The organism is Streptomyces sp. NPDC030799 (assembly GCF_055572255.1).
On the sequence record NZ_JBVIDS010000009.1, the window covers coordinates 189,478 to 388,187 of the forward strand.

At 71.1% G+C, this 198,710-nt stretch carries 160 protein-coding genes, 7 tRNA genes and 7 pseudogenes (1 of these 174 running past the window's edge); 60 read left to right on the forward strand and 114 right to left on the reverse strand.

Annotated features, from left to right (window positions below):
• The 7 genes and pseudogenes from ACZ41I_RS23455 to ACZ41I_RS23485 form a co-directional block, all read right to left on the reverse strand.
• Positions 1-622, reverse strand: the start of a protein-coding gene (locus tag ACZ41I_RS23455) for a DUF2207 domain-containing protein (RefSeq protein WP_468514965.1). 1,196 nt of this gene lie to the left of the window's left edge; only the first 622 of its 1,818 coding nucleotides appear in the window; it begins with the start codon at positions 620-622; the stop codon falls past the left edge of the window.
• A 71-nt stretch (positions 623-693) separates the two neighbouring features.
• Positions 694-765, reverse strand: a tRNA-Val gene (locus ACZ41I_RS23460).
• Between the two features lie 39 nt (positions 766-804).
• Positions 805-1,251: an SRPBCC family protein gene (locus tag ACZ41I_RS23465; protein WP_363220970.1), complete on the reverse strand. Its 447-nt coding sequence runs from the start codon at positions 1,249-1,251 to the stop codon at positions 805-807.
• Positions 1,252-1,526: 275 nt separating this feature from the next.
• Positions 1,527-1,838, reverse strand: a pseudogene (locus tag ACZ41I_RS23470) (ABC transporter substrate-binding protein); the annotation flags it as partial.
• The gene (locus ACZ41I_RS23475) at positions 1,814-2,833 is read right to left on the reverse strand and encodes an alpha/beta hydrolase (RefSeq protein ID WP_468321349.1); all 1,020 of its coding nucleotides are present in this window, start codon (positions 2,831-2,833) and stop codon (positions 1,814-1,816) included. The gene ACZ41I_RS23475 and the pseudogene ACZ41I_RS23470, both read right to left, overlap by 25 nt.
• A gap of 589 nt (positions 2,834-3,422) precedes the next feature.
• Positions 3,423-3,494 (reverse strand) — tRNA-Val (locus ACZ41I_RS23480).
• Between the two features lie 84 nt (positions 3,495-3,578).
• Positions 3,579-4,055, reverse strand: a complete 477-nt coding sequence (locus ACZ41I_RS23485) for a TIGR02611 family protein (protein ID WP_468514966.1) — start codon at positions 4,053-4,055, stop codon at positions 3,579-3,581.
• A gap of 191 nt (positions 4,056-4,246) precedes the next feature.
• Here ACZ41I_RS23485 and ACZ41I_RS23490 point away from each other — a divergent pair, with 191 nt between their 5' ends.
• Both ACZ41I_RS23490 and ACZ41I_RS23495 read left to right on the forward strand, forming a co-directional pair.
• The gene (locus ACZ41I_RS23490) at positions 4,247-4,660 is read left to right on the forward strand and encodes an SsgA family sporulation/cell division regulator (protein WP_004002642.1); all 414 of its coding nucleotides are present in this window, start codon (positions 4,247-4,249) and stop codon (positions 4,658-4,660) included.
• Between the two features lie 274 nt (positions 4,661-4,934).
• Positions 4,935-5,495, forward strand: coding sequence for a CGNR zinc finger domain-containing protein (locus ACZ41I_RS23495; protein ID WP_351211679.1), 561 nt, complete (start codon positions 4,935-4,937; stop codon positions 5,493-5,495).
• A gap of 161 nt (positions 5,496-5,656) precedes the next feature.
• On the opposite strand, the gene ACZ41I_RS23500 is transcribed toward ACZ41I_RS23495, so the two are convergent.
• Positions 5,657-5,806 carry a hypothetical protein gene (locus ACZ41I_RS23500; RefSeq protein ID WP_023552049.1) on the reverse strand — a complete coding sequence of 50 codons (150 nt, stop codon included), beginning with the start codon at positions 5,804-5,806 and terminating at the stop codon, positions 5,657-5,659.
• 199 nt (positions 5,807-6,005) lie between these two features.
• Positions 6,006-6,449 (reverse strand): hypothetical protein, encoded by a 444-nt coding sequence (locus ACZ41I_RS23505; RefSeq protein ID WP_468514967.1) that lies wholly within the window; start codon positions 6,447-6,449, stop codon positions 6,006-6,008.
• 249 nt (positions 6,450-6,698) lie between these two features.
• Here ACZ41I_RS23505 and ACZ41I_RS23510 point away from each other — a divergent pair, with 249 nt between their 5' ends.
• The gene (locus ACZ41I_RS23510) at positions 6,699-7,223 is read left to right on the forward strand and encodes a DsbA family protein (protein ID WP_363220375.1); all 525 of its coding nucleotides are present in this window, start codon (positions 6,699-6,701) and stop codon (positions 7,221-7,223) included.
• A 45-nt stretch (positions 7,224-7,268) separates the two neighbouring features.
• On the opposite strand, the gene ACZ41I_RS23515 is transcribed toward ACZ41I_RS23510, so the two are convergent.
• The 3 genes from ACZ41I_RS23515 to ACZ41I_RS23525 all read right to left on the reverse strand — a co-directional run bounded on the left by ACZ41I_RS23515 (position 7,269) and on the right by ACZ41I_RS23525 (position 10,051).
• A complete protein-coding gene (locus tag ACZ41I_RS23515) occupies positions 7,269-8,093 on the reverse strand; it encodes a GNAT family N-acetyltransferase (RefSeq protein WP_468514968.1) in 825 nt (274 codons plus the stop codon).
• Positions 8,094-8,168: 75 nt separating this feature from the next.
• Positions 8,169-8,990, reverse strand: coding sequence for an aminotransferase class IV (locus tag ACZ41I_RS23520; RefSeq protein WP_399771283.1), 822 nt, complete (start codon positions 8,988-8,990; stop codon positions 8,169-8,171).
• On the reverse strand, positions 8,987-10,051 hold the full coding sequence (locus ACZ41I_RS23525) for a chorismate-binding protein (protein ID WP_363220372.1): 1,065 nt from the start codon (positions 10,049-10,051) through the stop codon (positions 8,987-8,989). Before ACZ41I_RS23525 ends, ACZ41I_RS23520 begins: the two co-directional genes overlap by 4 nt.
• Positions 10,052-10,229: 178 nt before the next feature.
• Here ACZ41I_RS23525 and ACZ41I_RS23530 point away from each other — a divergent pair.
• The 5 genes from ACZ41I_RS23530 to ACZ41I_RS23550 all read left to right on the forward strand — a co-directional run bounded on the left by ACZ41I_RS23530 (position 10,230) and on the right by ACZ41I_RS23550 (position 10,708).
• A tRNA-Gly gene (locus ACZ41I_RS23530) sits at positions 10,230-10,302 on the forward strand.
• Between the two features lie 38 nt (positions 10,303-10,340).
• Positions 10,341-10,414: transfer RNA gene (locus tag ACZ41I_RS23535), tRNA-Cys, on the forward strand.
• A gap of 1 nt (position 10,415) precedes the next feature.
• A tRNA-Val gene (locus ACZ41I_RS23540) sits at positions 10,416-10,487 on the forward strand.
• Positions 10,488-10,535: 48 nt separating this feature from the next.
• Positions 10,536-10,607: transfer RNA gene (locus ACZ41I_RS23545), tRNA-Val, on the forward strand.
• A 29-nt stretch (positions 10,608-10,636) separates the two neighbouring features.
• Positions 10,637-10,708: transfer RNA gene (locus tag ACZ41I_RS23550), tRNA-Val, on the forward strand.
• Positions 10,709-10,764: 56 nt separating this feature from the next.
• On the opposite strand, the gene ACZ41I_RS23555 is transcribed toward ACZ41I_RS23550, so the two are convergent.
• The 3 genes and pseudogenes from ACZ41I_RS23555 to ACZ41I_RS23565 all read right to left on the reverse strand — a co-directional run bounded on the left by ACZ41I_RS23555 (position 10,765) and on the right by ACZ41I_RS23565 (position 13,147).
• Positions 10,765-11,070, reverse strand: coding sequence for a TFIIB-type zinc ribbon-containing protein (locus ACZ41I_RS23555; protein WP_363220731.1), 306 nt, complete (start codon positions 11,068-11,070; stop codon positions 10,765-10,767).
• Positions 11,071-11,150: 80 nt separating this feature from the next.
• A pseudogene (locus tag ACZ41I_RS23560) lies at positions 11,151-11,666 on the reverse strand (phosphotransferase family protein); the annotation flags it as partial.
• Between the two features lie 1,304 nt (positions 11,667-12,970).
• Positions 12,971-13,147 carry a hypothetical protein gene (locus ACZ41I_RS23565; RefSeq protein WP_030343942.1) on the reverse strand — a complete coding sequence of 59 codons (177 nt, stop codon included), beginning with the start codon at positions 13,145-13,147 and terminating at the stop codon, positions 12,971-12,973.
• Positions 13,148-13,750: 603 nt separating this feature from the next.
• Here ACZ41I_RS23565 and ACZ41I_RS23570 point away from each other — a divergent pair.
• Positions 13,751-15,163, forward strand: a complete 1,413-nt coding sequence (locus tag ACZ41I_RS23570; RefSeq protein WP_468514969.1) for a serine/threonine-protein kinase — start codon at positions 13,751-13,753, stop codon at positions 15,161-15,163.
• A gap of 183 nt (positions 15,164-15,346) precedes the next feature.
• Here the strand turns inward: ACZ41I_RS23570 and ACZ41I_RS23575 are convergent, their stop codons facing one another.
• The 9 genes from ACZ41I_RS23575 to ACZ41I_RS23615 all read right to left on the reverse strand — a co-directional run bounded on the left by ACZ41I_RS23575 (position 15,347) and on the right by ACZ41I_RS23615 (position 28,335).
• Positions 15,347-16,165, reverse strand: coding sequence for a TrmH family RNA methyltransferase (locus ACZ41I_RS23575; RefSeq protein ID WP_399771275.1), 819 nt, complete (start codon positions 16,163-16,165; stop codon positions 15,347-15,349).
• Positions 16,166-16,252: 87 nt separating this feature from the next.
• A complete protein-coding gene (gene cobA, locus ACZ41I_RS23580) occupies positions 16,253-17,485 on the reverse strand; it encodes a uroporphyrinogen-III C-methyltransferase (RefSeq protein ID WP_363215930.1) in 1,233 nt (410 codons plus the stop codon).
• A gap of 211 nt (positions 17,486-17,696) precedes the next feature.
• Positions 17,697-22,196: a nicotinate-nucleotide--dimethylbenzimidazole phosphoribosyltransferase gene (gene cobT, locus ACZ41I_RS23585; RefSeq protein ID WP_468514970.1), complete on the reverse strand. Its 4,500-nt coding sequence runs from the start codon at positions 22,194-22,196 to the stop codon at positions 17,697-17,699.
• Between the two features lie 392 nt (positions 22,197-22,588).
• Positions 22,589-23,818 carry a precorrin-6y C5,15-methyltransferase (decarboxylating) subunit CbiE gene (gene cbiE, locus ACZ41I_RS23590; protein WP_399771269.1) on the reverse strand — a complete coding sequence of 410 codons (1,230 nt, stop codon included), beginning with the start codon at positions 23,816-23,818 and terminating at the stop codon, positions 22,589-22,591.
• An 87-nt stretch (positions 23,819-23,905) separates the two neighbouring features.
• Positions 23,906-24,523 carry a GNAT family N-acetyltransferase gene (locus ACZ41I_RS23595; RefSeq protein ID WP_363215933.1) on the reverse strand — a complete coding sequence of 206 codons (618 nt, stop codon included), beginning with the start codon at positions 24,521-24,523 and terminating at the stop codon, positions 23,906-23,908.
• Positions 24,524-24,668: 145 nt separating this feature from the next.
• Positions 24,669-25,496 carry a MetQ/NlpA family ABC transporter substrate-binding protein gene (locus ACZ41I_RS23600; RefSeq protein ID WP_363215934.1) on the reverse strand — a complete coding sequence of 276 codons (828 nt, stop codon included), beginning with the start codon at positions 25,494-25,496 and terminating at the stop codon, positions 24,669-24,671.
• A 76-nt stretch (positions 25,497-25,572) separates the two neighbouring features.
• Positions 25,573-26,310: a methionine ABC transporter permease gene (locus ACZ41I_RS23605; RefSeq protein WP_399771265.1), complete on the reverse strand. Its 738-nt coding sequence runs from the start codon at positions 26,308-26,310 to the stop codon at positions 25,573-25,575.
• Complete coding sequence (locus ACZ41I_RS23610; protein WP_363215936.1) at positions 26,307-27,341, reverse strand: methionine ABC transporter ATP-binding protein; 1,035 nt, start codon at positions 27,339-27,341, stop codon at positions 26,307-26,309. The genes ACZ41I_RS23605 and ACZ41I_RS23610 overlap by 4 nt, the downstream gene beginning before the upstream one ends.
• A gap of 343 nt (positions 27,342-27,684) precedes the next feature.
• Positions 27,685-28,335: an HAD family hydrolase gene (locus ACZ41I_RS23615; RefSeq protein ID WP_468514971.1), complete on the reverse strand. Its 651-nt coding sequence runs from the start codon at positions 28,333-28,335 to the stop codon at positions 27,685-27,687.
• Positions 28,336-28,423: 88 nt separating this feature from the next.
• Between ACZ41I_RS23615 and ACZ41I_RS23620 the strand changes: the two genes are divergently transcribed.
• Together ACZ41I_RS23620 and ACZ41I_RS23625 are read left to right on the forward strand one after the other, a co-directional pair.
• On the forward strand, positions 28,424-28,783 hold the full coding sequence (locus ACZ41I_RS23620; RefSeq protein WP_399771259.1) for a hypothetical protein: 360 nt from the start codon (positions 28,424-28,426) through the stop codon (positions 28,781-28,783).
• Positions 28,764-29,204, forward strand: coding sequence for a hypothetical protein (locus tag ACZ41I_RS23625; protein WP_399771257.1), 441 nt, complete (start codon positions 28,764-28,766; stop codon positions 29,202-29,204). Before ACZ41I_RS23620 ends, ACZ41I_RS23625 begins: the two co-directional genes overlap by 20 nt.
• Before the next feature lie 72 nt (positions 29,205-29,276).
• Here ACZ41I_RS23625 and ACZ41I_RS23630 read toward each other — a convergent pair whose 3' ends face one another.
• The 3 genes from ACZ41I_RS23630 to ACZ41I_RS23640 all read right to left on the reverse strand — a co-directional run bounded on the left by ACZ41I_RS23630 (position 29,277) and on the right by ACZ41I_RS23640 (position 31,593).
• The gene (locus ACZ41I_RS23630) at positions 29,277-29,774 is read right to left on the reverse strand and encodes a GNAT family N-acetyltransferase (RefSeq protein ID WP_399771580.1); all 498 of its coding nucleotides are present in this window, start codon (positions 29,772-29,774) and stop codon (positions 29,277-29,279) included.
• A gap of 45 nt (positions 29,775-29,819) precedes the next feature.
• Positions 29,820-30,326, reverse strand: coding sequence for a sigma-70 family RNA polymerase sigma factor (locus ACZ41I_RS23635; protein ID WP_363215941.1), 507 nt, complete (start codon positions 30,324-30,326; stop codon positions 29,820-29,822).
• 91 nt (positions 30,327-30,417) lie between these two features.
• A complete protein-coding gene (locus tag ACZ41I_RS23640) occupies positions 30,418-31,593 on the reverse strand; it encodes a glycerophosphodiester phosphodiesterase (protein ID WP_468514972.1) in 1,176 nt (391 codons plus the stop codon).
• Between the two features lie 701 nt (positions 31,594-32,294).
• Here ACZ41I_RS23640 and ACZ41I_RS23645 point away from each other — a divergent pair.
• Positions 32,295-32,966, forward strand: a complete 672-nt coding sequence (locus ACZ41I_RS23645) for a lysophospholipid acyltransferase family protein (protein WP_363215943.1) — start codon at positions 32,295-32,297, stop codon at positions 32,964-32,966.
• Between the two features lie 135 nt (positions 32,967-33,101).
• Positions 33,102-34,769 carry a multicopper oxidase family protein gene (locus ACZ41I_RS23650; protein WP_468514973.1) on the forward strand — a complete coding sequence of 556 codons (1,668 nt, stop codon included), beginning with the start codon at positions 33,102-33,104 and terminating at the stop codon, positions 34,767-34,769.
• Positions 34,770-34,803: 34 nt separating this feature from the next.
• On the opposite strand, the gene ACZ41I_RS23655 is transcribed toward ACZ41I_RS23650, so the two are convergent.
• The 6 genes from ACZ41I_RS23655 to ACZ41I_RS23680 all read right to left on the reverse strand — a co-directional run bounded on the left by ACZ41I_RS23655 (position 34,804) and on the right by ACZ41I_RS23680 (position 41,725).
• Entirely contained in the window at positions 34,804-36,327 is a 1,524-nt protein-coding gene (locus ACZ41I_RS23655) for an MFS transporter (RefSeq protein ID WP_468514974.1), read from the reverse strand.
• Complete coding sequence (locus ACZ41I_RS23660; RefSeq protein ID WP_468514975.1) at positions 36,324-36,890, reverse strand: TetR/AcrR family transcriptional regulator; 567 nt, start codon at positions 36,888-36,890, stop codon at positions 36,324-36,326. Before ACZ41I_RS23660 ends, ACZ41I_RS23655 begins: the two co-directional genes overlap by 4 nt.
• Before the next feature lie 83 nt (positions 36,891-36,973).
• A complete protein-coding gene (locus ACZ41I_RS23665; RefSeq protein WP_363215947.1) occupies positions 36,974-37,945 on the reverse strand; it encodes an aldo/keto reductase in 972 nt (323 codons plus the stop codon).
• Positions 37,946-38,000: 55 nt separating this feature from the next.
• Positions 38,001-38,828 carry an alpha/beta fold hydrolase gene (locus ACZ41I_RS23670; RefSeq protein WP_363215948.1) on the reverse strand — a complete coding sequence of 276 codons (828 nt, stop codon included), beginning with the start codon at positions 38,826-38,828 and terminating at the stop codon, positions 38,001-38,003.
• Positions 38,829-39,058: 230 nt separating this feature from the next.
• The gene (gene argH, locus ACZ41I_RS23675) at positions 39,059-40,489 is read right to left on the reverse strand and encodes an argininosuccinate lyase (protein WP_468514976.1); all 1,431 of its coding nucleotides are present in this window, start codon (positions 40,487-40,489) and stop codon (positions 39,059-39,061) included.
• 42 nt (positions 40,490-40,531) lie between these two features.
• Complete coding sequence (locus ACZ41I_RS23680) at positions 40,532-41,725, reverse strand: argininosuccinate synthase (RefSeq protein ID WP_399771236.1); 1,194 nt, start codon at positions 41,723-41,725, stop codon at positions 40,532-40,534.
• A 173-nt stretch (positions 41,726-41,898) separates the two neighbouring features.
• Here ACZ41I_RS23680 and ACZ41I_RS23685 point away from each other — a divergent pair, with 173 nt between their 5' ends.
• The 3 genes from ACZ41I_RS23685 to ACZ41I_RS23695 all read left to right on the forward strand — a co-directional run bounded on the left by ACZ41I_RS23685 (position 41,899) and on the right by ACZ41I_RS23695 (position 44,129).
• The gene (locus tag ACZ41I_RS23685; protein WP_468514977.1) at positions 41,899-42,729 is read left to right on the forward strand and encodes a hypothetical protein; all 831 of its coding nucleotides are present in this window, start codon (positions 41,899-41,901) and stop codon (positions 42,727-42,729) included.
• 104 nt (positions 42,730-42,833) lie between these two features.
• On the forward strand, positions 42,834-43,421 hold the full coding sequence (locus ACZ41I_RS23690) for a pyridoxamine 5'-phosphate oxidase family protein (protein ID WP_363215953.1): 588 nt from the start codon (positions 42,834-42,836) through the stop codon (positions 43,419-43,421).
• A 3-nt stretch (positions 43,422-43,424) separates the two neighbouring features.
• Positions 43,425-44,129: a L,D-transpeptidase family protein gene (locus tag ACZ41I_RS23695; protein WP_468514978.1), complete on the forward strand. Its 705-nt coding sequence runs from the start codon at positions 43,425-43,427 to the stop codon at positions 44,127-44,129.
• Between the two features lie 52 nt (positions 44,130-44,181).
• On the opposite strand, the gene ACZ41I_RS23700 is transcribed toward ACZ41I_RS23695, so the two are convergent.
• On the reverse strand, positions 44,182-45,654 hold the full coding sequence (locus ACZ41I_RS23700) for a sensor histidine kinase (RefSeq protein ID WP_468514979.1): 1,473 nt from the start codon (positions 45,652-45,654) through the stop codon (positions 44,182-44,184).
• Between the two features lie 5 nt (positions 45,655-45,659).
• Positions 45,660-46,400 (reverse strand): response regulator transcription factor, encoded by a 741-nt coding sequence (locus ACZ41I_RS23705; protein ID WP_399771229.1) that lies wholly within the window; start codon positions 46,398-46,400, stop codon positions 45,660-45,662.
• Between the two features lie 66 nt (positions 46,401-46,466).
• Here ACZ41I_RS23705 and ACZ41I_RS23710 point away from each other — a divergent pair.
• From ACZ41I_RS23710 to ACZ41I_RS23740, 7 genes and pseudogenes are all read left to right on the forward strand, one after another.
• Positions 46,467-46,691, forward strand: a pseudogene (locus ACZ41I_RS23710) (FMN-binding protein); the annotation flags it as partial.
• 74 nt (positions 46,692-46,765) lie between these two features.
• On the forward strand, positions 46,766-48,148 hold the full coding sequence (locus ACZ41I_RS23715; protein ID WP_468514980.1) for a ferredoxin reductase family protein: 1,383 nt from the start codon (positions 46,766-46,768) through the stop codon (positions 48,146-48,148).
• Between the two features lie 17 nt (positions 48,149-48,165).
• The gene (locus tag ACZ41I_RS23720; protein ID WP_363215956.1) at positions 48,166-48,933 is read left to right on the forward strand and encodes an FMN-binding protein; all 768 of its coding nucleotides are present in this window, start codon (positions 48,166-48,168) and stop codon (positions 48,931-48,933) included.
• Positions 48,934-48,937: 4 nt separating this feature from the next.
• Positions 48,938-49,729 (forward strand): FAD:protein FMN transferase, encoded by a 792-nt coding sequence (locus tag ACZ41I_RS23725; RefSeq protein WP_399771577.1) that lies wholly within the window; start codon positions 48,938-48,940, stop codon positions 49,727-49,729.
• Between the two features lie 82 nt (positions 49,730-49,811).
• Entirely contained in the window at positions 49,812-50,015 is a 204-nt protein-coding gene (locus ACZ41I_RS23730; RefSeq protein ID WP_468514981.1) for a hypothetical protein, read from the forward strand.
• Between the two features lie 74 nt (positions 50,016-50,089).
• The gene (locus tag ACZ41I_RS23735) at positions 50,090-51,910 is read left to right on the forward strand and encodes an ABC transporter ATP-binding protein (RefSeq protein ID WP_468514982.1); all 1,821 of its coding nucleotides are present in this window, start codon (positions 50,090-50,092) and stop codon (positions 51,908-51,910) included.
• Positions 51,907-52,839 (forward strand): serine/threonine-protein kinase, encoded by a 933-nt coding sequence (locus ACZ41I_RS23740; protein WP_468514983.1) that lies wholly within the window; start codon positions 51,907-51,909, stop codon positions 52,837-52,839. Before ACZ41I_RS23735 ends, ACZ41I_RS23740 begins: the two co-directional genes overlap by 4 nt.
• Here ACZ41I_RS23740 and ACZ41I_RS23745 read toward each other — a convergent pair.
• From ACZ41I_RS23745 to argC, 7 genes are all read right to left on the reverse strand, one after another.
• Positions 52,797-53,564, reverse strand: a complete 768-nt coding sequence (locus ACZ41I_RS23745) for a hypothetical protein (RefSeq protein ID WP_468321293.1) — start codon at positions 53,562-53,564, stop codon at positions 52,797-52,799. The two genes, ACZ41I_RS23740 and ACZ41I_RS23745, sit on opposite strands and share 43 nt — an antisense overlap.
• Complete coding sequence (locus tag ACZ41I_RS23750) at positions 53,554-54,141, reverse strand: RNA polymerase sigma factor (RefSeq protein ID WP_468514984.1); 588 nt, start codon at positions 54,139-54,141, stop codon at positions 53,554-53,556. The genes ACZ41I_RS23745 and ACZ41I_RS23750 overlap by 11 nt, the downstream gene beginning before the upstream one ends.
• A 110-nt stretch (positions 54,142-54,251) precedes the next feature.
• Entirely contained in the window at positions 54,252-54,797 is a 546-nt protein-coding gene (locus ACZ41I_RS23755) for an arginine repressor (RefSeq protein ID WP_055704023.1), read from the reverse strand.
• A gap of 7 nt (positions 54,798-54,804) precedes the next feature.
• Positions 54,805-56,010, reverse strand: coding sequence for an acetylornithine transaminase (locus ACZ41I_RS23760; RefSeq protein WP_468514985.1), 1,206 nt, complete (start codon positions 56,008-56,010; stop codon positions 54,805-54,807).
• Positions 56,007-56,921: an acetylglutamate kinase gene (gene argB, locus ACZ41I_RS23765; protein WP_468321284.1), complete on the reverse strand. Its 915-nt coding sequence runs from the start codon at positions 56,919-56,921 to the stop codon at positions 56,007-56,009. The genes ACZ41I_RS23760 and argB overlap by 4 nt, the downstream gene beginning before the upstream one ends.
• Complete coding sequence (gene argJ / locus ACZ41I_RS23770) at positions 56,918-58,069, reverse strand: bifunctional glutamate N-acetyltransferase/amino-acid acetyltransferase ArgJ (protein WP_468514986.1); 1,152 nt, start codon at positions 58,067-58,069, stop codon at positions 56,918-56,920. Before argJ ends, argB begins: the two co-directional genes overlap by 4 nt.
• The gene (argC, locus tag ACZ41I_RS23775) at positions 58,066-59,094 is read right to left on the reverse strand and encodes an N-acetyl-gamma-glutamyl-phosphate reductase (protein ID WP_468321281.1); all 1,029 of its coding nucleotides are present in this window, start codon (positions 59,092-59,094) and stop codon (positions 58,066-58,068) included. Before argC ends, argJ begins: the two co-directional genes overlap by 4 nt.
• Positions 59,095-59,303: 209 nt before the next feature.
• On the opposite strand from argC, the gene ACZ41I_RS23780 reads away from it, so the two are divergent.
• From ACZ41I_RS23780 to ACZ41I_RS23800, 5 genes and pseudogenes are all read left to right on the forward strand, one after another.
• Positions 59,304-60,125 carry a TnsA-like heteromeric transposase endonuclease subunit gene (locus ACZ41I_RS23780; protein ID WP_374114684.1) on the forward strand — a complete coding sequence of 274 codons (822 nt, stop codon included), beginning with the start codon at positions 59,304-59,306 and terminating at the stop codon, positions 60,123-60,125.
• On the forward strand, positions 60,125-62,410 hold the full coding sequence (locus ACZ41I_RS23785; protein ID WP_468514987.1) for a transposase: 2,286 nt from the start codon (positions 60,125-60,127) through the stop codon (positions 62,408-62,410). Before ACZ41I_RS23780 ends, ACZ41I_RS23785 begins: the two co-directional genes overlap by 1 nt.
• The gene (locus ACZ41I_RS23790; RefSeq protein WP_468514988.1) at positions 62,407-63,690 is read left to right on the forward strand and encodes a TniB family NTP-binding protein; all 1,284 of its coding nucleotides are present in this window, start codon (positions 62,407-62,409) and stop codon (positions 63,688-63,690) included. Before ACZ41I_RS23785 ends, ACZ41I_RS23790 begins: the two co-directional genes overlap by 4 nt.
• Positions 63,691-63,703: 13 nt before the next feature.
• A pseudogene (locus ACZ41I_RS23795) lies at positions 63,704-64,156 on the forward strand (TniQ family protein); the annotation flags it as partial.
• A gap of 441 nt (positions 64,157-64,597) precedes the next feature.
• Positions 64,598-65,536, forward strand: a complete 939-nt coding sequence (locus tag ACZ41I_RS23800; RefSeq protein ID WP_468515041.1) for a hypothetical protein — start codon at positions 64,598-64,600, stop codon at positions 65,534-65,536.
• Between the two features lie 61 nt (positions 65,537-65,597).
• Here the strand turns inward: ACZ41I_RS23800 and ACZ41I_RS23805 are convergent.
• From ACZ41I_RS23805 to ACZ41I_RS23815, 3 genes and pseudogenes are all read right to left on the reverse strand, one after another.
• A pseudogene (locus tag ACZ41I_RS23805) lies at positions 65,598-66,059 on the reverse strand (transposase); the annotation flags it as partial.
• A 14-nt stretch (positions 66,060-66,073) separates the two neighbouring features.
• Entirely contained in the window at positions 66,074-70,768 is a 4,695-nt protein-coding gene (locus ACZ41I_RS23810) for a DEAD/DEAH box helicase (RefSeq protein ID WP_468514989.1), read from the reverse strand.
• An 80-nt stretch (positions 70,769-70,848) separates the two neighbouring features.
• The gene (locus ACZ41I_RS23815; RefSeq protein WP_468514990.1) at positions 70,849-73,848 is read right to left on the reverse strand and encodes a hypothetical protein; all 3,000 of its coding nucleotides are present in this window, start codon (positions 73,846-73,848) and stop codon (positions 70,849-70,851) included.
• A 627-nt stretch (positions 73,849-74,475) separates the two neighbouring features.
• Between ACZ41I_RS23815 and ACZ41I_RS23820 the strand changes: the two genes are divergently transcribed.
• Entirely contained in the window at positions 74,476-75,855 is a 1,380-nt protein-coding gene (locus ACZ41I_RS23820) for a sigma-70 family RNA polymerase sigma factor (RefSeq protein ID WP_468514991.1), read from the forward strand.
• A 9-nt stretch (positions 75,856-75,864) separates the two neighbouring features.
• Here the strand turns inward: ACZ41I_RS23820 and ACZ41I_RS23825 are convergent, their stop codons facing one another.
• Entirely contained in the window at positions 75,865-78,039 is a 2,175-nt protein-coding gene (locus tag ACZ41I_RS23825; protein WP_468514992.1) for a UvrD-helicase domain-containing protein, read from the reverse strand.
• A 128-nt stretch (positions 78,040-78,167) separates the two neighbouring features.
• Between ACZ41I_RS23825 and ACZ41I_RS23830 the strand changes: the two genes are divergently transcribed.
• Both ACZ41I_RS23830 and ACZ41I_RS23835 read left to right on the forward strand, forming a co-directional pair.
• Positions 78,168-78,866 (forward strand): hypothetical protein, encoded by a 699-nt coding sequence (locus ACZ41I_RS23830; protein WP_468514993.1) that lies wholly within the window; start codon positions 78,168-78,170, stop codon positions 78,864-78,866.
• Positions 78,867-78,945: 79 nt separating this feature from the next.
• A complete protein-coding gene (locus ACZ41I_RS23835) occupies positions 78,946-81,567 on the forward strand; it encodes a GmrSD restriction endonuclease domain-containing protein (protein WP_468514994.1) in 2,622 nt (873 codons plus the stop codon).
• Positions 81,568-81,601: 34 nt separating this feature from the next.
• On the opposite strand, the gene ACZ41I_RS23840 is transcribed toward ACZ41I_RS23835, so the two are convergent.
• From ACZ41I_RS23840 to ACZ41I_RS23860, 5 genes are all read right to left on the reverse strand, one after another.
• Positions 81,602-82,363: a phosphoribosyltransferase family protein gene (locus ACZ41I_RS23840; RefSeq protein ID WP_468514995.1), complete on the reverse strand. Its 762-nt coding sequence runs from the start codon at positions 82,361-82,363 to the stop codon at positions 81,602-81,604.
• Positions 82,360-83,322 carry a DNA-processing protein DprA gene (locus ACZ41I_RS23845; protein WP_468514996.1) on the reverse strand — a complete coding sequence of 321 codons (963 nt, stop codon included), beginning with the start codon at positions 83,320-83,322 and terminating at the stop codon, positions 82,360-82,362. Before ACZ41I_RS23845 ends, ACZ41I_RS23840 begins: the two co-directional genes overlap by 4 nt.
• A 502-nt stretch (positions 83,323-83,824) precedes the next feature.
• Positions 83,825-84,373, reverse strand: a complete 549-nt coding sequence (locus ACZ41I_RS23850; protein WP_468514997.1) for a hypothetical protein — start codon at positions 84,371-84,373, stop codon at positions 83,825-83,827.
• Complete coding sequence (locus ACZ41I_RS23855; protein WP_468514998.1) at positions 84,370-85,440, reverse strand: ParA family protein; 1,071 nt, start codon at positions 85,438-85,440, stop codon at positions 84,370-84,372. Before ACZ41I_RS23855 ends, ACZ41I_RS23850 begins: the two co-directional genes overlap by 4 nt.
• A gap of 102 nt (positions 85,441-85,542) precedes the next feature.
• On the reverse strand, positions 85,543-86,028 hold the full coding sequence (locus ACZ41I_RS23860; RefSeq protein ID WP_468514999.1) for an ATP-binding protein: 486 nt from the start codon (positions 86,026-86,028) through the stop codon (positions 85,543-85,545).
• 164 nt (positions 86,029-86,192) lie between these two features.
• Between ACZ41I_RS23860 and ACZ41I_RS23865 the strand changes: the two genes are divergently transcribed.
• Both ACZ41I_RS23865 and ACZ41I_RS23870 read left to right on the forward strand, forming a co-directional pair.
• Positions 86,193-87,068 carry a helix-turn-helix domain-containing protein gene (locus ACZ41I_RS23865; RefSeq protein WP_468515000.1) on the forward strand — a complete coding sequence of 292 codons (876 nt, stop codon included), beginning with the start codon at positions 86,193-86,195 and terminating at the stop codon, positions 87,066-87,068.
• Positions 87,065-87,268, forward strand: coding sequence for a DUF397 domain-containing protein (locus tag ACZ41I_RS23870; protein ID WP_468515001.1), 204 nt, complete (start codon positions 87,065-87,067; stop codon positions 87,266-87,268). Before ACZ41I_RS23865 ends, ACZ41I_RS23870 begins: the two co-directional genes overlap by 4 nt.
• A gap of 24 nt (positions 87,269-87,292) precedes the next feature.
• On the opposite strand, the gene ACZ41I_RS23875 is transcribed toward ACZ41I_RS23870, so the two are convergent.
• The 3 genes from ACZ41I_RS23875 to ACZ41I_RS23885 all read right to left on the reverse strand — a co-directional run bounded on the left by ACZ41I_RS23875 (position 87,293) and on the right by ACZ41I_RS23885 (position 99,801).
• A complete protein-coding gene (locus ACZ41I_RS23875) occupies positions 87,293-91,459 on the reverse strand; it encodes an Eco57I restriction-modification methylase domain-containing protein (RefSeq protein WP_468515002.1) in 4,167 nt (1,388 codons plus the stop codon).
• Positions 91,456-94,407 (reverse strand): helicase-related protein, encoded by a 2,952-nt coding sequence (locus tag ACZ41I_RS23880; protein WP_468515003.1) that lies wholly within the window; start codon positions 94,405-94,407, stop codon positions 91,456-91,458. Before ACZ41I_RS23880 ends, ACZ41I_RS23875 begins: the two co-directional genes overlap by 4 nt.
• A gap of 123 nt (positions 94,408-94,530) precedes the next feature.
• Positions 94,531-99,801, reverse strand: coding sequence for a DEAD/DEAH box helicase (locus tag ACZ41I_RS23885; protein ID WP_468515004.1), 5,271 nt, complete (start codon positions 99,799-99,801; stop codon positions 94,531-94,533).
• A 224-nt stretch (positions 99,802-100,025) separates the two neighbouring features.
• On the opposite strand from ACZ41I_RS23885, the gene ACZ41I_RS23890 reads away from it, so the two are divergent.
• Complete coding sequence (locus ACZ41I_RS23890; protein ID WP_468515005.1) at positions 100,026-101,039, forward strand: serine/threonine-protein kinase; 1,014 nt, start codon at positions 100,026-100,028, stop codon at positions 101,037-101,039.
• A 176-nt stretch (positions 101,040-101,215) separates the two neighbouring features.
• Positions 101,216-103,267, forward strand: a complete 2,052-nt coding sequence (locus tag ACZ41I_RS23895) for an HsdM family class I SAM-dependent methyltransferase (RefSeq protein WP_468515006.1) — start codon at positions 101,216-101,218, stop codon at positions 103,265-103,267.
• 28 nt (positions 103,268-103,295) lie between these two features.
• On the opposite strand, the gene ACZ41I_RS23900 is transcribed toward ACZ41I_RS23895, so the two are convergent.
• Positions 103,296-104,777 carry a serine/threonine-protein kinase gene (locus ACZ41I_RS23900; protein ID WP_468515007.1) on the reverse strand — a complete coding sequence of 494 codons (1,482 nt, stop codon included), beginning with the start codon at positions 104,775-104,777 and terminating at the stop codon, positions 103,296-103,298.
• Between the two features lie 183 nt (positions 104,778-104,960).
• Between ACZ41I_RS23900 and ACZ41I_RS23905 the strand changes: the two genes are divergently transcribed.
• From ACZ41I_RS23905 to ACZ41I_RS23920, 4 genes are all read left to right on the forward strand, one after another.
• On the forward strand, positions 104,961-106,706 hold the full coding sequence (locus tag ACZ41I_RS23905; RefSeq protein WP_468515008.1) for a PD-(D/E)XK nuclease family protein: 1,746 nt from the start codon (positions 104,961-104,963) through the stop codon (positions 106,704-106,706).
• Positions 106,699-107,967 carry a pPIWI_RE_Y domain-containing protein gene (locus tag ACZ41I_RS23910; protein WP_468515009.1) on the forward strand — a complete coding sequence of 423 codons (1,269 nt, stop codon included), beginning with the start codon at positions 106,699-106,701 and terminating at the stop codon, positions 107,965-107,967. Before ACZ41I_RS23905 ends, ACZ41I_RS23910 begins: the two co-directional genes overlap by 8 nt.
• A complete protein-coding gene (locus tag ACZ41I_RS23915; RefSeq protein ID WP_468515010.1) occupies positions 107,960-111,721 on the forward strand; it encodes a pPIWI_RE_Z domain-containing protein in 3,762 nt (1,253 codons plus the stop codon). The genes ACZ41I_RS23910 and ACZ41I_RS23915 overlap by 8 nt, the downstream gene beginning before the upstream one ends.
• A gap of 82 nt (positions 111,722-111,803) precedes the next feature.
• Positions 111,804-114,851, forward strand: coding sequence for a pPIWI_RE module domain-containing protein (locus ACZ41I_RS23920; protein ID WP_468515011.1), 3,048 nt, complete (start codon positions 111,804-111,806; stop codon positions 114,849-114,851).
• 347 nt (positions 114,852-115,198) lie between these two features.
• Here ACZ41I_RS23920 and ACZ41I_RS23925 read toward each other — a convergent pair whose 3' ends face one another.
• Positions 115,199-115,606, reverse strand: coding sequence for a hypothetical protein (locus tag ACZ41I_RS23925; RefSeq protein WP_468515012.1), 408 nt, complete (start codon positions 115,604-115,606; stop codon positions 115,199-115,201).
• A gap of 618 nt (positions 115,607-116,224) precedes the next feature.
• On the opposite strand from ACZ41I_RS23925, the gene ACZ41I_RS23930 reads away from it, so the two are divergent.
• The 4 genes and pseudogenes from ACZ41I_RS23930 to ACZ41I_RS23945 all read left to right on the forward strand — a co-directional run bounded on the left by ACZ41I_RS23930 (position 116,225) and on the right by ACZ41I_RS23945 (position 120,401).
• On the forward strand, positions 116,225-116,497 hold the full coding sequence (locus tag ACZ41I_RS23930) for a helix-turn-helix transcriptional regulator (RefSeq protein WP_008404669.1): 273 nt from the start codon (positions 116,225-116,227) through the stop codon (positions 116,495-116,497).
• Positions 116,498-116,659: 162 nt separating this feature from the next.
• Entirely contained in the window at positions 116,660-117,541 is an 882-nt protein-coding gene (locus ACZ41I_RS23935) for a DUF6083 domain-containing protein (RefSeq protein ID WP_468515013.1), read from the forward strand.
• Between the two features lie 546 nt (positions 117,542-118,087).
• Positions 118,088-119,551: pseudogene (locus ACZ41I_RS23940) on the forward strand (UvrD-helicase domain-containing protein).
• A 406-nt stretch (positions 119,552-119,957) separates the two neighbouring features.
• Positions 119,958-120,401 (forward strand): DUF6314 family protein, encoded by a 444-nt coding sequence (locus tag ACZ41I_RS23945; RefSeq protein ID WP_468321278.1) that lies wholly within the window; start codon positions 119,958-119,960, stop codon positions 120,399-120,401.
• On the opposite strand, the gene ACZ41I_RS23950 is transcribed toward ACZ41I_RS23945, so the two are convergent.
• From ACZ41I_RS23950 to ACZ41I_RS23960, 3 genes are all read right to left on the reverse strand, one after another.
• A complete protein-coding gene (locus ACZ41I_RS23950) occupies positions 120,383-120,976 on the reverse strand; it encodes a histidine phosphatase family protein (protein ID WP_399771201.1) in 594 nt (197 codons plus the stop codon). The two genes, ACZ41I_RS23945 and ACZ41I_RS23950, sit on opposite strands and share 19 nt — an antisense overlap.
• Before the next feature lie 73 nt (positions 120,977-121,049).
• Positions 121,050-121,487 carry a GNAT family N-acetyltransferase gene (locus ACZ41I_RS23955; RefSeq protein WP_468515014.1) on the reverse strand — a complete coding sequence of 146 codons (438 nt, stop codon included), beginning with the start codon at positions 121,485-121,487 and terminating at the stop codon, positions 121,050-121,052.
• A 73-nt stretch (positions 121,488-121,560) separates the two neighbouring features.
• On the reverse strand, positions 121,561-122,994 hold the full coding sequence (locus ACZ41I_RS23960) for a PLP-dependent aminotransferase family protein (protein ID WP_399771196.1): 1,434 nt from the start codon (positions 122,992-122,994) through the stop codon (positions 121,561-121,563).
• On the opposite strand from ACZ41I_RS23960, the gene ACZ41I_RS23965 reads away from it, so the two are divergent.
• Together ACZ41I_RS23965 and ACZ41I_RS23970 are read left to right on the forward strand one after the other, a co-directional pair.
• Complete coding sequence (locus tag ACZ41I_RS23965) at positions 122,993-123,904, forward strand: DMT family transporter (RefSeq protein ID WP_363215973.1); 912 nt, start codon at positions 122,993-122,995, stop codon at positions 123,902-123,904. The genes ACZ41I_RS23960 and ACZ41I_RS23965 overlap by 2 nt on opposite strands.
• Positions 123,905-123,923: 19 nt before the next feature.
• Positions 123,924-124,151 carry a DUF1918 domain-containing protein gene (locus tag ACZ41I_RS23970; RefSeq protein WP_363215974.1) on the forward strand — a complete coding sequence of 76 codons (228 nt, stop codon included), beginning with the start codon at positions 123,924-123,926 and terminating at the stop codon, positions 124,149-124,151.
• Here ACZ41I_RS23970 and ACZ41I_RS23975 read toward each other — a convergent pair.
• Positions 124,121-125,347 (reverse strand): glycoside hydrolase family 10-like protein, encoded by a 1,227-nt coding sequence (locus ACZ41I_RS23975; protein ID WP_468515040.1) that lies wholly within the window; start codon positions 125,345-125,347, stop codon positions 124,121-124,123. The two genes, ACZ41I_RS23970 and ACZ41I_RS23975, sit on opposite strands and share 31 nt — an antisense overlap.
• A 175-nt stretch (positions 125,348-125,522) precedes the next feature.
• On the opposite strand from ACZ41I_RS23975, the gene ACZ41I_RS23980 reads away from it, so the two are divergent.
• Positions 125,523-126,395: a 3-hydroxybutyryl-CoA dehydrogenase gene (locus ACZ41I_RS23980; RefSeq protein ID WP_363215976.1), complete on the forward strand. Its 873-nt coding sequence runs from the start codon at positions 125,523-125,525 to the stop codon at positions 126,393-126,395.
• Between the two features lie 194 nt (positions 126,396-126,589).
• On the forward strand, positions 126,590-126,847 hold the full coding sequence (locus ACZ41I_RS23985; protein WP_360097962.1) for a hypothetical protein: 258 nt from the start codon (positions 126,590-126,592) through the stop codon (positions 126,845-126,847).
• On the opposite strand, the gene ACZ41I_RS23990 is transcribed toward ACZ41I_RS23985, so the two are convergent.
• The 10 genes from ACZ41I_RS23990 to infC form a co-directional block, all read right to left on the reverse strand.
• On the reverse strand, positions 126,844-127,380 hold the full coding sequence (locus ACZ41I_RS23990; RefSeq protein WP_363215977.1) for an NUDIX hydrolase: 537 nt from the start codon (positions 127,378-127,380) through the stop codon (positions 126,844-126,846). The two genes, ACZ41I_RS23985 and ACZ41I_RS23990, sit on opposite strands and share 4 nt — an antisense overlap.
• Positions 127,381-127,445: 65 nt before the next feature.
• The gene (locus ACZ41I_RS23995; protein WP_399771187.1) at positions 127,446-128,786 is read right to left on the reverse strand and encodes a transcriptional regulator; all 1,341 of its coding nucleotides are present in this window, start codon (positions 128,784-128,786) and stop codon (positions 127,446-127,448) included.
• Between the two features lie 241 nt (positions 128,787-129,027).
• The gene (locus tag ACZ41I_RS24000; protein ID WP_468321269.1) at positions 129,028-130,125 is read right to left on the reverse strand and encodes a PP2C family protein-serine/threonine phosphatase; all 1,098 of its coding nucleotides are present in this window, start codon (positions 130,123-130,125) and stop codon (positions 129,028-129,030) included.
• A 256-nt stretch (positions 130,126-130,381) separates the two neighbouring features.
• Positions 130,382-132,904 carry a phenylalanine--tRNA ligase subunit beta gene (pheT, locus tag ACZ41I_RS24005; RefSeq protein ID WP_468515015.1) on the reverse strand — a complete coding sequence of 841 codons (2,523 nt, stop codon included), beginning with the start codon at positions 132,902-132,904 and terminating at the stop codon, positions 130,382-130,384.
• The gene (gene pheS / locus ACZ41I_RS24010; RefSeq protein WP_363215981.1) at positions 132,904-134,025 is read right to left on the reverse strand and encodes a phenylalanine--tRNA ligase subunit alpha; all 1,122 of its coding nucleotides are present in this window, start codon (positions 134,023-134,025) and stop codon (positions 132,904-132,906) included. Before pheS ends, pheT begins: the two co-directional genes overlap by 1 nt.
• A gap of 155 nt (positions 134,026-134,180) precedes the next feature.
• A complete protein-coding gene (locus tag ACZ41I_RS24015) occupies positions 134,181-135,314 on the reverse strand; it encodes a sensor histidine kinase (protein ID WP_363215982.1) in 1,134 nt (377 codons plus the stop codon).
• Between the two features lie 50 nt (positions 135,315-135,364).
• Entirely contained in the window at positions 135,365-136,219 is an 855-nt protein-coding gene (locus tag ACZ41I_RS24020; RefSeq protein WP_363215983.1) for a TrmH family RNA methyltransferase, read from the reverse strand.
• A gap of 195 nt (positions 136,220-136,414) precedes the next feature.
• The gene (gene rplT / locus ACZ41I_RS24025) at positions 136,415-136,798 is read right to left on the reverse strand and encodes a 50S ribosomal protein L20 (protein WP_016642495.1); all 384 of its coding nucleotides are present in this window, start codon (positions 136,796-136,798) and stop codon (positions 136,415-136,417) included.
• 96 nt (positions 136,799-136,894) lie between these two features.
• Positions 136,895-137,089 (reverse strand): 50S ribosomal protein L35, encoded by a 195-nt coding sequence (gene rpmI, locus ACZ41I_RS24030; RefSeq protein WP_360097938.1) that lies wholly within the window; start codon positions 137,087-137,089, stop codon positions 136,895-136,897.
• A 111-nt stretch (positions 137,090-137,200) separates the two neighbouring features.
• A complete protein-coding gene (gene infC / locus ACZ41I_RS24035; RefSeq protein WP_399771571.1) occupies positions 137,201-137,839 on the reverse strand; it encodes a translation initiation factor IF-3 in 639 nt (212 codons plus the stop codon).
• A gap of 379 nt (positions 137,840-138,218) precedes the next feature.
• Here infC and ACZ41I_RS24040 point away from each other — a divergent pair, with 379 nt between their 5' ends.
• A complete protein-coding gene (locus ACZ41I_RS24040) occupies positions 138,219-138,575 on the forward strand; it encodes a DUF1844 domain-containing protein (protein WP_363215984.1) in 357 nt (118 codons plus the stop codon).
• A 1-nt stretch (position 138,576) separates the two neighbouring features.
• Here the strand turns inward: ACZ41I_RS24040 and ACZ41I_RS24045 are convergent, their stop codons facing one another.
• Positions 138,577-139,308, reverse strand: a complete 732-nt coding sequence (locus ACZ41I_RS24045; RefSeq protein ID WP_399771176.1) for an SseB family protein — start codon at positions 139,306-139,308, stop codon at positions 138,577-138,579.
• Positions 139,309-139,456: 148 nt separating this feature from the next.
• On the opposite strand from ACZ41I_RS24045, the gene ACZ41I_RS24050 reads away from it, so the two are divergent.
• Positions 139,457-140,200, forward strand: a complete 744-nt coding sequence (locus ACZ41I_RS24050; protein WP_468515016.1) for a serine hydrolase — start codon at positions 139,457-139,459, stop codon at positions 140,198-140,200.
• A gap of 285 nt (positions 140,201-140,485) precedes the next feature.
• Here ACZ41I_RS24050 and mycP read toward each other — a convergent pair whose 3' ends face one another.
• A complete protein-coding gene (gene mycP, locus ACZ41I_RS24055) occupies positions 140,486-141,673 on the reverse strand; it encodes a type VII secretion-associated serine protease mycosin (protein WP_363215987.1) in 1,188 nt (395 codons plus the stop codon).
• Positions 141,670-142,566, reverse strand: coding sequence for a hypothetical protein (locus ACZ41I_RS24060; RefSeq protein WP_468515017.1), 897 nt, complete (start codon positions 142,564-142,566; stop codon positions 141,670-141,672). Before ACZ41I_RS24060 ends, mycP begins: the two co-directional genes overlap by 4 nt.
• 1,329 nt (positions 142,567-143,895) lie before the next feature.
• Between ACZ41I_RS24060 and ACZ41I_RS24065 the strand changes: the two genes are divergently transcribed.
• Positions 143,896-145,098, forward strand: a complete 1,203-nt coding sequence (locus tag ACZ41I_RS24065) for an amino acid deaminase/aldolase (RefSeq protein WP_468515018.1) — start codon at positions 143,896-143,898, stop codon at positions 145,096-145,098.
• A gap of 6 nt (positions 145,099-145,104) precedes the next feature.
• On the opposite strand, the gene ACZ41I_RS24070 is transcribed toward ACZ41I_RS24065, so the two are convergent.
• Genes ACZ41I_RS24070 through ACZ41I_RS24080 form a run of 3 tightly spaced genes read right to left on the reverse strand, consistent with a single transcriptional unit; the run spans position 145,105 to position 148,642 of the window.
• Positions 145,105-145,887 (reverse strand): 3-oxoacyl-ACP reductase, encoded by a 783-nt coding sequence (locus ACZ41I_RS24070; protein ID WP_468515019.1) that lies wholly within the window; start codon positions 145,885-145,887, stop codon positions 145,105-145,107.
• Positions 145,884-147,272: an aldehyde dehydrogenase family protein gene (locus tag ACZ41I_RS24075; RefSeq protein ID WP_399771161.1), complete on the reverse strand. Its 1,389-nt coding sequence runs from the start codon at positions 147,270-147,272 to the stop codon at positions 145,884-145,886. The genes ACZ41I_RS24070 and ACZ41I_RS24075 overlap by 4 nt, the downstream gene beginning before the upstream one ends.
• A gap of 11 nt (positions 147,273-147,283) precedes the next feature.
• On the reverse strand, positions 147,284-148,642 hold the full coding sequence (locus ACZ41I_RS24080; protein WP_468515020.1) for a glutamine synthetase family protein: 1,359 nt from the start codon (positions 148,640-148,642) through the stop codon (positions 147,284-147,286).
• Positions 148,643-148,737: 95 nt separating this feature from the next.
• Between ACZ41I_RS24080 and ACZ41I_RS24085 the strand changes: the two genes are divergently transcribed.
• Together ACZ41I_RS24085 and ACZ41I_RS24090 are read left to right on the forward strand one after the other, a co-directional pair.
• Positions 148,738-149,475 (forward strand): FadR/GntR family transcriptional regulator, encoded by a 738-nt coding sequence (locus ACZ41I_RS24085; protein ID WP_468515021.1) that lies wholly within the window; start codon positions 148,738-148,740, stop codon positions 149,473-149,475.
• Positions 149,476-149,527: 52 nt separating this feature from the next.
• Positions 149,528-150,214: a gamma-glutamyl-gamma-aminobutyrate hydrolase family protein gene (locus tag ACZ41I_RS24090; protein ID WP_468515022.1), complete on the forward strand. Its 687-nt coding sequence runs from the start codon at positions 149,528-149,530 to the stop codon at positions 150,212-150,214.
• 224 nt (positions 150,215-150,438) lie between these two features.
• On the opposite strand, the gene ACZ41I_RS24095 is transcribed toward ACZ41I_RS24090, so the two are convergent.
• Complete coding sequence (locus tag ACZ41I_RS24095; protein WP_468515023.1) at positions 150,439-151,392, reverse strand: aminoglycoside phosphotransferase family protein; 954 nt, start codon at positions 151,390-151,392, stop codon at positions 150,439-150,441.
• Positions 151,393-151,543: 151 nt separating this feature from the next.
• A pseudogene (locus tag ACZ41I_RS24100) lies at positions 151,544-152,468 on the reverse strand (LysR family transcriptional regulator).
• Between the two features lie 70 nt (positions 152,469-152,538).
• On the opposite strand from ACZ41I_RS24100, the gene ACZ41I_RS24105 reads away from it, so the two are divergent.
• Positions 152,539-153,705 (forward strand): TDT family transporter, encoded by a 1,167-nt coding sequence (locus ACZ41I_RS24105; RefSeq protein ID WP_468515024.1) that lies wholly within the window; start codon positions 152,539-152,541, stop codon positions 153,703-153,705.
• Here the strand turns inward: ACZ41I_RS24105 and ACZ41I_RS24110 are convergent.
• The 4 genes from ACZ41I_RS24110 to ACZ41I_RS24125 form a co-directional block, all read right to left on the reverse strand.
• Positions 153,617-154,375 carry a helical backbone metal receptor gene (locus tag ACZ41I_RS24110; RefSeq protein WP_468515025.1) on the reverse strand — a complete coding sequence of 253 codons (759 nt, stop codon included), beginning with the start codon at positions 154,373-154,375 and terminating at the stop codon, positions 153,617-153,619. The genes ACZ41I_RS24105 and ACZ41I_RS24110 overlap by 89 nt on opposite strands.
• Positions 154,376-154,392: 17 nt before the next feature.
• A complete protein-coding gene (locus ACZ41I_RS24115) occupies positions 154,393-154,962 on the reverse strand; it encodes a helix-turn-helix domain-containing protein (RefSeq protein WP_363216687.1) in 570 nt (189 codons plus the stop codon).
• A 386-nt stretch (positions 154,963-155,348) separates the two neighbouring features.
• Entirely contained in the window at positions 155,349-157,163 is a 1,815-nt protein-coding gene (locus ACZ41I_RS24120) for an ABC transporter permease/substrate binding protein (RefSeq protein ID WP_468515026.1), read from the reverse strand.
• On the reverse strand, positions 157,156-158,232 hold the full coding sequence (locus ACZ41I_RS24125; protein WP_468515027.1) for a quaternary amine ABC transporter ATP-binding protein: 1,077 nt from the start codon (positions 158,230-158,232) through the stop codon (positions 157,156-157,158). The genes ACZ41I_RS24120 and ACZ41I_RS24125 overlap by 8 nt, the downstream gene beginning before the upstream one ends.
• Positions 158,233-158,385: 153 nt before the next feature.
• Between ACZ41I_RS24125 and ACZ41I_RS24130 the strand changes: the two genes are divergently transcribed.
• On the forward strand, positions 158,386-159,306 hold the full coding sequence (locus ACZ41I_RS24130) for a 5'-3' exonuclease (protein ID WP_468515028.1): 921 nt from the start codon (positions 158,386-158,388) through the stop codon (positions 159,304-159,306).
• Between the two features lie 112 nt (positions 159,307-159,418).
• The gene (locus ACZ41I_RS24135; protein WP_363216683.1) at positions 159,419-160,264 is read left to right on the forward strand and encodes a siderophore-interacting protein; all 846 of its coding nucleotides are present in this window, start codon (positions 159,419-159,421) and stop codon (positions 160,262-160,264) included.
• Between the two features lie 7 nt (positions 160,265-160,271).
• Here the strand turns inward: ACZ41I_RS24135 and ACZ41I_RS24140 are convergent, their stop codons facing one another.
• Positions 160,272-161,210: a 5'-nucleotidase gene (locus tag ACZ41I_RS24140; protein WP_363216682.1), complete on the reverse strand. Its 939-nt coding sequence runs from the start codon at positions 161,208-161,210 to the stop codon at positions 160,272-160,274.
• Positions 161,211-161,233: 23 nt separating this feature from the next.
• Entirely contained in the window at positions 161,234-161,815 is a 582-nt protein-coding gene (locus ACZ41I_RS24145; protein ID WP_468515029.1) for a GNAT family N-acetyltransferase, read from the reverse strand.
• A 66-nt stretch (positions 161,816-161,881) separates the two neighbouring features.
• On the opposite strand from ACZ41I_RS24145, the gene ACZ41I_RS24150 reads away from it, so the two are divergent.
• Positions 161,882-162,814 carry a pseudouridine synthase gene (locus ACZ41I_RS24150; protein WP_468515030.1) on the forward strand — a complete coding sequence of 311 codons (933 nt, stop codon included), beginning with the start codon at positions 161,882-161,884 and terminating at the stop codon, positions 162,812-162,814.
• 91 nt (positions 162,815-162,905) lie between these two features.
• On the opposite strand, the gene ACZ41I_RS24155 is transcribed toward ACZ41I_RS24150, so the two are convergent.
• The 16 genes from ACZ41I_RS24155 to ACZ41I_RS24230 form a co-directional block, all read right to left on the reverse strand.
• Complete coding sequence (locus ACZ41I_RS24155; RefSeq protein ID WP_363216679.1) at positions 162,906-164,357, reverse strand: cytochrome P450; 1,452 nt, start codon at positions 164,355-164,357, stop codon at positions 162,906-162,908.
• A gap of 50 nt (positions 164,358-164,407) precedes the next feature.
• The gene (locus tag ACZ41I_RS24160) at positions 164,408-165,028 is read right to left on the reverse strand and encodes a GTP-binding protein (RefSeq protein WP_363216678.1); all 621 of its coding nucleotides are present in this window, start codon (positions 165,026-165,028) and stop codon (positions 164,408-164,410) included.
• The gene (locus tag ACZ41I_RS24165) at positions 165,009-165,425 is read right to left on the reverse strand and encodes a DUF742 domain-containing protein (protein WP_363216677.1); all 417 of its coding nucleotides are present in this window, start codon (positions 165,423-165,425) and stop codon (positions 165,009-165,011) included. The genes ACZ41I_RS24160 and ACZ41I_RS24165 overlap by 20 nt, the downstream gene beginning before the upstream one ends.
• Positions 165,422-165,826, reverse strand: a complete 405-nt coding sequence (locus ACZ41I_RS24170) for a roadblock/LC7 domain-containing protein (protein WP_351242683.1) — start codon at positions 165,824-165,826, stop codon at positions 165,422-165,424. Before ACZ41I_RS24170 ends, ACZ41I_RS24165 begins: the two co-directional genes overlap by 4 nt.
• Positions 165,823-167,496, reverse strand: a complete 1,674-nt coding sequence (locus ACZ41I_RS24175) for a sensor histidine kinase (protein WP_399771128.1) — start codon at positions 167,494-167,496, stop codon at positions 165,823-165,825. The genes ACZ41I_RS24170 and ACZ41I_RS24175 overlap by 4 nt, the downstream gene beginning before the upstream one ends.
• A gap of 342 nt (positions 167,497-167,838) precedes the next feature.
• Positions 167,839-170,691 carry a DEAD/DEAH box helicase gene (locus tag ACZ41I_RS24180; RefSeq protein WP_363216675.1) on the reverse strand — a complete coding sequence of 951 codons (2,853 nt, stop codon included), beginning with the start codon at positions 170,689-170,691 and terminating at the stop codon, positions 167,839-167,841.
• Positions 170,692-170,790: 99 nt separating this feature from the next.
• Positions 170,791-171,732 carry a twin-arginine translocase subunit TatC gene (gene tatC, locus ACZ41I_RS24185; RefSeq protein WP_399771125.1) on the reverse strand — a complete coding sequence of 314 codons (942 nt, stop codon included), beginning with the start codon at positions 171,730-171,732 and terminating at the stop codon, positions 170,791-170,793.
• A 46-nt stretch (positions 171,733-171,778) separates the two neighbouring features.
• Positions 171,779-172,063, reverse strand: a complete 285-nt coding sequence (gene tatA, locus ACZ41I_RS24190; RefSeq protein WP_363216673.1) for a Sec-independent protein translocase subunit TatA — start codon at positions 172,061-172,063, stop codon at positions 171,779-171,781.
• A 235-nt stretch (positions 172,064-172,298) separates the two neighbouring features.
• Positions 172,299-172,493: a hypothetical protein gene (locus tag ACZ41I_RS24195; RefSeq protein ID WP_363216672.1), complete on the reverse strand. Its 195-nt coding sequence runs from the start codon at positions 172,491-172,493 to the stop codon at positions 172,299-172,301.
• A gap of 10 nt (positions 172,494-172,503) precedes the next feature.
• Positions 172,504-172,764 carry a CpXC domain-containing protein gene (locus ACZ41I_RS24200; RefSeq protein ID WP_363216697.1) on the reverse strand — a complete coding sequence of 87 codons (261 nt, stop codon included), beginning with the start codon at positions 172,762-172,764 and terminating at the stop codon, positions 172,504-172,506.
• Between the two features lie 213 nt (positions 172,765-172,977).
• On the reverse strand, positions 172,978-173,970 hold the full coding sequence (locus ACZ41I_RS24205; RefSeq protein WP_363216671.1) for a helix-turn-helix transcriptional regulator: 993 nt from the start codon (positions 173,968-173,970) through the stop codon (positions 172,978-172,980).
• A 14-nt stretch (positions 173,971-173,984) separates the two neighbouring features.
• Complete coding sequence (locus tag ACZ41I_RS24210; RefSeq protein WP_468515031.1) at positions 173,985-174,938, reverse strand: helix-turn-helix transcriptional regulator; 954 nt, start codon at positions 174,936-174,938, stop codon at positions 173,985-173,987.
• 168 nt (positions 174,939-175,106) lie between these two features.
• Complete coding sequence (locus ACZ41I_RS24215) at positions 175,107-175,478, reverse strand: FKBP-type peptidyl-prolyl cis-trans isomerase (RefSeq protein WP_351206614.1); 372 nt, start codon at positions 175,476-175,478, stop codon at positions 175,107-175,109.
• An 84-nt stretch (positions 175,479-175,562) separates the two neighbouring features.
• A complete protein-coding gene (locus tag ACZ41I_RS24220; protein ID WP_399771117.1) occupies positions 175,563-176,567 on the reverse strand; it encodes an FKBP-type peptidyl-prolyl cis-trans isomerase in 1,005 nt (334 codons plus the stop codon).
• Between the two features lie 142 nt (positions 176,568-176,709).
• On the reverse strand, positions 176,710-178,071 hold the full coding sequence (gene pafA, locus ACZ41I_RS24225; protein WP_351242663.1) for a Pup--protein ligase: 1,362 nt from the start codon (positions 178,069-178,071) through the stop codon (positions 176,710-176,712).
• Positions 178,072-178,080: 9 nt separating this feature from the next.
• Entirely contained in the window at positions 178,081-179,340 is a 1,260-nt protein-coding gene (locus ACZ41I_RS24230) for an MFS transporter (protein WP_363216668.1), read from the reverse strand.
• Between the two features lie 121 nt (positions 179,341-179,461).
• Here ACZ41I_RS24230 and ACZ41I_RS24235 point away from each other — a divergent pair, with 121 nt between their 5' ends.
• The gene (locus tag ACZ41I_RS24235; protein ID WP_363216667.1) at positions 179,462-180,478 is read left to right on the forward strand and encodes a LacI family DNA-binding transcriptional regulator; all 1,017 of its coding nucleotides are present in this window, start codon (positions 179,462-179,464) and stop codon (positions 180,476-180,478) included.
• Between the two features lie 104 nt (positions 180,479-180,582).
• Here ACZ41I_RS24235 and prcA read toward each other — a convergent pair whose 3' ends face one another.
• The 6 genes from prcA to arc all read right to left on the reverse strand — a co-directional run bounded on the left by prcA (position 180,583) and on the right by arc (position 186,546).
• On the reverse strand, positions 180,583-181,335 hold the full coding sequence (gene prcA, locus ACZ41I_RS24240) for a proteasome subunit alpha (protein WP_468515032.1): 753 nt from the start codon (positions 181,333-181,335) through the stop codon (positions 180,583-180,585).
• Between the two features lie 62 nt (positions 181,336-181,397).
• Positions 181,398-182,243 carry a proteasome subunit beta gene (gene prcB / locus ACZ41I_RS24245; RefSeq protein WP_468515033.1) on the reverse strand — a complete coding sequence of 282 codons (846 nt, stop codon included), beginning with the start codon at positions 182,241-182,243 and terminating at the stop codon, positions 181,398-181,400.
• Positions 182,195-182,500, reverse strand: a complete 306-nt coding sequence (locus tag ACZ41I_RS24250) for an endonuclease VII domain-containing protein (protein WP_468515034.1) — start codon at positions 182,498-182,500, stop codon at positions 182,195-182,197. The genes prcB and ACZ41I_RS24250 overlap by 49 nt, the downstream gene beginning before the upstream one ends.
• A 144-nt stretch (positions 182,501-182,644) precedes the next feature.
• On the reverse strand, positions 182,645-182,863 hold the full coding sequence (locus ACZ41I_RS24255) for a ubiquitin-like protein Pup (RefSeq protein WP_020939002.1): 219 nt from the start codon (positions 182,861-182,863) through the stop codon (positions 182,645-182,647).
• A 173-nt stretch (positions 182,864-183,036) separates the two neighbouring features.
• The gene (dop, locus tag ACZ41I_RS24260; protein ID WP_363216663.1) at positions 183,037-184,548 is read right to left on the reverse strand and encodes a depupylase/deamidase Dop; all 1,512 of its coding nucleotides are present in this window, start codon (positions 184,546-184,548) and stop codon (positions 183,037-183,039) included.
• Between the two features lie 231 nt (positions 184,549-184,779).
• Positions 184,780-186,546: a proteasome ATPase gene (gene arc, locus ACZ41I_RS24265; protein ID WP_351242649.1), complete on the reverse strand. Its 1,767-nt coding sequence runs from the start codon at positions 186,544-186,546 to the stop codon at positions 184,780-184,782.
• Between the two features lie 518 nt (positions 186,547-187,064).
• Here arc and ACZ41I_RS24270 point away from each other — a divergent pair.
• Positions 187,065-187,367 (forward strand): ferredoxin, encoded by a 303-nt coding sequence (locus tag ACZ41I_RS24270; protein WP_363216662.1) that lies wholly within the window; start codon positions 187,065-187,067, stop codon positions 187,365-187,367.
• A 19-nt stretch (positions 187,368-187,386) separates the two neighbouring features.
• On the opposite strand, the gene ACZ41I_RS24275 is transcribed toward ACZ41I_RS24270, so the two are convergent.
• From ACZ41I_RS24275 to ACZ41I_RS24290, 4 genes are all read right to left on the reverse strand, one after another.
• Complete coding sequence (locus ACZ41I_RS24275) at positions 187,387-187,968, reverse strand: hypothetical protein (protein WP_363216661.1); 582 nt, start codon at positions 187,966-187,968, stop codon at positions 187,387-187,389.
• Positions 187,969-188,240: 272 nt separating this feature from the next.
• Positions 188,241-189,143: a tRNA (adenine-N1)-methyltransferase gene (locus ACZ41I_RS24280; RefSeq protein WP_142196364.1), complete on the reverse strand. Its 903-nt coding sequence runs from the start codon at positions 189,141-189,143 to the stop codon at positions 188,241-188,243.
• 111 nt (positions 189,144-189,254) lie between these two features.
• Positions 189,255-190,928, reverse strand: coding sequence for a site-2 protease family protein (locus tag ACZ41I_RS24285; protein ID WP_468515035.1), 1,674 nt, complete (start codon positions 190,926-190,928; stop codon positions 189,255-189,257).
• A 150-nt stretch (positions 190,929-191,078) separates the two neighbouring features.
• Complete coding sequence (locus ACZ41I_RS24290; protein ID WP_468515042.1) at positions 191,079-191,450, reverse strand: hypothetical protein; 372 nt, start codon at positions 191,448-191,450, stop codon at positions 191,079-191,081.
• On the opposite strand from ACZ41I_RS24290, the gene ACZ41I_RS24295 reads away from it, so the two are divergent.
• Both ACZ41I_RS24295 and ACZ41I_RS24300 read left to right on the forward strand, forming a co-directional pair.
• Entirely contained in the window at positions 191,407-192,273 is an 867-nt protein-coding gene (locus ACZ41I_RS24295; protein WP_468321540.1) for a RecB family exonuclease, read from the forward strand. The two genes, ACZ41I_RS24290 and ACZ41I_RS24295, sit on opposite strands and share 44 nt — an antisense overlap.
• Before the next feature lie 53 nt (positions 192,274-192,326).
• The gene (locus ACZ41I_RS24300; RefSeq protein WP_351242639.1) at positions 192,327-192,998 is read left to right on the forward strand and encodes a response regulator transcription factor; all 672 of its coding nucleotides are present in this window, start codon (positions 192,327-192,329) and stop codon (positions 192,996-192,998) included.
• Positions 192,999-193,105: 107 nt separating this feature from the next.
• Here the strand turns inward: ACZ41I_RS24300 and ACZ41I_RS24305 are convergent, their stop codons facing one another.
• The 4 genes from ACZ41I_RS24305 to ACZ41I_RS24320 form a co-directional block, all read right to left on the reverse strand.
• The gene (locus ACZ41I_RS24305) at positions 193,106-194,686 is read right to left on the reverse strand and encodes an ABC transporter substrate-binding protein (protein WP_468515036.1); all 1,581 of its coding nucleotides are present in this window, start codon (positions 194,684-194,686) and stop codon (positions 193,106-193,108) included.
• A gap of 98 nt (positions 194,687-194,784) precedes the next feature.
• On the reverse strand, positions 194,785-196,389 hold the full coding sequence (locus tag ACZ41I_RS24310; RefSeq protein ID WP_363216657.1) for an ABC transporter substrate-binding protein: 1,605 nt from the start codon (positions 196,387-196,389) through the stop codon (positions 194,785-194,787).
• A 433-nt stretch (positions 196,390-196,822) separates the two neighbouring features.
• Entirely contained in the window at positions 196,823-197,524 is a 702-nt protein-coding gene (locus ACZ41I_RS24315; RefSeq protein WP_363216656.1) for an HAD family hydrolase, read from the reverse strand.
• 203 nt (positions 197,525-197,727) lie between these two features.
• On the reverse strand, positions 197,728-198,710 hold a 983-nt coding region (locus ACZ41I_RS24320; RefSeq protein ID WP_468515037.1), incomplete at its 5' end, for a vitamin B12 dependent-methionine synthase activation domain-containing protein.

The window sequence follows — 198,710 nt, forward strand, 5'->3', positions numbered from 1 at the left end:
CGCGCTCGGAGCCGTCCGTGCCCCGCACGCAGCGCGGGGCGGTGAGCAGGTGGGGGGCCACGACGTGGATCTCGACGTGCGACCGGTCGACCTGCCAGCCGGTGCCCACCGCGTCCCAGGCCATCCTGCCCTTCTTCACGACGCCCTGCAGGGTGTACTGGACGCGGTAGCGGTGCACGCCGGTGACGGCCTTGCCGGGGTCGCCGACCTTGATGCGGGTGGCGATCTCACGGCGACCGTTCGGTTCGGTGTAGTAGTCGCCCACCGTGAGTTCCCAGGGGACGCGGTGGCCGTCCATGGTGACGGTGATATGGGCCTGGTCCTCGTCGTAGGGCAGGTCCGGCAGGTCGCGGTAGATGCCGTGCCGTTCGTCGTGCGGGTATCCGAAGTCGTAGTCGATGACCTCCGTGATACGGGCGCTGCCGTCGGCGGAGATCCGCGCTCCGACCCACATCGTGGTGACCCGCTCGGTGTTGGCCGCCAGCCGGGCCAGCGCCACCACCCCGGCGAGCACCAGCACGAGCAGGAAGATCCTGATCAGACTGCGGACCCTGAGCCGGCGCGCGTCCGCACCAAGTCTCGGAACCTCCTTGCGCTGTTCGCCGCCCTGCACCTCGCCCACGACGCCCCCCTGGCATCCCGAAGCCGATGTCAAAAGAGCCGGCCCGCTGCTGCGGACCGGCTCTTTCCCGGTGGGCGATACTGGGTTCGAACCAGTGACCTCTTCGGTGTGAACGAAGCGCTCTCCCACTGAGCTAATCGCCCGGGAACGCACTGAACAATACAGGTCCCGGCGCCCTTCGTTCAAACCGCTTCCAGGTACCGCAGCAGTCCGCGCCGTCCGGCCCGCATCATCAGCCGGTGGTTGACGCGGAAGACGGGGCGGCCCGGTACCGCGAGCCGGCGAAGCAGCGGTTTGCGCACCCGGACCTCCTGGTCGTAGCGGGCCAGGGTGCCCGGGCCCTCGGCGGTGACCGTCCAGCGGGCCCAGCCCTCGACGTCACCGGACAGGGACACCTCCAGCACACCGGCTCCGGGGTCGTGGCGGGTCCTGCGTGCGGTGAAGGTCATGTCGTACGGCAGGACGGACCGGATGGTGAGGACGCCGGTGGCGTCGTCCAGCCGGGTCACCGACCGGACTTGCGGCCACCAGCGGGGATAGTCCTCGGGTCGTTCCAGCACCGCGTACACGGCGGCGGGCGGCACCGGCAGGGACCACAGGCTGCGGAAGCGGTAGCGGGTCCAGTCCATGGACCGAGTGTGCCCGTACCGGTGCGGCGCATGAATCGCCGCGCATGAATCGCCGCGCATGAATCGCCGCGCATAAATCTGAGTACGCGTACTCATGTGCCGCGCCCTGGCACCGGCCACACTCGGGGGGCGAGCGCCGCCGCCCGTGCGACGGCGCTCCCCCTTCTCCCCGGCTCGCCCGCTACGGGGGAACTTGGGGTCGTCCTGGGCGACGACCTCCGGGTCGGTGACGATGCCGGCCCTGACGCGGTTGCAGCCGTCGGTCCACCACCCCGGGTCCATCCGGGGTGCGGCTCGACGTCGGCCTTCCGGAACACCTTTTGTCGATGACGAGCGCCATGGTGTGGGAACCGACGGGAATTCCGAGCTGCTTTCCGTCGACCTCGCCGACCTTCGTCACGCCGTCCCGGAAGTGATTCAGGGTCAGATTACCGGGCCGCACTCGGGACTTGAGGTCGAGGAGAATTCCTTGCTTGTCGTACTTCCGGAGAAAGGTGACGGCATTTTGGAAAACGTCCGGGGGACTTCCGCCGGAAGGACGCGTACGTCTGGAAGTCCGTCTTCACCTTGATCTTCGGGTACTTCCGTGGTCGGGGAGGGTTGCGAGCCAGTCGATGAGGATCCGGTTCGTCTCCTGCGGACGTTCCTGCTGGACGAAGTGCCCGCAGCCGTCGAGGATGTGCGAGCCGAGCAGGCCGGGCAGGGTCTCGGGGTACGCCTCGACCGCGTCGGCCAGCCAGACGAGCGAGGCGTCCGCACCGCCACCGATGAACAGCGACGGCCGTGTGATCGGGGCGCCCTGCTGGTCGGACAGGTCCGCCCAGTCCCGGTCCATGTTCCGGTAACGGTTCAGCGCCCCGGTCATGCCGGTCCTTTCGAACTCCCCGGCCAGGAAGTCGAGGTCCCCCTCGCCCAGCCAGGCCGGCAGCGGGCCGGTGGGGAAGCGTTCGCGCAGGGTCCCGCCTCGGCTGACGAAGTGCGGGTCGGGGGCGGCCGGGGCGGGCATGGTGTCCGCGGACAGGGCGGCGTAGAAGCCCGCCAGCCAGCCGCGCACATCGGGCTCGATCTCCGCCTCGGCCCGGCCCGGCTGCTGGAAGTACCCGACGTAGAACTCTTCCTCGTCACCGCCCATGCGCGCGAAGACGTCGCTGGGCCGTGGGCCGCCGGGCGGACTGTACGGCACGCCCAGCAGCGCCACGGCGCGGAACACGTCGGGCCTGGTCAAGGCGGAGGTGGCGGCGATCGTGGCGCCCCAGTCGTGGCCGACGACGACCGCGGACTCCTCCCCCAGCGCCTCCACCACGGCGACGTTGTCCGCGACCAGGTCGAGCATCCGGTACGCGTCCACGGCCGCCGGCCTGGAGGAACGGCCGTAGCCCCGGACGTCGACGGCCACGGCGCGGTAACCGGCGGCGGCCAGGGCCGGCAACTGGTGCCGCCAGGAGTACCAGGACTCCGGGAACCCGTGCACCAGCAACACGAGAGGGCCACGGCCCTGCTCGACCAGGTGGAGACGACCGGCCGGTGAGGGAATCAGGTGGTGGGTGGGCAACGCGCTGGTGGGCAGGGGTCCAGGGGCCATACGGCCGGTGGGCGGCGAACCAGCGGGCACGGGACCGGCAGGCAGAGGGCCGGTAGGCAGTGGGCGGGGCATGGCGGCTCCTGGGGTTGGATGGGTGGAGAGCGTGCGGATGGTGGGCGTGCGCATGCTGGGAGGCGGGCGGCTGAGGGGCGGAGGGTGGCGCGGCGCCGGGTCCCGGTGGGCCTGGGGTGGCCCGGGGGCTGACGCGGCCCAGGGGGACTGCTCGGAGGCTCGCTCGGCGGGAGGAAGCTCGGTAGGCGCCGCCTCTATGAAAATGTTCTTGCGGCGGGTCCACTGCGCACGAGACTTGTTGCCGCTTCGGCAAAACGTGCCTGCGCGCGGCCCCTCTCCGGCGACGAGCCGCCGCCCCTCCCCGCAGGCCGTTCTCCGGCGTGAGCCGTCTCCTCGGAGCCCCCACATGCGAGCGGGAGGGAAGGGCTCCCAGGCCAGCGGGCAGCGTTGACGCGGGCGTCAGGGCACTCCACGCCCGCGCCTCGTCCCGCCTCGCCCGTCGCGCCCCCTCCATGCCGACGCCTGCGCATACGCCGACGGCCCACCTGCTGTTCTGCAGGTGGGCCGTCGGTCCGGGTGGGCGATACTGGGTTCGAACCAGTGACCTCTTCGGTGTGAACGAAGCGCTCTCCCACTGAGCTAATCGCCCGGGCGCAGGAAGAACATTACCCCATGTCAGGGGGTGCTTCCGACCAGGGGCCGGGGCGACGGACGGCCTGGCGGCGGAGCCGGATCACTGTTCCTTGATCTTCCACGGCATGACGAGGCCGAACTTCCACACGTAGATCCCCACCAGCGCGGCCACGATCACCAGCCCGATCACGGTCAGCGTGATGTTGCGCCGGCGCACCTTGGGGTCGAGGGCCCGCTGGGCGGCCTCGGTGACCTTGCGTTTGGTCCAGCGGAGCACGAGCTGCGCCCAGACGAACTCGGTCGCCCAGATCGCCAGGCCGCCGAAGATCACCACCCAGCCGGGTCCCGGCAGCGGCAGCATGACGATGCCGGCGGCGACGACCGCGAGGCCGACCACGAAGACGCCGACCTGCCAGCTCAGATGCAGCAGCCGGCGCGCCTTGACGAATTCCGGCGCACGGGAGCCGAGCCCGCCGCCGTCCCCGCGCGCGGCTTCCTGCCCGGCTTCCTTCCGGTCCGCCTTCGCCTTGTCCGCCGCCACGGCGACCTCGCCCGGTTCGTCACTCCCCGTATTCATACGGACAAACCCTACCCGAGTGAATCCAGTCACTGGAATGGACGTAGGTCTCGTACGAGTTCTCGGCCGGAAGAGTTACGTAAAGACACGCAAAACCCTCAGAGGGGTTTACAACGGCATCGTAGGTGGCATGTCGATTTCGCCGACGTGCGAATCCCCGAGCGCACACTGAGCGAAAGGCCCTGGCGCTTATGAACACCACGGTCAGCTGCGAGCTGCACCTGCGCCTCGTTGTGTCGAGCGAGTCATCCCTGCCTGTCCCCGCAGGCCTGCGGTACGACACGGCCGACCCCTACGCCGTGCACGCCACCTTCCACACCGGAGCCGAGGAGACCGTCGAGTGGGTGTTCGCCCGCGACCTCCTCGCCGAGGGGCTCCACCGGCCCACCGGCACTGGCGACGTCCGTGTCTGGCCGTCGCGCAGCCATGGTCAGGGCGTCGTGTGCATCGCCCTGAGCTCCCCGGAGGGAGAGGCCCTGCTCGAGGCCCCGGCACGGGCCCTGGAGTCCTTCCTGAAGCGAACCGACGCCGCCGTGCCGCCCGGCACGGAACACCGGCACTTCGATCTGGATCAGGAGCTCTCGCACATCCTGGCGGAGAGCTAGGTCGCGGCCTCCGAAAGCAGCCCGGCGCCGTCCACTCGGGGAGACGGCTCGGGCCAAGACAACCGCATACGGCACAGGCCGGCGCCGTCACCGTGAGCGCTCACGGGGCGGCGTCGGCTTGTGCGCGTCCGCGCACTGCGGGAACCGTCGGCGGCACGGCGGCGTTCTACCGGCAAGCGAGTCGGGCTGCGGACGGTGCGGCGGGCGGGGTTGTCGCTACCATCGGCCAGCATCGGCGGGCGTCCGCCCGACCCCCCAGGCCAGGGAGCGAAACGTGCTGATCACCCACGACACCCGGTGCGCCCTCGACACCGTGGTCGATCTGGTGAACACCGCGCCGGAGGACGACGCGGCGGCCGACGGACTGCCCGATGTCCCGGCACTCGCGGATTTCGTACGAAACCACGAGATCAGCGATGTGGGCGTGCTGTCGGAGTTCGATCTCTCTGCGGTGCGCAGGATCCGGGGTCGCTTTGCGGCGATCTTCGCCGCGCCGGACGCCCGCTCCGCCGCCGGGCTGATCAACGAGCTGGTCGCCGCCGCGGGCACCACCCCGCGCCTGACCGACCATGACGGCTACGACTGGCATGTGCACTACTTCGCGCCCGGCGCGTCCGTGGCCGACCATCTCGCCGCCGACTGCGGAATGGCACTCGCCTTCTTCGTGGTGGCCGGGGAACAGGAACGGCTGCGGCGCTGCGAGGCACCGGACTGCCGGCGCGCCTTCGTCGACCTCTCCCGCAACCGATCCCGCCGCTACTGCGACAGCCGCACCTGCGGGAACCGGCTGCACGTGGCCGCGTACCGGGCCCGCCGGAAGGAAGCGACGGGCTGACCATCGCCCGGCGGCGAGCCGTAGGGCCGCCTGGCTGTGTGCCGGGCGGGTCCGCGTCCCCGGGGAGTCGCACGGCCGTCGGCCGAATCGCGCGGCGACTCGACGCCGAGGTCGGGGCGACATCGGTCCCGGCGGGTGGCGCCGGGACCGACGTGTACGGCTCACAGCAACAGCAGGTCGTGCAGCGCAGCCATGAGGAGCAGACACCCGATCACCGCAAGGAAGATCATCAGCGGTGGCTGGGATAGGGCGAAGAGGCACCCGCGCGGCTCGTCCTTCGGCGGCGCGGCCTCGCTCTCTGTGTCCAGCATCTCGCGGCCGATGATGGCGCAGAAGAGACTCCGAACGCGATCAACACGCTCGCGATATGCGGGAGTTACCGCATTCCGCACCGTCTCGTCCGACTTGATTCGGCTTGTGAACGGTTCCGGACCCCCGCACGACACTCTGTGTCGTTTCAGCTCGAAGGCGCCTGCCGGGCCGTGACACCCCCGCGGCGGCGTCCTGCCGTCATATGCCGTGCTTCTTGAGGATGGCCTCGATGTCGCTGAAGTCGTCGGCGGAGCCGGTGGCGCGCGGGGCGGTGGCGGATCCGGTCGCGGGCCGGGTGCCCGCGCCCAGGGAGGGTGCGGACGCCCCCGGGGCCACGGCCTCGGCCTGGTCACCGCGGGCCGCTCTGCGCTGGGCGCGGGTGCCGCCGCGCCGGCGTTCGACCGCCCGGGTGCCCGCGAACAGGAGCCAGGCCGCGCCCAGCACGCCGAAGCCGGCCCAGGCGGTGGGGCTGAAGGCGGTGTCGGCGAGCCAGCCCACCACTCCGGTCATCACCAGGCCGACCGGCACCAGCGAGTAGGCCGCGATGCGGGCCGCTGTGAGGAAACGCCTGCGGTAGGCCGTGACCACCGCTATGCCCAGGCCCGCCGCGGACACGGCGGAGCAGACTGTCTCGGCAATCATCCGGTCCTCCTGGCGGCTCGGTCGGGTGGAAGGCGCGCAGTGCGCGGACGCGGCACGGCGCACCGCCTCCGTCCCCTCCATCCTGCACCGCCTCGTCCTGGCGATGCCACGCTCCCGCGGCACATCAGGGACATCTCCGGGTCACCTCCTACTGGAGTGCCGGTCCGGTGCCGTGCCGCCGTGGCCCGGGCACGGCAGCCGTACCGTCCCGATTGGGTCACCCGCGTCCGGCCTGGAAGACTGGTCGGCATGAGCGACTCCTCCCCCGCACGCACCGACGCCCTCGTTCTCGACGTCTGGTGCGAACTGCAGTGCCCCGACTGCCGTACCGCCCTGGACGACGTCCGCGCCCTGCGCGCCCGCTACGGCGACCGGCTGGAGCTGCGGCTGCGGCACTTCCCGCTGGAGAAGCACAAGCACGCCTTCGCCGCCGCGCAGGCCGCCGAGGAAGCACTGGAGCAGGGCAAGGGCTGGCCGTACGTGGAGGCCGTGCTGCAGCGGGTCGAGGAGCTGGACCGTCAGGGAGAACCCTTCCTGGTCGAGGTGGCCCGTGAACTCGGGCTCGACGCCGAGGAGTTCGACACCGCGTTGATCGACGGCCGGCACATCCTGATCGTGGACGCCGACCAGGCCGAGGGCAAGGCGATCGGTGTGACCGGCACCCCGACGTATGTCATCGGCGGCGAACGCCTCGACGGCGGCAAGAGCCAGCAGGGACTGCGCGAGCGTATCGAGAGGATCGCCGACCGGCTGCTGGGCGAGCAGGAGGCCTGAGCCGCACAGCCGGATTTCCCGGACCGCCTGCAGCAGGGGCACCGCCTACAGCAGGGGCTTGGCGAGGGTGTGGAACGTCGTCTCGTAGCCGAGTGACTCGTACAGCCGCTCGGCCGGGACGTTGCCCGCGTGCACATTGAGGCCGAGGACCGGTCGGCCGGCCTCGATGGCCTGGCGCTCCGCCAGCAGCATGAGTGTGCGGCCGTGCCCCTGGCCGCGGTGGGCCTCGTCCGCCCGCACGTCGAACACGTACGCCCTGTCGTGCCGCAGGGCCAGCCAGAGCGTGCCGACACGGGCGCCTTCGTGCTCCAGGACGCTGAAGAGCATGCCGTCGGTCATGAGCCCGTGCGGCAGCAATCCCTCATGGTCCCTGCGGGCCTTGGCGCGGGCCGTGGCTTCGGGGACGCCGCGCTCGATCCACTGGCGCGCGTACTGCTCGCTCTCGTACGCGTACCACGCGTCGTACTCGGACTCCGTCATGCGCCGCGCGCTGCTGCCCGGCGGCAGCTCGGGCGGCCTGGTGGCGAGGCGCTTTTCCATGCGGCGGTTGCGCAGGGTGTAGCCGAGGGCGCCGAACAACCGCAGGGCCGTCTCGGCCGAGGCGGGGACGGACGTCTCGATCTGCGTGCAGCCCCAGCCGCGCGCCACCTCCTCCGCGGCGAGCGCGGCCACGGTGCCCCGCCCGCGCCGCCGGTCGGGTTCGGCGATCCGCAGGTCGATGACGCGCGCCACCGCATCACCGAAGGACGGCGAGGTGCCGAGGTGTATGTCGCCGACGGGACGGCTGTTCACGCACACCTGGTAGCGGCGGGAACGGGTGCCGTCGGCGTTGTGCTGGAGCGGCTCGACCGGCCGCAGGGTCGTGGTCATCACAGGTGTTCTACCCGTGACCGACCACCAAGTCAGCCCGTTTTCGGCCCCGCCCGGGGCCCGGCTCGGGCCCGCTCAGGGGTCCAGGTCCTGTCCGGACCGCTCGTCGAAGATCCGCATGGCCTTGGCGGTCACCGGGCCGGGGGTGCCGGGCAGCTCGCGGTCGTCGATCCGGTGCACGGCCTGGACGTCCCGCAGGGTCGAGGTGAGGAAGACCTCGTCCGCGCGCTCCAGCACGTCCAGCGGCAGATCGGTCTCCTTGGCGCCGGTCCATTCGACGGCCAGCGCGCGGGTGATGCCGGGGAGGCAGCCGGAGGCGACCGGAGGAGTGTGGATCTGGCCGTCCAGGACGACGAAGACGTTCGACCCGGTGCCCTCGCAGAGCTGTCCGACCGTGTTCCCGAACAGGGCCTCCGACGCGCCGCGTTCATGGGCGCGGGCGAGGGCGACGACGTTCTCGGCGTACGAGGTGGTCTTCAGGCCGGTCAGCGCTCCGCGCTCGTTACGGGTCCACGGGACGGTGATCACGGCGGTGGTGTCCGGGCGGCGGGTGGTCTCGCCGAGGGCGACCACGAGGGTCGGGCCGTGCTCGCCGCGGTCGGAGCCGAGCGGGCCGTGACCGCCGGTGTAGGTGATCCGCAGCCGGCCGAGCGGCATCGGATTCGCCTCCAGGACGGCCGCGCAGGCCTCCCGGACCTCGTCGTGGTCGGGCTCGGGCAGGCCGAGGCCCCGGGCCGAGCGGCTCAGCCGGTCCAGGTGCCGGGTGAGGGCGAAGGGCCTGCCGTGGACCGCCTTCACCGTCTCGAAGATGCCGTCGCCGACGGTCAGCCCGTGGTCGAAGACGGAGACACGGGCGGACTCCAGGTCACGCAGCCCGCCGTCCAGCCAGATCCTCATGAGTACACCCCTCCACTTGCCGCGTACGTTCCCGACGCTACCGCGAGCAGCCGGGACGCCTTGAGCTCGGTCTCGTGCCATTCCCCCTCGGGGTCGGACCCCCAGGTGATGCCGGCGCCGGTACCGAAGCGCAGCACCGCCGTAGCGCCGTCGGGCCGGTCGATCCAGAAGGTGCGGATGCCCACGGCGAGCTCGCCCGTGCCCCGGTCTGCGTCGACCCAGCCGATGCCGCCGCAGTACGGGCCGCGCGGGGCGGTCTCCAGGGCCTCGATGATCCGCAGGGCGCTCGACTTGGGCGCACCGGTCACCGAGCCGGGCGGGAAGGCGGCCGTGAGGAGGTGCGGCCACCCTGCCCCGTCCCGCAGCTCGCCGCGGACCGTGGAGACCAGGTGGACCAGGCCCGGGTGTTTCTCCACGGCACACAGGTCCGGGACGGTCACGCTCCCGGTCGCGCAGACACGCCCGATGTCGTTGCGGACCAGGTCCACGATCATCACGTTCTCGGCGTAGTCCTTCTCCAGGAGGTCCGCCTCCGTGCGGCCGGTGCCCTTGATGGGTCCCGACTCCACGACACGCCCGTCCCGGCGCAGGAACAGCTCGGGCGAGGCGGTGGCGATCTCCACGCCGTGCTGCGGCAGCCGGATGGTCCCGGCGTACGGTGCCGGGTTGCCGCGGGCCAGCAGGGCGGTCAGGGCGTCCACGTCGGCGTCCGGGGGGACCGGCGCGCTGAGCACCCGGCAGAGGTTGGCCTGGTAGACCTCGCCGGCCGCGATGTGCTCGCGTATCCGGCGGACGGCCGTCGTGTACGCGGCCCGGTCCAGGGAGGAGGTCCAGTCACCCACCGCGGGGCCCCGCCAGCCGCCCGGCGCCGGCGCGGGTACCGGCTCCTCGCGTACGTCCGCGAAGCGGGCGCAGGTCAGCCGGCCCTCGAAGTCCGCGCAGACGGCCCAGAACCCCGCGGAGTCCAGGGCGGCGGGATCACTGGTGACGTCGAGGAGGCCGGTGGCGACGCGGTCGCCGAAGCGGGCCAGAGCTGGGAGCCGGGAAGGGTGGTGGAGCACGTGGTCGAGTCTAGGGCGGGTGTCCGAGAGGTGGCTCCGGGACGACCCCGAGGGGGCCCTGACCACGTCGTCCGCCGGGGGCACCGCAGCACGCTGCGCAAACGCGTTTTTGTACTGGCCCGGGAATCCGCTAGAGTTCAACACGTCGCCGGGACGCGGAAGCGGACCGAAACGACAAGCGGACGTAGCTCAGTTGGTAGAGCGCAACCTTGCCAAGGTTGAGGTCGCGAGTTCGAGCCTCGTCGTCCGCTCGAAGGAAGAAGGGGTCATCCCGATCCCCTACACTCCTGGTGGAGTGGCCGAGAGGCGAGGCAACGGCCTGCAAAGCCGTCTACACGGGTTCAAATCCCGTCTCCACCTCCAAGGACGATTAGCTCAGCGGGAGAGCGCTTCCCTGACACGGAAGAGGTCACTGGTTCAATCCCAGTATCGTCCACTGGATCTTCTCGCAAGATCCACGGGTCTTCTCGAAGATCCCCCACCCGCGCGATTAGCTCAGCGGGAGAGCGCTTCCCTGACACGGAAGAGGTCACTGGTTCAATCCCAGTATCGCGCACTGACTGTGACCCTCGGGTCACGGCTTGCGGACGATTAGCTCAGCGGGAGAGCGCTTCCCTGACACGGAAGAGGTCACTGGTTCAATCCCAGTATCGTCCACACAGCAAGAAGCCCCCGGCCGTTTCGTACGGCCGGGGGCTTCTTCGTGTCCCGGATCAGCTGGAGAAGAGCATGTGGGCCCAGCTCTTGTGACCGTGGTGACCATGGTGGCCGTGATGCCCGTGGCCGCCGTGGTGACCGCCGTGCGGGGCGCCCCAGGCGGGGGCGGGCGGGGCCGGGTAGGCCTGCGGGGCGGCGGGCGGGGCCGGCGGGACGGGCTTGGACCACTGGGACTCCAGCTGGGTCAGCGCCTCCAGCTCGCCGTAGTCCAGGAAGATGCCCCGGCAGCCGCTGCACTGCTCGATCTGGACGCCGCTGCGGTTGTAGGTGTTCATCGGGGCGTGGCACTTCGGACAGTGCATGGTCGGCTCAACTCCTCGCCGGTCGGTCCTGCTTCGTGTTTCCCCAGGACAGACTCCGTCCAGCCCTGGTCGGTTGCAGCCTAGTCCGTGTCTCTGTTCGTGTGCGTGGAGGCCAACGGGTGCGGAATCGGGGCCATTCGGGCACATGCGTCGACGACGGCCTGTTCCACCTCGTCCAGCGGACGGCCGGCCGTGAGCGCCTTGGCGAGGGCGAGGGCGGCCGTCTGCACGGTCAGCGCCCGGGCCGGGACGTCCAGGGCGGGCCAGGGGTCGCCGGCCGGGGGTACGGCGGGACCGCCTGCGCGCTGGTACGCGCCGAGGAAACGGGTCCATGTGTCGGGTGGGAGGAGCCCGCAGGCGTACCAGGCGGCCGGGCGCGCGAGGTCCCAGGCGGGGACGCCGGTCCCCAGGTCGTCGACGTCGATCAGCCGCCAGGGACCGTCCGGCGCCGGGTGGCGGACGAGCTGGCCGAGGTGCAGGTCCCCGTGGCAGAGGGCGGGTGTCCCCGGCATGGGCGCCTCGCCGCGGGCCCAGGCGGGGAGAGCGGCCCATGCGGCGAGGACGGGGCGGGCTGCCAGGTGCAGCTCGGCATGGGGTTCGCCGGGGGGCTCGGAAGGGGGTTCGGCGTGAGGGCCGGAAGGCGGTTCGGCGTGCGGCCCGGCTTGGGCTTCGGCCTGCGGCCCGGCACGAAGTCCGGCCCGGGAGCCCGAAGGGGGTTCAGCCTGCGGCCCGGCAAGAAGTCCCGCCCGGGAGCCCGAAGCGGGTTCAGCCTGCCGCCCGGCATGGGCTCCGGCCTGCGGCTCGGGACGAGGTTCCGCCCAGGGCTCGACATGGGCTTCGGCCGGGGAGACGGAAGAGGGTGCGGCCTGCGGCCCGGCAGGGGCTTCGGCCGGGGGGACGGAAGAGGGTTCGGGGTACGGCTCGGAATGCGGTTCGGCCCGGGGTGTGGCGCGCAGGGCCGTGTGGAGCCGGGCGATGGCGCGGGCTGCTTTGGCGGGGCCGCGCATCGGGGGCAGGCCGTCGGGCGGGGCGGTCCGGTGCAGGCGAGCGAGGAGGGTGGCGGTGGCCTCCCAGGGGGCCGCGTCCGGGTCGTCGGGGTCCACGGGGGCGCCGTACGGCCAGAAGGTGACCAAACGCTCCTGCAGAGGGGTGGGGGCCGGGGTGAGCGGGGGCAGGAGGACGTCCGGGAGGCGGGCGGCAACGGCCAGGCGGAGGGTCAGCGCGGCCGGGTCGGTATCGGGGGCGTGGGCCTTCGCGACGGTGTCGGCGTGCCGTACGACGGTGGCGTCGGGGCGGTCGGCCAGAGGGGCGGTCGGTTCGCCGCAGGTACAGGGGGCTCCGCCGGCGGGCGGGTGGGCGGCGGCTCTGGCCTGTGCGGTGAGAGCGGGGAGGAGGGTCAACGGGGGCCTCGGTGGTCGGGGTATCCGGTCGAGCGTACGCGGATGGGGGTGCGGTGTTTCCCGGGTACGCGGTGCTGGGCCGGGAATTGCTGCCAGGGGCGAGCTTTCCTTGGCGCCCGGTGTCGGCGGGGGTCGCGTCGCTCACCCGCGCCGGCGGGGTGGTGCACCTTCCCCACGCTCGACTTCGCTCGCGGGGGCGACACCCCCCATCGCCCACCCGTGCCGACCCCGGGGGTACCGCTCAGACCCCTGAGACACTGGGGGCACGACCGCCCGCGGCCAGGGCAGACATGTGGCCCACTGCCGGATGGACACCGGCCTCGCGGCATGATCGCCCGCAGCTGAGACAGGCACGCAGCCACTGCCCGGCAGGAGAAAGCAATGCCGGCGCAGCTCCCCAGCTGCGCCGGCATTCTGCCGTCCGCCGCACCCCCGTCCCCACGGGGTTTCCTGGATGGATGTCCCCGCCCGGACCGCTCTTCCGGGCCTGAGGTCGCCGCTCAGCGCCCCAGCATCGCACCCACGGACGACGCCTGTGTGGCCACCGTCTCCCAGCCGTCGAAGACGAGCAGGAGCAGGGCCGCCAGGGGAAGGGCCATGAGCGTCGCCACCAAGGGGTGACGGCGGCCTGTCCGGCGCGGTGCGAACGCCGGGCGTCGCGGTGCCGTGTGGGCCATGGTCCCTCTCCTGACCGTGTCTCTTGTGGTCGGCAGCGGCGGGTGTCTGACCTCGGGGGACGAGTGCTGCACCCGCCGCTTGACCTCAAATCTAGGCGTGGGGCGGGTGCCGGGCGTCATGCCCTCGTACCGATTGCCGGGCCTCCCGGAGGATGAGCCATGACCTGGGATCTACTCCCCTGGGTGGAGATGCCTCTCCGGGTCTAGGGGTCTTCCCGGAGGGGGCGCCCGGTGTGTCCGGTCATGTCGGAAGCGTCCAGCGGGCCGAAAGGAGTGACTTCGATCACTCCGACGGGGCGGTGGCGGTGGGGTGTGTCCAGGTCGTGTTCCGTGCCCTGGGCGGCCCTCGTGTCGGTACCGGATGTGCGCCGGGTGAGGACATGAACCGGTACCACCTGCTCCCACTCACCCTCAACGCCCTTGTGTTCAAGATCCGTTGACGGAACGGAAGACTCAATGCACCCGCGTCCGCCGAGTTCCTGACCGCACATCACCACGTACCGGCGTACGGCACAATCCGTCGGCCCCGGAGGGCGCGGCCTCTGCGCGCAGGCGGCCGTGGAAACGTAAGCTGTGCCACGTCACAGGGACCGGGCAGCGGGGATGAACATGGCGATGATGCGCCTGAGGCGCGAGGACCCGCGCGTCGTCGGCTCGTTCAGGCTTCACCGACGGCTCGGCGCGGGCGGGATGGGTGTGGTCTACCTCGGCTCCGACAAGAAGGGGCAGCGGGTCGCCCTGAAGGTGATCCGACCCGATCTCGCGGAGGACCAGGAATTCCGGTCGCGGTTCGCCCGTGAGGTCTCGGCGGCCCGGCGGATCAGGGGCGGCTGCACGGCCCGGCTGGTCGCCGCGGACCTGGAGGCGGAGCGGCCCTGGTTCGCCACGCAGTACGTCCCCGGCCCCTCCCTGCACGACAAGGTCGCCGACGAGGGCCCGCTCGGCGCCGCCGACGCCGCGGCGATCGGCGCGGCGCTGTCCGAGGGGCTGGTCGCCGTGCACGAGGCCGGTGTCGTCCACCGGGACCTCAAGCCCTCCAACATCCTGCTGTCCCCGAAGGGGCCGCGGATCATCGACTTCGGCATCGCCTGGGCCACCGGCGCCTCCACGCTCACGCACGTCGGTACGGCGGTCGGCTCCCCCGGCTTCCTCGCGCCCGAGCAGGTGCGCGGGGCGGCCGTCACCCCGGCGACGGACGTCTTCTCCCTGGGCGCGACCCTCGCCTACGCCTCCACCGGCGACTCGCCCTTCGGGCAGGGCAGTTCCGAGGTGATGCTGTACCGGGTGGTGCACGAGGAACCGCACCTGCACGGCGTACCGGACGCGCTCGCCCCGCTGGTCCGGGCCTGCCTGGCGAAGGACCCCGAGGAGCGGCCCAGCACGCTGCAGCTGTCACTGCGGCTCAAGGAGATCGCCGCGCGTGAGGCACAGGGCCTGGCCGACGTACGACCGCCCGCGCCGCGCGCCGCGGAGACGGACCGGACCACCGGACGGCTCGTCGACACGTACCCCGAGCAGCAGCGCACCCAGCGGCGTACGTCCCCCGGCACTCCGGTGCCGCGCGGCGGCACCCCCTCCCGGGGCGGTGCACCGGCGCGTGACGGAGCGGCCTCGCGGGGTGGCAGCGGCACGCGCGGCGGCGGTACGGGAGCCTCCGCGCGGCCGGGTGCGGCCCGCTCGACCCCGCCGCCGCGCGGCGGCGGCCGACGCTCGGGCGGCGGGACCCGTCCCGCTCCGCGCAACGGGTCCGGGCGGCCTGCGCAGCGTACGGCGGGGGGCGGACGGCGGCCGGCCAATCCGCGGCTGCTGCGCCAGCGGCTGTTCGTGTTCGTGGTGGTGACGCTGCTCGTCGCGCTCGGCATCGCGGTGGCGCAGGGCTGCCAGGGACCGGCCCGCGGGCTCGGCGACGACGGCCGTCAGCAACGGCACGCACAGCCCGACTACCGGCCTGCGGACGCCGACCCGCCGATGTCCGACCGGCACGAGCCGACCCTGAGCCGGGACTTCGGCAACTGACGAGACCCCAGAAGCGCCTCGCGCCTCGCGAACGGGCGGGGGCTTGGGGCCTGGGCCTCGCAGGTGGCGGTGACCGGCGCTACAGGCTCCAGGGCACACCCGGAGAGGCACGCGGTGCTGCGGAGAGCGAGCAGCGTACCGGGGCGCAGCCCGGGCCCCGGAGGGGAAGCCGGGGCGGGGAGGTCAGGGGCGGGGGCGGCCGGTGGCCACGGCGTAGAAGGCGACCGCCGCGGCCGCGCCCACGTTGAGCGAGTCGACGCCGTGGGACATCGGGATGCGGACCCATTCGTCGGCGGCGACCAGAGCCTGCGTGGACAGTCCGTCACCCTCGGCGCCGAGCATCAGGGCCACCCGGTCCATTGTGTGCGGAGCGGCCTCGTCGAGGGAGCGCGCCTTGTCGTCGGGGGTGAGCGCGAGGAGGGTGAAGCCGGCCTCACGGACCGACTCCAGGCCCTTCGGCCACGTCTCCAGACGGGCGTACGGCACCGAGAACACCGCACCCATGGATACCTTGACGCTGCGCCGGTACAGCGGGTCGGCGCAGTCGGGCGACAGCAGGACCGCGTCCATGCCGAGCGCGGCCGCCGAGCGGAAGATCGCGCCGATGTTGGTGTGGTCGTTGACCGACTCCATGACCACGACCCGGCGGGCCGACCGGAGCAGCTCGGCGGCCGTGGGCAGCGGTTTGCGCTGCATGGAGGCGAGCGCGCCGCGGTGCACGTGGTACCCGGTGACCTGCTCGGCCAGTTCGGGACTCACGGCGTAGACCGGGGCGGGGAGTTCGTCGATGACGTCGCGCATCACGTCGATCCACTTGGCCGAGAGCAGCATGGAGCGCATCTCGTAGCCCGCTTCCTTGGCCCTGCGGATGACCTTCTCGCCCTCGGCGATGAACAGACCCTCGGCGGGCTCGCGCTTGCGGCGCAGCTCGACATCGGTCAGGCCTGTGTAGTCGCGCAGGCGCGGGTCCTCGGGATCCTCAACGGTGATGAGATCGGCCACAGAGTGATACTGCCTTGTCCTGGATGTGGTGCCAACGGCTCGGAACGGGTTGTGTTACCCCGGGTTACGCGTGATCAAGGGTGGTGATCAAGCGGCGGGCTGCGGGCCGACCCGCACGACCTCGCCGATGACGACGACCGCCGGCGGCTTCACGTCCTCGGCGCGTACCGTCTCGGCGACCGTGGCGAGCGTGGCGTCGACACGTCGCTGCGCGGCCGTCGTACCCTCCTGGACCAGCGCGACGGGGGTCTGCGGGGACTTGCCGTGCGCGACGAGCGTCTCGGCGATCTTCCCGATCTTGTCGACGCCCATGAGGATCACGAGCGTGCCGGTCAGCTTGGCGAGGGACGGCCAGTCGACCAGGGAGCGCTCGTCATCGGGGGCCACGTGCCCGCTGACCACGGTGAACTCGTGGGCGACCCCGCGGTGCGTGACCGGGATGCCGGCCGCGCCCGGGACCGAGATGGAACTGGAGATGCCGGGCACCACCGTGCAGGGGATGCCCGCCTCGGCGAGTGCCTGCAGCTCCTCCATGCCCCGGCCGAAGACGTACGGGTCTCCGCCCTTGAGCCGGACGACCGCCTTGCCCTGCTTGGCGTGCTCGATGAGCGCGTTGTTGATGGCCTCCTGGGCCATGAATCGGCCGTACGGGATCTTCGCCGCGTCGATCACCTCGACGTGCGGCGGGAGTTCGGCCAGCAGGTCGCGCGGGCCGAGCCGGTCGGCGATGACGACGTCCGCCTCGGCGAGCAGCCGACGGCCGCGGACCGTGATCAGATCGGGGTCGCCGGGGCCGCCGCCGACCAGGGCGACGCCGGGGGTGCGGCTGCGGTGGTGGGGCGCCACCAGGGTGCCGTCGCGCAGGCCCTCGACGACCGCGTCGCGGATGGCGGCGGTGTGACGGGGGTCGCGGCCACGCACGTCCGTGGTGAGGACGGCGACGGTGACGCCCTCGCTGTGGCCGGTCGCGGGGGTCCAGGCGGTCGCCTGGTCGGCGTCGTCGGAGCGGACGCACCACACCCGGTGGCGCTCCGCTTCGGCGGACGCCCGCGCGTTGGCCTCGGGGTCGCTGGTGGCGATGAGGGCGTACCAGGCTTCGGCGAGGTCGCCTTCGGCGTACGGCCGCCGCTCCCACGTGATCTCGCCCGCGTCCGCCATGGCCTCGACGGAGGGGGTCGCCTCGGGGGACACGACGACGATGTCCGCGCCCGCCGCGATCAGTGCCGGAAGCCGGCGCTGGGCCACCTGGCCGCCGCCGAGGACGACCACGCGGCGGCCGGAGAGGCGGAGGCCTACGGGGTAGGCGGGGTGTTCAGCCATGGGACGGCTCCTCCGGGGACTGTGCGGTGGCGCTGACGTGCGGATTTTACGGTGGTGGCGGTGAAAGCGGGTCAGGTGTCCGGTGGCTGGGCATCGTCGCCGGGTGCGGCCGGGTGGGTGGTTGTGACCACCCGTTCCGCCGTGGCGAACGACTGCCCACAACCACCCGCGGCGTTGGCAGAGGCACCCGGAACCGTCGTCCCGGAGAGCCCTACTTCTCCGTGACCCCCGCCGAATCGAACGTGGCCACCTCGTGCATCGCCCGTGCCGTGCTCTGCACCAGGGGAAGCGCCAGCAGCGCGCCCGTGCCCTCGCCCAGGCGGAGGTCGAGGTCGACCAGGGGGCGCAGTCCCAGCTTGTTGAGGGCGGCCACGTGGCCGGGCTCGGCGCTGCGGTGGCCGGCGATGCACGCCGCCAGGACCTCGGGGGCGATCGCGCGGGCGACCAGGGCCGCGGCACCGGCGCTGACGCCGTCCAGGATCACCGGCGTACGCAGCGAGGCGCCGCCGAGGAGCAGGCCGACCATGGCCGCGTGCTCGAAGCCGCCGATCGCGGCGAGGACACCGATGGGGTCGGCCGGGTCCGGCTGGTGGAGGTCCAGGGCGCGCCGGACGACCTCGGTCTTGCGGGCCAGGGTCTCGTCGTTGATGCCGGTGCCGCGGCCGGTGACCTCCGCCGGGTCGGCGCCCGTGAAGACGGAGATCAGCGCGGCGGACGCCGTGGTGTTGGCGATGCCCATCTCTCCGGTGAGCAGCGCCTTGTTGCCGGCCGCCACCAGGTCGCGGGCGGTCTCGATGCCCACCTCGATGGCCTGCTTGGCCTCCTCGCGGGTCATCGCGGGGCCGGTCGTCATGTCGGACGTGCCACCGCGGATCTTGCGCGGCAGCAGGCCGGGGGTGGCCGGGAGGTCGGCGGCGACGCCGACGTCCACGACGCACACCTCGGCGCCGACCTGGCCCGCGAAGGCGTTGCAGACCGCTCCGCCGCCGAGGAAGTTGGCCACCATCTGGGCGGTGACCTCCTGCGGCCAGGGGGTGACGCCCTGGGCGTGCACGCCGTGGTCGCCGGCGAAGATGGCGACGGCTGCGGGCTCCGGGATCGGCGGCGGGCACTGCCGGGACAGCCCGGACAGCTGTGCGGAGATGATCTCCAGCATGCCGAGCGCGCCGGCCGGCTTGGTCATGCGCTTCTGGCGCTCCCAGGCCTCCCCGAGGGCCTTGGCGTCGAGCGGACGGATCTGTGCGACGGTCTCGGCAAGCAGGTCGTGGGGTTCCTCTCCGGGCAGGGCGCGGCGGCCGTACGTCTCCTCGTGCACCACCCAGGACAGGGGGCGTCGCTTGGACCAGCCGGCCTGCATCAGCTCCGGCTCGTCCGGGAACTCGTCGACGTACCCGACACACAGGTAGGCGACGACCTCCAGGTGCTCGGGCAGGCCGAGCGCGCGGACCATCTCCCGCTCGTCGAAGAAGCTGACCCAGCCGACGCCGAGGCCTTCGGCGCGGGCGGCGAGCCAGAGGTTCTCCACCGCGAGCGCCGAGGAGTAGGGCGCCATCTGCGGCTGGGTGTGACGGCCGAGGGTGTGCCGGCCGCCGCGGGTGGGGTCGGCGGTGACGACGATGTTGACCGGGGTGTCGAGGATGGCCTCGATCTTCAGTTCCTTGAACTGCTTGGCCCGGCCCTTCGGCAGCGACTTGGCGTACGCCTCGCGCTGCCGCATCGCCAGTTCGTGCATCGTCCGCCGGGTCTCGGCGGAGCGGATGACGACGAAGTCCCAGGGCTGCGAGTGGCCCACGGAGGGCGCCGTGTGGGCGGCCTCCAGGACGCGCAGCAGCACCTCGTGCGGGATGGGGTCGCTGCGGAAGCCGTTGCGGATGTCACGGCGCTCGCGCATGACCTTCAGGACGGCCTCACGCTCTGCGTCGGCGTAGCCGGGCGCGGCGGGACCGGTGGACCGTGGTGCTTCGCCCATCTCGGCCGTGCTCTCTTCTTCCTGGTCGTCGGGCGCGGTCGGCAGGTCTTCCGCGCTCTGTACGACATCGGGGGTCTGCTCCGGGTGCGAAGCCGCCGGTACGGTGGCCGGCTCGCCCTCGCGCGGGGCCGGCACCGTGGCCACCGGCTCCTGGGCGCCCTCCCTGGGCAGGACCAGGGGCTGCGGCGGGGTGGGCGCCAGGTGCGGGGTGGTGGGCACCTGGCCCTCGACCGGCACGAACTGCCCGAGCGGTTCCTGCGGAACGTCGGACGACAGTGGCCCGGCCTGGTCGGTCCGGTCGGCGGCGGCCTGCCCGGGCGTCGTCGCGTGCGCGGCGGAACCGTCGGCGGGGTCGGCCGGCGTGGGCTCGGCCTCGGCAGTGGCCGGAGCGGCCTCGGCGGACTGTGTCTGCGGGCCGGCGGGGGCGCCGGGTCCGGTGACGGGGGCCGCCGCGGCGGCGACCTGGTGGACGGCGTCCTGGGCGGCCGGCTGCGGCTGGGCAGGCGGCGTGACGGTGGCCGGGCCCTGCGGGGCTCCGGGCAGGGCCTCGGCCGAGGGCGCCGCGGTCGCTGCCGGGCCGGCCAGCTGCGGGCCCTGAGCCGGGTGGGGCTGCGGTTCGGATACGGCGACACCGTCGACGGCGGCCGGGACCGGCACGGCGTTCTGGGCCTGGGCGGCAGCGTTCTGGGCCTGGGTGGCAGCGGGCGTCTGGGGTTCCGCCGCCTCCGGCGCGGAGGCCGGGGTACCGGACTCGGGCCCGGCCACCGGCTCGGGGACCGGTACGGCTCCGGCGGCGGGCGCGGGGTGGGCAGCGGCGGGCTGGGACTCGACCACGCCCGGCTGCGGCTCCACGGCGACGGGGTTGTTCGGATCGGCCTGCGCGGGAGCGGCGGCCTCGGCCTGGGCCGCGACCGTCTCCGGCGCGACCTGCACCGCGTCCGGCGTCTCCGGTGCGGGGGCGGTGCTCACGCCCTCGACGACACCACCGGCCGCCGTACCGGCCTGCCCGGCGTCAGCAGCGACCTGCGCCTGCGGCACATTCCCGCCCTCGCCGAGCTGAGCGATTTCGGACGGCTGAGCAGCCTCGGAAGGCTGAGCGGCTCCGGACGGCTGAGCCGCCTCCGCCGACTGTGGGGCCTGGCCCTGCTGCTCGGCCCCGGCCGACGGCACGTCCGCGCCCGGCTGAACGGCCTCGCCCTGCACTACGACCTGGCCCGGCTGAGCATCCCCGCCCGGCTGAACGGCCCCGGACGGCTGCACGGCCTCGCCCGGCTGAACGACCTCGCCCTGCTCCATGACCTGGCCCGGCTGAGCATCCCCGCCCGGCTGAACGACCTCGGACGGCTGCACGTCCTCACCCGGCTGAACGGCCTCGCCCTGCTCCACGACCTGGCCCGGCTGAACGACCTCGGACGGCTGCACGGCCTGGCCCTGCTGCTCGGCCTGACCCGGCTGCACGGCCCCGGCCGACTGCACGTCCGCGCCCGGCTGAACGGCCTCGCCCTGCTCCACGACCTGGCCCGGCTGAGCACTCCCGTACGACGCCTCGGCCTCGCCCGTCTGGGCACCCTCCGCCGGCTGAGCGGCTCCGGACGGCTGGGCGGCGGCGGGTGCTTCGGTGGCGGAGTCGGCCTGTACGTCCGCCGGTGCCTGACCCGGCACCGCCTGGGACTCCGGCTGCCGGCTGGAGGCGACACCCTGCTCGCCCGGATGCGCCGGCGCCTCCTGGGCGGGGGCGGCATCCGGCCCGGCCGCAGGCCCGCCGTCACCGGCGGCACCGCTGTCGGCGGGAACACCACCGGCCACGGCGGCCGTACCGTCGACGCTCTGTACGCCCAGGGTGTCCTGGCCGCTGCCCTCGGCAGGGGCCTGGGAGGCCTGGTGGACACCCTCCGGCCCCGGCCCCTGCTCCGCGGCGAACGGCTCGACGCCCTCGGGAGACGCTCCGGCAGGCGCCCCCGCCGGAGCTGTGTACACGTCGTCGTGGCCCTGCACGGGCTGCACGCCGTCGTGGCTGTGCACCATCTGCGCGGCGCCAGGTGCCTGCCCGGCCGCCTGGTTCGCGAGGCGGGCGACGGTGGCCTGGGCGGCGTCGGACGGTTCGGCCTGGGCGGCGGCGTCCGCGGGGACGGCGACCGGGTCAACCGTTTCGGCAGCCGCTGCCCGCGTGCCGACCTGAGTCACGGCGGGGGCGGCAGGCGCCGAGCCCCACGGGGCGGCGCTCTGCGGGGCCATGTCCTGCAGCGGCTGGGCGTCGAGGTACTCGGGTCCGGCCGGCGGCGGACCGGGCTGCCGTACCGGTGCTCCGGCCGGGCCGCGGTCGGCGAGGGAGCGGACCGGGCTGGCGGAGGCATCGGGAATCGGCGGGCCGAGGTGCAGCGGACGGCGCGGCGCCTGCGGCGCGCCCTGCGGATCCTGCGGGGCCGAGAGGATGGGCGACGGCGGCACGGACACCGGGGCCGGGTTCGGCAGGCGGACGCCGCTGAGGTCGACGGAGCCGCTGTCCCGGCCGGCCGTCTCGTGCGGACCCGGCTCGTGGACGGCCTCCAGGACCGGTTCCGGAGCGGGTGGCGGCACCTCGTTGCCCCACGCGCCCTGGGCACCCGGCAGCAGCAGGTCTTCGTCCTCGGCGGGTGCCTCGGAGAGGTAGGTGTACGCACCGTGCGCGGCAACGCCCGGCTGCTCCACCATGCCTGCGCTCTCCGGCTGCCCCTCGGCCGGGACCTGGCCGGTGTCGGTCATGCGTACCCCTCGCCCATCGGTTAGTGCTCCTACGACCAGCTCACCCGGAACGGCGCACCGACCGCCCGTAGTGAAGAACGAGCGTCCGTGCCCAGCGGCACGAACGACCCGCCGGAAAAGGCGACAAAGCCATTCAGTGGCATTGTCCCGGCCGTTCCGCCGTCGCGACAGCATGATCCGCGACAGTCCGCTGTGGACTGCGCCACGTTGCGCGTCCTCCGGTTCCGCAGTACCACACCGACCCCAAAACGGGCGCGCTTTCCGGACATTGGCGAACGAACTTCCGGGCCGCCCGGTGTGGCACAACGATCGGCCAGCCTACCGCGCGCGGTACGACAACACGATCACGGGGCGCGATCGGGAAGGCCCGCCCGTCGCCCGACCACCAGCCCTCAACGAGGCGCTTCGCGCCGCGGCAATTCTCCTGTGAGCAGGAACGCGACGCTCCGCTCGGTCTCGGTCCAGGCGCGGGTGTCGAGTTCGACGGACTGCAGCAGGGCGCACCCGACGCGGTATCCGTGCTCGGTCAGGTCGCGGCCGACCAGTTCGGCCGCGTCACGGGTCGCCGCGTGGGTGACGATGCGTTGCGGGCGCCGGTCGGCGACCGCGGAGACGACGGCCGCTCCCCCGCCGCCCACCCGGACGACGTCCGGCTCGGGCAGGTTCTCCAGCACATGCGGCGCGGTGCCCTGGACCACGTGGAGCTGTACGCCGAACCACCGCGCGGCCGCCTCGGTCCGGGCGCAGGCCCGCGGATCCCGGTCGACGGCGATGACGGCGGCCCCGGCGCGCGCGGCTTCGGCGGCGAACGCGCCGGAGCCGCAGCCGATGTCCCAGACGAGGTCGCCGACGCGGGGGCCGAGGCGGGCCAGTTGGGCGGCGCGCAGCAGTTCCGTCTCGCCCTCGCCGAGGCGGCTGCCGGGTCCGTCGCCGTAGGTCTCGTCGGGCTGCACCCAGCCGCGCGGTCCGGTGCCGGGGTCGCGCCCGGCGATCCAGCCGCCGCCCTCGCCCGCGCCGACCGGGCCGCCGATGACGATGACGACGTTGGGGTCGCGCCAGGTGTGGTCGGGGGCCTTGTCGGAGGTGACGACGGTGACCTGCTCGCGTTCGGTGCCCAGTTCCTCGCAGATGACGAAGGTCCGGTGCACGCCCTCCAGCAGCAGCCCGAGTTCGGCGGGTCCGGCACCCGGTGCGGTGAGGACAGCGACCTTGGTGTGGGCGCGGCAGACGTTCACGGCCCGGCGCAGGGTGCGCGGGTGGGCGACGACCACCTGGGCGTCGTCCCAGGGCATGCCGGCGCGGGCGAAGGCGGCGGCCACGGAGGAGACGGCGGGGACGACCTCGACCTCCAGGCCGAACTCCGGTGCGCGCAGGGTGCGGACTACGCCGAAGAAGCCGGGGTCGCCGTCGGCGAACACCACCGCTGTGCCGCGGTGGGCGGCGATCCGGCGCGCGGCGAGCGCGACGCTGCCCAGACGGACGCGTTCGGCGGCGGGCGGGACCTCGGGCAGTGCCAGATGGTGGGCCGCGCCCGCCACGAGCGTGGCGGCGCCCAGGGCGGCGCGTGCCGCGTCGGTCAGCGGCGAGCCGTCCCAGCCGATCACCGTGACCCGGTCGGCCATCGTCGTCTCTCCAGGTCTTCGCAGGTCGTCAGGGGGATGGGGCCCATGTGGGGACTCCGTGAGGGTACCTGGTGAGGCGCGGAGGGCTCAGTTCCAGTCCGAGTAGGACGTGAAACCGCTCGTGTCGGCCAGGTCCTCGGGCAGCAGGCTCCAGACGATGACGTCGGTGCGGACATCCGCCCACGTGCCGTCGCCGGTCCTGCTGCGCGCTATCCAGGCGCCGCGCAGGACGCCCTCGCTGATGCAGCCGATCTTCTGGGCGACCTGCTGGGAGGCGGTGTTGTCGGCGGCGGTGCGCAGCTCCAGGCGTTCGAATTTCTGGTCGTGGAACAGCCACTGCGCGGTCGCAAGAGCGGCCTCGGAGGCATAGCCCTCGCCGCGGGCCCACGGCGCGATGACGTAGGCGATCTCCGCCGAACGCACCCGCCAGTCGGTGTTCTGCAGATGGACGATGCCGACGAGGCGCTGGGTGAGGAACTCGTCGACGGCGAACACGATGCCGCGGCCCTCGGTGCGTTCGGCCGGGGCGAGTTCGGTGACCCAGTGCCGGGCGTCGGCCTGGGTGTAGGGCTGGGGGACGGAGGTCCAGGCGGTGACCAGTTCGTCGTTCATCATCTCGGCGAAGGCCTCGATGTCGGAGTCCTCGAGGGGGCGCAGCACCAACCGCTCCGTGCTGATGGAGACGTTGGGAAAGGTGCCAGTCATGCGCCGCTCCGTAACTTGGTAAATCTTCAGGGCCTGCGAACTGCCCAGCATGCAGCATGAAACCACTGAACCGCACGACGGGGTCCACACCCGGTGAGGGAGTGGACCCCGTGCGTGGCGAAACGCCGTATACGTGCCGTCGGCGTCAGAAGGACGGGATGACCGAGCCCTGGTACTTGTCCTCGATGAACTTCTTGACCTCGGGCGAGACGAGCAGCTTGGCGAGCTTCTTCACCCGCGGGTCCTTCTCGTTGCCCTTCTTCACGGCGAGGAAGTTGGCGTACGGGTTGTTCTTGGCGGACTCCAGGACGACCGCGTTCTCGGCGGGCTTCAGGCCGGCGGAGATGGCGTAGTTGCCGTTGACGACCGCGGCGTCCACGTCCTCCAGGGAGCGCGGGGTCTGGGCCGCCTCGACCTCCTTGAACTTGAGGTTCTTGGGGTTCTTGGCGATGTCCTGCGCGGTGGCCTCGTTGCCGGCGCCGGGCTTGAGGGTGATGAGCCCGTTGGCGGCGAGCAGCTTGAGGGCACGGGCCTCGTTGACGGCGTCGTTCGGGATGGCGATGGTCGCACCGCTCTTCAGCGCGTCGGCCTTCTTGACCTTGTGGGAGTACAGGCCGAGCGGCTCCAGGTGCACCGTGGCGACGGGCACGATGTGGGTGCCGTGCTTGCTGTTGAAGTCGTCCAGGTACGGCTGGTTCTGGAAGTAGTTGGCGTCCACCGAGCCGTCCTCGGTCGCCGTGTTCGGCGTGATGTAGTCGGAGAACTCCTTGACCTCCAGGTCGAGGCCCGCCTTCTTCGCCAGGTTCTTCTTGACGAAGTTCAGGATCTCGGCGTGGGGGGTCGGGCTGGCGGCGACGACCAGCGGGCCGCTGTAGTCGGAGGAGGAGTCCTTGCCGGAGCCGCAGGCGGTCAGCCCGAAGGTGAGGGCTCCGGCGGCGAGGACGGCGGTGGTGAACTTGGCGGTGTTACGCACGAAAAGTGCCTTTCCTTAAGGGTGGTGCGACCCCGTGTATGGGTGAACGGGGAGTCTCGGGGGTGCCGTAACAGGCTCAGGCGACCTTGCTGACGTCGGCCGCGGCCGGCTCCTGGGCCTTGAGCAGGCGGAGCTTGGGCGCCGGGCCGGAGCGGCCGCCGCGGCTGTGCAGGGAGCGGGCGGCGAAGTCGCCGGCGAACTGGATGAGGGAGATGACGACGGCGAGGATCGCGACGGTGATCCACATCAGCTGGGTCTCGAAGCGCTGGTAGCCGTAGCGGACGGCGAGGTCGCCGAGGCCGCCGCCGCCGACCGTGCCGGCCATGGCGGAGTAGCCGATGAGGGCGATGATCGTGGTGGTGGTGGAGGCGATCAGCGAGGGCAGCGCCTCGGGGACGAGCACCTTGCGGACGATCGTCCAGGTGTTGCCGCCCATCGACTGCACGGCCTCGACGAGACCGTTGTCCACTTCGCGGACGGCCGTCTCGACCAGGCGGGCGAAGAACGGGATGCCGCCGATGGCGAGCGGCACGATCGCGGCGGTCGTACCGATCGTCGTCCCGGTGACCCAGCGGGTGAAGGTCATCAGGGCGACCATCAGGATGATGAACGGCATGGACCGGCCGATGTTCACGATCTGGCCGATCACCTTGTTGGCGAGGACGTTCTGCAGCAGGCCGCCCCGGTCCGTGAGGACGAGGAGGAGGCCGAGCGGGAGGCCGACGGCGACGGCGATCAGGGTGGACCAGAGAACCATCCGGAAGGTCTCGGTACACGCCTGCGACAGCAGCGGCTGCATCTCGGACCAGGTCACTTGGCCCCCTCCTTCACCAGCAGGGCCTCCTGGCCCACCACGTCGATCTGCAGGCCCTGTTCGCGCAGGAACCCGATCGGCACCACGTTGTCCTCGTAGCGGCCGGGCAGTTCGATGCGCATCCGGCCGATCTGGAGGCCGCCGACGGTGTCGATGGCGGCGCCGAGGATCGAGATGTCGATGTTGTAGGTGCGCGCGAGCTGGGAGATGACCGGCTGGGTGGCGGCCTCACCGTGGAAGGTGACGTCGATGACGGTCCGGTCGGCGCCGGTGCGCTCCCCGCTCACCGGGAACAGCGCGGCGGCCAGCTCGGAGCCGGGGGTGGCCAGCAGCTCGCTGACCGTGCCGGACTCCACGATCCGGCCCCTCTCCATCAGGGCGGCGGAGTCGCAGACCGCCTTCACGACGTCCATCTCATGGGTGATGAGCAGGACGGTCAGGCCCAGCTGCCGGTTCAGGTCGCGCAGCAGCTGGAGGATGGAGCGGGTGGTCTCGGGGTCGAGGGCGCTGGTGGCCTCGTCGGAGAGCAGCACCTTGGGATCGCCGGCGAGGGCACGGGCGATGCCGACGCGCTGCTTCTGGCCGCCGGAGAGCTGGGCGGGGTGCGCCTTGGCCTTGTCGGCGAGTCCGACCAGGTCGAGGAGTTCGAGTGCCTTGCGGGACCGTTCCTTCCCCGACTTGCCGAGGATCTCCAGCGGCAGTTCGACGTTGTCCTGCACGGTGCGCGAGGAGAGCAGGTTGAAGTGCTGGAAGACCATGCCGATCCGGCTGCGCGCGCGGCGCAGCTCCTTGCCGGCACGCGGGCCGCGCCCGGCGAGGGCGGTGAGGTCCTGTCCGGCGACGGTCACGGTGCCGGAGGTGGGGCGCTCCAGCAGGTTGACGCAGCGGATGAGGGAGGACTTGCCGGCGCCGGACTGGCCGATGACGCCGTAGACCTCGCCTTCGCGGACGTGGAGATCGACGCCGTCGAGGGCATGTACCTCACGGCCGCGGGAGCGGTAGACCTTGGTCAGGCCCGAGGTGGTGATCACAGGATTTCCGTCACTGTCAGTTGCGCGGGCGTGGGTGTGCCCGGGCACGTGTGCATGCGGTCAGGCATGAGGAGTGGATGTGCGTCTCGTACGGAATGCGGCGCACGGACATGCCACGGCTCTCGCTTCGGGGCGCGAGGCTCAGCTGATGCGGGGGCCCTCTAGAAGGCGCACATTCGACACATCAGGCGACACATACAACGAGCACCGGGCGTCATGGTCGCCTCGGTCGCAAGGATGCGGCAGCTCGTCGTGGTCATGCGATCAGTAAAGCAGACGTACGGTGCTGACCGGCCGCCGCCGTCCGCATGGTGGACAGCGGCGGACAGCCGGTGACGTGGCGTCAGCGGCGGACGGAGATCTGCACGCCCCCGTCGGTGACCAGTGCCGACAAGGCCGACAGGTCCTGGACCACCAGGTCGGCGTCGAGTTCCTCGGCGCGATGGGTTGTGGCCAACGCCACGGTGGTCATTCCGGCGGCGCGGCCCGCCTGGAGTCCGGCCGGGGCGTCCTCGAAGACGACGCAGTGGGCCGGGTCGACACCGACCTGCCGGGCGGCGAGCAGATACGGCTCGGGGTCGGGCTTGCCGCGCGTGATGTCGTCGGCGGCGATCAGCGTCTTGGGCAGGATGCCGACGGCGTCCAGGCGGGCCTCGGCGAGCCGCCGGGTGGCGGAGGTGACGACGGCCCACCGGTCGGCCGGCAGGGAGGCCAGGAAGTCCCGCGTTCCGGGCAGCAGCCGTACCCCTCCGTCGGGTACGTCGTCCACCTCCAGTTGCTCGACCCGTGCGACCGCCTCCGCCACCAGATGGGCGGGCAGCAGGTCGGCGACTATCTCGGCGGCGGGCCGGCCGTGCAGGGCCACGCGCGCGAAGTCCTCGGCGGTGACCCCGTACTCCCGGGTCCAGCGGGTCCAGCAGCGCTCGACGGAGTCGAGGGAGGAGACGAGGGTGCCGTCGTTGTCGAACAGGAGGGCGTGCGCGTGGATCGTCATGCCTGGACCCTATGGTGTGGTCTAGACCCTATGACCCACGGGCGGGGTCGGCGGCCGGCGCCCGTTTCGGCCGTAATAAGGTCACCGCATGCTCAATGCCCTGACGCTGGTGACCGGTGTCGCCGCGCTGCTTCTCGCCGCCTGGTGCGGCTGGGCCGCCTGTCGCGACCAGCCGACCAAGGACTGGCACTTCATCGGCATGGCCGTGGTGTCGCTGCTGGCCGTGGTCCAGTTGGTGGTCGGGATCGTGCAGCTGGCGCGGGGCGAGAAGCCGGAACAGGGCACGACGATCTTCGTGGCGTATCTGCTGGGCGCGTTCGCGTGCGTTCCGGCAGCGGGATTCATGTCACTGGCCGAGCGGACCCGTTGGGGCTCGGTGACGGTGGCGGCCGGCGGTGTGGTGCTGGCCGTGCTGGAGGTGCGGCTCTATGACATCTGGGGAGGCTGAGGTGACGGCGGTGGAGGAGAAGCCGACCCGGTTGATCAGCGGGCCGGGCATGCTGCTCGTCTGGTTCTACGGCGTGATGGTGGTCGGCGCGGTGTCGCGTTCCGCGTTCGAGATCAGCACGGAGTTCGATCGGGCCCCGCTGGCGTACTCCTTGTCGGCCGTGGCCGGGCTCGTCTACGCGTTCATCACGTACACGCTGGTCCGGGGCGGGGAGACGGCTCGGCGGGCGGCAATGGTGTGCTGCGCCGCCGAGCTTGCGGGAGTGCTGATCGTGGGGACGTGGACGATCGTGGATCCCTCGGCGTTCCCCGACTCGACCGTGTGGTCGAAGTACGGGATGGGCTACATCTTCATCCCGGTGCTGCTGCCGCTCTCCGCGATGTACTGGTTGCGGAAGGCACCCGCGCAAAGGGACGCCTGAGGAACGCCGGCGAGTGCGGGAGCTCTGCGGTCGCCGGCGCAGTGACCCGGCGCCCCTTTCGGGCGCCCCGGCTCACGCCGTTTGGACGAAAGCCCCTGCCGGCTTCTCCAGGATGATCATCTCCACCCCGTCGGCACCCCGGGAGCGGCCCACCGTCTCGTAGCCCGAGCGGCGGTACAGGCGGAGGTTGCCCTCGCTGCGGTGGCCGGTGAAGAGGCGGAAGCGGGTGGCGCCGCGCTCCTCCGCCAGTGCCGCTTCGGCCGCGCGCAGCAGACGTGCGCCTATGCCGTGGCCCTGGAGGCGCGGGTGGACGCAGAGCTTGCCGATGGCGGCCGTGCCGTCCTCGGTGACCTTGCCGCGCACCGAGCCGACCACCTCCTCGCCGAGCCGGGCGACGAAGACGCAGTCGGAGGCGACCTCCTGGCGGACGGAGTCCAGGGTCTGGACCAGCGGGTCGATGCGGTAGTTGCCGTACAGCGCCGCCTCGCTCTGGAAGCACAGGTACTGGAGCCTGAAGATCTGCTCCGCGTCCTGCTCGGTCGCCACCGAGATGGTCACGCTCATGCCCATGTGCGCATGCCTCCCGCTCACCTGATCACCTGTCGTTCCTCACTCCTATCCCCGCACTTCGCGGGAAGCAACCTCCGGTGTGAGCAATCGGCGCAGACAACCCAGACATCTGGAGCGTTCCGGACCAAGACTGCCCTGTGAGATACCCAACTCCCCCGCGATCTCCCGGTATGTCAGGTCCTTCGGGGAGAGCAGGGCCTCGATGAGCCGGGGGCAGCGGCCGGGCAGGCGGCGCACCGCGTCGCGCAGGGCGCGATGCCGGGCGGTGGTGAGAACGTGCTGCTCGGGGTCGGTGCGGGCGTCGTCGGCCGGCTCGGCGCCGTACGGACGTTCCCGGCGGCTGGTACGGCGGCTGCGGCGGACCTCGGCGCGCACCGCCTTGCGCAGCCAGCCGTGCGGGTCCGGTGGCGGACCGTCGGTCTCCAGGCGCTCCAGCAGGCGGAGCCAGACGGCCTGCTCCAGGTCGCCGGGCTCGCTCCCGGCCGCATATGCCTCGGCCGATGCCTCGGCGGTGAGCAGCGGATGCAGGGCGGCCACCAAGTCGTGCGTCATATGCGGAACGACGTGCCGCCCCGGGAGCAGGTTGCCGGGGCGGCACACAGCCACCCGAACGTGGTGCGGGAAGGGCCGTTGGTTGACGAGGTCAGCCCGCCAGGAAGTCCGCGCGGGCGAGCACGCCGGTGTCGGCGTTGTCGGTGAAGACGCCGTCGATGCCGGTGGCGAAGTACCTCTTGAACGCGCCGAAGGAGTCGCCGTAGGCGTCGGCCGCACTGCCCTTGCGGTACTCGGCCGGAAGGAAGGGGTTCTCGTTGCGCATGGTGTAGGGGTGGAGGATCAGTCCCACCTTGTGCGCGTCGGAGACCAGGGTGGTCGGCTTGCCCAGGGTGCCGTCGGCGTTCTTCGGGATGATCAGGTCCAGGGTCGGGCCGATACCCTGGGCGTAGCCGGCGATCTCCCGCAGGCCCTTGGGGGTGATGAGGTCGGCGACGGTGCGCGGGTCGCCCGACTCGACGAAGTCGTAGGGGCGGCTGTCGGCCGAGGAGAGCAGCACGACGAGCGGGTTGTCGACGAGCTGGTTCAGCTTCTGGATGCTGGTGGGCTCGAAGGACTGCAGGATGACAGGCGAGTTCCGGCCGTCCTTGCCGTACTTGCGCAGCAGCTCCGCGACCCGCTCCTCCAGGCCGAGCCCGAGCCTGCGGAAGTAGGTGGGGTGCTTGGTCTCGGGGTAGATGAAGACCTGCTTGCCGCGCTTGCGGGTCTGCTCGTCCTGCCACTTCAGGACCTCTTCGAACGTCGGTATCTCCCAGCGCCCGCTGTAGAGGGTGTTGTGCGGACGGTTGGCCGGGATGCGCTCGATGGCGCGCAGGGTCTTCAGCTCGGCGAGCGTGAAGTCCTCGGTGAACCAGCCGGTGGTGGAGACGCCGTCGAGGACCTTGGTGGTCTTGCGGTCGGCGAACTCGGGATGCGCGGCGACGTCCGTGGTGCCGCCGATCTCCGGTTCGTGCCGGCAGACGAGATGACCGTCCTTGGTGGGCACCAGGTCACCGGCCTCGACCACGTCGGCGCCCAGATCCAGGGCCAGTTCGTAGGAGCCGAAGGTGTGCTCGGGGCGGTAGCCGCTCGCGCCGCGGTGGCCGATGATCGTGGGCACCGGCAGGCTCTTCAGCCCCCGGCCGCCGTGCCCGCCCGTCCGGGCCCCGGCCGCCTCGGCCATGCCCGGCAGCCCGAGGACCGCTCCGCTCGCGCCGAACACCGCCGCGCCGAGGATCGCCCGCCGTCCGGTGCCCTGCGTCTTGTCGTTCGCCTGGTCGCTGCCCATCAGCGCCCTCCTGCCGTTCGCTCGTGAGTGCGGGCCGATCGTAGGGGCGCGGACATGACCGAAGGGAGTCCTGGGCTCGAACACGCGGGTGGTGCGGGGTGTCCTGTGGGAGGCACGCATGACGGGCCGTCGGCGGAACGGGAGGAGTGACGGGCCGTCGGGGTGGGACGACGACCGCCCGGGGAGGCGAGTGACGGCGGCCGCGGGCCGGAGCCGAGTGCGGCGGCCGTGAGGCGAAGCCGAGCAACGGCGGGCGTAGGGCGGAGCCGAGCAACGGCGGGCGTAGGGCGGAGCCGAGTGCGGCGGCCGCGGGGCGAAGCCGAGCAACGGCGGGCGTAGGGCGGAGCCGAGTGCGGCGGCCGCGGGGCGAAGCCGAGCAACGGCGGGCGTAGGGCGGAGCCGAGCAACGGCGGACGCGGGCCGGAGCCGAGTGCGGCGGGCGCGGGAGGCGGTGATGGCGGGGCGTCGGACGGGCGGGCCGGGTCGTGCCGCCGGATGGAGGGGCGTCCCGCGCGATCTCCGTCACACCGTCACCAGGCCGTTACGGCCCGTCCCCGACGCGTCACCGCAGGTAAACCCGCGTCAACTCTTCGTAAGACCTCGGTGAACCGGGCGCACCCGATGTGCGCCCGCCCCGGGGCCGCGAGTAATGTCCTCACCTGCACAGACACATATCGATTCCCTCGACATCGGAGGACCCGTTGTCCCGCTTCGCGCTCATCAAGGCAGTGCTCGGACCGATCATGCGCCTGATGTTCCGCCCACAGGTGGAGGGCGTGGAGCACATTCCGGGAGACGGCCCGGTCATTCTGGCCGGGAACCACCTCACCTTCATCGACTCGATCGTGCTGCCGCTTGTCACCAAGCGGCAGGTGTTCTTCATCGGCAAGGACGAGTACGTCACCGGCAAGGGCGTCAAGGGCCGGCTGATGGCCTGGTTCTTCACCGGCGTCGGCATGATCCCGGTGGACCGGGACGGCGCGAGCGGTGGTGTGGCCGCGCTGATGACCGGGCGGCGGATCCTGGAGGAGGGGAAGATCTTCGGGATCTACCCCGAGGGCACGCGCTCGCCCGACGGCCGGCTGTACCGGGGCCGTACCGGTATCGCGCGGCTGACGCTGATGACCGGTGCGCCGGTGGTCCCCTTCGCCATGATCGGCACGGACAAGCTGCAGCCGGGCGGCCGTGGCATCCCGCGGCCCGGCCGGGTCACCGTCCGGTTCGGCGAGGCCATGGAGTTCTCGCGGTACGACGGGATGGACCGGGACCGCTATGTGCTGCGGGCCGTGACCGACTCCGTGATGGCCGAGGTCATGCGACTGTCCGGGCAGGAGTACGTGGACATGTACGCCACCAAGGCGAAGGCCGCCTAGACCTTCCGGTCGACCGGCACATGAGCGGGCCGGTGCACCGCCACCGTCCGCCTGCCGGTGTAATCTGCTCCGACACTTCAGCCATTCCGCCGCAATCTACCGGCCATATGAGCACACAACATGTCTTATTCAGACATGCAGAAACCTTCGCGGCGTACCCTGCTCCGTGCTCCGATCGCCACCGCCGGGGCGGGGCTCCTGGCGGCCTGCTCCGGTTCCGGCTCTGAACACCCGTCCCGCCCCCAACAAGGAAACGGGACGGGCAGATTCGTGCCACCGGGACCCAAGGGGTACGTCAACCCGTCGGATCCGGAGGTCCTTGCCGCCGAGCGCAAACGCGGGGCCGGTCCCGTACGCACGTTCAGGTTCACTGCTGCCGAGTCGACACTGGACCTGGGCGGGAAGTCCGTCCGGAGCTGGGCGTACAACGAAACGCTCCCGGGCCCGCTGGTCCGCGTCACCGCCGGTGACGTCCTCGACCTCACCCTCGCCAACCGGCTGCCCACCACGACCACACTGCACTCCCACGGGCTGCGTCTGCGCTGCGACATGGACGGCACCCCGGACCTGACCCAGAACGCCATTCCCTCCCGGGCGGACTTCACCTACCGCTTCGTCGCCGCCCACCCGGGCACATATCTCTTCCACTCGCACGTCGGTCTGCAGCCCGACCGCGGCCTGTACGCGCCCTTCATCGTCGACGATCCCAAAGAGCCCCTCGCCTACGACAAGGAATGGGTCGTCGTCCTGGACGACTGGGTGGACGGGGTGGACGGCTCCACCCCGGACGAGGTGCTCGCCCAGCTCAGGCCCGGCGGGAGCGATCCCGCGATGACGGGCATGGCCATGGGCCCCGGACACGGCACCCAAAGTCTCGGCGGATCGGCGACCGGACACGCGAGGCCGCCGAAGCCGTCCGCGGCGGGCGGGCACGGATCGTCGTCCCGGACACGCGCGGGGGGTCCGTCCCGGGTGCTGCACGATTCCCACAGCCGCCTGCTCCACGGCGAGGGCGGCAGCGTCGCCTACCCCCACTACCTGGCCAACGGGCGGCTGGGCACCCGCCCCTCGCTCTTCCGCTGCCGCCCCGGCGACCGGGTCCGGCTGCGGCTCATCAACGCGGGCTCGGAAACCGCCTTCCGGGTCGCGCTCGGCGACCACAGGATGACCGTCACCCACACCGACGGCTATCCCGTGGAGCACAAGGAGACCGACGCCCTGCTCATCGGGATGGCGGAGCGGTACGACGTCCTGATCACCGCCAAGGACGGTGTCTTCCCCCTCGTCGCCCTCGCCGAGGGCAAGAAGGGCACGGCGCTCGCCGTTCTGCGCACCGACAAGGGGAAGGACCTTCCGGCACCGGACGTCCGCCCGGACGAACTCGACGGCAGGGTCGTCCCCGCCCGCCGGCTCAAGCCCGCCGATTCCGTCGCCCTCGCCGACCGCGACCCCGACCGCGAGATCCGCATCCGGCTCACCGGCACCATGGAGAAGTACGACTGGGGGTTCGACCACAAGCCCTTTGACGTGCGGCAGCGGCATCCCGTCCGGGCCGGCGAGCGCGTCCGGCTCACCCTCATCAACGCCACCGGCATGTGGCACCCCCTGCATCTGCACGGCCACACGTTCGCGCTCGCGGGGCTGGATGCGGTGGGGGCCCGCAAGGACACCTCGATCGTGCTGCCGCATCGCAAGCTGGTTGTCGAGTTCGACGCCGACAACCCCGGGTTGTGGATGCTGCACTGTCACAACCAGTACCACTCGGAGAGCGGGATGATGACGGTGCTCGGTTATCTCCGCTGACCTTCGGGACGGTTCAGGAGCGTTGCCGGGTGGCTCACCCTGCGCTTTCCAGTTTCTGGCCCTTCAGCAGGAACCAGGCCGCGACCGACGCCAGCAGCAGGACCGCCGCTCCCACGCCCGAGGCCAGGGCCAGGCCGTGGACGAAGGATTCGCGTGCCGCCGTCAGCAGGGCGTCCGCCGTGCGGGCCGGCAGGTGTGCCGATGCCTCGACCGCCGCGCCCAGCGACTCGTGGGCCGCGGCCGGGGTGCCCTTGGGGCCGGTGAAGTCACGGTAGACACCCGTCACGACGGAGCCCAGCAGGGCGATGCCGAGAGCCGCGCCCAGTTCGTACGCCGTCTCGGAGACCGCCGAGGCGGCGCCCGCCTGGTCCTTGGGGACGCTGGAGAGGATGACGTCCGCGGTGACCGTGAAGGAGAAGCCCGCGCCGATCCCCACGACCAGGAGGGCGGCGCCGAGAACCGGGTAACCGGTGGACTGGCCGAGCGCCGCCAGCGCTGCCAGGGCCAGGCCGACGGCCGCCAGACCGCCCGAGACCACCGCCCGCACCGAGAAGCGGCGAGCCGCGCGGCCCGCGACCAGACCGGCCGCCACCGCACCGACCGCGGCGGGCAGTTCGGCCAGGCCCGCCTCGAACGGGCGCCTGCCCTGGACGAGTTGCAGGTACTGGGAGAGGAAGAAGACCAGCCCCGACATGCCGAGCACGGTCAGCAGGTCGGCGAGGACCGCCCCGCTGAAGCCGCGACGCCGGAACAGGCGCATGTCCAGCAGCGGGGCCGGCATGGTGAGCTGGCGGTGCACGAAGCCGTGGAGCGCGGCGGCGCCCAGCAGGCCGGCGGCGAGCGTGGGCCAGGTGAAGCCGTGGGTCGCCGCCTCCTTGACGGCGTACACGATGCCGATCACACCGACCAGCGACAGGAGGACGCTGCTCAGGTCCCAGGGACCGGGGTCGGGATTGCGGGACTCGGGCAGGGTGCGGATGCCGACCAGGACGAGGACGGCCATCACGGGCAGGTTGATGAGGAAGACCGAGCCCCACCAGAAGTGTTCGAGGAGGAAGCCGCCGGTGATCGGGCCGACGGCCGTGCCGGCGGAGGCGGTCGCGCCCCAGATGCCGACGGCGAGGCTGCGCTCGCGCGGGTCGTGGAAGATGTTGCGGATCAGGGCGAGGGTCGCGGGCATCAGCGTCGCACCCGCGACACCGAGCAGGGCCCGCGCCAGGATCATCAGTTCGGGAGTCGTCGCGTAGGCGTTCAGGACGGACAGCGCGCCGAACGCCGTGGCACCGCCGAGCAGGATCCGCTTGCGGCCGATGCGGTCGCCGAGGCTGCCCATGGAGACGAGCAGGCCGGCGATGACGAAGGAGTAGACGTCACCGATCCAGAGGAGCTGGGTGCCGGAGGGAGCCAGGTCTTCGCTGATGTACGGGGTTGCCAGACCGAGGACGGTGGCGTCGACGGCCACCAGCAGCACGGCCAGGACGAGGACGGAGAGCGCGAGCCAGCGGCCCGGGCGCTTCACCGCCTCCGTCGCCTTCGCCGGCTGCAGGGTGCTGGTCATGATTCCTCTCTTCGTTGTGCATGGGTACGTCGGGCGCCGCCGAGCAGCAGCTCGACGATCATGTAGGTGAAGTCCTTGGCGGCCACCCGGCCCTCCGCCACCGCCCAGGCGCCGGAGGCCAGCAGGCCGTAGAGCGCCTCGGTGAGCCAGGCCGGGGTGAGGTCGATGCGGAACTCGCCGCTCTCCTGACCGCGCCGGAACAGGGCCGTGAGGCGTTCGTCGATGCGGGCCCAGCCCTGGTTCTGTTCCTCGCCCTCGAAGAGCTGGTTCTCGGTGTAGAGGAAGGCCAGGAGGCCGGCCGAGGGCTCGATGGCCTGGATCAGCCGGTGGACGGCCTGGCCCGCCGGGCCCTCGTCCAGGCGGGCCGCTCCCAGGGCCGCCTCGCACTCCTCGATGCCGAGCGCCTCCAGCGCCCGGACGAGCGCGTCGCGCCCGGCGAAGTGGCGGTGCAGCGTGGCCCGGCTGATCCCGGCGGCCTTGGCGACCTCGTCCATGGTCGCGGTGGATTTACGGGTCAGTAGGGCGGCGGCGCTGCGCAGCACCTGGTCACGATCGAGGGCCATGAGACAAGGATAGCCCATGTGAGACATTCATGTCTCACCTTAGGCATGAGTGACTCTCCACTGCTGGTCGGAGCGGGTGATCGTCAGTGCCAGGGCAGCTGTCCGCGCCGCTCCCAGTAGGCGTGCGGGTCCTCGGCGAGCGCGGCGAGACGCGTCATCTGGTCCGCGTCGAGGTCGACGGCGGGGGCGTGGAGGTTGGAGGCGAGCTGGGTGACGGTCGCGGCGCCGGAGAGCACGACACCCACCCAGGGCCGGCGCAGGATCCAGGCGAGGGCCACGGCGTCACAGCCGAGTGAGGCCTCCTCGGCGACCCTCTTCAGCGCCTCGGGTGCGTGCGGCTCCGCCAGCCGGCCATTGGCCATGCCCTCCTTGACGATCACGGTGAGCCCGGCGTCGTGCGCCTCGGCCAGTGCGGGGGCCGCCGACGTCTCCAGCACGTTGTACGTCGACTGGACCGTACGGAAGAGGGGCTCGCCGTCGACGGTCACGGCGAGCGCGGCGCGGACGGCGTCGGCCTGGTCGGGGCCGCTGGTGGAGAAGCCGACGGTCAGGCCCTGGGCGGCGGCCTCGGCGAGCCGGGCGTGCAGGTCCTTGTCGGTGAGGGCGGGGCTGTCCGGGGTCACCGAGTGGATCTGGTAGAGGTCGAGCCGGTCGCCGAGCAGTGCGTCGGTCTCGGCGCGCTGCCGCTCGTACGTGGCGAGGCTGTGGTCCTTGACCTCGTGCTGTTCGGCGTCGGTGGACCAGCCGGCGGTGTAGGTGTAGCCCCATTTGCTGCCGACGACCACGTCGTCGATGCCGGGGCGGGCGTTCAGCCAGTCGGCGAGGAACTCCTCCGAACGGCCGTAGGAGCGGGCCACGTCGAAGTAGCGCACGCCCTGGGCGTAGGCGGCGTCGAGGAGTTCGTGGGTACGGGTGCGCAGGGCGTCCACGGTGCGCTCGGCCGGGAGGTCGTCCTCCCGGCCGAGGTTGATGTAGCCCGGACGGCCGACGGCGGCGAGACCGAGGCCGAGGTGCGCGGTGGGCGTGGTCGCGGCGGCCAGGCGGCTGAACGGCATGGGGGCTCCCTGCACGATCGGCTGAGGATCTCCAATGTACCCAGCCGCGGGCGGTTCAGCCCGTGCTGACGCAGCGCGGCACGAAGGCGGGGTCGGCCGGCCCCTTCCGCCCCAGGGCGTTGAGGACCCACTGCTCGACCAGCGGGGACTTGGGCGCCTGGTCGTGCTCGGTGGTGTCGAGCGGGCAGCGGTCCTGGAGCAGCACGTTGGTCACGTAGGAGGCGGAGCCGTTGAGGAAGGCACTGGTGTACGGCACCACGACCTCGTCGTACTTGGTGGCGATCGCCGTGTAGTCCGGGCCGACCGGCGTCTCCGGGTCGGAGTTGAGCTTCTTCAGGAAGTCCGAGCCGGCGGTCTGGTCGACGCAGGAGGGGCAGACGGTGGCACCGGCCGCGAGGGCGAGCGGGTTGGTGGTGCCGTGGTTGGAGGGGACGATGCCGACCAGGTCGTCCACCTTGGTCGCGCCGCCGAGGAACTTCACGTAGTAGCGGGGCATCATGCCGCCCTGGCTGTGGCCGACGATGTCGACCTTCCTGGCGCCGGTCGCACCGAGCACGGCGTCCACGAAGTCGCGCAGCTCGGCGGCCGAGTCCGGGATCGGGGCGGTCTCCAGGTCGCCGTAGTCGAAGGAGAAGACGCAGTATCCGGCGCTGACGAGGTCGGGCGAGAGGGTCAGCCAGTTCTCGTACGAGGTCTTGAAGGTGCCGTTGACCAGGACCACGGGCTGCGGATGGGCCGAGTCCGGCTTGCAGGACCAGTTGTTGGCGCCGGGTGGCGGGGTGTCGGCGGCGCTCGCGGAGGTCGTGAGGCCGAGGGCGCAGAGCGCGGCCGCCGCGGTGACGGCGAGGAGGCGGGCTGTCCGTCGTGTACGTCTGGCGCGCATGACGTCCCTTTCATGCTCGACATTGATCGACCGGTGTTCGGCATTGCCGACCGGTAAGCGGAATAGTTACCTCCGCGTATCCCGGCGTCAAGGTTTCGGCCACTGGCCGAATCTCATCTGTTACCCGAGCCGTGATCCGGCCCGCTGCCGGGTCTGTGACCCGAGCGGCCCCGGGCAGCACGAAGGGCCCGGACGAGATGTCCGGGCCCTTCGTTTTCTCGTACGGCTTCTCAGGCGTGCTTGGCCGTGGCCCACGCGTGCTGGGCGGCCACGTCCGCCTTGACCTCCGCCAGCTGTACGGCGACCGCGCTCGGGGCCGTGCCGCCCCGGCCGTTGCGGGAGGCGAGGGCGCCCGGGACGTTGAGGACGGTCCGCACCTCGGGAGTGAGGTGGGCGGAGATCTTCGCGAACTGTTCGTCCGTGAGGTCGTCCAGTTCCTTGCCCTCGGCCTCGGCGACCTTCACGCACTCGCCGGCGACCTCGTGCGCCACGCGGAACGGCACACCCTGCTTGACCAGCCACTCGGCGATGTCGGTGGCGAGCGAGAAGCCGGCCGGGGCAAGCTCCTCCATGCGGTCGCGGTGCACGGTGAGCGTCGCCGTCATCCCGGTGAACGCCGGGAGCAGGATCTCCAGCTGGTCGACGGAGTCGAAGACCGGCTCCTTGTCCTCCTGGAGGTCGCGGTTGTAGGCGAGGGGCAGGGCCTTGAGGGTCGCGAGGAGACCGGTGAGATTGCCGATCAGACGGCCGGACTTGCCGCGTGCCAGCTCGGCGATGTCCGGGTTCTTCTTCTGCGGCATGATCGACGAGCCCGTGGAGAACGCGTCGTGCAGGGTCACGAAGGAGAACTCCTTCGTGTTCCAGATGATGATCTCCTCGGCGATCCGGGAGAGGTTCACGCCGATCATCGCGGTGATGAAGAGGAACTCGGCGACGTAGTCACGGGAGGCCGTGCCGTCGATGGAGTTGCCGACGCTGCCGTGTTCGAAGCCGAGGTCCTGCGCCACCGCCTCCGGGTCCAGGCCGAGGGAGGAGCCGGCGAGGGCTCCGGAGCCGTACGGGGAGACCGCCGTACGCTCGTCCCACTGGCGCAGGCGCTCCGCGTCCCGGGACAGGGACTGGACGTGGGCCAGGACGTGGTGGGCGAACAGGACCGGCTGGGCGTGCTGGAGGTGGGTGCGGCCGGGCATCGCGACGTCGGGGTGGGCCTCGGCGAGGCCGATCAGGGCGTCCTGGAGGTCGGCGATCAGGCCGCCGATGATGCGGGCGTGGTCCCGCAGGTACATGCGGAAGAGGGTCGTCACCTGGTCGTTGCGGGAGCGGCCCGCGCGCAGCTTGCCGCCGAGGTCGGGGCCGAGGCGCTCCAGCAGGCCCCGTTCCAGGGCCGTGTGGCAGTCCTCGTCCGCCATCGTGCCCACGAACGAGCCGTCGGCCACGTCGGCTTCGAGCTGGTCGAGGCCGGCGATCATCCGGTTCAGCTCGTCGTCCGTGAGGAGCCCGGCCTTGTGCAGCACGCGCGCGTGGGCACGCGAGCCGGCGATGTCGTACGGCGCGAGCCGCCAGTCGAAGTGGACGGACGCGGACAGCTTCGCCAGGGCCTCGGCGGGACCGTCGGCGAAACGGGCGCCCCAGAGCCGTACGTCACCGCTGTTGCTGCTCACTTGCGCTGCTCCTAGAGAAAGTGGTGGATGTGGGGACCGTGCTCACGCGAGGTCTCGCCTGGCGGCGATCTTCGACGACAGGCTGTAGATGTCGATGAAGCCCTTGGCGGCGGCCTGGTCGAAGGTGTCGCCGGTGTCGTAGGTGGCGAGGTCGAAGTCGTACAGGGACGACTCGGAGCGGCGGCCGGTGACGACCGCGCGGCCGCCGTGCAGGGTCATCCGGATGTCGCCGCAGACGTGCCGGTTGGCCTCCTCGATGAACCCGTCGAGGGCACGCTTGAGCGGGGAGAACCACTGGCCGTCGTAGACCAGTTCGCCCCAGCGCTGCTCGACCTGCCGCTTGTAGCGGGCGAGTTCGCGCTCGACGGTGACGTTCTCCAGCTCCTGGTGGGCGGTGATCAGGGCGATCGCGCCAGGAGCCTCGTACACCTCGCGGGACTTGATGCCGACGAGGCGGTCCTCGACCATGTCGATCCGGCCGATGCCCTGGGCGCCGGCGCGGTCGTTGAGCTGCTGGATCGCCTGCAGGACGGTGACGGGCCTGCCGTCGACGGCGACCGGGACGCCCTCCTCGAAGGTGAGGATCACCTCGTCGGGCTCCCGGGGCGCCGCCGGGTCGGCGGTGTACTCGTAGATGTCCTCGACGGGGGCGTTCCAGATGTCCTCCAGGAAGCCCGTCTCGACGGCGCGTCCGAAGACGTTCTGGTCGATGGAGTACGGCGACTTCTTGGTGGTGGCGATCGGGAGCTGCTCGGCCTCGCAGAAGGCGATCGCCCTGTCCCGGGTCATGGCGTAGTCGCGGACCGGGGCGATGCACTTCAGGTCGGGGGCGAGGGCGGCGATGCCGGCCTCGAAGCGGACCTGGTCGTTGCCCTTGCCGGTGCAGCCGTGGGCGACGGTCGTGGCGCCGTGCTTCTTCGCGGCGGCGACCAGGTGCTTGACGATCGCGGGCCGGGACAGGGCCGAGACCAGCGGGTAGCGGTCCATGTAGAGGGCGTTGGCCTTGATCGCCGGGAGGCAGTACTCGTCGGCGAACTCGTCCCTGGCGTCGGCGACCTCCGCCTCGACGGCACCGCAGGCGAGGGCGCGCTTGCGGATGACGTCCAGGTCCTCGCCGCCCTGGCCGACATCCACCGCGACGGCGATGACCTCGGCGCCCGTCTCCTCGGCGATCCAGCCGATGGCGACGGAGGTGTCCAGGCCGCCCGAATAGGCGAGTACGACGCGCTCGGTCACGGGTCTCTCCTCACACTGCATCTGCCGTCGTGCATGAGTATGCAGAGGTCTGCATGATTCGTCAATTCTCGGGACCGTTGAACGAGGGCAACCGCTTTCCCGTAATCACCGGCAGACGCAGGCGCCGCGTCGGTCACCGCTGAACCCACTCCTGACCCAAGTGAGGCATCCGCATGTCCAGGGCTCTTCCGAAGTACCACAAGCGTCGCGTGGCGATCATCGGCGGCACCGCCGCCGTGGCACTCACCGGCGCGGTGATCGCAGGCTCCGCCCTCGCCGGAACGCCCGACCGGAGCGGCGCCACCGCGAACGCCCGCACCCTCGCGAGCCCCGGCACGATCACCTGCCCGGACGTCGCCTCCAGGCTCCCCGCCGTCCCCGCCGCCGCCAAGGCCGAGGTCGACCGCAATCTCACCCTGCTGCAGACGCAGATCCAGGAAGCCGACAAGCGTTTGCAGACCACCGTCGGCCAGGGCGGACCCAACTTCGTCAACAACGCCATCCTCGGCCCCCTCAAGGACAAACGCGCCTCCACCATCGACCGCATCACCATCGCCATCGGCCGCACCACCACCAAGCCGACAGGACTCGACTCCCTGGCCGCCTGCGCCCTGAATGCGCGCGGCAGCGCGGCGGCCGGTACCGCCGCACCGAGCACGGCCGCCTCCCAGCAGACGGGAACCGTCGGGAAGCCCGGAGGGAACACCGGAGCCGGCACGATCACCTGCCCGGACGTCGCCTCCAGGCTCCCCGCCGTCCCCGCCGCCGCCAAGGCCGAGGTCGACCGCAATCTCACCCTGCTGCAGACCCAGATCCAGGAAGCCGACAAGCGTTTGCAGACCACCGTCGGCCAGGGCGGACCCAACTTCGTCAACAACGCCATCCTCGGCCCCCTCAAGGACAAACGCGCCTCCACCATCGACCGCATCACCATCGCCATCGGCCGCACCACCACCAAGCCGACAGGACTCGACTCCCTGGCCGCCTGCACGCTGTCCCGGTGAGGCGACAGGCAGCCGTGGCCGCCCCGGTCTGCGCCGGCCGGGGCAGTGGGCCTTTCGCGGAATTCCTTAGACAAGCGAAGGAGTTGCGCCAATAATCGTTAGCCATGGGAAAGACCTATGAGCGCATCGACGGCAGGCTCCGGACGTTCATCGAGGAGCAGCCCCTCTTCTTCACCGCGACCGCCCCACTGTCCGGCGACGGCACGGTCAACCTCTCCCCCAAGGGCCTCAGGGGCTCCTTCGCGGTCCTCGACGGACTGACCGTGGCCTACCTGGACTTCGCCGGGTCCAACGCGGAGACCATCGCGCACCTCAGGGAGAACGGCCGGATCACCCTGATGTGGTGCGCCTTCCAGGGCCCGCCGAACATCGTGCGCGTGCACGGCCGGGGCGAGCCCGTCTTCCGGGACGACCCTCGCTTCAAAGAGCTGCTCGCCCACTTCCCGGACATCGACCCGACCCCGCACGGACTGCGCGCGATCATCGTCGTACACGCGGAGCTGGTCCGGGACACCTGCGGGTACGCCGTCCCCCGCCTGGCGTACGAGGGCGACCGCGACCTGCACGAGAAGCGTTTCGCACGGGAGGACGACGTCACGCTGGGCGCGTACTTCGAGAAGAAGGAGCATGTCGCGAAGAGCCTGGACGGACTACCCGGGCTGCCGTTGCCGCTTCCGCCGTCTACCGTCTGAGCCATGCGCCCCGGTGTCGTACTGGCCCTCGTGTCCGCGTCCTCGCTCGCCCTGCTCGGCTCCGCCCCGGGCACCGGCTCCGAGTCGCTGCCCGCGCGGATGACGGACACCGGCGGCGGCAGCCAGCTGATCATCGCGCAGGCGGACAGCGCCGCCGCCACCACGGGCACGCTCAGCTGGTGGGACCTGAAGGGCGGGCATTGGGTGCAGGCCGGTACGGCACCGGCGCGGTTCGGGGCGAACGGGCTCGTCGACGGCGGCTCACGCGTGCAGGGCACGGACACCACGCCGACCGGTCTGTACGCCCTTCCGTTCGGCTTCGGGATCAAGGCGGCGCCGAGCGGGACGAGCGTCGAGTACCGGGCGGTGAAGGAGAGCTCCTGGTGGTGCCAGGACAATGACTCGGCGTCGTACAACCGGTGGGTGGATCCGCTGCCGGGCGACTGCCGGGCGTCCGAGTCGGAGCACCTGATCTCCTACACGACGCAGTATGCGTACGGACTCGTCATCGGGTTCAACTACGACCAGCCGGTACGGGGGCGTGGCGCGGGCATCTTCCTGCATGTCAACGGGCGGGGGGCAACGGCTGGTTGTGTGTCGGTGCCGGAAGACGCGATGCGGCGGATTCTGCAGTGGGCCGAGCCCGGGAAGGACCCGCACATGGCCATCGGGACGGCGGACGGGGTGACATCTCTCACCCGGTACTGAACTCGCCGTACGCCCGCGCGGCAAAGCCGCATGTCGACAAAGCCTCGCGCCCTCAGGCCGGCAGGCTGACCCGGAATGTCGTGGAGCCCGGGGTGCTCGCCAAGTCCACACTGCCGCCGTGCGCCTCCGCCACCGCCGCCACGATCGACAGGCCCAGGCCCGTGCCGCCGCCGGGGGCGTCCGCTCGGCGGCGGTGTTCTGCTCGGGTGAAGCGTTCGAAGACGTCGGGCTGGATGCCCTCGGGGACACCGGGGCCGTCGTCGTGGACGGAGAAGAGGGCCGCGTCGGTGGTGGTCTCCAGGGTGACCGTGACCTTGGTGCCGACAGGCGTGTGCAAACGCGCGTTGGCCAACAGGTTGGCCAGCACTTGGTGCAGTCGGTGGGCGTCTCCCGTCACCGTCACCGGTTCCTCCGGGAGGTCCAGGGTCCAGCGGTGCTCAGGGCCGGCGGCGCGGGCGTCCGTGACCGCGTCCAGGACGAGGCGGGTCAGGTCGACCGGGCGGCGTTCCAGCGGGCGGCCGGCGTCGAGGCGGGCCAGCAGGAGCAGATCGTCGACCATCTCGCCCATGCGGGCGGACTCGGCCGTGATGCGCCGCAGGGCGCGGGTCACCTCCGGTGGTACCGGGCCCGGATGGAGGAGGGCCAGTTCGGCGTGGCCGCGGACCGAGGCGACCGGGGTGCGCAGCTCGTGGCTGGCGTCGGCGGCGAAGCGGCGCAGCCGTTCCTCGCTCGCGTGCCGCTTGGTCAGCGCGTCCTCGACATGGCCGAGCATGCGGTTGAAGGCCCCGGCGACCCGGCCGACCTCGCTGTCCGGGTCGGCGTCCGGAGCGCGCGCCGGCAGCGCCACCTCGCCGCTGGCCAGCGGAAGCTCACTGACCCGGGTGGCGGTGGCGGCGACCCGGCTGAGCGGGCGCAGGGACCAGCGGACCCAGAGGGCGCCGGCCACGCCGGTCATCACGAGCGCGAGGCCGAAGACGACCCCGGCGACCAGTTCCAGGCGGTGGACCGTGGCCTGGACCGGCTCCAGCGGCAGGCCGACGATCAGCACGTCCCCGTCCCGTCCGGCGCAGGCGACGACCCGGTAGTCGTCCAGGGCGGAGAGCTCGACGGTGTGGGGCCGGCCGTCGACCGGTACCCGGGCCAGGCGTGCGCTGTCCTGTGCCGTCAGGTCGACGTTCAGGTCGGCGGACGGGTCGCCGCCCCGGATGAGGCCCTTGTTGGTGACCGTGCCGTTCAGCAGACGCGCGCCGAAGGTGCCGGTCGCCATCCGACGGGTGTCGCCGTGTTCGTCCCCGTCATGGTCGTCGGGATGGTCGTCGGGCAGCCTGCCGCCGCGTTCCAGGCTCTCCGGGAACCGGGTGCCGACCTGGGTGAGCTGCTCGTCCAGGCGCTGGGTGAGGAAGCCGTTCAGCTCGACGACCGCCGCCAGGCCCACGGCCGCGCAGCTCACCGCCAGCAGTACCACCAGGCCGAAGGTCAGCCGGGCGCGCAGGGTCCGCAGGCGGGGCAGGCGCAGGTGTCGCACGGCCCTCACTTGGCCACCGGCTTCAGGACATAGCCCGCTCCGCGCACCGTGTGGATCATGGGATCGCGGCCCGCGTCGACCTTCTTGCGCAGGTAGGAGATGTACAGCTCCACGACGTGGGCGCGGCCCCCGAAGTCGTACGACCACACCCGGTCGAGTATCTGCGCCTTGCTGAGCACACGGCGCGGGTTGCGCATGAGGAAGCGGAGGAGTTCGAACTCCGTGGGCGAGAGTTCGATCAGTTCCGCGGCCCGCGTGACCTCGCGGGCCTCCTCGTCCATCACCAGGTCGCCCACGATCAGCCGCGGCCCCTCCTCCTGCTGCCGGGCCATGCCCGCCCGGCGCAGCAGACCGCGCAGCCGGGCGACGACCTCTTCCAGGCTGAAGGGCTTGGTGACGTAGTCGTCGCCGCCCGCGGTGATGCCCGCGATCCGGTCCTCGACCGCGTCCCGTGCCGTGAGGAAGAGGACACAGACGTCCGGCTTGACCTCGTGCAGGCGGCGCAGTACGGCGAAGCCGTCGGTGTCCGGGAGCAGCACGTCCAGGACGACCGCGTCGGGCAGCAGTTCGCGGGCGGTGGTCAGGGCCGAGGCGCCGTCGCCGGCCGCGCGGACCTCCCAGCCCTCGTAGCGCAGGGCGCCGGTGAGCACCTCCGCGAGGTCGGGGTCGTCGTCGACGACGAGGACGCGCAGCGGGGTGCCGTCGGGTCGGGTGAGGGCCGGGCGGCCGGAACGGGTGGTGTTCATCGCGCTTACCAGCATCACCCAGGTGGCCGAGTGGGACGTACCGCCTGTCCTCTGAGTTTTCTCTGAGTGCGGGCGACGATCAAGAGCGGCAGGCTCACGGACGTGACGGCCGTGCAGTACCCGCACGACAACCCCCGCGACCAGGAGATCAACAGCTACGCACTCCCGCAGCTGCGGCGTGCGGCGCTGGCCGCACAGAGCGCGCAGATCGACGCCGTGTCGGGAGCGACGTACACCAGTGACGGATACCGACGGTCACTCCGGTCCGCGCTGGACTCGGCCGGACTGTGAGGCGGGGGCCTCTGAACACCCAGCGCATGCGGCACGTATCTCTGGGCCAAGGGTCAAGTCCCCACGGAGGAACCGTGACCACCACGCTCGCAGGCGGACGTGCCGCCCGCCGCCAGACGATGCGCCGCATCCGCCCGCGCCGCTCCCCGGCCGTCCCGCTGCTGCTCGCCGTCTGGGCGGGCGCGGCGGTCGTGCTGTGGCTCTGGTGGCACAACACACCGGCCGTCGCCGACGACAACAGCAGGATCCTCAACGCGGGCCGGATCACCGGCCTGTTGGCCGGCTATCTGATGGCGCTGGTCGTGCTGCAGATGGCGCGCGTGCCGGCGCTGGAGCGGCGGGTCGGTTCCGACCGGGTGGCCCGCTGGCACGCGATGAGCGGCCGCTACACGCTCTGTCTGATCGTGGCGCATGTGTTCCTCACCATGTGGGGGTACGCGCTGCAGGCGGGCAAGTCGCTCGGCGACATCGTGCAGCAGACCGTCGACTCCATCAACCAGCTGCCGGACATGGGCAAGGCGGCCATCGGCACCGGCCTGTTCGTGCTCATCGGGCTGACGTCGATCGGCGGGATCCGCCGCCGGATGCCGTACGACACCTGGTACCACGTCCACCTGATGACGTACGCGGCGGTGTTCCTGACGTTCTGGCACCAGATCACCACCGGCAACGACTTCGCGGTCGAGCCCGCCGCCAAGACCTTCTGGTACGGGCTGTATGGCACGGTCACCGCGCTGGTGGTCTGGTACCGCATCCTCACCCCGATCCGGCTGAACCTCCGGCACCGGATGCGGGTGGAGGCGGTCATCGAGGAGACGCCGGGCATCGTGTCGGTGCTGATCGGCGGACGGAGGCTGCACCGGATGGGCGCGGAGGCGGGGCAGTTCTTCCGCTGGCGCTTCCTCGCCCCCGGGATGCGGTTCAGCTCGCACCCCTACTCGCTGTCGGCGGCGCCCCGCCCGGACATGCTGCGGATCACGGTGAAGGCGATCGGCGACCACAGCGAGCGGCTGCGGGAACTGACGCCCGGCACCCGGGTGTGGGCGGAGGGCCCGTACGGCGCGATGACCGCGCAGCGCCGCAGCCGGGGCAAGGTGCTGCTGGTCGCGGGCGGGGTCGGTATCACGCCGATGCGGGCGCTGTTCGAGACGCTGCCCGGCGCGGCCGGTGACATCACCCTGCTCTACCGGGCCAACAGCACCCAGGACCTGGCGCTGTGGGACGAGCTGGCGAAGATCGCCGACGAGCGGGGCGCCCGGCTGATGTACGCGGTGAACAGCCCCGAGGGCGAGCGGCCGGACATCTCCGCGGAGAACCTCCAGCGGAAGATCCCGGACATCGACCGGCACGACGTGTTCATGTGCGGTCCGGCCGGGTTCGCGCAGTCGGTGTACGAGGCACTGCGCGGCGCGGGGGTCCCCGCCCGCCGCATCCACCACGAGTCGTTCGAGATGTGAGCAGGAGCTGCGAAGCGATGAGGAAGAGCCACCCGATCCGGCGGGTCGTCCTGGCCACGGCCGCCACCGTGTCCGGTGTCGTGCTGCTGCTGTCGCTGAAGCCGGCGTCCGATCCGGCCTCGGCGTCGGCGGTGGGCGCGGCGCCGCCGCAGGGCGCGGCGGCCCAGCAGTCACCGCAGGGCGGCAGCCAGGCCTCCGCCGGCTCCGGCACGGTGACCGGTGACGCGGCGCAGACGCAGTACGGGACCGTGCAGGTACGGCTGACCGTCTCCGGCGGCAAGGTCACCAGGGCGGAGGCGGTACAGGCACCCAAGGGCGGCCTCAGCGACCAGAAGACCGCCCTGGCCGTGCCCAGGCTCAACCAGGAGGCCGTCGCGGCGCAGAGCGCGCAGATCGACTCGGTGTCGGGGGCGACGTACACGAGCGCGGGGTACAAGAAGTCGCTGCAGTCGGCGCTGGACAAGGTGAAGTCGGCGCCGGCGTCGAACGCCGGATCCTCGGGGACCGCGCAGGCGCGCACCGTCACCGGGAAGGTCGCGCAGACCCAGTACGGTCCCGTCCAGGTACGCGTCACCGTCGCCGGCGGCAAGGTCACCAAGGCGGAGGCGGTACAGGCACCCAAGGGCGGCCTCAGCGACCAGAAGACCGCCCTGGCGGTGCCGAAGCTCAACCAGGAGGCGGTGGCGGCCGGGAACGCGGACATCGACGCCGTCTCCGGCGCCACCTACACCAGCACCGGCTACAAGCAGTCGCTGCAGTCCGCGCTGGACCAGGCCGGTGACTGACACGGTGGCCGAGCCTGCCGAGGCTCCCGCCGCGGTGCGTCATGCGGAGGAGGTCATGGGGACCGTCTTCTCCTTCGACGTCCGCGGCGGGGATCCGCGTGCGGTGCGCGAGGCGCTGGCGGAAGCGGTCGCCGGGCTGCACCGGGCGGACGCGGTCTTCAGCACCTATCGGGAGGACAGCGAGATCTCGCGGCTGGCCCGGGGCGAGCTGACCGTGGCGGAGTGCGTGCCGGAGGTGGCCGAGGTGCTGGACCTGGCGGCCGAGGCGGAACGGGCGAGCGAGGGCTGGTTCAGCCCCCGGTACCGGGGCGCGCTGGATCCCACCGGGATCGTCAAGGGCTGGGCGGCGGAACGGGCCGCGCGGCTGCTGGCTCAGGTGGCCGGGGTGCGCGGGGTCAGTGTGAACGGGGGCGGGGACGTCCAGATGCTGGGCTCGCCGGCGCCGCACCGGCCGTGGCGTGTGGGTGTGGCGGACCCGTTGCGCCCGGGCGGGCTGGCGGCGGTGATCTCGGCGGCGGGAGCGGACGAACTGTCGGTGGCGACGTCCGGCACGGCCGAGCGGGGCGCGCACATCATGGACCCGCGGACGGGCAGGCCGGCGGTCACGGACCTGGTGGCGGTGACGGTGGTGGGACCGCGGCTGACCTGGGTGGACTGCTGGGCGACGGCGGCGTTCGCGATGGGGGCGCGGGCGGGACTGGCATGGCTGGAGTCGCTGCCGGACGTGGAAGCGCTGCTGATCACGGCCGGGGACGAGGTGCGGTGCACCGGGGGGCTGGCCGCTCGAATGGGTTGAAAATGGAATTTTTTCTGAAAACAGCCATCCGATGTCCGCCGTGACACGTATCTCCTGTGCAGCAAGTTTCGGGAGGAACGTAATGGCTATCTTCAGCAGTCTCATGCCGGCCATGCGCCGGGGCCACGGCGACGACTCGTCGGGCCACGACTCCTCGGGGCACGGTCACGACCACGGTCACGGACACGACCACGGCCACGGACACGACCACGGCCACGGACACGGCCACGGCGACCACGGTCACGGCCACGGCGACCACGGTCACGGCGGCCACGGCGGCTACTGATCACCAACCAGGGCTGAGCGGACCGGGAACCGGAGGACCCGGTCCGCTTCGCCGGTCCCCGAGGAACGCATCCCATGGCGCATCCGCTGCGGCGTCTGCTGGCGGTGGGCGAGGGCTCCGACGCCGTCGTCGCGGCCGCGCCCACCGTCTCACCGCGTGAGGTGTTCCGGCGGTTCTGGCCCTACACGCGCGGGGGCCGCCGCTGGCTCGTTCCCCTGCTTCTGTTCAGCCTGTTCGGCCCGGCCGTCGACGCCGGGGAGATCTGGCTGTTCAAGTCCGTCGTGGACGGCGTGCTCGTCCCCCGCGACCTGCGGCCCCTGGAGTGGATCGCCCCCGCCTATCTGGGGCTCATCCTCTGCTCCGGGGTACTGGGGTTCGCCGACGACGTGACGTCCACCTGGGTCGGCGAGCGCTTCCTGCTCTCGCTGCGCTCCGCCGTGTTCCGGCACGTCCAGGGACTGTCGCTCGGCTTCTTCGAGCGCCGGCGGCTCGGGGACGTGCTGTCCCGTGTCACGGGGGACGTCGACGCGGTCGAGACGTTCCTGCTCTCCGGGGTGGCGGACGCCCTCTACTACGTCATCTGCCTGGGCGTCTATCTGGGCCTGCTGTTCTACCTGCGGTGGGACCTGACCCTGCTCGCCCTCGCCGTCGTACCGCTGTTCTGGGCCGCCGCCCGGCACTTCTCACGGCTGGTCAAGACGGCGTCGCGGGAGCGCAGGCGCCGCAGCGGCTCACTCAGCGCGGTCGCCGAGGAGGCGCTCGGCAACGTCGCCCTGGTGCAGGCGTACAACCGGCAGGACTGGGAGACGCGCCGGTTCGACCGGGAGGGCATGGGCAGGTTCCGGGCGGCGATGGCCTCGGCCCGGATCCGGGCCGTGTACGCGCCCGTCGTCGAGATCATCGAGGTGACCGGCGGCCTGGCCGTGATGGGTCTCGGCACCTGGAAGCTGGCCCAGGGGCAGCTGACGCTGGGCGGACTGCTGGTCTTCCTGGCGCTGATCGGCAAGCTGTACGGCCCCGTACACGGGCTGTCCCGGCTCGGCACCAGCCTCTACTCCGCCTCCGCCTCCGCCGCGGCCGAACGGATCATCGAGCTGCTGGACCAGCAACCGCAGGTGGCCGATCCGCCGACCGCCCGGCGGATCGGCCGGGCGCGGGGCGAGGTGTCCTTCGACGGCGTCTGGTTCCGCTATCCCGGCACCTCCTCGTGGGCGCTGTCGGACGTCTCCTTCCAGGTGGCCCCCGGGGAGACCCTGGCGCTGGTCGGGGCGAGCGGAGCCGGCAAGTCCACGGTCGCCAAGCTCCAGTTGCGCTTCTACGACCCCGACCGGGGCGCGGTCCTGCTCGACGGAACCGACCTGCGGGAGCTGAGCCCGACCGCCGTACGGGAGAACGTCGCGGTGGTGCTCCAGGAGACGCTGGTCTTCCACGGCACCGTGCAGGAGAACATCGCCTACGGCCGGCCCGGGGCGAGTGAGGCGGACATCGTCGCGGCGGCGCGTGCCGCCGACGCCCATGAGTTCATCGAGCGGCTCCCGGAGGGCTACGACACGCTGGTCGGCCAGCGCGGCCGGACGCTGTCCGGCGGGCAGTGCCAGCGGCTGGCGATCGCCCGCGCGATGATCAGGGACGCGCCGGTGCTGCTGCTGGACGAGCCGACCACGGGGCTCGACGCCCGGTCCGGCCGGCGGATCATGGACCCGCTGCGCCGGCTGATGGCCGGGCGGACCACCGTCGTCATCTCCCACAACCTGCTGACCGTCCGCGACGCCACGCGGATCGTGGTGCTCGACCACGGCCGGGTCGTGGAGCACGGCGCCCATGCCGATCTGCTCCGGGTCGGGGGGACGTACGCCCGGCTGCACCGTCTCAGTGGGGGCGCGGTGCTGTCATGAGCGGTCCCGAGCCCCTCGCACCCGGCACCAGGCCGGCACCGGGATACGAGATCCTGGCGCAGCTGGCGCGCACCGGCTGGCAGGACGTCTACGACGCCTGGAGCGAGGAACGGGCCTGCCGCTGTGTGCTGAAGGTGGTACGGCCGGACCGGCGGAACGAGGCGCAGCTGGGCGAGCGGCTGCTGCGGGAGGGCCGGTGGCTGCGGGAGTTCAGCCATCCCCATCTGGTCCGGGGGTACGACGTCTTCACGTCACCCGAGCCGCTCGTCGTCCTGGAGACACTGACCGGTGAGACGCTGTCCCACCTCGTGCACCGGTTGCGGCGCCGGCCCGGCGCGGCGGACGTGGCGCTGCTCGGTGGGCAGCTGTGTTCCGCGGTCCACTATCTGCACGGCCGGGGCCTGCTGCACCTGGACCTCAAGCCGGCCAACGTGGTGGTGGAGCGCGGTCATGCGAAGGTGCTGGACCTGAGCGTCGCGCGGCCGCCCGGACCGGCGCCCGCGGGCCTGGGCACCCGCTGCTACCTGGCTCCGGAGCAGGCCCGCGGGGGGCCGCTCACGGCCGCCGCCGACGTGTGGGGCGTCGGCGTCACGCTGTTCGAGGCCGCGTGCGGTCAGGGGCCGTTCGACCAGACCGGGGCCGGGTCCGGGGGCAGGGGTGTCGGGGAGGGCGACGTCACCGGCGGCCCGGAGGACCGGTATCCGCAGACGGAGGGGGCCGCCCCGCCGATCGCCTCCCGGCGGCGGCTGCCACCCGCGCTCGCCGCCGCCGTCGACGCCTGCCTGCTGATCGACCCGGCGAGCCGGCCCACGGTCGCCGAACTCGCCGCCGCCCTGGCAGCGACACTGCCCCCGGCGCACCGTCCGTGGGCCGGACGGGCGGTGTGTCAGGTGTCCTCCGGCTCGACCACCTGGCCCTTCTCCAGATGAGCCGTGGCGAGGACGGTGCCGTCCGGGGACGTCAGCCGGGCGCGGAGGACGGCCGACAGGTCGCCGGGGGTCCCCACGCCCCAGTCGCCGCGGCCGCCGCGCACGGAGAAACTCCCGATGTGGACCATGCTGCCGTCCGCTCGCTCGAGAAGACAGGTGACCGTTCCGCTGTAGGAGCTGCGGCGCCCGGCGAGATCGACGGACATGAAGACCCAGGCGTGGCTGCCTGGGTGGGCGTAGAACTCGCCGACCGGCCGGCCGCTGGCCGCGATCATGTCGCCCATGAGCATGGGCTCGGACGCGGGGGCGGGCGCGCTCACCGTGACCTCCTGGAGGGCGGTGCCGACCGCCCAGCCGGCGAACCCGACGGCGACGGCGAGCGTGGTGGCGACCGCCGCGAGCCGCAGCCTGGCCCGGCGGGCACGGCCACGGAAGCTCCGGGGCGCACGGCCGCCCGCGCGCGCGGGCCCGCCACCCTCCTGCGCCGTCGCCTGCTGGGCCAGACTGCGCGCCACCCGGGCCTCGAAACCGGGGGGCGGGTCCCCGTCCGGCAGCAGGCCGATCAGCCGGTCGCCGACCAGGGTCAGCTGCCGGATGTGCTCCCGGCAGTCCGCGCACCTGTCCAGATGGGCGACCGCCTCGGCCCGCTCGCTGCCGCACAGCACGCCCAGCGCGAGCTCGGCGCCGATCTCCCGCAGCTTCTCGCAGTTCGGGTCACTGGACATGGTCGCCTCGCTGCGGAGACGCGAGGGTGGTGCGCAGTTTGGCCATCGCGGCCCTGACCCGCGTCTTGGCGGTGCCCAGCGGGATCCCCTCCCGCTCGGCGATCTGCTGGGCCGTCAGTCCGTAGATGCCCGCCATCACCAGGGCCCGGGCCTGCTCCCGTGGCAGCCGGGCCACGGCGGCCCGCAGCTGGGAGGAGGCTTCGTCGGCCAGGGCCCACTGCTCGGGGGTCGCGGTGACGACATCGAGGAGGGCGTCGAGGTCCTCGGACGCCATCGGCTCGGTCCGCCGTGCGCGGACGGCGTCGACGGCCAGGTTGTGCGCGATCGTCGTCAGCCAGGTGGCGACCGAGCCGCGGCGCGAGTCGTAGATCTGAGCATGACGCCAGGCCCGCTCGAACGTCAGCTGGGCGACGTCCTGGGCGAGTTGCTGGTCGCGGGTGACCGCCATGGCGACTCCGTAGACCCGGTGCTGGAACCTCCGTACGAAAGTGTCCGCGAGTTCCGGATCACCGGTGGCCAGCCCGGACAGCAGAGCCTCGTCCGGGAGGCGGCTCACGGGGAACCGGAATCCCGACACACCTCTGTATACGGTCGAGGGCCGCCACGGGATTGCCGGCCCGCCTGCCCGCCCGCCGCGGAAGATCACATCCCCATTCTGCGCCGACCTGCAGGCCGCCGCATGTGGGGTCAGTGACCGTTCTGCGCCAGCCGCAGCAGATGGTCCGCGAGTGCCTGCCCCCCGCTGGGGTCCCGGCTGATCAGCAGCAGTGTGTCGTCACCGGCGATCGTGCCCAGGATGTCGTGCAGCTCCGCCTGGTCGATGGCCGAGGCCAGGAACTGGGCCGCCCCCGGCGGGGTGCGCAGGACCACGAGGTTGGCGGAGGCCTCCGCGGAGATCAGCAGCTCCTGGGACAGCCGCCGCATCCGCTCCTCCTTCGCCGACTCCCCCAGCGGCGCGCGCGGGGTGCGGAAGCCGCCCTCGCTGGGCACGGCGTAGATCAGCTCGCCGTCGGTGTTGCGGATCTTCACCGCGTTCAGCTCGTCGAGGTCGCGGGAGAGCGTCGCCTGGGTGACGCTCAGCCCGTCGTCGGCGAGCAGCTTCGCCAGCTGGCTCTGCGACCGCACCGGCTGCCGGTTGAGGATGTCCACGATCCGGCGGTGCCGCGCGGTACGGGTCTGCGGCACGGCGGGCCCGGCACCCGCCGCCTGCTCGTGGTCCTGCGCCTGGCTCATCGTCGTCCTATTCTGCGGATCGTCCGTCCCCATCCACTGGGTTCGCTGCGTCGAGGATTCCGGGCAGCGCCTGGAGGAAGGCACCCACCTCGGCGTCGGAGATGTTCAGCGGCGGCATGAGCCGTACGACGTCGGGGGCGGGCGCGTTCACCAGGAACCCGGCCTCCTGGGCCGCCTGCTGCACCTGCTGCGCGCGCGGCCCGGTGAGCACGATACCCAGGAGCAGGCCGGCACCCCGCACATAATCGATCAACGGGTGGCCCAGTCCCTCGATTCCCTCACGCAGCTTCTCGCTCTGCCGCTTGACGTTCTCCAGCAGTCCCTCGTCGGCGATGGTGTCGAGGACGGCGAGTCCGGCGGCGCAGGCGACCGGGTTGCCACCGAACGTCGTGCCGTGGTGGCCGGGCCCGAGCAGTTCGGCGGCCCGGCCGAAGGCCACGGTGGCACCGAGCGGCAGCCCGCCGCCGAGCTGCTTGGCGAGGGTGACGACATCGGGCAGCACGCCCTCGTGGGCCTGGTACTCGAACCAGGTGCCGGTGCGGCCGATGCCGGTCTGCACCTCGTCCAGGACCAGCAGGGCACCCGTGGCGGCGGTGATGGCGCGGGCGGCCTTCAGATAGCCGGCCGGCGGCACCACGACCCCGTTCTCGCCCTGGATCGGCTCGATGACGACCAGCGCCGTCTCCTCGGTGACCGCAGCGGCGAGCGCCTGGGCGTCGCCGTAGGGCACGTGGGTGACGTCGCCGGGCAGCGGCCGGAACGGGTCCTGCTTGGCGGGCTGGCCGGTGAGCGCGAGGGCGCCCATCGTACGGCCGTGGAAGCCGCCGGTGGTGGCGACCATGTGGGTGCGCCCGGTGAGCCGGCCGATCTTGAAGGCGGCCTCGTTGGCCTCGGCGCCGGAGTTGCAGAAGAAGACCCGGCCCTCCCGGCCGAAGAGCCGCAGCAGCCGTTCGGCGAGGGCGACCGTGGGCTCGGCCATGAAGAAGTTGGAGATGTGGCCGAGCTGCCCGATCTGCCGGCTGACGGCCTCGACGATCGCCGGGTGGGCATGGCCGAGGGCGTTGGTGGCGATGCCCCCGACGAAGTCGTGGTACTCCCGCCCCTCGGCGTCCCACACCTTCACGCCCTCGCCGCGCACGAGGGGCAGGCGCGGGGTGCCGTAGTTGTTCATGAGCGCGCCCTGCCAGCGCTCGGTCAGCTCCTGGTTGCTCATGACTCCCCCTGTCCGCCCGGAATGCCGTCGGGCACGACCATGGTTCCGATGCCTTCGTCGGTGAAGATCTCCAGCAGGATCGAGTGCTGGACCCGGCCGTCGATGACGCGGGCGGTGGTGACGCCGTTGCGCACGGCGTGCAGGCAGCCCTCCATCTTCGGCACCATGCCGGAGCTCAACTCCGGCAGCAGCTTCTCCAGTTGGGAAGCAGTGAGGCGGCTGATCACCTCGTCGGAGTTCGGCCAGTCCTCGTAGAGACCCTCGACGTCGGTGAGGACCATGAGGGTCTCGGCGCCCAGTGCCGCAGCGAGTGCCGCAGCCGCCGTATCGGCATTGACGTTGTAGACATGGTGGTCGTCCTCGGACCGGGCGATCGACGACACGACCGGGATGCGGCCGTCGGCGAGCAGCGCCTCGATCGCGCCGGTGTCGATCGCGGTGATCTCGCCGACGCGGCCGATGTCGACCAGTTCGCCGTCGATCTCGGGCTGGTGCTTGGTGGCGGTGATGGTGTGCGCGTCCTCGCCGGTCAGGCCGACGGCGAGCGGCCCGTGCTGGTTGAGCAGACCGACCAGCTCCCGCTGCACCTGCCCGGCGAGCACCATCCGTACGACGTCCATGGCGTCCTCGGTGGTGACGCGCAGGCCCGCCTTGAACTCGCTGACGATGCCGTGCCTGTCGAGGGCGGCGCTGATCTGCGGGCCGCCGCCGTGGACGACGACCGGCTTGAGGCCGGCGTGCCGCAGGAAGACGACGTCCTGGGCGAAGGCGGCCTTCAGCTCCTCGTTCACCATGGCGTTGCCGCCGAACTTGATGACGACGATCTTGCCGTGGTGCCGGGTCAGCCAGGGCAGCGCCTCGATGAGGATCTGGGCCTTGGGCAGGGCGGTGTGTTTCCGCGTCGTGGTCATGAGGAGTAGGCGCTGTTCTCGTGGACGTAGTCGGCGGTGAGGTCGTTGGTCCAGATGGTCGCGGTCTGGGTGCCCGCGGCCAGGTCGGCGACGATGTGCACCTCGCGGTAGCGCATGTCGACCTTCTCGCGGTCCTCGCCGACGCTGCCGTTCTTGCACACCCACACGCCGTTGATGGCCACGTTGAGCCGGTCCGGGTCGAAGGCGGCCTTCGTGGTGCCGATCGCGGAGAGCACCCGGCCCCAGTTGGGGTCCTCGCCGTGGATCGCGCACTTGAGGAGGTTGTTGCGGGCGATGGAGCGGCCCACCTCGACGGCGTCCTCCTCGCTCGCCGCGTTGACCACCTCGACCTTGATGTCCTTGCTGGCGCCCTCGGCGTCGCCGATGAGCTGCCGGCCGAGGTCGGCGCAGACCTGCCGTACGGCGTCGGCGAACTCCTCGTACCCGGGGGTGAGGCCGGAGGCGCCGGAGGCGAGCAGCAGCACGGTGTCGTTGGTGGACATGCAGCCGTCGGAGTCGACGCGGTCGAAGGTGACCTTGGTGGCGGCGCGCAGGGCCCGGTCCAGGGTCTCGCTGTCGAGGTCGGCGTCGGTGGTGAGGACGACGAGCATGGTGGCGAGGCCCGGGGCGAGCATGCCCGCGCCCTTCGCCATGCCGCCGACCGTCCAGCCGTCCTTCGTCACCACGGAGGTCTTGTGGACGGTGTCGGTGGTCTTGATGGCGATGGCGGCCTTCTCGCCGCCGTGCTCGGACAGCTGGGCGGCGGCCGTCTCGACGCCGGGCAGGAGCTTGTCCATGGGCAGCAGGACGCCGATGAGACCGGTGGAGCAGACGGCCACCTCGATGGCGCCCCGGCCGAGCACCTCGGCCACCTTCTCGGCGGTGGCATGGGTGTCCTGGAAGCCCTTGGGGCCCGTACAGGCGTTGGCGCCGCCCGAGTTGAGGACGACCGCCGAGACCTGGCCGCTCTTCAGGACCTGCTCGGACCACAGCACCGGCGCGGCCTTCACACGGTTGGAGGTGAAGACGCCCGCGGCGGCACGGCGCGGCCCGGTGTTGACCACGAGGGCCAGGTCGGGGTTGCCGTTCTCCTTGATCCCGGCGGCGATGCCCGCCGCCGTGAATCCCTTGGCTGCCGTGACGCTCACGGTGCGACTCCGATCGTGGAAAGCCCAGTGGTCTCGGGGAGACCCAGGGCGATGTTCATGCTCTGGACGGCACCGCCCGCGGTGCCCTTGGTCAGGTTGTCGATGGCGCTGATCGCGATGATGCGGCCCACGGACTCGTCGTACGCGACCTGCACCTGAACGGCGTTGGAACCGTAGACGGACGCCGTCGCGGGCCACTGGCCCTCGGGGAGCAGACGGACGAAGGGCTCGTCGGCGTAGGCCTTCTCGTAGGCGGCGCGGACGGAGTCCGCCGTCACGCCTGCGACAGCGGACGCGCTGCACGTGGCGAGGATCCCGCGCGGCATCGGCGCCAAGGTCGGCGTGAAGGACACCTTCACGGACTCGCCGGCGACCCCGCTGAGGTTCTGGATCATCTCGGGGGTGTGCCGGTGGCCGCCGCCGACGCCGTACGGCGCCATGGAGCCCATGACCTCGCTGCCGAGCAGATGCGGCTTGGGTGCCTTGCCCGCGCCGGAGGTGCCGGACGCGGCGACGATCACCGCCTCGGGCTCGGCGAGTTCGGCGGCGTAGGCCGGGAACAGGGCCAGGGAGACGGCGGTGGGGTAGCAACCGGGCACCGCGATGCGCTTGGACCCCTCCAGCGCGGCGCGGGCACCCGGAAGTTCGGGGAGGCCGTAGGGCCAGGTACCGGCGTGCTCGGAGCCGTAGAAGGCATCCCAGTCGGCCGGGTCCTTCAGCCGGAAGTCGGCGCCCATGTCGACCACGAGGACGTCCGGGCCGAGCTGCTCGGCGACGGCGGCGGACTGTCCGTGCGGCAGCGCGAGGAAGACCACCTCGTGCCCGGCGAGTGCCTCGGCCGTGGTCGGGGCGAGCACGCGGTCGGCCAGCGGCAGCAGATGCGGCTGGAGCGCGCCGAGCCGCTGGCCGGCGTTGGTGTTCCCGGTCAGGGCACCGATCTCGACCTCGGGGTGCGCGAGGAGCAGGCGCAGGAGTTCTCCGCCCGCGTATCCGCTCGCTCCGGCCACCGCCGCACGTACCGCCATGTCCATTCCTCCTCGTGATGGCATGACTATACGTAGCGCTGCACTTTTATGCAACGACTATGCGATCGGCCTGGGGAGCATCTGCGACGGAGATTTTTAGTTGGCACATGGAGAACGCTGGTTGGCAAATCTTGGTCCCGTCACGCTGTGTTGCGGGCAGTACCAGCGAAACGCCCCCGTCGCCGGTTGAGTGGTGCTTCTCTGGATGAGTGGGCGAGGCAGCGAGAGCGAAGATCCCGTCGGATTCAAGTCAGCTGGACCACCTTGTCACGGCGTACGACGGGGACGCCGGACTGCGGGATCGGCTGCGGCTCGGGGACGACTGGCCGCGTCGGTGGAGTTCGACGTGGCAGGTGGGCGCCGACGAGGTCTGCTGGCCGGTCCGGGATATGGCTCACGTACCGGTGATGTCGTCCCGGCCGATGCGGGGGTTCACGTGGCGGGCGAAGCAGCGGCACCGCCCCGGCCTGGAGGCGATGGCGTCAGCGGGCGGGAAGCATGGCTTCGAGTCGCTGAAGGAAGTGAGCCTGCTGGTCGCGCTGGACTTCTTGAGGGCATCGGAAGTGCTGTCGCAGCCGTTCCGGCTTGATTTCGAGCATGCGGGCGGGCGTGCCTGGCACATCCCGGACTTCCTGGCCGTGATCGGCGGTGGGATGTGGTTGCTGGACGTCCGCCCGATGGAGCTGATCAAGGAAGAGGACGCGCTGAAGTTCGCGGCGGCCAGGGAAGTGGCGGCTGCCTGCGGCTGGCGGTACTCGGTGGTCGCGGGCTGGCGACCGCATGTCTGGAGCGTCCTTGACCACCTGTCCTCGCGCCGGCGGCCGGCGAGGGACCTTCTCGGCATGCGCGAGCAGCTGCTTACCGCTATCAGCGGGCAGAAGGGGCAGGCGATGACGTTCTCCGACCTGGCGGAGGCGACCAGCGTGCCTTCCGTTGGCCGGGCGAACATCGTCCGGCTGCTCTGGCACCGCGAGCTCGGCGTTGACCTGGGCAGTCCCTTGCGCCACAGCTCACTGATCTGGGCGGTGTGATGGCAGCGAGGCGATTCTTGCAGATCGCGCCGGGTAGGCGGGTCGCGCTCAATGGCGTCGAGTGGACGGTTGACGACGTCCACGGTCAACTCGGCCGGCTCGTCCTCGTAGATGACGACGGCCGCGCGGAGACCCACTCGTTCCGTTGGCTCATCAACCATGCTGACCTGCGGCTTCTTCCGGCAGTCGAGTCAGGGCGCCCGCCGCCGGTCGCCCGGCAGCCGAGGACACTGGCCGACTTGACCAAGGACCAGTTAGAGCGGGCCCGGCTGCGGGCGGCGCACGTGCTGGAGGCCGAGACGGGGTTCCGGGAGGGCCACCCGGCTCGGGCCCTGCCGGGTGAGCCCCGGCCGGCCTACGACCCGGACGGCACGACGTTGACTCAGCGTCGGTACGCGAAGGCTGCGGAGATAGAGGCGATGCCCCGTCCGGAGGCGGTCCGGTGCGGTCTGCAGCACCTCAGCTACCGGACGCTGGTACGTCTGTCGGGACTGGCGGGCGACAGTCTCCTGCTGGCCTGCGCGGACGGGCGCTGGACGCGGCGACGCAGCGGGCACCGCACCATCACGAAGGAGGTCCGGGAGGCGATCTTCGCAGTAAAGGCCGAGTGCGGCCCAGGCGCCCGCCTGAGCCAGGGTGCCAAGCACCGGTTGATGCACCAGTACATGCGTGAGCGGTTCCCGACGTTTCCCACTGAGAAGATCCCTTCACGCTGGACGCTCGCGGCCGTCTGGAAGGAGTGGTTCGGGCCCGGCGGAGCCCGGCCGCGTTACGGGCGGACGGCGGAGGCGGCCGCGGAGGCCGGGGTCTCCGGCCGGATGGTGGTCCACCGGCCGGGCCAGGTTCTGGTGCTGGACTCGACCCCGATGCCGGTGAAGCTGCGCGAGACCGTGTTCGGCGACGCGATCACCGCGACGCTGACCCTCGCACTCGATCTCTACACGCACGGGCTGCCGGCCTTCCGGCTCACGCTCCAGTCCGACACCTCGGTCGACATCGCGATGCTGCTGCGGGACGTGATGCTGCCGCTTCCGATGCGGGACGGCTGGGGCGAGGACATGGAATGGCCCTACGCAGGGGTGCCGGCCGAGGTGATCGCCGAGTTCACCGGGCACCGGGTCGCCGCTCTGCCGTTCTTTGCCCCGGAGACGGTCACCACCGACCACGGCGGCCCCTACAAGAATCACGACCTGGTGGAAGCCGAAACGGAGATCGGCTGCCGGATCCTGCCTGCTCGCGTCCTGCGGCAGACCGACAAGTTCGCGGTCGAGCGCCAGTTCCTCACCATCCAGACCATGCTCTTCGAGCACCTGCTGGGATTCACCGGCGGTGACGTCGCGGACCGCGGGGCCGACCCGGAACGCGATGCGAGCCTCACGCTCGCGCAAGCCGAGCACATCATCGCGACCTGGATCGTCCAGATCTGGCAGAACCGTAAACTAGGCGAATACGCCCCGAGTTGGGCACCGGGTGAAGACCACAGCCCCAACACCCTGTTCGCTGCCGCGATGGAACAGGGCGGCTTCGACCTGGACTTCCCCGAACCGAGCTTCTACTACAAGGTCCTGCGCAAACACCACGTGAAGATCCATCCTCGTCGCGGGGTGAAGATCCTCGGGCTCTGGTATCACCACCCGGTCTTCGACGAGCCGCGCTTCCAGCAACCCTCCGCCCGGGGCGGCAAACACGCGGGCAAGTGGGTTGTCCGCAGTGACCGGAGGGACCGCCGGCAGGTGTTCTTCCAGGACCCTGCCGACCACGAGACCTGGCACATTCTGCGCTGGAGAGGACTGCCGCCCGAAGGTGAGATCCCTGCTTTCTCGGACAAGACTGCCGACGCCCTGCTGACACGCGTGAGGGCGAACAAGATCAGGATCCATTCCGAGAGCGAGCTCCTGGAACATCTACTCGGGATCCTCAGCTCGGTCACCCCAGTCGACCAATGGCCCAGCCAGGCCAAGAGGAAGGCCGGAAAGAAGCAGCGCGTCGCCCAAGCCCGCGAGATCACCCGCGCACAGGCTGCGGCCGCTGACCGCCCCGCCGCACCCGCCATCGCGGATGAGCTAGCTCCGGCTGAGATGCCCGCGGCCTGGGCCGAGCACGCCCGCACGATCGACCACGCGGTCGACGCCGACCGCCGTCGACGACGCGAAGAAGCCCTCGCCGACGTCAAGCCCGTGGCCCCGGCAACGCTGCACGAGGCCCTGAACCGGCGTCCCATGTTCCGGCTTCCGCCCCCCGACGACTCGGAAGCCGATACACCTGTCCAGGAGGACCACACGTGACCCGAGCCCTCTCTCACGATGATCCGCTGGACGGTCTGCCTTCACGAGCCAGGATCGCCGAGCTGATCCTGGGCAGCCGCCCGCCCCTCGACACCTACGTTGGCTGGCAGCACTACCGCACCCACTACGACCTACTCGTCCCCGCTCCGACGATCTCCCCGCAAAAGTGGTCGATGCTCCCTGAGAGCCGCCGGTACGACTACGACCTCTACCGGGAGCTGACGAACGCGAACCTCCCGCTGCAGGACACCCCCATGCATGACAAGGTCGGCAAGCTGATCCGGCGCCGGTTGAGCGGCAACACGAGGAAGAAGAACGACCCGACCCGCGCCGGCGTCATGATCAGCGGCTGGGGCAACTACGGCAAAACCGCGTCTGTCTGCTCAGCCGGGGCCGTCTTCGAAAAGCAGTGGCTTGAACTCCACAGCCACCTCAACCCCCAGGCTCTGCCGGGCACCCGCGATCTCCACGCACCGGTCGTCTATGTCTCGACCCCGGTGACAGCAACGCCAAAAAGCCTTTGCACGTCGATCTTAGGCTTCTTCCGGGCCCCGACGCGCAAGTCGGCCACGCTGCCGGAACTAGTACGGCAGGTCGCCGACTCCCTTTACGACCATGGCGTCAAAGCTCTGATTCTGGACGACATCAGCCGGCTGCGGATGCACAGAGCCGACGACCAGGACGTCCTCGACCTGATGCGGGCCCTTATGAGCCTGGACGTCACTCTGATCCTGACCGGCGTCAACATCGCCGGCATCGGGCTGCTGCGTGAGGCCAAGTGGAACAAGAAGACCCGGCAATGGGAGATGCCACCGCTGGAGTCGACCCGCATCCACGGTTTGGAGGTCACCCAGACGGAACACCGCTTCGAGCTCATCGAGATCGACCGGTTCCGCTACACCACCCCGAAACAGATCGCGGCCTTCGTCAATCACCTGAAGGGAATCGAGAAGCACCTGCGGCTGATGAACGCGACGCAGGGCATGCTCACCGGCGGCGGTATGCCGGAGTACTTGATGCGTCGCACCGGCGGTGTCATCGGCCTGCTGGGACGCCTGCTCGAAGACGGCGCCCAGGAAGCCATGGACTCCGGGAAGGAAATGATCGACGAGAGCCTGCTGGACGAGATCGTGCTCCGGCGGGACGAGCCCGAGCAGCCGCCGGACGAGCCCGTCATCCCGGCCGCCCCGCGGACCGCCGTCAAGAAGCCCACGCAGGCGAAACGACCCCGGAACACCGTTTTCGATGACCCTGGCCCGGCTTCCCGCGCGGGCGCCTGACGGAGAAGCCACGATGCATCCACTGCCCCGGAGTCTCGAACCTGCCTCAGGAGAGTCCCTTGTCAGCTACCTGCTTCGGCTAGGGCATCGCCTCAGCCTCCCGCCTCTGCAACTGATCCGTGCGGCGGGCTGGACCGATCGCGTCCAAGCCCATCACATCCCAGGCAGTCTGCTGCTGAATCTCACTGGGCCGGAGGCCCAAGGATTCGCCCGACTGACCCGCCAGACAGCCGAGGAAGTGTCGGCACTGACACTGACACAGTGGCGAGACCGGTATCCCCCCATCGCCTGGTCTTCCGTGTCCGGACCGGGACCGGGACAGAGGCCGGACCCATGGCTCTTCGTCGGCTCCCCACGGTATTGCCCCACCTGTCTGGCGGGCGACTGCACCCCAGCCCAGCGATTCCACGGCGGTCCCTGGCGCAAACTATGGCACCTACCCTTTGTCTTCAGCTGCGTAGAACACCAGACCTATCTGGAAGCAAGCTGCCCGCGCTGTGGGCAGCCGCGCGCCATATCAGGGCGCCTGATTGAGCGGGCCAACGATCACACCCTGCACCCAGCGCAATGCCGGTGGACGCTCGGCACCCCAACCCGGAAACGAAAGTCCCGCGCCTGCGGCGGCAGACTCGATCAGCGAGTTGCTACAAAACCTTACCGTCGGCCACACCCAACACCGGACATCCTTCGCTTCCAGCAGTCCCTGCTTGCCCGCCTAGAACCGCTGACTCCGGCCTCGGACGCATCCGAGTACTTCACTGATCTCCGGCTGGCCACCGCACTGATCGCTACTACTTGGCCAGTAGGGCAACATCTTCTCGACACCACCTTCGCCGGGCATGTGGCCGCGTACGTCCACTCCGCTTCAGGGAATTCGAGTACCAGCAACGGTTCGCAGCACTCTCGCTTGCGCGATGTACCGCCCCGTGACCCGATCGCCTGTGCCGGACTCCTACGCGCCGCACACGCCTTGCTCGAAGCAGACGATCTGTCCGAACACCTTTCCCACCTCGTCCACACCCCCGGGGAACGGCCGACACGTACGCCCTGGGTACGCATCAACGCCCGACATGAAAACTCGTGCTCACCACGATTCCGAGACGCAGCCGAACCCCTGACCCGCACCTACCGCAAAATCGGCGGCCCACAGGGATTCCGAGCACCACTGCGGGACGACTACCGACCAGAACACATCCCCGCATACCTGGAACGGGACTGGTATGAAAGATTCTTCGCACCTATTACCGGCATTGCCCCGAAGGTGCTACGCCGAACCGCTGCAGTCCGGCTCGTCCAATGGGCCATAGGCGGACCCCTCGACGAGGCCGCGGCCTACCTCGGCATCACCCCAAGCCTGGTGCGGTTCAGAACCAACACCGACTTCAAACGCTGGGAGCGCGCAGGACGCAGTCCAGCCGAGTTCGAACGAGTCCTCCGCGAGCTCGGTGCCGAACTCCGAGCACCCCGGCGACCACTCATCGACTACCAGCGCCGACGCGAGGCGCTCAGGGACTGGGCCCTTCCTCCGGACGAATGGGACGCCCTGGTCAGCGAGTTGCCACCGCTTCCCGGCCCCATCCGGCCACCGATCGGCGACCGCAAACGCCAGGACGCCTCCGTCTACATCTGGGTACAGGTCACACAAGGCGAGCACCTTTTCGCCCCACGCCCCATCGAGGCCGAACAGCCTCAAGACGTCCAACGCGAATGGGCTCTTCGCCGCAACACCACATGGTACAACCTCGTCCGGCCAGATACCTTTCGGCACTACGCCGATCTACGGAAACTCCTCGCCGAATATGCCCAACAGCTCGCCCGGTTCATCGACTCGGGTGCAGGCAGATAACCAACGGTCATCCAGTCGGGTGGCCCGAGGGGATCTCACCCTCGGGCTCCCACCGATCCGGGACGCCGGCCCGCGCGGCCAGGATGGCTGCCGCGGCGGCCAGCTGCGGCTTGGTGCGGAAGCCCGGGTCGCTGCGCTTCTTGGGGAAATGGCGGGCGGGGCTGCAGGGCAGCGCGTGCAGCGGGTAGTGCAGGCGCTCGTCCGCCCACAGCGTGGTGACCGTCACGATGCCGTTGTCGGTCTTGCCCAGCCGCCCCAGCCACTGCCGTCCGGTGAAGGCGGTCACGGTGCCGTCCTTGCGGTCACCGGAGTCGTCCACGACCAGCACTCCGTGGGCGTGCGGGGCGGTGTGACGGTCGCTCAGCAACAGCCCCAGAGGAACCTCGTTGACCTTCTCAGCATTGCAACGCGCCCCGGACATGAAGAACTGCAGCCGCTGCACCTGTGGCCGTCCGGCCTAGGTGACCGGTTCGGCCCCGGCCAGGCAGGTCAGTGTCTTGTTGCGGTTCAGCGGCGCATACATCGCGTCTCATCCCTTCAGCTCACATTGCCAGACAGGGCATCGAGGAGTGCGATGGCCTCGCGGCGGCTCAGCAGCTCGTGGAAGCGCTCGTTGCGGAAGTTCCGCAGGCACGCGTAGCAGCTGCTCTCCGGGCCGCACTCGCAGGCCGCCACCCGGGCAAGCGCGGCAGAGACAACCGGTTCGAGCCGCTCGCCCATGGATACGGCGTTGCCCGCGCCCCCCGGAGTGGTGTCGAAGAGCAGCAGGGACGGCATGCCGTCGGTGCCGGTGTGAACCGTGCCGTCGATGTCGTCACGACTGATCTCCAGTTGCGCGGCGGCGCCTTCGAGCAGTGCGTACAGGCCGGAGCGCAGACGGGCCGCGGTGGCGGTCAAGGCTGTGAGCGGGTCCAGATGGATCTGGAGGAAGTCGGTCTGGTATCGGTGAGCGAGAGAGACGACGCGGAGGGGGCCCGTGCACTGGGTGTCTTTCAGCAGGTGCGGGTGTCCGCCGCGCGGAGGCCCGGCCTGTGCGTGCGGACGGCCCCAGCCGCACCAGTCGCAGATCTGGTACCCGGCGCCGGCCAGCCCCTCGGAGACGACCACCATCTCTCCCCGGGTGCCCGCCGACCAGAGCGTGGTGTGGCCGGAGACGAAGGCGGTCGCGCCTTCCTGGAGGTCGGCGGTGTCGGTGGACATGTGGACGTCGCCGTACCAGGACCGTCGTGGCGGCGTCTGCCCCGGGCGGCGCTGTGGGCCGCGCGCGGCGACGAAACCGTAGACCGGTTCGACGTACCGGCGTTGCGCGGCCGCGGACTGCGTGCCGCAGGCGGCGCAGAAGGGGTCCACGGGTTCGGTGGCCTCCCGGTAGCGGCCGCAGGCCGCGCACACGGCGTAGTGGCGGCTGATCAGTTCGCGGTCCGGCAGCCGGTAGACGCCGGCTGACGCCCACAGGTGGCCGCCCGCCACGATCTCGGCCCCCGGGGCGTACTCGTAGACGGCGGCGCTCAGGTCACGGGTGAGTTCGAGTTGCCCCGAGACGGCGCCGCCCTCCTGGGGAATGCGCAGTTCGACGGTGTCCACGGGAAAGCCGTACTTGGGCAGCACGTTGCGGTTGGCAAGGACACCGAGCAGTTCCCGTTGGGTGAGGTTGCGGATGACCTTCTCGTACATCTCCGCCTGCCGGTACTTGCGGGCGGCCGCGGCCTGCTCGCGGCGTTCGCTGTACGAGGTGACGTCCTGGTCGAGGATCTGCTGTGCGGCACGCAGGAGTCGGTCCAGTTCGGCAACCCAGTCGCCGGAGTCGATGCCGATCTCTTTCTGGACCTGGTCGGGGAGAACTCGGCGCAGGGAGTCCATGACGCTCTCCGGGACGGGGGTCAGCCAGTCGCGCACCGTGTGGGCGGCGATCTCGCCGGTGGTGTCGTCGGGAAGGAAGAACTCTCCCGCCTTGCGCCAGATCCGGCCCCGCTCGTCCTTCATGGCACGGAAGAAGGCGGCGAGCGCGATGGAGTGGACGTGGCGGCGGTCGATCCTGACGTTGTCGACGGGGACGATCGGGGCCCGTACCTCCCCGGCGATCATCCGCTCTGGCTCCGCGAACCGGGAGAGGTCGTGGGGCCGCCGCTGCGCGTAGGTGAGGACGAGCGCGGCCGAGTCGGCGCGGCGTCCGGCGCGGCCGGCGCGCTGGACGTAGTTGGCGGTGGAGGGCGGCATGTTGCGCAGGACGACGGCCTGGAGTTCACCGACGTCGACGCCGAGTTCGAAGGTGGTGGAGCAGGACAGGGCGTTGACCTGCCCTCGGACGAACTCCCCCTGGATCTCGGCGGCCTTCTCCCCGGTCCACTGCGCGGTGTGCTCTTGGGCGCGCAGGGGCACGGGGTCGAAGGTCAGGTAGAGGCGCCGCAGGTGCTCGTCCGTCTCGGGCGACGGCTTGAAGTCCTCCAGGCGTCCTGTGCAGCGCAGCGTCGGGCACACACCGCGCACGGACACGGCGGTGATGCGGCGGCAGCGGTCGCAGGCGTACTGCGGATCACTGTCCGCTGTCACTGGCCGCAACCGCAGCCAGGCGTGGTCGAGTCGGCGGACGACGCCGATCCCCGGTTGGCTTTCGGACGGCAGCCAGTCGGCGAGGTGACCTGTCGTGAGGTCGGTCCACAGGCGGTTCAGGACATCGAGGGCGGTGGCCCGTCGTTCCCCCTGGTGGCCGAGGGCGTCGAGTACGCGTACGAGGTAGTCGACGCGTCGGTTCGAGGCGCTCGCGGCGCTGGGCAGCCAGCTGATCACCCTGCGCTTGGCCTCGGAGCCCTGGGAGCGGACCCAGATGGGCCCCTTGCGCGGGGCGAACGCCTCGTCGCCCGCGTCGACGTCCTCGGGCATGGTGAGCGCACCCTGGTTGCGCAGGGTGCGCAGGAGTTCCTGCAGCAGCAGCCATGCCTCGCGGTCCGTTAGGCCGAGTGAGGTGAGGGCGGCGGGCGGCTGCCAGAAGGGCTCGCGGTCGATGTCGATCCGGAGCAGGCCGAGGCCTTCGAGTGACTGACGGTCGTCGAGGCTGAGCACTTCCTGCATCACCCACAGGGCCACTTCGCGCTGCTTGGCCTGGCGGGAGTCGTTGCGGCGGAAGACTCCGGCGCGGTCGGCGGCGCGGACGGTGTGGGCGACGAGGTCGTCGATGTGCAAGGGCTCGTCGGGGTCGGAGCAGCCTTGCCGGACGGCCTGGGTGATCAGGCGCCGGTGCTGGATGCGGGTGTAGGAGTCCTCCAGGTAGGGCGCGAAGTACGCGGCGGCCTGTCGGCTGTCGCTGAAGAACAGCAGCTTGCGGCCCTGTCCGGGCAGTGCGGCGGCCGGGCCGTCGGTCACCGGAGGCAGCGCCTGGTAGAGGGCGGTGCTGAGGACGGCGGCCGAAGCCTCGTTGCCCGCCTCGAACAGGCGGATCATTCCGTGACCGCGCGCTCCACAGGCGAGGCATGCGGCCGGGGTGCCCTCGTGGGTGTCTAGCTGGTGGACGCGGCGCAGTTCGGTGCCACCGCATCCGGGAGCGGTGCAGGATGTCGTGGCCGCGGGGTGCACGGCCGCGCAGCGGGTGCACAACCTGCGTTCCTTGAGGCCGCCCTTGGCGCTGTCGCCGAGTGTCTCGTCGTCCTCGTCGGCGCCGGTGTCCGAGCCGTCCCCGTCGAGGAGCAGCCAGGTGTGGGGGCTGTCGGGGGACTTGCGGTGTGCGAGGCGGGCTTGTGCCCCCTTGCCGGTGAAGGTGCCGTGCAGGTGTACGGCACCGCAGCGGCGGCAGGCGCCCAGTTCGAAGGAGGGGCGGGCACACCGCGCGCAGGTCTCGTGGCGGGCCAGGTCGAGGTGGGGGCCTGCCGGGTCGAGGCAGGTGAAGGCGCCTTCCGTGGCGCGTGCGAAGAGGTGGTAGCGGGCGGAGAGCACGGGAGCGCCGTCGGTGTCGGTCACCTGGCTGGCGAGTTGGATGAGCGCGGTGACCGCCGCGGGTCCGACGGGGTCACCGGGGAAGACGTCGCGGGCGATCTCGTTCACGGGCCGGGGTCCGTCGGCTAGGGCCCGGCGCAGAGCCGCGGTGCCGGCCTCTGCGGCGAGGGCGGCGGCCGCGGCCGTGCCAGCGGGCAGGCCGTGCATGCGCGCGGCCGACACGATCTCCGGTTCAGGGTCGGCGGTCGTGGCCAGGCGCAGGTACTCGGTGGTCGGCAGCGGTCCCCAGTGCGGGCCGTCGGGTGTCCCTACCCGGGTGGCGGTGACCAGGTCCTGGGCGGCGGGATCGCTCGCGTCCCACCGGAAGGGAACATCGAAGAGGGCCTGGGCGAAGGCGGTGACGGCGGCCGGGTTCTCCTCCGCGCCGACGGTGGCACTGGTGGCAATGGCCTGGATCTCCCGCCCCTGCCCCACACGGTCCTTCAAGCGGCGCAGCAGCATGGCGAGTTCCGCACCGCGCGCTCCGTCGTAGACGTGGGCCTCGTCGACGACGACGAACCGCCAGGAACCCGCCTGCTCTCCCTCGAAGAGGTCCATGTCCTGGGGGCGGAGCAGCAGGTACTCCAGCATCGCGTAGTTGGTGAGCAGGATGTGGGGCGGTGTGGCGCGCATCTCGCGCCGGCTGAGCAGTTCGTTGGGCAGGCGCGGTTCGCCGGGGTTGAGCTGCTCGAAGGTGTCGGCGGCGCGCTGCGGATCGTCCTTGGTGTTGCCGGTGTAGCGGCCGAAGGTGATGTGAGGGGTGTCGGCGAGCAGTCGGCGCAGTCGCTTCATCTGGTCGTTGGCCAGGGCGTTCATCGGGTAGAGCAGCAGGGCGCGGACGCCCGGTCCGAGGGTGCCGCGGGCGTGTTCGGCGGCGAGGGCGTTGAGGACGGGCAGGAGGAAGCTCTCGGTCTTGCCGGAGCCGGTGCCGGTGGCCACGACGAGGTTGCGTCCGGCGACGGCCTTGCGCAGCGCCTGTTCCTGGTGCAGGTACAGGGGACGGTCACCGGGCAGTGCGGGGCCGGTCAGCTGCTGGAACGCGGGGTCGAGTACGCCCTCTGCAACGAGCTCGTTCAGGCTGGCGCCCAGCGCGTAGGCGGGGGTGGCCTCCAGCAGGGGCCCCTTGGTGAGCAGCGGGCTGGTGTCGATGGCGTGGGCGAGTGCCTCGGCAAGGCTGGGCTCGCGCAGGGGCAGCAGGGAACGCAGGTAGCGGCGGTAGGTGTGGCTGATCATGGTGGAGGTGGCGAGCGGGTCGAGGCTGTGCACGGGAGGCTCCGATGTGACGGTTGGCTTCGGACGAGCGGCGGGGCGGTACCGCTGTGAGAGGGCTGGAGACGGACCGGTGGTCAGCCGGTCCTGTGCACGGCCTCCGCGGTGACCAGGCATTCCGCGAGAGCGATGTCGACGGCGGTGAGATCCGGTGCGTGGGAGGCAACGGGCGTCCACAGGTGACGCAGTCCCCGTTCCAGGCCGGCGGCGCGGGCGTCACCGGCGGCAGCGAGCCTGGCGATCAGCGCACATCCCAGGGACAGTTGGGGGATCCGCATCCAGGCTTCGCCCGGCCCGTGCAATTGGCCGGGGTCCCGTCCGCGGAAGGCCTGGGCCAGGTCGGGGTGCCCGTCGTCCAGGAAGATCGCTACGGCGTCCAGGCCGTCGCGGAACTCCTCACGTATGGCGTGGTGCTGGAGGTCCCTGCGGGCACGGAACGCCTGCCAGGCCGCGTCGGCACGGGTGTCGGGGTCCAGAAAGCCCCGCGGGACGACACGGGCACTGCGCCACACGGCCTGCTGCTGGAGTTCGGGGAGCCGGTCGAGGGCACGGGTCTGGGCGTCGAACCGGCCGACCGGGCCGCTCGGATCCGCCTGCCCGGCCAGCAACTCGATGGCGGTGTCGCCCAGGAACTGGCCCACCTCGCCGAGGAGTTCCGCTTCCTGTGGGTACAACTCCGCAGCGTCGTAGGCAGGGTCACCGGAGAGGTACGGCAGCAACGGGGCCGTGAGCAGCAGCGCACACAGGGGCGCCTGCCGCCAGACGTGACGTACGGCGGCCGGGTCCGCCACCTCCCGTATCCGCAAGGCGGCGAGACCGCTGCCGGCGAGGACGGAGGCGAGTTCACCGGAGCGCAGTGCGCTGTCGGCCGCTCCCGTGAGGGCGGTGGGCCCGGCGTCCGCAAGGGCGCTGCGGCATTCGGCCGGTGCCGTCTCTCTGGCTCCGCACGCCTGCAGGTCGCGTCCGCGGGCGGCCACGATCCAGTGGTGGGGGATCGCGTCGGCGCCGCGCGGCAGCGCGCCGCGTCCGGCCAGGTACTCCGAGACCCTGGCGCCCGTTCCGTGGCCGGCGGCGGAGGTCCACGGGGACCGGCGCAGCACGAGGGTGTCTCGATCACGGAGGCGGGGCCACCCGGGAGCGGCGGGTGTGGGGGCGCCCGCGTCCAGGTCCACGATCAGGGGGCCGACGGACCGCCAGGCCAAGGGCAGCGGGATGCGGCCGCTCTGGTCGACGGTGGCCGTCAGCGGCCGCTCCCACGGGGCGAAGACCGCGTACAGGCGGGCGGTCAGTTCGCCTGGGTGGCGCAGCCCCCGCAGCTGCAGTCCGCCGCCGTCCGGTACGACGTCCTCCGCGATGGGCTGGCTGCGCACGGTCGCGACATGGACGCTCTCCCCCGCGACCAGCAGCCGTATCTCGGCTTTCACGCAGTCGCGCACGGTGTCCGCCAGGGCGCCCAGCGAGTACCGGAGGTCGCCCTTACGGGTGCGGGTGCGGCGTTCCGGTCGCAGCGTGTGCAGGGTCGTACCCTCGACGACCAGCGCCAGCAGAGGGGTCACCGCCACCGCCTGTTCCGGCAGGCGGACGGTCAGGGCGCTCTCTCCGGCCAGGTCCGTCGCATCGATGTCGAGCGGCCGGACGGACCAGGTCAGGGGTTGGCCGCCGAGTTCGAGACGGACCTCGGAGTGCTGGATGCTCGCCTCGACGGCGAACTTGCGCACACCGTCACCCAGCACGAGGCTCTTGGTGATCTCGTACGGAGAGAACGCGACGAGGGGCGCGGAGGCGGTGACAGGCCCGTTGGTGCCGAAGGTCAGCCGAGCGGGGGCCAGGCCTCCGTGCGGGGCGAGCAGACGCCACTCGGCTGTCGCTTCGGCCGTGAGGCCCTCGGCCAGGAAGGCCGCCAGCCGGCGCCTGCGCCGGGAGCCGACGCGGTGGACGAGGATCTCGTACGGTCCCAGAAGCGGGCGGGGTACGTCCTGCCAGGCGTCGAGGAGCGCCCCGGGGGCGCCGGTGTGACGGGCGAGAGGCTCCTCATGGCCGGGGCGGCGCACTTCGGCCTGCCAGAGTCGCGTGTCCGGTTCGCCCGGCCGTCGCGGGAGCCGGAGAGCGGGCGGACGGTGCCACACGGGCGCCCCGTCGTCACCCGTGATCCAGGGCAGCGTCGCACCCCCCTCCCAGCCGAGCGGCCGTCCGGCGGCGACGTCCAGCCAGCTTCCCGACACCGCGGCGGAGGCCCGCACCCGCGCCACCCCGGTCAGCGACACCCTGCTCAGGGTCCAGCCGCTCCAGCCGTACGGGGTGGGCAGTTCCACGACGCCGGGGTCGGTGCCCTCGGTCTGCAGGGTGCCCGCGTGCAGGAGGCAGATCTCGGCGGCGGGCAGGGGCTCGTCAGGGGTGATGCGGTGGCCGTCGGCGTCGAAGGCCAGCAGGGCGGTGTCCGGGTCGACGACGGCCGAGACGTGGGTGGTTCCCGACGGATCGGTGGCCTCGACACGGCGGACGGGGCCCGGCAACACCCAGTAGGGCGGCCGTACGGCGAACACCTGGCCGTCGGCGGACAGTCGCCACTCCCCCGCGTCCGGCTCGCCGGGCAGAGTCAGCAGCAAACTGCCCGCGCCTGGTCCGAGGCGGAGCTCGGGAGGAGCGTAAACGGTGCGGGACGGGGCGAGGGCGACCGGATCTTCCGCAGCGGTCGGGGGGCGCCATGCCCAACCCAGGGAGCGGGCGGCCTCCTGAGCGGAACGGGTCCACTCACGGGCGCTCTCCGGGACGGCTCCGTGTGATCCCAGGTCGGGGCGCGCCGCGAGCACGCGCGCGTGTGCTTCGGCCACCAGACGCGGGAGTTCCGGGCGGTCGGCCAGTGCCACGGTGTGGACCGCGCAGGCGGGCCAGCGTGCGAAGACGGTGTCCCGCGGAAGGCCGGAGTGGTCTGCGAGCAGCCGGTACGCCACCAGAGCCTCCAGGACGAGCGCGGTCCGTCCGGCGGCGGTCGGCTCCACTGCACTGGCGAAGGGCTCCCCCGCCTCACGCCAGGCCCGCTCGCAGTCGTCCAGCAGCTGTGTGGGATCGACCAGCATGTCCCGCCCTCCCCCGCCTCAAACGAACGCGATCTCGCCCGAGGCCGACCATCGCTGTACGTTCTACCATTCCTTCACGCCAGGAGCACAGAGAATGCGCAGGTGAGCGTCGCGCTCTGAATCCGGGGTGTGACTGGTTGTCAGTGGTGGGTGGTGCAATGCGAGAAGGCTCGTCGCACCGCTGTAGGGCACATGGGGGGCACGCTGATGACGACGGACACCGAGGCCCGATCGCCGGCCGCGCTGTATGCCGCGCTGGTGGCGGCAGCCGGACCGCAGCGGGCCCTGACTCCGGTGATCATGCGGGGGCTCTTGGTCGGTGTGGACCGCGCGGTGTCGGCCGAGGCGCTGAGGCGGGTGATGGCGGAGGGGATCGCACTGCCTCCCGCCGCGGTGGCCGCGTTCGGACTGCAAGGCGTCTCCACAGTCCCGGCCGCGCCAGAACTTCCCGCATCCACAGGGTCGTTGAGCGACACGCAGACTGAGCCTCAGCCCCCGGCAGGGACGGAGGGGGATCCACACCGACCGCGGTTCGCCCTCGAACTGCGCCCGAACAGCCGGCTTGACCTTTCCGCGCTGACCGTTCGAGCGCTCGGACTTGACGCCCCTCCCGCAGCTCCGCCGCCTGTGGAGGCCGCGAAGCTCCACGAGAGGCCCGTCGAGCCCACGCTCTTCCCTGTCTCCGCGCCTCGGCCGAGCCCTCCCCGCGAGCCCGCCGAGGCTCCGCAGGATGACGCTTCCCCACAACAGCCCGCGTTCGACTCCCTGAAGCACTACCGCAAGCAGATCGGCAAGTTCCCGCTGCTCTCCCGGCAGCAGGAGGCGGAGCTGGCGAGAGCCATCGAGGCGGGAGTGCTGGCACGGAACGAGCTGGACGAGGGCGGCAGGAAGCTCGCTCCCAAGCTGCGCCGCGAACTCCAGGAGATCACCCGGCGCGGGGAACGGGCCTTCACCGAGTTCACCGAGGCGAACCTGCGGCTGGTGATGAGCATCGCCGTCAAGTACACCGGGCGCGGTCTGGACCTCATGGACCTGGTCCAGGAGGGCAATCTCGGGATGGTCCACGCCATCGAGATGTTCGACCACCGCAAGGGATTCAAGTTCTCGACGTACGCCGTGCAATGGATCCGTCAGGCGATCACGCGCGCGATAGCCGATCAGAGCCGCACCATCCGGCTCCCCGTGCACGCGCATGACACCGTCGCCGCGCTCCACCGGGCCACCCGCGACCTGGCGCTGAACTCGCCCCACGACGACCTTCCCGCGGTCGCCGCCCGCGTGGGGACACCGGTGGACGAGGCACACGCCCTGTTGGCGCGAGTGCGCACCACGGTCTCCTTGGAAGCTCTGGCCGAGGCGATCGGCGACGACATGCTGCACGAGGAGTTCGACCGTACGACGCGGGGAGCACAGACCCTCGAAGAGGGGTCGGACTATCTGGGCCTGGCACCGGACGATGTGCGTCTCCTGCTCGGTCACCTGTCCCCGCGCGAGACTCGGGTACTCGCCCTGCGCCACGGCGTGGACGACGGCGGCCCCGGCCTGACCCTTGACGCCATCGGGCGGCAGCTCGCAGTCACCAGGGAAAGGGTGCGCCAGATCGAGAAGCAGGCCACCGGGGTGCTGCGCGACCTGATCGTCGCCTACCGGATGTCCCGCTCCGTTCTCCCGGCTCGTCCCTCCGAGCCGCGCCGCGCCCACCCTCGCCCCGCCCGGGCGAAGACCCCACCCTCGGTGTCGAAGCCCACTGCCAATCCCGTGGCCACAACCCCTTCCGTATCCGTTGCCCTTCCGGCTTTCACCAGCGAGCGACACCGCGTGAATTCCTCGGGGTACATCACGGTCGAGGGCCAGGCGATCGGCGTCGGCACCGCTCTGCGAGGAGGAACGGTCGTGGTGCTGGTGGAGGAGGAACTGCTCCGGGTCATCCACGACGGTCGCCAGCTCACCACCGCGCCCCGACGGCGCATCGGTCACGACGGCAGGGCCGACGGTGCGGGGTCCTGAGCCGAACCATCACTTCGAGGCGTCGCCCCGTCCGTCGAGGAACGCACTGGCCCGCCCGCTGAACGACACGTACAGAGCCTCCCGAGCCCGGGTGCACGCCACGAACAGCAGGCACCGCTCGGCGGCCAGGTCGGTGGCGTGCTGGAGCCGGTCCATGTCGGCCGGGGTGACGGCCGGCGCGAACGGAAAGGCGGACTGAGTGACTCCGGCGACTGCGACGCACCGGTACTCCAGCCCCTTCATGCTGTGCAACGTCGACACCCGCACCCCCACCGCGCTCTCCGGCTCTCCGTCCCGCACCCGCACCACGGGGATGCCGGCCGCGGCGAGGCGGTCGCCGAGCTTGCCCGCCAGGGTGTTGAAGCGGGCGCAGACGGCGATGTCCGAGGGCGCGACCCCGGCGTCCATCCAGTCGCGCACGCGGCGCACGACCGCGTCGGCCTCCTCGTTCTCACTTCCGTGCCCCTCACACACGGGCTGTGCGCCGTGCAGCAGGGAGCGGTATCCGGTGAGGGTGTCGTGGGCGTCGCCGGTCAGGTCGGCAACGGGCTCGCTGTCGAGCAGGCTGCGGGCCCAGCGCAGGATCTCCTCGGTGGAGCGGTAGTTGACGCGCAGTCGTCCGCTGCGTCCCGCGACGGAGATGCCGAGGGAGCGCAGCGAGACCCGGGCGTCGTAGATCCGCTGGTGCGGGTCGCCGGTGACGAACAGGTCGTCGGGTCCGTCGGGGGCCAGGACGCGCAGCAGCCGCCACTGCGCCGGGTGCAGGTCCTGCGCCTCGTCCACGACGACATGGTCGTACGACGGTCCCGCACCCGGCTTGTCGCGCAGCAGCCGGGTGGCCTCGGCGCAGACCTGGAGCCAGGTGTGCGCCCGGTCACGGGTCAGGCCGTCCTCGAACAGGGTCACGGCCTGCCAGACGCGCCGCCGCTGCGCCTGCCCGAGCGCGCTGCCGCGTCCTCGCCGTTCGCAGGCCAGGTACTCCTCCTCGCTCCGCAGGTCCTGGGCGAGGACCACGTGCCGGTACTCCTGGGACAGGAACGCCTCGTTCCAGGGCAGTTCGAGGCGGCGGGCCACGCGCTGCCAGCGGGTGCGCTCGTCCCGGTCGCCGAGCGCGGTCCCCGGGTTGCCGCGCAGTTGCCGTACGACGCGGTGGGCGACGGCGTCGACGGTGGTGACATCGACACGGGCGAGCAGCGCCGGGTCGTGGTCGAGCAGCAGGGCGAGGCTGCTCTGCAGGGAGCGGGCCAGGGCTCCGGTGTAGGTGGTGAGGAGGACGCGCGTGTCGGGTGCCCGGTCCAGGAGGTGCTTGACCCGGTGCAGGGCGACGACCGTCTTTCCGGTGCCGGGGCCGCCGGTGATCTGGGCGGCCCCTGCGTAGCTGGGGCGGTAGGCGATGCGCCGCTGGGTGGGGTGGAGGAAGATCCGCCAGGCGGCGAAGGGCTTGGTAAGGATGTCGGCGAGTTCGTCGGGGCCGGTGACGAGGGCGATGCGGCTGCGGGTGCGGGTGACGGCGGCGGCCAGATCGTCCCCTGTGGTGTCCTCCCCCGCCGCGCCCTGGGCGACGGTCGTCTTCTGGCGTGCGGAGACCAGGTCCCGGTAGATGTCGTCGGGGTCGAGGCCCTCGGCGAGCAGCCACAGCGCCTCGTACTGGTCCTCCGGCATCAGCGAGCCGAACGCCTCCAGCTGCGCCTTGCTGGTGACGGTGCGGGCGGCGCGCAGGGTGACGTCGTCGATGCCGAGGTGCCGCAGGACGGTGTCCGACCAGGGAGCGAACAAGAGCTCGGGAGCCGCGGCGGCTTCCTGGGCGAAGAGCGGGGTGATCTGCTCCATGGCGGTGAGGTCGCGCACTTCGAGGCAGCGGGTCACGCAGTTGACCGTGTAGAGACGTCGCCGGGCCCAGGAGTAGGCCTTGTCGTGGGAGACGACATGGACGAAGACGAAGAGGTCGCTGCCGTCGTCGGGCGCGAGCAGCACGATCCGCAGCCCGTCATCGACGCGGATGGTCCGCATCCGCGGGTCGCGCGAGCTGACCACCGACTCCAGGTGCAGGCCCTTGTCCGCGTGGAGCTGCGGGACCGTCAGCTCCTGGAACTTGGCCATCGCCTTGTGGACACGGGCGCGGGCCGGCTTGTCCAGCCGGTCGACGCCCTCCCAGAACGTGTTGGTGATCGCGATCTGCGGCATGTTCCCCACCCTTCGACAACACCGACCGACAGAGTATCTGTTGACTCAGTTTACGAAAACCTCCATGATTCATCGCAGGAGTTGCCGCACGACACAGGGGCATCGTGAGCGCGGGGGTTGTTGGGGAGATGACACTGCTGGAACCGGGTACGGACGGCCAACTCGCCCTGGAAGACGACTGCGTGGACCTCTTCGATCTGGCCGGTGACCCTCTGGACTCAGCCGTGGCCCGGCTGAATGCAGGTGTGAAGCCGACCGCCGAGGACATCGCCCTGCTCACCGAGGCGGCCCGCACCGCGCAGCGCGCCTTCGAGGAGGTCGGCGTGGCGAACGACGTACTGGACGACGCCTCGGACCTGGGCGGGGACCTGGCGACCGCGCTCGCGGACAGCCTGCAGCGCCGGACCCGGGCCGAGGTCCCGGCGCTGCTCGGCGCGCTGCGCAACCAGGCGGCGCGCGTCGAGCGTTCCGAGGCCGTCCGTACGATCGCCAACCGCATCCTCGGCAATGGAGGACCGGACGAGCCGGCCACCCTGGACTCTGTCCCCGCGCTCACCGCCGACCTCCTGCCTCGCGTGCCGTCCGTGTACGACGACGAGGAGGTACCGGGCACGAGTCTCGCCGACCTGTGGGAGCGTCAGGAGCGCCTGGAGCGGGTTCAGGCCCGGGTGCGCGGGGAGCGGGTGGAGCGGGTCGCGGCACACCTGGTCGCACTCGCGGAACGGATCGTCGACCGAGCCTTCCTGGACGCCCGGTTCACCGGGGCGGCACTGGACGAGATGGACCGGGCCTACGCGCTGTGGTGTGCGTGCCTCGACGAGGGCTGAAGCGCCCCAGACTGTCAGCGGGAAGCCCTAAGGTCGTTCCCACGTGCTACGACCGGACCGATCACCGAGGGGGGACGCCGTGCAGGCGAAGGAGACGCTGTTCGCCGATCTCGTCCAGGGCAGGGCCCAGCAGTTCCAGGTGCCGCTCTATCAGCGGACGTATTCCTGGACGGAGAAGCAGCTGAGCCAGCTGTGGACCGACATCCTGGAGCAGGCAGAGCTGCTGGAGTCCGGGGAGAAGGCGAGCACGCACTTCCTGGGGTCCGTGGTGCTCGCGCCGTCGCCGCAGAACGAGGCGACGTTCCCCCGCTGGCTCGTCGTCGACGGTCAGCAGCGGCTGACCACGCTCTCACTCGCCCTGGCCGCGATCCGCGACCACATAGCGGACGCCGAGCCGGACGAGGCCGAGCGCATCGATGAGGAATACCTCATCAACAAGCGCAGGAACGGCAGCGATCACTTCCGGCTGCTGCCGACCCAGGCCGATCGTGCGCAGTTCGCCGCGTACGTTCGCGGGCCGCTCTCGGAGCAGGCCGCCGGCGGAGCCGTCGCCGCGGCCTACCGTTTCTTCCGCCGCAAGCTGGTCGAGGCTGCCGATCCGGCTGCCCCGCAGGACGTGTTCCGCATCGAGCAGGCCATCACCTCCCGGCTCACGCTGGTGGCGGTGACCGCCGAGCGCGGTGACAACGTGCACCGGATCTTCGAGTCGCTCAACAACACCGGCCTCAAGCTGAGCCAGGCCGACCTGCTGCGCAACTACCTGTTCATGCGGCTACCCACCCGCGGCGAACAGGTGTACGAGACGTACTGGCTTCCGTTGCAGGACAGTCTGAGCAACGACGAGCTGGAACAGCTCATGTGGCTGCAACTGGTACTCAACGGGGACGACAGGGTCCGGCGCCAGGACCTGTACGCGGCTCAGCAGCAGCGCTTCGAGCGCGGCGAGGTCAGCGAGACGGAGATCGAGGCGTACATCAAGGAGTTGTACCGGCGCGGCGCCCTCTTCCGTCGGCTGCTGCACACCGAAGAGGAGCCGAACGCGGCCGTCCGCGCCCATCTGCACCGCTTGGACACCTGGCAGGCCCAGGTCACCTACCCCGCTCTGATGCTGCTGCTCGACCGGCGCGAGCGCGGGGACCTGAACTCCGCGGACACGGCCCGCGCGATGTCGTACGTCGAGAGCTTCCTGGTACGCCGGATGATGTGCCGCGTGCCGACGAACAACCTCAACAGGATCTTCCAGGCGGTGCCCGGGCAGCTCCCGTTCGACATGCCCGTCGCTGACGGGCTGCACCAGCTCCTCTCCGCCGAAAACCGCTTCTGGCCCGATGACGACGAGTTGCGCGAGAAGGTCCGGACGGCGCCCTTCTACAAGTTCGGACGCGGGCACCAGCGGAAGATGGTGCTCCAGCGGCTGGAGGAGAGCTACGAGCATCCCGAACCGGTCGACTTCGCCGCCGCGCAGCTCACCATCGAGCACATCATGCCGCAGTCGCCGGGCGACGAGTGGCTCCGGATGTTGAGCGAGGACGTGGTCGACGGTGAGAGCGCGGAGGACCTGCACTCCCGGCTTCAGCACACGCTCGGGAACCTGACGCTCACCGCGGTCAACTCGGAGCTGTCCAATCACCCCTTCGAGCGCAAGCAGGACCTCCTCCAGGGCAGCCATCTGGAGATGAACCGCCGCATTGCGGCCACAGAGCGGTGGGGCGCGGACGAGATCCGCACCCGTGCCGACGAACTCGCCGACCGCGCGATCGCGCTGTGGCCGGCTCCGCTGCGCGGAGTGGGCCGAGCGGAGCGGAGCCGGGACTGGAACCTGGCCCACCAGGTGCTCGCGGCGCTCCCCCACGGCACCTGGACGTCGTACGGCGACCTCGCGGCGTTCATCGGCTCCGGCGCCCAGGCCGTCGGCAACCATCTGGCCAATACGCCGGGGGTGGCCAATGCGTACCGGGTGCTCACCTCCGAGGGCAAGGTCTCTGACGGCTTCCGCTGGACACCTCAGGACCACGGAGGCGATGTGCGCGCCCGGCTGACCGCCGACGGCGTCCGCTTCACGGCCAATGGTGCCGCCGATCCGGTCCAGCGCCTCTCCTCCGACGACCTCGCTCTGCTGGTCGGCGGCGCTGAGGACGACGAGGCCGACGGCGAGGAGGACACGGCTCAGCGCATCCCGGAGAGCCAGGGTGAGCAGACGATCGCCGACCCGTTCTACCTGCAGCTCGTGGCGGAGAACGCCCCCGAGAGACGGTTCTTCCGTCAGCTGGCGGCGGACAACACACGCGAGACGGTGGAGGCGGTGCGTGAGCTCTTCGCCCGCTGGGAGGAACTCGGCGGCTGGATCGACACGGTGGGACACGACAACACTGGCGCGTTCCTCATGCTGGGTGAGGCGGGTGCCCCGGCCAGTGGGGTGTCGCCGATGAGCCTCACCCCGGGCTGCGGGCAGGGCGGCTCGGTATACGTCGCCTTCCTCGGTCTGCCGAGACACGAGCCCTTCACTGACCACGCCCTGCGTGCCGAGTTCCTCAGGCGCCTCAACGAACTTGAAGGTGTCGACCTCCAGGAGAGAAAGCCGGGGCGGGGGCCGGACCCCAGCTTCCGGCTGTCCGTCCTGGAGAAGGACCGCAACCGTGAGCTGCTCGTCGAGACTCTGACGTGGTTCCGGAACTGCTGGGAGAGCCGGGACAGGAATTGAGACCGGGACTCAAGGGGCCCACCTCGGCCGATCGTCATGAGTCGAACAGTGCCCCCTGGCGGTCCGCCCCTCGCCAAGGGGCGCGAGCGAGAACGAGGCCCCTTACCTCAGCCGCGCCCGCCTCGCGTAACAGGCGGGCGACGGCCTGCATCTGCTGGCCGGTGGTGAACAGGTCGTCGAAGAGGAGGATGGTGCGGTCCTCTACACGGCGCTCGATGCGGATGGCCTTGGCGTGGGCGGCGGCCGCGAGGCGTTTGGCCTCACGGTTCTTTCCGGCCGAGCGGTCGGTGTCCACTGGCTTGACCAGGACCGGGGAGGTCGGGAAGGGCCAGCGGCCGGCCGTGTCCTCGATGGCAGCGGCCTTCAGGATCTCCTCGATGTGCCGGATCGGAGTACGGCCCGTCCAGGTGGGGTTGCCGACGACTAAATCGACACCCGCCATCCGATCCGGGTTGCGCTCCATCCACCCGACGACCAGGCGCCCGAAGATGGTGGCCCAACCCCAGGCCCCGTCGTACTTCAGGCGCCGCACCGCGTTCTCCAGGTCGCCCGAGAACATCGCGACGGCGTCGACTCGACTGAACCCGCGTTCGCCCGGAGGCAGTCCGCATAACGCGTTGGAGCAGCGGCGTGCCGTTCCGAGCGCCTGGCTGCACACCGGACAGTGGGCGTCGGGCACGGGTTCCAAGGAGCGGGCCGCGCACGTGGCACATATGGAGGCGCTGCCTCCCAGGTAGTACGGGCAGCGGGCGCAGTGCGGGAAGCCGAGGGGGTCGAGTCCCTCGACGTGTCTCACAGGATGGCCAGCGCGAGCTGCTGGCGCTGCTCACCCGCCTTACGCATCTGTTCCGCGCCGGCCAGCCCGTCCAGTACGTCGGCCAGCTCGTCGACGACGGTCGCGCGCCCCTCCTCCAGCATCTTCGCCGCCCATGGCTGGGCGACGACCAGGGAGCGGAGCAGGAACGCCTGCTTGCCGTGTTCCGAGGCGATGCGCGCCTGCATCTTCGCGCCCGAGGTGCGGGAGGCCTCGATGACGACCGTGCCCTGGGTGAAGCCGCTCATGGTGACGTTGCGCCGGGGGAAGGTCCAGCGGGCCGGGCCGGACGTCGGCCAGAACTGGGAGACGACGGCGCCGCCCTCGGAGACGATCCGTTCGGCGAGGCCCCGGTTCTCCGCCGGGTACATGGGCGCGGCGATTCCCGTGCCGATCACGGCGACCGTGCGGCCGCCCGCGTCGAGGGTCGCCGTATGGGCCGCGGTGTCGACCCCGCGGGCCAGGCCGGAGGTCACCACGACCGAGTGCTCGACCAGCCCGCGGGCCATCCGTGCCGCCCGCCTGCGTCCGTCCTCGCTCACGTCACGCGTCCCGACGACGGCCACGGACCGGGCGTCCCGGTCCTCCAGGTTCCCGCGGACCCACAGGAAGGGCGGCAGGTCGGGGATCAGGCGCAGGTTCGCCGGATAGTCGTCGTCCAGGACGGTGACCAGGCGGGCACCGGCCCGCTCGGCGGCCTCCGCCTCGGCGGCCACCCTCGCCTCCTCGTCCTGGAGGGAGCCGAGCGTCGCGCCGAGCAGGGCCTCGGCCTTCGCGGCCGCCTTGGACTTCTCGGGCACCCGTCCCCGGTACAGCTCGTCGAGCCCGCCCGGTCGCTGCGCGACCCTGGCCAGCAGTTTCCAGTCAAGCGTCTCGCCCTCGTGCCTGAGGGCACACAGCAGGAGCAGGCGGTGCTGCTCGTCCGTGATCGTCGTCTTCATCCTTCTACTCCGTCGCACATGTTCGAAGGACGCAGGGCGTCTGGTTCCGGACCCTTGGCGCGTTACCTCAGTATGGCCCGGCAGCGCGGCCCTCGGGGGCTGAACAGAAATTAGCTCGCGCGTTCTATTTTTCTCGCGCATGTTACTGCCGGGTCGCGGTCGGCCGCCAGATGCACTCGACCGAGACCGTCTTGCCACCAGAGTGGTGGGCTCGCAGCCCCAGGCATCGGCGAGCGAGGCGACGAGGAGCAGCCCGCGCCCGGACTCGTCACCCCGCCCGGTCCGCGTTCGGGCAGGCGATCGCCACGGGCGCCCGTGACCTCGATCCGCAGGGTGCCGGCCGTGAGGGTCAGGGCGGGGCGGGCGTCACAGCCCCGGACGCGGCCGTGCAGGGCGGCGTTCGCGGTATGAGTCGGGCGGGCTGTTCGGATTCCGGTTCTGACCGCATCGCCCGCCCCTCGGCTCCCCCGTGGGCGAAGCCGCTCGTCGTGCCCGGCTCACCTCACGTCGACGAGTCCTCGGCCGCCGGGCCGGCGGCCTCGTCCTGCCGCAGTGCGGAGTGCTCCGGCCGCCCCCGGAAGGCGGCCCCCTTGGCTGTCCGCGATTCGACGCGTTCCACGATGCGGTCGATGACCCGTTGAGGGTCCTTCCACTTCAGCGCCAGCCGGTCGTGGTCCATCCCGTGTTCGGAGACGATGTCCCGCAGTTGTTCGAGGCCGAGCTCGCCCAGGCTCGAGCGGAGTCCCGTCTCGCCGGCCTCGGCGAACACCGCGAACGGGTCGATCACTCCCGGAGCTCGCCGGCTACGCCTGGGGCGCTCGGCCGGCCGAGACGCGGTCTGCGGATCAGGAGGCGTCAGCGCCTTGGCCAGCGCTCGGGCGAAGCGTGTCGTGCGTGCGGCTTCGGACGCCACCACGCCGAGGAGACGCGCGAGCGTCGCCGCGAGTTCCGGGTCGGACGCGCCGAGCTTGGCCAAGGCTTCTTCGGCCTCCCGCACCTGGGCGTCCAGGAGACCGCTGTCGTCGGGCCGACTGTCACTCCGCTCGGTCACGCGTTCTCCTCGACCAGTTCGATGAACTCCTGCGTCATGGCACGGAAAGCGTCGAACCCGCCCTGGTACCCGTACTTCTGCCGCAGGGTACCGCGACCGACGAACTCAGCCGAGCCGGCGATGTCGTTCTTCTCGGGGATGAAGGTCGGCAGCACGACGGGAAGGTTCTTGTCGCCCTGAAGTCGCCTGACGGTGTTCCAGTGGACCGTCGAATTGGCCTTGTATTTCGTGATGACGATCCCGATCTCGTTGATGGTCTCCCCCAGGTCGTCCGCGAAGGCCCGCACACGCCGCTGGATCTGGGGGATGCCGTAGGTGGACAGGACGTCGGGAATGGTCGGGATGATGTATCCCTCGGAGATACGCAGACCGTTCAGAGTGACGATGCCGAGGTTGGGAGGGCAGTCGACGAGCACGTAGTCGTAGTCATCAATGATCTTCCGGATCGCCTTGCGCAGGAGATCGGTGGGGTTGTTGGCATGGAAACGCCCCCTGGGCATGGACGCCAGGCGATCCTGGACGTCGATGAGATCCAGCGAAGAAGGCAGGAGGTCCACCTTCGTCACCGCGTCCACCGAGGAGACATTGCGCTGAAGTGTCTTCTCCAGGTCGAACTCCAGGGGCTCGTCCTCGGGCCGGAGGGCATCCTTGAACAGGGTCGCCAGGGTGTATCCCTCGTCGTTGAGCTCCTCCCACTTCTCCTCCCCGATCAGGACAGTGGTCAGATTGGTCTGCGGGTCGAGATCGACCACCAGGACCCGCTTGCGGAACTCCGCGGAGAGGAACTCCGCGAGTCCGGCAGTGGTGGTGGTCTTCCCGACGCCGCCCTTCAGATTGATGGTCGAGATGACATGGGCTTTGGGGGCCATGTGATTCTTCCTCCGTTTGAGGTAGCGCTGAATCTGACTCGCCTGGAACACCGGACCGCTCCGCAGGTCCGCGACGGGAGCGGGGAAGTGTTTGTCACGAGCGCGCCAATTCGCTACGACCGTCCGGCCGACCCCCGCCATCTCCGCCACTTCGAACAGTCCGACGAGCTGGTCTTCCGCCTCGGGCGTGCCTGCCATGACATCCCCCCGTGAACGGCCTTCACGTTTCCCCGTCAATGGTGAAAGCCGTTCACAATCGCCGTCAATCCCCAACCTTGTTGAGTAATAGCGCAGTTGAGTTCATGCGCCCCCTTTGGGCGCGGGTTTACGCCGGGCGCACTCGGCCCAGACCGTCTTGCCGCCGGGGTGGTGGGGCTCGCACCCCCATGCGTCGGCGAGTGAGGCGACAAGAAGCAGGCCGCGCCCGGACTCGCCACCCCCATCCCCGTCTCCGCCTGGTGCCGGTTCGGGCAGGCGGTCGCCTCGGGCGTCCGTGACCTCGACGCGCAGGGCGTCGGCCGTGAGGGTCAGGGCGAGGCGGGCGTGACGGCCCCGTACGCGGCCATGCAGGGCGGCGTTCGCGGTGAGTTCCGCGATGAGGAGGGAGGCCGTGGCCGCGACCTCGTCGCCGGCCGCGACCTCCGGGCAGTCCCGCTGGTCGGCGAGCCAGCGTTCGGCGGCGTGACGGGCGGTGTGGGCGCCGTGTCTACTGGTGGGGAACGTGAGGCGGAACTGGTGGGTGGTGGCGGTCGGTTCACCGGTGACGGTGACGGTTTGTTGGATCACCTCACCGAGAGTGACGGAGTGCTTCTACTGTGTGGAGGGTGCGGGGCGGTACGGAGGGTGACTGTCCCGGTGTGGAGGGCTGGATGTCCGGGCGTACGGCCGTGACCTGGCCGGGCGTTCGGCGGTTCGCCCCTTGGCGCGACGGAAATGGGCGGTGGTACGGGATGGCGGCTCAGGCGGACGGTTCGGGGGTTCCCACCGGCGGTGAGGCGGTCGGCACGGACGAGGTGGCCGACCTGTTCCGGGCGCTCGGGCGGCAGATCAAGGTCGCGCGGGTACGGGCCGGGATGAGCCAGAAGGAGCTGGGCGACCGGCTCGGGTACGGGGAGGAGACCATCTCGTCCGTGGAGCGCGGGCGGCGGACGCCTCAGCCCGAACTGCTGGTCGCGGTGGATGAGTTGCTGGAGTGCGGGGGGCTGCTGGCGTCTGCGGCGGAGGATGTGGAGCGGGCGCGGGCGAGGAGGAGGGTGCGGCATCCGGAGTGGTTCAGGGATTATGCGCGGTTGGAGGCGGAGGCGGTTGAGCTGCACGACTACAGCGCGCTCGCCGTTCCCGGGCTCTTGCAGACCAAGGCGCACGCTCAGGTGGTGTTCCGGACGCGGCAACCCCTGTTGGACGAGGAGACCGTCGAACAGCGCGTGGCCGCCAGGTTGGACCGCCAGGAGATCTTCAAGCGTTGGCCGCCGCCGTTCACGACGTTCACCATCGAGGAATCAGTCTTGCGCCGCCCGCTCGGCGGGTGGGACGTTCATTACGAGCAACTTGAAGCACTGCTGAGGTTCGGCAGACTGCGCAGCGTCGAACTCCAGGTGCTGCCGATGGACCGCAAGGAACACCCCAGCCTAGGCGGGCCGTTCATCATGCTCACACCGAAGGGCAAGCCACAGGTGGCCTATCTGGAGGTGCAGCACATCAGCCGCCTGATCACCGACCCGGACGAGGTCCGTATCCTTGCCGCACGCTACGGCAGCATCAGGGCGCAGGCGCTCACGCCAGAAGAGTCACTGACCCTGATCGAGAAAATGCTGGGAGACCGATGAACGCCGAACAGCCCACACGGCTGGACTGGTTCAAGAGCAGCTACAGCAGCGGCGAAGGAGGTGCCTGCGTCGAGGTCGCCGCCGACATGACCTCCGTCCGCGTACGGGACTCCAAGGAGCGGGGCGCCGGTCCGCAGCTCGCGTTCACGCAGGATGCTTGGGCCGGGTTCGTCGCGGATCTCGGGCGGGACGGGTTCTGACCCACCCGCCCGAGGCTGCGGCACTCAGGCCTCGTGACGCGGCCCCTTCCCCGGCGGCGGGTCCAGGACGGTTCGGTACTCGTCGCCGGTTACGCGGGACTCTTCCATGCGGTCGTAGATGTCGAGGATGAGGTCCTTGGTGCGGTAGCTGCCATGGGCTGCTTCCTCGTCGTTCTTGAGACGGGAGAACGCGTCCATGACGTACTCCGCGTCATCGCGAGCCAGTCCGTAGAGGTGGAAAAAGGCCGCGTCCAGCTCTGCGCGCAGCAATCCGCGCCGTTCCTCATCCCACCGGAACGGGCGTCCCGCCACACCGATCGCTCTGGCGAAGGCCTCCATGTCACAAGCGGTGTAGGCAAGTTCAGCCACTCTTGCGGCAACCCACTCCGCCACAGTCTCGCCGCTGCTCCACGGACACGGCTGGTCGCCCGTCTCAGGGCTGGGCACTGGAAGCTGGTGGGCCGTGAAGAACTTCAGGTGTGTACCGCTGAACTTCTGACGCGCCACGAAGTCGAGCACGTACGAGGACAGCGCCGCCTGGAGCAGCGCAGGATTGCCGAAGGAAGGCAACATCAACAACGTGCCGTCAGGAACGGCAGTGCGACGCAGAGCAGTGTTGATCATGGTCCGCCGATCCGAGGTCCGGCAGATGTCACGCCACCCCAACAGCCAGTCCTCGTACCACTCCTTGTCCGCCAGCCGCGTCTCCACCCCCGCCCACATGATCCGGTTCCCGTTCTTGTCCCGCTTACCAGAGTCCACGTCGAACTCCGGCGCCCAGTACCGGGGCATCGGAGCGAAGTCGGGGTCGTCGTGCTGTTCCGGCGTCACGCGCGGGAGGGTGCCGACGTTGGCCTGGGCCTGGGTCTGACCCTCGTACGTGCCGAGGCGGTGATCGAAGTGGTGGAGCATCTTCGCCTCGTACAGCGGGAGATAGCGGCGCGTCTTCCCCTCTTCGTCGATGCGCGTGAAGACGTTGCCGGTCAACTGCCAGCCCTCGTCGACCAGTTCCTGTTTGCCCTTGAACAGGTGGGAGTCGGAGGCCATGTTGAACAGGCCCTGCCGGAAGGTCAGCCCCCACGGGTTGCTGCCGCCCCTGCCGTATTCGTCCGGCTCCTTGAGCAGAACCGGGACTCGGCTGTAGATGCCGAAGGTGATCTCCGCGTCGCGCCGGGACTCGAAGACCGGGAGGTTCCCGGTGTTCGGGTTGACCAGCAGGATCTCCTCCAGCGGCATGGTGAACCGGCGGGCAGGCAGGTCCTCCATGTACCAGGTCCCGAATGCGAAGGAAGCCTCCCGGACCTGCTCCTCCCGGCCAGTGACGGTGAGCAGACAGAAGCGCGTCGAATGGTGCACGTCCCGGCTCAGCACCCACGCCTCGTTCTTGAAGTCCAGGAACGACACCAGCCGCTTCGAGCGCACCAAATCGGAGAAGAACGGTGCCGTCGTCGCGTCCGTGGCGATGCCCGTCTGCAGGACCAGCCCGAACCGCCCTCGCGGCGCAATCCCGTGGGACGCTGCCTCCGCGAACAGCGGATACGTGTTCAGCTTGCCGCGCGCGGCCAGCGGGAACCGACCCGACCAGCGTGCGAGATGGGAGAAGCCGTCGGACAGCCGCTTGCCGGCGATGTACTCGGCGTGCAGTTCCCGATCGGCCTCGTCCTCGCTCTCCGCGAGCTCGTCGATCAGGGCCTGGCGTGCCGCCTGGTTCGCAGCCTTGGCGATCTTCGGGGCAAGAGTGGCGAAGTGTTCCTCGGTCTTGAACTCAAGGGTCTCCCACGGCGGATTCCCCAGCACACAGCTGAACCCGCCCTTCCAACCTGTGCGCTCGTCCACCCCCGGCGCCCCTGCATCCGCCGGAACCCGGAAAACCTCCGGGAACTCCAGGTGCCAGTGGAAGAAGCGGTACTCCTCCCGCAGCCGCAGGATCTCCTTCATCGTGCCGTCCGGCAGGCTCGCGCCGCCGTCCTCGGAGTGCAGGGTGAGCAGCGACTTCGTGGTCAGCGCGGGCGGCGTCGCCGTCTTCGTCTTCTTCCAGACGAACGCCGCGCACCACGCGTCGGCCAGCTCCAGCGCCCGGATGTAGTCCGGGGACGTGGTCAGCTCGCGGTACGCCTTGGCCTGGTTCTGAACGTCTTCCAGTTCCTGCGAGTCCGTTCCGGTGATCGCCGAGACCTTCTCACCGAACTCCGCGTTGGACTCGGCCAGCACCTCCTCCTCCGCGAACAGGGCGTCCTGGTTCGCCCCGTGGCGCAGCGCGATCTTCCACGCGGTCCGCTCCGCCGCGTTGCGCTTCTTCAGGTCGGTGACGTGCTTCGGCTCGTCGCCCTCCAGCGGCTTGAACGCGTCGTCGGGCAGGCCCTGGGCCAGCAGCTTCGGCGTGGTGCCCAGGAGGCCGTTGCCGTGCTTGATGTGGGCGTCGAGGAAGGTGAGCGGCCGGCCCGGCTCCATCGCCTCGATCCACAGGGACACCTTGGCCAGCTCGACGGCCATCTTGTTGAGGTCGACGCCGTACACGCACCGCGCGATGACGTCACGCAAGGCGTGCCGTACGTCCTCGGCGCTGGGCTCGGGATCGTCCGTGCGGATCTCGGCGAGGCGGCGGGCGATACGGCGGGCGGCGGCGACCAGGAAGTGGCCGGAGCCGCAGGCGGGGTCGCACACCGTCAGGGCGAGCAGCGCATCCTCGCGCTCCTTCTGCGTCGTACCGGAGCGGACGGCCTGTTCGATCACCGGGTCGAGCGCGGAGTCGAGGAGGCAGTCGATGAGGGGGGACGGGGTGTAGTAGGAACCGGAGGTCTTGCGGTCGTTGCCGTCCAGCTTGGCCAGGACGTACTCGTTGCCCTCGCCGAGGCGCGGCTCCAGTTCGAGCAGTGACTCGTAGACCGAGCCGAGCTCGTCGGCGCCGAGGTGGCGGTAGTCGACCTTGCGGGGGCGGCCCAGCTTGACGTCGTACACCTCGCACAGGGCATGTATGGCCTCGTACAGGGCCTTGTTGGACAGGCTCAGGCCGTCCAGGATCGCGTCCGTACCGGTGGGCTCGAACAGGCCGCCCAGGGCCGGGAGTCCGAGTTCGGGGCGGCCGCCCGGCGTGCCCAGGCCCTCGATGGCCAGCCGCAGCGCCTGCCACTGGTCGCCGTGCAGGGTGCCGGTGCGGCGGGCGACGCGGCGCAGGCGGGCCGTGGAGAAGTACTTCTCGTACGTGTCGCGGGCCTGCTCGGTGGCGTCGGGGTGCAGGAGCAGGTCGCGGTCCTCGGTGACGAAGAGGAACAGCAGGCGGTAGGCGAGGCGCAGCAGGGCCGGGTGGAGGTCGTCGCGGACGTTCTTGTCGCGGGTGCGCAGGGCGTCGCGCAGGTCGGCGTTGTCGGGGTGGTTGATCAGGCCCGTGCCGATCACGGTCAGGGCCTTCTCGACGCCCTTGCGGAGTTCCTTCAGGGCGCGGGTGCCGCTGTCGATGGCTTCGGTGCGCCACTTCTCCAGCGGACAGGTCGCGGCCGGCTCGCCCTCGGCGCGGGGCTCGAAGCGGGTGCGGTGCAGCAGGCGCCACAGGAGGACGAAGTCGTCGGAGCGGTCGCCGTCGAAGATCGCCCGGAGGTCGAACTCGATGAACGCGGCGCCGGTGAGGGACGCGGACTCGCGCAGCAGGCGCAACTGGCGGCCGTTGGAGAGGACGCCCCAGAGGGTGGAGTCCGCCGAGCGGTTGAGGTACTCCTGCACCATCGACTGGGGGGCCTGCTTGGCCAGTTCGGTGGTACGTGTGTCGAGGGGGACGTTCCAGCCGGTGAGGTGGACGGGGACATGCGCCCAGTGGTGGCTGACCTCGAAGTCCTTCTCGCCGTCGTGGGAGGGCAGGCCGGGCGCGAGGACGGGGGTGAGGGCGCCGAAGCCGAGCTGCTCGAAGAGGGGCAGCAGCCAGCGCTCTGTGGTCACGCCGACCGCGTGCACACCGGGGTCGGCGTCGGCGCCGTCGCGGGCCAGGGCGTCCTGGTAGGCGGCCCACACACCGCGCAGATAGCCCCAGGAGCGCTCGGCGGCGTCCCGTACCGAGTCGCCCTTGGCGTACAGGCGGTAGTCGGCGGGCTTGGAACCGGTCTGCTCCTTGCCCTCCTTGATGCGGACCAGGAGGTCGTACGGCAGGAGGCCGCCGACGGTGGCGACGGTGTCGGTGACGAGGGTCCTGGCGGTGCTCATGCGCCCACTCCCTGGGGGAACGTCGGGGCCGGGCGGTAGTGGTACACGCCCAGGATGTCCGGGTCGCCCTGGGGGACGACCTTCAGGCCCGCGAGACGGGCACGGGAGGCGGTGCGGACCCTGCGGTGCGAGGCCTCCAGGGTGCGTCCCAACTCGGCCGACTGGTCCCGTAGTTCGGGCATGATCGCGGGCAGGGCGGCCAGGATCTCGGCGATGTGCTCGGTGGCGAACTTGGGGTCGGTGTTCTGCGTGGCGCGGGCGTCGAGGAGAGCCACGGCCTCGTCCTCCGGCAGCCACTCGGGGGCGTCGGGCCTGCCTCGGTAGGCGACCACGCGGGCGTCCTCGGCAAGCTGCTCGCGCACCGAGCCGTCACGGGCCGGCAGGTTCAGTTGGAATCGGTGGCGCACCAGCAGGAGCGTGGTGTTCCGCTCCACGGCCTTCGTACGGATGACTCCGCAACGGCGGGCCGGACGCTGCCACTCGGGGACCTTGCCGGCGTCGTCGAGGGCCGCGTCAAGTACGAAGCGGGCGATGGCGGCGACCACCGGGTCGGTGCGGGTGAGGGCGGCCTCGCCGCGCGGGGCGCTGGGGGCGTCATGGAAGACGACCGGGCGGGGGTGGCGGGGGCCGAGCGCGTGCGAAACGGTGTCGCGCAGGCCCTGCGGGAGGGCGTCTGTGTGCGCGGTGAAGCCGCCCTGCTTCGTGGGGGCGGGCATACCGCGCAGGGCGCCCAGGGCGCGGCGGGTGAAGTCCCGTACCTCCTCGCCGGTGCCGAGCGCGGCGCGGACCTCGTCGACCTCGGCGGCGACCTCGTCCTTCTTGATGGTGAGCTGGGCGTAGCGGGAGCGGTGGCGCTTCTCCCGCTCGGCGGAGGACTGCCAGGCGATCTCCAGCTGCTCGGCCACCTCCTCCTGCGCGAACAGCCCCTCCTGCTCGTACGCCGACCGCTCACCGCGCAGGATCAGGCCCTCGAACACGGCCTGCATGGCGCTCTCGGACTCCTGCGGCACGGGCACGGAGATGCCGGTGACCCGGCGGATGCGCTCGTGCTTGCGCAGGAGGACGTTGAGGACGATGCCGTCGACGGGGTTGTCGGCGCCGTACAGGGTGAGCGCCTTGACGACGTCGGTGCGCTGGCCGAAGCGGTCCACGCGGCCCTCGCGCTGCTCGTGGCGGGTCGGGTTCCACGCGAGGTCGTAGTGGACGACGGCGTCGAAGGACTCCTGGAGGTTGACGCCCTCGGACAGGCAGTCGGTGGCGACCAGGACGCGGCGCTCGGGTGCGGGGTTGCCGTCCTCGTCGGTGCCGGTCAGCTCGGCGATGCGGGTGACGCGCTGGTCGGGCGAGAGTTCGCCGGTGACGGAGGCGACCGCGACCGGGTGGTCCGTGCCCTTCTTGTTGAGGGCCTTCCTGAGGTGGTCGGCCACGTAGTCGGCGGTCGCGATGTAGCGGCAGAAGACGATGGGCCGGTAGCCCTCGTCGAGCAGGTCGGAGACCGTGGTGATCAGCTTCTTCAGCTTGGCGTCGCGGGTCGGGCCGTAGAGCTTCTTGGCCGATTCGGCCATCGCGACCAGGCGGGCCTTCTCCTCGTCGTCGGCCTCGTCGTCGCTCTCGGTACCGGTGTCCGTGGGCAGTCGGGTGCCCGGTACGGCGTCCGCGGACTCGGGGGTCTCGCTGTCGGCCGGGTCGGAGACGGTGCGCTCTCCGGTGCGGTCCGCCTCGGCGGGGGTGTCCGCCTCCTCGACGCCGGCGCGGGTGTTCAGGGACTGCACGGCGGCGGCCGGGGAGGAGGACAGGGTGCGCAGCAGGGCAAGGGTGGACCACCAGCGCTGGCGCTGCTGGAGGGCGCCGTCGGCCGCCCGTACGGTCTCGCGGGCGTACGACAGGACCTCGTCGAGGAGCTTCTTGTAGTCGCGGTGCAGGGTGTAGGCGGTCTCGGCGGTGTCCCGGGAGGACGGGAAGTGGGCGCCGTCCTGGAAGTCCTCGCGGATGTCGGCGCGGCGGCGCTGCACGAAGAACTCGGCGAGCAGCCTGCGGCCCGCGTCGGTGTCGAGGGGGACGGCGGCCAAGCGGTCGTCGAGCAGGCCGATCAGACGGCGGAAGGGCTCCTCCTTGCCACTGTGCGGAGTGGCCGTCACGAGGAGGAGGTGGCGGTCGGTCCGGTCGGCCAGGGCGCGCAGCAGCGAGTACCGCTGCTGGGAGGAGCGGGCGGACGCGCCGACCGTGGCGTCGGAGACGCAGGAGTGCGCCTCGTCGACGATCACCAGGTCGGGGCAGTTGCGCAGGAAGTCCTCGCGGTGGCGGGGGGACTTGATGAAGTCGGTGGAGACGACGTACGCGCCGTCGGGGCGGAACACCGACTGGCCGTACGGGGTCTCGCGCTCCAGACGCCCGATCGTGGACGGCAGTACGAGACGGGCGTCAACGCCGAACTTGCCGTACAGCTCGGCCCGCCACTGCTCGGCCAGGGCGGGCGAACACAGCACGACCAGGCCTCGGGCGTCGCCCTGCGCCAGCAGCTCGGCGGCGATCAGCCCGGCCTCGACCGTCTTGCCGATGCCGACGTCGTCGGCGATCAGCAGCCGTACGGTGTCCTGGCGCAGCGCCATCAGCAGCGGGACCAGCTGGTAGGGGCGTGGGTCGACGGCGATCGAGGCGAGCGACCGGAAGGGGCCCGCGCCGGAGCGGAAGCCGATACGCAGGGCGCTGCGCAGCAGCCCGGCGGCCTGCTGGTCGCCGAGGTCGGAGGGGGTGGGCGGGGCGAAAGTAGCCTGGACCACGGTCTCCAGGCCGGGCAGGACGCCCGCGATGTCGTCGTCGGCGCCACCGAGCGGGCGCAGGACGAGCAGGTCGGGTGTGGAGTCGGGCAGCACGACCCACTCACGGCCCCGGGCGTGGACGAGGGAACCGACGGCGTACGGCCGGGTCGGCTGGGCGGCGGTGGTCATGCGGGCCTTCCGGGTCGGGGCGGTAGGGGTCGTTCGGGCGGGTCAGCCAGGGCGGCGGCCGGGCGGATCGCGTGTGGTCGTGGGACCGGGGCGGGCCGAAGGGGTCCGCCCCGGTCCCTGAGATCAGCGGCGCGCCTCGCCGAACACCGAAGGGTAGTCGGCCACGGCCTTCGACCAGTCGTCGTCGTAGCGGATGCGGATGACCTCCCAGCCGATCTCCTTCAGCCGCTCGGCGGCCTCCTCGTCGCGCAGCGTCGTCTCGGCATGGTCGTGGTGCGGGCCGTCGACGAAGACCGCTACCGGACCGAAGGATGTGTCGTAGACGAAGTCAGGCTTGGACAGGGCCGCGCTCAGCCTGACCTGCTGGTGGTCGGGCAGGCGGTGGCCGTGGGTCCTGAGGTAGGCGACGAACCGCTCCTCCAGGGAGGAGTCGGCGCCCTCGATGAGCGCGTCGGCGTGCTCGTCGCGGGTGCGGCCCGCGTGGCTGGAGCCGACCTCGCCGCCCGCGAAGTCCATCAGCAACTGCTTCACCAGGTGGCGGTCGATCATCCGGTGGTGGCGCTGGTTGCCGAAGGAGAGCAGGCAGTCGTAGCAGCCCTTCTCGCACGGGTCGCCATTGCGCTTCTCGGCTCCCCGGTCGCGCCCGATCTGGTCGAAGTGCGCGATCTCCAGGGCCCGCCGGGCGGCGCGGGCGAGCGCGTCGGGCTCGGCCTGGAGGCGGCGCAGGACGCCCGCGCCGCCCTCGGCGCTCTCGATGAACAGCAGCCGCTCGCGGGGACCGTCGTGCGGCGGCAGCTCCTCGGTGTCCAGCTCGGAGTCCTCCAGCTGGAACTCGGCCTCGATGCCCCGCTCCAGCGCGTACTGGAGGGTGATCGCGGTGTCCTTGTCGACGGGGGCCGCGAGCTTGAGGACGAGGATGTTGCGGGTGTCCTGGACGTACGGGATGACGGGGATCTTGCGCACGACCTTCTCCGCGTCGGCGAGGCCCTCGTCCTCCACCGGGGTCTCCCGGCCGGGCGCGCTCGTGCTCTGCTTGCCGGTGGAGCCGGCCAGCCACTGGCCGGTGACCGGGTCGAGCCAGAAGCCGATCTCGCCCTTGGCGACGGAGCGGCGGTAGCCCAGGTTGGTGAGCCGGACGGTGGCGCTGTCGCCGTAGACCAGCTCGGCGAGGAGGCGGCCGGCCGCGGCCTTCGCCTCGGCGCGCAGCGAACCGTCCCGGCCGTCCTCGTGCTGTTTGAAACGGTAGGAGATCTCCACCGCGTAGCCCGTGCGCTGGCGCTCCTCCTCGTCGGAGGAGATCCGGTCACGACGGTGGGTGAAGACGGTGTGCAGGTGCAGCAGCCCGGTGCGGGGGTCGCCGTACGAACTGCCGCAGCCCAGGCAGGTGTCCTCGCGCCGCTCCTCGGGGGACAGATAGCCGCAGCCCTGGCACACCTTGGCGCTCTCGGTGGTCAGTTCGCCGCTGGTGTCCGGGGGCAGCTGTACCCGGTCCACCTTGAACCGGCTGCCCTCGTGGTAAATCAGCGCGCCCGGCCCGAACTCGCGGATCGCGATGAAGCGGGACCGCTGGAGGTAGTCGCCGTCGTAGCCGCGGCTGGTGCGGCCGGTGCCGGGGATGTACGCGGCGAGCGGCAGCCGGGGGAAGGAGTAGCCGGGCAGGAAGCCCTCGGAGGCGAAGTAGCGGTACGGGTAGAAGTCGGACAGCACCGTGCGCTCGCCTCCCTGCCTGTTCTCCAGGAGGGCGATCTGGTTCTCCGCCTGGGCGCGGCGGCGGACGGCCTGGGCCTGGGAGCGGCCGGTCGCCGTGCGGTTGCGGATGTTGTCGTGCTGGATCTCCCGCTCCTCCAGGGCCTTGCGGTAGAGGTTCCGCCAGCGTCCGCACTTCTCGTCGAAGCGGCCGGGGGCCTTGGCGACGGTGTCCTCCAGCCACTGCTCGTGCCACCAGGACGTCTCGCGCAGGGCGTCGACGCAGCCCGCGAGGACGGTGCGGGCCCGGACGAGGGCACGCTGCTGGGCTGCCGGATTGCCGATCTGCTCCCGAACCTCGGGCAGCAGTTGCAGCGAGGGAACCTTGCCGTCCGTGTCGAGGATCTTCGTCATGCTGCGGCCGAGTTCGAGGCGGGTCTCGGCGAGCCAGATGGCGTGCACGTGCGAGGCGAGCAGGTCCTCGTTGGCCAGGTCGAGGCGGGGCGCGGCGACGGTGCCAGCGACCATCTGGTCGGAGCGGGTGAAGTAGTACTGGTCGTGGCTGTTGCCGGTCGCGCAGTACGTGGTGACCAGCGCGGGCTGGCCCGAGCGGCCCGCGCGGCCCGAGCGCTGTGCGTAGTTCGCGGGGGTCGGCGGAACGTTGCGGAGGTTGACGGCGTTGAGGCTGGCGATGTCGACGCCGAGCTCCATCGTGGGCGAGCAGTACAGCAGGGGCAGCGGCACCCCCTTGCTGAACAGCTTCTCCCGCTCCTCGCGGACGTCGGGGTGTACCTGGGCGGTGTGCTCGGCGGCGTGCAGTCCGGCGAAGGTGGACGCGACCTCCTTGTAGAGACCCTTGAAGAAGGCGTTGACGCGGGGGCCCCGGCCGGTGCGGTAGGTGCGGCGCAGCCGGTCCACCGCGCCGTGCTCATCGTCGCGGGCGTGCCAGCGGATCACCGGGTGGTGGATCTGGTAGCCGGGGTCCTCGCCCCGGCCCTGGGTGATCCGGCTCAGTACGCCGCCGTCGGCGAGGATTTCGAGTAGGTCGCGGATCACGTCCTGGGCGTCATCGAGGGAAAGGTCGTGGCTCCAGTCCGGGAAGGTCTCCGGTTTGCGGACGTGGCGGCCGAAAGCGCCGCGGCCTGTGAGGTTCTTCTCGCTGCGGCTATGGCCGGGCCGCCCCGCGCGCGGCAGGGCGACGGTCGGTGTGGGGGGCGCCGCCTCGGTGTCGGCGATCCCCCAGGCATCGTTGAGCTTCGCCGACTCCTTGCGCAGCTCGTTGAACTTGGCCTCGGTGAAGTACGGGGTGTCCACGGCCCGCTGGCGGCGCAGCTCGTCCATGAGGACCCCGGCGAGATCGAGCCGGGTGGCGGGAGTGGCGGTGCGCAGCGGCCCCGCCGCCCGCTGCCAGCGCTCCTCGTCCTCGGCGATCTGGTCGAGCCCCGCGTACTCCAGGCCGAGCAGGCCGGTCTGCTCCAGGTTGGGCATGGTGACCCGCCAGCCGCGCTCCAGGTCCAGGAAGAGCCGGTACTCGGCCACCTGGGCCAGCGCGTCCCGGGTCTCCTCGGCGAGCGCTTCCACTTCGGTGGGGTTGTTGGCGTACTCGTGCGGGGCCAGCCCCAGGGCCTCGACGACCTCCTCGCCCAGCCGTTTCCAGCGCAGCCCCTTCTCCCCCGCCTTCAGCATCGCGCGGTACAGCGCACCCCGCAGCTGGGTGACCATCACGAAGTCGTTGAAGTGCCCGGACTGCAGACTGGCGTCCTGCCGGTTGTCGACGAAGGTGAGCAACTTGCGCGCGTCCTTGCCGAGTTCCTTCTCCGGCAGACTCTTCAGGTGGCGCACGATGGAAGCGCTGACGACAGACGTGGCCGTGGACCGGCCCTCCTGGTCGAGCGTCATCAGCTTGGCGAAATCCCGCTCCCGCACTTCCTCGTAGCTGACCCCGCACTCCAGGCAGAACAGGAACGGGGCGGGCACGTAGGCGGCGTACAGGCCGTCCCCGTCCTTGTTCACCGCCGCGCCGTCGGGCCTCACCCACACAGGCTGCGGTGCGCGCTTCTTGCGGCTCGCGGTGAGGACGGGTGTGCCCTTCTTCGGGTCGAGGGTGAGCCAGCTGTCGGGGAAGCGGCGCTGGTCGATCGCGTCCGCGACGCGCTCGGGCCACGGGTTGGCAGCCGAGAGGTAGAGGTAGCCCTGCTCGTCGTCCGCGTCCTCACGGGTGCGGAAGGCGACCGTGCCGTCGTCGCTCTGCTCGCGGGCGACGGTGAGGTACTCCTGGCCGCACTCGCGGCAGAAGGACAGCGGCAGCAGGAGCTTCTCCGGCTCTCCAGGCACCCGCTGCTGGTAGGTGCGGGTGATGTGGCGGCTCTCCGCCGGCTCCAGGGAGACGTACGCCGAGCCACCCTTGGAGAGGAACTGATGGAGGCGGAACGCGAACAGCGCGCGGTCCTCATCGTCGCGAACCTGCGTACCGGCCCGGAGCGTGGACCGGATGGCCTTGGCGCAGGCGGTGTACCGCTCGTCCTCGGGTGCATCACGCGGGACGTCGAAGGCATCCTCGCGCAGGGCACGCGCAGCGAGTTCCACGGTGGTGGGCTTGGCGCGCACCAGCAGACGGGTGCCGTCCTCGTCGGTGGTCTCGGTAAGGCCGAAGGCGGTCTCGACCCAGCGGGCCAACGGGTCGGCCTTGAGTGCGTCGTACTCCAGCGGAGGGTTGTTCTCCCTTACGCGGGCGGCGAGTTCGGCACGCATGGGAGGCGTGTCCCCGGTTGCACGGACCAGGGTCTCGCCCACCACCCGGTCCGGGGAGATCTCCGTGTCGAACAGCGTGGAGGCGACCTCGGCGACCTCACGGCGGCGGGCGGCAGGGGTGCCCTTGGTGGACATGGTGGCAGAGGTGCCGACGCACTGCAGGGCGGGCGACTCGCACGCCTCGCGGACACGCCGGACCAGCAGGGCGACGTCGGCGCCCTGACGGCCGCGGTAGGTGTGCAGTTCGTCCAGGACGAGGAAGCGCAGGCCCTTGGCCCGGCCGATGAGTTGCTTGCGCTCCTCGGGGCGGGTGAGCATCAGCTCGAGCATCACGTAGTTGGTGAGCAGGATGTCCGGGGGGGTGTCGAGGACCGCGTCCTTCTCGGACTGCTTCTCCTGGCCGGTGTAACGGGCGTAGGTGACGGGCTCGTTGCCCTCGCCGTATCCGGCCGTGAGGAACTTCTTCAGCTCACCCCTCTGACTGTTGGCCAAGGCGTTCATCGGGTAGACGATGATCGCCTTGATGCTCGGAGGGTCTCCGGGCTGCTTCTCACGCAGGATCCGGCTGACGATGGGCACGATGTAACCGAGGCTCTTGCCGGATCCGGTGCCGGTCGTCAGGACGTAGGAGTCCTTCGAGTCGGCGGCCTCGATGGCGTCGCGCTGGTGCCGGTGGAAGCGGATGGGACGAATCGTCGCGCCCCGCTTGTCCTTGCCGGTGCGGAAGATCCGCTTGCACTCGGGGTGGAGGAGGCCGAGGTCGTCGGCGAGGTGGTCGACGGTGCCGCCGCTCGCGAAGCTCGGGTTGAGCGAGAGCCAGGGGTCGGGCCACTGGTCGCCGTCGGCAAGGGACTTGGACACCTTCTCGCCGATCCGCGGGTCGTCGATCACCACCGATCCGGACGTGTATTCCTTGTAGTCCCGGATGAGCCGACGGTGCACCTCGAAGACGTCCACGTGATCCTCACTAGCTCCCGACGTAATCCACGCATCACCGTAGTGGGTGAGGCGCAGGGGACGAACCGCCCCGCCTTCACCCCATTAGAGCAAGAGATTGTGAACTCAGTCAACGAACCAAGCGTCGCGCGGGCGGCATTCCAAGCACCGCCCGTGTCACACTCTCCCTGACACCAGCCCGGGCAGGGCGCGGCAGGGCACGGAGGGGACGGGCCGCAGCGCAAATGGAAACCGGAACACTGATCGCCGGTCGCTACCGGATCAAGCGCCTCATCGGCCGGGGCGGCATGGGAGTCGTCTGGCTCGCCCACGACGAGAACCTGGGCCGCGACGTGGCGCTGAAGACCATGAACGTCGATCCCGGACTCACCGAGGAGCAGCGCGCCCGCGACGCCGAAAGGTTCCGCCGGGAGGCGCAGGCCGTCGCGCGACTCGACCACGCGGGCCTCGCCACCGTCTACGACCTCGGCGAGGAGAACGGCACCCGCTTTCTCGTCATGCAGTACGTGATCGGACCCCCGCTCGACGACCGGATCGTCGAGGAGGGCCCGCTCTCCATCGAGGAGACCGCGTCGATCGGCGTCCAGATCGCCTCGGTCCTGGGTTCCGTGCACGCCCGCGACGTCGTGCACCGCGACCTCAAGGGCAGCAACGTCGTGATCCGCACGGACGGCGTGGTCAAGGTCCTGGACTTCGGCGTCGCCGCCTTCCTCGACCCGGACACCACAGGCCTCACCACGACCGGCGAGCGCCCCGGCAGCCTGGAGTGCATGGCGCCGGAACAGGTGCAGGGCAAGCCGGTCGACCCCCGCACCGATCTGTACGCGTTGGGCTGCCTGCTGTACGCGATGCTGACGGGCGAGCCGGTCTTCACGCACGAGTCCGAACTGATGCTGCCGGGCATGATCGTTGAGCAGCCGCCCGTACCGCCCGGAAGGCTTCGCGCGGGCATCCCCTCCGAACTGGAGGACCTGGTGCTCCAGTTACTGGCCAAGGACCCCGACGAGCGACCCGCCCACGCCGGCGAGGTGTGGCGGCGCCTCGCCGTATGGCTGCCCGAGCGCCGCACCCCCGAACAGGCACTCCTCCCGTGGGCCGAAGTGGACCCGCTGCGTCCCTTCACCCACCCGATGGGACCCGAGGCCCGGCCGGTGCGGGCATGGGCAACATCGGGGCGGAGCGGCCGAGCCGGGCGGACGGGGGCGGCGTCCGGGCGGAACAGCCGGCCGTCGCGCTGACCCGCGCGCCTCGCCGACCGGAACTCGATACGGCCCCAACCCACCATTATGCATCTGTGAACAAAGTCAATGGTCATGTACGCTGGCGGGTGCAGTTCGGAGGAAGGGTGGCTTGATCACACACCCATGACCGAGGGAAAAGTCCTCCCTCCACCAGAAATGCCCTGGGAGTGCAGATGTCCACATCGCGCGCCGTACCGGTGACCTTGGCCGAAATCGCCCGCCTTGCGGGTGTGGGACGAGCCGCGGTGAGCAACTGGCGGCGGCGGCATCCGTCCTTCCCCGAGCGGATCGCCGGCACCGACACCAACCCTCAGTTCTCCTTGACCGACATCGAGGGCTGGCTGCGCGACAACAAGAAGTTGAAGAAGTCCGCCGAGAGGGAATGGCTCTGGCCCGGTTTCGAGGCGCTCGGCGGGCGTGACGAGACGGGCGCCGCGATCGCCGATGTAGGACGACTCCTCTCCGGGCGGGTGAGCGGCGAAGGTGAAGAGATCCGTGCCGACACACGAGAGCTGATCGAACGGGCCGTGGGTCTCGGCCGGCGTGAAGGGGCCACGGAAACGTTCGCGTTTCTGCTGCGCCGCTGGCTCGACGTCCATGTGCGCCAGATCGCCACGACCCCGGAACCGCTGGCAGCCCTCATGGCACAACTCGCCCTCGGGGCGGCCAACGGCGTGGCGGGCGACAGCCCGGGCAGCTCCGGCGGCACCACGGTCATGGACCCTGCTTGCGGCCCCGGGCATCTCCTCCTGGCCGCGGCCGACGCCGCGAGGGCATCGGGCGCCGGGACGCTCACGCTGCTCGGCAGTGACCGGGACGCCGTCCTCGCCTCGCTGGCGGACTCCCGCATGGCCCTCGCCGAGAACGAGGGCCACAAGGAGAAGGAGTGGGCGCAGGTCTCCGTACGGGCTGCTGACTCGCTACGCGACGACCCGTTCTCCGGCACCCCCGCCGACATCGTCCTGTGCAACCCGCCCTTCAACGAACGGGACTGGGGATACGAGGAGCTGGCCACCGACGCCCGCTGGAGCCACGGCCTTCCCCCGCGCACCGAGCCCGAACTCGCCTGGGTCCAGCACTGCCTGGCCCAGCTGCGGCCCGGCGGCACCGCAGTACTGCTGCTGCCGCCTGCCGTCGCGGCCAGAAAGGCCGGCCGCCGCATCCGCGGCTCGCTGCTGCGCACCGGGCAACTGCGGGCCGTCGTCGCGCTGCCGCCGGGCTGCGCCGCACCGCACAGCGTCTCCCTGCACCTGTGGGTGCTGCGGATGCCCGCTCACGGGGAAGGCACACCGGTGGGCCATCGGCTGCTGGTCGCCGACGCGGCCTCGCGCTTCCCCCGGGACCCGGAGGAGAAGTGGACCCCCGACTGGGCGGCGATCAGCGCTTTCGTGCGCGAGGCCGTCGAAGAGGCGGACTCCCCACAGGCCCCTGCCTACGTACGACAGGTTCCCGTCATCGAACTCCTCGACGACGAGGTCGACCTGACCCCTGGACGTCACATCACCCCGTCCCCGGCGGACACGGCACCCCGACTAGCCGAATCCTGGCGGGAGTTCAACGGCCTCACCGCGAACGTGAACAAGTCGGCCAAGCTGCTCGCGGCGCTGGAACTCGCCACGGCTGAGGCGGACACACCGACGGCGACCACAGTCGCCGAGCTCGCCCGGGCCGGGGCGCTCACCCTGCGCGGCGGCCAGCAGCCGCCGGAGGAATCGGTCCACGCCGGCCCGCCGTCCGACGACGGCATTCCCCTCCTCACCGTCCCCGATCTTCTGGTGGACGGCGAACCCCGCAGCTGGCTCGCTCCCGACACCGCTGCGGCCGGCGAGGCCGTGATCGCCGAACCCGGGGACATCGTGGTGGTGGGCGTCGCACGTGCCTTCTCCGCCTGGGTCCACGAGGGGCCGCCGACCGCCCTCGGCCCGCAACTGCATGCCGTGCGAGTACAGCCCGAACAGCTCGACGCCTGGTTCCTCGCCGGTTCACTGCGGGCTCCCGCCAATGCCCGGCAGGCCGGCACCCACACCACGAACTCCTCCCGTATCGACGTCCGCCGTCTCCAGATCCGCCAGGTTCCCCTCGGAGAACAGCGGCGCTACGGAGAGGTGTTCCGCGAACTCACCGCCTTCGAACGGCTGTTGCGCCGTACCGCCGACCTCGGCACCAGCCTTGTCCGCGACCTCGGCGACGAACTGGCGGCCGGACGCCTGGCCAACCAGGCGTAGCACATCGGCCCGCCCACGCCGGCCGACGTCACGCCTCCCTGCGCCTGGGCTCGGCCAGACGGGCCGCGAGCTGGGCGTCGACCGCGTGGCGTACGGCCTCGACACGAGCCGCTAGTTCCGGTGGCAGTCCGGCGGCGGTGCGGCCCGCCGTGTCGACCGCCGCGATGGCCGCCTCCAGTTCCCCGAACGTGAGTCGGCACTCGGCCGTGCGCAGCCGGATCAGCGCGCGATCGGCCCGCTCAGCCGGGCCGTCCCCGTGAATCAGATCGTTGTCGACGGCCTGATAGAGGCGGGCAGCAGCGCCGAAGTTGCCGGACAGGCGGAATCCGTCCGCAGCCCCCTGCCACACGCGACGCACCAGAGGGCGCCGCTCACCCCACTCCTCGCGGACCCGTTCGGTCAGACCGTGCAGCCGGTCGGTCGCGTCGCCCGGCTCACCGGACGCGATCTCCGACTCGGCCTGCGCACAGAGCTGTTCCACCATGCGGGCGTCCAGCCACTCATCGGCCGGTGCGGACGCGACAGGCAGCGGGGGAGCAACCGGGCGCGGACGGACAGCCCGGTCCCGCGGCCGGCGCATGGGGGTGGTGGGGTCGGGGTGGGTGCGGGGCCGGGGCTCGGGATCGCCGACCCTCGGGGCGAACGGGTCGAGGACCTCCAGGACCTCGTCAACGGCCGGGCGCTGCTCGGGCTTCTTGGCGAGCATCCGCAGCACCAGATCGTCGATCGGCTCCGGGATGCCCGCGGCGTACGTGCTCGGTGGGAGCGGCTCCTCGTTGAGGTGCTTGTCGGTCAGGCCGGACTCTGCGCCGAGCGGGAACGGGGGCCGCCCGGTGAGGAGTTCGTAGAAGATGCAGCCGAAGCAGTAGACATCGGTGCGCGTGGTGGGCTCGCGCTCCAGGAGCTGCTCCGGCGCCAGATAGCCGCGGGTGCCAAGCGTCGAACCGTGTGCCGTGTAACGGGTGGCGTCGGCGTGCAGCGGCTTGGCGATGCCGAAGTCGATGAGAACGGCCCACCCCTCTTCATCGATCATGATGTTCGCGGGCTTGAGGTCACGGTGTACGACCGGGAGCGTGTGCGCGCAGGCCAACGCCCCTGCCACCTGGATGGCGACGGCAACCGCCGTGGCCAGAGGCAGGGGGCTGTGCTCGTCGAGGAAGGTCCGCAGACTCACTCCGGTCACCAGGCGCATGGCGATGTAGGGGACGCCCCGGTGCGATCCGCTCCCGTACAGTTCGGTGATGCCCGGGTGGTCGAGCGTGCCCAGGAGGTTGGCCTCGCGCCGGAAACGGGCGTTCCTCACGGCGAGTTCGGCCTCCCGCTCGTACGGGTCGAGGCAGTACAGGGCCTCGGAGTCGTGGCGCAGGAACTTCACCGCCACCTCCCGCCCCCCGGACACCTCTCGGGCCCGCCAGACCTGGGCCATCCCGCCCTTGCCCAGAGAGTCCTTCAACTCGTAGCGCTCGTCGACCAGATCACCCACGCCGGGCTTGTACGTGTCCGCGTCCACCACCGTGCCCCTTCGCACCACTGCGCATCAGACCCACCAGCGTAGCGTGAAACACTCTGGGCGCGAGCCGTCTATGGACTCAGTTCACAAACTTATGCCATGCTCGAGTGGTGCCCGGACGTCCTCGGACTTTCCGTTGCTCCGGGCCCCCTCCTGCCCACACCGCCTGCCACGGGGGTCCCCATGCAGAACCCACCCGGCGTCACCGGCCACGACTGGTTGATCAGGGCGAGTCCCCGGATGGCCCGGCCCGACGACGCGGCCTGCCCCACCCACCGACGCACCGCGATGCGGCCACTGCTCGTCGCCGACCCGGCCGTACCGTTCCGGCGGCCACCCCGCGAGGAGTTCGGGTTCGGTCCGCTGTTCACCGCCCTCGACCTGCTGGAACACGACGGATGGTCCATGGAGCAGGTGCGCGAGGAACTCCGTGCCACCCGCGGTCCCTTCCGGGGATGGGGCGCCCCGGTCCACCCCGCCCACCTGGCCTGGACCGCCCACGCCCTGGAGCGCTACGTGGCCGCCCGTACCCGCGAACAGGCAGCCGCCGCCGAGGCCGGGCTGACTGAGACCAAGCCGGTGAAGCAGCCGTGGACGTGGCGCACGCCCCGCACGGACGCTCCCGACGCGCGTGGCGCCCGGCAGTACGAGCACACCCTCTGGGGCCGCATGTACGCCTCCTCCGACGGAAGGGTGCGAGACCTGTGGCTGCCTTCCATGGGCCGAGCCAAGAACGACCGCCCCGACGCGGAACTCGGGGCCGTGGCACAGGTGATGGCCTTCGGCGCGCCCACGCCGCGGCGCAAGCAACGCGCCCAGCCTCCGCCCACCGCGACCGAGAGCACCTGCTTGCCCCGATTGGTCCGCGTCTTCGACGTCGGGTGCGCCGACGGGTCCGTGGCGGAGCTGCTCTCCATAGACCCCGCGGAGGCGAGGCTGCGGTTCAGGGACGACGCCGTGCCAGCCTTCGTCTCGGCTGCCACCGAACTCGGCGTCCAGCCCGGGGAGAGCTGTGTCGCCTGCAAGGCCATCGCCGGCTGCACGGATCTGAAACGCACCCCGCGGCTGTGGGGCGGGCGCCCCCCGGCTCTCGCGCGCCAACGCCGCTCTGTCTCCGTCTGGGACCTGCGACTGCACGCCGAGTGCCCCGCCCAGTACCACCTGGTGCGGCGACTGCACCTCAACGACCTCTCGGCCGAGGACCGGGGGGCACGGCGCGGCAGAGCCGTCGACGCCTGGCTCGACGCAGAGCACGCCGAACGCCCGGTGCGCGGCTGCCGGGACCGCGAGATCCCCGAGCCGACGGCGGTACGGGCCAGGGCCGGACTCGACGACACCTCCGCACGCGAGGCTGCAGGGATGCTCGCGGAACACCGGCTCCTGTGCCCTCTCAACGGACTTGACGCCGACGAGCAGGTGCTCGTACAGCATCGGGTCACGGCCTACGTGCCCGAACTCGACATCGTCGTCCTCGCCGTACCCGATCTGGTGTACACCCACCGCGGCCGGTGGATCTGGCGCGAGACCAAGACATCGGCCCGCCCGCTGTGGGAACGCGATTCCCTACTCCAGGCCTATCCCCAACTCGCCCTCGGTGTCCTGTTGTTCCACGCGGGCGCGCTCGGCGACGACCCGCGCCGCTCCTGGGTCGAGCTGGAGCACCTGCGTGAAGGCCACGGGGAGAGTCGGCTCGAACCCATCGACCCCGGCCGCGCCGAGAACGTCGACGAAGCCCGGGCCGTCATCGCCGAACTCGCCCGGCCACTCCTGGACGACACCACCTACGAGCCGAGGACCGGACGCCACTGCCACGGCTGTCAGGCCCGGACCTGGTGTCGGCCCGGCACCGCCTACGTCACCGACCATCCGCGCCCGCCGAGCCCCGACACGCAGACCTCGCCGCGAGGAGACGCCGCGCCCCATGCCTGACCAACAGCTCGTACCGGACTGGCTGTCCAACCCCGATGTCGTCCTCCTGCGGGACGTGGCCACAGCCGTCCTGCACCTGGCGGCCGTCGACCGCCTCGACTCCTTCACTCTGCCGTACCCGGCCGGCGCGCAGCGGGCCCTGGACGCCCTGGTACTCCAGTGCCTGCGCAACGGCGCCAAGCCCCCGGCCGGGGTGCCCGAGATGATGCGCTGGGCCCGCGCCCGTCCCTTGGGCAGCTGGCCCCTGGACCGGCTGCCCGCCGACCTGTTCGACACCGCGGACCGGCTGATCGACGAGGATTCCGGAGAGCCCTCGCAGCTCTGCCACGAGCTCGCCGTTCGGGGACATGGCGACAGCACCGGACGGCAGTACGACCGCCTGGTGATCCACGAGGCCCTGCGCGCCTGCCGGGCCGTGTCGTCACCCGAGTCGTACACGGCCTTCCGTCGCCTCCTGGTGAATCGGCCCGTCCTCACCGAGGAGGATTGGGCCGAGGTGAGCACCGACCTCTTCCTCGACCCGGTGCGTTTCCTCATCGAGGAGATCTACGCCCCCGTCCCCCTCGGGTTCCGCCGGGACGGCGCGTACCTGTGCTGTCACCGCTGCCTGACCCTGCTCCATCCGGTCTCCGACACCGAGTGGTGGTGCGAGCGCGACCAGTGCCGGCACCAAGGTCTCCCACCGCACGGCCGGGAACTCGTCGCGTCCGAGGTTGGCGAGCTGCGTCAACTGCGCAAACCTCTGCGGCAGTTCGTCACCGGGCCCGGACGCGCCGAGGTCTTTCTGGAGGGCGAGCTACGCGCCCTGGGCCTCACCGTCGAGATGTGGCCCGGCTTCGACGCGTACGACCTTCGCATCACCTTCCCCGACGGTCACGTGTGGGCCGTCGACGTCAAGGACTGGGCACACCCCGCCTTCCTCGGACGCGCCGCCACCGCCGTCCGCCCCGAGCCCCCGTACGACGAAGCATGTTGGGTGGTGCCCGCATTCCGGGTGCGCGCCCGCCGTGACTACCTGGCCATGTACGCCAAGGAGCGGGGCGTTGGGGCGGGCGGGCTGCGGCTGCTGACGGACGACCAGCTGAAACGGACCGCGCGGTTGCGGCTGTCCGGCGAACGCGGGCCGGACGCGTCCATCGCGCCCCTGCACACCGTGCCTCCGGCCAGGGAGCACGGCGGGGCACGCACAGCGTCGCACCGGTCCGGAAACCAGACGGCGGCGACCGACGGCGCCGGGAAGAAGGGAGCAGACCATGCGTGACCGCAGCAGCTGGTACCAGCCGGTCGTCGCCGCTCTGAAGCCTTGGCCCGAAGAACACGCAGGGACCCGGCCCGCTCTGCTCTGCCAGGTCGAGCTCGCCCTGCGGTTGATGGAGACCGTGGCGCCCGGTCACGCCGCCGACGGGGCGTGGACGCTCCTCGGCGGCTACGGCCTCGCCTTCGCACGAGCCTCGAAGCTCGCCACCGGCACCACCGAACAGGTCGCGCTGGCCGCGGCCCGTCACCTGCTCTGGCCGATGCGCCGCGGCCGGATGTGGCAGCAGAGCCTGGACGCCTACCTGGAACTGCCCGAACGGCTGCGCGCGTACCGCGTCCCGGCGGCCGGGGAGCCCGCCCATCGGGTCCCCCTCAAGGTGGCGGCAGACCGCTTCACCACCTACGACGACGCGCTCGCGAAACTCCCCGGCTTCGCCACGAAGGCGCTTCCTCCGGCGGAGGCGGGCGAACACCGCTTCATGGACCGCCGTCACCGGCGCACTTCCGTCACGGTCCCCGCCGATCTCGTGCGAGACCCCTTCCCCGGCCACCCCCTCACCGCCGAACGCCCGGCCACCGCAGGCCCCCTCGACGTGCCACTCGACGAACTCGCCGATGTCGCGCGGTGGATGGACGCGGAGGAGCAGCGGCGCGGGCTCAAGGCGGGGAACTGGGAGCAGCGTCTCGCCCAACTCGACCTCGACACCCGTACCCCGGACGGGACAGTCTTCGAAGCGGCGTCCGCGCTGCCGCTCGACCGGCTCACCCACCTCGTCGGCATGGTCGGCGCCGGCAAGTCGACCTTGATGACCCTGCTCGCCGTCTGGGCGTACCACAAGGGCCTGCGCATCACTCTCGTCGTCGGCGACGTGGCCGAACAGCTGACGCTGACCGAGCTGTTCCGCACGCTCGGCCTGAGCGCCGCCCTGGTGCAGGGGGGCACGACGCGGCCCCAGCACACCCAGCGGCTGCACCGCAGACTCGCCGCACGGGGAGAACACTCCCTACTGGCTCACACCGGACCCGTCTTCGCCCACCTCAGCACCGCCTGCCCGCTGGACGCCCTGCGCGCACTCGACACGTCCGAGCCCCTGCGCTACACCGACGCCCCCTGCGGTGCCCTTCACCCCGCTCGGCGCCAGGGGACCGCCGAGGAGCCCGCAGCCGAGCGCGCGGTGCGCGAGCTCGAACGAGCCCGAGGCGCCGTCGACGCGGAGGGCGCCACGGACGACACCGACACCGACGAGGAGGACCTGGGTACCCCGCACGCCTGCCCGCTGTGGAGCGTCTGCCCGCGGCACTCCGCCGCGCGTGACCTCGTGGACGCGCTGATCTGGGTGACCAACCCGGCCAGTCTCGTCCAGACGGCGGTTCCGCGTCAGCTCAACGCCGAGCGCCTGCGCTATCTGGAGCTGGCCTGCCTGCGCAGCGACATCGTCGTCGTCGACGAGGCCGACCGCGTACAGATGCAGCTCGACCAGATGTTCGCCCCGTCGGCCACGCTCGTCACCACCGGTGTCTCCGACTCCTGGCTCGACCAGCTGCAGACCCACGAGATCGCCGAACTCGCCCGGCAAGGACGGCTGCAGCTCTCCGACCAGGACGTGGAACGGTGGTCCGCCGCCCTGGACGTCGTTGGTTCCGCTGCGGACCGGCTGTACGCCATGCTCATCGACGACGGAAGCCTGCGGGACTGGGCGCAGATCGACTACTTCAGTGCGTGGACCCTCCAGGAGAAACTGCTGCACGCCTGGTATCCGCTCATGCGAGGCCAGGCCGCCGGGCGGCCGGACAGCACGAACGAAGGGGACGTCGAGGACGAGAACGCACTCTACGAGGACGAGGAAGGGCTCGAGGCCGATGCCAACTTGCCCGTCTCCGAGGCTCCCTGGGCGCAGCGACGCACCGAGATCACCGGGTTCTTCGACACGTTCCGCGACGATCCGCTCGGCGGACGCGGCCCCTACGGAACCCCCGCCGACGAGCTCACCGCCCTCGCCCACGATGTCCTGCACACCCTCGACGAGAAACAGACACGGCGCCGTGTCCGCGCGCTCCTGGACTCTCTCCTAGTAGGAGCGCCGGGCCCGGAACAGCGCCCCATGCCCGCTGCCCAGCGAGGCAAGAAGCCCGCCCCCGAGGACGTACCGCTCACCGAGGAGTGGCGGGAACTCAACGCGCGGCGGCTGGAATTCACCCTCGTCCTCGCCGCCTTGCACCAACGCCTGGACCGGGTGACGTTCTTGTGGCCTCAGGTGGAGGCAGCGCTACGGCTGGATTCCGCGGCCCACGAACTGACCCGCCGCCCGCCCCTCGACTACGCGCCACTGCTGCCCGAAGCGCCCATGGGCAACGTCCTGGGCTTCCAGTACCTGGTGGACGAACGGGCCGCCGCGCGCAACAAGGACGGACACCGCACCGGCACCCTGCGCTTCTTCCGTTGTGCGGGCGTGGGCCGGGAACTGCTCCTGGGTCTTCCCCAGCTCGGCGCCGACCCAGGCCTCGGCAAGGCAGGCCCACACGTGCTGCTGATGTCGGGCACCAGTTGGGCCGGCACCTCTACCCGGGCCCATGTCCTCGCCCCCGTCCGCGCCGTACTGAAACCGCAGCCCAAGGCTCTCGACGCCATCCGGAAGACCGTGTTCCGCACCGAGTTCCTCTACGACTCCGCAGGACAGCCGATCCGGCTCTCCGGCCAGGACCCCGACCAGCGCGAGGACGTCCTGCGTCTGATGATCGACCGGCTCGCCCGGTCCCGGAGCGACGGCAACTCCTCCCCTCTCCAGAGCGAACTCGCCCGAATCCCCGACCAGCGCCGCAAACGTGCCCTGTTCCTGGTGGGCAGCTACGCGGAAGCCAAGGTGGCCGCCACCGCCCTGAACGAGATCCCGCGCTGGCGCGGCCGGGTACGCGTCCTGGCCGCCGACGACGCCGAACTGGAGGCCGCCGTCGACGGGACGGCGCCGGCGCGGAGCCAGGCGCCGGGCACGGGATCGGGAGCGGGAGCGGTCCGGCGTGGGGACCTCGCGTCCTTCGCCGACGACCCGGACGCCGAACTGCTCGTGGCGCCCCTCCTCGCCGTGGAGCGAGGACACAACATCCTCACCGCCCCCCAACGGCCCGGTGAGGAGAAAGTGGCGGCGTTCGGGACGGTGTTCTTCCTGGTCCGCCCGCATCCCCGCCCCGACGACCTCTCCCTGGCGGTCTTCGCCATCAACGACTGGGCGACGCGGTTCGTACGAGGTCAACTGAAGCTGCCGGACGAAGGGACGTTCAGCGACATGGTCTCCCACGCCGGGGACCTGGACGCGGCAGGCAGCGCTTTCAGGACCACCGCACGCGGCGTATGGCGACACGTACTGTCCCGGCCCTACATCTACTCCTCGCTCTCCGATGAGGAGAAGAAGTCCTTCGTCTGGGACCAGCTCGTCACCATCTGGCAGGTCATCGGGCGCCTCGTCCGCGGTGGCGTACCCGCCCGCGTCGTGTTCGTCGACGCGGCCTTCGCACCGCGACTCGCCGCAGCACAGGCCCCCTTCACCGGCCAGAGCCGGCGTCCACGCCGCGCAGGCGACCCGGGGCTGCTCGTCCGACTGCGGGACGTCCTGGCGCCGTACTTCGCCCAGAGCGACGACACCGTCGCGTACGGCGCGCGCACCGACCCCGCCGACGCCGCACTCGTCAAGCTGCTCTACCGCCCGCTGTACGAAGCGCTGTGCGCCATGAGCACGTCACCCGGCCCGCGAGCGGTCGACTGAAGCACACCAAGCACCGCCCTGGGCAGCACTGACGGCGGGCAACCGCACCCGCCCGCGTACGGACATCGCAGGGAGAACCGACATGTACAAGAGCATCCGCCGATCCGCGTACCACCTGGCCAAGGAGGGCACCCCCTGGACCGAGGACTTCCACGCGCTCCCCTTCCCCGAACACTGGCATGCCCGACTCCTCGAACTGCACAACCACGGGCGGGACGAGGACAAGCGGCAGCCGACCCTTCCCACCCGCCGACTCGACGGCGTGCTCCAGACACTCGCCCCCGATGTGATCGTCCGCCCCCGGCCGCGGATCCCCGTGGAACCGGGGCCGCAGGCCGCCGAGGACTTCTGGATGTATGTACCGGCCTCGGCGCCCGACCCCCTCCCGGGCCGTTCCATGCAGCAACTCCTCGACGCCTGGCTGCGTACCCTCGGTCCCAAGGACTCCGCACAGGATCCCCGGTTCCGCTCGCTGTTGCTCGCGAGCAGCACCGAGCTAAAGCAGAACCTGCCCGAGTGGCAGCCGGTCAGCGGCGTCGAACTCCTCACCACCCCGACCACCCGGGGCGGCACTGCCGCCCCGGAACCGCGCCAGTTCCAACTCGCCACCGACGCCCTGGCACGCCGCATCCTGACCCTCGACCCCTTCCCGTTCGAGGGCGGGGAGCTGCGGTTCCGGGCGCTGCCACGCGGACCTCGCGACCAGGGCGCGGAACTCATGTCGCAGCCCCTGTGCCGGACCGTCAAACGCAAGGAGTGGTGGTTCTCCGTCCTTCTGAACATCTCCCTGCACACCACGCCGTTCGACCCCAGGCCGAGCCTCCACCTGCACTGGGGTGTACGCCGCTGGGCAACCCACCCTGGGACCACAACCAAACGCCTCAACCTGCCCTACCGGGAGGCCACTACCGTCTACCTGCGGCCCACCATCCCCTGGCTGCCCGGCGCACCGGCCACCGATCGCTACGCACTGGCACGCCTGCGCCGCGACCGGGCCGCCGACACCTTCGTCTGGTCGGAGAACGACACCGCCGGCATCCTGCGCGGACTCAGCCTCGCCGGCAACTTCCCCGACCCCGAACAGCTCCTCACCGAACCGGTCTCCTGGATCGGCAAGGGCCGCGGCGTCCGCGCCGCCGTGGTCCACAGCACCAGAATGGGCAAGCACGAGATCGGCACCGGCTTCATGCCCAACCAGCGGGCCCAGCTCACCGAATGGGCCGAGCAGGCCCTCCCTGAAACACTGGCCCGGGTCCCCGACCTCACGCGCGGACGCGGCAAGGGCATCGGCGCTCCGGAGAACCGGCGGCCCAAGCCCAGGACCGACGAGGCCAAGAAGACCGAGCTGCTGCGCGAGACCCAGGCACGGCGCGTGGCACTCGCGGCCCAGGCCCGGATCGCCTCCCACGGCCCGGAACAGGCCGGCCCGCCCGTGGTGGAGGCCCGGCTGCTGTGGCAGTCCCCCGAGGTACGCGGCGAGGCGGTGGAACAGTTGGCCAAGGCCCTGGGCCTCGACGGCGACGGCGGCGCCACTGCCGCCCACGTCACGGACCGAGATTTCGACGAGGCCACGCCCGGAGCACCGGTCGTCCTGGAGTGGCAGACGGCGGAGGTCACACTCCGGCTGCGCTGTCTGCCCCTCGCCGACGGATTGGGCGACCGGCTCGTGCCCGACCCGGCGGTCAAGGGCAAAGGCGCGGCGCTCGCGGCGGCCGTCGCCGAACGGCGCCGCGCCCTGCGCGCCTGGCTCCGCGCGGATGGCGCAGACCCCTCCCGCCCCGAACTCGCCCTGGTGGAAGTCGCACACCGCAGCACGTTCCGCCCGGCTTCGACGGACCCCAAGTTCGCCATCCGCCTCGGGTGCGCCGACGCGGGCCTGCTGACTCAGTTCGTCGTCACCCCGTCCACCGACCGGCAGATCGACAATGCGGAGAGCCTCGACCACCGCACGTGCAGCTCGTGGCTCGACGGACTGCGCCAGCTCGGCGTCCGCGTCCTGCCCCAGCACACCCTCGGTGACGATCTTCCGGACTCGCTGCAATACGCGGCGGTGTGGATGGTGAAACGTCGCAAGGACGGCCCGGCCCGGTTGCCCAAGCACCTGCCTGTGGCCGTCCTGGTCACCCCGCTCCCGGCCGGGGAAGGCCTCGCAGCCGTACGCGGCTGGGATGACACCGCGGGGGAATGGGTGCCCTATCCGCAGTTCCTCCTCGGTCTGGTGAAACAGGCGGAGATCGACCCCGAAGCGTTCTCGGAACCCGAGACCCCAGACGATGACGCACGTCCCGATGCCCCTAGGGTCACCGGCAAGCAGTGGCGCAGCAACCTCGCCCAACAGCGCAGGGAGACCGCGGCATTCCTCCAACGCGTGCTGCACTCCCTCCGAGGACAACCCACCGCACTGATCACCCACGCTCAGAACAGCCGACTGCACTGGCCATGGCTTCAGGACGGCCAGACCGAACGCGATCTGATCAAGACCGGCCACGCCCCGGCGGGACGACTGGACGACGAACTGCGCCTCGTACGCGTGCGCGGATGCGGCGGTCGCGAGAGCGCCCAGTGGTGGGGGCTGGCCGACCCGGGCAAACCCCACGGACAGCCGGCTGGCTTCTGGGCACAGGATCCCCAGCAGCGTTACGGGGACGGGGCTTCCTCGGGCGAGCGGGTCTTCTACAGCACCACCGAACGCCCCGGAACCCATGCGATCTCCCCCGCACTCGACCGCCTTGCCACCCGGGTCAACGCGGCAGGCAACCTCACCTCGCAGGCGGGCACCAGCGCCTGGAACCCGACCCTGGTGGAGATCGCGGTACTGGGTTGCCACGAAGACGACGACTCCGCGGCTCCTGTACTGGGAAAGCCCGACAACGCCGAGGCGCTGGCCCTCGCCATGCACCAGCTCCGCCAGGCACCGGACTACGCCGCCGCCCTGTCTCTCCCTCTCCCCCTCCACCTCGCGGGGCTGGCCCAGGCATATGTCCTCCCGACACTCGCCGACGGCGACCGGACTTCGAACGAGGTGTCGGGCACACCTGCCGGAAGCCAGACCATGGAGGACCCAGATCTCGCCGACGCGGCCGGACTGTCCACGACGCCGGACGACGAGGCTGTGACTGCCCACGACTGACGACGGGATCGACACCTAAGCGGTGCCCTGACGACGGGAGGACACCAGTATCCACAGGACCTGTGTTCTGAGAGACCGACGACAGCCCCTGCATGCACCCTGCTCTACGCGTGTGCGCGGTCAGCGGAGGAAGGCGGAACACTGGGGTGACCGTGACCAGTTCGGGTCTGGCCGCGACGTCGGTCACGTCGCCATCGGTCCCCTCGGCGCTAGCGTCCAGTGCACGCCGCCTGAATCCGGGCAGATCCACCACCCTTCCAAAACGCCGTTCGCCGTCAGATGGCTGAGCACACCGTGAAACCCTTGATCGCGCAGGCCACAGTCACGGATGATCCGGTCGCACTCACTCAGTCCCTCCCCCGAGGACGGATCGCTGCGCGCCGCGAGATAGACGCCCGACAGTCGCAGCTGCGGCTCTGCCCCACCGATCCGGGCAGGGCACCGGTGCGCAACGCCCAGTCGGCCGCGCGCCGCCGGTCGGAGCGGGCCGGTGACTGGGCGAGCAGCGTGGCGTCGCGAAGCTCCGCAGCCACCCCGGCCGCTCCGGGACCGTTCACCATGCTTGCCCACCGCGCCTGTTCCAACTCGCGGCAGGCCTGCACCGGATCGATACGAAGGCTGCGCAGCAGGCCCGCACGGAGTTCGACGTGCAGGTACGCGTTCATGCGCAGGGCGCACTGCAGGGCGAGGAGCCTCGCCCCGGCGGACACGTCCGCGGGCAGGGCCGCGGCCAGGTAGCTGAGGATCTCGCTCACGCGGACACGCTCCCCCGGCCCCCGGCTGGGCCGGGGACCGCGCGGCCGCGCGGAAGGCGGGTGGAACGGTGCGGCCAGCACGGTGTCGGGCACGACGGCGGCCTGGGCGGTTGCCGTGGCGCAGGCGCCGCAGGCGTCGGCGAGGCGCCAGACACGGCCGCCGCGTTCGCAAGCCAGGAGCAGGCGGATGGGCCCCGCGCACCCGCGGTGACGGCGGTGCCAACGGCAGCCGCGTTCATGACACTGACAGATCCGCAGGTGAGGAGCCCTCAGGTCACCGCGGGCATGCCGGGCGAGGTGAGCAAGGGCCGCCGAGCGCGCGGACTGCGCGGTGACCCGGCGGCCGTCCTGGGGACAGTGCTGGCAAACGAGAACGAGCCCGCCGGTCTGGCATCGCAGTTCCACCGTCCAGGTCCGCGCCGCCTGAGGACACACGGTGCGCAGCCTCATGGGCGCGTGTCCCTCCCTTCCCGGTCCGGCGCCAGCCCCACCGCGCGGTACGGCGGGACAGCCGACACCGTAGTGCAGACCCCTGCCCTCCCGCCGGTGGAGCCATCGGGAGAAATAGGGCAGAGGCCTGCACTGACAGGGCAGGGGTCTGCACCGTCGGATGGTCGGGTGACGATCTTGCCGCCCGATCCGGACCTCGACGCCCTCCGACTGGAGCTCGGGCGTCTGCGGGCTGAACGCGGGTGGAGCTACGACGAGCTCGCCTCCCGCAGCGGCCTGGGCAGGCGCACTGTGATCGAGATCGAGCAGGGCCGCACCGTCGGCACCCTCAAGACGTGGCACGCCCTCGCACACGCCCTGGACACACCGCTCGACGAGCTCTTCGCCACCCTCTGCCACGAGCACGGCCTCCCCGGCACCGACGACAGCTCCGACAGCTGATACGGGCCCGTCCAGCGCCGGCGGCGATTCACTCGATCCGGCAACGCCCTATCGAATGTGCGAGCAAGCGTTCGCACGGTTGTCGCCCCGTTCTGCTCTGCCCGGGGGATCATCAGGGTCGCGTACCGCAGGCGGGGCGTGTCGGCTGGCAGGTTCGCCCGCATGTGCTCCTCTCCTTCTCCTTCCGCGCGGCGCTGGGACGGCAGCCGCGCGAGCGCGCGCCAGCGGCGGTCCCTGCGTATCGCCCCCGACAGTGCCAGCCGGTTGCTGCGATGCGGCCAGACCACGTCCTGCCGCGAATGCGGCAATCCGGTCGAGTGCTACCTGGGGGCCGACCACCGGCTGGTGCGGCTGCATCCACACGAACTGCCGGTGGCCGGGGTGCCGGAGTCCTGCCGCTGGCACGTCGCCCGCGGCGTCGCCCATCCCGCGGGCGACGGGAGCATCTGGTGCCGGCTGGCACACGACCTGCTGTGCCCAGCCCGCCCGGCTCCGACGACCGCGCCGCAGCTGTCCGGCCTGCGCCGGACTCTCGCCCTGCGCACCCGCCGTCTGCTGGACACCGGAGTCCTCGCTCCACCTGCCACACTGGCAGGCGGCCCGCCGCCGGGCGAGGCCGTCTGCCGTCCGGCCCGGCCCGTCGTGCAGCTGCTGTTCGTCCGCTACCTGGCCTCCCGCCCCGTCGATGAGATCCAGTGCGTCGCCCAGACCCGGCGCCGAACCCGCTGTACGGCCGAGGTCCTCGGCCCCGGCGGGTTGCACGGGGTGTGGACCCTGGTACCCGCGACCGTGCACCACGGTCAGCTCGCACTGCCGTCGGATGTCATGGCCGTCTACAGCCTGTCCGCACTGCCGTACCAGGAACAGCTGCGCTGGCGCACCCAACGGTGCCGGGACCATGCCACAGCGTCGACCGCCGGTAACCTCGCCATCGCCGACTGGGAACCCTTCGACCCGCTCCGCCACCACGAGCACATCCACACCCGCCTGCCCACGCACGGGCGCCGCCCCGGCGGCCACGCACCCCGGCGGGTCTGGTCGTGACGCATCAGTACGCCGTCGAGATCGTCCTGACGCGGCCCGCCCCCGTTCGGGAACTTCACCAGGCCCGCCACCGGGTGACGTTCGCCGCGAACGCAGACCGCACCCGGCTGATGACGGTGCAGCGCGGCAAGAGCCCGGGCCGCCCTGCACCGCCTGCGCCGCCGCCTGGACACGGTCCTGCCGATCGACGTCCTGGCCACGCACTATCCCGACCGCCAGGGCCATGTCCTGCTCAATGTCGCCCTCAGCCGCCGCGCCGACGCGCAGATCCGCGAGGAGGCGGCCACGCTTGGCCAGCGCGCCGGGGACGTCCTGGCCGAACGAATCACGGCCTATCTCGCGCACGAGCAACGCCAGCGGCGCCACCGCCTTGAATCGCAGATACAGCGCCTGCTCACCCACCACCCCCTGAAAGAAGTTCTGACCTGCGCCGCAGGCCGCCTTCGGCAGGTACGTCTGCCACGCTGAGCCCGCCGTCGCCTCCCCGGCCGGACGCAGCCATCCGCTGCGCCCCGTTCCGGCCGTTCCCCTCCCACGGAGCACACGTTGCACACCCCCACCCACGAACAGGTCCACGCGGCGGACACTTTCCGCGCCGGACGGCACCTCGCACTGCAGGCCGGAGCCGGAACCGGGAAGACCAGCACCCTGTGCATGCTCGCCGCCGGCACCAAACGCCGGGGCCGCTACCTGGCCTTCAACAAGGACATCGCGCAGGACGCCGCAGCCCGCTTCCCGTCCACGGTGCAGTGCCGGACCGCCCACGCCACCGCCTTCGCCGCACTCGGACACCGCTATGCCGACCGACTCAACAGCCCCCGCCAGCCGGCCTGGAAGACCGGACAGTCCCTCGGCATCCTCCGCCCCGTACGGATCGCCGACCACGAGATCAGCCAGAGAACCCTGTCCCGCAACGTGCTGCGCACCGTCACCCGCTTCTGCCACTCCGCCGACAGCGCACTGGCCCAACACCACGTGCCGCGCCTACGCGGCCTCGACGCCCCCGCCGCCCATCGTCAGTTCGCCGAACTCGTGCTCCCCTTCGCCGCCAAGGCATGGGCGGACCTGCAGCGCCCCGACCACGGCATCGTCCGCTTCGAACACGACCATTACCTCAAGATGTGGGCGCTGACCAGGCCGAAGATCAAGGCCGACTTCCTCCTCCTCGACGAGGCCCAGGACACCAACCCGGTGCTGGAGCAGGTGTTCACCGCACAGCGCGACCACGCCCAGCTCGTCATGGTCGGCGACTCCGCCCAAGCCATCTACGGCTAGCGGGGCGCAACCGACGTGATGACCGGCTTCGACGCCGAACAGCTGACCCTCACCCGCTCGTTCCGCTTCGGGCCACAGATCGCCAACGAGGCCAACCGGTGGCTCGCGCTCGCCGACGCCCCAATCCGGCTGACGGGCACCACCAGCGTTCCCGCAGAGGTCAGCAGCGTCGACCACCCCGACGCCGTGCTGTGCCGCACCAACATCGGCGCCATGACAGAGGTCATGCGTCTGCTCGGCGAAGGACACCGCGTAGCCCTCACCCGGGGAGGCCAGCAACTAGCCCAACTCGCCTCTGCGGCACGCGACTTGAAGGAAGGGCGCCGCACTCATCACCCCGAGCTGGTGCTGTTCGCGTCCTGGGGCGACCTGCAGGACTACGCCGCCTACGATCCGGCCGGCTGCGACCTGCAGCCCTTCGTCGACCTCGTCGACACCCACGGTCCCGACGCCATCCTCGCTGCCGTGTCCGACCTCACCGAGGAAGCACACGCCGACGTCACCGTCTCCACCGCCCACAAAGCCAAAGGCCGCGAATGGCCGACCGTCAGGATCGGCAACGACTTCCCCCAGCCGAAGGACCCCAACTCCGGCACGAGCGCGGCCGACCAGGCCCCGGAAGTAAGCGGCACGGACGCCCGTCTCGCCTACGTCGCCGTCACCCGTGCCCGCCACCAACTCGACCTCGGCGGCCTGGCATGGAACGCCACCCCTCAGGAGAACGAGAGTGGTTGACGCCGCAGACATCGAGGGGCAGCCAGTTCCCCAGCCCGTCCACGACCAGGGCGGCCGAGTGGTGGCCTAGCCAGTCGACTCGGTCATCTCGCAAGCCTTGTGCAGCACACTCAACCTCTCGCTCGTGTCGTCGCAGGTAGAGCTACCTCCAGTTACAGAGAGTCAACGACGGCGACCGTGATTTGCCAACTATCCTTCTCATGATTTGCCAACAAGGACGCTCCACCCGCTCCCGACCTGCGCATCTCAGTCCATGATTTGCCAACTGGAGTTCTCGGTCACAGCATCACCCAGCCGGAGACGACGAACGCGACGGGGATCCGACCATGCTCAGTGAAAAAGTGAGACCATGCGCGGCCACGCAGGGAAGGTGTACGTGAACCGTGTGCCGCGGGAAGGAGGAGCGATGGGCGAGTGCTGGCCCGTGGCCGACGTGCTGGCCCATCTGGCCGGGCGGTGGCGGGTCGAGCGGAGGGTGCGCGACCTGGCGAGCGGGGACGAGGGACACTTCGAAGGGGTCGCCGTCTTCAGCCCGCTGGACGGGGGCGGTTTGCTGCACGAGGAGTCGGGGACCTTCACCTGGCAGGGCGTTGCGCGGCCCGCGACCCGGACCCTGCACTTCCTGCCGGGCGGCGCGCCGGGCACGGCGGACGTGCGGTTCGCCGACGGGCGGCCGTTCCATGACCTCGACCTGACCTCGGGCCGGTATGTCGCCGACCACCCGTGCGCGGCCGATCTCTACCGGGGCGAGTTCACCGTCCAGGACGCCGACCACTGGAGCACGGTGTGGCGGGTCGGCGGCCCGGCGAAGGACCTGGTGCTGAGCACGGACTATGTGCGCGAGGGCTGAGCCGGCACACCGTCGAAGCGCAGGTTCCAGCGGCCGGAGCGGCCCGTCACCGTGGTCGTCGACAGCGGGCGGACGTCGATGTTCCAGTAGCTCGCGGGTGGTGCCTTCAGGGCGTACACCAACGCGGCACGGATCACGGAGGGCTCGGCGACCGCGACGATCCGGCAGCCGTCGTCCGGCGGGCGCGTGTCCAGCCAGCCGCCGACCCGGGAGATGAAGGCCAGCAGGGACTCACCGCCGTGCGGGGTGGCGCGGGGGTCGGCGAGCCAGGCGTCCACGGATTCCGGCTCGCGGGCCATCGCCTCGCCCAGCGTCAGCCCGCGCCAGCGGCCCATGTCGCAGTCGCGCAGGGCGAGCTGGACCAGGGGGGCGTACCCGAGGGCGTCGCCGGTGGCGCGGCTGCGCGGGGTCGGCGAGCAGTAGCGCAGCTCGGCCGCCGCCAGCGGCAGCAGGTCCCCGGCGGCGCGCTGCACCTCGTCCCAGCCGGCCTGGTCCAGCGGCCGGTCGTCCTCGAAGCGCTCAGCGAGCAGCGGGGAACTGCGCGCGGCGGCGACGAACGTCACCCTCAGTGGCATGCGGTGATGGTGAGCCGTGCAGGTACGCAGGTCAAGAGCTGTTGCCCAGGAGTTGCCCGGGGTATGCGAATGCTTACTCGAAGGGGTGCACCATCCACTGATCCGGGCGGTCCAGCGGCCGGAAGCCCACCTTCTCGTACACCCCCTGCGCGTCGTGCGTGGCGAGCAGCATGCGGCGCAGGCCGTACGGCTTCAGGTGGTCGCGGATGCGGCCGACGAAGGCGGTGCCGACGCCCTTGCCGCGCACCGAGGGATCCACGTACACATCGGCGAGCCAGGCGAACAGCGCCTGGTCGGTCACCACGCGCGCGTACGCCACCTGCTCCCCCGAGGCCTCGTCGTACACCCCGAAGTTCAGCGAGGACGCCATGGCCCGCTCGTGCTTCTCGCGGGTCCGGCCGATCGCCCAGTAGGCGTCGGCCGACAGCCATCCGTGGACGCGGTCGACGTCGACGCGGGCGGTGTCGGCGGAGAACTCGTAGCCGTCGGGGAGGGTGGGTGTGTCGCTCATGGTCCGGATCCTCACAGGCGCCGGGCACGTGCGTCGACCGGATTTACCCGTACCGGCGCCCTGGAACACCTGGTCAGAACACCTCGTCGCAGGCCGTCCGCAGCCGTCGTACCCCTTCTGTGATCTCCCCGGTGCCGGCGACCGCCGCGAAGCTCAGGCGGAGGTGGGCCGCGGGGGGTTCGGCGCTGAAGTAGGGGCGGCCGGGGGTGAGGGCGACGCCGGCGCGGAGGGCGGCCGAGGTGAGGGCCGATTCGTCGGTGCCGTCGGGGAGGCGGAGCCAGAGGTGGTAGCCGCCGGACGGGATGTGCGGCAGGGCGAGTTCGGGCAGGTGGGCGGCGAGCGCGGCGGTCATGGCGTCGCGGCGGGTCTTCAACTCGGCGGACAGGTTTCGCAGATGCCGGGGCCAGGCCGGGGAGCCGACCAGTTCCAGCGCCGCCTCCTGCAGCGGCCGGGGAACGAAGAAGCTGTCTACGACCTGGATGGCGCGCAGGCGTTCCAGCACCGGGCCGCGCGCGGCCAGGGCGCTCACCCGGAAGCTGGGCGAGGTCGCCTTGGTCAGCGAGCCGACGTGCACGACCACCCCGTCCGGGTCGTCGGCGGCCAGCGGGCGGGGCAGCGGGCCCGCGTCGGCGTGCACCAGGCGCCGGACGAAGTCGTCCTCGATGACGAACGCGCCGGCCTCGCGGGCGATGCGCAGCACCTCGGCGCGCCGGCCGGGGGCCAGGACGGCACCGGTCGGGTTCTGGAACAGCGGCTGGCAGACGAACACCCGGGCGCCGCTGGCCCGGAAGGCGTCGGCGAGCAGGTCGGGGCGTACGCCGTCGGGGTCGACGGGCACCGGGACGGGGCGCAGCCCGGCGGCGCGGGCGAGGGCCAGCATGCCGGGGTAGGTGGGCGACTCGACGAGGACCGGGGCGCCGGGCTGGGCGAGCGCGCGCAGGGCGGTGGCCAGGGCGGACTGGCCGCCGGCCGCGATCAGCACCTCGGCGGCGGTGACGGCGCCGCCGATGCCGCGTGCGAACCACTCCCGCAGCTCCGGCAGTCCCTCCAGCGGCGGCCTCCCCCAGGCGCCCGGCCGCCGCCCGGCCCGGGCCAGGGCAGCCGCCATGGCCCGCTCCGGCTGCAGGGAGGGATGCGGATAGCCGCCGTTGAACTCCAGCACACCGGGCGGCGGCGCGGCCAGTGACACGGTGACCCCGGAGGCGTCGACCGTGCGCGGTACGAGCTCGGCGGCGCCGTCGGCGCTCAGCGCGACCTCCTGCCAGGAGGTGTCCCCGGCCGGCGTCTCCGCCGGGCGTGGTCCGGCCCGGAACGCACCGGCTCCGGGGCGGGTGACGACCAGCCCCTCGGCGGCCAGCTGGGCGAGGGCGCGGGAGACGGTCACCGGACTCACGCGGAACTGCTCGACCAGCGCCCGGCTCGACGGGAGCTTTCCACCCGGAGAGTAGCGGTTGAGGTCGCGGCGGAGCTCTTCTGCCAGTTCGCGGACACTGCTACGCTGGTTCATGAGAACACAGAGTAGCGCTACTGTCCCGAGCGCGATAGCGGTCACCGCTCCCCGCGAGCGCCGCGGCCTCGGCACCGGTCTTGCCGCCCTCGGCGTCGCCTCCTTCTCGCTGACCTTCCCGGCCACCGCCTGGGGCCTGGAGGGATTCGGCCCCTGGTCGCTGGTGGCCGTGCGCAGCGTCCTCGCCGCGCTCGTCGCGGGCGGCTGTCTCCTCGTCCTCCGGGTGCCGCTGCCCGAGCGCCGGCATCTGCCGGGTCTCGCCGTGGTCGCCGCCGGTGTGGTGCTCGGCTTCCCCATGCTGACCACGCTCGCCCTGCAGACCTCCACGACCGCGCACGCGGCCGTCGTGGTGGGGCTGCTGCCGCTGACCACCGCCGTGTTCTCCGCCCTGCGCACCGGCAGCCGCCCCTCGCGCCGGTTCTGGCTGGCCGCCCTGGCGGGGGCCGCGGCCGTGGTCGCCTTCACCGTGGCGCAGAGCGGCGGCGCGCTCACGGCCGCCGACGGCTATCTGTTCGCGGCCCTGCTGGTGTGTGCGGCCGGCTACACGGAGGGCGGCCGGCTGGCCCGGGTGATCCCGGGCTGGCAGGTGATCGGCTGGGCGCTGGTGCTGTGTCTGCCGCTGAGCGTGCCCGCCGCCGCGGTGGCGCTGTCGTACGAGCCCGTGCAGCTGACCGGGCACGGCATCGCGGGTCTGCTGTGGGTGGCGCTCGGCTCGCAGTTCCTCGGCCTGGTCGTCTGGTACCGGGGCATGGCGGCCATCGGCATTCCGCGGGCGAGCCAGTTGCAGTTGGCCCAGCCCCTGCTCACACTGGTGTGGTCGGCGCTGCTGCTGGGCGAGCACTTCACGGCGGCCGCCCCGGTGACCGCCGTCGCCGTGCTCGTGTGCATCGCCGTCACTCAGCGGTCGTGATCATGAGGAGGGCCTGCAGATGCGTGCATCCAAGGGCGATCGTCTTGTCCAGCACGGCAGGGTGGTCGGCCAACACGACCAGGTCTCTGAAGTAGTCGAAGTCCTGGGTTCCGAGGGCAACCCGCCCTACCGCGTCCGGTTCGAGGACGGGCACGAGGCGATCATGTCCCCCGGACCCGACTGCCAGGTCAAGCACCGGGACGAGCAGGCGATGGATCAACGGGGCGGCTTCGCCGATCGCCCGTAGTGGTCGGCGATCACGCGTGACATCGCCCCGATCGGGTCGGCCGCCACGTCCCTGGCGGCGAAGAACACATGCCCGCGCACCTGCGGGTGGCGAGCGGCGAGGGTGAGGTGCCGGGACAGCTCGACCGGGTCCTGCCAGGCCGAGGGCTGCCCGGCGGCCCCGGCCTTGTACAGGGCCTCGCCGAGGTACAGGTGTGTCCCGGTGCCCTGCGCGACCGACGCCCACCAGTCGGCCAGTCTCGCGTAGTCGGCGTCCGCGAAGCCGATGTGCCAGTACAGCTGCGGGACGATGTAGTCGATCCAGTGTTCTTGCACCCAGGTACGGGTGTCCGCGTACAGGTCGTCGTACGTCTGCACGCCCGCCCGGGTGTCCGAGCCGCGCGGGTCGGTCGAGGCGTTGCGCCAGACCCCGAACGGGCTGATCCCGAACCGGGTGCCGGGCCGGACCCGTTGGATACCGGCGGCCATCTCCTTCACCAGCGTGTCGACGTTGTCCCGCCGCCAGGCGGCCCGGCTGGAGAAGTCGTCGCCGTACCGGTCGTAGGCGTCATCGTCGTCGAAGGTCTGGCCGGCGACCGGATACGGATAGAAGTAGTCGTCGAAGTGGACGGCGTCGACCGGGTACGTGGCGACGGCGTCGAGCATCGCCCGCTGGACGAAGGCGCGGACCTGAGGCAGACCGGGGTTGTAGTACAGCTTCCCGCCGTACCGCACCACCCAGTCGGGGTGCTCACGGGCCGGGTGCCGGGCAGCGAGCCGGCCGGGGTCGGAATGGTTCGCGATCCGGTACGGATTGAACCACGCGTGCAGCTCCAGTCCCCGGGCGTGCGCCTCCTGCACCGCGGTGCCCAGCGGGTCCCAGCCGGGGTCGCCGCCCTGGGTACCGGTGAGGTACTCGGTCCAGGGTTCGTACGGTGACGGCCACAGGGCGTCGGCGGTGGGCCGCACCTGCAGGATCACCGTGTTGAGCCGGTCGCGGGCCGCCTTGTCCAGATGGGCGGCCAGCTCCCCCCGCTGCGCGGCCGCGGTGAGGCCCGGACGGGACGGCCAGTCCCGGTTGGCCACCGTCGCGATCCACACACCCCGCATCTCGGTGGCCGAGCGCGGTCGACGAGCCGGTGCCGCGACCGCGCACGGCGCCGTGACCAGCGAGGACAGTGCCGCCAGCGTGAAGGCCCGGCGTGCCAGCCGCCCCATCCGCACACCCCCGTACGCCATGGATCCGCTCCGTCACGGATCGTTCCGCGCCCCAGGATGCACCGCCCCGGGCGATCGATCATCGATACTTGGCGGTAACGTGCACGATCGGAGCAGGCGCCGAACCCGGAGGTCTGCCAGCGAGAGCCGGAACACCAGCGAAGGGGACGATGTAATGGGCTTCCCATCGGGAGACATTGCGCGGGTCGGAGTCGTGGGCTGCGGCCAGATGGGCGCGGGCATCGCCGAGGTGTGTGCCCGCGCGGGGCTGGAGGTGAAGGTCGCCGAGACCACCGGCGAGGCCCTGGAGATCGGCCGTACCCGGCTGTACAACTCCCTGGCCAAGGCCGCCGAGCGCGGCAAGATCAGCGAGGAGGAGCGGGACGACACTCAGGCGCGCCTCAGCTTCACCACGGACCTCGGCGAATTCGCCGACCGTGACCTCGTGATCGAGGCCGTCGTGGAGAACGAGCAGGTGAAGACGGAGATCTTCCAGGTGCTCGACCAGGTGGTGACCCGCCCGGACGCGATCCTCGCCTCCAACACCTCCTCGATCCCGCTGGTGAAGCTGGCGGTCGCCACCTCCCGCCCGGACCACGTCGTCGGCATCCACTTCTTCAACCCGGCCCCGGTGCAGCAGCTCGTCGAGCTGATCCCGGCGCTCACCACCTCCGAGGGCACCCTCAGCCGTGCCCAGGTCTTCGCCGAGAAGGTGCTCGGCAAGCACGCCATCCGCGCCCAGGACCGCTCCGGCTTCGTGGTGAACGCGCTGCTCGTGCCGTACCTGCTCTCCGCGATCCGGATGTTCGAGTCGGGCATCGCCAGCCGTGAGGACATCGACAACGGCATGGAGATGGGCTGCGCCCACCCGATGGGCCCGCTGAAGCTGTCCGACCTGATCGGCCTGGACACCATCGTCTCCATCGCCAACTCGATGTACGCCGAGTACAAGGAGCCGCTGTACGCCGCTCCCCCGCTGCTCCAGCGCATGGTCGAGGCGGGCCGGCTCGGGCGGAAGACCGGCTCGGGCTTCTACACCTACAGCTGATCACACAGAGCTACGCCTTACGGGCCCGGCACCGAACTCGGCGCCGGGCCCGTCCGTTTCACACGCCGTGTGCGCGCCGGGCACGCATATGCCCGTCGCACACGCTCCCCACGCGCCCACCAGGCGAGTTGACTCACCATGCGCATGCAAGGGACGCGGAACCATCCATGCCGACTACCGAAAGGAGCGCACCCGTGACCGCCGATCCGGAGCATCCCGTGGTCCACGGAGAACTCGCAGAGTTACGACGCCGCCTCGACGTGGCCTATGCCCGAGTCGAGGGAGGGCTGGCGTTGCTCAGTCATCGCACCGAGGAGACCGCCAAGGACCTGGACGAGCTGAACTCCCGCATGGTCTCACTGGAACACGCACGCTGGCCGCTGCCCTCCCTCGCCGCGCTCACCGCGCTCGGCGCGCTCGTCGTGACGGTCTGGCAGGCGCTGGCCCGCTAACCCTCGGCGAGCCTGAGGTGGTGCAGCAGGAGTAAGGCGGCCGCCATGTTGGCGGCCGGGACCTCCCCACGGGCGATCAGGTCGGGGACGAGTTTGAGGGGAACCCATTCCCGGCGGTCCGACTCGAAGTCGTCCACGGGATGCCCGAGGTACTCGCCCCGGTCGGACCAGTAGATGTGGTGCCGGGCGTCGGTGAGGCCGTTGGACGGCTCCACGCTCATGAGGTGGTGCAGGGGCCCCGGCCGCCAGCCGGTCTCCTCCTCCAGTTCTCTGGCAGCGGCGCTCGCGATGTCCTCACCGTCCTCCACGACGCCCGCGGCCAGTTCCCACCCCCAGCTGTCGGTGATGAACCGGTGCCGCCACAGCAGCAGCACCTCGTTGGCGTCGTTGACGACCGTGGCCACCGCCACGGGCCGCAGCCGGATCAGGAAGTGGTCGAGATGCCGGCCGTCCGGCAGCTCGACATCTGCGAGATTGACGCTGAACCAGCGGTTCGCATACACAGTTTGTTCGTTCTGTTTCGTCCACTGCACGGTTCTGCCACCTTCCGCTGAGTAAGTGGCAATATCGCAGCAGGGACTGTGCACCTACAGTGGGCCTACAGCGGTACGCGCAGTGCCCCGTCGATGAGTTCGGCGGCCTCGGCGGTCCCGGCCGAGCCACAGCGCACCAGGTGTTCGCGTACCGCGCGGAGTCTGTCGCGCAGCCGCTGGGACTCCATCCCGCGGGCCTGCTCGGCCATCTGCACGGCGGTGGCCACCGCTTTGTCGGCGTTGCCCTGGCGCAGCTCGATGGTGCTGAGCATGGCGAGCCGGTGCACCCGCCCCCGGTCGTGGGCGGGGTTGTCGACCGCCGCCGCGGCATGCTCCCGGGCGGCGGCCAGCTCACCGAGGCTCAGCAGCGCCTCGGCCACCTGCACATTGACCAGGCCCGGCTGGACATAGCCGGTCTCGTCGGGTTCGTAGCCGCGCCGGATCCGCTCGGCCGCCTGCTCCGCGCGCCGGATGCAGGACAGGGCGCTGCCGGAGTCGCCGAGGTGGGCGTACGCCTTGGCCTGCATCGCGTACAGGTCCGAGGCGAGCGCCGGGGTGATGTGCTTGCCCGCGGCCCGCAGCGCGGCCTCGGCGAAGGCGACGGCCTGCCGGTACTCCCGCATGAACAGCGACTGGTTGACCAGCAGGGCTATGACGTAGGCGCCAAGTCCCCGGTCGCCGCTGGCCTTCGCCAGTCTGAGCGCCTGGTGGAAGTAGCGCTGCGCGAGACCGTGCGCGTCGGAGTCGTAGGCACAGATGCCCGCGATGGCCACCAACCCGCCCGTGGCCCGGTGCAGTTGGCGGCCGGTGGCGTCGGTGTAGCTGCCGCGCAGCAGAGGTGCCGCCTCCGCGTTCAGAAACCCGACGATCCGCGTCCGGGTCGCGATGCCGCCGGCCTTGCGGTACATCTGCTCGTAGTGTGTCCGCGCGGCCCGCAGCATCCCGATGTCGGCCGCGGTGACCCGGTGCCGGCCGCCGCGCGAGACATCGACGTCCTCCGGCGGGTTCTCCCACTCCCACACCGGCATGACGGCCGGGGTGCCGGTGACGGCGGGAGCGCCCAGCACATGCGGCCGCTGCTGTTCGTCGGAACGCCACAGAGCGGTGGCGCGTTCCACGAACCCGTTGAGCGAACCGGCATGCGGTGTGCTCGGCTCACCCGGCACTCCGAGGCCGATGTCGTCCAGGGTGACCGGCCGGTGCAGGCGCGCGGCCAGCACTTCGCAGATCAGGTCGGGCACCTGGCCGCGCGGCCGCTGGCCCTTCAACCAGCGGGCCACGGCGGTGTGTTCGTACCGGAGCACAAGGCCCCGTCTCCGGCCCGCCTGGTTGACGTGGGCGGCGAGGCCGGCGTGCGAGATCCCCGCCTCGTCCAGGATCGCGTCGAGCAGAGTGTTGGGCTGCATGGGATGCCCCCCGAGTGGCCTGGTGCGCTCAGCGTAGTGGCTCCGCCTTCACACGGGGTGTGAACGGAACACGTGCATCCGCGCTGTACGCGCGCTGTCGCTCAGCGTGTTCCGCCGGTTGACTGAGATGCCTCGCAAGAGGTTGGCCGGGCCGCCGGCTCCCCCTCGAAACAGCGGCGGCCCGGCTGCGGGTACGCGGGTGCGGGTATGCCGGTATGCGGGTGCGGGTATGCGGGTGCGGCTAGTGGTGCGTTGTCGGCTGCGGGTCTGTGGGGGCTTGTCGCGCCCGCGCGGCGGAGCCGTACATCTCACTGTCCCGCGCCCCCGGGCAGGAGAGCTTGTCCCTCGTTCGATCGTTGCGCAGGACCAGTACCGCTATGTCGTCCCTCGGACCGTTGCCCGTGTGGTGCAGGAGGGCTGTGAAGAGCGTGCGCAGGATCGTCTGAGGGGAGACCGGCTGATCGCGTACGGCCTCGCGCAGTGCCGTCGGCAGAGAGAAGAAGCGTCCCTTGGCGTCCCGGGCGTCCTCCACACCGTCGGTGAAGAGGACCAGCGAGTCACCGGGGAGCAGGGGGCCGCAGGGGTGGGCCTCCAAGGCCTTCGGCAGGGGGAAGGGACCCAGCGGCGGAAGCGGATCCACCCGGCTCAGCGGCTCGACCCGCGCATCGCTGATCCGGTACGGCCACGGATGACCGCAGTTGAGAGCCCGCACACCACCCTCCCTGTCGATCTCCAGGAGCAGCACGGTGACGAACTCCTCGGCGACCGGATGGTCGGGGTCCGGGCCGCCGTGCGCGGGGTGTTCGGCGCGGGACCGTTCACGCAGGTGCCGGGCGAGGGCGCGCTCCAGCCGGCGCAGCACGCCGCCGAGTTCGGGTTCGTCGTGGGCCGCCTCGCGGAAGCTGCCGAGGACGGCGGCGACGGTGCCGAGGGCGGTCAGACCGTGCCCGCGTACATCCCCCATCACCACCCGCACCCCGTGCTCGGTGGCGATCGCCTCGTACAGGTCGCCGCCGACGCATGCGCCGCGCTCCGCGGACAGCTGGGCGGCGGCCAGAACCAGCCCGTCGAGGCGGGGCGGCGGCGGACGCAGGACGACGCTCTGCGCGGCCCGGGCCACCCGGCGGGCCTGCCGCAGCTCACGCAGCAGCGCGCCGCGGACATGGAGTATCAGCCCGGCACCGACGGCGAAGAACACGGCGCTGGTGACGACGCGCGCGCCGAACCCGTCCTGCTGGGCGGTCGGACAACCCCACTTGTAGCCGACCGCCACGGCCCCCCAGACCATGGTCAGTACGACTCCACGCGCGGTGGGCGCCCGTGCCTTGATGCGGTTCATGCCGATGGTCCCCCAAGTGGGCCCTGACAGAGCAGACGGACCGACCCCGAAAGGCCGGTCCGATTCTGTCGACGCCATGGCCCGGAAGGACCAGATCGCCTCCCACTCCCACCCGAACGAGTGAGAACTCCCAGGCCACCGTGCATTTATGCAGCTGACGGAAGGACCACCGGCCCAGGGGCGCGGGGAACTGCGCGACGAACCACGGGTCACCCGAGGCCGCCGAACAGGAACAGCTCCCCGCCCCTTGGGCGCACTAGCCCCGCAGAACCGCCCCGGTCCGCTCACCCGCAAGGGCAACAGCCGCATCCCTCGCAGCCGACGCCTCATCCACGGTCAGCGTCCGGTCACCCGCGCGGAAGCGCAGCGCATACGCCAGCGACTTCTTCCCGTCCCCCAGCTGCTCGGCGTTCTCGTACACGTCGAACAGCCGGATGGACTCAAGAAGTTCCCCGGCACCGTCGCGCAGCGCCGTCTCGACCTCCGCGGCCGGGACGGGCAGGTCGACCACGAGGGCGACATCCTGCGTGGCGACCGGGAACGTGGAGATGCTCGGCGCCTGCGGGGCACCGTCGCCCACCGCCTCCAGGGCGTCCAGGTTCAGCTCCATCGCGCAGGTGCGCTCGGGCAGACCCAGGGCCTTCAGGACACGCGGGTGCAGTTCTCCGGCGTGGCCCACGACCTTCTCCGTGCCGTCGGCGAAGACCACCAGGTCGGCGCAGCGGCCGGGGTGCCAGGGACCGTACTGCCCCTTGCGCACGACCAGCTCCGCACCGGCCTCCCGGGCGACGGCACGCGCCGCCTCGACCGCGTCGGCCCACCCGGCCGGGCGGCCCTTGCCCCACCAGCCGGCCTGCTCACGAGCGCCGGTGAGGACGGCTGCCACGTGCCGCGGCTGCTCGGGCAGCGCGGCGTTCAGCGCGGCGATCTCGTCGTCGGTGGGACGCCGGTCGACGGGCAGGTGCCCGGCGACACGCTGCTCCCGAGCGGGGTGGAACACCAGCCCGGTCTCGAACAGGGCCAGATCGTGCGAGCCCCGGCCGTCATTGCGCCGCAAGGCACCCAGCAGACCCGGCAGCAGCGTCGTGCGCAGCGCGGGCTCCTCGTCGCTGAGCGGGTTGACCAGCCTGACGACGCGGCGGGCCGGGTCGTCGGACTCCAGGCCGAGCTGGTCGAAGACCTGCTCGCTGACGAACGGGTAGTTCGGTGCCTCGACGTAACCCGCTCCGGCCAGCGCGCGGCCGACCCGGCGGTGCAGCCGCTGGCGGTGGGTCAGACCGCGGCCCGAGGGCAGCTTGGGCAGCGTGGAGGGCAGGTTCTCGTAGCCCTCCAGGCGGATGACCTCTTCGGCCAGGTCGTTCGGGTCCACGAGGTCGGGCCGCCAGGAGGGCACGGTGACGATCAGCTCGTCCTGCCCGTACACGTCGCAGCCGACCTCCTGCAGGCGGCGGACGACCGTCTCACGGCCGTACACGACACCCGCCACCTTGTCCGGGTGGTCGGCCGGGAGGGTGATGGTGTGCGGGGCCGAGGGCGCGACGACCTCGGTGACACCGGCCTCGGCCGTGCCGCCCGCGAGCAGCACCAGCAGGTCCACGGTGCGCTGCGCGGCGGCCGCGGCGGCCTGCGGGTCGACGCCGCGCTCGAAGCGGCGGGACGCCTCGGACAGCAGCTTGTGGCGGCGGGCCGTACGGGCGATGGAGACGGCGTCGAAGTGGGCCGCCTCGATCACCACGTCGGTGGTGCCGTTGACCCCGTCCTCGGTGACCTCGTGGTCGGCGATCTCCGTGTTGGCGCCGCCCATCACGCCGGCGAGGCCGATGGGGCCGCGGTCGTCGGTGATGACCAGGTCCTCGGCGTGCAGCTTGCGCTCGACGCCGTCGAGGGTGACGAGCTTCTCGCCCTCCTGCGCGCGGCGCACGCCGATGGTGCCCTGGACCAGCGTGCGGTCGTAGGCGTGCAGCGGCTGGCCCAGCTCCATCATCACGTAGTTGGTGACGTCGACGGCGAGCGAGATCGGGCGCATGCCGACCTTCTGCAGCCGGCGCTGCAGCCAGATCGGGGAGCGGGCCTCGGGGCGCAGGCCGGTGACCGTGCGGGCGGTGAAGCGGTCGCAGCCGAACGGCTCGGAGACCTGGACCGGGTAGCCGAAGGCGTTCGGGGCCGGTACGTCGATCAGGGCCGGGTCGCGCAGCGGCAGGCCGTAGGCGATGGCGGTCTCGCGGGCGACGCCGCGGATGGACAGGCAGTCGCCGCGGTTGGCGGTGACGGCGATGTCCAGGACCTCGTCGACCAGCTCCAGCAGCTCGATGGCGTCCTTGCCGACCTCGGTCTCCGGCGGCAGCACGATGATGCCGTGGGTGCCGTCGTCGCCCATGCCCAGCTCGTCGGTGGAGCAGATCATGCCGTGGGACGTCTTGCCGTACGTCTTGCGGGCGGCGATGGAGAAGCCCCCGGGGAGCGTGGCGCCGGGCAGGACGACCACGACCTTGTCGCCGACCGCGAAGTTGCGGGCGCCGCAGACGATCTCCTGGGGCTCGCCGGTGCCGTTGGCCTGGCCGACGTCGACGGTGCAGAAGCGGATCGGCTTCTTGAAGCCCTCCAGCTCCTCGATGGTCAGCACCTGGCCGACGACCAGCGGGCCCTTGAGGTCGGCGCCGAGCTGTTCGACGGTCTCGACCTCCAGGCCGGCCGAGACGAGCTTCTCCTGGACGTCGCGGCCGGTTTCCGTCGCCGGCAGGTCGACGTACTCCCGCAGCCAAGAAAGCGGGACCCGCATCAGATCTCCATCCCGAACGGCCGGGTGAACCGGACGTCACCCTCGACCATGTCTCGCATGTCCTCGACGTTGTGGCGGAACATCAGCATCCGCTCGATGCCGAACCCGAAGGCGAAGCCGCTGTACTTCTCCGGGTCGACGCCGCAGGCGGTGAGCACCCGCGGGTTGACCATGCCGCAGCCGCCGAGCTCGATCCAGCCCTCGCTGGAGCAGGTACGGCAGGGGCGGTCGGGGTTGCCGACGGACTCGCCCTTGCAGACGTAGCAGAGCATGTCCATCTCGGCGCTCGGCTCGGTGAAGGGGAAGAAGTTCGGCCGCAGCCGGGTCTTCATGCCCTCGCCGAACAGGGACTGGACCATGTGGTCCAGGGTGCCCTTGAGGTCGGCCATGGTCAGGCCCTCGTCCACGGCGAGCAGTTCGACCTGGTGGAAGACGGGCGTGTGCGTGGCGTCCAGCTCGTCGGTGCGGTAGACGCGGCCGGGGCAGATCACGTAGACCGGCAGCTCGCGGTCGAGCAGGGAGCGGATCTGGACCGGTGAGGTGTGGGTGCGCAGTACGACACCGGACTCGGTGCCGCCGTCGGGCCCCTGGACGAAGAAGGTGTCGGCCTCGCCGCGGGCGGGGTGGTCCGGGCCGATGTTGAGGGCGTCGAAGTTGAACCACTCCGCCTCGACCTGCGGGCCCTCGGCGACCTCGTAGCCCATGGCCACGAAGATGTCCTCGATGCGGTCCGAGAGCGTGGTCAGCGGGTGGCGGGCGCCGGCCGGTACGCGGTCGTGCGGCAGCGTGACGTCGACGTCCTCCTCCACGAGCACGCGGGCGTCCCGCTCGGCCTCCAGCTCGGCCTGGCGGGCGGCGAGAGCCTTGTTCACGGCGCCGCGGGCCATGCCGACGCGCTTGCCGGCCTCGGCCTTGGCGTGCGGGGGCAGGGCGCCGATCTCGCGGTTGGCGAGGGCCAGCGGAGAGGTGGGTCCGGTGTGGGCGACCTTGGCCTCGTGGAGCGCGTCGAGGGAGTCCGCGGCGGCGAAGGCGGCGAGCGCCTCGTCCCGCATGCGCTCGATCTCTTCCGGTTTCAACGCCTCGACCTCGACTGGGTCGTACGACTTATTGGGTGCCGACATCTCTTCCCGTGCTTCCGATTGTCCCCCAGCTGACGCTGGGAGGTGCCCCCTGGCGGATGGTCCCCGTCACCGACTCGCGAGGGCCGCGTGAAGGACACAAAGGTGCCAAAGGCCGAGTCTAACGGGGTGGAGGTGTACGAAGAGCCCGTGGGCCGTCAGGCGAGATACGCCGGGGCCGCCACGGGCAACGTAAATCGGAACTCGGCGCCGCCGACGGAGGCGCGGCCGACCGTGATGGTGCCGCCGTGTGCCTCGACGATGCCCTTGACGATGTACAGCCCGAGGCCCGTGCCGCCGCGCTTGCTGCCCCGCCAGAAGCGGGTGAAGACGCGGTTCATGGACTCCTCCGGGATGCCGGGGCCCTCGTCGCTCACCGTGACCGACGTGCCGGTTTCCTCGCCCTCGCGCGGGGATGCGCAGGGCGTGACGTCAATGGTGACGGTTCCCTCGCCGTGCCGCACGGCATTTTCGATGAGGTTGCTGAGCACCTGGTCGACCTTGTCGGGGTCGGCCCACAGGTCGGGCAGCGGCTGTTCGATGCGCAGCAGGAAGCGGTCGGCGGGCTGGCCGGCGGCGACGTAGGCCTGGATGTGCCGGGAGACGGCGGCCCCGATGTCGACGGGCTGCCGGCGCACCTCCAGGCGCCCGGAGTCGATCCGGGAGATGTCGAGCAGCTCGGCGATGAGCCGGGTCACGCGGTCGGCGTCGGCGTCGACGGTCTCCAGCATCAGCCGCTTCTGGTCGTCGGTGAAGCGCTCCCACTTGGCGAGGAGCGTGGCGGTGAAGCCCTTCACGGAGGTCAGGGGTGAGCGCAGTTCATGGGCGACCGTCGCGATCAGCTCGGCGTGGCTGCGCTCGGTGCGGCGACGGGCCTCGGTGTCCCGCAGGGACACGACGACCCGCTGGACGGGCCCGAGGGGCTCGTCGCGCACATACTGCGCGCAGACCAGCACCTCCCGTCCCCCGGGCAGCAGCAGATTGCGCTCCGGCTGCCGCGTCCGGATCGCGAGCCCGCCGTAGGGGTCGACGAGCTGCCACCAGCGGCGGCCTTCCAGGTCCTCCAGCGGCAGCGCCTGCTCCAGGGGCCGGCCGAGGGCGTCGGCGGCGCGCTGGGCGGTGATACGGGCGGCGGCGGCGTTGAAACAGACCACGCGGCCGTGTTCGTCGGCGACGACAAGGCCGTCGGGAAGCTGGTCGGGGTCGAGGCCCGCGGGATCGCCCTGCCGGGGCACAGATGTGCGCTGCGCGTCCCGTCCACCCGGCGCGGTGCTCGTGCCGGCCACACTCATCCCCGTACCCCACCTCTCAGACGGCGCAGGGCCCCGAGCTGGTCACCCTACTAGCTCGCCGTGACGGAGCGGCACCCTCCGGAGGCGCGCTGTGCACGGGCCGACGCGTAGAGACATACGGCGGCGGCGGTGGCGAGGTTCAGGCTCTCGGCCTTTCCGTGGATGGGGACGCGGACGACGGCGTCGGCGAGCGCGCGGGTCTCCTCCGGGAGTCCCCAGGCCTCGTTGCCGAACACCCAGGCGGTGGGACCGCCCATGGTCCCCTTGTCGAGTTCGGCGTCGAGATCGTCGGTCCCGGCGCCGTCGGCGGCGAGGATCCTCACGCCCGCGCCCTTCAGCCCGGCCACGGCCCGCTCGACGGGGACGCCCACGGCGACGGGCAGATGGAAGTGGGAGCCCACGGAGGCGCGTACGGCCTTGGGGTTGTACAGGTCGACGGAGGCGTCGGTGAGGATCACGGCCTCGGCGCCGGCGGCGTCTGCGCACCGCAGCACGGTGCCGGCGTTGCCGGGGTCGCGCACATGGGCGAGCACGGCGACCAGCTTCGGCCGGGCGGCGAGGATCTCCTCGAACGGCGTGTCCAGGAACCGGCAGACCCCGACCAGGCCCTGCGGGGTGACGGTGGTCGAGATGTCGGCGATGACGTCCTCGGCGGCGAGATGCACCCGGGCGCCGGCGTCCCGCGCCGCGCCGATGATGTCGGCGTAGCGCTCCGCGGCCTCGACCGTGGCGAACAGCTCGACGAGGGTGGGGGTGCCGTCGGCCCGATGCCCGGCCGCCTCCCTGACGGCCTGCGGCCCCTCCGCGAGAAACAGCCGGTCCTTGCCCCGGAAATTCCGCTTGGCGAGCCGCCGGGCGGCTGCGACACGGGCGGACCGGGGGGAGATCAGCTCGGGGCTGGGCATCCTGTTCTTCACCTTCAAGAAAGTCTTCACTTTGTGGTGCCGGCAGGGTGAGCGCCCCCGGGGGGCGGGGAACTGCGCGACCGGCCACGACGCACCCGCGGGCGAACGACCACCGATGGCCCCCCAACAGCAGGACCCGCAAGCCATAGAGCCTGCGGGTCCTTCAGTGAGCGTCGGCCGAGAGCCGGCGCAGCGTCACGCAGCCTTGGGCGCGTTGACGTCCGACGGCAGCGCCTTCTGCGCGACCTCGACGAGCGCGGCGAACGCGTTCGCGTCGTTCACGGCCAGCTCGGCCAGGATCTTGCGGTCGACCTCGATGTTCGCGGCCTTCAGACCCTGGATGAAGCGGTTGTAGGTGATGCCGTTGGCGCGGGCAGCGGCGTTGATGCGCTGGATCCACAGCTGACGGAAGTCGCCCTTGCGCTTCTTGCGGTCGTTGTAGTTGTAGACCAGCGAGTGGGTGACCTGCTCCTTGGCCTTGCGGTACAGGCGCGAGCGCTGACCGCGGTAGCCGGAGGCCTGCTCGAGGATCGCCCGGCGCTTCTTGTGGGCGTTGACTGCCCGCTTGACGCGTGCCACTTGTTAACTCCTTGTAGCGGGGTCGTGGGGGTACTCACACGACCCGGAATCGATTCGGTCCCGGTCCAGACGCACGGCGCTCAGAGCGCCGCCGCGTCACTTGCCGAGAAGCTTCTTGATCTTCGCGGCGTCGCCCGGGGCCATCTCGGCGTTGCCGGTGAGGCGACGCGTGATGCGGGACGACTTCCTCTCGAGCAGGTGGCGCTTGCCGGCGCGCTCGCGGAGCACCTTGCCGGAGCCGGTGACCTTGAAGCGCTTGCTGGCACCGCTGTGCGACTTGTTCTTCGGCATAGCGCCGTTCTCTCCTCGTCGGTGGCGCTCCGGTGCCCGGTCGCAAAACCGGGCACGGTGGAGCGTCGTTCTTCTATCGGTTACATCCTCGGGGACGTGCGTCCCCCGGGATCACGCCTCGGCAGGCTCCTCGGACGGCGCCTCAGCCTCGGCAGGGTTCTGCGACTTGCCGGGGTTCGCCTTCGCGGACGCCTTGCGGGCCTCCTGCGCCTGGCGGGCCTCGGCCATCGCCTCGGTCTTCTTCTTGTGCGGACCGAGGACCATGATCATGTTCCGGCCGTCCTGCTTCGGGTTCGACTCCACGAAACCGAGGTCCTGGACGTCCTCCGCGAGGCGCTGCAGCAGTCGGTAGCCCAGCTCGGGCCGGGACTGCTCGCGACCACGGAACATGATCGTGATCTTGACCTTGTCGCCCTGCTTGAGGAACCGGACGACGTGACCCTTCTTGGTGTCATAGTCGTGCGGGTCGATCTTCGGCCGGAGCTTCATCTCCTTGATGACCGTGTGCGCCTGGTTCTTGCGCGCCTCACGGGCCTTCATGGCCGACTCGTACTTGAACTTCCCGTAGTCCATGAGCTTGCACACGGGCGGACGGGCGTTCGCCGCGACCTCGACCAGGTCCAGGTCGTACTCCTGCGCAAGCTCCAGTGCCTTCGCGAGCGGGACGATGCCCACCTGCTCGCCACTGGGACCGACAAGTCGCACCTCGGGAACGCGAATCCGGTCGTTGATGCGGGGCTCGGCGCTGATGGATCCTCCTCGGTAGCACCACGCGACGGTCTGGCGGACAGCCGCGTAACGTCTTTGTTCGTAAGACCTAACCGCGCCGACGCACAAAAAATGCCCCGGACGATCACAGGCGGGGCTCCAATGACTACCGGAGCACCGCCGCGGTGACCGCGGGGCGCAGTTCGGGCGACTCCATCGTCCGTACGGAACGATGGTGGCCGCCTGACCGGGTGACCCGCCGCCCCGGAGGACGGTCAGGTGGGAGATCGGAGCCTCCACTTGTGGGCCGGACGCTCTGTTGTTCGCAGGGCTGTCCAGCCGGTCGTTACACAAGGTTAGCAGCACCGCCGGGGAAGGGCTAATCGGAGGCCCCGCCGGAGTACCGCCTATGGTGTGGGGCATGAGTGAGACCCCTCCTGAGAACCCCGACTTCGACGCGATGACCCGGGACATCGCCGAGGTCCCCGCCGTCGAGGTGATCGTGACGGTCGCCGTCAACCTGATGAGCGCCGCCGCCGTGAAGCTCGGGCTGAGCGAGGAGGGCGAGAAGTACAAGGACCTGGACGAGGCCCGCAAGCTGATCACCGCCCTCGCCGGCCTGCTGGACGCGAGCGCGACCGAGATCAGCTCCTTCCACGCGGCCCCGCTGCGCGACGGCCTGAAGTCGCTGCAGCTGGCGTTCCGCGAGGCGTCGGTCGTCCCGGACGATCCGGGCCAGGGGCCGGGCGAGAAGTACACCGGCCCCGTCTACAGCTGACCTACTCCTTCACATACAGGGGCTCGCCCGGAGGCGTGGTCCCGGCCGGCAGCAGTGCCAGGTCGAGACCGCGCACCAGGCGGGCCCTCAGTGTTTCGTCGGCGGCGAGCCGCTCGGCGACCGCACGGGCCGCCTCGGCGGGCGCCGCGGCCGGGTCGAGGACGAGGGCGAGGGTGCCGTCGGCCTGCCCGGGCCCCAGGTGGGCGCGCAGCACGGCGGGCTCCGCCGCCACCGCCGTACGGACGGCGTCGATCACGGCGGGGTCGGCGAGCGGATCGGTGCTGGTGCGGCCCTCGGCGAGGGCGAGCAGTGCCGGGCCGGTCAGCTCGAACGGCACCGGTCCCGCGAGGTCCAGCACGACCGTGTCGGCCTTCTCGTGCGCGGCGGCCTGCAGCGCCTGGTGCAGGGGTACGGCGACCGGGCGGGCCTCGGGGTCCCAGCGAGCGAGGGAGTCGGTCGAGGTGAACGCGGGCAGGGCGGTGCGGTGGCCGGCCTTCAGGGTGGGTACGGCCATGTCGCTGGTCTTCTCGCGGCGCAGCCCGTTCTCGTCCTCCTCGACCTCGCCGAGCACGGCGACGACGGGGACGAGCAGGCGGGCACCCTTCAGCGCCTCGAGCACCGGCCCGAGGGCGCTGCGGTCCTCGGCCCAGGCGGCGAGCGCGGCGCTCAGCCGGGGGTCGGCGGAGCCGTCGTCGTCGGAGAAGCCGGGGTCGGGAATGTTCTTGTTCGCCACGGTCACCGACCCTAATCCAGGGTGTGAGCAGCGCGTAGCGGCCCCCCGCAGGAATTCGGGACACGCCGCGGGCGCACGCGGGCCCCGCGGCCGTATCGTCGGCGGCGCCCTCGGTCTCCTCCTCGGCCGGGGCGGGAAGGGAGCATCCATGACGGGGGCGGCGACGGGCCGGGGCGCGCTGCTGAGCAGGGCGATGACGGGGGTGAGCGTGCCGGCGGGCGCGCAGGTGTCGGTGGCGGTGCTGGAGGTGGCCTCCGGTGCGAGCGCCGTGTACGGGGACGCGGCCTTCGACACGGCCAGCATCGTCAAGGTCGACGTCCTGGCCGCGCTGCTGCTCCAGGCGCAGGACGCGGGCCGGCGGCTGACGGCGGCCGAGCGGGCGTACGCCGCGAAGATGATCGAGAACAGCGACAACGCGTCCGCGACCGCGCTGTGGCACACGATCGGGCGGGCGGACGGCCTGGACACGGCGAACAGGCGCTTCGGGCTGACCGCGACCTCCGGGGGCGAGGGCGGGCTGTGGGGCCTGACGCAGACCACGGCCGCCGACCAACTCCGCCTGCTGCAGCAGGTGTTCGGGGAGGACTCCGAGTTGAGCAAGTCCTCGCGGAGGTATGTGCAGGGGCTGATGGAGTCGGTCGAGGCGGACCAGCAGTGGGGCGTGTCGGCCGCCGCGGACGGCAACTGCTGGGCGCTGAAGAACGGTTGGCTGCCGCGCAGTACGACGGGGCTGTGGGATGTGAACAGCATCGGGCGGGTGACGGCGGACGGCACCGACTACCTGGTGGCGGTGCTGTCGAAGGGCACGGAGAGCCAGGCGAAGGGCATCGCGCTGGTGGAGACGGCGGCGCAGGCGGCGGTGTCGGCGTTCGCCGGTGACTGCTCGGGCTGAACCGGTGACGCCCCATCGCGGACCGACTCTCGGCCGGGGCAGCCCAGCGGGCACTGAGGGCCGCTTCCGTGGCGCGGTGGACGGCTGCGCGCTCCCCCCGGTGCGGACGGGACGGCGACCTCGACGTCGAGCGGCGCCTGCTCCCGCGCGCGGAGGCCGGGCCTCGTACCGGGCGTGGCCGACCCCTTCCGGCAGCGTCCGAGTCGAGCGGCGCCGCCGGCTGCGGCTCGCGGACTCCGGCCACCGTGCGTGCGCCGAGGGCCCGGGGGCCTGCCGCGGACGTCCTCAGGCCGTCTGCCTGCGGCCCCGCCACAGCACCACGCCCGCCACCAGGAGAACCCCGCCGGCGCCGCCGGCCAGCGGGCCCGCCCAGTCGGAGGCCGAGGAGGTGACCTTGGGGGCGTCCGGGCCGGTGCCGAAGTACTTCTCGCCGGACGACGCCGCGCTCAGGCTCTGCGGCTTCAGGCTCGCGGCCGCCTGCAGCGCCGCCGCCGGGTCGATCATGCCGAAGCCGCGGGAGTCGTCCCGGCCGCCGACCGGCGCGTCCTGGGCGGTGCCCTCCAGGAGCGTCTTGATCTGGGCCGGGCTCAGGTCCGGGTGGGCGGCCTTGATCAGGGCCGCGGCGCCGGAGACGAAGGCGGAGGCGGCCGAGGTGCCCCAGCCCTCGTAGTACTTGTGGTCGGGGTCGGCGATGACCACGTTGACCCCGGGCGCGCTGACGGCCGCGTACCAGCGGCGGGTCGAGAAGGAGGCGCGGGTGCCGAAGCGGTCGACGGCGGTCGCGGCGATGACACCGGGGTAGGCGGCCGGGTAGGAGACGTGGTCGCCCTTGTCGCCGCCGTTGCCCGCGGAGGCGACGACCACCACGCCCTTCTTCAGGGCGTACTGCACGGCCTCGTCCTCGCTCGGTTCGGGGTGCGCGGAGTTCGAGTCGTCGCCGAGGGAGAGGTTGATGACGTCGGCGCCGTGGTCGGCAGCCCAGCGGATGCCGTCGGCGAGGGCGTTGCCGCGGCTGGTACGGGCCTTGGCGCGGGCGGGGTCGCCGTCCTCCAGGATCACGCGCACCGGCAGGATCTTCGCCTCGGGAGCGACACCCATGACACCGGCGGTGCCGCCCGGGCCATGGCCGTGCCCCGCGATGATGCCGGCCATGGCCGTGCCGTGCCGGGCCCAGGTGCGGTCGCCCTGCTCGGCGCCGAAGCCGATCATGTCCTTGGCGGGCAGGACGTTGCCGGCGAGGTCGGGGTGGTCGGCCTCGACGCCGGTGTCCAGGACGGCGACGGTGACACCGCGGCCCTTGGTGGTGCGCCAGGCCTCGTCCAGGTTCAGCGCCGACAGGGCCCATTGCTGGGCGCGGATGCCGTCGGCGTGGGCGGCGGTGGAGGGCAGCAGGGCGAGGGCACCGGCGAGCAGCAGGCTCACCGCCGCCCCGGTCGGGTGCACGCGGCGGTGGCCGCATATCGATCGCCTCATGAGGGTGTCTCCGTGGCCGTGCCGATGCTCTGGCGCAGGCGCCGCTCGACGCGGTCGGCCAGGCCCTGGGCCTCGTTGCCGAGACCGGCCTGGGCCGGTGCGGTGGTCGCTCCGGCGCTGACGGCGTCGGCGGCGGGCTGCGGCGCGTCGACGCCGCGGCCGTCGGCCCAGCCGGAGACGGCGTAGGCGACGACGGGGGCGTCGGTGAGGACGGAGATGGTCCAGGAGGCGCGCTGTTTGTCACCGAAGCCGGCCGCGGGGGTGCCCTTGGCGGGGTACGGACGGGGCATCAGATCGACGCGCCGGTCCAGGCGCTCGGTGCCGAAACGGTGGGCCAGCGCGGACATGGCGGCGGGGTCGGCCTTGGTGAACAGCAGGCCGACGGTGGTGACGTAGCTCTGGGTGGCGTCGGTGTAGGTGGCGCGCAGCAGCCGCCGGCAGCCGACGGGGGCGAGGACCTTCTGCAGCAGCGGGTCGAAGGCGTGGGCACAGCCGCCGTCCGGGGCCACGGCGATCCTGGTCCAGGTGCGGTCGGCGCCGCCGGGTCCGGCGCCCGTGCCCTGGACGGTGGGCGGGAAGAGCTGGTCCACGGGCACGTTGTGCCAGAGCGTCCCTGCGGTGGCGAAGTGGTCGCCGGTGGTGTCGTCCCCGTCGTCGCCGGTGAGCCAACTTCCGGTCGCCGCACCGCCGATGAGACCGAGGCCGAGCACGAGGCAGGCGGCAGCGGCGACGGTGCGGGAGCCCACCCGGTGCCGGGCGGGCTCGCCGAACGCCTCGGGCTCCGCGAACGACACCACGGGCCGCGCGGCCCCGGCGGCGCTCCAGGCCAGCGCCGGGTCGGGTGCGGGCGAGTCCGTGGCCGCCGGGGGGCCGACGGGGTGGGCGGGCGCCATGGGGCTCCACGCGGCCGCCTGCGCGCGCCCGGCGGACACGGCGGAGCCACGAGGGACGGATGCGGCGGCGGTGCGGCCCTCGCCACGGCGTCCGGCAGGCACGGGCGAGCCTGCGGAGCTCCGGGGCTCCGGGGCGGCGGGTACGGACGTGGCGCGGGCGCTCCGGGGCTCGGCGGATCCGGTGACCGGCCGGAGCCGGGTCGTGGTCTCCGCGGCGGTGACCGGCCGGAGCCGGGCGGTCGTCTCCGAGGAGGTCTCCGCCGGCGCTCCCGATCGCCGGGACGCCGGGCCGGGGACCTCCCGCCCCGTGCGGGGCGGAGTGTCGGGGAACCGGGCCGAGGCGGGCGGCGGAGGCGGACTCGCGGGCTGGGCGACCTCGGGTACCACAGGCTTGCGGCCGGCCCCGCCGACACGGTCCCCCAACTCCCCGCCCGACGCCCGCCCGTCGGGCACGGCCCGCCCACCGTCCGGCACCTCACCACGCCCGAAGCCACCACCGGCCGACCGGCCGTCGCGCACCGTACGGCCGGCGGAGGGCCGATCGTCGGCGCCGCCCGCGGAGAACGGACCGTCACCCGTCGATCGCCCGGCAGAAGCCGAACCGTGACGCGCGGACCCTGCGTCACGCGTGGGGCCGCCTCCGGTGAAGGGCGCGCCCTCACGCGCGAGGTCTCCGGTAGGGCGCAAGCCGCCACCCGCCGGACCCCGAGCAGGTGCCGAGCCATGGCCCACGGCACCCGGGACCGTGGCCCCGTTGCCGGACGCCGCACCGCCCGCGGACGGACGGCCGAGGCGCGGTGACCCTCCGGCAGACGGGCGGGAGGTGCGGGGTGCGAAGACCGACGGCTCGTCGTCGGGGTCCTCGGGGGGCGCAGTGACGGGGATGCGGGCGGGAGCGGGGTGCGGCGGAGCCGGGGCGGGGACCGGCCGGTGCTGGGATGTGCCCTGTGCGGGCGGCTCGACGCCGGTGTCTGCCGGGCGGCCGGGCGGAGCCGAAGGGCGCGGTGGGGCCGAGGGGCGCGGGGGGACGGGTGCGTGGCGCGCTTCCGTGCTCATGCACCCCCCGTTTCCTCGTGCCCGGGCCGTCCTCACGTACGCGGGCCGCTGCGCTGCTCGGCCGCGCCCGGGGCAACAGCTCCGTCCCGGGCACGCATACCCGTACGTCCGGACCGGCATCCCGGTTCAGCGATGCGGCCGGGGGCGTTCCGCCGTACGTGCGCGTCACTCTACGGGTTGTCCGGGCCAGAATCAGAACCAGTCCGCGGCGCCGGGGCATCTGCCCGGAACGTCCCCCTACCCTGCGGTAATCCCGTCTGGCAGGCTTCCGTCATGACTGCGCGCGCCGCCGACCGGGCCCGTTACGACCGGGCCACCGCCCATCTCGACGCCCCTCTCGCGATCGTGGACCTGGACGCCTTCGACGCCAACGCCGCCGATCTCGTCCGCCGGGCCGCAGGCAAGCCGGTCCGGGTGGCCAGCAAGTCCGTGCGCTGCCGGGCGCTGCTGGAGCGCGTCCTGGCCAGGGACGGCTTCCGGGGCATCATGTCGTTCACGCTGGCCGAGTCGCTGTGGCTCGCGCGTTCCGGATTCGACGACGTCCTGCTGGCCTATCCGTCCGCCGACCGGGCCGGATTCGCGGAGCTGGCGGCCGATCCCAAGCTCGCCGGTGCGGTGACCGTGATGGTGGACGATCCGGCGCACCTCGATCTCATCGACGCCGCCCGTGACGGTGGACGTGAAGTGGTGCGTGTCTGCCTGGAGTTGGACACCTCGCTGAGGCTGCTGGGCGGTCGTGTCCGGGTCGGGGCGCTGCGCTCTCCGCTGCGCTCCCCCGCCCAACTCGTCGAGCTGGCCCGCGCGGTGGCCCGGCGGCCGGGCTTCCGGCTGGTGGGGATCATGGCGTACGAGGGGCACGTCGCCGGTGTCGGGGACGCGGTGGCCGGGCGGCCGCTGCGGTCCCGGGCGATCCGGCTGATGCAGGCCGCCGCCCGCCGTGAGCTGGCCGAGCGGCGGGCGGCGGTCGTACGCGCGGTGCGGTCCGTCGTGCCGGACCTGGAGTTCGTCAACGGCGGCGGCACGGGCAGCGTGCAGCACACCGCCGCCGAGGACGCCGTGACGGAGATAGCAGCCGGTTCGGGGCTGTACGTGCCGCGGCTCTTCGACAACTACACGTCGTTCACCGGCCGTCCGGCGGCGCTGTTCGCCCAGCCCGTCGTACGGCGGCCGGGGGTCGGGGTCGTCACCGTGCTCGGCGGTGGCTATCCGGCCTCCGGCGCCGCCGGTCCCGACCGGCTTCCGGTGCCGTACCTGCCTCAGGGACTGACGTACGACCCCCAGGAAGGCCCCGGCGAGGTGCAGACCCCGCTGCTCGGCTCGCCCGCCGACGACCTCCTCGTCGGGGACAAGGTGTGGTTCCGGCACGCGAAGGCGGGCGAGCTGTGCGAGCGGTTCGACGCCCTCCACCTGGTCGAGGGGGACACGGTCACGGCGACCGTGCCCACCTACCGGGGTGAGGGGCACACCTTCCTGTGACGCGTCCTACAGGGGTGTGACGTACGCTCCCGCGATTCCGCCGTCCACCAGGAAGTCGGTGGCGTTGACGAAGGAGGAGTCGTCGCTGGCCAGGAAGGCGACGGCGGCGGCGATCTCCTCGGCCTCGGCGAACCGCCCGACCGGGATGTGCACGAGCCGGCGGGCCGCCCGCTCCGGGTCCTTCGCGAACAGCTCCTGCAGCAAAGGGGTGTTGACCGGGCCCGGGCACAGGGCGTTGACCCGGATGCCCTCCCGGGCGAACTGCACACCCAGCTCGCGGGACATGGCCAGTACGCCGCCCTTGGAGGCGGTGTACGAGATCTGTGAGGTCGCCGCGCCCATCCGGGCCACGAAGGACGCGGTGTTGATGATGGACCCCTTGCCCTGGCGGCGCATGTAGGGGATGGCGGCCTTGCAGCACAGGTAGACGGAGGTGAGGTTGACCTCCTGGACCCGCTTCCAGGCCTCCAGGCCGGTCTCCAGGATGGAGTCGTCGTCGGGCGGGGAGATGCCGGCGTTGTTGAAGGCGACGTCGACGCTGCCGTAGGTGTCGTACGCCGTCCTGAACAGCGTCTCGACCTGCTCGGGGTCGGTGACGTCGACCTTCACGAAGAGTCCGCCGACCTCGTCGGCGACGGCCTTGCCGCGGGCTTCGTCGACGTCCGCGCAGACGACGTGGGCGCCTTCGGAGGCGAGCCTGCGGGCGGTGGCGAGGCCGATGCCGCTGCCGGCTCCGGTCACGACGGCGGTACGGCCGACCAGGCGGCGGCAAACACTGTTGTCGGTCACTGTGCGGGGCCCTCCGTGCTGGGGGAGACGTTGCTGATGAAGACGTTCTTGGTCTCGGTGAAGGCGGTCAGGGCGTCGGGGCCGAGTTCGCGGCCGAGGCCGGACTGCTTGAAGCCGCCGAACGGGGTCCAGTAGCGGACGCTGGAGTGGGAGTTGACGGACAGGTTGCCCGCGCGGACGGCCTGGGAGACGCGCAGGGCTCGGCCGAGGTCCCGGGTCCACAGGGAGCCGGAGAGGCCGTAGGGGGTGTCGTTGGCGAGGCGGATCGCGTCCTCCTCGTCGGTGAAGGGGAGCAGGACGGCGACGGGGCCGAAGATCTCCTCGCGGGCCGCCCGGCCGTCGGGCCGCTCCCCGGTCAGGACCGTCGGCGGGAACCAGAAGCCGGGGCCGTCGGGGGCGCTGCCGCGCAGGGCCGGAGCGTCGTCGGGGACGTAGGACCGTACCCGCTCCAGCTGCTGCCCGGAGATCAGCGGACCCATCTGCGTCTTCTCGTCCGCCGGGTCGCCCACGACGACGGAGGCGAGGGCGTCGGCGAGGAAGTCCCGGGCCTCCTCCAGCACCGTCTCCTGGACGAGGATGCGGGTGCGGGCGCAGCAGTCCTGGCCGGAGTTGTCCAGGAAGGAGAAGGGGTCGAGGGCGGTCTTCAGGTCGGCGTCGGCGAAGACGATGTTGGGGCTCTTGCCGCCGAGTTCAAGGGTGACCGGCTTGACGAGGCGGGCGCAGCGCTCCATGACCTCGCGGCCGGTGCGGGTGGAGCCGGTGAACACGATCTTGGCGACGTCCGGGTGGTCCACGAGCGCGCGTCCGGCGGTGTGGCCGTAGCCGGGCAGCACCTGGAAGACATGCTCGGGCAGGCCGGCCCGAAGGGCGAGTTCGGCGAGGCGGAGCGCGGTGAGCGGGGTGGTCTCGGCGGGCTTGAGGACGACCGCGTTGCCGGCCGCGAGCGCCGGGAAGGAGCCCCAGGCGGCGATCGGCATCGGGAAGTTCCAGGGGGCGATGACGCCGACGACACCGAGGGGCTCCTGGAAGGTGATGTTCCAGCCGCCGGGCACCGGGATCTGCCGGCCGAGGAGGCGCTCGGCGCCGCCGGCCGCGTACAGCAGCAGGTCGCGGACGTTGCCGGCCTCCCAGCGGGCGTTGCCGAGGGTGTGGCCGGCCTCGCGGACCTCCAGCTGGGCCAGCTCTTCGACGTGGGCGTCGACGGTGTCGGCGAAGCGGCGCAGCAGCCGGGCCCGGTCGGCCGGGGCGAGGGCGGCCCACCCGGTCTGGGCGCGCGCGGCCCGTACGACGGCGGCGGCCACGTCCTCCTCGCTCGCGGCGGGGACGGTGGCGACGACCTCTTCGGTGGCGGGGTTGAGTACGACGAGCTCGTGCGGGTCAGTCAACGGTTGACCTTTCACAGGCGTTCGAAGGAGCGGCGCAGCTCCCAGTCGGTGACCGCGGCGTCGAAGGCGTCCAGTTCGACGCGCGCCATGTTGCGGTAGTGGGCCACGACCTCGTCGCCGAAGGCGGCCTTGGCGATGGGGCTGTTCTCCCAGAGTTCGGCGGCCTCGCGCAGTGTGGTCGGCACATGCTCGAAGTCCGCGGTGTAGGCGTTGCCGGGGCAGGGTTCGGGGAGTTCGAGCTTCTGCTCGATGCCGTACAGGCCCGCCGCGACCAGACCGGCGACGGCGAGGTACGGGTTGACGTCGCCGCCGGGGAGGCGGTTCTCGAAGCGCAGGGAGCGGCCGTGGCCGACCACGCGCAGCGCGCAGGTGCGGTTGTCGTGGCCCCAGGCGACGGCGGTGGGGGCGAAGGAGCCCGGCTGGAACCGCTTGTAGGAGTTGATGTTCGGCGCGTAGAGGAGGGAGAAGTCGCGCAGGGCTGCGAGCTGTCCGGCGAGGAAGTGCCGCATGACGTCGGACATGTCGTCCCCGTCGGCCATGGCGTTGGTGCCGTCGGCGTCGGCGAGGGAGAGGTGGATGTGGCAGGAGTTGCCCTCGCGCTCGTTGTACTTGGCCATGAAGGTGATCGAGACGCCCTCCTGGGCGGCGATCTCCTTGGCGCCTGTCTTGTACAGCGCGTGCTGGTCGCAGGTGACGAGTGCCTCGTCGTAACGGAAGGCGATCTCGTGCTGGCCGGGGTTGCACTCGCCCTTGGCGGACTCGACGGTGAGGCCGGCGCCGGCCATGTCGTTGCGCAGCCGGCGCAGCAGGGGTTCGATGCGGCCGGTGCCGAGGACGGAGTAGTCGATGTTGTACTGGTTGGCCGGGGTGAGGCCCCGGTAGCCCGCGTCCCAGGCCGCCTCGTAGGTGTCCTTGAAGACGATGAACTCCAGCTCGGTGCCGACCTGGGCGGCGTAGCCGAGTTCGGCGAGCCGCTCCAGCTGGCGGCGCAGGATCTGGCGGGGCGCCGCGACGACCGGGGAGCCGTCGTTCCAGGCGAGGTCGGCAACGAGCAGGGCGGTGCCGGGGTGCCAGGGGATGCGGCGCAGGGTGACGAGGTCGGGGTGCATGGCGAAGTCGCCGTAGCCGCGGTCCCAGGAGGACATCGCGTAGCCCTCGACGGTGTTCATCTCGGTGTCGACGGCGAGGAGGTAGTTGCAGCCCTCGGTGCCGTGGTGCAGGACCTCGTCGAGGAAGAAGCGGGCGGCGAACCGCTTGCCCTGGAGGCGCCCTTGCATATCGGGGAAGGCCAGGACGACAGTGTCGATCTCACCGCTCGCGACGAGGGCGTGCAGTTCCTCGACGCTGAGCGGGGGTGTGCGGTCTGCCACGGGAGAGCCTCCTTCGGCGCCTTCGCGCTTTTTCGGCCGGGCCGGGAGCCATAAGGTATTGCCAAGAACCATTGCTTGGGAAGGGGGTACGGCGGATGTCGCAGGACATGGGTACCGACGGGCTGGGTGACCGGCTCGCTCCGGTGCTGCGGCCGGTGCGGGCGGGCAACGGCTTCGAGGAGGCGCTGGAGCAGATCCTCCAGGTCGTGCGGCTCGGCCTGGTGCCGGGCGGGGAACGGCTGCCGGCCGAGCGGGAGCTGGCGGAGCGGCTCGGGATCAGCCGGGTGACACTGCGCGAGGTGCTGAAGGTGCTCCAGGACCAGGGGCTGGTGGAGGCACGGCGCGGGCGCTACGGCGGAACGTTCGTGCTGCCGCGCACGGACGCCGGCGGCGAGGACGAGCTGCGCCGCCGGATCACCGAGGTCGACATCGAGGACGTCCTGCGGTTCCGCGAGGTCCTGGAGGTGGGGGCGGCCGGGCTGTGCGCGGCGCACGGACTGACGCGGGAGCAGGCGGACCGGCTGCGCGAGGCACTGGACCGCACGCACGAGGCTCCGCTGGCCGACTACCGCCGGGCGGACACCCTGCTGCACCTGACGCTGGCCGAGCTGTGCGGCTCCCCCTCCCTGACCGCGCAGTACGCGGCGGTCCGGGCCACCGTCAACGACCTGCTCGACTGCATCCCGCTGCTGGTGCGCAACCTGGAGCACTCGCAGCGGCAGCACACCGCCATCGTGGAGGCGGTGCTGGACGCGGACGCGGACGGCGCGCGGGAGATGATGCGCGAGCACTGTGCGGGCACGGCGGCACTGCTGCGGGGCTTTCTGACATGACCCCGCTCTGCAAAGGTATCGGCGGACACCTTTGGAAGACTGGGAGGGCGGCGTGACCGGACGGCCGTTGATCGGTGTGAGCACATATCTGGAGACCGGTGCCCGCTGGGGCGTGTGGGAACTGGAGGCGGCCCTGCTGCCCGCCGCCTACCCGCGGCTGGTGCAGCGGGCGGGCGGGCTGGCCGCACTGCTGCCGCCGGACGCGCCCGAGCAGGCGGCGGCGACGGTGGCCCGGCTCGACGGGCTGGTGATCGCGGGCGGCCCGGACGTGGACCCGTCCCGGTACGGCGCCGAGCGCGACCCCCGCACCGGGCCGCCCGCCCCGGCCCGCGACACCTGGGAACTCGCCCTGATCGGGGCCGCCTTGGCCGCGGGGACGCCGCTGCTGGGCATCTGCCGGGGCATGCAGCTGCTGAACGTGGCGCTCGGCGGGACGCTGGTGCAGCACCTGGAGGGGCATGCGGAGGTGGTCGGCGTGTTCGGCGGCCACCCGGTGAAGCCGGTGCCGGGCAGCCTGTACGCCGGGATCGTCCCGGAGGAGACGACCGTCCCCACCTACCACCACCAGGCCGTGGACCGGCTCGGCACGGGACTGGTGCCGTCGGCCCACGCGGCGGACGGCACGGTGGAGGCGGTCGAGCTGCCGGCGGACCGGGGCTGGGTGCTCGGCGTGCAGTGGCATCCGGAGATGGGCGAGGACCTGCGGGTGATGCGGGCGCTGGTCGCTGCCGCGGACTGAACACGGCCGAACGGCCGGGCGCGGTCGATCTTGCGACCGTCTGCCGACTGCGGGCACGTCGTGGCCGGTCACGCGGCCGTCTGCCGACTGCGGGCACGTCGTGGCCGGTCGCGCAGTTCCTCGCGCCCCTGGGCGGGGCGCAGTAACGTCGGCTTCCGGCTCTGTGACCGCGACGCATCGCGCCTCGGGCGGCGCGGCCCGGAGGGCCGTGGTGCGCGACGTCGTCAGAGCCGTTTCCTGAGCCACTCCAGGGCCGCCTCGCCCTGGGCCCGCTGGAAGGGGCGCAGGGTGGGCAGGCCCGGGGGCGGCGGGTTCAGGGAGCTGCGCAGGAAGTAGCCCGTGAGGGCGGCCAGCGCGGCGGTCACGGCGTCCCGGTCGGCGTCCCGGCCCAGCGGGTGCGTGGTGAAGACCTCCTCCGGGTCGGGGCCGCCCTGCGCCCGCACGCACGGCAGCATGACGAGCAGGTCGAACCAGGGCGCGGCGCGCAGGGCGTGCGGCCAGTCCACGAAGGCCACACCCCCGTCGGCCGTGAGCAGCACGTTGTCCGCGCGCAGGTCGCCATGGGCCAGCGTGTCCCCCGAGGCGCCCTCGGCCCAGTGGGCCTCCAGCGCGGCGAGTTCGGGCAGATGGTCGGCGACCCGGGCACCGAGCCGGTCGCGTACGTCACCGGCCTCGCCGTCGAGGAGCCGGCGCCAGCCGCTGAAGTCCTCGGCCAGGCTCTCGGCGACGGGCGGGACGTCGATGGGGCACGGCGTACCGGTACGGCCCAGCACGGTCACGGCGTCGAGCACCCGGCGCAACTCGTCCGGCCGCCAGGGCACGTGCGGCTGACGCCCCGCCACCTCCTCGAAGACCAGGGCCACCCAGGTGCCGTCGTCGTACGTCCCGAGCAGCCGCGGCGCGGGTACGGCGGCGGGGAGCGCGGCGGCGGTGCGTGCCTCGCGGCGGTGCAGGTGGGGGCTGTGCGGATTGGCCTCGGCGCTCACCGCCTTGACGAAGCCGGTGCCGCCCGCCGCGGTGCGCACCCGTGCGGCCACGCCGGGCGAGAAACCGCCGCGCTGTGTCTGCGACCGTACGACCGGCGCGCCGAGCACCTCGCCCACGGCGTCACGCACCGCGGCGGGGAGGTCTTCCCAAGGGGCGCGGACGCCTGCGGCGGGCGGGGCAATATGAGTCATGGGCAGCATGGTGCCGGTCCGCTGCGCGGCTTGGCCAAGGGTTTTCGGCGCGTGGGGGTCGGACGTCATGGCCGGCTGCGGGTCCGTGGCCGGCGTCGGCCAGGTGAAGGCGCCTAGGGGGTGCCGACGCCGGGATGGTCCAAACGACACCCTAACCCCGGGTCAGCGACAGCAACTCCCGTGCCGGTCCCGTCGGCCGGTGCCCCGTCGGCCAGACCGCTCGCAGTTCCCGGCGCAGGGAGACGCCCTCCACCGGGATGCTGACCAGGCGCCGCATCGACAGCTCCTCCCCCACCGCCAGCTCACTGAGGACCGAGGGTCCCGCGCCGCTGACCGCCGATGCCTTGACGGCCGTGGTGGAGGACAGCTCGATCAGGGGGCGGGCCAGGCCACCGAGCGCCGCGTCCAGGACCTGGCGGGTGCCGGAGCCGCGCTCACGCAGGATCAGGGGCGTGGCCGCCAGCTCCTCCGGTGTCAGGGGACGCCGGCGGCGCGCCCACGGATGGCCGGGGGCCGTGACGACGATCAGCCGGTCGTGGGCGATGACGGCGGAGTCCAGGCCGGTCGGTACCGTCAGCCCCTCCACGAAGCCGAGGTCCGCGTCGCCGGACAGCAGCAGTTCCGCGACCTTCGCCGAGTTGCCGGCGAGCAGGGACACCGCCGTGTCGGGCCGTTCGGCGTGCAGCGCGAGAAGCCAGCCGGGCAGCAGGTACTCCGCGATGGTCATGCTCGCCGCGACCCTGAGACGTGAGTCCCGCCGGTCGCGCAGCGCCCGCGCACCCGCGTCGAAGGCCGGCCGCCGCCTCCACGACCCGCCGGGCCCAGTCCGTCACCAGCGCGCCGGCGTCCGTGAGCCGGGAGCCGCGCGGCGAGCGGTCGACCAGGGCCACCCCCAGCTGCCGTTCCATGGAGCGGATCCGGCTGCTGGCGGCGGGCTGGGTGATGCCCACTTCGCGCGCCGCCGCCCCGAGGCTGCCCAGCCTCGCCACCGCCAGCAGCAGCTCCAGTGCGGCCAGGTCCGGCACCCGGTGGGCCAGTGATTCCATGCGCTCCCGCTCCCCCTGCACCTCACTCATAAGCCCAGCTTATGCCCCCATAGGCGGGAACCTCCTGGTCAGGGGCGAGTGGCGGCGCGACTGTTGAGGTGTGGTCACCGTAACCGAGCCCCTGTCCCTCACCTCCGCCCAGCGCGTCGCCCGGGTCCGCCATCTCGGCCCCAACTGGTACGCCTCCGTCATGGGCACCGCCATCCTCGGCTCGGCCGGCGTCGCGTTGCCCGTGCGCGGGCCAGGGTGGCGCGATCTCTTCGAGGGTGTCTGGGCACTGTCCCTGATCATGCTCACGGCCCTGCTGGCGGCCCGGGCCCTGCACTGGGCCCACCACCGCGACCAGGCCCGTGCCCATCTCCTCGATCCGGCCGCGGCGCCCTTCTACGGCTGCCTGTCCATGGCCCTGCTGTCGGTGGGCGGCGGCGCCCTGACGGCCGGGCGGGACCTGCTCGGCACCGGCACGGCCGTCGCCCTGGACACCGTGCTGTTCACCGCCGGTACCGCGGTCGGGCTCGCCGCTGCCGTGGCCGTGCCGTACCTGATGGGCGTACGGCATCGCGTCCGGCCCGCGCAGGCGACCCCGGTGTGGCTGTTGCCGCTGGTCGCGCCCATGGTGTCGGCCGCGCTCGGCCCGCTGCTGGTACCGCATCTGCCGTCGGGCCAGCCCCGCGAGACCCTGCTGCTGGGCTGCTTCGGGCTGTTCGGGCTGAGCCTGTGCGCGACGCTGCTGATGCTGCCGCTGGTCTTCGCCCGGCTGGTCACCTCCGGCCCGCTGCCGCTCGTGCTCACCCCGACCCTGTTCCTGGTCCTGGGTCCGCTCGGGCAGTCCACCACCGCGGCCGGCCGGATCGCGGACGCGGCTCCCGGGGTCGTACCGGCGCCGTACGACCGTGGCCTCGGCATCTTCGCCGTGCTGTACGGGGTGCCGGTCATGGGGTTCGCGCTGCTGTGGCTGGCGCTGGCGACCGTGCATGTGGTGCGGGCCCGCCGGCAGGGCATGGGGTTCGCGATGACCTGGTGGGCGTTCACCTTCCCGGTGGGCACATGTGTCACCGGCGCCGCGGTGCTCGCCCGGCACACCGGTCTCGCGGTCTACGACGGGCTGGCCCTCGGGCTGTACGCCGTGCTCGCGGTCGCCTGGTCGGCGGCCGCCACCGGCACCGTGCGCGGCCTGCTCAGCGGCGAGCTGCTCGCAGCGCCTCGGCCAGCACCCGCGGCGCCTCGGCCAGGGACGGGCCGTACCAGGTCAGGTGCCGCCCGCTGACCAGAGCGCAGGGCAGTCCGGGAAAGGCCTCCGGGCCGTCGTCGGCGGTGAAGCGGTAGGGCTCGTCGGGCAGGACCACCAGGTCCGGGGCCGCCGCACGCAGCTCCGCCGGCGGCACCCGGGGGTAGCGCTCGGGGTGGCCGGTGTACAGGTGGTCGACGCCGAGCCGCGTCAGGACGTCACCCGCGAAGGTGTCCCGGCCCAGGACCATCCAGGGCCGGCGCCAGATCGGTACGACGGCCCTGGCACGGGCCTGAGGCTGCGGCAGGCGGGCCCAGGCCGCCTCCGCCTCCGCCAGCCAGCGCGGGCGTCCCGGTGCGCCGCACGCGGTGAGCACCCGTTCCAGCTCGGCGAAGGCCTGCGACACGCTCCGCACCTCGGTGACCAGCACGGCACACCCTGCGGCGCGCAGCGCGTCCAGGTCGGGGGCGCGGTTCTCCTCCTCGTTGGCGACGACCAGGTCGGGGGCGAGGTCCAGGATGCGGTCGAGCTCGGGGTTCTTGGTCCCGCCGATCCGGGCGACGTCCAGGTCTCCCGGATGGCTGCACCAGTCGGTGGCACCGACGAGGGCCTTGGGCAGCGTCACCGCCACGGCCTCGGTGAGTGAGGGGACCAGGGAGACGACGCGCACTGTGCGACCCCCCGCGAGGGAACCGGTCACGCCGCTCATCGCCTCCCGCTGGACTCTCAGCGAGACCTGTCCTGGACGGCCTCGATATGTTCCGCCACCGCCACCACGATCACCCGCGTGTCCGGCACCGTCGCCCGCCATCGGTGCCGTACCCCGCCGGTCAGGTACAACGTGTCGCCGCGGCCGAGGCGATACGCGCGCCCCTCGGCCTCTATCTCCACCGCGCCGTCGGCGACATACATCAGCTCGTCGTTGCGGTGCTGGAACTCGCGGCCGGCGTCGTGGTCGCCGGTGAACTCGGAGGCGTGCAGCTGATGGTGGCCGCGCACCAGGGAGCGGGTGCGGGGCTCGAAGTCGTCCGGGTCGGCCGGGTCGGCGCGGACGACGTCCACACTGGCCGCCGGGTCGGCGGCGGCGAGGAGTTCGACGGCCGTGGTGCGCAGGGCGTCGGCCAGCTTCTCCAGTGAGGTGCGGCTGGGGCGGGCCCGGTCGTTCTCGACCTGGCTGAGGAACGGCACCGACAGACCGGTGCGCTCGGCCACGACGGCGAGGGTCAGTTCCAGGGTCCGACGGCGCCGCCGGACGGCCGCGCCCACCCGCACGGGCTGCTCTTTGTGGTCGCCCATCGCTCCGGCTCCCTCCCTCGCTCGTCGTGCCGCTGTCCGGGGGCCCGGGTCGGGGCGGACCCTCTCTGATGACTTCTCTGCACCCTACGCATGTTCGGCAAACCGTTTCACGACCCTGTCACATCCCCGACATGCCGCGAAGCGCTCACCCTCACGGTTCGCGCCACGGTGACGGGGCTCCGGGATCCCTTGGGACCGAGTACCCACAGGGGGTGAATATGCCGACCAGCTGGGCCGAGCGACTCTGCACGGGCCAACGGTCATCACGTACAGTGATTGGCCGGATTCTTGCCGTACACCGCGAACGCCGCGAGGGGCGGGCGCACCGGACGCACTGTGGCGTACGGCGGCGCCCGCCCCTCGGGGGGCGGTCCGGGCCGGTCAGGTCACCCGGCCGCCTGACTGTGGGGGTCCTTCTTGGCGACCGGGGCCCACTTGTCCACCAGGCCGGGGTGCTTGCGCAGCCAGTCGCGGACGGCGTCCTGCTCCTGGCCCTTGCCGGCCTTCTGGATCTGCGACTCCAGGCCGGTGAGCTGCTCCTCGGTCATGGAGAAGTCCTTCAGCCATCGGCCGACCTGCGGATTGTCGCCGGTGAAGCCCTTGCGGGCCAGGGTGTGCACGCCGTCGCCCTGGCCCCAGGCACCCCGGGGGTCCTGGAGCTTCTTCAGGTCGTAGTCGCTGTAGGCCCAGTGCGGGGACCAGAGGGTGACGACGACCGGCTGCTTCCTGGTGTAGGCGCGCCTCAGCTCCGAGAGCATGGCCGACGTGGAGCCGTCGATCACGTCGTAGCTGCCCTGAAGGCCGTACTCCTTGAGGACCTTGCTCTTGAGCAGGCCCATCATGCCCGCGCTGGGCTCGATGCCGACGATCTTCCCGCCGAACTCGGAGGCATGGTCCTTGAGGTCCGCCAGGGAGTTCACGTCCTTGACATAGGACGGGACGGACAGCTCCAGGGAGGTGGGGCCGTACCACTTGCCGAGGTCGTCGAGCTGCTCGCCGTACTTCTTCCAGTACTCGGCGTGGGTGGTGGGCAGCCAGGAGTCGGTCTGGAAGTCGAGCTGGCCGGTGGCGAGGCCGGTGTAGAGGGGGCCGGCCGTGTACTGGGTGGTGGTGACCTTGAAGCCGCGTTCCTCCAGGATCTCCTTCCAGAGGAAGGTGGAGGCGATGCCCTCGTCCCAGGGGATGTAGCCGATCTTGATCTCCTTGCCCTTGCCGACGTCCGGTCCGGAGGCCTCGGAGGTGCCGGCGGACGGGCCGAAGACGGTCATCCCGCCCGCGACCAGGGCGAGCACGACCATCCCGACGACCGCGACGGCCGGACGCGGGCGGTACGACCACGCGCGCGTGCGGGCCTTCGCGGCGGCCCTGCGGCCGAGGGGTGAGAGCTGGGTGCCGAGCGCGCCGGTGACCCGGTCGAGGTAGATGGCGAGCACGACGATGCCGACGCCGGCCTCGAAGCCGTAGCCGATGTCGAGTTGGCCGATGGCCTCGTTGACGGCACCGCCGAGGCCGCCGGTGCCGACCATGCCGGCGATGACGACCATGGACAGGCCGAGCATGATCACCTGGTTGACGCCGGCCATGATGGTCGGCAGGGCGAGCGGCAGCTGGACGCGCCAGAGGATGCTGCGCGGGGTGGTGCCGAACGCCTCGGCGGCTTCCACCAGTTCGGCGTCGACCTGGCGGATGCCCAGCTCGGTCATGCGGACGCCGGGGGCGAGCGCGAAGATCAGGGTGGCGACGACGCCGGGGGCGGTGCCGAGGCCGAAGAACAGCATGGCCGGGATCAGCAGAACCATCGACGGCATGGTCTGCAGCAGGTCCAGAACGGGCCGTACGGTCGCGCTGACCGTCCTGGAGCGGGCCGCCCAGATGCCCAGCGGAACGGAGATCACCAGCGCGATCACGGTGGCCACGAGGACCAGCGAGAGCGTGGACATGGCCTCGTCCCACAGGGCGAGCGAGTCGACCAGCGCGAATCCGGTGAAGGCGAGGACACCGGCGGTGAGGCCGCGCAGCCACCAGGCGAGCACCGCGAGGATGCCGGCCATCAGCAGCGGCTGGGGCGCGCCGAGCACGGCGTCGATGCCGTTGTACATGCTCTCCATGACCGCCTTGATGGCGTCGAAGAGCCAGGAGAGGTGGTCGAGCAGCCACTTGACGCCGGAGTCGACCCAGTCGCCGAGGTGGATCCTAGGCACGGCTGATCACCTTCCCGTCCGGGTTGTCGCAGGGGGCGGGGTCGGCCGTCTCGTCGCCGAGGAGAGCGACCAGCCGCTGCCTGGGCACGACACCGATGACCCTGTTGGCCTCGTCCACCACGGAGACACGGTGGGACAGCCGGGCGCTGATCGCGCACAACTGCGCGAACGGTGTCTCGCGGGTCGCGGTCTCGCAGCCGCACAGCGGCGCGTCGGCCGTGACCGAGGTGTCCATGAGGGCGCCCGCCGTCAGCACGCGGGAGCGGTCGACGTCCTGGATGAAGGAGGCGACGTAGTCGTTCGCGGGGCGCAGCAGGATGTCCTCGGCGGTACCGGTCTGCACGATGCGGCCGTCGCGCATGACGGCGACGCGGTCGCCGAGCCGCATGGCCTCGTTGAGGTCGTGGGTGATGAAGACGATGGTCTTCTTCAGGGTCTTCTGCAGCTCCAGCAGCTGGTCCTGCATGTCCCGGCGGATCAGCGGGTCCAGGGCGCTGAAGGACTCGTCCATGAGGAGCAGGTCGGCGTCGGTGGCGAGGGCACGGGCGAGGCCGACGCGCTGCTGCATGCCGCCGGACAGCTCGTCGGGCCAGGACTTCTCCCAGCCGGCCAGGCCGCACAGGGCGAGCGCCTCGTCGGCGCGGCGTTCGCGCTCGGCGCGGGGCACGCCCTGCACTTCCAGGCCGTAGGCGGCGTTGTCGCGGACGCTGCGGTGCGGGAACAGCGCGAAGTGCTGGAAGACCATGCTGATCTTCCTGGAGCGCAGTTCGCGCAGTTCGCGGGCGGTGAGCGCGGTCAGGTCCTGGCCGTCGAAGCGGACGCTGCCCGCGGTCGGCTCCAGCAGGCCGTTGAGCATGCGCAGCAGGGTGGACTTGCCGGAGCCCGACAGGCCCATGACGACGAAGATCTCGCCGGCCTCGACGCGGAACGAGGCGTCGATCACGGCCGCGGTGGTGCCGTCGGCGCGCAGTTCCTTCCGGTCGGCGCCCTGCTGCAGGCGTGCCACCGCGTCGTCCGTTCGTCTGCCGAACACCTTGAACAGGTGCTCGGCCTCAAGCCTCGATTGCACGCGTACCTCTCGTCTCGGCGGTCGGAACAGAGCCCGCGCCTGCCCAGGTCAAGCGGGGGCAAACCCGCACGTGGCCGGGGTCACGGCACTGCGCGTCACGCAACGCGTTCCGGCGCGGAGGTGGCTGTCAGTGCCGTACGGCATGATGCGAGCGTGACCGGACGACTCATGCTCCTCGACACCGCTTCGCTGTACTTCCGCGCCTACTTCGGCGTCCCGGACTCCGTGAAGGCCCCGGACGGCACGCCCGTGAACGCCGTGCGCGGGCTGCTGGACTTCATCGACCGGCTGGTCAGGGACCACCGCCCCGAGCAGCTGGTGGCGTGCATGGACGCCGACTGGCGGCCGGGTTGGCGGGTGGACCTCATCCCCACCTACAAGGCGCACCGGGTCGCCGAGGAGCACGCGGGCGCGCCGGACGAGGAGGAGGTGCCGGACACCCTCTCCCCGCAGGTGCCGGTCATCGAGGAGGTGCTGGACGCGCTCGGCATCGCGCGGGTCGGCGTCGCGGGGTACGAGGCGGACGACGTGATCGGCACGTACAGCGCTCGCGCCACGGGCCCGGTGGACATCGTCACCGGCGACCGCGATCTGTACCAGCTGGTGGACGACGCGCGCGGGATCCGGGTGCTGTACCCGCTGAAGGGCGTCGGCACGCTGCAGCTGACCGACGAGGCCGTGCTGCGCGAGAAGTATGGGGTCGACGGGCGCGGGTACGCGGATCTCGCGCTGCTGCGCGGCGACCCCAGCGACGGCCTGCCGGGCGTGGCCGGGATCGGCGAGAAGACGGCCGCCAAGCTGCTCGCCGAGTTCGGCGACCTGGCCGGGATCATGGCGGCGGTCGACGACCCGCGGGCGAAGCTCACGCCGTCGCAGCGCAAGCGGCTCACCGAGGCCCGGCCGTATGTCGCGGTCGCGCCGAAGGTGGTGCGGGTGGCAGGCGACGTCCCGCTGCCGGACGTGGACACCGCGCTGCCGCACGCCCCGCGCGACCCGGCGGCGCTGGAGCGGCTGGCCAAGCGCAGGGGGCTCGGCGGCTCGCTGCAGCGGCTGCTGACCACGCTCGCCGAGTGACCCGGCCCGGAATATTCCGGCAAAGTGCTGTCATCCCGCGCTCAGGAAAGAGGTGTTGACTCCGAACGAGATGGTAACTTAGGTAAACCTAACCAATCCGCAGGAGGTCGTGATGGCAGAGCGTCCGGGACGAAAGCCGCGCAAGGCCCGTATCGCCCATGTGATCCGCACCGAGCGACTGACCCCGCACATGCAGCGGGTGGTCCTCGGCGGCGAGGGCCTGGCCGACTTCACGGCGGACACCTGCACCGACCACTACGTCAAGCTGCTCTTCGGCCCCGACGGCGTGACCTACCCGGAACCCTTCGACCTGGAGCGGATCCGTGCACAGTTCCCGCGCGAGCAGTGGCCGGTGACCCGGACCTACACCGTGCGCGCCTGGGATCCCGAACACCGGGAGCTGACCCTGGACTTCGTCGTCCACGGCGACGAGGGCCTGGCCGGACCGTGGGCCACCCGGGTGCAGCCGGGCGAGACCGTGCGCTTCATGGGCCCCGGCGGCGCCTACGCCCCCGACCCGGCCGCCGACTGGCATCTGCTCGTCGGTGACGAGAGCGCGCTGCCCGCCATCGCACGGTCGCTGGAGGCGCTGCCCGCCGGCGCCCGCGCGCACGCCTTCGTGGAGGTGTCCGGCCCCGGCGAGGAGCAGAAGATCGACTCCGAGGTGGAGGTCGTCTGGCTGCACCGCGGCGACCGGCCGGTCGGCGAGGCGCTGCTTCAGGCCGTACGCGCGCTGGAGTTCCCCGACGGCCGGGTGCACGCGTTCGTGCACGGCGAGGCGGGCTTCGTGAAGGAGCTGCGCCGGCTGCTGCGGGTCGAACGGGGCATCCCGCGCGAGGACCTGTCGATCTCCGGCTACTGGCGCCTGGGGCACAACGAGGACGGCTGGCAGGCCTCCAAGCGGGAGTGGAACGCCCGCATCGAGGCCGAGCAGGAGAGCGGCGCGGCCGCGGCCTGACCGCTGCTCAGGTCGGCACCTCGTTGATCTTGCCGAACGGGATGTGGACGCTGGGCGTGGTCCGGGACGTGCTGCGCAGGTGCGTCACCTGATCGTCGAAGAAGATGTGCGGGTCCAGCACCTTCATGACCGCGCCCTTGTCTATCCCGCCGAGGAAGAAGGCGTCGTTGACCCGCACGCCCCACTGCTTGAGGCTGTTGACGGCACGCTCGTGGGCGGGGGCGTTGCGCGCGGTCACGATGGAGACGTGGACCCGGACCGCGTAGTCCGGGTCGCTCGTGCGCCGCTCCTCCTCCCGTCGCTGTATCCGGTTCACCCCGGCGAGGAAGTCCCGCAGCGGCCCGGGGTCGTGCGGCGTCGCCGCGTTACGGGCCTCGTGCGCGCGGAACTCCTCCAGTCCGTCGGCCTGGTACACCTGCTCGGCGGCGTCACTGGCGAGCACCCCGTCGAAGTCGAACGCGATCCGCAGCTCCCGGTCGGCGGGGTCGTCCGGGTACGCCGCTCCGAGCACATGCCCCGCGGGCAGTCCCGCGGCGACGGCCTCCCGCACGTCGTTGCCGTTCGCCGACAGGAACAGCGACATGTTCAGCGCGGGCATGAACTTGTACGGGGACCGGCCCTGCATGAAGACCGCCCGGCTGATCGGCAGCCCGTGGGCCTGGATCGACCGCATGACCCGCAGCCCGGTGTCGGGGTCGTTGCGGGAGAGGATGATGACCTCGACGAGCGGATCTCCGGGCTCGCCGAGATCGTTCAGCGACAGCAGCCGTCGGATGAAGGCGAAGGCGATGCCCGGCCGGAGAGTGGTGTCGCGGTTCTCCTCCTGATAGGCCCGGTAGGCCTCCTCGCCCTGCTCGCGGAAGACCGCGTCCGACTCCCGCAGGTCGAACAGGGCGCTGGAGGCGATGCCGACGACGAGTCGGTTCGCGAGATCGTAGGCGGGCATGCCCTACATCTTCACACCGATGCTCAGTCGCCTTGTACGCGTGCGTGGAGGTGCATGTCGTGCCAGCCGTCGGCGTGCAGCAGCGCGCCGCGCTTGGTGCCCTCAAGGGTGAAGCCGGCCTTCACGGCAACGCGGCAGGAGGCCTCGTTGGCGGCAGCATGCAGGAGTTCGAGGCGGTGGAAACCGATCTCGTCCAAGGCCCAGTGGCTGACCGCGGTCGCCGCGCGGGCAGCCACACCGAGACCCCGGGCCTGTGCCACCGTCCAGTACGCGATCTCGGCACATCCGTCACCGAGCACGAGTTGGCGCAGCGCCATCCGGCCCAGCAGTTCGTCCGTCGTCTCGTGGACGACGGCCCACTGGGCGCTGTGTTCGGCCGTCCAGTACGCCTGCCACTGCTCGATCCAGCCGGCGACCTCCGCCACGGACTCGGCGGACCTCAGGTGCCACTGCTGCATGACCGGATCCTGCATGGCCGCGTACACGGCGGGCGCGTCCTCGGCCCGCCACGGGCGCAGGACCAGACCGTCACGGGTCGACAGGGTCGGCTGGGGACGACGGGCGAGGGTTCCGGCGGGCAGTACCGGAGTGGTGAGAAAGGGCATGATCCACATCCTGACGGCCACCGGCCCGTGGGCGCACCCGGTTTCCGCCTCGTACCCTTGACCCCGATGAGACGCCGTACCCCGCCCCCGCCCGCCCCGCTCCCCCAGATCGACGGTGTCGACCCCGTGCGGGTGCGGCTGCCGCACGACGGGACGTGGGCCACCGTGCGGGAGCATCTGGTGGCGCGGCTGACGGGCGCCGGACCCGGGATGGTCGAGTCGATGTTCGACGCGGGGCGGGTCGTGGGCGCCGACGGACGGGCGGTGGCGCCGGACGCGCCGTACCGGCCGGGGATGTTCGTGTGGTTCCACCGCGAGTTGCCCGCCGAGGTGCCGGTGCCGTTCCCGGTGGAGGTGGTGTACCGCGACGACCACATCGTCGTCGCCGACAAGCCGCACTTCCTCGCGACGACCCCGCGCGGCACACATGTGGCCGAGACCGCGCTGGCCCGGCTCCGCCGTGAGCTGGACATACCGACGCTGACCGCCGCGCACCGGCTGGACCGGCTCACGGCGGGGCTGGTGCTGTTCACCGTGCGCCCCGAGGAGCGCGGTGCGTACCAGACGCTGTTCCGGGACCGGCGGGTGCACAAGGAGTACGAGGCGGTCGCCCCGTACGACCCCTCGCTGGTCCTGCCCCGGACCGTGCGCAGCCGGATCGTCAAGGAACGCGGGGTGCAGCAGGCCCGGGAGGTCGAGGGCGAGCCGAACGCCGAGACCCATGTGGAGCGGACCGGGCACCGGGGCGGGCTCGCCCGGTACCGGCTCCTCCCGGCGACCGGGCAGACCCACCAGCTGCGGGTGCATCTGAACGCGCTGGGCGTCCCCATCCTCGGCGACCCGCTGTACCCGGAGGTGACCGCCCCGGTGCCGGCCGGCGACTTCCGGCACCCGCTGCAACTGCTCGCCCGCAGGCTGGAGTTCACCGACCCGGTCACCGGGGCGGAGCACTCGTTCGTCAGCGAGCGAGTGCTCCGCGCCTGGGCCGACGTGGACTGAGTGCGCCCCGAAGGAACGCGGCGCCCTTTCGATCTGCGGCTCCGCCGCGATGTGGCTCCCCGGGTGCGAACGAAGCCGGCGGATCGCTAGGTCACTCCCCGCGCCACCAGTGCAGCAGCCGCCGCCACACGCCCCGCGGCCGCGCCGCCGGCGCGGGTGCCGGACGGTAGGGCTCGGGCGCGACGGGGCGGGCAGTGGTGGTGCGCGGCTCGATCGTCGAAGGCTGCTGCTGCGGGATGGCCAGGGGCCGGGGCGGGCCGTCGACGTCCTGCTGCGGCTTCGGCTCGAAGCGCACGGGCAGGGACACCAGGTGCCGGGAGGCGATGGACGAACGCCAGCGCAACTCCTCTTCCGCGCAGTCGAGCTGGACGTCGGGCAGCCGCATCAGCAGCGCGTCGACGCCGACGTCGGCGATGGCACGGCCGATGTCCTGGCCGGGACACTCGTGGGGGCCGCCGCCGAAGGCGAGGTGGGAACGGTTGCCCTGCATGCTCGCGGACAGGTCCGGGCGGATGCGCGGGTCGAGGTTGCCCGGGGCGGGCGCGAAGAGCAGGCCGTCGCCCTTGCGGATGCGCTGCCCGCCCAGCTCGGTGTCCTGCTTGGCGTAGTAGCCGAGGACGGTGCTGAACGGCGGCTCGTCCCACAGGGACTGCTCGATCGCCTCGGGCACGGTCATCTGTCCGCCGCTGAGCTGAGCGCGGAAGCCGGGCTCGGTGAGGACCATGCGCAGCGCGTTGGCGAGGAGGTTCGCGGTGGCCTCGTAGGCCGCGAAGAGGACGAGCCGCAGGTGTTCGCGGACCTCGTCGTCGCCGAGTCCGGCCGGGTGGGTGACGAGGTGACTGGTGAAGTCGTCCTCGGGCCGGGCGCGGCGCCGGGTGGTGAGGCGGCTGAGCGCGTCCATGACATAGGCGTGGCTCTGGATGGCGGTCTCGGTGCCCTTCAGGGCGTCCCGGGCGGCCTGCACCATCCGGTCGTTGTACTCCTCCGGCATGCCGAGGATCTCGCACATGACGGCCATCGGCAGGTGCTCGGCGAACTGGGAGACCAGGTCGGCCCGGCCGCGTTCGCAGAAGCTGTTGACCAGGCCCTGGGTGTAGCGGCCGATGTGGCGGCGCATGCTGCGGTGGTCGATGGTGGCCATGGCTGCGGTGACCGCCGCGCGCAGCCGCTGGTGCTCGTCGCCCTCGGCGTGCGAGCAGATCGGCTGCCAGGCGATGTGCGGCATGAGCGGGTGGTCGGGCTTGACCATGCCGTCGGCCAGCGGGCTCCAGATCCGGCTGTCGCGGGTGTACAGGGAGGGGCTGCGGACCATGTGCAGATTCTCGGCGTGCCCGAGGACCACCCACATGGGTACGTCGTCGTGGAGCAGTACGGGCGCCACGGAGCCGTGCTGCTCCCGCAGCCGCTCGTAGAGGTCGCCCAGGTCCTGCGCGTCGGGGCCGTAGAGCCGGTGCAGCCCGCCGGGACCGAGGCCGTGCGCGGGACAGCCCGGCGGCGGGAAGGAGGTGGGGTCGGTGTCGGTCAGGGAGGGTTCAGACGTCACGGTGTCGCTCCGGAACAAAAAGAATGTGGGGGTGGTCGGTGGGCTGCGAGTCAGGTGAGGGCGCCGGTCAGGGCGATCGAGTGCAGGAAGCGCATCAGGGTCATCAGGACGTCCTTGCTGGAGGCCCGGCGGCGCACGTCGCACTCGATGATCGGGATCTCCGGGGTCAGATCGAGTGCGGTGCGCAGTTCCTCGACGGGGTAATGGGGAGCGTCCGGGAAGGAGTTGACGGCGACGACGAAGGGCACGCCGCGTTCCTCCAGCCGGCCCATGACGTCGAAGCTGACCTCCAGACGCCGGGTGTCGACGAGGACGACCGCGCCGAGCGCGCCTTCGAACAGGCCGTTCCACAGGAACCAGAAGCGCTCCTGGCCGGGGGTGCCGAAGAGGTAGAGCACCAGCTTGTCGGTGATGCTGATGCGGCCGAAGTCCATGGCCACGGTGGTGGCGGTCTTGGATTCGGAGCCGTAGTTGTCGTCCACGCCGATACCGGCCTGGGTCATGGTCTCCTCGGTGGTCAGCGGTCTGATGTCGCTGACGGAGCCGACCATGGTGGTCTTGCCGACACCGAAGCCGCCCACGATCACGATCTTCACCGCGGCCTGGGCCGTGTGCGGCAGATGATCCTCGGTGCGCGGGCCGGGGATGGTGTCAGAGCCTTTGAAGTCCATGCATCACCGCTTCGAGGAGTGAACGGTCGGGTACGACCTGACGGACGATCGGGGCGCGTACCTGCACCAGTTCGGCCGTGATCAGCTCGGTGATCAGGACGGTCATCGCGCTGAACGGCAGGTTCAGATAGGCCGACAGCTCGGCCACGGACAGGGGGTTGGCGCACAGCCGCAGGACCGCGGCCTGCTCCGGTGAGGCGGCCGGCTGGGGGGCGTCGCGCGCCACGATCAAGGTCACGAGGTCGAGTTTGGCGCGTGCGCCGTCCTCGGATCCGGCGACGGTGTACAGCCGCTCGGGGTTCTTGGGCTCGGCCTCTGCGTCCTCCGGTTTCGGCGCGGGCGGCGGCGGAGGGGGCGGGGGCTTCGGCTCACGCCGTTTGCGTCGTGGAGGAGTCATACGGTCTGCCCGTTCCGCCGGGGCGGACTGGTGAGATGGGCGCCGATCCGTACGACGAGGTCGCGCATCATGCCGCTCATCCGGCCCGGTTCGCAGGTCACGTCGGCGAGCACGGCGAGGTAGGCGTTGTCGCCGGCGTTCATGAGATAGAAGTAGCCGCCGTCGATCTCGAAGACGACGACCTGCATGTCGCCGGCGCCGGGGAGCTCCTTGATGATGGCGCCGGCCAGGCTCTGTACGCCCGCGCAGGCGGCGGCCACACGGTCGGCGGCGTCGGGGTCGCCGCCGTAGCGGGCGATGCGCAGTCCGTCGGCGGAGAGGACCACGATCATCTCGATGCCCGGTACGCCGTCGTTGAGCTGCTTGAGCATCCAGTCGATGTTGCCTCGCTGCTGGATCACTTGAGGTCCCCCTCGTCGTCGGCCTCGGTGGCGCCCTCGACGGGCTCGTCCGCATAGTCGTTGAGCAGGTGCACGTACTTTTCCGGGTGCCTTGTGAAGTCGGTCAGTTCGGGCCCGGTGGCGCCCTCGGGCATGCCCTTGCGCAGGCCGTTCCAGAAGTCCTCGATCCCCTGGCCGATCGGCCGCTCCATGAGCTTCTTGCGCTCGGGGTCGATCTCGGGCTCCGGCTTCGGGGCGGTCCTGGGCTGCGACCAGACGGTGGGCCTGCCCTCGCGCTCGGCCCGCTCGACCTCCGCCTTCTCGGCGAAGCGCTGGCTCAGCGGGGTCTTCATCCGGCTGCGGCGCTGCGGCAGTCCGCCCGCAGTCCACTCCGTGACCTCGGGTACGTCGTCCTCCATGGTGATCCCGGCGGGGATCTTGGGGCTGGTGGGACGGCGCCTCTTCGGCGGGCGCTTGGGGCCCTCGACGGCGCCGAGCGCGGGCACGGGCGCGCCGGTGGCGCCGATGCCGTGGGCGGCCCCGACTCCGGGCTCGGTGGTGGTCATGACGCGCGGCACGATGAGGATCGCGCGGACGCCGCCGTAGGCGGAGGCGCGCAGCGAGACCTCCATGTCGAAGAACTTGCACAGGCGGCCGACGACGGCGAGGCCGAGGCGCGGGTTCTCGCCGAGGTTGTGGGCGTCGTCGCCGTTCTTGGCGTCCTCGATCATCTGCTCGATGCGGGCCCGGGACTCCTCGCTGAGGCTGACGCCGGCGTCCTCGATCTCGATGGCGATGCCGGCCTGCACCTCGGTGGCGTTGACGTGCACCTTGGTCGAGGGCGGCGAGTAGCGGGTGGCGTTGTCGAGGAGTTCGGCGGCGGCGTGGATGACCGGCTCGACGGCGGTGCCCTTGATGTTGATGTTGACGATCGAGTTCAGCTGGATGCGGCGGTACTCCAGGATGCGCGACATGGCGCCGCGCAGCGTGCTGTAGAGGGAGACCGGCAGGGGCCACTGGCGGCCGGGGCGGCCGCCGCCGAGGACGGCGATGGTGTCGGCGAGGCGGCCGATCAGCGAGGTGCCGTGGTCGATGCGCAGCAGGTCGTCGAAGACCTCGGGGTTGCGGCCGTGGTCCTCCTCCATCTCCCGCAGTTCATTGGACTGCTGGTGGACGATGGCCTGGACGCGGCGGGCGATGCTCACGTAGGAGCGCTCGGTGGCGTCGCGCATCGAGATCTCGTGGTCGGCGCCGCGCAGCGCGACCCGGTACATCTCGCGGTACATCTCGGGCAGACCGCGCAGTTCGGGGTCGGTGTCGTAGACGTTGACCAGTACGTCCCGCAGCGGTTCGCCGGCGCGCAGCCGCTGCAGGCCGTACGGGATGACGTCGGCGGCGAAGCGCGCGATCAGCTGGTCGTGGGCGGCGAGCCGGCGCTCCAGATACGCGGTGTGACGGGCGTACTCGGCCTGTTGCTCGCGGAGCCTGCGGCCGCGGCGGGCGGCCTCCGCACCCGTGGCGAGGACCAGCAGCAGGGCCAGCGCCCCGAGCGCGCCGACGGCCATGCGGGCCGACGCCGGCGCCAGGGCGACGGCGGCTCCGGTCGCGGCGGCCATCACTATGGCCGGGGGCAACAGCACGCGCGCATAGGGACGTTCGCGGCCGCCGGGAGGCTTCTGAACACTCACCATGGATGCCTTCTGAGACGAATCGGCTGGGTGTCGGGAGAGCTTTCGGGGGGAAGGTTCATGGAACTGTTGGGATCTGTCGCATGTTTGGGAACAAGCGCACGAATTACCTCAACTCGGTGCGCCGCGGGCGAGCTTAGTCCGACCGGATCATCGCCGTGTCATATTCGGCAAGCACCTGAAATCGCCTGCGCAACAGGAGTACGCTCGGATTATTTACACGCTGGGCTATCATTCGAACGCGTTCGGTAACGCAGCCCGGGCGTGCGAGAGCACCCCCCGTAATGAGTGAAGGGGCCGCAGAAGCAGCCCCTTCACAGCACCTCGCATCCGCGAGACGACCGGTCACCCCACCGACGAGTAGGCGACAACCCCTCGCAGCAACTGATCCACGGCCTTGCGCGCGGCCTTCGCCACGGTCGATCCCTCGGAGGGCGCGGCGGCGGAAATCTGGCCCAGAACGTCAATGACCTGCTTGCACCACCGTACGAAGTCCCCCGCCGGCATCTCCGCCTCGCGCAGCACCTCGTCGAGCCCCTTGCCCGAGGCCCACATGTACGCGGCCCAGGCGAAGCCGAGGTCCGGCTCCCGCTGTCCGACGCCCTCGGTCTGGTTGATCCGGAAATCCTCCTCCAGACCGTCCAGCCGGCCCCAGATCCGCACCATCTCGCTGAGCGCGGCCTTCGCCTTGCCCGAGGGCAGCTTGGGCGCCATCGCGTCGTCGCCGACCCGCGCCTCGTACACCAACGCCGAGACGCAGGCCGCGAGTTCGGCCGGGCCGAGCCCTTCCCAGACTCCCTCGCGCAGGCACTCGCTGGCCAGCAGGTCGAGTTCGCCGTACAGCCGGGCGAGCCGCTTGCCGTGCTCGGTGACCTCGTTGCCGCGCAGATAGTCCAGCTCGGTCAGCAGGGCCACGATCCGGTCGAAGGTCCGCGCGATGGTGTTCGTACGGCCCTCGATCCGGCGCTCCAGCTGCGAGGTGTCGCGCAGCAGCCGGTGGTAGCGCTCGGCCCAACGGGCGTGGTCCTCACGGTCGTTGCAGCCGTGGCACGGGTGGGCGCGGATCGCGGTCCGCAGCCGGGCGATCTCGCGGTCGTCGGCGGCCTGCGAGCGCTTCTTGCGGGCCCGCTCCGGCGGGATGTGCCCGGCCTTGCTGCGCAGCGCGGAGGCCAGGTCGCGGCGGGACTGCGGCGAGCGCGGGTTGAAGGACTTCGGGATCCGCATCCGGTCCAGCGGCTCCACCGGCACCGGGAAGTCCATCGACGCCAGCCGCTTGACCTGCCGTTCGGCGGTCAGCACCAGCGGGCGCGGCCCGTCGTAGTGATCGTAGCCGCGGTGGCCGTTGGACCGGCCGGCGGGCAGGCCGGGGTCCAGCACCAGGGCCAGACCGGCGTACTTGCCCGTGGGCACGTGGATGACGTCGCCCGGCTTGAGCCGCTCCAGGGCACTGGCGGCCTCGGCGCGCCGCTGGTTCGCGCCCTGCCGGGCCAGCTCGGTCTCCCGGTCCTTCAGCTCGCGGCGCAGCCGCGCGTACTCCTCGAAGTCGCCGAGGTGGCAGGTCATGGAGGCCTTGTAGCCGGCCAGGCCTTCCTCGTTGCGCTGCACCTGGCGGGAGATCCCGACGACCGACTTGTCCGCCTGGAACTGTGCGAAGGAGGTCTCCAGCAGCTCGCGCGAGCGGTGCCGGCCGAACTGCTCGACCAGGTTGACCGCCATGTTGTACGACGGCTTGAAGCTGGAGCGCAGCGGGTACGTGCGGGTGCCCGCGAGGCCGGCGAGGTGCTCGGGGCTCATGCCGCGCTGCCACAGCACGACCGCGTGCCCCTCGACGTCGATGCCCCGGCGGCCCGCACGGCCCGTCAGCTGGGTGTACTCGCCCGGTGTGATGTCGGCGTGCTGCTCGCCGTTCCACTTGACGAGCTTCTCCAGCACCACCGAGCGGGCGGGCATGTTGATGCCGAGCGCGAGGGTCTCGGTCGCGAACACCGCCTTGACCAGGCCACGTACGAACAGCTCCTCGACGACCTCCTTGAAGGTCGGCAGCATGCCCGCGTGATGGGCGGCGATGCCCCGCTCCAGGCCCTCCAGCCATTCGTAGTACCCGAGGACGTGCAGGTCCTCCGGCGCGATGTGGGACGTGCGCTCCTCGACCAGGGCGCGGACCTGTTCCCGCGCCTCCTCGTCGTTGAGCCGCAGGCCCGCGTACAGGCACTGCTGGACGGCGGCCTCGCAGGCGGCACGGCTGAAGATGAAGGTGATGGCCGGAAGCAGGCCCTCGGCGTCCAGCCGCTCGATGACCTCGGGGCGGCCCGGCGTCCACACCCGGGCGCGCTGTCTGCGCTCCCTCTCCCGGTCGGCCTCGCGCATCGCACGGCCGCGCCGCCGGTCCTGGTACGACGGCCTCGTCGCCTCCATACGGGCCAGGCGGACCAGGTCGGGGTTGACGGCCTTCTTGTGGCCCTCGCCCTCCTCGAACAGGTCGTACATCCTGCGTCCGGCGAGCACGTGCTGGAACAGCGGCACGGGCCGGTGCTCGGAGACGATCACCTCGGTGTCGCCGCGGACGGTGTCCAGCCAGTCACCGAACTCCTCGGCGTTGGAGACGGTCGCCGACAGTGAGACCAGGGTCACCGACTCGGGCAGGTGGATGATCACCTCTTCCCAGACGGCGCCGCGGAAGCGGTCGGAGAGGTAGTGCACCTCGTCCATGACCACGTAGCCGAGGCCGAGGAGGGTCTGGGAGCCGGCGTACAGCATGTTCCGCAGGACCTCGGTGGTCATCACGACGACCGGCGCCTCGGAGTTCACGCTGTTGTCGCCGGTGAGCAGGCCGACCTTGCCGGTGCCGTAGCGACGGCACAGGTCGGCGTACTTCTGGTTCGACAGCGCCTTGATGGGTGTCGTGTAGAAGCACTTCTTGCCCTCTTGGAGGGCGAGGTGGACGGCGAACTCGCCCACGATCGTCTTGCCCGAGCCGGTGGGGGCGGCCACCAGTACACCCTTGCCCTCCTCGAGTGCCTGGCAGGCCTCGATCTGGAAGGGGTCGAGGCCGAAGTCGTACATCTCGCGGAAGGACGCGAGCGCGGTGGCCTGCTCGGCTGCCCGCCTGCGGGCTGCCGCGTACCGCTCGGCCGGTGAGAGGTCCTCTGTCATCGTGCTTCCGAGCGTACCGGGCGCCACTGACAACAGGACGATCATTATCCGGAAGTGGGCTGATCGACAAGGACGACCGGCACAGAGCGATGCCCCCGCCCTTGCAGGGCGGGGGCATCGTGCGCGGCTCGGTGCGGCGCGGGCTCAGGTCACGTCGTCGTAGCCGTTGACCCGGTCCGTGCCGGGCAGCTCGGGTGCGGTGCTCGCGGTCACCGCCTCCACATCGCCGATCTCCTCGGGCGTGAGGTCCAGTTCGGACGCCTCGTCGTCGCCAGGACCTGCGGCTTCGCGGCGGGCCCGGCGCCGGTCGTTGAGCAGCGCGATGGCCACGGCGATGAAGTAGAGCACCCAGATCGGCGCCGCCAGTGCCAGCATCATCGTCGGGTCGGGGCTGGGCGTGGCCACGGCCGCGAAGGCGGTGATGCCGACGACCATGCCGCGCCACCAGCCGAGCATGCGCCGCCCGGACAGGACGCCGGTGAGGTTGAGCATGACCAGCAGCAACGGCATCTCGAAGGCGAGGCCGAAGACGACGATCATGCGGGTGACCAGGTCCAGCAGGTCGTCCAGCGGCAGCAGGTTCTCCGCGCCGCTCGGCGTGAGGTTGATCATCACCCGCGCTGTGGTGGGCAGCACGTGGAACGCGAGGTAACCGCCGCCGAGGAAGAGCGGGAAGCCGAAACCGACGAACGCGTAGGCGTACTTCTTCTCGTGACGGTGCAGGCCCGGCGCGACGAACGCCCACAGCTGGTAGAGCCAGACCGGCGACGCGAGCACGACACCGGCCATCAGGGCGACCTTCAGGACCAGGGTGAACGGTGCCAGCAGCCCGCTGACGGTGATGTGCGCGCAGTGGACGTTCTTCGCCTTGGCCAGCTCACCGAAGGACTGGTCGCAGCCGATCTCCTTGAGCACCGGCTCGGTGATGAAGTTGACGATGTCCCTGTAGAAGAACGCCGCCACGATCGTGACGACCACGATCGCCAGGACACCCTTCGCGAGCCGGTTGCGCAGCTCACGCAAGTGATCCGCGAGCGGCATCCGCCCCTCGGGATCCCTCTCCTTGTTGCGGGCAGACTTGAGCAACCCACATCCTCATCTCGTGCAGTGGACCGGACCCCCGGCCCTCGCGTCAGCGCTGGGTCGTGTCTGTCGGCTCGTTGACCGGGCGGGAGCTGGTCACATCGCCGGGGGCGGCCTGGATCGTGCGCTGAGCCGGAGCGGGCTCCTCGGCGGACTGGGCGGTGCCGGCGGACTGCTTGCCGTCGTCCTTCATCGCCTTCGCCTCGCTCTTCAGGATGCGAGCGGACTTGCCGAGCGAGCGCGCCATGTCCGGGAGCTTCTTGGAGCCGAACACCAGGAGGATCACCAGAATCAGCAGCACCAGGTGCCACGGCTCAAGTCCGTTGCGGAACATAAATCTTCACCTTCTCACCGAGGCGGGGCGGCGGGGCATGTCCGACGGGCCGGACAAATGTCTGACCATCGTGCTGGCAGCGATCGTAACGCCCTGGGGTGAACGGTGGACAATCCCCGTGCGTACTCCTGCTCTGCGGACCGAGCCTCGTTCTCCGGGCCGCGACCAGCAGCGTACCTTCCTGGGCGGGCACGGTGACAGGGCGAAGTGCCCCAAAGCGCACAACATCACGCGATCACAGGGTGTCCACGGCCCGGGCCGCACTCACGGCCGCCCGCTCCAGGTCTTCCGCCGCCCTGTTGATACGGCTCGCGGAGTCCGCGACCTGCTGACCGAGGCGCCGCGCCTCCAGGAAGACCCGGACGGCGAGCACCCCCAGCACAGCGAGACCCAGGAAACCCAGCACTACCGCGAACATCGGCCAGAACATGACGTCGAGACTAGACGGTGGTGTGCAGCCTGAGCGTCCGGACCCCGCCGCCGGTGAGCAGCTCGACGATGCGTTCCCCGGCGGGCTTGCGGACGGCGGCACCGCACTCGGGGCAGGTGAAGGAGTAGAACGTCGTCCGTCTGCTGGCGCCGATGGCGAGACGCAGCGCGCTCGCGGCGAGCTCGAAGCGGCCCCGGCAGTCGGGGCAGCCCGCCTTGAACACCACGGGGGCCACTCTTCTCATCCCGCCGAAGGCGGCCGCCACTGTCATCTCACCCGCACACTCGCTCACAGCCTGCTCCTCTTTCCTGCCGTGATGTGCCGTCGATCGTCTGCGGCGCCGTGGTGGCCGGTCGCTCCCCCGAGTGCCCGGCTTCGCTCGAACCCGGGCGGACCTCCATCGCGGCGGAGCCCCATATCCGGCACAGCCCCGCGCCCCTGCGGGTGCGCCCCTCGCCGGCCCTGCCGCAGCAACCCCGCCGGCTCACGCCGACGGCGCCGTGTCGTACGCCGCCAAGGCCTCCGCGGCTGCCCTCCGGGCGCTTTCGGCCAGCTCCGGCGGGGAGACGATCCGGCCGTCGCGGCCGAGCCGCAGCGCCAGCCGGCGCAGGGAGGCCGGATCGGGGGTGCGCAGAGTGATACGCAGCCCGCCGTCGGGAAGCTCATCGGCGCTGTCGTGCGGGTAGTACTCCGCCACCCAGCGGCCGCCCGGGCCGACCTCGACGACGACCTCCGGATCCTCGGCGGCCGGCTGCACCAGGGCCTCGGACAGGTCCCGCAGTTCGATCTCGGGCGGCGCGGACGGCTCGTCCAGGATCCTGATCTCCGCGACCCGGTCGAGCCGGAAGGTGCGCCGGGCCTCGGAGCGGCGGCACCAGGCCTCCACATAGGTGTGGCCGACGCTGACCAGGCGGATCGGGTCGATCTCGCGCTCGGTGACCTCGTCACGGGCCGGGGAGTAGTAGCGGATCCACAGCCGGCGGCGCTCGGAGATCGCCCGGTCGACATCGGCGAAGACTCCGCCCTCGGACTCGAAGGTCACGGACAGCCGGGAACTCGCGCCGGCGGCCTCACCGGCGGCGGCCTCCACCTTGGCGGTGGCCCGCAGCAGGGCCTGCCGGTCGCCCTCACGCAGGCCCGGCAGCGTGGCCACCGCGCGGGCGGCGACCAGCAGGGCCGTGGCCTCATCGGCGGCGAGCCGCAGCGGCTCGGCCGCCTCCTCGCCGAGCGCGGCCGGATTGTGCCACCAGATCCGCTCGCCGTCGGTGTCGATGTCCAGCAGATCGCCGCCGCGGAAGCTGGTGCCGCACATGGGCAGCAGATCGAGATCGGCGACCAGTTCGTCCTCGGTGATACCGAAGGCACGCGCGACGTCCGCGATCCGCGCGCCGGGACGCTCCCGGAGATAGGTCACCAGGGAGAGCATCCGCCGGGTCTGGTCGATGGCGTTCACGGGCCTGACCGGTTTGCCTGCCACAGTCCTGCTCCCCCTCAGCCCTTCGCCACGGCACGCAGCCGGTCCACCACGTCGGCGCGCAGCTCGGCCGGCTCCAGGACCACCACGTCCGGCCCGAACTCCACCAGCCAGGCGTCCAGGCCGTGCCCGTACGGAATCTCCAACTCGTCCCAGCCGTCACCGAGTTCCCGGACCACGGCGGCCTTCGCCCGAAGGGGGTAACCGGCGCCGGAGCGCAGTCGGATCAGGGCCGTACCGTCGGCGATCTCGCCCGCCCAGCTCGCCACGGTCTCCCGGACGGTGACGACGTCGGGCACGGGAGCGGTGAAGCCCGTACCGCGCGAGCGGACCCGGCCGGTGATCCGGGAGAGCCGGAAGACGCGCTCGGCACCACGGTCCCGGTCGAAACCGGCCAGGTACCAGTGCCCGCGCCAGCACTCCAGCGCCCACGGCTCCACATGCCGGGGCTCGGGGTGGACGGCGGAGGCCTTGCGGTAGTCGAAGAGGACCGGACGGCGGTCCCGGCAGGCCAGCATCAGCGGCTCGAAGGCGGCCTCGTGCACCGGGATACGCGGTTCCAGCGCACCGTGCGCCTCGTACGGGTCGACGTCCTCGGGAAGTCCTGCCGCCCGCAGCTTCTGCAGGGCACCGCTGGCGGCACCGGCGAGGCGGGCCTGCTGCCACACCTTCGCGGCCAGCCCGAGCGCCGCGGCCTCCTCGGCGTCCAGGGTGATCGGCGGCAGGCGGTTGCTGTCACGGCGGGCCAGATAGCCGACCTCGCCGTCCAGGTTCTCCACCGTCTCGATGACCAGGCCCAGCTCACGCAGGTCGTCCTTGTCCCGCTCGAACATCCGGTTGAAGGAGTCGTCGGATCCTGCTTCGAGGTAGGCCTCGATGGACTCGCGCAGCTCGCGCTTGCTGAGCGGCCGACGGGTGCCGAGCAGACACAGCGCGAGGTTCATCAGCCGCTCGGCCTTGGCAATGGCCATCGACGCCCTTCGCCTTTCCTATGGTGCTTCCGAGCGATGACCGTACCGCTCCGCAGTGCGGTGGCAAAGCCGAGGGCCCACGCCCGAGCAGGCATGGGCCCCAGGTGATCGGATCCGGTCGCACCCGGCCGGTCGACCGGGAGCGGACCGGCGTGGATCAGACCGGCATCAGACGCCGAGCAGGTCCACCACGAAGATCAGGGTCTCGCCCGGCTTGATCGCCGGGGTCGGGCTCTGGTTGCCGTAGGCGAGGTGGGCGGGGATCGTCAGCTGGCGGCGGCCGCCGACCTTCATGCCCTGCACACCCTGGTCCCAGCCCGCGATGACACGGCCCGCACCCAGCGGGAAGCGGAACGGGGTGCCCCGGTTCCAGCTGGCGTCGAACTCCTCACCCGTGCTGAAGGCGACACCCACATAGTGGACGGTGACGGTCTGACCCGCCTGCGCCACCGGCCCGTCGCCCTCCCAGATGTCCTTGATCTCAAGGTCCGCCGGGGGCTCGCCGCCCGGGAAGTCGATCTCGGGCTTATCGATGCTCACGTCAAAAGCTCCTGCTTGTGTACGACACGAAACGTGGACAGTCTTTCATCTCCCCACCCCCGGCGCCCCCGCGGACACCGCCCGCTACAACGCCGCGAGGATGTCCACCGTGAACACCAGCGTCGCGCCCTTCTTGACCACACCACCACTCGGCGGAGTGTCGCCGTAACCCAGCTCCGGCGGCACCACGATCAGTACTCGGCTGCCCACCTTCTTGCCGGTCAGACCCTGTGCCAGACCCTTGACCGCCTGCTGCATCTGCTCCAGCGCGAACTGCGCGAGCCGACCCGAGCCATACGTCCGCTGGAAGGTTTTGCCACTGTCCCAGACCAGCCCCTGGAACTGGCACAGCACCGCCTGGTCCGCCCTCAGCTCGGGACCGTCCCCCTCCAGGACATACGTCGAGACCAGCTTCTTCGGCGGATCCGTCTTCGGTACGGTCACCTTGGGCACATTGCCGTCCGTGTTGGTGGCCACCTTCGGCAGCGCGGCGTCCGTCTGCGCGACCGGCTTGCCCTTGACCGAGCTCTTCGAGTTGAAGGCATCGATCAGATCGATGACGAACACCAGCGTGTCCGTCCCCTTGATGCCCGCCCGCGGCTCACCCGACTTGCCGTAACCCCAGGTGGGCGGCACCGCGATCTCGACCCGGCTGCCGACCTTCTTGCCCGCCAGCGCATACCGCCAGCCGTCGATGACCTGCCCCTGGGACAGCTGCAGCAACAGCGGCCGCTTCTTGTCGTAGGAGTTGTCGAAGACCTTGCCCGTGTCCCAGATCTGCCCCAGGTAGTCCGCCCGGACGAACTCGTTCTCCGCGATCGGACGGCCACTGCCCGCGATCACCGTCTTCGCCGCCAGGTTCTTCGACGGCTCACCCGGCCCCTTGGCCACGGTCGGCTTCTCCCCGAACTTCGTACCCGCCGTGATCGCCGGCAGCGGTCCTTCCACGATCTTCGGCGGAGGCGGCGCGGACACCGACGGCGACGGCGAGGCACTCGCCTTGCTGGAACCGGACGTGCCGTCACCGCAACCGGCAACAGTGACCAGTCCTGCGGGTACGGCAGCGAGGATGAGGGAGCGTCGGCGCACGGAAGAGCCTCGTAATCGGTCGGTCCTGTGATGGCGTGCGCGCAACTCTACGGCGAGAGAAGGGCGCCGTACGGGAAACGTACGACGCCCGTGTGGCGTTCCGGCATTGCACACCCGGAATGCTTGACTCGCCCGCTTTCCCCTACATTCCGGCGATCAGCTTCTCCACCCGGTCGTCCACGGAACGGAACGGGTCCTTGCACAACACGGTCCGCTGCGCCTGGTCGTTGAGCTTCAGATGCACCCAGTCGACCGTGAAGTCCCTGCGCTGTTCCTGTGCCCGCCGGATGAAGTCACCGCGCAACCGCGCACGAGTGGTCTGCGGCGGAACTGACTTGCCCTCGAAGATCTTCAAGTCGTTGCAGACCCGGGCCGCCTGACCCTTCTTCTCCAGCAGGTAGTACAGGCCACGACGACGGTGGATGTCGTGGTAGGCGAGGTCTATCTGGGCGACCCGCGGATGCGACATCGTCATGTTGTGCTTGGCCCGGTACCGCTCGATGAGCTTGTACTTCATCACCCAGTCGATCTCGGTGGCGATCCGGTCCAGTTCCTCGCTCTCGATCGCGTCCAGCGTACGGCCCCACAGCTCCAGCACCTGCGCGACCGTCCCCGTACGGATACTGCGGCGATCGCAGAAATCCACGGCCTTGTCGAAGTACTCCCGCTGCACCTCCAGCGCGGAGGCCTCCCGGCCGCTGGCCAGACGCACCTTGCGGCGGCCGGTGATGTCATGACTGACCTCGCGGATCGCCCGGATCGGGTTCTCCAGGGTCAGATCACGCATCACGGTGCCCGCCTCGATCATGCGCAGCACCAGGTCCGTGGCACCGACCTTCAGCAGCATCGTCGTCTCGGACATGTTCGAGTCACCGACGATGACATGCAGCCTGCGGTACCGCTCCGCGTCCGCATGCGGCTCGTCACGCGTGTTGATGATGGGCCTCGAACGGGTCGTCGCCGAGGACACACCCTCCCAGATGTGCTCCGCGCGCTGGCTGACGCAGTACACCGCACCGCGCGGCGTCTGCAGCACCTTCCCCGCCCCGCACAGCAGCTGCCGTGTCACCAGGAACGGGATGAGGATGTCCGCGAGCCGCGAGAACTCCCCGTGCCGGGCCACCAGATAGTTCTCGTGACAGCCGTAGGAGTTGCCCGCCGAGTCCGTGTTGTTCTTGAACAGGTAGACGTCGCCCGCGATTCCCTCCTCGTGCAGGCGTCGTTCCGCGTCCACCAGGAGTCCTTCGAGAATGCGCTCGCCGGCCTTGTCGTGGGTGACCAGTTCGATCACGTTGTCACATTCGGGTGTCGCGTATTCCGGATGTGAGCCCACGTCGAGATACAGCCGGGCACCGTTTCGCAGAAAGACATTGCTGCTGCGGCCCCATGACACGACACGGCGGAAGAGGTACCGCGCCACCTCGTCAGGAGACAGGCGCCGCTGTCCCCTGAACGTGCACGTGACGCCGTACTCGTTCTCCAGCCCGAAAATGCGGCGGTCCATGACTGAACATTACGCCCGATCCCCTGAGCTGAAACGGGGTTCGACAGCACGATTTGGATCAGTTTCCGATGAACACGCAACGACCCCGCCCCGCGCGGGAGCTGCGAGGACCCGCCCCGTGCCGAGCAGCACCAGCAACGACACCGCCCCCGCCGCACCCGGAACCGCGAAACCCCACACCGCACCACCGGCCTGGACCACCGGCCCCGCCACCCCCGTCCCCACCGAGGCACCCACCGTGAACGTCGTCACAAGCCAGGAGAAGGCCTCGGTGACCGTCCCGCTCGGCGCATGCCGGTCCACGATGATGAACGCACAGGCGATGCACGGCGCCAGGAACACCCCCGACACCACCGCCAGCAGCACCATCGCGACCGCACCCGGCGTCACCGTCAACGGCAGATAACACACCGCCAGAAGCGCCACCAGCACCCGCAGTCGCCGCTCCGGCACCCCCGCCCACTGGCGCGCCCCGTACACCGTGCCACCGACCAGCGCCCCCAGACCCAGCCCCGCCATCATCCAGCCGTACACCGCGTCACCACCATGACCGTCCGCGTACGACACCGACGCCACCGTGATCGAACCCAGCGCGATACCGACGAACAGAAACGCACCGAGCAGCGCCAGCAGCCCCGGCGAACGCAGAGCGCCCAGCCAGTGCGCCTCACGCGGAGCCGACCGCCACGCACGCGAAGGCGGCGACACCACCACCGAGAGGGCACCCAGCACCCCCAGAAGACTCAGCACCAGCAGGGCGGCCCGCTCGTCCCACAGCGACACGCACAGCGTCACCAGCAGCGGCCCCACGGTGAACATGATCTCCTGCGCGATCGCGTCCATGGCGTACGCCGTGTGCACCTGCTCCTCCCCGCGCAGCACCGACGGCCACAAGGCCCGCAGCCCCCCTTCCAGCGGCGGGGTGAACAGACCGGCCGCCGCCACCGCCGCATACGCCAGCGGCAGCGGATCAGTACCGCAGAACGCGAAGAGCGTCATCGACAGCGCCGCCAGCACGGCCGCCGGCAACTGGACCCGCGGCTGCCCGTACAGGTCGACGAGGCGCCCCAGCACCGGCTGACCCACGGCGTTCGCCACCCCGTAGACCGCCGCGAGAGCGCCTGCCAGGCTGTACGTGCCGCCCTCGGCGCGCACGAACAGCACCAGGGCGATCGCCGCGGTCGCATTGGGCAGCCGGCCCACCAACGTGCCGGTGAGCAGCCGCAGCGCGTGCCGCGCCCGGAGTATCTCCAGATATCCCGTGGCCATGTGCTGCCCTCCAGCGACTCGACCGGAACGCCTCGACGCCCCTACGTTTTACGTATAACTCCCGCTCCCATACGTACCATGTGCGCTGTTCACACGTCCACACGAAAGAGGCAGGCCCACGGTGGCACGCAGCAGCACGCGCCCGACCAGCCGGGACGTCGCCCAGGCGGCCGGAGTCTCCCAAGCCGCCGTCTCCCTCGTACTCGGCGACAAATGGCGCGGCCGCGTCTCCGAAACCACCGCCGAACGCGTCCGCGAAGCCGCACGCGACCTCGGCTACCGCCCCAATCTCGCCGCCCGAAACCTCCGCCTTGGCCGCACCCGCACCGTCCTGCTCGTCGTCCCCGCCCTCACCACCGAATTCTTCGCAGGCGTCTACACAGGCGCCGCTCGCGTCGCCGCCGAAAACGGCTTCGGCGTGGTCCTCTACCCCTCCCCCGAAGGCATCGGCCCCGCCCGCGACCCCTTCGCCTCGGCCCAGGCCGCCCTCGACGGCGTCATCGCCTCCTCCATGGCCGCCGACGCCCTCACCGCCATCCGCGGCGACCAACTCCCCCTCGTCATGCTCGACAGCGACCCCCGGGGCAGCCTGGGCGCCGCCACCGTCAACCTCGACATCACCGACGGCATCCGCCAGATCACCGAACACCTCCTCGGCCTCGGCCACCGCCGCATCCTGCACCTCGCCGCCGACGTACCCTCCTGGACCTTCGAGATCCGCGCACGCGAACTCGCAGCACGCATGGCGGCCGTACCGGGCACCGAGGTACGCACCGCCCGAGCCCCCATCTCCATCGAAGGAGCCCTCGCCGCCACCGAAACCGCACTCACCACACCCGGACCCCGACCCACGGCCGTCGTCTGCGACGACGACAAACTCGCCGCCGGCGCCTACAAGGCCCTCCGCCGCCTCGGCCTGCGCATCCCCGACGACATCTCCGTCACCGGCGTCGACGACCTCGGCCTCGCCACCGCCATCGACCCCGAACTGACGACCGTACGACTCGACGCCGAGCTGTTCGGAGAGCACGGCATGCGAGCCCTCCTCGCCGTCCTGGAGGGCCGGGAACCGGACAGCGGCGACATCCCCGTCCACCTGGTCGCCCGAGGCTCCACAGCCCCGGCACGCGCCACCTGAGGGTCCGGCCCGGCAGGCCCGCGCAAACGCCGTGTGCCCCGGCCGAGACAGACGGCCGGGGCACACAGGAGCAGGCGAACGGGCGCGTTCGGCGCGCTGACGGGTCACTCCTCCTCGGAGCTGTCCTCCTCGGCACTCTCCGCCTCGGTGGCCGCACCCTCCGCCGCCAGCAGACGAGACAGCTGACGGCCCACGATCCGCTTGAACTTACGCTTCTGCGGACGCGTACGATCCAGCACCGCGACCTCCAGACGCTCCGCCGGGATCTCCCGCTCACTGCCGTTGGTGTCACGCGACAGAGCCTGCACGGCCAGCTTCAGCGCCTCCGCGAGGCTCATCCCGTCACGGTGCCGCTGATCCAGGAAACTACTGATCTGCTCGGCATTGCCGCCCACCGCGACCGAACCGTGCTCATCCACGATCGAACCGTCGTGCGGCAACCGGTAGATCTGATCACCCTCGGGGACCTCCCCCACCTCGGCGACGACCAGCTCCACCTCGTACGGCTTCTCGGCCGCCGAAGAGAAGATCGTGCCGAGCGTCTGGGCGTAGACATTGGCGAGACCGCGAGCGGTCACGTCGTCCCGGTCGTATGTGTAGCCACGAAGATCGGCATAGCGCACACCGCCGATCCGCAGGTTCTCGTACTCGTTGTACTTGCCGGCGGCCGCGAAACCGATCCGGTCATAGATCTCGCTGAACTTGTGCAGCGCCCGGGACGGGTTCTCACCGACGAACACGATGCCGTCGGCGTACTGCATGACCACCAGACTGCGGCCACGGGCGATGCCCTTCCGGGCGTACTCCGCCCGGTCGGCCATGGCCTGCTGAGGTGAGACATAGAACGGCGTCGACACCGGTTATCCGTCCCTTTCTGTCATGGTCACTGGATCACCTTGATAAGAACCGGGGCCCGCACTCAGAGCAGCGCGGCCTTGGGACCGTCGGGCTCCTCCAAGCGGCGCTGGAGCACCGCACGGGACAGCTCGGACGACTCGTCCCCGGTGAGCCGGCGGAAACCGTCCTCGGTGATCACGGTGATGATCGGGTAGATCCGGCGGGCGACATCGGGACCACCGGTCGCCGAGTCGTCGTCAGCCGCGTCGTACAGGGCCTGCACCACGAGCGTGGTCGCCTGCTCCTCGGTCAGGTCCTCACGGAACAGCTTCTTCATCGCACCACGCGCGAAGATCGAGCCGGAACCCGTCGCCGCGAAGTTGTGCTCCTCGCTGCGCCCGCCCGTGACGTCGTAGGAGAAGATCCGCCCCTTCTCCCGGTCCAGGTCATACCCCGCGAAGAGCGGCACGACCGCCAGCCCCTGCATGGCCATCCCCAGGTTCGACCGGATCATCGTCGACAACCGGTTCGCCTTGCCCTCCAACGACAGCTGCGCACCCTCGACCTTCTCGAAGTGCTCCAGCTCCAGCTGGAAGAGCTTGACCATCTCCACGGCGAGCCCGGCGGTACCGGCGATACCGACGGCCGAGTACTCGTCCGCCGGGAACACCTTCTCGATGTCCCGCTGGGCGATCACATTGCCCATGGTGGCCCGACGGTCACCGGCGAGCACCACGCCCCCCGGGAAGGTGACGGCCACGATGGTTGTCCCGTGCGGCGCCTCGATCACGCCCTGCGTGGGCGGCAGCTGCCGGTTGCCGGGCAGCAGCTCGGGCTGGTGCTCGGAGAGGAAGTCCATGAAGGAGGAGGACCCTGGCGTCAGGAAGGCAGCTGGTAGACGCCCGGTGCTACGAGTGTTGGCTTCCACAAGTTTCCTTCCAGATAGGCAACAGCCCGACGGCCAACGTCGGGGTCGTCCCTCAATTTGCCGATGGCCGAGTTGCGGTTGAAGCACAGTACGCCTCGGACCCTACCCGTCTTGTGGCAGTGATCCACATGCACGGGCGGGGCTTGCAGACAGATCGCACAGAGCCCGTACTGGGCAGCGATCATCGCGTCACGTTCGGCTTCCGTGATGCCGTGATTCCGCCGCACGGCAAGCCCTACAGCTCGTGGAGAGACCATCGGACGCCGTTGCGTTGCGATGCCACTGACTGTTCGCGCGAACGCTGCCCGCGGCTTGTGCTGCCTGCACCGCGAGCAGCGCTTCACGCCTTCTTCGCTTCCCAACTCCGCCCCCGGTAGCTACCCTCGATTTGAAGGAAGAAGCTACTCTCCACCCTTCTGAACGAAGGAGCGCACGAAGTCCTCTGCATTCTCCTCGAGGACATCGTCGATCTCGTCGAGCACCGAGTCCACGTCGTCGCTCAGCTTCTCGTGCCGTTCCTTGAGGTCCTCCGAGGCCTGCGCGTCCTGCGCCTGCTCCTCGACCTCCTCGGTGGACCGCGTCGCCTTCTGCTGGCCGCCGCCGGTGTCCTTGGTTGCCATAACCCTCACCCCGCTCAGTTCGCCTGCCGATCGGTGATGATCAGACCCTACAAGCCGGGTCCGACATCGGCCCCGCAGTTTCCACAACGTGCGGGGGCCACCTCGATGATTCCCGGGCGGGGGGATTTCCACCCTGTTCCGCCCGGGTCGGGGCCGAGTACCCCCTGGCCCGCTCAGCCGCCCGACAGGACCCTGACCAGGTCTTCTGCGGTGCGGCAGCGGTCCAGCAGTTCCTTGACGTGATTTCGCGTTCCGCGTAGCGGTTCCAGGGTTGGAACGCGCTGCAACGAGTCCCGGCCGGGGAGGTCGAAGATGACCGAGTCCCAGCTGGCCGCGGCTACGTCGTCGGCGTACTGCTCCAGGCAGCGGCCGCGGAAGTAGGCGCGGGTGTCCTCCGGCGGCTTCGTACGGGCCCGGTCGACCTCGGACTCGGCCAGCAGGCGCTTCATGCGGCCACGGGCGACGAGGCGGTTGTAGAGGCCCTTCTCGGCGCGTACGTCGGCGTACTGGAGGTCGACGAGGTGTAGGCGGGCGGCGTCCCAGTCGAGGCTGTCGCGGCGGCGGTAGCCTTCCATCAGTTCGCGCTTGGCGACCCAGTCGAGTTCGCCGGCGAGGCTCATGGGGTCGTTCTCCAGCCTGCCGAGGGTGTCCTCCCAGCGGGACAGGACGTCCTTGGTCTGGTCGTCGGCGTCCGCCCCGTAGCGTTCCTCGACGTACTTCCGCGCCAGCTCGTAGTACTCCATCTGGAGCTGGACCGCGGTCAGGGTCCTGCCGCTGCGCAGTGTGATCAGGCGCTTGAGCGAGGGGTCGTGGGAGACCTGGTGCAGGGTCCGTACCGGCTGGTCGACGGCCAGGTCGACGGCGATGAAGCCGTCCTCGATCATGGCGAGAACCAGTGAGGTCGTGCCCAGCTTGAGGTAGGTCGAGATCTCGGAGAGGTTGGCGTCGCCGATGATCACGTGGAGGCGGCGGTACTTTTCCGCGTCGGCGTGCGGCTCGTCCCTCGTGTTGATGATGGGGCGCTTCAGGGTTGTCTCCAGGCCGACCTCGACCTCGAAGTAGTCGGCGCGCTGGCTGATCTGGAAGCCGTGTTCGTGGCCGTCCTGGCCGATGCCGACGCGGCCGGCGCCGGCGAAGACCTGGCGGGAGACGAAGAAGGGGGTGAGGTGGCGCACGATGTCCGAGAAGGGGGTTTCCCGCTTCATCAGGTAGTTCTCGTGCGTGCCGTAGCTGGCGCCCTTGTTGTCGGTGTTGTTCTTGTAGAGGTGGATGGGCTGGGCGCCGGGGAGCTGGGCCGCCCGCTCCGCCGCTTCCGCCATGATCCGTTCGCCGGCCTTGTCCCACAGGACGGCGTCGCGCGGATTGGTGACCTCGGGGGCGCTGTATTCGGGGTGGGCGTGGTCGACGTAGAGCCGTGCGCCGTTGGTGAGGATGACGTTGGCGAGGCCGATGTCCTCGTCGGTGAGCTGGCTTGCGTCGGCGGCCTCCCGGGCGAGGTCGAAGCCTCGCGCGTCTCGGAGCGGGTTTTCCTCCTCGAAGTCCCAGCGGGCCCGGCGGGCCCGGTGCATCGCCGCCGCGTAGGCGTTGACGATCTGGGATGAGGTGAGCATGGCATTGGCGTTGGGGTGGCCGGGGACGGAGATCCCGTACTCCGTCTCGATGCCCATTACTCGCCGTACGGTCATGCGGCCCTCCTTGCCCGGCGGCACCCTCGGTCGTGGGCGCCGCTCACGTACCGCTGGCGCTCCGGTGCGTGTGCGGTGCCCGTCCCCGCACTGCGCGACTCGGCGGTAGGAACGAGCCTAGAACGCCTTTGCGCTGGTGGGGAGATCATTTGCGTCATTGCCTGCTCCGGTCGTGGCCAGAAAAACAGTCGGCTGCGGGTACCCGGTGGGGCACCCGCAGCCGCCCTGCCGTTACAGGTACTGACCGGTGTTCGCCACCGTGTCGATGGAGCGTCCGGTGTCTGCGCCCTGCTTTCCGGTGATGAGGGTGCGGATGTAGACGATCCGTTCGCCCTTCTTTCCGGAGATGCGGGCCCAGTCGTCGGGGTTGGTGGTGTTGGGCAGGTCTTCGTTCTCCTTGAACTCGTCCACGCAGGCCTGGAGGAGGTGGGAGACGCGGAGGCCCTTCTGGTTCTTTTCGAGGAAGTCCTTGATCGCCATCTTCTTGGCGCGTCCGACGATGTTTTCGATCATGGCGCCGGAATTGAAGTCCTTGAAGTAGAGGACTTCCTTGTCGCCGTTGGCGTAGGTGACTTCCAGGAAGCGGTTCTCCTCGGATTCGGCGTACATCTGCTCGACCGCCGTCTGGATCATGCTCTGGACGGTGGTGGCCTTGTCGCCGCCGTGTTCGCCGAGGTCGTCGGCGTGCAGCGGGAGGCGTTCGGTGAGGTACTTGCCGAAGATGTCCTTGGCGGCTTCGGCGTCGGGGCGCTCGATCTTGATCTTCACGTCGAGGCGGCCGGGGCGCAGGATGGCGGGGTCGATCATGTCCTCGCGGTTGGAGGCGCCGATGACGACCACGTTCTGCAGGCCTTCCACGCCGTCGATCTCGGCGAGCAGCTGGGGGACGATGGTGTTCTCCACGTCGGAGCTGACGCCGGAGCCGCGGGTGCGGAAGAGGGATTCCATCTCGTCGAAGAAGACGATGACGGGGGTGCCCTCGCTGGCCTTTTCGCGGGCTCGCTGGAAGACGAGGCGGATCTGCCGCTCGGTCTCGCCGACGTACTTGTTGAGGAGCTCCGGGCCCTTGATGTTGAGGAAGAAGCTCTTGCCGGCGGCCTGGCCGGTGACCTCGGCGACCTTTTTGGCCAGTGAGTTCGCGACGGCCTTGGCGATGAGTGTCTTGCCGCAGCCGGGGGGGCCGTAGAGCAGGACGCCCTTGGGCGGGCGGAGCTCGTGCTCCTTGAAGAGGTCCGGGTAGAGGTAGGGCAGCTCGACGGCGTCGCGGATGGCTTCGATCTGGTTGCCGAGGCCGCCGATCTGTTCGTAGCCGATGTCGGGGACTTCTTCGAGGACGAGTTCTTCGACCTCGCTCTTGGGGACGACCTCGTAGACATAGCCGGAGCGGGGTTCGAGCAGGAGGGCGTCGCCGGCGCGGATGGTGACGTCCAGCAGCGGCTCGGCGAGCCGTACCACCCGTTCCTCGTCGGTGTGCCCCAGCACGAGGGCGCGTTCGCCGTCCTCAAGGATTTCCTTGAGGGTGACGATGTCGCCGACGCGCTCGAACTCCATGGCCTCGACCACGTTGAGCGCTTCGTTGAGCATGACTTCCTGGCCGCGCCTGAGGTCGTCGAGGTCGACGCTGGGGCTGACGTTCACGCGGAGCTTGCGGCCGCCGGTGAAGATGTCTGCGGTGCCGTCCTCGTTGGCCTGCAGGAACACGCCGAAGCCGGCGGGCGGCTGGGCGAGCCGGTCGACTTCTTCCTTGAGGGCCACGATCTGGTCGCGGGCCTCGCGGAGGGTGTTGGCCAGCCGTTCGTTCTGGGCGGACACGCCGGCCAGGTTGGTCTGCAGCTCGACGATCCGCTCTTCGAGAATCCTCGTGTGTCGCGGAGAGTCGGCGAGCTTGCGTCGCAGGACGGCGATCTCCTGCTCAAGGTAGGCGATCTGCCCGGCCGGGTCGTCGGACCCTCGTCCCGGGCGGATGCCGCGGTTCATGTCGTCGTCGTGGGCTGCCACGGTCCTCACCTCCTCCAAGGGGAGCTGGACGCTTCCAGACCCTACCTGGGTGGGTGTCGATTGAAACCCCTAGATCACCAAGACTGTCAAGGTGTGTCGTCGGTCACCCGGTGCGCTCTCCCTCGCACGGAGGGGATACCCACTCAACGTGATGGGGAAGCAGCTTGTTCCGGGCATTGCGTGGTCGAAACCCTTCAGGACTGGCTGGAGTTGTCCGGTCGGGCCGGTGGGGCGTTTCGCGGGCAGCACTCGGGGCGCTCCCACGATCGTTACGCAGAGCGACGGTTTGAGCGGGCGGTGTCACGGTCGGCACGGCTGGATGTGGTGGGTGCCGGGACGGGGACGCCGTTGTTCTGGTCGGGCGCTGGTACCCGAGGGAGTGGGGGTGGAAACCCGAGGCGGTGGAGCGTGGGTGGAGTGCGGGCGGAGGTAGGGTCGAGGGTGTTCAACAGCCGCTGGTGCGGACCCGGCTGGCCCGTGCGGTGCCGGTTCCGTCCGGCGAATCGACGGCAGGAGAGGTGACCGTGCAGCAGGAGGCCCCGGGCGGGGAGGCGCTGGAGGTCTGGATCGATCAGGATCTGTGTACCGGTGACGGGATCTGCGCCCAGTACGCCCCTGAGGTGTTCGAGCTGGACATCGACGGGCTGGCCTATGTGAAGGGCGCGGACGAGGAACTGCTGCAGGCCGCGGGGGCGACGGTGCCGGTGCCGCTGCCGCTGTTGGCGGATGTGGTGGATTCGGCGAGGGAGTGTCCCGGCGAGTGCATTCATGTGCGCCGGGTTCTGGACAAGGTCGAGGTGTACGGGCCCGACGCGGAGTGATTCCGGGCCGGGCCCGGTGTCAGACGCTGTGGGCGTCGGCGGGGGTGGAGCGGATGAACGCGCTGCCGTTCCAGTGCCATGTGACCGGGGTCTTCAGGTCGGGGCAGCAGTTGGGGACGGCGTCGGAGGAGTAGCCGAGGAGGGTGGCGCCGACTGTGCGGGTGTGGAGGGAGAAGTCGGTGACGGTGAGCCGGTCCTCGGGGTCGACGAGGGTGGCGACGATGCGGGGGGTGCCGGCGTCGGTGGAGCGGGTGAGGACGTAGACGCCGTCGGGTGGGGTTCCCATGGCGGAGTCGCAGTGCACGACGGCGACGGTTTCCGGTTTGCCGTCGCCGTCGAGGTCTCCCGTGGCTTTTTTGGCGACGACGGCTTTGACGGGGCCGCACTGGAGCGGGAAGGCCACGCCGGTGGTGCTGGGTGGTGCGAGAGCGGCGGGGGCGGAGTTCGTGTGTGTGCCGGTGGCGGCCTGGGCGGCTGTGGCCGATCCGGGGTGTACGACGGAGGAGAGGGCCACGACGCCGGCGACGGCTGTGGCGGTGGCGACCCAGTGGATGGGCCGGGTGTGGGTGTGGGCGAGCTCCGGAACGGCGGATTGCTGCACTAGGAGTGTCTCCCGTGAGGAGGGCTGTGCCGGTGGGGTGGCCAGCATGGTGCCACACGTCACAGTGCGGGGGAACGGCGGGGTGCGGGATTCCCGCAGGCGGGGGGGCTCGCGTTGGAGGGTTGGGCCGTGAGGGGGGCGGGGTGTCCTGGTGTTGTGTCAACGTGCGGGCGCCGTGCCCGAGTTCCCGTGTGTGCGAGGAACTGGGGCACGGCGCCTTGGCGTTGTGCTCTGAGCGTTGTGTTCTGTGCGTGGTGCTCTGTGGGGATCGGTCAGCGGGCGGCGCCGCCGTCGGCGTTGGGTCCGGCGTAGTCCTCGCCGTAGGCGCCCTTGGCGGGGCGGCGGCGGCGCATGGGCGGCTCGACTCCGTCGGCGAGGCGACGGGCGGTGAGCAGGAAGCCGGTGTGGCCGATCATGCGGTGGTCCGGGCGGACGGCCAGGCCCTCGATGTGCCAGTTGCGGATCATGGTTTCCCAGGCGGTCGGCTCGTTGAAGCAGCCGATCTCGCGGATGGACTCCACGGTCCGGGCGAGCTGGGTGGTGGTGGCCACGTAGCAGCACAGGATGCCGCCGGGGACGAGTGCCTTGGAGACGGCCTCCAGGCATTCCCAGGGGGCGAGCATGTCGAGGATGACGCGGTCGACGTCGGTGTCGGACAGGTTGTCCTGGAGGTCGCCGACGGTGAGCTGCCAGGCGGGGTGCGGGCCGCCGAAGTAGCGCTCGACGTTCTGCCGGGCGATGTCGGCGAAGTCCTCGCGGCGCTCGTAGGAGTGCAGCATGCCCTGGTCGCCGATGGCGCGCAGCAGGAAGCTGCTGAGCGAGCCGGAGCCGACGCCGGCTTCGACGACGCGTGCGCCGGGGAAGATGTCGGCGAAGGCGAGGATCTGCCCCGCGTCCTTCGGGTAGACGACGGCTGCCCCGCGGGGCATGGACAGGACGTAGTCGGGGAGCAGGGGGCGCAGCGCGAGGTAGGCGACGTTGCCGGTGGTGCGGACAACGCTGCCCTCGGGAGCGCCGATCAGTTCGTCGTGCGGGAAGGAGCCCTTGTGGGTGTGGAAGTTCTTCCCGGCTTCGAGCGTGAACGTGTAGTGGCGACCCTTGGGGTCGGTCAGCTGTACCTGGTCCCCGACCTTGAAGGGCCCGCGCCTGCGGGCGGCACCGGTCGGTTCGGACATGTGACCAGACTACCGGTTCCCTGCGGGGGGCTTCGCCGATGGAGGGTCGGGGCGCCTGTGCGTGGGGACGGGGCGGGTCGTCCGTGGCCGAGCGCGCCCTGGGGCAGGGCGCTATGAAGCCGGTCTTGCCATGGCCTTGACGAAGGCGCGCTCCACGTCTGCTGCGGACAGGACGCCGTAGATCTCGCCGGTCTCCTCGACCACCAGGTACTCCGTGGCCGGGGTGGCCCGGAGGACGTCGAGGAGTTCTTCCCCGGCGAGCTCGGCGGAGACGCGCATGCCGTCGGTGAGGTCATGGGCGAGGCCGCTGACGGGGACCCAGGGGCGGCGGTGTTCGGGTACGCCGACGATGGCGGACTCGCGGACCAGGGAGAGGGGGTTGCCGTGGGCGTCCACGACGACCAGGGCGCGGGCTCCGGCGGCGTTGGCGCGGCGCAGGGCTTCGGAGAGCGGGGTGTCGGTCTGGACGGGCACGGCGCGCCGGGTGAGGGTGCGGGCGCGGAGTTCGGGGAGGTGTTCGCGCAGGCGGGCCATGCGCAGGCTGTTGCCGGCGCCGGTCCAGATGATCGCGGCGAGGATGGCGGCGAGCAGGGCGTCGGTGACGGTGTCCATGCCGGTGGTGTCAGTGCTGTCGCCGCCGAGGGCGCCGGACTGGTTGAGCAGGGGCAGGCCGATCAGGACGGCGACGGCGAGGGCGCGGCCGACCCAGGCGGCGGCGATGGTGCCGCTCATGGGTTTGCCGGTGATCTTCCAGACGACGGCGCGGAGCATGCGGCCGCCGTCGAGGGGCAGGCCGGGGAGGAGGTTGAAGATCGCCACGATGAGGTTGGAGATCATCAGGCCGGCCAGCAGGACGCCGGTGACGGTGCCGGGGTCCACGGGTTTCATGGCGAGGTAGAACAGCCCGGCGAGGACGAGGGAGAGCAGGGGGCCGACGAAGGCGAGGATGAATTCCCGGCCGGGGGTCTCGGCCTCTTTCTCGATTTCGGAGACGCCGCCGAAGAACTGCAGCTGGATGCGGCGGACCGGGAGCCTGAAGCGGATCGCGGCGACGGTGTGGGCCAGTTCGTGGACCAGGACGGAGGCGTAGAAGGCGACGGCGAAGAACAGGGAGACCAGGTAGCGGGCGGCGCCCAGCTCGGGCAGGACGCGGTCGAGCTGGCCGCCGAAGACCCAGGTGATCAGGGCGGCGACGAGGAACCAGCTCGGCGCGACGTACACGGGCACGCCGAACGGCCGGCCCATGAGGATGCCTCCCCCGGGTTCCTTGGGCCGCGGCTGCGGCGGCTCGCCCTTGGCGATGCCGGAGTGAGCGGGCGACCTGTGCTGGGGGTGCGGGTCGCTTGTGGTGCCGGCGCCGGGGCCTGGGGCGTCCTCGGGGAGGGTGCTGTCCGTGGCGCTGTCCGGGGCGCCGGGGTGGCCGGTCGTGGTGCCGGGCTCGGCGCCGTCGCTGGTTGCGTCGGCGGGTGAGCCGCTGTCGGTGCTGCCCGTCGCTTCACTGATGCCAGCGCCCTGCGAGTCGCGGGCGGGAGCCTCGGCGTCCGCGTCGGCGTGGGTGCCGGGGGTGTCCTTGGGGGGCTGAGCGGGGTGTGGGAGCGCCGGCCGGTCGGTCGCGTCGCCGGGGTTGTCGGGGTCGGGCCCGGCGGCTCGGGGGGCCGAGGGTTCTCGGGGCTCCGGGCCGGTGTGGTCGGTGGGGCCGGTCGTCGGGGCCGTTGGACCCGCGGGGTGCTCGGCCGGCTCTTCGTTGCCGGACCGCGGCTGCCCGCTCCCGCCGCTCACGTCCACGGTGTCCCCTCGTTCGAAGCGTCTTCCGTACCTGCCGGACGGAAGGGTCTCTGGTCGATGGTATGCGGCCGTGGTGGCGCGTTCCGCCCCGGCACCCCTTGTGTTTGTCCCATGGTCGCGTGGCCGGGGCGGGCGGCGGCTGGGTGACTGTCAGTGGCGGGCCGTAAGGTCTGTGGTCATGGACAGCAGCATGGAGGACGCGGCAGCCCGGTCGGGCCGCGCCGAGCAGACGGATCCGGGCGAGGTGCCGGCGGCGACGCCCACGACCGCTCCGGCGGCCCCCGTGCCGGTGCCGAGCCCGTCGACGGCCGCGGAGGCGACCGGGGCGCCCCGCTCTCCGGACGCTTCCCCCGCTCCCGAGGACTCACCGACTCCGACTGCCCGGACCTCCCCCGCTCCCGAGGACTCCCCCGCTGCCGAGGCGTCCCCGGTCTCGGAGGCGCGTTCCGCGTCCGGTGGGGTGGCCGGGGCGGAGGCGGTGGTGGGTGGCGTCGCCGGAGCCGGTGGGGAGCGTGTTGCCATGGCGCCCACGTCGTTGTCGCCTTCCCGGGCCAGCGATTTCATGCAGTGTCCGCTGTTGTACCGGTTCCGGGTGATCGACCGGCTGCCGGAGAAGCCGAGCGCGGCGGCGACGCGGGGCACGCTGGTGCACGCGGTGCTGGAGCGGCTGTTCGACGCGCCCGCGGTGGAGCGGACCGCGCCGCGGGCCAAGGCGCTGATCCCGGGTCAGTGGGACCGGCTGCGGGAGAGCAGGCCGGAGGTCACGGAGCTGTTCGCCGACGACCCGGAGGGGGAGCGACTGGCCGGATGGCTGGCGGAGGCCGAGCGGCTGGTCGAGCGCTGGTTCACGCTGGAGGATCCGACGCGGCTGGAGCCGGCCGAGCGGGAGCTGTTCGTGGAGGCCGAGCTGGAGTCGGGACTGCGGCTGCGCGGGATCATCGACCGGGTGGACGTGGCACCGACGGGTGAGGTGCGGATCGTCGACTACAAGACGGGGAAGGCGCCGAGACCGGAGTACTCGGAGGGGGCGCTGTTCCAGATGAAGTTCTACGCCCTGGTGGTGTGGCGGTTGAAGCGGGTCGTGCCGCGCCGGCTCCAACTGGTGTATCTCGGTAGCGGTGATGTGCTGACGTACGACCCGGTCCTCGCCGATCTGGAGCGGGTCGAGCGCAAGCTGCACGCGCTGTGGGACGCCATCAGGCAGGCCACGGAGACCGGGGAGTGGCGGCCGCGGCCGACGAAGTTGTGCGGCTGGTGCGACCACCAGGCGCACTGCCCGGAGTTCGGGGGCACTCCGCCGCCGTATCCGCTGCCGGTGCGGGCGGCCGAGTCCGGGACGGTGTGAGGCCGAGAGGTCGGGCAGGGCAGAATGGGCCGGGACTAGCGAAGGAGTGTCACGTGGCCATCCGTGTCCTACTGGTCGACGACCAGCCCCTGCTGCGTACGGGTTTCCGGATGATCCTGGAGGCCGAGCAGGACATCGCGGTCGTGGGCGAGGCCGGTGACGGTCTGCAGGCCCTCGATCAGGTTCGGGCCCTGCAGCCGGACGTCGTGCTGATGGACATCCGTATGCCGCGGATGGACGGGGTGGAGGCGACCCGGCAGATCACCGGGCCGGGCCGGGACGGTCCGGCGAAGGTACTGGTGCTGACGACGTTCGATCTGGACGAGTACGTGGTGGAGGCGCTGCGGGCCGGGGCCAGCGGCTTCCTGCTGAAGGACGCGCCGGCCGACGAGTTGGTGCAGGCGATCCGGGTGGTCGCGGCCGGTGAGGCGATGCTGGCGCCGAGCATCACGCGCCGGCTGCTGGACAAGTACGCCACGCATCTGCCCTCCGGTGAGGAGCCGGTGCCGGACACGCTGAACACCCTGACCGACCGTGAGGTGGAGGTGCTGAAGCTGGTGGCGCGCGGCCTGTCGAACGCGGAGATCGCGGCCGATCTGTTCGTCAGTGAGACGACCGTGAAGACGCATGTGGGGCATGTGCTGACCAAGCTGGGTCTCAGGGACCGGGTGCAGGCGGCGGTGTACGCGTACGAGAGCGGGCTGGTGCGTCCCGGCGCGCAGTAGGCGGACGGTTCGGTACGACGCCGAAGGGCGCTCTTCCCGTGTGGGGAAGGGCGCCCTTGGCGTCTGCAACGTCTGCGACATCTGCGACGTGTGCGGCTGAGCAGGCGTCAGCTCTTGCTGAGTTCCCAGAACCGGAACACGGTGGAGGCGTCCAGGCAGTACTCCAGGCCGTAGACGCCGTCGCGGACGACCGCGTACTGCTTGGCCTGCCAGACGGGCAGGACGGGCAGTTCGGCGGCGACGATGTTCTGCAGCCGTCCGAAGTCCTTGTCGGTGGCGGCGCGGTCGCTCTGCGCGGCGGTGTCGGGGATGAGGGTGCCGGAGATGGTGCGGTTGGTGTAGTTGTTGTCCAGCACGTTGCCCTTGCCGAAGAACGGCGCGGTGAAGTTGTCGGCGTCCGGGTAGTCGGGCACCCAGCCCTTGACGTAGACGCCGTACTTGCCGGCCGCGATGTCCTTCTCGTACTGGTCGAAGGCGACGGACTTGACGTCGGCGTCGAACAGACCGCTGGCGTTGAGCTGTCCGGCGATGGCCTTCAGTTCCTCGTCGGTGGCGGGGCCGTAGCGCGACGGCGTGGACCACAGGGTGAGCTTGACCTTGCCGGTGATGCCGGCGGCGCGCAGTGCGGCGGCGGCCTTGGCCCGGGAGGGGCGGGCGCCGTAGGTGTCGAAGAAGGCGGTGTTGTGGCCGACGATGCCCGCCGGGATGATCGAGTACAGCGGGGTGGCGGTGCCCTGGTAGACGTTCTTGATGAGGGCGTCGCGGTCGATGAGGTAGGCCATGGCCTTGCGGACGCCGGCCTTTCCGGCGACCGGGTCGTGCATGTTGAAGACCAGGTGCTGGACTTCGGCACTGGTTCCCTCGATGACGTCGACGCCCTTGCTGTCGTTCTGCTTGTCGAGGCCGGCGACGTCGGAGGCGGACAGGCCTCGGTAGGCGAGGTCGATGTCGCCGTCGGTCAGGGCCGTCTTCAGGGCGGTGCGGTCGCCGTGGAAGAACTTCAGGGTGACGCCGGAGTTCTTGACCTTGGCGGTGCCCTTGTAGTTGCCGTTGACGGAGAAGACAGCCTTGTCCTTGTCGAAGGAGTCCAGCTTGTAGGGGCCGGAGCCGACGGCCTGGTGGTCGGTGCGCAGGCCGCTCGCGTCGTACTGGCGGTGGTCGACGATGGAGCCGGCACCGGAGGCGATCTTGCTGGGGAAGGTGGCGTCGGAGGTCTTCAGGTGGAAGACGACCGTCTTCGCGTCGGGCGTGTCGATGCCGCCGAGCATCGGGAACATGATCGCGGGCCCGGCGGGGTCGTTGATCTTCAGCATGCGGTCGAAGGAGAACTTCACGTCCTTCGAGGTGAGGGGGTCACCGTTGCTGAACTTCAGGCCGTCCTTGAGTTGGCACCGGTACTCCGTGGCGCGGGAGTCGGTGAAGGAGCACGCCTTCGCCAGTTCCGGCTGGGGCTGGGTCCCCCCCTTGGGGAAGCTGAGCAGCGACTGGAAGACGTTGTCGAACAACAGCCAGGAGCCGGGGTCGTAGCCGGATGCCGGATCCGTGGCGAGGACGTCGTCGGACATCCCCATCACCACAGAGGAGCCGGTACCCCCGGAGTCACCGGTCTCCGAGCCGCAGCCGGTCAACAGGCCGGAGGCCAGCCCCGCCACAATGGGCAGGACTGGCCACTGGTTGCGCATGTTCACTTGAAATGTGCCTTGTCGTCGGTTCGTCATCCCGAAGCCGCCGTCCTGGCCCCGGGTTGTCCGGGGCCAGTGGTCCCTGGCCCCGGATAAGAGAGCCGTCAGCCGCTCACACCGCGGCCGAGCTCCCACAGCTGAAGCGTCGAGGAGGAGTTGAGGGCGTAGGCGACACCGGTGATGTCGTCCCGCGCGGCGACGTACTGCTTGCCCTGCCACAGCGGCAGAACGGGGACGTCCTCGGCGACGGTGTCCTGGATCTGCGTCAGGCTCTTCGCGGCGTTGAGCCGGTTGGCCTCGCGGCGGGACTGAGGGATCAGGGTGTGCTGGATGGTGCCGTTGGAGTACGGCGAGCCGAGGAAGTTGTCCTTGTCGAGGAAGGGCGCGAGGAAGTTGTCGGCATCGGGGAAGTCGGGGAACCAGCCCATGCCGTAGACGTCGTACTGGCCCTTCCGCTCCGCCGGGCGGAAGGTGTCCCAGGTGTGGCCCTGGATGGAGGCGTCGAACAGGCCGCTGTTGTTGAGCTGCTGCTGCAGAACCTCGAACTCCTTCTTGGTGGCGGAGCCGTAGTGGTCGGTGGTGTAGTGCAGGGTCAGCTTGACCGGGGTGGTGATGCCGGCCTTGGTCAGCAGGTCCTTGGCCTTGGCGACGCTGGGGTTGCCGTACTTGTTGAAGAACGAGTTGGAGTGGCCGGTGACGGTGGCGGGGACGAGCGAGTACAGCGGCTCGGCCTGGGTGCCGTAGACCTTGGAGATGAGGGCCGCGCGGTCGATGAGCTGGGCCATGGCCTGGCGTACGGCCTTGGACTTCACCGTCGGTGCGTCGGTGTTGAAGGCCAGGTAGCGGATCTCCAGGCCCGGCATGTCGACCAGGTCGGCCTTGTCGTCGCTGCCGGCGTCCAGCTTCTGGATCTGGGCGGGCGTCATGGTGCGGGTCATGACGTCGATGTCACCGTTGTCGATGGCGGCGCCCATGGCGTCGGCGTCGCTGAAGGAACGCAGTTCGACCTTGTCGTTGTTCACCTTCACGGCGCCCTTGTAGGCGGGGTTCTTGGTGAAGGTGGCGGCGGTCATGGTGTTGCCGCTGACGTCGGCCTGGAAGGTGTAGGGGCCCGAGCCGTCGACGTCGAAGCCGTCGCGCAGCTTGTCCTTCTGGTAGTCCTTCGGGTTGATGATGCCCGCGACCGGGGTGGACAGCTTGTACGGGAAGGTGGCGTCGGCGGTCTTGAGGTGGAAGATGACCTCGCGCTCACCCTGGGTCTCGATGGTGTCGATGGTGTTCAGCAGGGCGGACACACCACTGTCGGCCTTGATGTGCAGGGCGCGCTCGATGGAGAACTTGACGTCCTGGGCGGTCACCGGATCGCCGCTCGCGAACTTCAGGCCGTCGCGGAGCTTGCACGCGTAGCGTTCGCTGCCGCTGTCGGTGAAGGAGCAGCTCTCGGCGGCGTCCGGGATGGGGTCGCCCTCGCCCTTGGGCTGCGCCATCAGCGTCTGCACGGTCTGACGCAGGATGTTCCAGGTGCCGACGTCGTAGGCGTAGGCGGGGTCGACGGGCGCGGGAGCGTCGCTGGTGGCGGTGAACCGGTCCGTGGTGCCGACGACGATGGCGTCGCCGCTCTTGCTCCCGCTGTCGGATCCGCCGCACGCGGCGAGAACCGGGGTGAGCAGGCCGGCCACCGCCGGCAGCACCAAAGTCTTGCGGTTCATCGGGGGGTTTCTCCAGAGCTGTTCGAGTCCGTGTATCCGGCATGCATGGGTGGTGCGGCGGATCACGGGGGGTTGCGGCGATGTTCTCGCGATGAGATTAGTCCGAGCCCGCAGGCGGGTTCACAGCCCCGCGAGTTGACCCGCCATCACGCAGTGAAACCAGGTGCCGACACACCGAAAACCCGACAGTGGCAGGATTAGTGCAGCTTCCCACCAATCGGGACACAAAGACACGACAGTTGGGCCCGAGGAAGGGGGATCAGCACATCCCGGCCGGGTTGTCGAGCCCCTTGACGGTGGGGAACGTCACACTTTCAACTGTGTGACGAGTCAGCAGAATTCAGCCGCGCGGCCTGACCGGAATTCCACTCGGGTGTACTTCCCCGGAAATTTGTCCAACCAGGCCAATGGACATGGCACTCAGTGTGAACGGCTAGCGCATTTCCGTCATCAGGCCGCGCAGAAATGCCAGGTCGACCTCTTCCAGAGAGGTCACGACGGTGCGTCCCTCGGCCGGGGTGATGGTGGCGACGGAGGGTACGGCGACCACGCGGCAGCCCGCGGCCTCGGCGGCGGCGACACCGGTGGCGGTGTCCTCCACCACCGCGCATCTGTCCGGTTCCGCACCGAGCCCGGCGGCGGCGAGCAGGTAGGGGTCGGGGAACGGCTTGGTGCGCGTGACCTCGTCACCGGCGATGGACAGGGCGAAGTGGTGCGGGCCGAGCACGCTCAGCACGCGGTCGATGATGCGCCGGTGGGAGGCCGAGACCAGGGCCGTGGGGATGGCGTGCTCGTGGAGTTCGGCCAGCAGGCGGGCGGCGCCCGGCATCAGCGGCAGGGCACGGTCGATGCGGTCCTCGAAGCCCTCGTTCAGCAGCACGGTGAGTTCGGCGAGGGTGATGTCGGCGCCGGTGGCCTCGATGAGGAAGGCGGCGCTGCGGGTCATGGGGCCGCCGACGACGACGTGCCGCCAGGAGTCGTCCAGGGTGTGGCCGAGGCCGGCGAAGATCTCGACCTCGACGTCCCACCAGAAGCCCTCGGTGTCCACCAGGGTGCCGTCCATGTCCAGCAGCACGGCCTGCAGTGCTGAGCCTTCCGCCGTACGGGTTCCTGACGCGGGGACCGTGCTGGTCATCCGGGCGCACCTCCTTGAGGGACGAGCAGGCCGGTTCCCGGACAGGGAACCGGCCTGCAGTGGGCCGACAAGTGTACGCCGCCGACACCGGAAACGCCTCGTTTATCACTCACGTCCGGGGGTATCTCTTGAAACACCCCTGGCGCAGCCCGGAGGGCCTCAGGCGTGCCCGCGCCCCGAAGGGCGCGGGGAACTGGTCGGCCTCACCGGGCGTTGAAGTACTTCGCCTCCGGATGATGGATCACGATCGCGTCCGTGGACTGCTCTGGGTGCAGCTGGAACTCCTCGGACAGGTGGACGCCGATCCGCTCCGGCCGGAGCAGGTCGGCGATCTTGGCGCGGTCCTCCAGGTCGGGGCAGGCGCCGTAGCCCAGGGAGAAGCGGGCCCCCCGGTACTTCAGGGCGAACATGTCCTCGATGTCGGCCGGGTCCTCACCGGCGAAGCCGAGTTCGGAGCGGACCCGGGCGTGCCAGTACTCGGCGAGCGCCTCGGCCAACTGCACGGACAGGCCGTGCAGTTCGAGGTAGTCACGGTAGGAGTTGGCCTCGAAGAGCTTCGCGGTCTCCTCGCCGATGCGCGAGCCGACGGTGACGACCTGGAGGCCGACGACGTCGGTCTCCCCCGACTCCTGCGGGCGGAAGAAGTCGGCCAGGCACAGCCGGCGGCCGCGGCGCTGGCGCGGGAAGGTGAACCGGGTGCGTTCGTTGCCGTGCTCGTCCAGGATGATCAGGTCGTCGTCCTTGGAGACGCAGGGGAAGTAGCCGTAGACGACGGCCGCTTCGAGCAGGTTCTCGGTCTGCAGCCGGTCCAGCAGGCCGCGCAGCCGCGGCCGGCCCTCGGTCTCCACCAGTTCCTCGTACGACGGGCCCTCGCCGGTGCGGGCCTGCTTCAGCCCCCACTGGCCCTTGAACAGCGCGCCCTCGTCGAGCCAGCTCGCGTACTCCTTGAGCTGGATGCCCTTGACGATCCGGGTGTCCCAGAACGGCGGCGTCGGTACCGGGTTGTCGGTGGCCACGTCGGAGCGGACGTGCCCCGCCTCGGGGTGCTCCTCGACCTCGGCAGCGGCGGTGGGTCGCACCCGGCGCTGGCGCAGTTCGGGCAGTTTGGCGCCGGGCAGGCCGCGCTTGACGCCGATGAGGGCGTCCATCAGGCGCAGCCCCTCGAAGGCGTCGCGGGCGTAGCGGA

What these genes read in the sequence shown, in the direction of transcription:
- ACZ41I_RS23465 (WP_363220970.1), bottom strand. Translation starts at nt 1,251, where the DNA reads ATGGACTGGACCCGCTACCGCTTCCGCAGCCTGTGGTCCCTGCCGGTG.
- ACZ41I_RS23475 (WP_468321349.1), bottom strand. Translation starts at nt 2,833, where the DNA reads ATGGCCCCTGGACCCCTGCCCACCAGCGCGTTGCCCACCCACCACCTG.
- ACZ41I_RS23485 (WP_468514966.1), bottom strand. Translation starts at nt 4,055, where the DNA reads ATGAATACGGGGAGTGACGAACCGGGCGAGGTCGCCGTGGCGGCGGAC.
- ACZ41I_RS23490 (WP_004002642.1), top strand. Translation starts at nt 4,247, where the DNA reads ATGAACACCACGGTCAGCTGCGAGCTGCACCTGCGCCTCGTTGTGTCG.
- ACZ41I_RS23500 (WP_023552049.1), bottom strand. Translation starts at nt 5,806, where the DNA reads ATGCTGGACACAGAGAGCGAGGCCGCGCCGCCGAAGGACGAGCCGCGC.
- ACZ41I_RS23505 (WP_468514967.1), bottom strand. Translation starts at nt 6,449, where the DNA reads ATGATTGCCGAGACAGTCTGCTCCGCCGTGTCCGCGGCGGGCCTGGGC.
- ACZ41I_RS23510 (WP_363220375.1), top strand. Translation starts at nt 6,699, where the DNA reads ATGAGCGACTCCTCCCCCGCACGCACCGACGCCCTCGTTCTCGACGTC.
- ACZ41I_RS23515 (WP_468514968.1), bottom strand. Translation starts at nt 8,093, where the DNA reads ATGACCACGACCCTGCGGCCGGTCGAGCCGCTCCAGCACAACGCCGAC.
- ACZ41I_RS23520 (WP_399771283.1), bottom strand. Translation starts at nt 8,990, where the DNA reads ATGAGGATCTGGCTGGACGGCGGGCTGCGTGACCTGGAGTCCGCCCGT.
- ACZ41I_RS23555 (WP_363220731.1), bottom strand. Translation starts at nt 11,070, where the DNA reads ATGCACTGTCCGAAGTGCCACGCCCCGATGAACACCTACAACCGCAGC.
- ACZ41I_RS23565 (WP_030343942.1), bottom strand. Translation starts at nt 13,147, where the DNA reads ATGGCCCACACGGCACCGCGACGCCCGGCGTTCGCACCGCGCCGGACA.
- ACZ41I_RS23570 (WP_468514969.1), top strand. Translation starts at nt 13,751, where the DNA reads ATGAACATGGCGATGATGCGCCTGAGGCGCGAGGACCCGCGCGTCGTC.
- cobA (WP_363215930.1), bottom strand. Translation starts at nt 17,485, where the DNA reads ATGGCTGAACACCCCGCCTACCCCGTAGGCCTCCGCCTCTCCGGCCGC.
- cobT (WP_468514970.1), bottom strand. Translation starts at nt 22,196, where the DNA reads ATGACCGACACCGGCCAGGTCCCGGCCGAGGGGCAGCCGGAGAGCGCA.
- cbiE (WP_399771269.1), bottom strand. Translation starts at nt 23,818, where the DNA reads ATGGCCGACCGGGTCACGGTGATCGGCTGGGACGGCTCGCCGCTGACC.
- ACZ41I_RS23595 (WP_363215933.1), bottom strand. Translation starts at nt 24,523, where the DNA reads ATGACTGGCACCTTTCCCAACGTCTCCATCAGCACGGAGCGGTTGGTG.
- ACZ41I_RS23615 (WP_468514971.1), bottom strand. Translation starts at nt 28,335, where the DNA reads ATGACGATCCACGCGCACGCCCTCCTGTTCGACAACGACGGCACCCTC.
- ACZ41I_RS23620 (WP_399771259.1), top strand. Translation starts at nt 28,424, where the DNA reads ATGCTCAATGCCCTGACGCTGGTGACCGGTGTCGCCGCGCTGCTTCTC.
- ACZ41I_RS23625 (WP_399771257.1), top strand. Translation starts at nt 28,764, where the DNA reads ATGACATCTGGGGAGGCTGAGGTGACGGCGGTGGAGGAGAAGCCGACC.
- ACZ41I_RS23630 (WP_399771580.1), bottom strand. Translation starts at nt 29,774, where the DNA reads ATGGGCATGAGCGTGACCATCTCGGTGGCGACCGAGCAGGACGCGGAG.
- ACZ41I_RS23635 (WP_363215941.1), bottom strand. Translation starts at nt 30,326, where the DNA reads ATGACGCACGACTTGGTGGCCGCCCTGCATCCGCTGCTCACCGCCGAG.
- ACZ41I_RS23640 (WP_468514972.1), bottom strand. Translation starts at nt 31,593, where the DNA reads ATGGGCAGCGACCAGGCGAACGACAAGACGCAGGGCACCGGACGGCGG.
- ACZ41I_RS23650 (WP_468514973.1), top strand. Translation starts at nt 33,102, where the DNA reads ATGCAGAAACCTTCGCGGCGTACCCTGCTCCGTGCTCCGATCGCCACC.
- ACZ41I_RS23655 (WP_468514974.1), bottom strand. Translation starts at nt 36,327, where the DNA reads ATGACCAGCACCCTGCAGCCGGCGAAGGCGACGGAGGCGGTGAAGCGC.
- ACZ41I_RS23660 (WP_468514975.1), bottom strand. Translation starts at nt 36,890, where the DNA reads ATGGCCCTCGATCGTGACCAGGTGCTGCGCAGCGCCGCCGCCCTACTG.
- ACZ41I_RS23665 (WP_363215947.1), bottom strand. Translation starts at nt 37,945, where the DNA reads ATGCCGTTCAGCCGCCTGGCCGCCGCGACCACGCCCACCGCGCACCTC.
- ACZ41I_RS23670 (WP_363215948.1), bottom strand. Translation starts at nt 38,828, where the DNA reads ATGCGCGCCAGACGTACACGACGGACAGCCCGCCTCCTCGCCGTCACC.
- ACZ41I_RS23685 (WP_468514977.1), top strand. Translation starts at nt 41,899, where the DNA reads ATGTCCAGGGCTCTTCCGAAGTACCACAAGCGTCGCGTGGCGATCATC.
- ACZ41I_RS23690 (WP_363215953.1), top strand. Translation starts at nt 42,834, where the DNA reads ATGGGAAAGACCTATGAGCGCATCGACGGCAGGCTCCGGACGTTCATC.
- ACZ41I_RS23695 (WP_468514978.1), top strand. Translation starts at nt 43,425, where the DNA reads ATGCGCCCCGGTGTCGTACTGGCCCTCGTGTCCGCGTCCTCGCTCGCC.
- ACZ41I_RS23705 (WP_399771229.1), bottom strand. Translation starts at nt 46,400, where the DNA reads ATGAACACCACCCGTTCCGGCCGCCCGGCCCTCACCCGACCCGACGGC.
- ACZ41I_RS23720 (WP_363215956.1), top strand. Translation starts at nt 48,166, where the DNA reads ATGAGGAAGAGCCACCCGATCCGGCGGGTCGTCCTGGCCACGGCCGCC.
- ACZ41I_RS23730 (WP_468514981.1), top strand. Translation starts at nt 49,812, where the DNA reads ATGGCTATCTTCAGCAGTCTCATGCCGGCCATGCGCCGGGGCCACGGC.
- ACZ41I_RS23735 (WP_468514982.1), top strand. Translation starts at nt 50,090, where the DNA reads ATGGCGCATCCGCTGCGGCGTCTGCTGGCGGTGGGCGAGGGCTCCGAC.
- ACZ41I_RS23740 (WP_468514983.1), top strand. Translation starts at nt 51,907, where the DNA reads ATGAGCGGTCCCGAGCCCCTCGCACCCGGCACCAGGCCGGCACCGGGA.
- ACZ41I_RS23745 (WP_468321293.1), bottom strand. Translation starts at nt 53,564, where the DNA reads ATGTCCAGTGACCCGAACTGCGAGAAGCTGCGGGAGATCGGCGCCGAG.
- ACZ41I_RS23755 (WP_055704023.1), bottom strand. Translation starts at nt 54,797, where the DNA reads ATGAGCCAGGCGCAGGACCACGAGCAGGCGGCGGGTGCCGGGCCCGCC.
- ACZ41I_RS23760 (WP_468514985.1), bottom strand. Translation starts at nt 56,010, where the DNA reads ATGAGCAACCAGGAGCTGACCGAGCGCTGGCAGGGCGCGCTCATGAAC.
- argB (WP_468321284.1), bottom strand. Translation starts at nt 56,921, where the DNA reads ATGACCACGACGCGGAAACACACCGCCCTGCCCAAGGCCCAGATCCTC.
- argC (WP_468321281.1), bottom strand. Translation starts at nt 59,094, where the DNA reads ATGGCGGTACGTGCGGCGGTGGCCGGAGCGAGCGGATACGCGGGCGGA.
- ACZ41I_RS23785 (WP_468514987.1), top strand. Translation starts at nt 60,125, where the DNA reads ATGGCAGCGAGGCGATTCTTGCAGATCGCGCCGGGTAGGCGGGTCGCG.
- ACZ41I_RS23815 (WP_468514990.1), bottom strand. Translation starts at nt 73,848, where the DNA reads ATGCTGGTCGATCCCACACAGCTGCTGGACGACTGCGAGCGGGCCTGG.
- ACZ41I_RS23825 (WP_468514992.1), bottom strand. Translation starts at nt 78,039, where the DNA reads ATGCCGCAGATCGCGATCACCAACACGTTCTGGGAGGGCGTCGACCGG.
- ACZ41I_RS23830 (WP_468514993.1), top strand. Translation starts at nt 78,168, where the DNA reads ATGACACTGCTGGAACCGGGTACGGACGGCCAACTCGCCCTGGAAGAC.
- ACZ41I_RS23845 (WP_468514996.1), bottom strand. Translation starts at nt 83,322, where the DNA reads ATGAAGACGACGATCACGGACGAGCAGCACCGCCTGCTCCTGCTGTGT.
- ACZ41I_RS23855 (WP_468514998.1), bottom strand. Translation starts at nt 85,440, where the DNA reads ATGGCAGGCACGCCCGAGGCGGAAGACCAGCTCGTCGGACTGTTCGAA.
- ACZ41I_RS23865 (WP_468515000.1), top strand. Translation starts at nt 86,193, where the DNA reads ATGGCGGCTCAGGCGGACGGTTCGGGGGTTCCCACCGGCGGTGAGGCG.
- ACZ41I_RS23870 (WP_468515001.1), top strand. Translation starts at nt 87,065, where the DNA reads ATGAACGCCGAACAGCCCACACGGCTGGACTGGTTCAAGAGCAGCTAC.
- ACZ41I_RS23875 (WP_468515002.1), bottom strand. Translation starts at nt 91,459, where the DNA reads ATGAGCACCGCCAGGACCCTCGTCACCGACACCGTCGCCACCGTCGGC.
- ACZ41I_RS23880 (WP_468515003.1), bottom strand. Translation starts at nt 94,407, where the DNA reads ATGACCACCGCCGCCCAGCCGACCCGGCCGTACGCCGTCGGTTCCCTC.
- ACZ41I_RS23890 (WP_468515005.1), top strand. Translation starts at nt 100,026, where the DNA reads ATGGAAACCGGAACACTGATCGCCGGTCGCTACCGGATCAAGCGCCTC.
- ACZ41I_RS23895 (WP_468515006.1), top strand. Translation starts at nt 101,216, where the DNA reads ATGTCCACATCGCGCGCCGTACCGGTGACCTTGGCCGAAATCGCCCGC.
- ACZ41I_RS23905 (WP_468515008.1), top strand. Translation starts at nt 104,961, where the DNA reads ATGCAGAACCCACCCGGCGTCACCGGCCACGACTGGTTGATCAGGGCG.
- ACZ41I_RS23910 (WP_468515009.1), top strand. Translation starts at nt 106,699, where the DNA reads ATGCCTGACCAACAGCTCGTACCGGACTGGCTGTCCAACCCCGATGTC.
- ACZ41I_RS23915 (WP_468515010.1), top strand. Translation starts at nt 107,960, where the DNA reads ATGCGTGACCGCAGCAGCTGGTACCAGCCGGTCGTCGCCGCTCTGAAG.
- ACZ41I_RS23920 (WP_468515011.1), top strand. Translation starts at nt 111,804, where the DNA reads ATGTACAAGAGCATCCGCCGATCCGCGTACCACCTGGCCAAGGAGGGC.
- ACZ41I_RS23935 (WP_468515013.1), top strand. Translation starts at nt 116,660, where the DNA reads ATGTGCTCCTCTCCTTCTCCTTCCGCGCGGCGCTGGGACGGCAGCCGC.
- ACZ41I_RS23945 (WP_468321278.1), top strand. Translation starts at nt 119,958, where the DNA reads ATGGGCGAGTGCTGGCCCGTGGCCGACGTGCTGGCCCATCTGGCCGGG.
- ACZ41I_RS23950 (WP_399771201.1), bottom strand. Translation starts at nt 120,976, where the DNA reads ATGCCACTGAGGGTGACGTTCGTCGCCGCCGCGCGCAGTTCCCCGCTG.
- ACZ41I_RS23955 (WP_468515014.1), bottom strand. Translation starts at nt 121,487, where the DNA reads ATGAGCGACACACCCACCCTCCCCGACGGCTACGAGTTCTCCGCCGAC.
- ACZ41I_RS23965 (WP_363215973.1), top strand. Translation starts at nt 122,993, where the DNA reads ATGAGAACACAGAGTAGCGCTACTGTCCCGAGCGCGATAGCGGTCACC.
- ACZ41I_RS23960 (WP_399771196.1), bottom strand. Translation starts at nt 122,994, where the DNA reads ATGAACCAGCGTAGCAGTGTCCGCGAACTGGCAGAAGAGCTCCGCCGC.
- ACZ41I_RS23970 (WP_363215974.1), top strand. Translation starts at nt 123,924, where the DNA reads ATGCGTGCATCCAAGGGCGATCGTCTTGTCCAGCACGGCAGGGTGGTC.
- ACZ41I_RS23975 (WP_468515040.1), bottom strand. Translation starts at nt 125,347, where the DNA reads ATGGGGCGGCTGGCACGCCGGGCCTTCACGCTGGCGGCACTGTCCTCG.
- ACZ41I_RS23980 (WP_363215976.1), top strand. Translation starts at nt 125,523, where the DNA reads ATGGGCTTCCCATCGGGAGACATTGCGCGGGTCGGAGTCGTGGGCTGC.
- ACZ41I_RS23995 (WP_399771187.1), bottom strand. Translation starts at nt 128,786, where the DNA reads ATGCAGCCCAACACTCTGCTCGACGCGATCCTGGACGAGGCGGGGATC.
- ACZ41I_RS24000 (WP_468321269.1), bottom strand. Translation starts at nt 130,125, where the DNA reads ATGAACCGCATCAAGGCACGGGCGCCCACCGCGCGTGGAGTCGTACTG.
- pheT (WP_468515015.1), bottom strand. Translation starts at nt 132,904, where the DNA reads ATGCGGGTCCCGCTTTCTTGGCTGCGGGAGTACGTCGACCTGCCGGCG.
- pheS (WP_363215981.1), bottom strand. Translation starts at nt 134,025, where the DNA reads ATGTCGGCACCCAATAAGTCGTACGACCCAGTCGAGGTCGAGGCGTTG.
- ACZ41I_RS24015 (WP_363215982.1), bottom strand. Translation starts at nt 135,314, where the DNA reads ATGAGTGTGGCCGGCACGAGCACCGCGCCGGGTGGACGGGACGCGCAG.
- ACZ41I_RS24020 (WP_363215983.1), bottom strand. Translation starts at nt 136,219, where the DNA reads ATGCCCAGCCCCGAGCTGATCTCCCCCCGGTCCGCCCGTGTCGCAGCC.
- rpmI (WP_360097938.1), bottom strand. Translation starts at nt 137,089, where the DNA reads ATGCCGAAGAACAAGTCGCACAGCGGTGCCAGCAAGCGCTTCAAGGTC.
- ACZ41I_RS24040 (WP_363215984.1), top strand. Translation starts at nt 138,219, where the DNA reads ATGAGTGAGACCCCTCCTGAGAACCCCGACTTCGACGCGATGACCCGG.
- ACZ41I_RS24050 (WP_468515016.1), top strand. Translation starts at nt 139,457, where the DNA reads ATGACGGGGGCGGCGACGGGCCGGGGCGCGCTGCTGAGCAGGGCGATG.
- mycP (WP_363215987.1), bottom strand. Translation starts at nt 141,673, where the DNA reads ATGAGGCGATCGATATGCGGCCACCGCCGCGTGCACCCGACCGGGGCG.
- ACZ41I_RS24060 (WP_468515017.1), bottom strand. Translation starts at nt 142,566, where the DNA reads ATGGCGCCCGCCCACCCCGTCGGCCCCCCGGCGGCCACGGACTCGCCC.
- ACZ41I_RS24065 (WP_468515018.1), top strand. Translation starts at nt 143,896, where the DNA reads ATGACTGCGCGCGCCGCCGACCGGGCCCGTTACGACCGGGCCACCGCC.
- ACZ41I_RS24085 (WP_468515021.1), top strand. Translation starts at nt 148,738, where the DNA reads ATGTCGCAGGACATGGGTACCGACGGGCTGGGTGACCGGCTCGCTCCG.
- ACZ41I_RS24095 (WP_468515023.1), bottom strand. Translation starts at nt 151,392, where the DNA reads ATGACTCATATTGCCCCGCCCGCCGCAGGCGTCCGCGCCCCTTGGGAA.
- ACZ41I_RS24110 (WP_468515025.1), bottom strand. Translation starts at nt 154,375, where the DNA reads ATGAGCGGCGTGACCGGTTCCCTCGCGGGGGGTCGCACAGTGCGCGTC.
- ACZ41I_RS24115 (WP_363216687.1), bottom strand. Translation starts at nt 154,962, where the DNA reads ATGGGCGACCACAAAGAGCAGCCCGTGCGGGTGGGCGCGGCCGTCCGG.
- ACZ41I_RS24135 (WP_363216683.1), top strand. Translation starts at nt 159,419, where the DNA reads ATGGCAGAGCGTCCGGGACGAAAGCCGCGCAAGGCCCGTATCGCCCAT.
- ACZ41I_RS24140 (WP_363216682.1), bottom strand. Translation starts at nt 161,210, where the DNA reads ATGCCCGCCTACGATCTCGCGAACCGACTCGTCGTCGGCATCGCCTCC.
- ACZ41I_RS24145 (WP_468515029.1), bottom strand. Translation starts at nt 161,815, where the DNA reads ATGCCCTTTCTCACCACTCCGGTACTGCCCGCCGGAACCCTCGCCCGT.
- ACZ41I_RS24150 (WP_468515030.1), top strand. Translation starts at nt 161,882, where the DNA reads ATGAGACGCCGTACCCCGCCCCCGCCCGCCCCGCTCCCCCAGATCGAC.
- ACZ41I_RS24160 (WP_363216678.1), bottom strand. Translation starts at nt 165,028, where the DNA reads ATGGACTTCAAAGGCTCTGACACCATCCCCGGCCCGCGCACCGAGGAT.
- ACZ41I_RS24165 (WP_363216677.1), bottom strand. Translation starts at nt 165,425, where the DNA reads ATGACTCCTCCACGACGCAAACGGCGTGAGCCGAAGCCCCCGCCCCCT.
- ACZ41I_RS24175 (WP_399771128.1), bottom strand. Translation starts at nt 167,496, where the DNA reads ATGGTGAGTGTTCAGAAGCCTCCCGGCGGCCGCGAACGTCCCTATGCG.
- ACZ41I_RS24180 (WP_363216675.1), bottom strand. Translation starts at nt 170,691, where the DNA reads ATGATCGTCCTGTTGTCAGTGGCGCCCGGTACGCTCGGAAGCACGATG.
- tatA (WP_363216673.1), bottom strand. Translation starts at nt 172,063, where the DNA reads ATGTTCCGCAACGGACTTGAGCCGTGGCACCTGGTGCTGCTGATTCTG.
- ACZ41I_RS24195 (WP_363216672.1), bottom strand. Translation starts at nt 172,493, where the DNA reads ATGTTCTGGCCGATGTTCGCGGTAGTGCTGGGTTTCCTGGGTCTCGCT.
- ACZ41I_RS24200 (WP_363216697.1), bottom strand. Translation starts at nt 172,764, where the DNA reads ATGACAGTGGCGGCCGCCTTCGGCGGGATGAGAAGAGTGGCCCCCGTG.
- ACZ41I_RS24210 (WP_468515031.1), bottom strand. Translation starts at nt 174,938, where the DNA reads ATGGCCATTGCCAAGGCCGAGCGGCTGATGAACCTCGCGCTGTGTCTG.
- pafA (WP_351242663.1), bottom strand. Translation starts at nt 178,071, where the DNA reads ATGGACCGCCGCATTTTCGGGCTGGAGAACGAGTACGGCGTCACGTGC.
- ACZ41I_RS24230 (WP_363216668.1), bottom strand. Translation starts at nt 179,340, where the DNA reads ATGGCCACGGGATATCTGGAGATACTCCGGGCGCGGCACGCGCTGCGG.
- ACZ41I_RS24250 (WP_468515034.1), bottom strand. Translation starts at nt 182,500, where the DNA reads ATGGTCTCTCCACGAGCTGTAGGGCTTGCCGTGCGGCGGAATCACGGC.
- ACZ41I_RS24255 (WP_020939002.1), bottom strand. Translation starts at nt 182,863, where the DNA reads ATGGCAACCAAGGACACCGGCGGCGGCCAGCAGAAGGCGACGCGGTCC.
- dop (WP_363216663.1), bottom strand. Translation starts at nt 184,548, where the DNA reads ATGACCGTACGGCGAGTAATGGGCATCGAGACGGAGTACGGGATCTCC.
- ACZ41I_RS24280 (WP_142196364.1), bottom strand. Translation starts at nt 189,143, where the DNA reads ATGTCCGAACCGACCGGTGCCGCCCGCAGGCGCGGGCCCTTCAAGGTC.
- ACZ41I_RS24290 (WP_468515042.1), bottom strand. Translation starts at nt 191,450, where the DNA reads ATGGCAACACGCTCCCCACCGGCTCCGGCGACGCCACCCACCACCGCC.
- ACZ41I_RS24310 (WP_363216657.1), bottom strand. Translation starts at nt 196,389, where the DNA reads ATGAACCGCAAGACTTTGGTGCTGCCGGCGGTGGCCGGCCTGCTCACC.
- ACZ41I_RS24315 (WP_363216656.1), bottom strand. Translation starts at nt 197,524, where the DNA reads ATGACCAGCACGGTCCCCGCGTCAGGAACCCGTACGGCGGAAGGCTCA.